The sequence below is a fragment of the Mesorhizobium sp. P3_A8 genome (genome assembly GCF_056402995.1).
On record NZ_JBFUGI010000003.1, the window covers coordinates 1 to 229,479 of the forward strand.

203 protein-coding genes, 1 tRNA gene and 1 pseudogene (1 of these 205 only partly in view) are annotated in these 229,479 nt (G+C 63.5%); 109 read left to right on the plus strand and 96 right to left on the minus strand.

The genetic code is table 11. The features are described from left to right. A pseudogene (locus AC1DX4_RS07935) lies at nt 1–111 on the plus strand (IS5/IS1182 family transposase); the annotation flags it as partial. 162 nt (nt 112–273) lie between these two features. On the opposite strand, the gene clpS reads toward AC1DX4_RS07935, so the two are convergent. The 4 genes from clpS to AC1DX4_RS07955 form a co-directional block, all read right to left on the minus strand. After that, the gene (gene clpS / locus AC1DX4_RS07940; RefSeq protein WP_477219804.1) at nt 274–579 is read right to left on the minus strand and encodes an ATP-dependent Clp protease adapter ClpS; all 306 of its coding nucleotides are present in this window, start codon (nt 577–579) and stop codon (nt 274–276) included. A gap of 140 nt (nt 580–719) precedes the next feature. After that, on the minus strand, nt 720–1,034 hold the full coding sequence (locus AC1DX4_RS07945) for a hypothetical protein (RefSeq protein ID WP_027044010.1): 315 nt from the start codon (nt 1,032–1,034) through the stop codon (nt 720–722). A 164-nt stretch (nt 1,035–1,198) separates the two neighbouring features. Beyond that, a complete protein-coding gene (locus AC1DX4_RS07950; protein ID WP_477219805.1) occupies nt 1,199–1,450 on the minus strand; it encodes a hypothetical protein in 252 nt (83 codons plus the stop codon). 38 nt (nt 1,451–1,488) lie between these two features. Further along, nucleotides 1,489–1,788 (minus strand): hypothetical protein, encoded by a 300-nt coding sequence (locus AC1DX4_RS07955; RefSeq protein WP_019860700.1) that lies wholly within the window; start codon nt 1,786–1,788, stop codon nt 1,489–1,491. Between the two features lie 279 nt (nt 1,789–2,067). Between AC1DX4_RS07955 and AC1DX4_RS07960 the strand changes: the two genes are divergently transcribed. Beyond that, the gene (locus tag AC1DX4_RS07960) at nt 2,068–2,784 is read left to right on the plus strand and encodes a response regulator (RefSeq protein ID WP_477219806.1); all 717 of its coding nucleotides are present in this window, start codon (nt 2,068–2,070) and stop codon (nt 2,782–2,784) included. Beyond that, on the plus strand, nt 2,781–4,190 hold the full coding sequence (locus AC1DX4_RS07965) for an ATP-binding protein (protein ID WP_477219807.1): 1,410 nt from the start codon (nt 2,781–2,783) through the stop codon (nt 4,188–4,190). The genes AC1DX4_RS07960 and AC1DX4_RS07965 overlap by 4 nt, the downstream gene beginning before the upstream one ends. A gap of 17 nt (nt 4,191–4,207) precedes the next feature. Here AC1DX4_RS07965 and choV read toward each other — a convergent pair whose 3' ends face one another. The 3 genes from choV to AC1DX4_RS07980 all read right to left on the minus strand — a co-directional run bounded on the left by choV (nt 4,208) and on the right by AC1DX4_RS07980 (nt 7,308). Then, on the minus strand, nt 4,208–5,389 hold the full coding sequence (gene choV, locus AC1DX4_RS07970; protein ID WP_477219808.1) for a choline ABC transporter ATP-binding protein: 1,182 nt from the start codon (nt 5,387–5,389) through the stop codon (nt 4,208–4,210). Further along, nucleotides 5,386–6,240 (minus strand): choline ABC transporter permease subunit, encoded by an 855-nt coding sequence (gene choW / locus AC1DX4_RS07975; RefSeq protein WP_477219809.1) that lies wholly within the window; start codon nt 6,238–6,240, stop codon nt 5,386–5,388. Before choW ends, choV begins: the two co-directional genes overlap by 4 nt. 132 nt (nt 6,241–6,372) lie before the next feature. Then, complete coding sequence (locus tag AC1DX4_RS07980; protein WP_477219810.1) at nt 6,373–7,308, minus strand: choline ABC transporter substrate-binding protein; 936 nt, start codon at nt 7,306–7,308, stop codon at nt 6,373–6,375. Between the two features lie 248 nt (nt 7,309–7,556). Here AC1DX4_RS07980 and AC1DX4_RS07985 point away from each other — a divergent pair, with 248 nt between their 5' ends. Further along, on the plus strand, nt 7,557–8,168 hold the full coding sequence (locus AC1DX4_RS07985) for a thymidine kinase (RefSeq protein ID WP_027044004.1): 612 nt from the start codon (nt 7,557–7,559) through the stop codon (nt 8,166–8,168). Nucleotides 8,169–8,181: 13 nt separating this feature from the next. On the opposite strand, the gene AC1DX4_RS07990 is transcribed toward AC1DX4_RS07985, so the two are convergent. Next, a complete protein-coding gene (locus AC1DX4_RS07990) occupies nt 8,182–9,078 on the minus strand; it encodes a DMT family transporter (RefSeq protein ID WP_477219811.1) in 897 nt (298 codons plus the stop codon). A gap of 111 nt (nt 9,079–9,189) precedes the next feature. Between AC1DX4_RS07990 and AC1DX4_RS07995 the strand changes: the two genes are divergently transcribed. From AC1DX4_RS07995 to AC1DX4_RS08030, 8 genes are all read left to right on the plus strand, one after another. Then, entirely contained in the window at nt 9,190–10,047 is an 858-nt protein-coding gene (locus tag AC1DX4_RS07995; protein ID WP_477219812.1) for a LysR substrate-binding domain-containing protein, read from the plus strand. Between the two features lie 95 nt (nt 10,048–10,142). Next, nucleotides 10,143–10,532, plus strand: a complete 390-nt coding sequence (locus AC1DX4_RS08000; protein WP_477219813.1) for a c-type cytochrome — start codon at nt 10,143–10,145, stop codon at nt 10,530–10,532. Nucleotides 10,533–10,840: 308 nt separating this feature from the next. Next, on the plus strand, nt 10,841–11,929 hold the full coding sequence (locus tag AC1DX4_RS08005) for a hypothetical protein (RefSeq protein ID WP_477219814.1): 1,089 nt from the start codon (nt 10,841–10,843) through the stop codon (nt 11,927–11,929). 40 nt (nt 11,930–11,969) lie between these two features. Then, nucleotides 11,970–13,115 (plus strand): hypothetical protein, encoded by a 1,146-nt coding sequence (locus AC1DX4_RS08010; protein ID WP_095201941.1) that lies wholly within the window; start codon nt 11,970–11,972, stop codon nt 13,113–13,115. Nucleotides 13,116–13,139: 24 nt separating this feature from the next. Further along, nucleotides 13,140–15,050 (plus strand): AAA family ATPase, encoded by a 1,911-nt coding sequence (locus tag AC1DX4_RS08015; RefSeq protein WP_477219815.1) that lies wholly within the window; start codon nt 13,140–13,142, stop codon nt 15,048–15,050. Between the two features lie 222 nt (nt 15,051–15,272). Then, entirely contained in the window at nt 15,273–16,580 is a 1,308-nt protein-coding gene (locus AC1DX4_RS08020; protein ID WP_477219816.1) for a DUF6638 family protein, read from the plus strand. Nucleotides 16,581–16,684: 104 nt separating this feature from the next. Continuing rightward, nucleotides 16,685–17,809: a DUF2333 family protein gene (locus AC1DX4_RS08025; RefSeq protein ID WP_477219817.1), complete on the plus strand. Its 1,125-nt coding sequence runs from the start codon at nt 16,685–16,687 to the stop codon at nt 17,807–17,809. A 313-nt stretch (nt 17,810–18,122) separates the two neighbouring features. Beyond that, nucleotides 18,123–19,802, plus strand: coding sequence for a formate--tetrahydrofolate ligase (locus AC1DX4_RS08030; RefSeq protein ID WP_477219818.1), 1,680 nt, complete (start codon nt 18,123–18,125; stop codon nt 19,800–19,802). Nucleotides 19,803–19,870: 68 nt separating this feature from the next. On the opposite strand, the gene AC1DX4_RS08035 is transcribed toward AC1DX4_RS08030, so the two are convergent. Then, nucleotides 19,871–20,515: a cysteine hydrolase family protein gene (locus tag AC1DX4_RS08035; protein ID WP_477219819.1), complete on the minus strand. Its 645-nt coding sequence runs from the start codon at nt 20,513–20,515 to the stop codon at nt 19,871–19,873. 127 nt (nt 20,516–20,642) lie between these two features. Here AC1DX4_RS08035 and AC1DX4_RS08040 point away from each other — a divergent pair, with 127 nt between their 5' ends. Then, the gene (locus tag AC1DX4_RS08040; protein ID WP_477219820.1) at nt 20,643–21,659 is read left to right on the plus strand and encodes a GlxA family transcriptional regulator; all 1,017 of its coding nucleotides are present in this window, start codon (nt 20,643–20,645) and stop codon (nt 21,657–21,659) included. On the opposite strand, the gene AC1DX4_RS08045 is transcribed toward AC1DX4_RS08040, so the two are convergent. Next, entirely contained in the window at nt 21,646–22,203 is a 558-nt protein-coding gene (locus tag AC1DX4_RS08045; protein ID WP_477219821.1) for a sugar O-acetyltransferase, read from the minus strand. The two genes, AC1DX4_RS08040 and AC1DX4_RS08045, sit on opposite strands and share 14 nt — an antisense overlap. Before the next feature lie 138 nt (nt 22,204–22,341). Between AC1DX4_RS08045 and AC1DX4_RS08050 the strand changes: the two genes are divergently transcribed. The 4 genes from AC1DX4_RS08050 to AC1DX4_RS08065 all read left to right on the plus strand — a co-directional run bounded on the left by AC1DX4_RS08050 (nt 22,342) and on the right by AC1DX4_RS08065 (nt 26,669). Then, on the plus strand, nt 22,342–22,803 hold the full coding sequence (locus tag AC1DX4_RS08050; RefSeq protein ID WP_477219822.1) for a DUF4126 domain-containing protein: 462 nt from the start codon (nt 22,342–22,344) through the stop codon (nt 22,801–22,803). Continuing rightward, nucleotides 22,800–24,176 (plus strand): FAD-containing oxidoreductase, encoded by a 1,377-nt coding sequence (locus AC1DX4_RS08055; protein ID WP_477219823.1) that lies wholly within the window; start codon nt 22,800–22,802, stop codon nt 24,174–24,176. The genes AC1DX4_RS08050 and AC1DX4_RS08055 overlap by 4 nt, the downstream gene beginning before the upstream one ends. Before the next feature lie 111 nt (nt 24,177–24,287). Then, complete coding sequence (locus AC1DX4_RS08060; protein ID WP_477219824.1) at nt 24,288–25,463, plus strand: MFS transporter; 1,176 nt, start codon at nt 24,288–24,290, stop codon at nt 25,461–25,463. A 150-nt stretch (nt 25,464–25,613) separates the two neighbouring features. Continuing rightward, entirely contained in the window at nt 25,614–26,669 is a 1,056-nt protein-coding gene (locus AC1DX4_RS08065; RefSeq protein WP_477219825.1) for a peptidase M14, read from the plus strand. Nucleotide 26,670: 1 nt separating this feature from the next. On the opposite strand, the gene AC1DX4_RS08070 is transcribed toward AC1DX4_RS08065, so the two are convergent. Then, complete coding sequence (locus AC1DX4_RS08070) at nt 26,671–27,441, minus strand: isocitrate lyase/PEP mutase family protein (RefSeq protein WP_477219826.1); 771 nt, start codon at nt 27,439–27,441, stop codon at nt 26,671–26,673. A 320-nt stretch (nt 27,442–27,761) separates the two neighbouring features. Here AC1DX4_RS08070 and AC1DX4_RS08075 point away from each other — a divergent pair, with 320 nt between their 5' ends. Both AC1DX4_RS08075 and AC1DX4_RS08080 read left to right on the plus strand, forming a co-directional pair. Beyond that, nucleotides 27,762–29,951: an anthranilate synthase gene (locus AC1DX4_RS08075; RefSeq protein WP_477219827.1), complete on the plus strand. Its 2,190-nt coding sequence runs from the start codon at nt 27,762–27,764 to the stop codon at nt 29,949–29,951. Nucleotides 29,952–29,956: 5 nt separating this feature from the next. Further along, entirely contained in the window at nt 29,957–30,904 is a 948-nt protein-coding gene (locus AC1DX4_RS08080) for a cation diffusion facilitator family transporter (RefSeq protein WP_477219828.1), read from the plus strand. 265 nt (nt 30,905–31,169) lie between these two features. Here the strand turns inward: AC1DX4_RS08080 and AC1DX4_RS08085 are convergent, their stop codons facing one another. Together AC1DX4_RS08085 and AC1DX4_RS08090 are read right to left on the minus strand one after the other, a co-directional pair. Further along, nucleotides 31,170–31,874, minus strand: coding sequence for a DUF4272 domain-containing protein (locus tag AC1DX4_RS08085; RefSeq protein WP_477219829.1), 705 nt, complete (start codon nt 31,872–31,874; stop codon nt 31,170–31,172). 28 nt (nt 31,875–31,902) lie between these two features. Beyond that, nucleotides 31,903–33,006, minus strand: coding sequence for a hypothetical protein (locus tag AC1DX4_RS08090; protein ID WP_477219830.1), 1,104 nt, complete (start codon nt 33,004–33,006; stop codon nt 31,903–31,905). A gap of 95 nt (nt 33,007–33,101) precedes the next feature. Here AC1DX4_RS08090 and AC1DX4_RS08095 point away from each other — a divergent pair, with 95 nt between their 5' ends. From AC1DX4_RS08095 to AC1DX4_RS08110, 4 genes are all read left to right on the plus strand, one after another. Then, nucleotides 33,102–33,539 carry a DsrE family protein gene (locus AC1DX4_RS08095; RefSeq protein WP_477219831.1) on the plus strand — a complete coding sequence of 146 codons (438 nt, stop codon included), beginning with the start codon at nt 33,102–33,104 and terminating at the stop codon, nt 33,537–33,539. Between the two features lie 63 nt (nt 33,540–33,602). Further along, complete coding sequence (locus tag AC1DX4_RS08100) at nt 33,603–34,385, plus strand: SDR family NAD(P)-dependent oxidoreductase (protein WP_477219832.1); 783 nt, start codon at nt 33,603–33,605, stop codon at nt 34,383–34,385. 63 nt (nt 34,386–34,448) lie between these two features. Next, nucleotides 34,449–34,757 (plus strand): putative quinol monooxygenase, encoded by a 309-nt coding sequence (locus AC1DX4_RS08105; RefSeq protein WP_477219833.1) that lies wholly within the window; start codon nt 34,449–34,451, stop codon nt 34,755–34,757. Between the two features lie 67 nt (nt 34,758–34,824). Continuing rightward, complete coding sequence (locus AC1DX4_RS08110) at nt 34,825–35,925, plus strand: AbrB family transcriptional regulator (RefSeq protein ID WP_477219834.1); 1,101 nt, start codon at nt 34,825–34,827, stop codon at nt 35,923–35,925. A 23-nt stretch (nt 35,926–35,948) separates the two neighbouring features. Here the strand turns inward: AC1DX4_RS08110 and AC1DX4_RS08115 are convergent, their stop codons facing one another. The 6 genes from AC1DX4_RS08115 to AC1DX4_RS08140 form a co-directional block, all read right to left on the minus strand. Then, on the minus strand, nt 35,949–37,028 hold the full coding sequence (locus tag AC1DX4_RS08115) for a siderophore-interacting protein (RefSeq protein WP_477219835.1): 1,080 nt from the start codon (nt 37,026–37,028) through the stop codon (nt 35,949–35,951). 149 nt (nt 37,029–37,177) lie between these two features. Continuing rightward, a complete protein-coding gene (locus tag AC1DX4_RS08120) occupies nt 37,178–38,458 on the minus strand; it encodes an MFS transporter (protein ID WP_477219836.1) in 1,281 nt (426 codons plus the stop codon). Then, nucleotides 38,455–38,784, minus strand: coding sequence for a hypothetical protein (locus AC1DX4_RS08125; RefSeq protein ID WP_477219837.1), 330 nt, complete (start codon nt 38,782–38,784; stop codon nt 38,455–38,457). Before AC1DX4_RS08125 ends, AC1DX4_RS08120 begins: the two co-directional genes overlap by 4 nt. A gap of 27 nt (nt 38,785–38,811) precedes the next feature. Further along, on the minus strand, nt 38,812–39,321 hold the full coding sequence (locus AC1DX4_RS08130; protein ID WP_477219838.1) for a cysteine hydrolase family protein: 510 nt from the start codon (nt 39,319–39,321) through the stop codon (nt 38,812–38,814). Nucleotides 39,322–39,369: 48 nt separating this feature from the next. Beyond that, the gene (locus AC1DX4_RS08135; protein ID WP_477220280.1) at nt 39,370–39,831 is read right to left on the minus strand and encodes a MarR family winged helix-turn-helix transcriptional regulator; all 462 of its coding nucleotides are present in this window, start codon (nt 39,829–39,831) and stop codon (nt 39,370–39,372) included. A 129-nt stretch (nt 39,832–39,960) separates the two neighbouring features. Continuing rightward, nucleotides 39,961–40,848 carry a LysR family transcriptional regulator gene (locus tag AC1DX4_RS08140; RefSeq protein WP_477219839.1) on the minus strand — a complete coding sequence of 296 codons (888 nt, stop codon included), beginning with the start codon at nt 40,846–40,848 and terminating at the stop codon, nt 39,961–39,963. A 148-nt stretch (nt 40,849–40,996) separates the two neighbouring features. Between AC1DX4_RS08140 and AC1DX4_RS08145 the strand changes: the two genes are divergently transcribed. Next, complete coding sequence (locus AC1DX4_RS08145) at nt 40,997–42,529, plus strand: MFS transporter (RefSeq protein WP_477219840.1); 1,533 nt, start codon at nt 40,997–40,999, stop codon at nt 42,527–42,529. Nucleotides 42,530–42,531: 2 nt separating this feature from the next. Here AC1DX4_RS08145 and AC1DX4_RS08150 read toward each other — a convergent pair whose 3' ends face one another. Genes AC1DX4_RS08150 through AC1DX4_RS08160 form a run of 3 tightly spaced genes read right to left on the minus strand, consistent with a single transcriptional unit; the run spans nt 42,532 to nt 44,793 of the window. Then, entirely contained in the window at nt 42,532–42,846 is a 315-nt protein-coding gene (locus AC1DX4_RS08150; protein WP_477219841.1) for a nuclear transport factor 2 family protein, read from the minus strand. Beyond that, the gene (locus AC1DX4_RS08155; RefSeq protein WP_477219842.1) at nt 42,846–43,622 is read right to left on the minus strand and encodes an esterase family protein; all 777 of its coding nucleotides are present in this window, start codon (nt 43,620–43,622) and stop codon (nt 42,846–42,848) included. Before AC1DX4_RS08155 ends, AC1DX4_RS08150 begins: the two co-directional genes overlap by 1 nt. Before the next feature lie 4 nt (nt 43,623–43,626). Beyond that, entirely contained in the window at nt 43,627–44,793 is a 1,167-nt protein-coding gene (locus AC1DX4_RS08160) for an ATP-grasp domain-containing protein (RefSeq protein WP_477219843.1), read from the minus strand. Nucleotides 44,794–45,222: 429 nt separating this feature from the next. Here AC1DX4_RS08160 and leuA point away from each other — a divergent pair, with 429 nt between their 5' ends. From leuA to AC1DX4_RS08180, 4 genes are all read left to right on the plus strand, one after another. Beyond that, nucleotides 45,223–46,968 carry a 2-isopropylmalate synthase gene (gene leuA, locus AC1DX4_RS08165; RefSeq protein ID WP_477219844.1) on the plus strand — a complete coding sequence of 582 codons (1,746 nt, stop codon included), beginning with the start codon at nt 45,223–45,225 and terminating at the stop codon, nt 46,966–46,968. Between the two features lie 253 nt (nt 46,969–47,221). After that, on the plus strand, nt 47,222–48,994 hold the full coding sequence (locus AC1DX4_RS08170; RefSeq protein WP_477219845.1) for a tetratricopeptide repeat protein: 1,773 nt from the start codon (nt 47,222–47,224) through the stop codon (nt 48,992–48,994). A gap of 240 nt (nt 48,995–49,234) precedes the next feature. Continuing rightward, complete coding sequence (locus tag AC1DX4_RS08175) at nt 49,235–50,035, plus strand: alpha/beta fold hydrolase (RefSeq protein WP_477219846.1); 801 nt, start codon at nt 49,235–49,237, stop codon at nt 50,033–50,035. A gap of 95 nt (nt 50,036–50,130) precedes the next feature. Further along, nucleotides 50,131–50,739, plus strand: a complete 609-nt coding sequence (locus AC1DX4_RS08180) for a hypothetical protein (protein ID WP_477219847.1) — start codon at nt 50,131–50,133, stop codon at nt 50,737–50,739. On the opposite strand, the gene AC1DX4_RS08185 is transcribed toward AC1DX4_RS08180, so the two are convergent. Next, entirely contained in the window at nt 50,723–51,652 is a 930-nt protein-coding gene (locus AC1DX4_RS08185; RefSeq protein WP_477219848.1) for a metallophosphoesterase family protein, read from the minus strand. The genes AC1DX4_RS08180 and AC1DX4_RS08185 overlap by 17 nt on opposite strands. Nucleotides 51,653–51,723: 71 nt before the next feature. On the opposite strand from AC1DX4_RS08185, the gene AC1DX4_RS08190 reads away from it, so the two are divergent. Both AC1DX4_RS08190 and AC1DX4_RS08195 read left to right on the plus strand, forming a co-directional pair. Next, on the plus strand, nt 51,724–52,221 hold the full coding sequence (locus tag AC1DX4_RS08190) for an NUDIX domain-containing protein (protein WP_477219849.1): 498 nt from the start codon (nt 51,724–51,726) through the stop codon (nt 52,219–52,221). A gap of 66 nt (nt 52,222–52,287) precedes the next feature. After that, nucleotides 52,288–52,767 carry an ABZJ_00895 family protein gene (locus tag AC1DX4_RS08195; RefSeq protein WP_477219850.1) on the plus strand — a complete coding sequence of 160 codons (480 nt, stop codon included), beginning with the start codon at nt 52,288–52,290 and terminating at the stop codon, nt 52,765–52,767. 13 nt (nt 52,768–52,780) lie between these two features. Here the strand turns inward: AC1DX4_RS08195 and AC1DX4_RS08200 are convergent, their stop codons facing one another. Beyond that, nucleotides 52,781–53,764, minus strand: a complete 984-nt coding sequence (locus AC1DX4_RS08200) for a glutathione S-transferase family protein (protein WP_477219851.1) — start codon at nt 53,762–53,764, stop codon at nt 52,781–52,783. Nucleotides 53,765–54,038: 274 nt separating this feature from the next. On the opposite strand from AC1DX4_RS08200, the gene AC1DX4_RS08205 reads away from it, so the two are divergent. From AC1DX4_RS08205 to AC1DX4_RS08225, 5 genes are all read left to right on the plus strand, one after another. Beyond that, complete coding sequence (locus tag AC1DX4_RS08205; RefSeq protein WP_477219852.1) at nt 54,039–54,563, plus strand: GNAT family N-acetyltransferase; 525 nt, start codon at nt 54,039–54,041, stop codon at nt 54,561–54,563. Between the two features lie 69 nt (nt 54,564–54,632). Continuing rightward, nucleotides 54,633–55,394: a 3-hydroxyacyl-CoA dehydrogenase gene (locus AC1DX4_RS08210; RefSeq protein WP_477219853.1), complete on the plus strand. Its 762-nt coding sequence runs from the start codon at nt 54,633–54,635 to the stop codon at nt 55,392–55,394. Nucleotides 55,395–55,416: 22 nt separating this feature from the next. Beyond that, nucleotides 55,417–56,196, plus strand: coding sequence for a HugZ family pyridoxamine 5'-phosphate oxidase (locus tag AC1DX4_RS08215; protein ID WP_477219854.1), 780 nt, complete (start codon nt 55,417–55,419; stop codon nt 56,194–56,196). Between the two features lie 155 nt (nt 56,197–56,351). Next, nucleotides 56,352–56,696: an ArsR/SmtB family transcription factor gene (locus tag AC1DX4_RS08220; RefSeq protein ID WP_477220281.1), complete on the plus strand. Its 345-nt coding sequence runs from the start codon at nt 56,352–56,354 to the stop codon at nt 56,694–56,696. 103 nt (nt 56,697–56,799) lie between these two features. Continuing rightward, nucleotides 56,800–57,594, plus strand: a complete 795-nt coding sequence (locus AC1DX4_RS08225; protein ID WP_477219855.1) for a TrmH family RNA methyltransferase — start codon at nt 56,800–56,802, stop codon at nt 57,592–57,594. Between the two features lie 43 nt (nt 57,595–57,637). On the opposite strand, the gene AC1DX4_RS08230 is transcribed toward AC1DX4_RS08225, so the two are convergent. Beyond that, nucleotides 57,638–58,789, minus strand: coding sequence for a coiled-coil domain-containing protein (locus AC1DX4_RS08230; protein ID WP_477219856.1), 1,152 nt, complete (start codon nt 58,787–58,789; stop codon nt 57,638–57,640). A gap of 160 nt (nt 58,790–58,949) precedes the next feature. Further along, nucleotides 58,950–59,486, minus strand: coding sequence for a DUF1134 domain-containing protein (locus tag AC1DX4_RS08235; RefSeq protein ID WP_477219857.1), 537 nt, complete (start codon nt 59,484–59,486; stop codon nt 58,950–58,952). A gap of 417 nt (nt 59,487–59,903) precedes the next feature. Between AC1DX4_RS08235 and chpT the strand changes: the two genes are divergently transcribed. Together chpT and AC1DX4_RS08245 are read left to right on the plus strand one after the other, a co-directional pair. Further along, a complete protein-coding gene (gene chpT, locus AC1DX4_RS08240; protein WP_477219858.1) occupies nt 59,904–60,533 on the plus strand; it encodes a histidine phosphotransferase ChpT in 630 nt (209 codons plus the stop codon). A 245-nt stretch (nt 60,534–60,778) separates the two neighbouring features. Continuing rightward, nucleotides 60,779–61,147: a response regulator gene (locus tag AC1DX4_RS08245; protein ID WP_454579931.1), complete on the plus strand. Its 369-nt coding sequence runs from the start codon at nt 60,779–60,781 to the stop codon at nt 61,145–61,147. A 124-nt stretch (nt 61,148–61,271) separates the two neighbouring features. Here the strand turns inward: AC1DX4_RS08245 and ctrA are convergent, their stop codons facing one another. After that, nucleotides 61,272–61,967, minus strand: coding sequence for a response regulator transcription factor CtrA (gene ctrA / locus AC1DX4_RS08250; protein WP_006203583.1), 696 nt, complete (start codon nt 61,965–61,967; stop codon nt 61,272–61,274). 451 nt (nt 61,968–62,418) lie between these two features. Here ctrA and AC1DX4_RS08255 point away from each other — a divergent pair, with 451 nt between their 5' ends. Beyond that, a complete protein-coding gene (locus AC1DX4_RS08255) occupies nt 62,419–62,796 on the plus strand; it encodes a flagellar export protein FliJ (protein ID WP_140705050.1) in 378 nt (125 codons plus the stop codon). Between the two features lie 100 nt (nt 62,797–62,896). Here AC1DX4_RS08255 and AC1DX4_RS08260 read toward each other — a convergent pair whose 3' ends face one another. Beyond that, nucleotides 62,897–63,289, minus strand: a complete 393-nt coding sequence (locus tag AC1DX4_RS08260; protein ID WP_477219859.1) for a winged helix-turn-helix transcriptional regulator — start codon at nt 63,287–63,289, stop codon at nt 62,897–62,899. 89 nt (nt 63,290–63,378) lie between these two features. Between AC1DX4_RS08260 and AC1DX4_RS08265 the strand changes: the two genes are divergently transcribed. Further along, nucleotides 63,379–64,305, plus strand: a complete 927-nt coding sequence (locus AC1DX4_RS08265) for an NADP-dependent oxidoreductase (protein WP_477219860.1) — start codon at nt 63,379–63,381, stop codon at nt 64,303–64,305. A gap of 140 nt (nt 64,306–64,445) precedes the next feature. Here AC1DX4_RS08265 and sciP read toward each other — a convergent pair whose 3' ends face one another. Beyond that, on the minus strand, nt 64,446–64,721 hold the full coding sequence (gene sciP, locus AC1DX4_RS08270; RefSeq protein ID WP_013529904.1) for a CtrA inhibitor SciP: 276 nt from the start codon (nt 64,719–64,721) through the stop codon (nt 64,446–64,448). Between the two features lie 287 nt (nt 64,722–65,008). On the opposite strand from sciP, the gene mnmA reads away from it, so the two are divergent. Continuing rightward, a complete protein-coding gene (mnmA, locus tag AC1DX4_RS08275) occupies nt 65,009–66,199 on the plus strand; it encodes a tRNA 2-thiouridine(34) synthase MnmA (RefSeq protein WP_477219861.1) in 1,191 nt (396 codons plus the stop codon). Nucleotides 66,200–66,244: 45 nt separating this feature from the next. On the opposite strand, the gene AC1DX4_RS08280 is transcribed toward mnmA, so the two are convergent. After that, nucleotides 66,245–67,204 carry a Gfo/Idh/MocA family protein gene (locus tag AC1DX4_RS08280; protein ID WP_477219862.1) on the minus strand — a complete coding sequence of 320 codons (960 nt, stop codon included), beginning with the start codon at nt 67,202–67,204 and terminating at the stop codon, nt 66,245–66,247. A gap of 240 nt (nt 67,205–67,444) precedes the next feature. On the opposite strand from AC1DX4_RS08280, the gene AC1DX4_RS08285 reads away from it, so the two are divergent. After that, a tRNA-Met gene (locus AC1DX4_RS08285) sits at nt 67,445–67,521 on the plus strand. 128 nt (nt 67,522–67,649) lie between these two features. On the opposite strand, the gene AC1DX4_RS08290 is transcribed toward AC1DX4_RS08285, so the two are convergent. Together AC1DX4_RS08290 and AC1DX4_RS08295 are read right to left on the minus strand one after the other, a co-directional pair. Further along, nucleotides 67,650–70,778, minus strand: a complete 3,129-nt coding sequence (locus AC1DX4_RS08290) for an efflux RND transporter permease subunit (protein WP_477219863.1) — start codon at nt 70,776–70,778, stop codon at nt 67,650–67,652. Further along, the gene (locus tag AC1DX4_RS08295) at nt 70,778–71,842 is read right to left on the minus strand and encodes an efflux RND transporter periplasmic adaptor subunit (RefSeq protein ID WP_477220282.1); all 1,065 of its coding nucleotides are present in this window, start codon (nt 71,840–71,842) and stop codon (nt 70,778–70,780) included. Before AC1DX4_RS08295 ends, AC1DX4_RS08290 begins: the two co-directional genes overlap by 1 nt. Before the next feature lie 129 nt (nt 71,843–71,971). Here AC1DX4_RS08295 and AC1DX4_RS08300 point away from each other — a divergent pair, with 129 nt between their 5' ends. The 3 genes from AC1DX4_RS08300 to AC1DX4_RS08310 all read left to right on the plus strand — a co-directional run bounded on the left by AC1DX4_RS08300 (nt 71,972) and on the right by AC1DX4_RS08310 (nt 74,785). Continuing rightward, entirely contained in the window at nt 71,972–72,550 is a 579-nt protein-coding gene (locus tag AC1DX4_RS08300; RefSeq protein WP_477219864.1) for a TetR/AcrR family transcriptional regulator, read from the plus strand. Between the two features lie 47 nt (nt 72,551–72,597). Then, complete coding sequence (fabF, locus tag AC1DX4_RS08305) at nt 72,598–73,899, plus strand: beta-ketoacyl-ACP synthase II (protein ID WP_477219865.1); 1,302 nt, start codon at nt 72,598–72,600, stop codon at nt 73,897–73,899. A gap of 70 nt (nt 73,900–73,969) precedes the next feature. Next, nucleotides 73,970–74,785, plus strand: coding sequence for an oxidoreductase (locus tag AC1DX4_RS08310; protein WP_477219866.1), 816 nt, complete (start codon nt 73,970–73,972; stop codon nt 74,783–74,785). A 414-nt stretch (nt 74,786–75,199) separates the two neighbouring features. Here AC1DX4_RS08310 and AC1DX4_RS08315 read toward each other — a convergent pair whose 3' ends face one another. Then, nucleotides 75,200–76,045 carry a LysR family transcriptional regulator gene (locus AC1DX4_RS08315; RefSeq protein ID WP_477219867.1) on the minus strand — a complete coding sequence of 282 codons (846 nt, stop codon included), beginning with the start codon at nt 76,043–76,045 and terminating at the stop codon, nt 75,200–75,202. A gap of 171 nt (nt 76,046–76,216) precedes the next feature. Between AC1DX4_RS08315 and AC1DX4_RS08320 the strand changes: the two genes are divergently transcribed. Genes AC1DX4_RS08320 through AC1DX4_RS08330 form a run of 3 tightly spaced genes read left to right on the plus strand, consistent with a single transcriptional unit; the run spans nt 76,217 to nt 78,328 of the window. Beyond that, the gene (locus AC1DX4_RS08320; protein ID WP_258581788.1) at nt 76,217–77,302 is read left to right on the plus strand and encodes an amidohydrolase family protein; all 1,086 of its coding nucleotides are present in this window, start codon (nt 76,217–76,219) and stop codon (nt 77,300–77,302) included. Beyond that, entirely contained in the window at nt 77,302–77,688 is a 387-nt protein-coding gene (locus AC1DX4_RS08325) for a Rieske (2Fe-2S) protein (protein ID WP_477219868.1), read from the plus strand. Before AC1DX4_RS08320 ends, AC1DX4_RS08325 begins: the two co-directional genes overlap by 1 nt. A 16-nt stretch (nt 77,689–77,704) precedes the next feature. Beyond that, on the plus strand, nt 77,705–78,328 hold the full coding sequence (locus AC1DX4_RS08330) for an HD domain-containing protein (protein WP_477219869.1): 624 nt from the start codon (nt 77,705–77,707) through the stop codon (nt 78,326–78,328). 73 nt (nt 78,329–78,401) lie between these two features. Here the strand turns inward: AC1DX4_RS08330 and atzF are convergent, their stop codons facing one another. From atzF to AC1DX4_RS08370, 8 genes are read right to left on the minus strand one after another with little or no spacing between them, the layout of a single operon-like run. Beyond that, nucleotides 78,402–80,261, minus strand: coding sequence for an allophanate hydrolase (gene atzF, locus AC1DX4_RS08335; protein WP_477219870.1), 1,860 nt, complete (start codon nt 80,259–80,261; stop codon nt 78,402–78,404). Then, nucleotides 80,258–80,608 carry a cupin domain-containing protein gene (locus AC1DX4_RS08340; protein ID WP_477219871.1) on the minus strand — a complete coding sequence of 117 codons (351 nt, stop codon included), beginning with the start codon at nt 80,606–80,608 and terminating at the stop codon, nt 80,258–80,260. Before AC1DX4_RS08340 ends, atzF begins: the two co-directional genes overlap by 4 nt. Next, nucleotides 80,601–81,269 (minus strand): cysteine hydrolase family protein, encoded by a 669-nt coding sequence (locus AC1DX4_RS08345; protein WP_477219872.1) that lies wholly within the window; start codon nt 81,267–81,269, stop codon nt 80,601–80,603. The genes AC1DX4_RS08340 and AC1DX4_RS08345 overlap by 8 nt, the downstream gene beginning before the upstream one ends. Then, the gene (locus AC1DX4_RS08350) at nt 81,269–82,792 is read right to left on the minus strand and encodes an ABC transporter ATP-binding protein (RefSeq protein WP_477219873.1); all 1,524 of its coding nucleotides are present in this window, start codon (nt 82,790–82,792) and stop codon (nt 81,269–81,271) included. The genes AC1DX4_RS08345 and AC1DX4_RS08350 overlap by 1 nt, the downstream gene beginning before the upstream one ends. A 10-nt stretch (nt 82,793–82,802) precedes the next feature. Then, on the minus strand, nt 82,803–83,504 hold the full coding sequence (gene biuH, locus AC1DX4_RS08355; RefSeq protein WP_475438299.1) for a biuret amidohydrolase: 702 nt from the start codon (nt 83,502–83,504) through the stop codon (nt 82,803–82,805). Between the two features lie 28 nt (nt 83,505–83,532). Beyond that, nucleotides 83,533–84,459, minus strand: a complete 927-nt coding sequence (locus AC1DX4_RS08360) for an ABC transporter permease (protein ID WP_258581780.1) — start codon at nt 84,457–84,459, stop codon at nt 83,533–83,535. Further along, nucleotides 84,459–85,574 (minus strand): ABC transporter permease, encoded by a 1,116-nt coding sequence (locus AC1DX4_RS08365; protein ID WP_477220283.1) that lies wholly within the window; start codon nt 85,572–85,574, stop codon nt 84,459–84,461. Before AC1DX4_RS08365 ends, AC1DX4_RS08360 begins: the two co-directional genes overlap by 1 nt. Nucleotides 85,575–85,620: 46 nt before the next feature. Further along, entirely contained in the window at nt 85,621–86,748 is a 1,128-nt protein-coding gene (locus tag AC1DX4_RS08370; protein ID WP_477219874.1) for a BMP family ABC transporter substrate-binding protein, read from the minus strand. A gap of 339 nt (nt 86,749–87,087) precedes the next feature. Between AC1DX4_RS08370 and AC1DX4_RS08375 the strand changes: the two genes are divergently transcribed. Next, a complete protein-coding gene (locus AC1DX4_RS08375; protein ID WP_477220284.1) occupies nt 87,088–87,732 on the plus strand; it encodes a GntR family transcriptional regulator in 645 nt (214 codons plus the stop codon). A gap of 163 nt (nt 87,733–87,895) precedes the next feature. Here AC1DX4_RS08375 and AC1DX4_RS08380 read toward each other — a convergent pair whose 3' ends face one another. After that, a complete protein-coding gene (locus AC1DX4_RS08380; protein WP_477219875.1) occupies nt 87,896–87,994 on the minus strand; it encodes a putative RiPP precursor in 99 nt (32 codons plus the stop codon). 310 nt (nt 87,995–88,304) lie between these two features. Further along, nucleotides 88,305–89,768: an MFS transporter gene (locus tag AC1DX4_RS08385; RefSeq protein WP_477219876.1), complete on the minus strand. Its 1,464-nt coding sequence runs from the start codon at nt 89,766–89,768 to the stop codon at nt 88,305–88,307. Between the two features lie 91 nt (nt 89,769–89,859). Between AC1DX4_RS08385 and AC1DX4_RS08390 the strand changes: the two genes are divergently transcribed. Continuing rightward, nucleotides 89,860–90,375, plus strand: a complete 516-nt coding sequence (locus AC1DX4_RS08390) for a MarR family winged helix-turn-helix transcriptional regulator (protein WP_477219877.1) — start codon at nt 89,860–89,862, stop codon at nt 90,373–90,375. 21 nt (nt 90,376–90,396) lie between these two features. Here AC1DX4_RS08390 and AC1DX4_RS08395 read toward each other — a convergent pair whose 3' ends face one another. From AC1DX4_RS08395 to AC1DX4_RS08415, 5 genes are all read right to left on the minus strand, one after another. Beyond that, nucleotides 90,397–90,783: a RidA family protein gene (locus AC1DX4_RS08395; protein ID WP_477219878.1), complete on the minus strand. Its 387-nt coding sequence runs from the start codon at nt 90,781–90,783 to the stop codon at nt 90,397–90,399. Nucleotides 90,784–90,883: 100 nt separating this feature from the next. After that, nucleotides 90,884–92,200, minus strand: coding sequence for an MFS transporter (locus tag AC1DX4_RS08400; protein ID WP_477219879.1), 1,317 nt, complete (start codon nt 92,198–92,200; stop codon nt 90,884–90,886). Between the two features lie 37 nt (nt 92,201–92,237). Continuing rightward, nucleotides 92,238–93,026: an SDR family oxidoreductase gene (locus AC1DX4_RS08405; protein WP_477219880.1), complete on the minus strand. Its 789-nt coding sequence runs from the start codon at nt 93,024–93,026 to the stop codon at nt 92,238–92,240. Between the two features lies 1 nt (nt 93,027). After that, complete coding sequence (locus AC1DX4_RS08410) at nt 93,028–94,014, minus strand: D-2-hydroxyacid dehydrogenase family protein (RefSeq protein ID WP_477219881.1); 987 nt, start codon at nt 94,012–94,014, stop codon at nt 93,028–93,030. 16 nt (nt 94,015–94,030) lie between these two features. Further along, entirely contained in the window at nt 94,031–94,777 is a 747-nt protein-coding gene (locus tag AC1DX4_RS08415; RefSeq protein ID WP_477219882.1) for an RraA family protein, read from the minus strand. Nucleotides 94,778–94,869: 92 nt separating this feature from the next. On the opposite strand from AC1DX4_RS08415, the gene AC1DX4_RS08420 reads away from it, so the two are divergent. Beyond that, nucleotides 94,870–95,883: a LysR family transcriptional regulator gene (locus tag AC1DX4_RS08420; protein ID WP_477219883.1), complete on the plus strand. Its 1,014-nt coding sequence runs from the start codon at nt 94,870–94,872 to the stop codon at nt 95,881–95,883. Nucleotides 95,884–95,899: 16 nt separating this feature from the next. On the opposite strand, the gene AC1DX4_RS08425 is transcribed toward AC1DX4_RS08420, so the two are convergent. After that, nucleotides 95,900–96,943, minus strand: a complete 1,044-nt coding sequence (locus AC1DX4_RS08425; RefSeq protein ID WP_477219884.1) for an MBL fold metallo-hydrolase — start codon at nt 96,941–96,943, stop codon at nt 95,900–95,902. A 367-nt stretch (nt 96,944–97,310) separates the two neighbouring features. Here AC1DX4_RS08425 and AC1DX4_RS08430 point away from each other — a divergent pair, with 367 nt between their 5' ends. The 14 genes from AC1DX4_RS08430 (at nt 97,311) to AC1DX4_RS08495 (ending at nt 119,176) form a co-directional block, all read left to right on the plus strand. Beyond that, a complete protein-coding gene (locus tag AC1DX4_RS08430) occupies nt 97,311–98,774 on the plus strand; it encodes a phospholipase D-like domain-containing protein (protein ID WP_477219885.1) in 1,464 nt (487 codons plus the stop codon). Nucleotides 98,775–99,000: 226 nt separating this feature from the next. Beyond that, the gene (locus tag AC1DX4_RS08435) at nt 99,001–99,741 is read left to right on the plus strand and encodes an endonuclease/exonuclease/phosphatase family protein (RefSeq protein WP_475458004.1); all 741 of its coding nucleotides are present in this window, start codon (nt 99,001–99,003) and stop codon (nt 99,739–99,741) included. Nucleotides 99,742–99,852: 111 nt separating this feature from the next. Then, entirely contained in the window at nt 99,853–100,176 is a 324-nt protein-coding gene (locus AC1DX4_RS08440; RefSeq protein WP_477219886.1) for a hypothetical protein, read from the plus strand. Between the two features lie 163 nt (nt 100,177–100,339). Next, on the plus strand, nt 100,340–100,942 hold the full coding sequence (locus tag AC1DX4_RS08445; protein WP_027045429.1) for an ANTAR domain-containing response regulator: 603 nt from the start codon (nt 100,340–100,342) through the stop codon (nt 100,940–100,942). Nucleotides 100,943–100,944: 2 nt separating this feature from the next. Then, nucleotides 100,945–102,183, plus strand: a complete 1,239-nt coding sequence (locus AC1DX4_RS08450) for a CmpA/NrtA family ABC transporter substrate-binding protein (RefSeq protein ID WP_477220285.1) — start codon at nt 100,945–100,947, stop codon at nt 102,181–102,183. Between the two features lie 331 nt (nt 102,184–102,514). Next, nucleotides 102,515–103,843 (plus strand): CmpA/NrtA family ABC transporter substrate-binding protein, encoded by a 1,329-nt coding sequence (locus tag AC1DX4_RS08455; RefSeq protein WP_477219887.1) that lies wholly within the window; start codon nt 102,515–102,517, stop codon nt 103,841–103,843. 59 nt (nt 103,844–103,902) lie between these two features. Beyond that, on the plus strand, nt 103,903–104,793 hold the full coding sequence (gene ntrB, locus AC1DX4_RS08460) for a nitrate ABC transporter permease (protein WP_477219888.1): 891 nt from the start codon (nt 103,903–103,905) through the stop codon (nt 104,791–104,793). A gap of 10 nt (nt 104,794–104,803) precedes the next feature. Beyond that, nucleotides 104,804–105,601: an ABC transporter ATP-binding protein gene (locus AC1DX4_RS08465; protein WP_477219889.1), complete on the plus strand. Its 798-nt coding sequence runs from the start codon at nt 104,804–104,806 to the stop codon at nt 105,599–105,601. A 4-nt stretch (nt 105,602–105,605) separates the two neighbouring features. Continuing rightward, nucleotides 105,606–108,056 (plus strand): nitrite reductase large subunit NirB, encoded by a 2,451-nt coding sequence (nirB, locus tag AC1DX4_RS08470; protein ID WP_477219890.1) that lies wholly within the window; start codon nt 105,606–105,608, stop codon nt 108,054–108,056. A 5-nt stretch (nt 108,057–108,061) separates the two neighbouring features. Continuing rightward, nucleotides 108,062–108,391, plus strand: a complete 330-nt coding sequence (nirD, locus tag AC1DX4_RS08475) for a nitrite reductase small subunit NirD (protein WP_477219891.1) — start codon at nt 108,062–108,064, stop codon at nt 108,389–108,391. A gap of 4 nt (nt 108,392–108,395) precedes the next feature. Continuing rightward, the gene (locus AC1DX4_RS08480) at nt 108,396–111,248 is read left to right on the plus strand and encodes a nitrate reductase (RefSeq protein ID WP_477219892.1); all 2,853 of its coding nucleotides are present in this window, start codon (nt 108,396–108,398) and stop codon (nt 111,246–111,248) included. 115 nt (nt 111,249–111,363) lie between these two features. Beyond that, nucleotides 111,364–112,764: an efflux RND transporter periplasmic adaptor subunit gene (locus AC1DX4_RS08485; protein WP_477219893.1), complete on the plus strand. Its 1,401-nt coding sequence runs from the start codon at nt 111,364–111,366 to the stop codon at nt 112,762–112,764. Then, nucleotides 112,761–115,895: an MdtB/MuxB family multidrug efflux RND transporter permease subunit gene (locus tag AC1DX4_RS08490; protein ID WP_477219894.1), complete on the plus strand. Its 3,135-nt coding sequence runs from the start codon at nt 112,761–112,763 to the stop codon at nt 115,893–115,895. Before AC1DX4_RS08485 ends, AC1DX4_RS08490 begins: the two co-directional genes overlap by 4 nt. Then, nucleotides 115,892–119,176, plus strand: coding sequence for an efflux RND transporter permease subunit (locus AC1DX4_RS08495; RefSeq protein WP_477219895.1), 3,285 nt, complete (start codon nt 115,892–115,894; stop codon nt 119,174–119,176). Before AC1DX4_RS08490 ends, AC1DX4_RS08495 begins: the two co-directional genes overlap by 4 nt. Nucleotides 119,177–119,194: 18 nt before the next feature. Here AC1DX4_RS08495 and AC1DX4_RS08500 read toward each other — a convergent pair whose 3' ends face one another. Genes AC1DX4_RS08500 through AC1DX4_RS08510 form a run of 3 tightly spaced genes read right to left on the minus strand, consistent with a single transcriptional unit; the run spans nt 119,195 to nt 135,444 of the window. Continuing rightward, nucleotides 119,195–125,824, minus strand: coding sequence for an MBG domain-containing protein (locus AC1DX4_RS08500; RefSeq protein WP_477219896.1), 6,630 nt, complete (start codon nt 125,822–125,824; stop codon nt 119,195–119,197). 17 nt (nt 125,825–125,841) lie between these two features. Continuing rightward, a complete protein-coding gene (locus tag AC1DX4_RS08505) occupies nt 125,842–133,836 on the minus strand; it encodes an MBG domain-containing protein (protein ID WP_477219897.1) in 7,995 nt (2,664 codons plus the stop codon). 9 nt (nt 133,837–133,845) lie between these two features. Next, entirely contained in the window at nt 133,846–135,444 is a 1,599-nt protein-coding gene (locus AC1DX4_RS08510; protein ID WP_477219898.1) for a ShlB/FhaC/HecB family hemolysin secretion/activation protein, read from the minus strand. 502 nt (nt 135,445–135,946) lie between these two features. On the opposite strand from AC1DX4_RS08510, the gene AC1DX4_RS08515 reads away from it, so the two are divergent. Together AC1DX4_RS08515 and AC1DX4_RS08520 are read left to right on the plus strand one after the other, a co-directional pair. Then, a complete protein-coding gene (locus tag AC1DX4_RS08515) occupies nt 135,947–136,861 on the plus strand; it encodes a hypothetical protein (protein WP_477219899.1) in 915 nt (304 codons plus the stop codon). Nucleotides 136,862–137,048: 187 nt separating this feature from the next. Then, nucleotides 137,049–137,915, plus strand: coding sequence for a hypothetical protein (locus AC1DX4_RS08520; RefSeq protein ID WP_477219900.1), 867 nt, complete (start codon nt 137,049–137,051; stop codon nt 137,913–137,915). A gap of 239 nt (nt 137,916–138,154) precedes the next feature. Here AC1DX4_RS08520 and amaB read toward each other — a convergent pair whose 3' ends face one another. The 11 genes from amaB to AC1DX4_RS08575 form a co-directional block, all read right to left on the minus strand. After that, nucleotides 138,155–139,669: an L-piperidine-6-carboxylate dehydrogenase gene (amaB, locus tag AC1DX4_RS08525; protein WP_477219901.1), complete on the minus strand. Its 1,515-nt coding sequence runs from the start codon at nt 139,667–139,669 to the stop codon at nt 138,155–138,157. 197 nt (nt 139,670–139,866) lie between these two features. After that, nucleotides 139,867–141,141 carry an RNA polymerase sigma factor gene (locus AC1DX4_RS08530; protein WP_477219902.1) on the minus strand — a complete coding sequence of 425 codons (1,275 nt, stop codon included), beginning with the start codon at nt 141,139–141,141 and terminating at the stop codon, nt 139,867–139,869. Next, nucleotides 141,138–141,512 (minus strand): YciI family protein, encoded by a 375-nt coding sequence (locus AC1DX4_RS08535; protein ID WP_095199302.1) that lies wholly within the window; start codon nt 141,510–141,512, stop codon nt 141,138–141,140. The genes AC1DX4_RS08530 and AC1DX4_RS08535 overlap by 4 nt, the downstream gene beginning before the upstream one ends. A 99-nt stretch (nt 141,513–141,611) precedes the next feature. Next, nucleotides 141,612–142,703, minus strand: a complete 1,092-nt coding sequence (locus AC1DX4_RS08540) for a DNA topoisomerase IB (RefSeq protein ID WP_477219903.1) — start codon at nt 142,701–142,703, stop codon at nt 141,612–141,614. A gap of 69 nt (nt 142,704–142,772) precedes the next feature. Next, complete coding sequence (locus AC1DX4_RS08545) at nt 142,773–143,471, minus strand: glycosyltransferase family protein (protein WP_477219904.1); 699 nt, start codon at nt 143,469–143,471, stop codon at nt 142,773–142,775. 41 nt (nt 143,472–143,512) lie between these two features. After that, nucleotides 143,513–144,439 carry a glycosyltransferase family 2 protein gene (locus tag AC1DX4_RS08550; RefSeq protein WP_477219905.1) on the minus strand — a complete coding sequence of 309 codons (927 nt, stop codon included), beginning with the start codon at nt 144,437–144,439 and terminating at the stop codon, nt 143,513–143,515. After that, nucleotides 144,385–145,323, minus strand: a complete 939-nt coding sequence (locus AC1DX4_RS08555; RefSeq protein WP_477219906.1) for a glycosyltransferase family 2 protein — start codon at nt 145,321–145,323, stop codon at nt 144,385–144,387. The genes AC1DX4_RS08550 and AC1DX4_RS08555 overlap by 55 nt, the downstream gene beginning before the upstream one ends. A 144-nt stretch (nt 145,324–145,467) precedes the next feature. Next, nucleotides 145,468–146,352 (minus strand): transglutaminase family protein, encoded by an 885-nt coding sequence (locus AC1DX4_RS08560; protein ID WP_477219907.1) that lies wholly within the window; start codon nt 146,350–146,352, stop codon nt 145,468–145,470. Nucleotides 146,353–146,355: 3 nt separating this feature from the next. After that, a complete protein-coding gene (locus tag AC1DX4_RS08565; RefSeq protein WP_477219908.1) occupies nt 146,356–148,767 on the minus strand; it encodes a circularly permuted type 2 ATP-grasp protein in 2,412 nt (803 codons plus the stop codon). Nucleotides 148,768–148,773: 6 nt separating this feature from the next. Further along, a complete protein-coding gene (locus tag AC1DX4_RS08570; RefSeq protein ID WP_477219909.1) occupies nt 148,774–152,133 on the minus strand; it encodes a transglutaminase family protein in 3,360 nt (1,119 codons plus the stop codon). Between the two features lie 279 nt (nt 152,134–152,412). Further along, a complete protein-coding gene (locus tag AC1DX4_RS08575) occupies nt 152,413–153,609 on the minus strand; it encodes an acyl-CoA dehydrogenase (RefSeq protein WP_477219910.1) in 1,197 nt (398 codons plus the stop codon). Nucleotides 153,610–153,710: 101 nt separating this feature from the next. On the opposite strand from AC1DX4_RS08575, the gene AC1DX4_RS08580 reads away from it, so the two are divergent. Continuing rightward, nucleotides 153,711–154,622 (plus strand): LysR family transcriptional regulator, encoded by a 912-nt coding sequence (locus AC1DX4_RS08580; RefSeq protein WP_477219911.1) that lies wholly within the window; start codon nt 153,711–153,713, stop codon nt 154,620–154,622. Between the two features lies 1 nt (nt 154,623). Here the strand turns inward: AC1DX4_RS08580 and AC1DX4_RS08585 are convergent, their stop codons facing one another. The 8 genes from AC1DX4_RS08585 to AC1DX4_RS08620 form a co-directional block, all read right to left on the minus strand. Then, nucleotides 154,624–156,948: a Tex family protein gene (locus AC1DX4_RS08585; RefSeq protein WP_477219912.1), complete on the minus strand. Its 2,325-nt coding sequence runs from the start codon at nt 156,946–156,948 to the stop codon at nt 154,624–154,626. 117 nt (nt 156,949–157,065) lie between these two features. Continuing rightward, nucleotides 157,066–158,247, minus strand: a complete 1,182-nt coding sequence (locus tag AC1DX4_RS08590) for a serine hydrolase domain-containing protein (RefSeq protein ID WP_477219913.1) — start codon at nt 158,245–158,247, stop codon at nt 157,066–157,068. A 32-nt stretch (nt 158,248–158,279) separates the two neighbouring features. After that, entirely contained in the window at nt 158,280–159,476 is a 1,197-nt protein-coding gene (locus AC1DX4_RS08595; RefSeq protein ID WP_477219914.1) for a serine hydrolase domain-containing protein, read from the minus strand. A 161-nt stretch (nt 159,477–159,637) separates the two neighbouring features. Beyond that, nucleotides 159,638–160,666, minus strand: coding sequence for an extracellular solute-binding protein (locus tag AC1DX4_RS08600; protein ID WP_477219915.1), 1,029 nt, complete (start codon nt 160,664–160,666; stop codon nt 159,638–159,640). A gap of 29 nt (nt 160,667–160,695) precedes the next feature. After that, nucleotides 160,696–161,508, minus strand: a complete 813-nt coding sequence (locus AC1DX4_RS08605) for an ABC transporter permease (protein WP_477219916.1) — start codon at nt 161,506–161,508, stop codon at nt 160,696–160,698. Beyond that, the gene (locus AC1DX4_RS08610; protein ID WP_477219917.1) at nt 161,501–162,430 is read right to left on the minus strand and encodes an ABC transporter permease; all 930 of its coding nucleotides are present in this window, start codon (nt 162,428–162,430) and stop codon (nt 161,501–161,503) included. Before AC1DX4_RS08610 ends, AC1DX4_RS08605 begins: the two co-directional genes overlap by 8 nt. Then, nucleotides 162,430–163,530 carry an ABC transporter ATP-binding protein gene (locus AC1DX4_RS08615; RefSeq protein WP_477219918.1) on the minus strand — a complete coding sequence of 367 codons (1,101 nt, stop codon included), beginning with the start codon at nt 163,528–163,530 and terminating at the stop codon, nt 162,430–162,432. Before AC1DX4_RS08615 ends, AC1DX4_RS08610 begins: the two co-directional genes overlap by 1 nt. Nucleotides 163,531–163,658: 128 nt before the next feature. Further along, on the minus strand, nt 163,659–165,332 hold the full coding sequence (locus AC1DX4_RS08620; RefSeq protein WP_477219919.1) for an amidohydrolase: 1,674 nt from the start codon (nt 165,330–165,332) through the stop codon (nt 163,659–163,661). A gap of 259 nt (nt 165,333–165,591) precedes the next feature. On the opposite strand from AC1DX4_RS08620, the gene AC1DX4_RS08625 reads away from it, so the two are divergent. Together AC1DX4_RS08625 and AC1DX4_RS08630 are read left to right on the plus strand one after the other, a co-directional pair. After that, entirely contained in the window at nt 165,592–166,245 is a 654-nt protein-coding gene (locus AC1DX4_RS08625; RefSeq protein ID WP_477219920.1) for a TetR/AcrR family transcriptional regulator, read from the plus strand. Between the two features lie 23 nt (nt 166,246–166,268). Continuing rightward, on the plus strand, nt 166,269–167,300 hold the full coding sequence (locus tag AC1DX4_RS08630) for a histone deacetylase family protein (protein WP_477219921.1): 1,032 nt from the start codon (nt 166,269–166,271) through the stop codon (nt 167,298–167,300). A 76-nt stretch (nt 167,301–167,376) separates the two neighbouring features. Here the strand turns inward: AC1DX4_RS08630 and AC1DX4_RS08635 are convergent, their stop codons facing one another. Both AC1DX4_RS08635 and AC1DX4_RS08640 read right to left on the minus strand, forming a co-directional pair. Continuing rightward, nucleotides 167,377–168,570 (minus strand): TMEM43 family protein, encoded by a 1,194-nt coding sequence (locus AC1DX4_RS08635; RefSeq protein WP_477219922.1) that lies wholly within the window; start codon nt 168,568–168,570, stop codon nt 167,377–167,379. 63 nt (nt 168,571–168,633) lie between these two features. Next, a complete protein-coding gene (locus tag AC1DX4_RS08640) occupies nt 168,634–171,537 on the minus strand; it encodes a M16 family metallopeptidase (RefSeq protein WP_477219923.1) in 2,904 nt (967 codons plus the stop codon). A gap of 511 nt (nt 171,538–172,048) precedes the next feature. Between AC1DX4_RS08640 and AC1DX4_RS08645 the strand changes: the two genes are divergently transcribed. Both AC1DX4_RS08645 and AC1DX4_RS08650 read left to right on the plus strand, forming a co-directional pair. Beyond that, complete coding sequence (locus tag AC1DX4_RS08645; RefSeq protein ID WP_477219924.1) at nt 172,049–172,759, plus strand: helix-turn-helix transcriptional regulator; 711 nt, start codon at nt 172,049–172,051, stop codon at nt 172,757–172,759. Next, nucleotides 172,756–173,526, plus strand: coding sequence for a helix-turn-helix transcriptional regulator (locus tag AC1DX4_RS08650; protein WP_477219925.1), 771 nt, complete (start codon nt 172,756–172,758; stop codon nt 173,524–173,526). The genes AC1DX4_RS08645 and AC1DX4_RS08650 overlap by 4 nt, the downstream gene beginning before the upstream one ends. Nucleotides 173,527–173,650: 124 nt before the next feature. On the opposite strand, the gene AC1DX4_RS08655 is transcribed toward AC1DX4_RS08650, so the two are convergent. Genes AC1DX4_RS08655 through motA form a run of 6 tightly spaced genes read right to left on the minus strand, consistent with a single transcriptional unit; the run spans nt 173,651 to nt 178,484 of the window. Next, nucleotides 173,651–174,085: a hypothetical protein gene (locus AC1DX4_RS08655; RefSeq protein ID WP_477219926.1), complete on the minus strand. Its 435-nt coding sequence runs from the start codon at nt 174,083–174,085 to the stop codon at nt 173,651–173,653. Further along, entirely contained in the window at nt 174,082–175,164 is a 1,083-nt protein-coding gene (gene flhB / locus AC1DX4_RS08660) for a flagellar biosynthesis protein FlhB (protein ID WP_477219927.1), read from the minus strand. The genes AC1DX4_RS08655 and flhB overlap by 4 nt, the downstream gene beginning before the upstream one ends. A 3-nt stretch (nt 175,165–175,167) precedes the next feature. Continuing rightward, nucleotides 175,168–176,178 (minus strand): flagellar motor switch protein FliG, encoded by a 1,011-nt coding sequence (locus AC1DX4_RS08665; RefSeq protein ID WP_477219928.1) that lies wholly within the window; start codon nt 176,176–176,178, stop codon nt 175,168–175,170. A gap of 46 nt (nt 176,179–176,224) precedes the next feature. After that, nucleotides 176,225–176,611 (minus strand): flagellar motor switch protein FliN, encoded by a 387-nt coding sequence (gene fliN / locus AC1DX4_RS08670; RefSeq protein ID WP_019860938.1) that lies wholly within the window; start codon nt 176,609–176,611, stop codon nt 176,225–176,227. Nucleotides 176,612–176,628: 17 nt separating this feature from the next. Then, the gene (locus AC1DX4_RS08675; protein WP_477220286.1) at nt 176,629–177,576 is read right to left on the minus strand and encodes a FliM/FliN family flagellar motor switch protein; all 948 of its coding nucleotides are present in this window, start codon (nt 177,574–177,576) and stop codon (nt 176,629–176,631) included. 32 nt (nt 177,577–177,608) lie between these two features. Further along, the gene (gene motA / locus AC1DX4_RS08680) at nt 177,609–178,484 is read right to left on the minus strand and encodes a flagellar motor stator protein MotA (protein ID WP_477219929.1); all 876 of its coding nucleotides are present in this window, start codon (nt 178,482–178,484) and stop codon (nt 177,609–177,611) included. Nucleotides 178,485–178,645: 161 nt separating this feature from the next. Between motA and AC1DX4_RS08685 the strand changes: the two genes are divergently transcribed. The 32 genes from AC1DX4_RS08685 to AC1DX4_RS08840 all read left to right on the plus strand — a co-directional run bounded on the left by AC1DX4_RS08685 (nt 178,646) and on the right by AC1DX4_RS08840 (nt 208,885). Continuing rightward, on the plus strand, nt 178,646–179,767 hold the full coding sequence (locus AC1DX4_RS08685) for a DUF1217 domain-containing protein (protein WP_477220287.1): 1,122 nt from the start codon (nt 178,646–178,648) through the stop codon (nt 179,765–179,767). A gap of 2 nt (nt 179,768–179,769) precedes the next feature. Continuing rightward, nucleotides 179,770–180,495, plus strand: a complete 726-nt coding sequence (gene flgF / locus AC1DX4_RS08690) for a flagellar basal-body rod protein FlgF (protein ID WP_475457896.1) — start codon at nt 179,770–179,772, stop codon at nt 180,493–180,495. A gap of 1 nt (nt 180,496) precedes the next feature. Then, nucleotides 180,497–181,897 carry a flagellar protein export ATPase FliI gene (gene fliI, locus AC1DX4_RS08695; protein WP_477219930.1) on the plus strand — a complete coding sequence of 467 codons (1,401 nt, stop codon included), beginning with the start codon at nt 180,497–180,499 and terminating at the stop codon, nt 181,895–181,897. Continuing rightward, a complete protein-coding gene (locus tag AC1DX4_RS08700) occupies nt 181,878–182,735 on the plus strand; it encodes a hypothetical protein (protein ID WP_477219931.1) in 858 nt (285 codons plus the stop codon). Before fliI ends, AC1DX4_RS08700 begins: the two co-directional genes overlap by 20 nt. 158 nt (nt 182,736–182,893) lie before the next feature. After that, a complete protein-coding gene (gene flgB, locus AC1DX4_RS08705; protein WP_477219932.1) occupies nt 182,894–183,274 on the plus strand; it encodes a flagellar basal body rod protein FlgB in 381 nt (126 codons plus the stop codon). Between the two features lie 2 nt (nt 183,275–183,276). After that, the gene (gene flgC, locus AC1DX4_RS08710; protein ID WP_477219933.1) at nt 183,277–183,693 is read left to right on the plus strand and encodes a flagellar basal body rod protein FlgC; all 417 of its coding nucleotides are present in this window, start codon (nt 183,277–183,279) and stop codon (nt 183,691–183,693) included. Next, a complete protein-coding gene (gene fliE / locus AC1DX4_RS08715; protein ID WP_477219934.1) occupies nt 183,690–184,013 on the plus strand; it encodes a flagellar hook-basal body complex protein FliE in 324 nt (107 codons plus the stop codon). The genes flgC and fliE overlap by 4 nt, the downstream gene beginning before the upstream one ends. A gap of 11 nt (nt 184,014–184,024) precedes the next feature. Further along, entirely contained in the window at nt 184,025–184,813 is a 789-nt protein-coding gene (gene flgG / locus AC1DX4_RS08720; protein WP_477219935.1) for a flagellar basal-body rod protein FlgG, read from the plus strand. A gap of 6 nt (nt 184,814–184,819) precedes the next feature. Then, the gene (gene flgA, locus AC1DX4_RS08725) at nt 184,820–185,356 is read left to right on the plus strand and encodes a flagellar basal body P-ring formation chaperone FlgA (protein ID WP_477219936.1); all 537 of its coding nucleotides are present in this window, start codon (nt 184,820–184,822) and stop codon (nt 185,354–185,356) included. Beyond that, complete coding sequence (locus tag AC1DX4_RS08730) at nt 185,353–186,594, plus strand: flagellar basal body P-ring protein FlgI (RefSeq protein WP_477219937.1); 1,242 nt, start codon at nt 185,353–185,355, stop codon at nt 186,592–186,594. Before flgA ends, AC1DX4_RS08730 begins: the two co-directional genes overlap by 4 nt. Before the next feature lie 3 nt (nt 186,595–186,597). Beyond that, on the plus strand, nt 186,598–187,185 hold the full coding sequence (locus tag AC1DX4_RS08735) for a MotE family protein (protein WP_477219938.1): 588 nt from the start codon (nt 186,598–186,600) through the stop codon (nt 187,183–187,185). Continuing rightward, complete coding sequence (flgH, locus tag AC1DX4_RS08740; RefSeq protein ID WP_477219939.1) at nt 187,182–187,889, plus strand: flagellar basal body L-ring protein FlgH; 708 nt, start codon at nt 187,182–187,184, stop codon at nt 187,887–187,889. The genes AC1DX4_RS08735 and flgH overlap by 4 nt, the downstream gene beginning before the upstream one ends. A gap of 19 nt (nt 187,890–187,908) precedes the next feature. Next, nucleotides 187,909–188,403 (plus strand): flagellar basal body-associated FliL family protein, encoded by a 495-nt coding sequence (locus AC1DX4_RS08745; RefSeq protein ID WP_477219940.1) that lies wholly within the window; start codon nt 187,909–187,911, stop codon nt 188,401–188,403. Next, a complete protein-coding gene (fliP, locus tag AC1DX4_RS08750) occupies nt 188,400–189,131 on the plus strand; it encodes a flagellar type III secretion system pore protein FliP (protein WP_027045485.1) in 732 nt (243 codons plus the stop codon). The genes AC1DX4_RS08745 and fliP overlap by 4 nt, the downstream gene beginning before the upstream one ends. Before the next feature lie 245 nt (nt 189,132–189,376). Then, a complete protein-coding gene (locus AC1DX4_RS08755) occupies nt 189,377–190,369 on the plus strand; it encodes a flagellin N-terminal helical domain-containing protein (RefSeq protein WP_477219941.1) in 993 nt (330 codons plus the stop codon). Between the two features lie 280 nt (nt 190,370–190,649). Continuing rightward, nucleotides 190,650–191,717, plus strand: coding sequence for a flagellin N-terminal helical domain-containing protein (locus AC1DX4_RS08760; protein WP_477219942.1), 1,068 nt, complete (start codon nt 190,650–190,652; stop codon nt 191,715–191,717). A 129-nt stretch (nt 191,718–191,846) separates the two neighbouring features. Beyond that, complete coding sequence (gene fliF / locus AC1DX4_RS08765; protein WP_477219943.1) at nt 191,847–193,496, plus strand: flagellar basal-body MS-ring/collar protein FliF; 1,650 nt, start codon at nt 191,847–191,849, stop codon at nt 193,494–193,496. A gap of 3 nt (nt 193,497–193,499) precedes the next feature. Next, complete coding sequence (locus tag AC1DX4_RS08770; RefSeq protein WP_477219944.1) at nt 193,500–194,120, plus strand: hypothetical protein; 621 nt, start codon at nt 193,500–193,502, stop codon at nt 194,118–194,120. Continuing rightward, nucleotides 194,117–195,526 (plus strand): MotB family protein, encoded by a 1,410-nt coding sequence (locus AC1DX4_RS08775; protein WP_477219945.1) that lies wholly within the window; start codon nt 194,117–194,119, stop codon nt 195,524–195,526. Before AC1DX4_RS08770 ends, AC1DX4_RS08775 begins: the two co-directional genes overlap by 4 nt. Beyond that, the gene (locus tag AC1DX4_RS08780) at nt 195,523–196,863 is read left to right on the plus strand and encodes a chemotaxis protein MotC (protein ID WP_477219946.1); all 1,341 of its coding nucleotides are present in this window, start codon (nt 195,523–195,525) and stop codon (nt 196,861–196,863) included. Before AC1DX4_RS08775 ends, AC1DX4_RS08780 begins: the two co-directional genes overlap by 4 nt. Further along, nucleotides 196,860–198,227, plus strand: coding sequence for a flagellar hook-length control protein FliK (gene fliK / locus AC1DX4_RS08785; protein WP_477219947.1), 1,368 nt, complete (start codon nt 196,860–196,862; stop codon nt 198,225–198,227). The genes AC1DX4_RS08780 and fliK overlap by 4 nt, the downstream gene beginning before the upstream one ends. Next, entirely contained in the window at nt 198,157–198,744 is a 588-nt protein-coding gene (locus AC1DX4_RS08790) for a transglycosylase SLT domain-containing protein (RefSeq protein ID WP_477219948.1), read from the plus strand. The genes fliK and AC1DX4_RS08790 overlap by 71 nt, the downstream gene beginning before the upstream one ends. A gap of 223 nt (nt 198,745–198,967) precedes the next feature. Beyond that, on the plus strand, nt 198,968–199,636 hold the full coding sequence (locus AC1DX4_RS08795) for a response regulator transcription factor (protein WP_477219949.1): 669 nt from the start codon (nt 198,968–198,970) through the stop codon (nt 199,634–199,636). Between the two features lie 79 nt (nt 199,637–199,715). Then, nucleotides 199,716–200,972 carry a flagellar hook protein FlgE gene (locus AC1DX4_RS08800; protein ID WP_477219950.1) on the plus strand — a complete coding sequence of 419 codons (1,257 nt, stop codon included), beginning with the start codon at nt 199,716–199,718 and terminating at the stop codon, nt 200,970–200,972. A gap of 28 nt (nt 200,973–201,000) precedes the next feature. Further along, the gene (gene flgK / locus AC1DX4_RS08805; RefSeq protein WP_477219951.1) at nt 201,001–202,455 is read left to right on the plus strand and encodes a flagellar hook-associated protein FlgK; all 1,455 of its coding nucleotides are present in this window, start codon (nt 201,001–201,003) and stop codon (nt 202,453–202,455) included. Between the two features lie 3 nt (nt 202,456–202,458). After that, entirely contained in the window at nt 202,459–203,502 is a 1,044-nt protein-coding gene (locus AC1DX4_RS08810; RefSeq protein WP_477219952.1) for a flagellar hook-associated family protein, read from the plus strand. Between the two features lie 29 nt (nt 203,503–203,531). Further along, nucleotides 203,532–203,879, plus strand: coding sequence for a flagellar biosynthesis regulator FlaF (gene flaF, locus AC1DX4_RS08815; protein ID WP_477219953.1), 348 nt, complete (start codon nt 203,532–203,534; stop codon nt 203,877–203,879). Beyond that, nucleotides 203,876–204,319, plus strand: a complete 444-nt coding sequence (flbT, locus tag AC1DX4_RS08820; RefSeq protein ID WP_477219954.1) for a flagellar biosynthesis repressor FlbT — start codon at nt 203,876–203,878, stop codon at nt 204,317–204,319. The genes flaF and flbT overlap by 4 nt, the downstream gene beginning before the upstream one ends. Then, complete coding sequence (flgD, locus tag AC1DX4_RS08825) at nt 204,319–204,726, plus strand: flagellar hook assembly protein FlgD (protein ID WP_027060064.1); 408 nt, start codon at nt 204,319–204,321, stop codon at nt 204,724–204,726. Before flbT ends, flgD begins: the two co-directional genes overlap by 1 nt. Before the next feature lie 13 nt (nt 204,727–204,739). Continuing rightward, the gene (gene fliQ, locus AC1DX4_RS08830) at nt 204,740–205,006 is read left to right on the plus strand and encodes a flagellar biosynthesis protein FliQ (protein ID WP_010911298.1); all 267 of its coding nucleotides are present in this window, start codon (nt 204,740–204,742) and stop codon (nt 205,004–205,006) included. Between the two features lie 174 nt (nt 205,007–205,180). Beyond that, a complete protein-coding gene (asnB, locus tag AC1DX4_RS08835; protein WP_477219955.1) occupies nt 205,181–207,049 on the plus strand; it encodes an asparagine synthase (glutamine-hydrolyzing) in 1,869 nt (622 codons plus the stop codon). Nucleotides 207,050–207,241: 192 nt separating this feature from the next. After that, a complete protein-coding gene (locus AC1DX4_RS08840; RefSeq protein ID WP_477219956.1) occupies nt 207,242–208,885 on the plus strand; it encodes an MFS transporter in 1,644 nt (547 codons plus the stop codon). A gap of 44 nt (nt 208,886–208,929) precedes the next feature. Here AC1DX4_RS08840 and AC1DX4_RS08845 read toward each other — a convergent pair whose 3' ends face one another. Then, entirely contained in the window at nt 208,930–209,544 is a 615-nt protein-coding gene (locus AC1DX4_RS08845; protein WP_477219957.1) for a TetR/AcrR family transcriptional regulator, read from the minus strand. 113 nt (nt 209,545–209,657) lie between these two features. On the opposite strand from AC1DX4_RS08845, the gene AC1DX4_RS08850 reads away from it, so the two are divergent. Then, entirely contained in the window at nt 209,658–210,278 is a 621-nt protein-coding gene (locus tag AC1DX4_RS08850) for a hypothetical protein (RefSeq protein ID WP_477219958.1), read from the plus strand. Between the two features lie 79 nt (nt 210,279–210,357). Here the strand turns inward: AC1DX4_RS08850 and AC1DX4_RS08855 are convergent, their stop codons facing one another. The 11 genes from AC1DX4_RS08855 to AC1DX4_RS08905 form a co-directional block, all read right to left on the minus strand. After that, the gene (locus tag AC1DX4_RS08855; RefSeq protein ID WP_477219959.1) at nt 210,358–210,726 is read right to left on the minus strand and encodes a cupin domain-containing protein; all 369 of its coding nucleotides are present in this window, start codon (nt 210,724–210,726) and stop codon (nt 210,358–210,360) included. Between the two features lie 3 nt (nt 210,727–210,729). Next, on the minus strand, nt 210,730–212,115 hold the full coding sequence (locus AC1DX4_RS08860; RefSeq protein WP_477219960.1) for an NAD(P)/FAD-dependent oxidoreductase: 1,386 nt from the start codon (nt 212,113–212,115) through the stop codon (nt 210,730–210,732). A gap of 81 nt (nt 212,116–212,196) precedes the next feature. Then, the gene (locus tag AC1DX4_RS08865; protein ID WP_477219961.1) at nt 212,197–213,312 is read right to left on the minus strand and encodes an ABC transporter ATP-binding protein; all 1,116 of its coding nucleotides are present in this window, start codon (nt 213,310–213,312) and stop codon (nt 212,197–212,199) included. Continuing rightward, nucleotides 213,309–214,106: an ABC transporter permease gene (locus AC1DX4_RS08870; protein WP_477219962.1), complete on the minus strand. Its 798-nt coding sequence runs from the start codon at nt 214,104–214,106 to the stop codon at nt 213,309–213,311. Before AC1DX4_RS08870 ends, AC1DX4_RS08865 begins: the two co-directional genes overlap by 4 nt. Continuing rightward, on the minus strand, nt 214,106–214,978 hold the full coding sequence (locus tag AC1DX4_RS08875; RefSeq protein ID WP_477219963.1) for an ABC transporter permease: 873 nt from the start codon (nt 214,976–214,978) through the stop codon (nt 214,106–214,108). The genes AC1DX4_RS08870 and AC1DX4_RS08875 overlap by 1 nt, the downstream gene beginning before the upstream one ends. Before the next feature lie 22 nt (nt 214,979–215,000). Beyond that, nucleotides 215,001–216,077, minus strand: coding sequence for an extracellular solute-binding protein (locus AC1DX4_RS08880; RefSeq protein WP_477219964.1), 1,077 nt, complete (start codon nt 216,075–216,077; stop codon nt 215,001–215,003). Between the two features lie 39 nt (nt 216,078–216,116). Continuing rightward, on the minus strand, nt 216,117–216,776 hold the full coding sequence (locus AC1DX4_RS08885; protein ID WP_477219965.1) for a helix-turn-helix domain-containing protein: 660 nt from the start codon (nt 216,774–216,776) through the stop codon (nt 216,117–216,119). 158 nt (nt 216,777–216,934) lie between these two features. Continuing rightward, a complete protein-coding gene (locus tag AC1DX4_RS08890) occupies nt 216,935–218,716 on the minus strand; it encodes a chloride channel protein (protein WP_477219966.1) in 1,782 nt (593 codons plus the stop codon). 639 nt (nt 218,717–219,355) lie between these two features. Continuing rightward, nucleotides 219,356–219,997 (minus strand): imm11 family protein, encoded by a 642-nt coding sequence (locus AC1DX4_RS08895; protein ID WP_477219967.1) that lies wholly within the window; start codon nt 219,995–219,997, stop codon nt 219,356–219,358. Nucleotides 219,998–220,187: 190 nt separating this feature from the next. Further along, nucleotides 220,188–220,700: a cupin domain-containing protein gene (locus AC1DX4_RS08900; protein WP_477219968.1), complete on the minus strand. Its 513-nt coding sequence runs from the start codon at nt 220,698–220,700 to the stop codon at nt 220,188–220,190. Nucleotides 220,701–220,724: 24 nt separating this feature from the next. Next, a complete protein-coding gene (locus AC1DX4_RS08905) occupies nt 220,725–221,453 on the minus strand; it encodes an NAD-dependent epimerase/dehydratase family protein (RefSeq protein WP_477219969.1) in 729 nt (242 codons plus the stop codon). A 62-nt stretch (nt 221,454–221,515) separates the two neighbouring features. On the opposite strand from AC1DX4_RS08905, the gene AC1DX4_RS08910 reads away from it, so the two are divergent. After that, complete coding sequence (locus AC1DX4_RS08910) at nt 221,516–221,989, plus strand: MarR family winged helix-turn-helix transcriptional regulator (RefSeq protein WP_477219970.1); 474 nt, start codon at nt 221,516–221,518, stop codon at nt 221,987–221,989. 37 nt (nt 221,990–222,026) lie between these two features. Here the strand turns inward: AC1DX4_RS08910 and AC1DX4_RS08915 are convergent, their stop codons facing one another. After that, complete coding sequence (locus AC1DX4_RS08915; RefSeq protein ID WP_477219971.1) at nt 222,027–222,326, minus strand: putative quinol monooxygenase; 300 nt, start codon at nt 222,324–222,326, stop codon at nt 222,027–222,029. Nucleotides 222,327–222,443: 117 nt separating this feature from the next. On the opposite strand from AC1DX4_RS08915, the gene flhA reads away from it, so the two are divergent. From flhA to AC1DX4_RS08930, 3 genes are read left to right on the plus strand one after another with little or no spacing between them, the layout of a single operon-like run. Next, the gene (gene flhA, locus AC1DX4_RS08920) at nt 222,444–224,531 is read left to right on the plus strand and encodes a flagellar biosynthesis protein FlhA (protein ID WP_477219972.1); all 2,088 of its coding nucleotides are present in this window, start codon (nt 222,444–222,446) and stop codon (nt 224,529–224,531) included. Next, complete coding sequence (gene fliR, locus AC1DX4_RS08925; RefSeq protein WP_027045516.1) at nt 224,528–225,280, plus strand: flagellar biosynthetic protein FliR; 753 nt, start codon at nt 224,528–224,530, stop codon at nt 225,278–225,280. The genes flhA and fliR overlap by 4 nt, the downstream gene beginning before the upstream one ends. A 2-nt stretch (nt 225,281–225,282) precedes the next feature. Further along, on the plus strand, nt 225,283–225,666 hold the full coding sequence (locus AC1DX4_RS08930) for a hypothetical protein (protein WP_477219973.1): 384 nt from the start codon (nt 225,283–225,285) through the stop codon (nt 225,664–225,666). A 23-nt stretch (nt 225,667–225,689) separates the two neighbouring features. On the opposite strand, the gene AC1DX4_RS08935 is transcribed toward AC1DX4_RS08930, so the two are convergent. The 3 genes from AC1DX4_RS08935 to AC1DX4_RS08945 all read right to left on the minus strand — a co-directional run bounded on the left by AC1DX4_RS08935 (nt 225,690) and on the right by AC1DX4_RS08945 (nt 228,441). Beyond that, on the minus strand, nt 225,690–226,538 hold the full coding sequence (locus AC1DX4_RS08935) for a DUF1365 domain-containing protein (RefSeq protein WP_477219974.1): 849 nt from the start codon (nt 226,536–226,538) through the stop codon (nt 225,690–225,692). Between the two features lie 16 nt (nt 226,539–226,554). Next, nucleotides 226,555–227,901 carry an NAD(P)/FAD-dependent oxidoreductase gene (locus tag AC1DX4_RS08940; RefSeq protein WP_477219975.1) on the minus strand — a complete coding sequence of 449 codons (1,347 nt, stop codon included), beginning with the start codon at nt 227,899–227,901 and terminating at the stop codon, nt 226,555–226,557. A gap of 153 nt (nt 227,902–228,054) precedes the next feature. Next, nucleotides 228,055–228,441 carry a DUF2147 domain-containing protein gene (locus AC1DX4_RS08945; RefSeq protein ID WP_477219976.1) on the minus strand — a complete coding sequence of 129 codons (387 nt, stop codon included), beginning with the start codon at nt 228,439–228,441 and terminating at the stop codon, nt 228,055–228,057. Between the two features lie 124 nt (nt 228,442–228,565). On the opposite strand from AC1DX4_RS08945, the gene AC1DX4_RS08950 reads away from it, so the two are divergent. Continuing rightward, the gene (locus AC1DX4_RS08950) at nt 228,566–228,976 is read left to right on the plus strand and encodes a DUF2177 family protein (RefSeq protein WP_477220288.1); all 411 of its coding nucleotides are present in this window, start codon (nt 228,566–228,568) and stop codon (nt 228,974–228,976) included. Between the two features lie 6 nt (nt 228,977–228,982). On the opposite strand, the gene AC1DX4_RS08955 is transcribed toward AC1DX4_RS08950, so the two are convergent. After that, nucleotides 228,983–229,479, minus strand: the 3' portion of a protein-coding gene (locus tag AC1DX4_RS08955) for a hypothetical protein (RefSeq protein WP_477219977.1). It continues 7 nt past the right edge of the window; the window shows 497 of its 504 coding nt (coding positions 8–504); its start codon lies beyond the right edge, outside the window; its stop codon occupies nt 228,983–228,985.

Consider the following 229,479-nt stretch of genomic DNA (forward strand, 5'->3'; position numbering starts at 1 on the left):
CGCATGAAGCTGACCACGATCCGCTATGTCGGGCTGGCCAAAGCCACTGCCCAGGTGACGTTAGCGGCGATTGCCTTCAACATGCGCCGATGGGCCGCCATCACAGGATAGGTGCGCCCGCAGTCCGGCCCCACGAGGCCGAACCGCCGCCCGAAATTCCAAACCAGACACAAGAACTCACGAATACGGGCGATATTCCCGCAATCCCGCTCTCATCCGCGCTCTGCTGCAATTACACAACAGGCCCACAAGGGGAGAAGGGAAGAACCCTCTTCACTCCTCCGGCTCCGTCGTGAACAGCAGGGGATAGCCCTTCTCCTTGGCGGCGTCGGTGGCCCGCGTTGCCTTGGTTTCGGCGACATCCCTGGTGAACACCGCGACCACGCAGACACCGAGCCGGTGCGCGGTGATCATGACGCGGTGCGCCTGGTCCTCGCTGAGCTTGAACTCGCCCTTCAGCACCGTCACCACGAATTCGCGCGGCGTGAAATCGTCGTTGATGAGGATGACCTTGTAGAGCTTCGGCCGCTCGGTCTGCGGCTTGACCTTGGTACGTGGTTTTGTGGTGATTTCAGGCATTGGAACCGACAGTTTCGCGATCGGGCTTCACCGTGCATTTTGCCACGGGCGGCAGCGATCGTCCATTTTGATTGGCGTGCAGACCCTCAGCGCGGAGAGCCCGGTCATTCACAATCATGTGGGGAATTGTCGGGCGAGGTTCAACGGCCCTGGCGGCCGAAGACGCGGTGATGCGCGGCGGCATCCGCCCGGCGTTCCAGCCACGCCGCGATCGGCCATCCGGCAACGCAGACCAGCGTCACGGCAAGGAGCACGATCAGCAGCCACGCCTGGACAGGCGTAATGTAGTCCCAGTTGCTGGAAATTATCGGTGCGAACAGCGAGGGCTCGGTGCGGCCACTGGCAGGGTCGGGCACGGGGCTGGCGGTGAGCAGAATCAGCGCCCTGGCGACACCGGTGGCCACGAGGCCGCCAATCACCATGGAACGCAAAATGGACGAAAGCCGCTTCTTCATGCGGATTGTCCTACACGGCCGGCGTTGAAAACGGGTTAAGTCAGATCGAGGTGGCTGGCTGTGAGCCGCCGGTGTTCAGCCGCTCGATCGGGTGCCTGGCAGAAGGCCGCCCCAGCCAGTTGCGGCTGGAGCGGCCTTGATAGAAATCTGTCTTGCGACCTGGATCAGGCCTTCGGAGCAACCGCGGGCTTGGCCTTCTTCACGGTCTTCTTGGCAGGGGCCTTCTTGTGCTTGACCTTCTTGACGACCTTCTTCACCGGGGGCTTGGCGGTGGCGTCAGCAGCCGGAGCCGGGGTGGTCGTGGTGGCAGCAGCAGCCGGAGCAGCGGTCGTGGTGGCAGCGGCATTGCCGAGAGCCGGCATCGCGAAAGCGAGAGCGACGGCGAGACCGGTGGCGGACAGGATGGACTTTTTCATGGCTTTCATTTCCTTTTTATGCGGGTCGATTTTGAGTGTCACTGGACCGGGTCGTTCGGTGTCACTCCAAGCAGCTTCAAAGCATTGGCGAGCATCCGGATGCCCTGCGCCTGTTTCTTGGCAGCGCAGTACCGGTTGCCCTTTCTCTGAAGTGCCTTTGCCGCGGTGACCTGCGTTGCCGTGGCATGGGTTTCGAGGGCTTCATCAAATTGGTGGCTGAGATTGGCGCACCGTTCGCTCCGGGTAAGCGGCGCCTTTGCGTCCGACTGGCCGACAGCGGCAGTGACCAGGCCAAGGCCCAGCAACGCACCCAACAGACTGATCGACAAGCTTGGCATCGGTTTTTCCGTGAACCCGGAGATTAGCGTCGCAGCCGATAACCTGACCGCCACGGCACCGTTATGCCGCCCTACCTTTTCAGGAGTTTTTCCCGATTGTAGAATTTTGTTTCTGGATTGTGTCTGGCCGGGGCGCCGCGAAGAGGCCATAGCTTTCCATGTGGAGCAGGTGGAATTCGTTCTCCCTTGAAATCCAAGGCACTGGCCAACATATGGCCCGAATTCTATCGTGTGGCTCACCAGCCAGAATACTTGGCCGGCAACCAAACAGGGCAGCTCGTGAAATCCGACGCACACATACTGATCGTCGATGACGACAAGGGCATCCGCGACCTGCTTCAGGAGTTCTTCCAGAAGCGGGGCCTGCACACTTCGGTTGCCGCCGACGGCATCGAGATGGAGACCATCCTGCGCCGCGCGCAGGTGGATCTCATCGTGCTCGACGTGATGTTGCCCGGCAAGAGCGGGCTGGAACTGTGCCGCGACCTGCGCGCCCAGTATACGACGCCGATCATCATGCTGACCGCCGTCACCGAGACAACCGACCGCGTGGTCGGCCTGGAGATGGGCGCCGACGACTACGTGCCCAAACCCTTCGATCCGCGCGAACTGCTGGCCCGCATCCGCGCCGTGCTACGGCGCAATGGTGCCGCCGAGCCGAAACGCGCCAGCACCAAGCAGATCTACCATTTCGCCGGCTGGACGATGGACTGTTCGCGGCGCAGGCTGACCGCTCCCGACGATGTCAGGGTCGAATTGACCATGGCCGAATTCAACCTGCTGCAGACCTTCGTCAAGAGCGCCCAGCGCGTGCTGACCCGCGACCAGCTGATCGAACTCTCCGGCGGCGACAGCGACTATTCCTTCGACCGCAGCATCGACATCCTGGTCAGCCGGCTGCGGCGCAAGATGGAAGATGACCCGAAAACACCGAAACTGATCCTCACGGTGCGCAGCGGCGGCTACCAGTTCCTGCCTGAGACGACCTCCGAATGAGACGTTTCCTGCCGCAGACCTTGCCTGTCTGGGTGCTGCTGATCGTCATATCAGGCCTTTTGATCAGCCAGGTCGCGACCCTCTACATCGTCTCTCGCGACCGTGCCGCCGCCAACGATGTGGTCGACCTCTACCGCCTCAACGACCGCGCCTTCTCGCTGGTGCAGCTGATGAGCAGCGCCACGCCCGAGGAGCGCAAGGCAACCGCGGCGGGCCTGTTCAACGCGACTTACGCCCTTACCGTCTCGGACACGCCCGCCGTCACCTCCTCGATCGCGGGCGACGATGAGCTGGCCGAACTCGAGGACATCCTCGTCGGCCGGTTGTCGAAGTTCGGCGTCACCGACGCGCGCGTGCGGCGCGATCCGGCGACGCGCGAGGCCGACGACGCCAGCGGCGCCGTATCCGGTCCCGATGTCGGCCAGGTCGAACGCGACCTTCTGGTGCTGGCCGCCGATTTCGCCCAGAGCGACAAGCTGACCGCCTCGCTGCGCTTCGCTGACGGCCAGTGGCTGAACTTCACCGAACCGATCACGCCTGTCGGCCCGATCCTGAGCTTCGACAGCTTGCCGCTCTATTCGCTGATTGCCGGCCTGGTGGTGATCATGTCGATCTGGTCGCTGCGCCGGCTGACGGCGCCCTACCGGATGATGGAAACCGCCGTCAACCGCATCGGCAAGGATTTGAAGAGCCCGCCGATCGCCGAGTCGGGCAGCCGCGAGGTTCAAGCTGCCGCGAGAGCAATCAACGCCATGCAGGCGAGGCTGCGCGAATATGTCGAGGACCGCGAGCATCTTGCCGCCGCGCTCGCGCATGATTTGCGCACGCCGATGACCCGCATGCGGCTGCGGCTCGAACTGTTGCGCAAATCGGCGGTTCGTGAGGCGCTGGCGCATGATCTTGCCGATGTCGAGAGCATCGCCAGTTCGGTGATCGACTTCGCCACTTTCGAGGTCAACGAGGAAAAGACCGAGCGCATCGACTTCTGGTCGCTCGTGGAATCGATCGCCGACCCCTATCCGGAGGTCTCGTTCGACAATGACGATACCCGTTCTCGCGGCCTGATCTGCATCGCACGGCCGGTGGCGCTCAAACGCTGTGTCACCAATCTGGTGCAGAACGCCGTCACCTACGGCAAGAAGGCGCATCTCAGCCTGCACCGCTCGGACGGCACCATCACGCTGACCATCCGCGATGAAGGACCGGGCATACCGCAGGCTCAGATCGATGCCGTGTTCGGCTCCTTCGTGCGCCTCGAACAGTCGCGCAACCGCCAGACCGGCGGCCTTGGCCTCGGCCTCACCATCGCCCGCAACATAGCGCGCGCCGCCGGCGGCGAGATCAGGCTGTCCAACCACCCGGATGGCGGATTGCTGACGGAGCTACGACTGCCGCTGGCGGCCTGAAGTAGACGCGCGGCGCCTTACCGCCGCAGCACGGCGCTCAGCACATCCCTGATACCGATGGCGCCGACAAACCGCGACTGGTCGTCGAACAGCGCCACCGGTGCCGTCTGCGAGCGGTGCATGGCGAGCATGACGGTTTTCAGCGAGGTGCCCGGATTGGCCCAGAACACTTGCGCTGCTTCCTCCGACTGGGACTCGACATCGGCGCAGGAGACCCACACCGCCGGCTTGCCGTCGCGTTCGGCCGCTGCCACCAGCCCGTGCTCGTCGATCTTGAAGCGCGTCGTCTTGCGCCGGTCGAGCCACACCCAGCCGTCCGTGCTCTCCTCGAGGTCTCGGCGGTCGCGCATGACGTTCCAGGCGGTCAGCACCGAGAGTGGGTTCACATTGGCGATGAAGTCGCGGACGTAATCGTTGGCGGGGCGCAGCACGATGTCTTCCGGCGCGCCGGTCTGGACGATGCGGCCACCCTCCATGATGGTGATGTGGCTGCCGATCTTCAGCGCCTCTTCCAGATCGTGGCTGACGAAGATGATGGTCTTCTTCAGCTCGGCCTGCAGCTGCAGCAATTCATCCTGCAGCTTGGTGCGGATCAGCGGGTCGAGCGCCGAGAACGGCTCGTCCATCAACAGGATCGGCGCCTCGGTGGCGAAGGCTCGGGCAAGGCCGACGCGCTGCTGCATGCCGCCCGACAGTTCGTGCGCGTATTTCTTCGACCACTGGTCGAGATTGACCAGCTTGAGCTGGCGTTGCACGCGCTCCTTGCGCTCCGCCTCCGGCACGCCGGCAAGTTCGAGACCGAGGCCGACATTTTCTTCCACCGTGCGCCACGGCAGCAGGCCGAACTGCTGGAAAACCATCGCCACCTGCTTCTGCCGCAGCCGCCGCAAGGTAGCCTCGTCGCAGGTGACGACGTCGACGGTCTTGTCGCCGTCCTTGACCAGCACCTGGCCACGCGACACCACGTTCAGCCGATTGACGGCCCGAAGCAGCGTCGACTTGCCCGAACCGGACAGGCCCATCAGCACGGAAATCTCGCCCTCGTTGACGGTCAGGCTGGCGCCTGCACAGCCCAGCACATTGCCGGTCTTCTCGAGGATTTCGGCGCGCGTGGCACCCTTGTCGATCATCGCCAGCGATCCAGCCTGATCGGCGCCGAAGACGATATCGACATTCCTGAAATCAACGGCGACGGTCATTTCTTGCCTCCAACGGCAATTCTAGTCATCCGGTCGAGCACGATGGCGAGCACGACGATGGCGAGCCCCGCCTCAAGCCCGAGATCGATGCGGCGTGAGCCAAGCGCACGGTTGATTTCGGTGCCGAGGCCGCCGGCGCCAATCAGCGCTGCAAACACCACCATCGACAGCGACAACATGATCGACTGCGTCAGGCCGGCCATGATGGTCGGCAGCGCCGAGGGCAATTCGACTTTCCACAACAGTTGGCTCTTGGTGGCGCCGAAGGCCTCGCCGGCCTCGACGATCGACTTCGGCACCGAAACGACGCCGAGATGGGTGAGCCTGACCGCGGTCGGAATGACGAAGATGATGGTGACGATGAGGCCGGGCGCATTGCCGAGTCCGAACAGCGTCAGCACTGGGATCAGGTAAACGAAGGTCGGCAGCGTCTGCATCAAATCGAGCACCGGCAGCATGATCCGGTAGACCTTCGGCTTGTGCGCCGCCCAGATGCCGAGCGGCACGCCGATGGCCATCGCCATGGCGGCTGCGGCAACGACCAGCACCAGGGTCTGCACCGTCTGCTTCCACAGGTTCTGGTTGATGATGAAGATCAGGCCGAGGAATACGCCGATGGCCAGCGGCCGCGAACGTTGGAGCAGCCAGGCGACGACAGCAATGACCAGCGCCAGCACCACCGGCGGCACCATCAGCAGGATGTTGACCAGCCCGTCGAGAAGGAAATTGAGGCCATTGGAGAAGGCCCTGAAGATGGTGTCGAAATTGTCGGTCAGGAAGCCGAAGAACGCCTTTCCCCAGGCCCCTATCGGAATCTTGTGGTCGACCATGAATTGCGAAATCGGATCCATCTCACCCCTCTTCGTCCAGGAGCCGTCCTGCTCTCGGCTCGCGCAACGTCATCTTGTCACAGGATATGAAAAAGGGCAGCCTTTTCTAAGATGGCTGCCCTTCCTGGTTCGGCCTTGCCGAATTCAGTCGGCTCAGCTTCCGAGCGCGGTCTTGATGGCCGCTGCCGCGTCGCCACCGTCAAAGGTGGTCACGCCGGCGATCCAGGGAGCAACCGCGCCCGGGTTCTTCTTCAGCCAGTCGGTCGCAACGGTAGTGGCATCACCGCCCTTGAGGATCGCGTCCATCATCTGGCCTTCCATATCCAGATTGAACTTGAGGTTGGCGATCAGCTTGCCGGCATTCGGGCATTCGGTGGTGTAGCCCTTGCGCACGTTGGTGAACACGGTGGCGGCGCCGAAGCCGCTGTCACCCATGCCGTCGAGATAGGTGATCTTCATGGCGCCCATCACCGGATGCGGCGTCCAGCCGAGGAAGGCAATCCACTCATTGTTCTTCATCGACTGTTCGGCCTGCGTCAGCATGCCGGCCTCCGAGGACTCGACGAGTTCGAAACCGTCGAGCTTGTCGGCGGGATTCTTGATCATGTCGAGGATGATGCGGTTGCCGTCATTGCCGGCTTCGATGCCGTAGATCTTGCCGTTGAACTTGTCTTTGAACTTGCCAAGGTCGGTCAGCGACTTGACGCCGGCATCCGCGACATAGGTCGGCACGACGATGCCGTAGCCGGCGCCGGTCAGGTTCGTGCTGATGGTCTCGACCGAGCCATCGGCGGTGTAGTCCTTGATGTCGTTGGTCATCGACGGCATCCAGTTGCCGAGGAAGACATCAAGATCCTTGTTCTTCAGCGACGCCATGGTCACGGGCACCGACAGCTGGATCACCTTCGGCTCGTAGCCGAGCGCGGTGAGCAGCACCGAGGCAACCCCGGTGGTCGCCTGGATGTCGGTCCAGCCGACATCGGAAAGACGCACGGTCTTGCAGCTTGCGGCGTCACCTGCAAAGGCAGCGCTCGTGGACAACAAAGCCGCCAGGCCGAGGCCGGCGGCGAAGGAATTCATACGCGACATAGTTAGTCTCCCATTGTGATTCTTTGGCGAAGCGTAGTTACGGTTTCTCTGCCCGCCTTGTTTTGTCAGCCAAACACCATTCTCGTGTAGATTCAAGCGTCAAGGCAATCACGATCAACGGCGCGGACTGGCCAATCAGCGACACGGTTGACGCTTTTGTCTTGCCAGACACGGGAGAGCCGGCTTTTTCAGGGGAATGCGGCGGCGACCCCTCCCCGCCTTGGGCCAAGTCGGCTTAAAAGAGCGGCATGGCCAAGCTCTATTTCCACTACGCGACGATGAATGCCGGCAAGACGACGATGCTCTTGCAGGCGTCGTACAATTATCGCGAGCGCGGCATGACGACGATGCTGTTCGTCGCCGGTCACTACCGCAAGGGCGACAGCGGCTTGATCTCATCGCGCATCGGGCTGGAGACCGAGGCCGAGATGTTCCGCGACGGCGACGATTTGTTCGCCCGCGTCGCCGAGCATCACGACCATACGACGGTGCATTGCGTCTTCGTCGACGAGGCGCAGTTCCTCGAGGAGGAGCAGGTCTGGCAATTGGCCCGCATCGCCGACCGGCTGAACATTCCGGTCATGTGCTACGGCCTGCGCACGGATTTCCAGGGCAAGCTGTTCTCAGGCTCGCGCGCGCTGCTGGCGATCGCCGACGATCTGCGCGAGGTGCGCACCATCTGCCGCTGCGGCCGCAAGGCAACAATGGTCGTGCGCCTCGGCGCCGACGGCAAGGTGGCCCGCCAGGGCGAACAGGTGGCGATCGGCAAGGACGTCTATGTTTCGCTCTGCCGCCGCCACTGGGAAGAAGAAATGGGCCGCGCCGCGCCCGACGATTTCATCGGCTTCATGAAATCCTGAGCCCCGATCCGCGTCAGGCGGCCGCGACACGCCATAGCGGAAACCGCCAGCCCAGCCGGACACCGAGCGTCGCCACGGCGATCAGCACCATGCCGGCGGCCTGCGCCGGTCCAAGCGGATGCCCGTAAATCGCCCAGTCGATGATGATGGCAACGACCGGATAGATGAAGGTGATGATGCCGATCACCGGCGTCGTCAGGCGCGGAAAGGCCGAGTTCATCAGCACATAGGCAATGCCGGTGTGCAGCACGCCGATGCTGACCAGCCAGCCCCATGAATGCGCGGGAACAGGCTCGCCGATCCCGGCGAAAGGGGCGAGCATGACGATCCCGACGATCGTCTGGCAAAGCACGGTGACCTCCGCGCGCTGCTGGCCCAGGCCCTTGGCGAGGATGGTCGCCACTGCGTAGAGCAGCGCTGCGACCAGCGTCAGCGCGATGCCCAGCGCCCATGCCGTGCCGGCCTGTGCATGCGAAACCACCAGCCCGCTGGCCAGCACGACGCCAAGGAACGCGCCAAGCATCCACAGGATCTGGTCGAGCGAGATACGCTCCTTGAGGAAGACCACGCCGATGATAACCACGAAGAACGGCTGGACGTGATAGACGATCGTCGTCGTGGCGATCGACGTCATGGCGAAGCCGGCGAAAAAGGCCGTCCAGCTCAGCACCATGCAGGCGCCGGCAAGTGCTGCCAGCGCCAGGCGGGTCAAGGACAGGGTGCGGTCTGGCAGATAACCACGCAGAAAGCACCATGCGCCGAGGAACATGGCGCCGAACACGCAGCGCCAGAACACGATCGTCACGGGATGCAGCCCCGCTTCCGTCACGAAGGCGCCAACCGTGCCGGCGATCGTCATCGCGAAGGCCAGGCTCGCGGCCGGAAAACGGGAGGTTGGCAGGTCCTTCATCGAAATCCCTCGGGACTATGCCTCGGACAGGCGAGACCCATCTGGCCAGCAGCATAGCTTTCAAACAAGCGAATAGATTTGGACCTAGCTATTCGATATGCTGATAGCACCATGGCTGCTCCGCTTGACCTCAATTTGCTGAAAACCTTCGTCGCCGTCGTCGAGAGTGGCAGCCTGTCCAATGCGGCACCGCGGGTCGGCCGCAGCCAGTCGGCGGTCAGCATGCAGATGCAGCGGCTGGAAGAGATGGTCGGCAACCAGCTTCTGGTGCGGGGACCGAGAACGGTTACCCCCAACGCCATCGGCGAGGACTTTCTCATCTATGCGCGCCGGCTGCTGAAGCTGTCGGACGAGGCCTGGGCGAGCGTCACCCGGCCGAAGGAGACGGGCAGCGTGCGCCTTGGCGTACCGGACGACTATGCCGCCTTCCTGCTGCCGCCCGTGCTCTCACGCTTCGCCGAGGATCATCCGCTGGTGACGGTGGAACTGATCTGCGAACAGTCGACCGCGCTGGTGAAAACCCTGGCGGAAGGCCGGCTCGATCTGGCGATCGTCACCCGTTTGCCGGAGCAGGCGCTCGAGGTGATTCGTCTGGAACGCTTCGTCTGGGTCGCCTCGCCAAACCATGTCGCATGGCAGACCGATCCCCTGCCCGTCGCGCTGTTCGAGCCCGGCTGCGCCGCTAGAATGAACGTCCTGCAGGCGCTTGGCGAAGCCGACCGATCCTATCGCTGCACCTATTCCAGCGCCTCGCTGCTTGGCCTGATCGCGGTGGTGCAGGCCGGGCTTGCGGTCGCGGGTCTCGCTCAACGCAGCGTGCCGCCATCGCTGCGCATCATCGGCGGCAATGAAGGGCTTCCCGTGCTGCCGGATCTCGAAATCGGCATTTTGCGCAACCCGCTGTCGACGACACCGGCGGTCGATCGGCTGCACGATTTCCTGCGCCGCGACCTCGCGCAACAGGCCTGAGATCGTCGTCCAGGCCTTGCCAATCCGCCACGATGCAGCGTTTGTTAAGGGCTTGGTCCTATAAGGCCGTCAGCCAGAGCTCCCCGGGGTCAGCCATGCTTCGAGCCATTTCCTCAGCCAGCCTTCTTCTCCTTGCCACCTCCATTGCCGCCCACGCCGGCGGCGACCCCGTGCAGGGCAAGCACGTCTTCAACCGCTGCATCGCCTGCCATGAAGCAGCCAGCGACCGCGACAAGGTCGGCCCGCATTTGCTGGGTGTCGTCGGCCGCACCGCCGGTACAGCCGAGAGCTTCCTTGGCCATTATTCAGAGGCAATGAAGAGTGCCGGGGCGAACGGTCTCGTCTGGGACGAGGCAAATCTTGCTGAATATCTCAGGGCGCCCAAGCTCAAGGTTCCCGGCAACAAAATGGCTTTTGGCGGCCTGACCAATGACGACGACATCGCCAATGTCATCGCCTATCTGAAGGCTGATCCGAAGCCCTGAGCGCGCAGCACGGCACCCGCTTCACCTGATTTGTTTGCCTGCAACCGGTTCAATTCCCTGCTGAATTCAGCATATCAGCGCTGGCGGCGGCCGATTGCTTTGGCGGCATGAAAGTTCAATGACAGTTGAACTAGACCAGGCCGGCTGGCTAATCACGTCATGACCCCACCTTCATTGTCTTTCAAGGCCTTGGCGGATTCTTTTGTTTTCACACCGCCTCTATCTTCACGTCTTTCAATCCCCGGATGCCCCACATATATTCGCCGCTGTTCGCAACCAGCGACCGGAAGCCGAAGCGGGAGGCCCCTATGGCGACATTGCAGAATTTCGATGCCGAAATTGCCAAGACCAAGCAGGTCGTCCAGGACATGCGCACCAAGATCGAGCAGTCCGGCACCGTGCTTGATACGCTCGCCACCGCGGACAAGAAGATCGGCGACGCCAATTTCGACATCGAGAATGCCCGCATCGAGGATGTGCTGAAGCAGCAGAAGGTGATGGAAGGCAACATCGCCGACCTGATCATCGGCCTTGAGGACGCCACCAACGTCTTCGGCGCCGAATTCGAGAGCATGAAGAACTATTCCGGCTGGGAAAATTTCGTCGGCATCTTCTCCAGCCAGCGCAAGCAACGCCTGCGCACCGACCGTGTCCGCAACATGTCGCTGGCCGGCAATCTGCAGGAATTGTTGGCCAAGTCTGACACCATCGTCGGCATCCTGAAGGCGCAGAAAGAGGTGCTCGACCAGCGCTACAAGACCTCAGAGGCTAGCCTGTCGCAGGTCATCGAGCGCCGCAAGACCACCATGACCAACCTCGAAGCCGTGCAGAAGCGCATCGAGGAACTCAACCCGATGCTGCTCGACATCGAAAACAAGATCGCTGCCTCGACCAACCAGAAGGACCGCACGCAGCTCGAAGGCGAACGCTCGGTGCTGGCGACCGAATACAACGAAAAGCAGGCCAAGGAGCAGGAATTGCTGGCCGAAAGCCAGACGCTGGAGCGCTACACCTCGATGTTCCAGACCTTCGTCGATTCGCTCAACAACCAGATCGCCGCGCAGGCGACGCTGATCAACAAGCTGACCATCGATACCGAGCAGCGCATCGTGCTCTACAAGGCGTTGGAAGATTCGCTGAAGACCGCCGCCCAGCAGGACGTCGCCCACAAGATCAACACGCTGGGCAGCCAGGTCGACAACACGGCGGAAGAAACCATGGCCGGCATCGGTGCGGCTTCGCAGAAGCATATTGGCGACCTGCTCGAAATGCACGAGAAGAACATGGTTGCCAGCGCCGATATCCAGCGCCGCAAGAAGCTCGCCGACGATGCCTTCGCGCGCCGCTTCGACGAGGTGCTGAAGAAGCACAATTCGGCCAACTACGTGCAGTCATAATTGCCGCGCGCACCGGTGCGACAATCCCAGGGCTGACAGCATGACCCCCGAAAACGACGCGGCGGCGCGGTATTTCTCGGCAATAACGGCCGCGCTCAGCGGCCTTGAAGTGTTCATGCGCGACGACCGCTCGCCGCTCTACCGGCACGGCATCGTCGCCAAGATCGTTGCCGAATACATCGCCCGGCTCGACAAGTCCTTCTCTTGCTGGCGCAACCGGCTGGGCTTCATGGACACGTTCCGCATTTCGCGCGCCGAAAGCGGTTTTCCTGTCTTCCAGAACCTGCTCGAGCTGGAAAACGATCGCCGCCAGGCAGACAGCCGGCTCGCCAACATCCCGCTGGCCGGCGAGTTGCGCGAGGAGATGGCCGACTTCATCCTGCGCCACAAGGAATTCCCCGAGGCGCTGCAGAAATCGATGGCCGAGCGGCTCTACCTCGAGGACGTCAAGAGCGAGCAGACTTTCGGGCCGTTCACGCTGGCGCAGACCGCCAAGGTCTCAGTCAACCCGAAGACGGCGCGGCCGTATTATCTCGTCCATTGGGCGACCTTCGACGGCAGCGCCAACCTGCCCCTGGTCTACATGGTGACGGTGGAGGATTCCTCGGAAAGCATGATCCGCCAGCTCGTCGACAGCAACGGCAAGCTCAACGACAAGGTCGACATTCCGCTGCCGGTCGACGGCCTGCTCAACCCCGAGCTCGCCCATCGCTTCGACGATTTCACCGAGAAGAACTCCGCCTACACGCTGTCGCCGGCGACCATCGCCGTCAACCTCGACAAGGATTTCGAGCCGCTGCATCCCAAGCAGCTGCGCCGCGTCGTGCTTGGCCCTTTCTACTCGGCCGGCATTACCGACAACAATTCGACGGTGACCGAGGTGCTGGCCAAGGTACGCAAGCCTGAAAACGCCTGGCTTTTGACCTGGACCATCCAGGAGGTCTATTCCAAGGGCGAGAAGCCCGGCCGCAAGGGGCTGTTCTCAAGCGAGAAGACGACGCAGGAATTCTTCATCAACACCGATGATCTGGAAGCCGCGCGCCAGGGCGTGTCGAGCTACGAAAACCACGCGCTGATCCCGCACGAGGCCTACCAGGCGCTCTACGCCGCCGGCGAAGCACAGAAGATTTTTGGCGGCTACAAGGTTCATATCCTGTCCAACGGACAGGTCATCTCAGACGTCTGACCGTCACACCACGGAGCACACTTCATGGACACCGGCCTGACCACCATCCCGGAAGCAGCGATCGAGAAGCACCGCGCCACCGCGCAGAGCTTTATCACCCGCATCGTCGTGCTGGAGGATCCCTCACCCGAATCAGGCACGGCCTTGGCAGGCACCAACCGCCGCTTCGTCTCCACCGTCTCGGTCGGCTCGGTGCGCCGCACCCGCGAGGTCGAGTTGACGAAGACCGTCGGCGCCGTCCATCCCGACGACCAGTTGCTCACCATCCCGCAGCACACGCTTTTGTTCCGCGCCCGGCGCGGCACGGCGATTGCACTCGCCGTATCGGATGTCTTCGCCGAAGGCTCCGACCTCGAAAGCCTGCAGGCGAAAAACACCCGCGCCCCGCTCGAAGGCGACGAAGCCTCCGCCTTCAAGAAACTCCTGTCGGCCTCGGCCTACATCTCGGCCTTCAGCCTGGCATCCTATCTGTTTCAGCTGATCGACAGCGATGGCGAGGCGCCCAACGACACCCCGGAGCCGGACTTTCTCTTCGACACGCCGCAGGACGCGGTGAAGTCGATCCTCGCCGGTCTCGACAAAGCGATAGCGGGCTCGAAAGACGATGCCGACCTGATGATCAGGGCGCGCGCCTTCGCCCGCGTCGCCATCGACGGGCTGCTGGCCAGAAAAGGCCGCTTCGATGGCATCGGCCCGTTCGAGAATGCCCATATCCGCATCGATGCCGACGATTTCACCCTCGACGGCTTCGACGTGGCGCCGGGCAAGCGCTCCAAGCCGCTGGTGATGACCTTCAAGAAGCCGGAAGAGGTCGTCGGCAACCACATCGCCAAATACCAGTCGGTCAAGCTCGCCAAGATGCTGATGGCCTATGATTTCGAGCGCGAGCTGAACCCGTTCGTCGAGCTCGGCGGCTTCCTGTTCACCTTCATCGGCGACGGCGCGCCCGGCACCGGCAAGACGACGCTGATCCAGATGATCGCCGGCCTCGTCAACGGCTACTGCCAGGTCGCCGGCTATCCCTTCGCCTACGAGAATTTCGGCGTCGACCAGATCTCGTCCTATCAGGGCAAGTCGGGCCAGAACTGCCGCCAGTTCATCAACAATGTGCTCAATCCCCGCGTCATCGGCTTCGGCACCATCGACGACATCGACCAGGTGGCGGCACGCCGCGCCGACGACCGCGCCTCGGCCGGCCAGCAGGAAATCACCGGCGTGTTGATGGATGCCTTCGCCGGTGCTTCCACCGTGGTGCGCGGCAATTGCTCGTTCGGCATGTTCTCCAACTATCCCGAAAATGTCGACGACGCGCTGCGCCAGCGCGCCGGCGCCCGCTGGCTGGTCGACGGACCGCAGACCCGCGACGACTATATCGACATCTTCGTGCTGCTTGCCGGCAAGAACCACGAGATCCCTCTGGGCAAGCATGAGCTCTACGCCGCCCAGGAGATCCAGCGCGCCGTGACCGAGGCCTATGAGGAGCATGAGAAGCCGCAGGAAGACGGCTTGATGAAGGTCTACGAGCGCTACATGAAAGAGAATGGCGCGCCCAAGACCATGGCCGACATCGGCACCTATCTGCACCTGATCAAGGATGCCGAACCGCGCTTCACCGGCCGCGCCATCAAGAACGTCACCGACGCCATCAAGATGCGCGCCATGGACATCGAGCTGCCCGACGACTGGTTCGAGAAACCGGAAGCCTTCATGCACAAGGGCTATGACGAGAAGAAAGCGATGATCGAAGAACTGCGCGGCCCGTTCTCGATGGACATGATCATGCAGGAGATCAACCGCTACGCCGACAGCGAGTTCCGCTATTCCGACAAGTCCGACGACGCCGCGGTGGAAAAGCTCCTGCGCGATGCCCGTCTGCGCGAACGCGCGGCGCGCGCGATGGAGGAGATGAAGAAGAAGGGCAACTGGAATGCTTGAAATGCGCCGCCGCCCCCTTCTCCCCTTGTGGGAGAAGGTGTCGCCGAAGGCGACGGATGAGGGGTGTTCCAGTGAACGCCAGCGTCTCACTCCGCTGGAACACCCCTCATCCGTCTCGGCGCTGTCGCGCCGATCCACCTTCTCCCACAAGGGGAGAAGGAAGGCTCGCGCCCCTCATCCGCCCTTCGGGCACCTTCTCCCCGTGAACGGGGAGAAGGCAAGATGACCCACCCCGCCAAGAAACCCGACCTTCTGCGCGACAACGAACTCATTTACGGCCGGCTGCTCACCGTCGACGAGCCGCATCTGATCGATCGCTACAACAAGGCACTGGCCGCGTTCGGCAAGAAGCCCACCAAGCTGAAAAGCTTCCAGATCGACCGCACCGGTTTCTCGCCCGAGATCGCCGACGAATGCGGCGACCCGGACTACCTCGACCCTGACGAGGTCAACCGCCGCTTCATCATCCTGACGCCGTCGCAGATCGACCTGCCCGTGGTGCACACCGCCTTTTCCAACACCTCGCTGCTGATGTTCGAGTTCATGTCCAAGAACCAGCGCGCCATCGACGCGCTGACCATAAAGGACGTCATCTACGGCGAGATCGAGGACTCCGTTCCCAAGGTCAACGACATCGAGGACCTGCTGTCGATCAACCAGGTCGAGTTCAAGGTGCTGTCGGCGGAGGACGTGCTAGGCAAGGCCGCCGAACTCGGCAAGCTCGTCGACCGGCTAAAACAGGAGCCCGATGCCTGGCGCGACAATGCCATGCTGACCCGCATGGTGGAGTTGGCGAAAATCTGCGGCGATATCAGAGAGAACGCACTGGTGCCCGACCAGGTGATCTTCCGCCACAACGCTTACTGGACCAGCCATTTCGGCGGGCTCTACGTCTTCGTCGATCCCGACATGACGACGGTGATCAGCGATCCGGCTGCCCCCGGCTTCCGCCGCTCGCGGCCATGGCAGGTCAGCTATCTCTCGATCAACGACGCCGACAAGGTGTTCAAATTCCTGGCCTCCACCGGTCGCATCGAATTGCCGCGTGCCTCCTGGGTCGAAGCCTCCGGCTATCTCGAACACCGGGCCGAAATGGTGGTGCGCGCGCTGATCCGCGACGCCGAGCCGGACCGCAATTTGACCGATGTCGACAAGGTCTGGCTGCAGACATGGATCCAAAGCCATGCCGATCTGATCACCAAGGACGGCAATTTCCCCTTCCTCAACGCCGCCAAGCGCGAGATCGCCCAGCTTGGCCATCTCAAGATCGACGATGTCTTCCCGCAGCAGCGCTTCCTGGTGATCCGCGCCAAGCCGGACCATCCCGACGCCTGGCTGACCAACCGGCTGATCTCGGATTTCGTGCCGTCGGACTTCGTCTCGCGCTACATCTTCAACAAGGACGGCTTCTACAAGGATTATGACGGCTTCAGCGACGCCTGGCGATCGCATGTTGTGGACGTTCTGAAAACCACATATTTGAAGGACAAGGTGGCGTTTCGCACACGCCTCTACGGCCTGACTGACTAGAACGAAATGACCGGTCATTTCGTTCTAACTTGTTGTTTTGGCGCATGATGTTATCCAGAAAGTCTGCAACTTTTTGACATCATGCTTTTAGGGGTGACACAGCCATGCTCGATCCGATCGTGAACTTCTTCACCCGGATTTTCCAATGGATCGGCCGCGGCATCGGCCTTTTGATCGGCGTCATCCTGTGGCCCTTCCTGTGGGCCGGCAGCTGGTACACGCAGCGCGGCTGGATACTCAAGGCCGTGGTCGGCCTGGCTGTGCTGGTGCTGATCGGCCTCTACGCCAACTTCTTCTATGCCACGCAGTGGTGGAACAAATTCAACCCGAACTACCCTGACACCTACACGTTCGAGAAACGCAATGTTTCCGCCGGTGAGCAGGTGGCCGCCGGCACCGGCACCGACACGGCAAAGACTTGCGGCAACTCCGGCATCGCCCAGGTGGCGGCCGACCTGACCGATTTCAACGTCAACCAGAATGCCTGGATCTCGTCGATGATCCTCTACAAGCTCGGCCTGTTCGGCATCGACTGGGACGACACGCCGTGGATGGACAACAAGGCCTCGTTCCAGCGTGGCATCAATCAGGCGGTGCGGCGCACGGCAACCGAGCTTGCCGACAATCTCGGCCGCGTGCGCACCACCTCGCAGATCGATGCCGATCTGCAGGATGCGCGCGGCAATCTGCAGTTCGACGAATACACCTGGTATTTCGGCGTCAGCCCGTTCGGCCCGAAGACGCCGACCCCGAGCTATTATCGCGACGCGGTGCGCAAGCTGCGCTCGTTCAACGCACGGCTGGCCACCTGCCAGGCCACTTTCGACGCCCGCGCCGACAATCTGAAGCAGTATATCGACCGCATCGCATCGGACATCGGTTCGACGTCCGCCATCCTCAAGGAGCGCGCCGAGAACCACAACAATGGCTGGTTCGACACCCGCGCCGACGACCGCTACTGGTTCGCCTACGGCCAGCTCTACGCCTATTACGGTCTGATGAAAGGCGCCCAGGCCGACTTCGAGGACGTCATCAAGGAAAAGCACCTGCACAGCCTGTGGGACACGATGGACGCGCAATTCGTCTCGGCGCTGCGCATCCAGCCCTTCATCATCGCCAATGGCCGCGAGGACGGCTGGCTCTTGCCGACGCACCTGACGACGATGGGCTTCTACATCCTGCGCGTGCGCTCCAACATGGTCGAAATCAGCAACGTGCTGACGCAGTAGCCCTTTGGGCTTCGGCCCAGGCGATGGCGAATTTGCGCCGTCGCCTCTGTCGCATTCCGTGCATTGTGCGGCTGTTTTGAGACGGCGGAAGCGCCCTTGCTCTGGCTTCTATACGGCGCGGCAAGCGGAGCCAGAAAGAACCGAGGACAGGTCGGCCGCCGCGGAAGAATTTTCTCTATAGGAAACATAGTTGCATGGAAGTTGACGCCACGGCAGCGACAGGGTTAGAACATGCCCGCGCGCCCGGTTCCAGCCTGCTTGCGAGTGAGACCAACCCCGTCCCCTCCACCGTTCAATCCAGAGGAAAGCCGTCATGGCCGAAGTGAAGTCCGACATCGAGATCGCGCGCGGCGCCAAGAAAAAGCAGATCCAGGAGATCGGCCAGAAGATCGGCATCCCGACTGAGCATCTGCTGCCTTATGGCCACGACAAGGCCAAAATCTCCGCCGAATTCATCAAATCGGTGAAGGGCAACAAGGACGGCAAGCTGATCCTGGTCACCGCCATCAACCCGACCCCGGCCGGCGAAGGCAAGACCACCACCACCGTCGGCCTCGGCGATGGCCTCAACCGCATCGGCAAGAAGGCGATCGTCTGCATCCGCGAGGCTTCGCTTGGCCCGAACTTCGGCGTCAAGGGCGGTGCCGCCGGCGGCGGCTACGCGCAGGTCGTGCCGATGGAGGACATGAACCTCCACTTCACCGGCGACTTCCACGCCATCACCACCGCGCACAATCTGCTTTCAGCGCTGATCGACAACCACATCTACTGGGGCAATGAGCTCGGCATCGACACCCGCCGCGTCGTCTGGCGCCGCGTCATGGACATGAACGACCGCGCGCTGCGCGAAATCATCTGCTCACTCGGCGGTGTCGCCAATGGTTTCCCCCGCGAGGCCGGCTTCGACATCACCGTCGCCTCGGAAGTCATGGCAATCCTCTGCCTGTCGAACGACCTGAAGGATCTGGAAAAGCGCCTCGGCGACATCATCGTCGCCTACCGCCGCGACAAGTCGCCGGTCTACGCCCGCGACCTCAAGGCCGACGGCGCCATGGCTGTTCTGCTCAAGGACGCCATGCAGCCCAATCTCGTGCAGACGCTGGAGAACAACCCGGCTTTCGTCCATGGCGGACCGTTCGCCAACATCGCGCATGGCTGCAACTCGGTCGTCGCCACCACGACGGCTCTGAAGCTCGCCGACTATGTCGTCACCGAAGCCGGCTTCGGCGCTGATCTCGGTGCCGAGAAATTCTTCGACATCAAATGCCGCAAGGCGGGCCTCAAGCCGGCAGCCGCCGTCATCGTCGCCACCGTGCGCGCCATGAAGATGAATGGCGGCGTCAAGAAGGAAGACCTCGGCAAGGAAAACGTCGAGGCCGTCAAGAAGGGCTGCGCCAACCTTGGCCGCCACATCGAGAACATCAGGCAGTTCGGCGTGCCGGCGGTGGTTGCCATCAACCACTTCTATTCCGACACCGACGCCGAGATCCAGGCGATGAAGGACTATGTCGCCTCGATGGGCGAAGAGGCAATCCTGTGCAAGCACTGGGCCAAGGGCTCGGCCGGCATCGAGGAGCTTGCCAACAAGGTGGTGGCGCTGGCCGAATCCGGCGCCTCGCAATTCGCGCCGCTCTATCCCGACGCGATGCCGCTGTTCGAGAAGATCAACACCATCGTCCAGCGCATCTATCGCGGCTCGGAAGCGATCGCCGACAAGTCGGTGCGCGACCAGCTCAAGGCCTGGGAAGACGCCGGCTACGGCCATTTGCCGGTCTGCATGGCCAAGACCCAGTATTCCTTCTCGACCGACCCGAACCTGCGCGGCGCGCCGACCGGCCACACCGTGCCGGTGCGCGAAGTCAGGCTTTCGGCCGGCGCGGGCTTCGTCGTCATCATCTGCGGTGAGGTCATGACCATGCCCGGCCTGCCCAAGGCACCGTCCTCGGAAAAGATCTTCCTCAACGAGGCCGGCCAGATCGAAGGCCTGTTCTAAGATCCTTCAGTTCCCAAAAAGCGAAGGGCGCCGCAGCGATGCGGCGCCCTTTTGTTTGCTGAGTGGTCCTACGCCGCGCTGCGCGCCAGCGCCCGCTGATTGGACGCATAGATCGTGTCGCGCTCCGGCAAGGCGCCGCTCTTCAGGCATTCGACCCATTCGGCGGTCTTCAGCACCGCGGCGAAGCGCGACTGCAGGATGATCGTGACCACGCGATGGATCTCCTCGGCCGAGGCATAGCCGGCGCTGTTGGCGTAGGGCACCGAGCCGGTCGCATCGGACAGGAACTCGACCGCAAACCCCATATGCACGGCGTGGATGATGGTCGACAGGTCGCAATTATGCGTCATGTAGCCAACGACCGTAAGCGTATCGATGGCGTTGGCACGCAGCCACGCCTCAAGGTCGGTGCCGGTGAAGGCCGAGGGCAGCATCTTCTCGACATAGTGGTCGCGATTGCGCCTGGCGATTTCGGGATGCAGTTCGCCGCCGTGACTGCCCTTGGCGAAGATCGGCGACGTCTCGGGCGCCATCTGCTTGACCACTACGACCTTGATGCCGGCGGCCGCAGCCGCATCCATGGCGCGTGCCACATTGACGACGCTGTCGCGGAACGGCGGGTGCTGGATGGCCAGATTGCCACCATCGTAATCGTTCTGGACATCGATGACGATCAGCGCCCGGCGCGGCGTGGTGTTGGCTGGGTCAGACATGATGTTTTCCTTTCCGGCTTGAATGCGATGGGCCGAAGATAGGCCGGCCGGTCAACGATCAAAAGTGGCCCGATTGACATCATTCAAAAGAATTGGGACAATCCACATTCACCCGCAGGAAGCCCAAATGACTGATCCGATCATTGCCGTCCTCGCCTTCGACGGCATCAGCCCGTTTCATCTGTCTGTGCCATGCCTGGTGTTTGGGGAGGACAGGACGAAGCTCGGCCTGCCGCGCTTCGACTTCCGCATCTGCGCGGCCAAGGCCGGCCCGGTCCACACCGAGGCCGGATTGACCGTTGCCGCGCCGCATGGGCTCGAAGGGTTCGACGGTGCCGACATCGTCATCATCCCAAGCTGGTATCGTCTTGGCGAGCCGCCGTCGCCGTTGCTGGTGGAGGCGCTGCGCCAGGCGCACCGCCACGGCGCATTGATCGTCGGCCTGTGCCTTGGAACCTTCGCCATTGCCGCCGCCGGGCTGCTCTCCGGCCGCATTGCTGCGACGCACTGGGCCTATGCAGAGCAGTTGCAGGAACTCCATCCCGACATCGATGTCGACCCGACAGTGCTCTATGTCGACAATGGCGATGTCGTGACTTCGGCCGGCGTCGCCGCCGGCCTCGACTGCTGCCTCCACATCGTGCGCGCCCGCTATGGCGCGGAGGCAGCACTCCGGCTCGCTCGCCAGATCGTCCTGTCCCCGCACCGGCAGGGCGGACAGGCGCAGTTCATCGAACGCCCGGTGGCAAAAGGCGCGAAAGCCGACCGCTTCACTAGGGCGCTCGACGCCGTGCGCACGACACTAGGCGAGACGCACAGCCTCGACAGCGTCGCCGAAGCGGCCGGCCTGACCCGGCGCACCTTCAGTCGCCGCTTCCAGAAATCGATCGGCACCAGTTTTGGCGATTGGCTGATCAGCCAGCGCATCGAACTGGCGCAGCGCCTGCTGGAAGCCACTGAAAAATCGATGGACATCGTTGCCTTCGAAGCCGGCTTCGGCAGCGCCACCTCGCTGCGCCAGCATTTCGCTGCGAGGCTGCGGACATCGCCGGTGCAGTATCGGCGGGAATTCTCCAGGCGAGCGGACCAAGGTGAGCGCATGGGCACGCCTGATCGCTTGCGCCAGGACTTCAGTCGCGCTTAACCGGCCGCGCCGGATTGCCGACCACTGTCGTGTTTGCAGGTACATCGCGGGTAACCACAGCACCGGCGCCGACGATGGCGCCCTCGCCGATGCTGACGCCGCCAAGGATGATGGCTGAACCGCCGATCCAGGCATGGGCGCCGATCTCGACCGGCCTGGCGATCTCCAGCCCCGCTTGCCGGCCGGCAGCCTCCTTGTGGTGCTCGGCGCAGTAGATCTGCACGTTGGGGCCGAGCAGCGTTCGCTTGCCGATGCGCACCGGCGCCGTGTCGAGGATGGTGCAGCCGGCATTGAGGAAGACGCTGTCGCCGAGGAAAATGTTCAAACCATAGGCGCAATGGAACGGCGCCTCGATGCGGGTGCCCTCACCCACGCCGCCAAGCAATGCCTTCAAGCCCGGCCCAAGATTTCCGCGCTGCCTGGGCGGCAATGAATTGTGCTCGAACACGGCGTCGCGGGCGGTGACGCGCAAGGCCTCCAGCTCGTCATCGAGGCACGTATACCATTCGCTGGCCGCCATCTTCGCGCGCTCGCTTCCAGCCATGGCGGGGTCTCCAATTGACGTCATTGCAAAGCATAGTTGCGGCCAGCAGAAAAGCGCCAATCCAAGTACTGGTCAAATATCGGACCTATGGTAGCCTGCCGTCTCAAGGCCGTCCTGGCCGGGATCGAGGGGATCAATATGCTCTATCTTCTTGCACTTCTGATCGGCGTCATTGCCGGTCTGCGCGCCATGACGGCGCCGGCGGCAGTCGCCTGGGGGGCCTATCTTGGCTGGCTGCCGGTCGCCGGCACCTGGGCGAGCTTCATGAGCCATTGGGCCGCCGTCGGCATCTTCACCATCCTCGCCATCGTCGAACTGGTCACCGACCAGCTGCCGTCGACGCCGAGCCGCAAAGTGCCGCAGCAGTTCGGCGCCCGCATCATCATGGGCGCCTTCACCGGCGCGGTGATCGGCGCAACGGGTGGTTCCACCATCGGCGGGCTGATCGCCGGCGCCATCGGCGCGGTCATCGGCACATATGGCGGTGCTGAAGTGCGCGGCCGGCTGGCGGCCGCCTTCGGCAAGGACCCGCCCGCTGCCTTCATCGAGGACGCGGTGGCGATCATCGGCGGCCTGCTGATCGTGGCGGCGGTGGCATGACGGCAAAAAGCTTCGACGCCATCATCATCGGCGCAGGACAGGCCGGCACACCGCTGGCCGGCAGGCTGAACGCAGCCGGCATGAGCGTGGCGCTGATCGAGCGCAAGCTGGTCGGCGGCACCTGCGTCAACACCGGCTGCATCCCGACCAAGACAATGGTGGCGAGCGCCTATGCCGCGCATTTGGCGCGGCGCGCCGCCGACTATGGCGTGACGATCTCCGGCCCCGTCGGCGTCGATTATGCCAAGATCAAGGCGCGCAAGGACAAGGTCTCGGGCGCCTCCCGCACCGGGCTGGAAAGCTGGATCGCCGGCATGGACAAATGCACGCTTTACCGAGGCCATGCTCGCTTCGAATCCGCCAACACGGTGCGCGTCGGCGACGACCTTTTGACCGCCCAAAAAATCTTCCTCAACACCGGCGGCCGCGCTTCGGTGCCCGACCTGCCCGGCATCCACGACATCGACTACCTGACCAATTCCTCGATGATGGATCTCGACGTCTTGCCGCGCCACCTCATCGTTGTCGGCGGCAGCTACATCTCACTAGAATTCGCGCAGATGTTCCGCCGCTTTGGCAGTGAAGTCACCGTCATCGAAAAGAGCCCGCGCCTCACCGGCCGCGAGGATGAGGATGTCTCCGCCGCCATCCTGTCGATCCTCGAAAACGAAGGCATCGCCGTCCATGTCGGTGCCGACGACATCGGCTTCACCAAGCAGGGCGGGGATATTGCCGTGACCTTCTCGGCCGGCAAGCCGCCGGCCTTCGGCTCGCACGTGTTGCTGGCTCTCGGGCGGGTGCCCAACACCGACGATCTCGGCCTCGATAAAGCCGGTGTCGCGGTCGACAGTCGCGGCTTCGTCACGGTCGACGACCAGTTGCGCACCAGCGTGCCCGGCATCTGGGCGATGGGCGATTGCAACGGCAAGGGCGCCTTCACCCACACCTCCTACAACGACTACGAGATCGTCGCCGCCAATCTGCTCGACAATGATCCTCGCAAGGTGAGCGACCGCATCGAGGCCTACGCGCTTTACATCGACCCGCCGCTCGGCCGCTGCGGCATGACCGAGGCGGCGGTGAAGAAATCCGGACGCCGGGCGCTGGTCGGTCAGCGGCCGATGACCCGCGTCGGACGCGCCGTCGAAAAGGGTGAGACGCAAGGCTTCATGAAGATCCTGGTCGATGCCGACACCAGGGAGATCCTCGGCTGTTCGGTGCTCGGCCCAGGTGGCGACGAGGCGGTGCATAGCGTGCTCGATTTGATGTACGCCAAGGCACCGGTCGACACGCTGGCGCGCGCCGTGCATATCCATCCCAATGTCTCCGAACTGCTGCCCACTATCGCCCAGGAGCTGAAACCGCTGGTCTGAGACACTTCGAGCTCTGGACTTTCTGCATCGGTGCATTGCAGCAATGTGTATTGCGCATAGCTCAACTCCTCGCGCAATCTCCGGATTGAACCGATTCAGTCTGGACGCCCCATGCCTTTGCCGATCCTTGCGCTTGCCATTGCGTCCTTCTGCATCGGCACCACCGAATTTGTCATTATGGGCCTGCTGCCCGAGGTCGCTGCCGACCTCGGCGTATCGATCCCTTCGGCAGGCCTGCTGGTCACTGGCTATGCGCTCGGCGTCGTCTTCGGCGCTCCGATCGTCGCCATGGCCACCGCGCATCTGCCGCGCAAGCCTGTGCTGGTCGGGCTGACGGCTTCGTTCGTCGTCGGCAATCTGTTCTGCGCCATCGCGCCTGACTATTGGACGCTGATGGCCGCGCGCGTCTTCACTGCTTTTGGCCACGGCGCTTTCTTCGGTATCGGCTCGGTCGTCGCCGCCAGCCTGGTGCCGCGCAACAAGCGCGCCAGCGCCATGGCGCTGATGTTTGCCGGCCTGACGCTTTCAAACATTCTGGGCGTTCCCGCCGGCACCGCCCTTGGCGAAGCCTTCGGCTGGCGCGCCACATTCATCGCCGTGGTCGGCATCGGCCTGATCTCGGTCGCGGCAATAGCCTGGCTGGTGCCGTCAAATGTCGCCGAACCAAGCGGCGGCGGCCTGCGCGGCGAATTGCGGGTGCTGGGCAAATTGCAGGTCTGGCTGGCGATGCTGATCGCTTCGCTGGCCTCGGCCAGCCTGTTTGCCGTGTTCACTTACATCAAGCCGTACCTGACCGACGTGTCCGGCCTGTCGACCTCTGCGGTTACCTGGGTGCTGCTGCTGTTCGGCGCCGGCATGACGATCGGCAACATCATCGGCGGCCGGCTGGCGGACTGGAAGCTGATGCCGACGGTCATCGGCACGCTGCTGTTGATGGCGGTGCTGTTCGTTGGCTTCATGCAGTTCGGCGCCATCGCCAGCGTCGCCATCGGCATCGTCTTCCTCTGGGGCCTGCTGATCTTCGTCGTCGTGCCGCCGCTGCAGATCCGCGTCGTCGAGGCGGCCTCGGAAGGACCGAACCTTGCCGCCACACTCAACCAGGGCGCCTTCAATGTCGGCAATGCCAGCGGTGCCTGGATCGGCGGCGTGGCTTTATCGGCCGGCGTTTCCTACGCCCACCTGCCCCTGGTCGGCGCGGTGCTCGCTTTGCTGGCGGTCACCGTTGCGGTCCTGTCGCAAGCCTTGGACCGGCGCGCGCCGGTCCCGCTTCAGGCTGCCGCGGAGTAACTGCCTGTCGCCCAAAAGTGCGTAGCGGTTTTGGGGCAACGACATGCAGCAAGGCAAAAGACTACCCTTGCGCCCATAGCGCGGCCGGCTGGACCAATCGACATCGATAGCCTCAAATGGGCATGTCTTCTCGCTCTAATGGAGGAAGTCATGCAGAAATCGATCGAACGCATTGCCGGTGACAGCGAGGGCGTTTCCTACGAATTCCCGGTGTTCCGGTTCGCCGGCGCCGACAAGGCGGCACCCTCAGCCTATCTGCAGGCGGCCCTTCATGCTGGCGAACTGCCGGGCGTCGTCGCCATCGACGCGCTGATGCCGGCGCTGAACAAGGCCGCGGCCGAGGGCCGCATCAAGGGCAACATCACCATTGTGCCCTGGGCCAACCCGATCGGCCGTGCGCAATATCATTTCGGCGAGCATCAGGGCCGCTTTCACCTGGGCACCCGCACCAATTTCAACCGCGCCTTTCCGCTGCTCACTGCGCCCGACGCCAAGCTTTTACCCGACACCAGCTTTGGTGGCGCCGACCAGCGCCTGAAGTCACGCCTGGTGCAGCTCTCGCTCGGCCACGACATCGTTCTCGACCTGCATTGCGACGACGAAGGCCTTGCCTATCTCTACATCCACACCAGCCTGTGGCCGGCCATGGCCGATTGCGCCGCCGCCATGAGCGTCGATGCGGTGGTGCTGTGGAGCGAGGACAGCGACGGCACCTTCGAGGGCGCCTCGATCATGCCCTACCAGAACGTTCCCGCCGATGTGGCGAAGTTCGACCGCCGCGTCGCAACCACCGTCGAATATCGCGGCATCCTCGACGTCGACGGCGCGCTGGCTGCCGCCGACGCCGAAGGCCTCTACCGGCTGCTGGTGGCGCGCGGCGTGGTCACCGACAGCGCGCTCCCTGCGCCCAGCCCGTTCAAAGGCGTCGTCGCTCCGTTGGAAAACATCGACATGATGCCGGCGCCCCGGGCTGGTGCTGTCCTCTACGACGTAAAACCCGGCGACCGCGTCGCCAGGGGCGATCGCCTCGCCACCATCGTCCACGCGCCGGGCGAGACCGACGGTCGCGCCGAAGTGTTCGCGCCGCAGGACGGCATCATCCTGACCCGCCGCTCGCGCCGCATCATCCGCGCCGGCGAGGATCTTTTAAAGCTGGTCGGCGACAGGAAGAGCGCCGATGCCAGGTCAGGGACGCTGGAAGACTGACCTAACCAGAAATGGCCAACCGCGCCTTGGCCTCCAGCCATTCCGCCATCTGCCGATACGGCACAGGGCCGTGGCTGATGCGGGCGACGCCGAGTTCGGCCAGCCGCTGGCGCCGCGGCACATGCGCCAGCGCGATGATGTTTACCGGCAGGTTCGTCGACTTGCAGAGCGTCTCGATCAAGCCCTCGTCGCCAAGACCCGGCGCGAAAAAGCCATTCGCTCCGGCCTTTTCATAGGCCTGCGCCCGCTCGATGGCCTGATCGAGCAGTTCGTCGTCATGCGCGTCCGGCTTCGCCTTGAGAAAAATGTCGGTGCGTGCGTTTAGGAATGCCGGAATGCCGGAAGCCTTCACGGCAGCGGCGGCGGCTTCGATGCGCGTTACCTGGACGTCGATGTCGTGCAGGCCGCTGCCGCCGACAATCTGATCTTCGAAATTGAAACCGATGGCGCCGGCGCGCAACGCCAACGTCACCGTGCGAGCAACGAATTCCGGATCGACGCCGTAGCCGCCCTCGAGGTCCATGGTGACGGGCAGGTCCACCGCACCGACGATGCGCTTGATGTTGTCGAGCGCCAGCTCCAGCGGAATTTTCTCGCCGTCGGCATAGCCAAACGCGGCCGCGACCGGCCAGCTTCCGGTGGCGATCGCCTTGGCGCCGGCCTTCTCGACGATCTTCGCCGAGCCCGGATCCCAGGCATTGTAGAGAACGATCGGGTTGCCCTTGACGTGAAGGGAATGGAACGTCCGCGCGCGCTCGGCCTGTTCGGTCATTGGTGTCTTCCCGTCTTCATGGTGTTGGATATCCAGCCTAGTCGGGACCATCGGCCCTGGCGATGTGCCATGGGCCTGGGAAGCAGCGGCCACCGAACAGACTTTTCAAACCTGTTGCGCATCCGGTTTTTCGCCGCTATGGATTTCGCCATGAACATGCGTTCGACCAAGACCATTTGGTGGTGGGCCTGCTGACAGCGGCCTGTTCGAACGCGCGTGCGTGAAAAGAGAGGGTGGCCGCAACGGAAAGTCCGGGCGGCCATTTGTTTTTTCCAAGCCAGTCCCGGGTCCGTTGCCCAACAAGCCAGATGGAGACGGCAATGACGATGCAGGTTCTGGACAACGGTGCTGAACGTTTCGTGACCGGGGGTGGCATAACCATCACCCGCGAGCGCCACGACCGGCCCTATGCGGGCGCGATCGACACCTATGTCGACGGGCTGAATTCGCGGCGCGGCGCGGTGTTTTCCTCGAATTACGAATATCCCGGCCGCTATACGCGCTGGGACACCGCCATCATCGACCCGCCTTTGGTGATCTCGGCGCGCGGCCGCGCCATGCGCATCGAGGCGCTGAACGGCCGTGGCGAAGCGCTGTTGCCGGTGATCGGCAAGACGCTCAGTGGCCTGGCCGACATCACCATCGCAGAGACGACGAAGAAGCTGATACGCCTCGACGTCGCCAAGCCCGGCAGGGTCTTCACCGAGGAGGAACGCAGCCGCGTTCCTTCGGTGTTTACCGTGCTGCGTGCCATCACTGCTTTGTTCAAAACCGCTGAAGATGCCAATCTCGGCCTCTATGGCGCCTTCGGTTACGACCTCGCCTTCCAGTTCGACCCGGTCGACTACAAGCTCGAGCGCAAGCCGAGCCAGCGTGACCTCGTCCTGTTCCTGCCCGACGAGATCCTGGTCGTCGACCATTATTCAGCCAAGGCCTGGACCGACCGCTACGACTATTCAGGCGAGGGTTTTTCGACCGAAGGCCTGTCGCGCGACGAAATCGCCGAGCCGTTCAAGACCGCCGACCGCATCCCGCCGCGCGGCGACCATGAGCCGGGCGAATATGCCAATCTGGTGCGCAAGGCGATGGATTCGTTCAAGCGCGGCGATCTGTTCGAGGTCGTGCCCGGGCAGATGTTCTATGAGCGCTGCGAGACGCAGCCGTCCGAGATTTCGCGCAAGCTGAAGTCGATCAACCCCTCGCCCTATTCTTTCTTCATCAATCTCGGCGAAGGCGAATATCTGATCGGCGCCTCGCCCGAAATGTTCGTGCGCGTCAACGGCCGCCGCGTCGAGACCTGCCCGATTTCAGGTACCATCAAGCGCGGTGACGACGCCATTTCCGATAGCGAGCAGATCCTGAAACTGCTCAACTCCAAGAAGGACGAGTCCGAGCTGACGATGTGCTCGGACGTCGACCGCAACGACAAGTCCAGGGTTTGCGAGCCGGGCTCGGTGCGCGTCATCGGGCGGCGCCAGATCGAGATGTATTCGCGCCTGATCCACACCGTCGACCACATCGAGGGCCGGCTGCGCGAAGGCATGGATGCCTTCGACGCCTTCCTGTCGCACGCCTGGGCGGTCACCGTCACCGGCGCGCCGAAACTGTGGGCCATGCGCTTCATCGAGCAGAACGAGAAGAGCCCGCGTGCCTGGTATGGCGGCGCGATCGGCATGGTCAACTTCAACGGCGACATGAACACCGGCCTGACCTTGCGCACCATCCGCATCAAGGACGGCATCGCCGAGGTGCGCGCCGGCGCCACGCTGCTCTTCGACAGCATTCCCGAGGAAGAAGAAGCCGAAACCGAATTGAAGGCATCCGCCATGCTCTCCGCCATTCGCGACGCTAAATTGGGCAATGCCGCCAGCACCGAGCGCACCACCGCGCGCGTCGGCGACGGCGTCAACATCCTGCTCGTCGACCACGAAGACTCCTTCGTCCACACGCTGGCCAACTACTTCCGCCAGACCGGCGCCAATGTCTCGACCGTGCGCACGCCGGTGCCTGAGGAAGTGTTCGAGCGGCTCAAGCCCGACCTCGTCGTGCTGTCGCCCGGACCGGGCACGCCGAAGGATTTTGACTGTGCCGCGACCATCAAGAAGGCGCGCGCCCGCGACCTGCCGATCTTCGGCGTCTGCCTTGGCCTGCAGGCGCTGGCCGAGGCCTATGGCGGGGAGCTGCGCCAGCTGCATATTCCCATGCATGGCAAGCCCTCGCGCATCCGCGTCTCCAAGCCCGGCATCATCTTCTCCGGTCTGCCCAAGGAAGTGACCGTCGGCCGCTACCACTCGATCTTTGCTGATCCGGTGCGGCTGCCTGACGACTTCATCGTCACGGCGGAGACGGAGGACGGCGTCATCATGGCCTTCGAGCACCGCAAGGAGCCGATTGCCGCGGTGCAGTTCCACCCGGAATCGATCATGACGCTCGGCCACAACGCCGGCATGCGCATCATCGAAAACATCGTCGCCCATCTGCCGCGCAAGGCCAAGGAAAAGGCAGCCTGACCTCGATGGCCGAAGCCGAGAACACGATGGCGATCGCAGCCAAGGCGGCCGCGAAGCGCAAGGTTGCCAACCTTGCCTTCTGGTCGATCGTGGTCGCCTTTGTCGTGCTCGCGCTGAAAGCAGCCGCCTGGTACATCACCGGCTCGGTAGCGCTCTATTCCGATGCGTTGGAATCGATCGTCAACGTCATTGCCTCGGGCGCCGCCTTTTGGGCGATCCAGGTCAGCTACAAGCCGGCCGACCAGGACCACCCCTTCGGTCACCACAAGGCCGAGTATTTCTCGGCGGTGCTGGAAGGCGTGCTGATCGTGCTCGCCGCACTTTTGATCCTCAACGAGGTCTGGCGCTCCTGGCAGGCGCCGGCGCCGCTGGAAAAGCCCTGGAACGGCCTTGCCGTCAACGGTATCGCCACGGTCATCAATGCCTTCTGGGCCTGGACGCTGATCCGCGTCGGCCGGGCCGAGAAATCGCCGGCGCTGGTCGCCGACGGCAATCACATCATGACCGACGTCGTCACCTCGATCGGCGTCTTCGGCGGCCTGGTCGGGGCAATCCTGACCGGCTGGCAGATCCTTGATCCCGCGCTTGCCGTCATCGTCGCGCTCAACATCCTGTGGCAGGGCTGGCATGTCATCGGCTCTTCGATGAACGGATTGATGGACCGCGCCGTCGACACCGCCGAACACATGCGCATCCGCGACATCATCTCCGCCAACTGCAAGGGCGCGCTGGAGGTGCATGACCTGAAAACCCGCATCGCCGGCCGCGCCACCTTCATCGAGTTTCATCTGGTCGTCGACGCCGACATGACGGTCGGCGCCAGCCACGTCATCTGCGACCGCATCGAGGACGCGCTGAGAGCCGAAATCCCCTCGGTGCGCGTCACCATCCACGTCGAGCCCGATGATGAGGCGAAGCTGCCGAAGGGGACGACGGCGGTGCCGTTTGCTTGAGAAAAAACTCAGGGCATCATCCTCGGGCGAGGATCTGCCGACCTCGCCGGATCGATCGCGCCATTACCGCCATGAGAGGTAACCCTTGAATGGCTCCATCCAGGCGTTGGTTCCTGAATAAGGTCTCCAAATCGGGCCGCGCCTGCTGATCAAGGGCGCGCCAACTCGGCCTCGGCAAAACCGTCAGGAACCGTCTAAGCTCGTCAAATCCAAACTCGGCAAGCGAAGTCCGATCCAAGGTAGCACCCCGCTTGCGACCGGCTCATCATGTGTCGGTCGAGATGTCATCCCATTCCTGCCCCATATACCCAATCAGCCAATTGAGCGCGTAATGACGTTCGACAACCACGTCTCGTTCCAATCCTGCCGGCGCGGCTTTCCCATTCACCCGCGCATCCACCACAGCCCAATCGTACCGATAGATCAGATCGGCAGCATCGAGAAGGTCGCTTTGCGAACGCAAATTGGCCCGCTTGAGCAGCCCTTCCGTGTCGAGGTCATGCAACATCGAAACCACACGCGACACATCGCAAGGCCTATCTGGACGCCCAAGGTCTTTGAAGACTTGCAACGCCCACAACATTACGAAAGCCCCTTCATAGCGCCAGCTAAAATTTGCCCGATCTTGCTCGGTTGCAACGGTGTTACCGACAAACGCTTGCTCTTTGGGCGTAAAAAACCCTTCTGCTCCAAACTGGCTGATCAAGTTGCTTACAAGATTTCGATCATTGGTCTCCCCTTTGACGGCCACGATCACTAGTGCGATGGCGCGCTTAACCACCTCGTCCCTCGTCCGTCGCCGACTTTCGGCTGCGGTTTCGATCGTCGGCAAATGGTCAATGAAGGGCACGCCCTCCTTCTTCAACTGCGCTGTTGAGGCCGCCTTGCGAGCCTCAGCCTCGCCTTCAGCGTTAGCGGCACCGATGAAGGCCAAGGAAGTCAGAAAACCAAGAAAGCTGCGACGCATCATGTTGATTGCCAAATAGCTGCTATAGTGATTAAGGCGCACAAGCCGATTGCGGCATTGGTTCCAGCCGATAGACCTTGTCGTCCGACTTCGTCTTGCCGTCGGCGGCCTTCGAGCAGAGATCGACGATCGCCAGGCTGCTGTTGGGATTTGCCAGCATCATCATGCCGTTGGCGCCGCGCTTGAGGAAGATTTCCTTCTGCGCGATGTCGCAGGAAAAATCGCTCATCTTCGAGCTCGCGGCACAGCGCCACTGGTCGGCCTCGCCCTGGCAGGAATAGGTCTGCGTGACCTTGCCCGATTTCAGCCGCGTGGTGACCGAGACGGCAATGTCGGCGCCGTCGGGCCAGTTGGCGACGTCACCGCCAGAGGCGTAGGAAGCGAGTTCCACCGGCCCGCGGAACACCCGGATCGACTGCGTCAGTTGGTTGGAATGCGAGCTCATATGCGCCGCATCGTAATCGCGACCATAGCAGAAGGGCTGGTCGGGCTTCAGCCGCTCGCGCAGCGGCGCCCCCAGCGCCGGATCGATCGGATCGATGCGCGCGAACTCCGCCTTGCAGGTCGCCGCCGGCATCGGGTCGAGGCGGAAATTGTCGTCCTCCGAGCCGAGCGCCTGCCTGTCGTATTCCGCCTTGCCGAGTTGCTCCTCCGAGTCCGGATCGAGGTAGATATCGGGCGACAGGTCGGACAGCAGCACCCGGCCCTTGTCGTCGACCTTCAGCGACGCCAGCGTACGGTCGCAATCCATGCCGCAGCGGATCGGGCCCGATGTGCCGTCCTCGGATTCGTGATTGCACCAGCCGCTTGCCCATTGCGGCGCCTTGGCGCCGCGCACCGTGGTGGTGACGAAGCCATTATAGGAGGTGTCGGAATTCGCGGCCGGTTCCTCGTTCGGCCTGCTAACCGGGTCATGGCCGTAGTAGAAGAAGATCCGCGCCACCTTCTGCTTCGGATGCGCCTTGAGGTGCGCCGCGTCATAGACCCGGCCGAAACAGGCGTCCGCGCCGTTCGGGCTGAGTTCCCTAAGTTTGAGCGCGTCGTCGGCGACGGCTGTGCCTGCCAGCAAACCGAGCAGCGCAACGCCAAATCCGGCGCTCGCAATTGTCTTCCATGCCCCTACCCTGAACGTCATGTGACCTCTCCTCGCATCGACAGGACGTAGCGTCAAGTTATGCTAGTATTGCGGCCGGAGCCACGCAAATCGCGGTGAAATCCAGGGAGGATGCCATGCGCCGGCGCGACATGTTCCGCGCGGTTCTTGCCGGAACCGGAACATTTCTTGGCCTGCGGGTTGTGCAGGCGGCAGCCACGGAAACCACACGGCTGAAGGTCGCCTATCACCTCAGCGATCTGGACAAGGTCAATTTCGTGCTCGGCAACATCAAGAACCACTATGAGGGCACCGGCGGCAATGTCGACATCGTGCTGGTCGTGCATGGCCCGGCCCTGGCCGCCTTCAAGTCGAAAGGCATATCGGCCGCAGTCTCCGGCCGCTTCGCCGGCCTGGTGCAGCAGGGGCTCGAGCCGCAGGCCTGCGCCAACACCATGCAGGGCATGGACATTTCGCTCGCCGACCTGCTCGCCGGTTTCCATGCCGCCGACAAGGGCGGCGTCGTCAAGCTCGTGGAACTGCAAAGCCAGGGCTATGCCTATCTCAGGCCATAGTGCACAGTCTTGACTCCGGGGCCGGGAACGGCTGGTCTCGTTGAACCCTCCGGAGGACCAGCAGTGCCCGCCACGACCGCGCTTACCATTCCCGATCTCGCCGGCAAGGCGGTACTGATCACCGGTGCCTCGACCGGCATCGGCGCGGCGCTCGCGCTGGCCTACGCCGCGCAGAAATCCAGGGTGGCGCTGCACTACAATTCAAGCCGCGATGCCGCCGAGAAGCTCGGCAAGACCATTGCCGACGGTGGCGGCGAGGTCTTCCTTGTTCAAGGCGATTTCTCCATTTCCGCCGATGTCGAACGCGTCGTCGAGGACAGTGCCCAGCATTTCGGCCGCCTCGACGGGCTGGTCAACAATGCCGGCGGCATGCTTGGCCGCGTGCCCTATGCCGAACAGACCGAAGCGCATTACGACGCGGTGATGGACCTCAATGCACGCTCGGTGCTGACCGCCTCACGCAAGGCAATGCCGTGGCTGAAGAAACAGGGCGGCTTCATCGTCAACACCTCGTCGATCGCCGCCCGCAACGGCGCCGCCGGCGGCGCCGGGCTATATGGTTCGGCCAAGGCGTTCGTTTCCAATGTCACGCGCGGCATGGCCAAGGAACTGATCGGCTTCGGCATCCGCGTCAACGCGGTGGCGCCGGGCGTCATACTCACACCCTTCCATGAGCGCTATTCGACCGAGGAGCAGATAAGGGGCATGGTCGCCACCATTCCGCAGGGGCGCGCCGGCACCGCCGAAGATTGCGTCGGCGCCTATCTGTTCCTCTCGTCCGATCTGTTGAGCGGCTATATCACCGGCCAGGTGATCGAGGTGAACGGCGGCCAGTTGATGCCGTGACCGGCTATCTGCATACTGAAAGCCCGCATACTCTTGTCGGAGACTTTGAAGGGAGACAACAGAATGTACGGACTGATCGGCAAGATGCGGGCATCGCGCGGCCAGCGCGACGCGGTCATGGACGTGCTGCGCGACAGCACCGGCGCCCTGCCCGGTTGCCTGAGTTACATCATCGCCCGCGACCCTGCGGATGCCGATGCGATCTGGGTCACTGAAGTGTGGACCGACGCCGAAAGCCACAAGGCCTCGCTGCAGCTTCCGGAAGTCCAGGCGGCCATCGCCAAGGCACGCCCCTTCATCGCCGGCTTCGAGTTCCAGGTGGAAACCCATCCCGTCGGCGGCTTCGGGTTGGTTGACGGCAAGACGGGCTGAGACCTGCGTTCAGCTTTTTCAGCACGGCGGGGTTCGCATAGCCCCGCTTCGCGTCTAAGACCGAGAAATGGATTCCTCGGCGCAGCAGCCTCCTGACCAGCCCGCCATTGAGCGTATGGCGCGGATCGGCAGGCCCTGGCAATGGCTGATCCTGCTCACCATCTCCGCGCTGTTTGCCGGTGCGCTCGAACTCGCCGCTCTGCCGGCGGCGCTGCTGATCGGGCCGATGCTGGCGGCCATCGTCGCCGGCACCAATGGCGCCACGGTGCGCGTGCCGCGCCTGCTGTTCGGCTCCGCCCAGGCAATCGTCGGCTGCCTTGTCGCCGCGTCGATCTCGGCTGACATCTTTCCCGTCTTCTATCAGGAATGGCCGCTCTTCCTTGGCGTGGTGATCGCCACTGTCGCGGCCTCCAGCCTGCTTGGCTGGCTGATCAGCCGCTGGCGCATCCTGCCCGGCACCACCGCCGTCTGGGGCTCCTCGCCGGGTGCAGCCACCGCCATGGTGCTGATGGCTGGCGCATTCGGCGCCGACCAGCGCCTCGTCGCCTTCATGCAGTATCTGCGCGTCATTTTCGTTTCGATGACTGCGGCGATCGTCGCCAAGATGTGGGTCGACACATCGGGCATCGAAGTCCCGGCCATCGTCTGGTTTCCGCCGATCGATGCCCAGGCCTTCGCCGCTACGTCAGGCATCGCGCTGGTCGGCGGGCTGGCGGGTAAGCTGTGCCGGCTGCCCTCGCCCTTCTTCCTCGGCACCTTCATCTTCGGCACCGTCATCCATCTCGGCCTGGGGGTTGAAATACAATTGCCGCCTTGGCTGCTGGCGGTCAGCTACGCCATGGTCGGCTGGTCGATCGGGCTCAACTTCACCAAGCCGATCCTGCGCCATGCGACGCGTGCATTGCCGCAGATCATCGCCTCGATCGTGGCGCTGATCGCCTTTTGCGGCGGGCTCGCCTTCCTGATCAGCCATCTCTTGGGCATCGATCCGCTGACCGCCTATCTGGCGACCAGCCCCGGCGGCATGGACAGCGTTGCCATCATCGCCGCCGCGGCGCAAAACGTCGACATCTCCTTCGTCATGGCGCTGCAATCGGCGCGCTTCCTGATCGTGCTGCTGGTCGGCCCGAGCGTCGCGCGGCTGGTGGCCAGAAGCATCCGGGACTGACCTGCTTCGGCGCCGGCGGCGCCTTATTCCTCGCCGCCCCCATTCTCGCCCGGCGCGCCACGGCGCCAATAGGCGGTGACCAGATGCCTGTCGCGGGGCAGGCCCCATTCCTTGCGCACGATCTTACGGATCTCGCGGAAGTCGGCGAATTCGCATCCGGCCCAGACGAAGAGACCGTCGGCAAGTGCGGCGTGGCTGCGCTCCCTGAGCGCGGCCGGCAGCAGGCCGGTGGCGCCGGCCTCGCGGCCATGCCGGTAGAGCCAGGTGATGTCGATGTTCCCGCCTTGCGGCAGCTCGATCCGATCATCCGGACCATCGACTTCGATGAGCGCCTCCACTCGGGTTGACGGCGGCAGCTGCTCGAGGATCCTGCCGATAGCTGGCAGCGCGGTGTCGTCACCGACGAGAAGCAGGGTCCGCGCCTCCGGCGCATCGCCGCCACCGGGTCCGATCATGCCGATCACGTCTCCCGCCCGAGCATTCTGCGCGAAGACGGCGGCTGGCGTATCCTGGCCGGGATGCAGCACAAAATCGACATCGAGCCAGCCGCTTGCCGCATCGATTGCCCGGATCGTGTAGACTCGGACGGTTAGCGCATCCACGCCCGTGGGCCAGACAAGCAGGCCGTCAGTGCCCATGGAGGGCCAGACCGGCCGCCGGCCACGCGGCGGCAACAGCAGCCGCATGTGCAGGCCGCCATGGCTGAAGCGGTCGAGATCCGCACCGGCGAAGCGCAGGCGCTGCATGTGCGGCGAAATCCGCATCGACGACATCACCGTTATCTCGCGGAAGAAGACCGGCGTGCCGGCATCGCTGCCGTCGCCTTGCCAGCGCAATCCACTGGCCGCGCCGAGATGCTGGGCGACATGGCCGGCAACCGTCATCTTCATATAGGACAGGCAGGTTTCGTCCGTAGCCGCGACGTGGATCAGCATGGCATCGCCTTCGAGCGTGGCGCTCAACGACCCATAATACAGGCGAAGCTCCCAGCGATCGGCAGCGCCGGTTTCGATCTCGAATTCGCCGTGCTCGGCGCGCAGATGCTCGATCGCTGATATGATCGCCGCGTCGCTGATCCGGGTTTGCGCACTCAATTGATCCATCGCTGAAATCCTTCAATAGCGGTTCAAACGAAGCCGCCGAAAGATCCTGGCCTCGTCGCTATCGTCGGGCATGCCACAGCGCTGTCGGGGTTTCCACAGGAAACATGACTTCAGTAATCATATTTTATAAGGGCGCTGGAGAGGGAGGCCTATGCTGGCTCGGCTTTGCCATCATCTAGGCCGAAGCGCAGACGCCCTGCCTCGATCCGCACGCGCAGGTGGCGATACGTCACGAGATAGCGGACCCCGACGATAACAGCCGCAAAGCCGGCAACAGCGCCCACGCCAAGCGCCCAGCGCGGGCCGACATGATCGGCTACCCAACCAACCAGCGGCGCGCCGACCGGAGTGCCACCCAGCGCTACGGCCAGCAGTATCGCCATCACACGCCCGCGCATGGCAGGCTCGGTGGAGAGTTGCACAAGGCTGATCGTCGAGGTGGTCATCGTCTGCGCGGAGACGCCGATGACGACAAGCGTAAGGCCGAACAGCCAGTAATTTGGCATCACCGCAGCCAGCGCGAAACCGAGGCCGAAGATCGCGGCACCCACAAGAAGAAACGCCAGTCGAGGCTGCTCGCGCCTTGCGGCAAGCAGTGCGCCGGTGACCGATCCGATCGCCATGGTCGACGTCAACAGCCCGTACTGGCTGGCGCCCGCGTGAAAGACGGAGACGGACATGGTCGAAATGAAGATCGGGAAGTTGAGCCCGAACGTGCCGATCAGGAAAAGTATCAGAAGGATGGCTCGAAGGTCGGAGCGCTTCCAGACATAGCGGAAGCCATCAGCAAGGCTCCCCCGGCTTGGCAACGCCTTGTCCTTCAGATGCAGTTCACCGACACGCAGCAGGCCAAGCGAAGAGAGCACAGCGGCAAACGAGGCCGCGTTGATCAGGAAGACCCAGCCGGAGCCGACGGACGCGATCAGGACACCGGCGACGGCAGGGCCAATCATCCGCGCCGCATTGAATGAGGTGGAATTCAGCGCCACGGCGTTCGACAGGTCTTTCTCGCCGACCAGATCCGAGACGAATGTCTGGCGCGCCGGCGCATCGAACGCTGTCGTGCAGCCGAGCAGGAAGGCGAAGACATAGACCTGCCACAACTGCACCAGTCCGGAGACGGTGAGCAGGCCAAGGCCGAGCGCAAGCAGGCCCATGGCGCCCTGCGTGGCGAGCAGCAGCTTGCGCCTATCGAGATGATCGGCGGCAAAGCCCGTCCATGGCAGCAGAAGGATCTGCGGCGCGAACTGCAGCGCCATCACCACACCCATGGCGGTCGCGTTGTTGTGGGTCAGTTGCGTCAGCACCAGCCAGTCCTGCGCGGTGCGCTGCATCCACGTCCCCACATTGGACACGATCGCGCCGCCGGCCCAGATCCGGTAGTTGAAGTTGGCCAGCGAACGGAACGTGCCTTTTGCCGCAGCGCTCATCCGTCGGCCGGGGAATTGCCGCCGTTGAAGCGGCCGAACATGCGCGCCGTCATCACCCCCATGAGGAGGGTGCCCAGCCCCAACGCGAGTACGTCAGCCGTGGATCGCAGATCGAAACCTCCGACACGGAGCACCAGAAGATAGCCGATCGCGAGGTTGAGAAATCCCCACAGAACGTTCACTGTCGAGGAGGAATGGCCCTGGCCACGCGGTGTGGCGAAGGGGCTTTGAAACGGCCGTCCCATCACGCCGCTGACAAAATGCGGCACGGCATTCGTCAGCACGGCGCCACCGAAGAAATAGGCCACGCAGTCAATCCATTGCATCGTCAGGCGCTCCTTTTTGTCAGGAGATCAAGAATGTCCCGTGTCGTGCGCGATGCTGGCGGCGTGGGCATCGAGGCTCATGTCGGTCATGGCGTCCAGCGCCAGCGTAACGTTGAAGCCGAGATCACGGGCATGGCGCGCTGTCGCTTCGACGCCCATGCTGGTGGAGACGCCGACGATCACCACCTGGGTGACGCCCTCGCCTTTCAGCCAGGCTTCGAGGTCGGTGTTGACGAAGGCGCCCGCCGTGCGTTTGGTCACGATGTGGTCGCTCGGCTGCTGCTTCAACTCAGGGACAAGATCAGCCCAGCCGGCCGGAAATTCCCGCACGCGAGGCGCCTGCTCCGTCCGGCCGGAAGGCGCGCCGGCAACGTTGACCAGCACGACCGGCAAGCCGCCGCCGCGGAACGCTTCGGCGAGTGTGCAGGCCTGTTCCACGATCTCAGCCATTGGATGGACAGTGGGCAAGGAGACGATGCCCTTCTGCAGGTCGATGACGACGAGTGCAGTTTTCTGGTCAAGCGTGGTGACTGCCATCCCTATTTTCCTTCCGATGATTGAAACAGCGGCGCGCCAGACGATTGGTCAGAAGTCGGCGAGGCGGCTGAGCAGTTCGACGGCGCCTGCGAGTTGCTGCTGCTCCTCGCTGTCAAGCTTCGATTGAATGGCGCGGAACAACCAATCCTGCCTTGCCGCCCGTCCGGTCGCGATCATGTCCCGGCAGGCTGATGTGAGCGACAGCAGGGTCTGCCGGCCATCGGCCGGATCCGGCGCCCCTTCCACCAGACCGGCCATTTGCAGAGCCGAGACAATGGCGCCCATCGATTGCGGACGCATATCCTGAGCGCGCGCCAGCGTCGTGACCGTCGCCGGACCCTCTCGGTCAAGATGCAGCACCACCGACTTCTGCGACGAGGTCAGATCGCCGTCGCCTGCCTGTTCACGCAGGCGCCGGATCAGCCTGCCGGCGACGACCCGAAGCTCGGCCGCCAAAGCCATCGCATGCATAGTTTCGGGGTCGTTCTGCGGAGGCAATTGATCCTTCATGGCTGCTTTGTAGCAGATATGAAGGTAAACTTCAAAGTTTAACTTCACATTTGGCAATCACAAGGCCGTGACCTCAGGCCGACCAAAGCCCGTGTCGTCTGGCCGGCAGAGCTCGTGCCCGCTGGCCGGCTATCGCGGCGCCGAAAGGCGTTCGGGAAGGAAATCGACGAAGACGCGCACCTTCGGTGACAGATGGCGATTGGAGGGCCACAGCATCCTGAATTGGCCACGGCCGTCGATATGATCGTCCAGGACGATCCGCAGCTTGCCGTCGTGCAGCGCCTCGCGGACCAGGAAATCGGGCATGCAGGCGATGCCGAGGCCGGCCATCGTGGCGCCCTTCAACGCTTCCATGTTGTTGCAGGTCAGCATCGAGCGGATCTGTGGCTCAGCGCTTCCGGTGATGAACGGCCATTCCAGCAGCCTGCCGCTGTTGAGAAAGCGGAAGTTTATGCCGAAATGGCTGATGAGATCCGCCGGCACGCCGGGAGTGCCGTGGCGGTCGAGATAGGAGGGCGCCGCGCACAACAGCATGCGAAAAGGTGCAACGGGTCTCGACACCAATCGTGAATCGGGCAGTTGGCCGCTGCGAATGGCAACGTCGATGCCTTCCTCGATGACGTCGACGATGCGATCGTTGAAATCGATGTCGAGCTCGATTTCGGGATAGCGCGCCATGAACTCCGACAGCACCGGCAAAAGCAGATGATAGGTGACGATCGGGGTCGAGACGCGCAGCCGTCCGTGCGGCGTCTCCCGCGTCCGCGACAGCATCGCCTCGGCGTCGTCGATGTCGTCGAGGATGCGCCGCACCCGCTCGTTGAACAGCCTGCCCTCTTCCGTCAGGCCGATGCGCCGCGTGCTGCGTTGCAAGAGCCGCACGCCGAGTTCCTGCTCGAGCCTCGCGACGCTCTTGCCGACAGCGGAAGCCGAAATGCCGAGCGCACGCCCGGCGGCAATGAAACTGCCGAACTCGGCGGTGCGAGCGAAGGCCAGGAGGCCACTGAGACGATCCATCGCATTCTTCCATTCGAGCGTTTCAGTCCGGTATATCAGGAGATATAATACCATTTTTCCTGAAAGGCCGTCGACTTATCTTGTCGTTACGACCGGCGCCACGACCCACGCGGCATGCCGGCGGATGCTGCTTCAGATAGGAAAATCCATGACCTCGAAGATCACAACCGGCTCGGCCGAGAGATGGCTCGTGCTGTTGTCGGTATGCCTTGCCGCGATGACCATGCCCTTGACCTTCACCGGCCCGGCCGTCGCACTCTCCCGCATCGCGGCCGATCTCGGCGGCAGCCCGATCGCGCTCAACTGGGTGACGAACGCCTTCATGCTGACCTTCGGCGCCAGCCTGATGGCGGCTGGAGCGCTGGCCGACAACCACGGCCGCAAGCGCATCTTCCTTGCCGGCCTCTGCCTCTATGTCCTGGCGTCACTCGGCGCCATGCTGGCGCCCGACATCGTCTGGTTCGACATCTTCAGAGCCGTGCAAGGGATCGGCAGTGCCCTGGCCTTCGCCGGCGGCGCCTCGGCGCTTGCCCAGGAATTCGAAGGGCCGCTGCGGCTGCGCGCCTTCTCCTTCCTCGGCACCAGTTTCGGCATCGGCCTCGCCTTCGGTCCGATCGCCTCGGGCCTGCTCATCTCGGCATTCGGCTGGCGGTCGATCTTTGTTCTGGTCGCAGCACTGGCGATCGCCTCGGGAGTGCTGGGCCTGCGCACCATCAGGGAATCGCGTGACCCGGACGCGACCGGCCTCGACTGGGTGGGCGCCGGCACCTTCACCATAGCGCTGGTCTCGCTGACCTATGGTGTCCTGCAGGCGCCGCAGAGCGGTTGGGCCGATCCCCTCGTCATCGCCCTGCTCGCGGCGGCGATCCTCTTCTTCACCGCCTTCGTTATCGTCGAGCGGCGTGTGCGCCGGCCGATGCTCGATCTCACGCTGTTTCGCTTTCCTCGTTTCGTAGGCGTCCAGTTTCTGGCGGCGGCACCCGCCTATGGCTTCGTCGTCCTGCTCGTGCTGTTGCCGATCCGTTTCATCGGCATCGAAGGGATGAGCGAGATCAAGGCCGGGCAATTGATGATCTGCCTGTCGGGACCGTTGCTGATCCTGCCCTTGCTTGCCGGCCAGCTGGCGCGCTGGATCCCGCCGGCCACGATCTGCGGCGCGGGCCTGCTCATCGCCGCCGCCGGCCTCGTCTGGCTGAGCCTGACACCACCGGTCGACGTCGCACTGGTGGCGCCGCTGGTGCTGATCGGCGTCGGCATCGCCCTGCCCTGGGGATTGATGGACGGGCTTGCCGTCAGCGTCGTGCCGCGGGAGCGCGCCGGCATGGCGGTCGGCATATTCAACACCACGCGTGTCGCCTGCGAGGGTGTGGCGGTGGCGATCGTCATGGCGATCCTGTCGGGCTTCACTGCCGCGCAGCTCGCCGCCCAGGGAGCATCTTCCAGGGATGCCGCAGCAGCAGCGCAGTTGCTGGTGACCGGCAATGTCGGTGAAACGGCGCAGCATCTGCCGACGGCCAGCACCCTTGCTTTGGTCCAGGCCTACGAGACGGCGTTCGACAGGCTGCTGATCGTGCTGGCGGCAATCACCGTCGTCACCGCCCTTGTCGTCTTCCTCGGCCTGCGTCGCGGATCGGCCGCGGAACATGAGACCGTCCCGCTGCCGGCATGCCAGGAAGGCTAATGTCAGCTGATGACAAGGCTCGCTATGCGGTCGCCATCCAGCGTGAAGGTCATGTCACCCTCGCCGTTGAAGCCCTTGCCTTCGACGGCGATGCGGACGCGATACGTACCTTCAGCCGGCGTGATGCTGACGATGCTGAGATGCGATTTCACGCCGATATTGTCCGACTGGTTCCAGCGGGCGATCTGCTCGCGGCCCTGGAACGATCGTCCCCAGTCCCTCAAGAACGCATCGTCGGCAAAGGTGCCAAGAAAGGCTTCAGTGTCTCCTTCATTGGTGGCCTCGACGAAGCGGCGGATGGGGTCGGGTGTGGTCATCAATCCAGCCGGTGCATCAGATCATCATCCAGCCAGCGGCCGAAGAAATAGACCAGCTGCTTGTGCCACCATGGCCAGTCATGGCTGACGTCGCCGCCCCAATAATCGACCCAGGCCGGAATGGATTTGTCGCGCAGGATTTGTTCCAGCCGACGCGTCTCGACCAGCATGCGCTCTTCCCAGGCGCCCTGCCCGCAGCAGAAGATCAGCCTCAGCGCCTTCAGCCGCGCCAGCAGTTTTGCGTCGACAATGCCGGGCAGATAATCGAGCGGCGAGTTGTAGAAGATGTCGCCGTCGAGCGCCTTGCCGAAGAAATCGCGGGCCGAATAGACCCCCGACAGCGAGATGACGCCGCAGGCGAGTTCGGGAAAACGGAAGACGAAATTCGAGGAATGGTAGCCGCCCATCGAGCAGCCTGAAAACAGCGGCTTCAGCTGGCGCCCGCCATTGGCGGCCGATGCGGTGGACAGGATTTCCGGCAGCGCCTCCTCGCGCACATAGCGGAAATAGGCCTCGTGCCGCGCGATGCGGTGTGCGGGGTCGGCATGCTTGTCGAAGAAGGATTCCGAATCGACGCCGTCGACCGTGAACAGCTGGATGCGGCCGGTGTCGATGAATTCGCCAAGCGCGCCCACGCCGCCGGAATCCTCGAACTGATAGAACCGTCCCTGCGAGGTCGGGAACACCACCACCGGCCGGCCGGCATGGCCATAGCGCTTGTATTCCATGTCGCGGCCGAGCTTGTCCGAGAAATGCTTGTGATAGGAGATGTCCATGGCCTCAGGCCTTTTCCGCGTGGACATAGGCGACCGCTTCGCGCAGATCAGCCTGATCCTTCGAGCGCATCTGGTAGGCGTAATTTCCCATGGCGCGGCTGAAAACCTCTTCTATCGGCTGATGGTGGACGATCTTGTCGCGGTGCGCGGCTAGCACGTCCTCGTGGCTGTGCAAATAGTGGAGGTGCCGCTTGCGGCTGGCATAGGCGGTGAAATACTTGCCCTCATAGGGGCCGCCGGCGGCGTCCTTGACCACCATGTCGGCCCAGGCTGCGTACACATCGATATCGAACGTGTAGTTGATGGCGTCGGTCATCCAGGCGCCGGGCGGCCGCATGTTGACCTCCAGCGCGATGATCCGGTCGTCCCTGGTCTCGAACAGTTCGATATGGAAGAAGCGCTCGCGCACGTCGAACGCCTTGAGGATCTTGCGGCCGGCCTCCTCGACAACAGGCCGGATCCGGGGAAAGCAGGTGTAACTCATATGGCGGTCCTTGTTGACCACCTCCATGACGCTCTGGTCGTAGCGGTGGCTCGCCGCCAGCACCACCTCGCCGTCGCGGTTGACCAGCCCGTCATAGGTCACTACCAGCCCCTCGATGAACTGCTCCATGACGAAGGTGACGTCCTCGGGCTTGTCCCGGAAGAACTGGTCGAGTTCTGCTGTGTTGGAGATCTTGAAGGTGTTGGAAGCGCCAGAGCCCGAATCCGGCTTCACCACGACGGGATAGCCGACGCGGCGGATGAAGGTCATGGCGCCGGCACGGTCGGAGCATTTGCGCTGCGCGATGGTCTCGACGCCGCTCTTGCGGAAGAAGGCGCGCATGCGGCTCTTGCGCTTCAGATTCTTCACGAAATCGAGCTTGGTACCGTAGATATTGAAGTCGGTGCGGATGTTGGCTTCCAGTTCCAGCCAATGCTCATTGAGCGATTCGAAGCGGTCGATGCGGCCCCATTTGTGGATGAAATGGCCAATCGCCCGGAACACCGCATCGTAGTCCTCCATGTCGGCGATACGGTAATATTCCGAAAGCGCTGCCTTCAGCCTGCCGTCCAGCGCCTGATAGGGCGCATCGCCAATGCCGAGCACAGTGGCGCCGGCTTTCTTCAGCCGGTCGCAGAAATCGGCGCCATTGGCCGGAAAATGCGGCGAGAAGAACACGAAATTCATGGACAATCCCCTCTCGGTAACAAGGCACCGCAGCCCCGCCTCCGGTCAAGTCTGGCGCATTTGCGGCGCGTGGGGAAGAGCGTCCGCATCAGGGACAATGTTCAACAGATTCAGCACCCCGCTTGCCTCTGCGGGGGCGCTCCTGTATGAGAACCGCCATGAACACGCGCGCCATCACCGCTTCCCGTCAGACCGGCTTTGCCGGCGAGACCGTGCGCGCGCTTGCCTCGACCCTGCTTCTTCTCGGCCTTATCGGCGATCGCCGGGTTCGCTGAAGGAGCGCCCGGCGGTCGAACCGCCGCGCAAGCGCATGCTCCTTGGCCAGTCTCGAAATTGGCAGTCACATCAAGCGAACGAAAATCTGGTAAAGGCGCCACTCGCCAGCAATCCGTCCAGGACGGATCCGAGGGCCGCCGGGAGAACAAGACGATGAACGCACGAGAACAAATCCGCCCTGATGCCGCGGGTGCCGGCAAGGATGTTCAGCCAACCCGCGGCATGCCCGACGCGGCCCGCAAATATCAGCCCTATCCGACCGTTGGTCTCACCGACCGGACCTGGCCCTCGAAGGTGATCGACAAGGCGCCGATCTGGTGCTCGGTCGACCTGCGCGACGGCAACCAGGCGCTGATCGATCCGATGGGCCATGAGCGCAAGGCACGCATGTTCGGCCTGCTGCTCGACATGGGCTTCAAGGAGATCGAGATCGGTTTCCCCTCGGCCTCGCAGACCGATTTCGACTTCGCCCGCTGGTGCATCGAGGAAGGCAATGTGCCCGCCGATGTGTCACTGCAGGTGCTGGTGCAGTGCCGGCCCGAACTGATCACCCGCACCTTCGAGGCGCTGAAGGGCGCCACCAACCCGATCGTGCATTTCTACAATTCGACCAGCGAATTGCAGCGCCGCGTCGTCTTCGAAAAAGACGTCGGCGGCATCAAGCGCATCGCCACCGACGCGGCCAAGATGATCACCGACATGGCGGCTAAGGCCGGCGGCGGCTATCGTTTCGAATATTCGCCGGAAAGCTTCACCGGCACCGAGCTCGAAGTCGCGCTGGAGATCTGCAACGCCGTCACCGAGATCGTCAGGCCGACTTCAGACAACAAGCTGATCATCAACCTGCCGTCGACGGTCGAGATGTCGACGCCCAACATCTATGCCGACCGCATCGAATGGATGTGCCGCAATCTCGACAACCGCGAAAACCTGATCATCTCGCTGCATCCGCACAATGACCGCGGCACCGGCATCGCCACCACCGAGCTCGGCCTGATGGCAGGTGCGGACCGCGTCGAAGGCACGCTGTTCGGCAATGGCGAGCGCACCGGCAATGTCGACATCGTCACGCTGGCGCTCAACATGTACACGCAAGGCGTCGATCCGGGCATCGACTGCTCCGACATCAACCGGATGAAGGACGTCTACGAATATTCGAACCAGCTGAAGATCTCCGAGCGCCACCCCTATGTCGGCGAACTCGTCTACACCGCCTTTTCCGGCTCGCACCAGGACGCCATCAACAAGGGCATGAAGGCCTTGAAGAAGGCCAACACGCCGGTGTGGGAAGTGCCTTACCTGCCGATCGACCCGGCCGATGTCGGCCGCAGCTACGAGGCGATCATTCGCATCAACTCGCAGTCGGGCAAGGGCGGCATCGCCTATGTGCTGCAGGCCGACTACGGCCTCAATTTGCCGCGCAATCTGCAGATCGAGTTCAGCCAGGCGATCCAGGCGATCACCGACGCCGAAGGCAAGGAGGTGCCGGTCAAGCGCATCCATGACCGCTTCCTCGAAACCTATGTCGACCAGCCGGGCGCGCGCCTGAAATTCCTCGACCACCACACCTATCCTGACACCGAGGTCAAGGGCCGGCGTGTGGTCGAGGCGGTCATCCTCGACAACGGCAAGGAAGTGACGATTACCGGCACCGGCACCGGCCCGATCGACGGCTTCGTCGATGCGCTGTCGCGCCATGTCGGCGTCGAGATGTCGGTGCTCGATTATTCCGAGCACTCGATGCAGCGCGGCTCGAATGCGTCGGCGATTTCCTATGTCGAAATGGAATATCCCGGTGGCAAGCTGTTCGGCGCCGGCATCAACACCAACATCGTCGCCGCCTCGCTGGAAGCGGTGACTTCGGCCGCCAACCGTATCGTCGGCCGCAAGGCGCGGTAGCGTTTATCGATGATTGGCGCGAGATCTGAACGGCTCTCGCGCCAATCATTTTTTCAAGCCCGAACAAGGCCTTGGCCTCGAATGGCTGATACTGGCGGCGGCTCTCCTCATGGAGCCGACATCGGCCGCGCCATTAACCACCGGAAAATTATCCGGTTAGGTACGCGATCGCATAATGGGTGTACACTTGTGTGGTGGTGCGAGCCCTATATGATCGCGCCTCAACCTGTGCCGACTTCGAGAGGATCGACACTTGCAGCATGCCACGCCTGCCGCCCCCGCAGTGCGCGAGACACTGGAGCGACTGCTTGCCAGCGAAACGTTCGGGCGATCCGAGCGGGCGCGCAAGCTGATCCGTTATCTTGTGGAACGCGAGCAGGCCGGCGAAGGCGACAGGCTCAAGGGCTTTTCCATCGCCATGGATGTCTTCGGCAAGGACGGCGATTTCGATCCGTCGACCGATGCCGTGGTGCGTGTGCAGGCAGGCAGGCTGCGCGAATTGCTGCAGCAGTATTTCGCCAATGAAGGCGTCGCCGAGCCCGTCCGCATCGCCATTCCACGCGGCGGCTACGTCCCGGCCTATGAGCTCAACGCGATCCGTTTGCCGGACGCAACGAAGCCCGCCGAGCCGACGCAAGCGGCGGCGGCTCCATCCGAGCACCCTGGCGCTGCCGCGGATACCCTTGCAGCCGCCGCATTGTTGGCACCGGCAGCCCCCGTACGCTCGGTGGTGCGCCATCTCGGGTTCTTCTGGATGGCGATCGCTGTCGTCATCGCCATGCTCGGTGTCCTGATCCTGCGTCAGGGCAGCGGCGCGTTGCTGGCCGGCGGCGACTTGCCGGCGACGTTCGAGACCGCCGGCCTGACCGGCAGCATCGCGCCGTCCCCCATGAGTGAGGCCCTGCCGCTTGTCTATATCGCCGTCAAGGCCAGCGGCACCGACGCCAGCCGCGTCGCCGCGTCGCTGCGCGCCGGCCTGAGCGGCTTCGACACGATCGACTTCATCGGTCGCGACACTGTCGACAAGACCGATCCGGTCGCCAGTGCAACGAGCTTTATGTTCGATGTCCTGCCTGGGCCGGGCGCCAGCGACATCACCGTCGAACTGCAGAGCGTAGCGACCGGACGGGTTCTTTTGTCACGCAACCTGACCGCCGCCGACAGCGCGCCGTCGGTAGTCGAGGACCGTATCGCCGGCATCCTCAGTTCGGCACTGCCCGCGTCCGGCACGATCTACAACTATATCGAGCAGAGCGGCATTCAGAACGGCCTGACGCAGTGCCTGCTGCTCAACGGCAAATACTATCTCGACCAGAACGCCAGAACCCACGAGGCCGCCTACCGCTGCCTGGAAACCCTGGCCGAGAACGGCGCGAAATCGTCGCTGGTTTACTCCGAACTCGCCTCGTTGCACCTGGAGGCCGTGAACGATCACTATGCCTATCCACCGGATGCGACGATCGAGAAGGCCATCACATTCGCCCATCGCGCCGTGCAGATGGGCCCGACCAGTCCCTATGCGCATCGTTCCTACGGCTACATCAATTCGCGTCTTGGCAACGCCGACGAAGCGCTGCGCTGGATGCGCAAGGCCTATGAGCTCAACCCCTATGACGTCGCCATGGCGGCCGCCTATGGCTACGGGCTGGTTTTCGCCGGCCGATATGCCGAGGGAACACCCCTTCTGGCCCATGCGGTCGATGCCTCCAGCGGCCATCCGACATGGTGGGATTTCGGGCTTTTCGCTGGCGAATTGATGCTGGGCGACGCGAACCAGGCCGCGATCGCCAGCTCTGCCCTGAGAACGACCGCAACCAAATCGCACTATCTTGCCGCCCGGTTGATCGGCGCCAGGATTTCCGGTCAGGACGGTCTGGCGCGCAAGCTGCTCGACGAACTCACCGCCAAATTTCCGAAATTCGCCGCCGATCCGCGCGCGACCTTCGTCGACCGGAAATATCCGGCCGATCTGACCGAGCGGCTGGTCGGCGCCTTGCGCGCCGCCGGGCTCGGCAACGCCAGCTGAAGTTCAACAGACCGGGATCGGTTGGACCAATCGAATTGCTGGGTGTTCGCATGCGGAGAACAAAGCGCCAATCTGGCTGATTTGCCGGCTTTTGCCGGATGAACCCGTTGAATTGCATGCTCGCGCTCGCGAATAGATCGCGAAAATTTTACTGGCTATGGCGCTGGACGAAGAGCAATTCAGCCGCATTTGGTGCCTGGTCCCACGCTTTTCTCAGTCCCGCAACAAGCCCTCAGCTTCATGATTTCATCGCCCTATGCCGCCGAACAAGGATCTGGTTCGAAGACCATCGTCCTGCTGCATGGTTTCGGCGGTTGCCATGATGTCTGGCGCGAGGTGATCTCGTCCCTGTCGTCTCCCGTGCGCACGCTGGCCTATGACCTGCCGGGCCATGGCCTGTCGTTCGGTTTCCCGGGCGCCGGTCCAGCCAAAGTGGCGGCCAGGGCGGTTCTCGCCGATCTGTCGGCGCGAAAACTGAAGCGCATTCATCTTGTCGGCCATTCAATGGGCGGCGCCGTGGCGATGTTGATGGCGTTGGCCGAGCCCGACAAAGTGGCCTCGCTGACGCTTCTGGCTCCGGGAGGGCTTGGCCCCGAGATCAATGGCCCGCTGCTGCGCCGCTACGCCAGCGCACGGGATTCCTCCGAGATTCGCGACTGCCTTATCGCCATGTCCAGCCCCCACAGCCAGCCCTCGGAACGTATCGTCGATGTGCTTTGCGAGATGCGTGGGCGGCCCGGCCAGGTGCAGAAACTCGCTGAAATCGCGGCCGCCATGACCGCTGATGATCGGCAAGGCGTTGTCCCACGTGACCGTCTCGACGGGCTTAACATGCCTGTCATGGTGGTGTGGGGTGCCGACGATGTGGTGCTGCCCTCCACCCAGGCGGATGACCTGCCGGCGCATTTTCATGTGCATCATGTGCTGGAGGCCGGCCACATGCTGGCCGAGGAAGCGCCCGATCTCGTTGCCGACATCGTTCGCCGCAACATGAACCGCCGTGCCAGGCCGCATCGTCCGAATTTGGCAGCGACTGGCTAACCTTTTCGCGTGTCCCGGACACGTCTATCTCGCCAGTGCATTTTGCCGGCGGCTGTGTTAACCCCGTGTTAACCAAACCCGCGAGGCAGACGCCGATGAAGGACGCAGGCGAAAAGATCGATCCGTCAAGAAAACTGTCCGATGCCATCCGTGATGTGAAGAACGCCTTCGCCGATCGCGACGATGTCGTCGTCGACATGCGCGAGGCGCATCGCATGCGCCTCGATCTGCTGGCCGCCGAACTTGCACCCGTCTTTGCCGATGTTCCCGCCGACATGGACAATTTCGACTTCGTCGTTTCCTCGGGGCTGCAGCCGCGCCTGTGGATCGATGCCGTCAGCCATGTCGCGATGGGGCGCGATCGCCGCACCTACCGCTTCCTCAAGGACACCCGCATCGGCCGTGTGGTGCTGGCCGAATCGACCGACATGAAGCCGGTTGCCGATTCCGTGACGCGCTATGTCGCCGAGCGCGTCGTCGAGCGGCAGAGGATGATGGAAGGCGGGGTCGAGGCCGCCGGCATGAAACGCGCCGCGGTGGCGGAAGCCGAGCCGCCGCTGCGGTCGCCGCAACGCAGCAAGGGCTGGTCGGCCTTCCTGTCAGGCCTTGGCCTGGTCGCCGCCGGCGCGCTGGTCGGCCTGGCGGTGTCGGTCGCCCTGTTCTGGGACCGCATCGTGGCGATGGGGCTCAGCCTGCGGCCGTAGCGGCGGCGGCCGGCACGCCAATCTCCAGCGTCTGCAGATCGGCAGGCGGCATCGCCGGCCCGGTCAGGCCGCGCCGCGTCAGGCGGATGCGCCAATTGCCCTTTTCGCCGTCGATGTCGAACAGATTGTACTGTGCCGCCGGATGCTTGCCGCCCGGCGCCTGGCCGGCGGCGGCGACGCCGACCACCGGAATCCGGACCGCCCTGGTACCGATGAAGAACAGCGACGGCAGATGCGAATGGCCGTGCAGGACAAGCTCGGCGCCATGGCGGCGGATGATCTTGTGAAAGCGTGAAATCCCGAACAGCCGCTTGTGCTGCGAGACCGCGCCGCGCACCGGCGGATGATGGATCATGATCGCGCGAAACAGGCCTTGCCCGCCGGTGTCGCGAAGGATCTTGCCGAGCCGCTCCGCCTGCCCTTCCATGAAGAAACCATTGGCCATGAAAGGTGCCGTGGCGCGCGCCGTCGAGACGCCGATCAGCGCGACATTGCCGCGCACGCGCAGATAGGGGAACGCGTTGCGGTCGACCGGCGTGTTGACGCCGTCGCCACTCATCCACGCCGCCCATGACCGGCAGACCTTGTCAAAGGCCCCGGGCACATAGGCGTCGTGGTTTCCCGGAACCACGGAAACGTCGTGCGGCGATCCCAGCGTCTCCAGCCAGTGTTTGGCCATCTCGATCTCGCCGTCGAGCGCCAGATTGACCAGGTCGCCGGTGACCGCGAGGTGGTCGGGATTCTGCGCCTTGATGTCGGCGGTGATGGCGTCGATGACGGCATCATGCATGTGGCGGCGGCGGTTGCGCTGCCAGTTGACGTAGCCGAGCACGCGCTTGGAGGCGAGATCGCGATAGGATACATCGGGGAGCGGCCCCAGATGGACATCGGAAATATGCGCGAGCCTGAACATGTTTCTTTCATAGGCGACGCGCGTCCTCCTTGCTACAAAAGCTTGGCTTTCCACCCACGGTTTCGCTAGCGATGACGAACGATCCTGAAACCGCTTTCCGCCAGACCGGATGGGCGGGGCTTCGGGCCAGGCTGTTTCACCTCTATTTCTTGCTGCGGCGGCCAATGACGCTCGGCGTGCGCGGCCTCGTCCATGACACCGCGACGAATTCCGTTTTCCTCATCCGCCACACCTATGTGCCTGGCTGGCAGCTTCCAGGCGGCGGCGTCGAGGTCGGCGAAACGCTGGCCGAAGCACTGGCGCGCGAACTGGCAGAGGAAGGCAACATCGCGCTGAACGCGCCGACGCTGCTGAAGTCGATGCATTTCAACCGCCGCTCCAGCCGCCGCGACCATGTCGGCTTCTATCTCATCGAGCACTTCAGCCAGACGGCGCCGAAGCAGCCGGACCACGAGATCGCCGAGGCCGGCTTCTTCCCGCTCGATCGCTTGCCAAAGGATACGACGCCAGCAACGCTGCGGCGCATCGCCGAGGTTTTTGGGGACGAACCCGCGTCGCCCTATTGGTAAGCTTGCCTTAGCTGTTTAAAAATTTTTGAGGTGTATTGATCAAGAAAATACACGGGGGGCGGTTCCATGGATGTCGAACAAGTAGAATCAGTAAGCGTTTGGCCCTATGTCGGCTTTTATAGTCTGATGATGGTCGGCTTGACCGCCGTTTTTATCGGCATAGCGATGCTGTTTCCGTCGCTACCGGACAGCTTCAGCCATGCAAGCGGCTTCGCCATTACGTTCGGGTCGACCTCTTTCGCCTCTTATAAATTCATCAAGCGGAACCTTCGGCTTTTCAATCGAGAAGAATATTGGAAGATAACGCTTTTTTCGTCTCTAGCCTCGTGCCTGCTTTCATTCGTTTTCTTAGGCCTTGCTGTTGCGGGCGGAGCCATGCCGGGAAGCGATACAATGCCTGCTCTCGTCTGGGTTTTCATCCTGTTGCTTGCCGGGCTTGTGGTTTTCGCTATCAACGCCTGGGGCTATTCCAGCCGCATGGGCAAGAATTTCCTGAAAGCGGAGCTTGCCAGACAGGCGCGCATCAACACCGAGACCTTCAGGTAAGGTCTCGGCGATTTCAGATTCCGAACCGCCCTCGATCATGCGGCGCGCCATAGTCGAGTTCCGGTCCCACCGGCACGATCCGTGTCGGATTGATCGTTTCGTGGCTGGCGTAATAATGCGCCTTGATATGATGCAGGTTCACGGTCCCGGCGACACCAGGCACCTGGTAGAGGTCGCGCAGATAGTTCGACAGGTTCGGATAGTCGGCGATGCGGCGCAGATTGCATTTGAAATGGCCGACATAGACCGGATCGAAGCGCACCAGCGTGGTGAACAGTCGCCAGTCGGCCTCGGTGATCTGGTCGCCGACGAGATAGCGCTGTTTTGACAGCCGCGCCTCCAGCGTATCCAGCGCCGCGAACAATTCGCCGAACGCCTCTTCATAGGCGCGCTGCGTGGTGGCGAAGCCGGCGCGGTAGACGCCGTTGTTGACCGCGGGATAGACCAGCGCGTTAACGCGGTCGATCTCGCTACGCAAATGCTCGGGATAGAAGTCGAGGCTTGCATCGCCCCATGCGTCGAAGGCTGAATTGAGCATCCGGATAATTTCGGAAGACTCATTGGAGACGATGGTCTGCTCTTTTTTGTCCCACAGCACCGGCACCGTCACCCGGCCGGAATAGGCGGGATCGGCCTTGGCATAGATCTGGTGCAGGAAATCGAGGCCGTAGAGCGTATCGCCCGTGGCGCCGTCATCAGCCAGGAATGTCCAGCCATTGGCGCCCATGAAATGATGCACGACCGAGACGGAGATGACGCCTTCGAGCTTCTTCAGCGCGCGAAAGATCAGCGTCCGGTGCGCCCACGGGCAAGCGAGCGAGACATAAAGGTGATAGCGCCCGGGCTCGGCCCTGAAGCCGCGCGTCCGGCCTTCGGCCGGCGCCCCGTCAACGGTGACCCAGTCGCGCCATTGCGACTGCGTCCTCATGAACCTGCCGCCATTGTCCGCCGTATCGTACCAGCGATCCTGCCACCTGCCTTCGACAAGCAATCCCATGCAAATCTCCTTGCGTCCTTTCGTGCAATGTAGGCGCAAGGCTGCCCTGTCGAAGACGTCAGGCGTTGAACAGACCGTCACTTGACGGAGACGGCGGACATATCAGGCCGATTGCAGCGGTCGAAAATTGATGCTAGCGGACACTCCGCATGTTCGACTTTGCTTTGATCCGGTTTGACCGACGACGAAAGGGCGCCCGCGCTTGATGAAGCGCTGACTGGCGAATGCTGCCGTTTGCAGCAAACCTTTCCTCCTTTACCGGATCGCAAAGACCATGAGCCTTGCCGACGTGAAATACCTGCCGGAAACCCCGGCGCACGACCTCCAGATCGAAGCCATCAATGACGAAGCCTTCGGGCCCGGCCGTTTCGTGCTGGCCGCCTACAAGATCCGCGAAGCCGGCGGCCACGAGCGCGCGCTGTCCTTTGTCGCGGTCGACGGCGACCTCGTCGTCGCCTCGGTGCGCATGACCCGCATTGCCGCCGGCGCCGGCCGCGCGCTGATGCTCGGGCCGCTCGCCGTGCGGCCGGCCTTCAAGAATCTCGGCATCGGCCGCCGGCTGGTGGCGATCGCACTGGAGGCAGCCGTCAAGGCCGGCGCGCCGGCCGTCATACTGGTCGGCGACGAGCCCTATTACGGGCCGCTCGGCTTCAAGCGCATCCCGCGCGGCCAGATCTCGATGCCGCGCCCCGTCGATCTCGACCGGCTTCTGTCGCACGAGATCACGCCGGGCGCGGTCGCCAGGCTCACGGGCGAGGTCGGTCATGCCAGCCAGGCCAGGATCGCAGAGCACGTCTAGGCAATGGCTTGACCTTCCCGTTCGATCTGGCACTGATCCTTTCCTACTTTCACAGGAAGGAATGATGCCATGAATCCGAACGGCCAGATCGCGATCGTGACCGGCGGCGGCTCCGGTCTTGGCGAAGCGACGGCGCGTGCGCTTGCCGCCAAAGGCGCCCGCGTCGCCATCTTCGATGTCGGCATCGATCGCGCCGCCAAGGTCGCGGCCGAGATCGGCGGCATTGCCGTGCAATGCGACGTCAGCAGCGCCGACAGTGGTGCCGCAGCCGTCGCCGAGACGGCGAGCAAGCTGGGCGAGCCGCGCATCCTGGTCAATTGCGCCGGCATCGCCATTGGCGTGAAGACGATCGGCAAGGATGGACCCCATCCGCTCGACCAGTACCGCAAGGTGATCGAGGTCAACCTGATCGGCACCTTCAACATGATCCGGCTGGTCGCCGACCGCGCGGCCAAGCTCGAGCCGCTGCAGGGCGGCGAGCGTGGCGTCATCGTCAACACCGCTTCCGTCGCCGCCTATGATGGCCAGATCGGCCAGGCCGCCTATTCCGCCTCCAAGGGCGGCGTCGTCGGCATGACACTGCCGGTGGCGCGCGACCTTGCCCGTTCCGGCATCCGCGTCTGCACCATCGCACCCGGCATCTTCAAGACACCGATGATGGCCGGCATGCCGCAGGATGTGCAGGATTCACTGGGCGCCGCCGTGCCCTTCCCGTCGCGCCTCGGCGAACCATCCGAATATGCCGCACTTGCCCTGCACATCGTCGAAAACCAGATGCTCAACGGCGAGACCATCCGCCTCGATGGCGCCATCCGCATGGCGCCGAAGTAATCAACTTGGCAGAGCAAGACCCTTGGACGATCGAAAGAAGGACGTGATCCGCGAAACCGACGCCGAGGCGATCCGGTTGGCGAAGACGCTTCTGCGCAGCGCCCGCTTCGGCGCCCTGGCGGTGCTGGAGCCGCAGACCGGGTCGCCGCTGGCAAGCCGGGTCGGCGTCGCCACAGACATCGACGGCGCGCCGCTGATCCTGGTCTCGATGCTGTCGGCGCACACGCCTGCCATGCTTGCCGAGCCACGCTGTTCCCTGCTGCTCGGCGAGCCCGGCAAGGGCGACCCGTTGGCGCATCCGCGCCTGACGCTGATCTGCCAGGCATCGCGGCTCGAACGTGGCTCGGAGGCGCATGCTCGCGCCGAGCGCCGCTATCTCAACCGCAATCCCAAGGCCAGCCTCTATGCCGGGCTCGGCGACTTCTCGATCTTTCGCCTCGAGCCGCAACGCGCCAGCCTCAATGGCGGCTTCGGCAAGGCCTATCTGCTCGATCGCTCCGATCTTGTCGCCGTCGGTCCCATCGTCGAAGAACTTGCGGCGAGCGAACAATCCGCCGTCGAGCACATGAACGCGGACCATCTCGACGCGATCGCCGTTTATGCGCATCATTTTGCCGGGGCATCTGGCGACGGCTGGAGCATCGCCGGTTTGGACGCCGATGGCATGGATCTGGTGTCGAGAGACAATGTTTGCCGAGTATTCTTCCCACAACCCCTGGTATCGGCGCGGGAGTTGAGACCCGCTCTGGTCGAGATGGCCAGGAGCGGCAGGGCTGCCGGGCAGGAAAATAGCCAAACTTAATTGCATTTGATCAAAAGCAACACTTGAGATTTGAAAGAAATGTTCTACCTTTCAGAGATGGCGCTGACTCGTCAGGGGCCGTTCGCAAGTGATTTTTTGGATTCAGGCCCCATTGCCCCCATGGCGCCTCGATGAACAAACAGCATGGGGCATTCATGGTCTCGACAAAGCTAATAGCAAACGCCGAATCGGCTGCCGAATTTCTGATGCTGATGGGCAACGAAAAACGGCTGTTGATCATGAGCTATCTGATCGACGGTGAAATGTCGGTCGGCGCTATCGCCGAAAAGGTGATGCTCAGCCAATCCGCCCTCTCCCAGCATCTTGCCAAGCTGCGGGCGCTTGACCTCGTGGACACCCGCCGCGACCGTCAGATGATCTACTACTCCTGCAAATCCGATGCCGTGCGCGAGCTGCTTGTCGTGCTGGATGGTATTTTCGGCAGCGGCAAGGAGGACCTGTCCCAGATGGCGCACAGATTGCGCCGCGCCGGGACTTGACCGGGCGCTCCTGCGGCCGTTTACCTCGCTAACGATTTCCGGAGCGTGGCTTGTGTGTCTTTCTCGACGCACGAACCGCGCTCTCGATTTTTGAGCGGAGGACATGGACCCAATTCGCATCGACGACCCGCGGGATCCGCGCGTCGCAGCCTATCTCGATATCCGCGAACGTGATCTCGCCGGCCGGCAAGGCCGTTTCGTCGCCGAAGGCAAGGTGGTGCTCGATCTGCTCCTGTCGTCCGGCCGCTTTGGCGCGGACTCCGTTCTGGTCCTGGAAAACCGGCTCAGCGGCCTGAACGATATCCTTCACAAGGCGCCCGCGGACCTGCCGGTCTACGTCGTCACCAGCACGGTGATGGATGCGATTGCCGGCTTCCACATGCATCGCGGCATCCTGGCCATCGGCCGTAAGGAGGCGCCGCTGGCGGCCGGGCCATTGCTGGATGCCTTGTCCGCTCAGGCCCTGGTGGTGGTGCTCGTCGGCATCGCCAACCACGACAATATGGGCTCGATCTTTCGCAATGCCGCCGCCTTCGGCGCCGATGCCGTGCTGATGGACGCCACGTGCTGCGATCCGCTGTACCGCAAGGCGATCCGCGTTTCGGTCGGCGCGGCGCTGAAAGTACCCTTCGCCTCCTTCACCGACATCTCCGGCTTTACGGCGATGCTCGCCGAACAGGGGTTTGAACAATTCGCCCTGTCGCCGCGCGGACGAATAGACATTCGCGATGCAAAGCTGGCCGGGCGCCTGGCGCTCTATCTTGGCACTGAGGGCGAAGGCCTTCCCGAAAGCCTGCTTGCGCGTCTGCAAACCGTGCGGATCACCATGTCGAAAGGCTTCGACAGCCTGAACGTCGCCGCAGCGTCAGCTATTGCCCTGCACCGATTTTCGCGCTGATGCTGTAGGTACCCCGCGCAAGGGGATAGCCCGCACCGCCGCCTCAGTTCGCGGCCGCCTTCTGCAAGGCCCGCACGCGGTCGGCAAGGCTGCGGTCGCCGCCGTCGGATCCGCTGTCCGCCGGGGCCGCCAGCGCCTTGGCGATCGGTGAATCAGGTCCCTCGAGCTTGGCCGTCAGGTGGACGACTTCAGCCGCCAACTCATTCATCTGCTCGCGCAGCGCGGCGGTGCCATTCGCCGAACCCGACGATGCCATGACGCCGAGATCCGCCTTGAGCCGCTTGTTCTCGCGCGCCAGCGCCGTCAGCCTCGCCTCCAGCCGCTCGCGATCGCTGTCGAGCTTGGCGATCGCCTGATCCAGATCATCGCGCCGCGTGGCCTCGTCATGTCTGCCCGCTTCATCCGGCTTGCCGACCAGCCGCAAGGCCGGCCCGCCGTCCTCGGCCTTAGCCTTTTCGCGCAGCCGCGCCAGCTCGTTTTCGCGGCGGTCGAGCTTGTCTTCGCGATCGGCGAGCGTTGCCAGCAGCCGTTCGACCTTCTTGTCGAGTTCGGACGCCCTTTTCTTCTCCGCCTTCAGGGCATCGCGCGCGGCCTTGCTTTCGGCCGCGATCTCCTGCTGGCGCCGATCCGCTTCCTTGCGCTGGCCGCGCAGCAGCGAGATGTCGCTGGCAAGCTTCTGCAATTCGGATTCGCGCGCCACGAGCTCGATCTGCCGGCTGGAGGAGGAAAAACTGGCATCGTCGTACATGTGCTCCAGCTTTTCGAGCTCGAGCGCCCGCTTCTCCAGCTTGCGCTCGGTTTCCTTGAGCCGCTCCGAAAGCTGATGCAGTTCCTCTTCGCGCTGCCGCAGCGCCTCGCTCTTGGCGCCGAGTTCGGCGAGCGCGTGGTTCTTGTCCGTGCGCTCGACCGCCAGCCCTTTCAACGCCTCGCGGCCGCGATTGATCTCGACGAGTTGTTCGGCCGCCTTCTCGCGCAACGCCTTGACGTTCATTTCGAGGCGGCGCGTCGCCATGGCGTACTCGGCCCGGATGCGGTCCTTGTCGGCCTGGATCTCGGACTGCGTCAGCGGAATAGAGGCCTCGATGCGCCTGCGGGTCAAGGCGACGGCACGCCGCCAGACGGCCGGAGCCACCATCAGCGCCAGAAAGCCGGCGCACAGAAAGCCGAGAGCAAAGAACAGGACCGACTGAACCAAAGGACAACCCGCTATCGGCGGCAACCACTTGGATTGAACCGCATCATACTGGCATGGCGGAAATCCGGCGCTGCGGCAAGAGCTTGCCGCGGCGCATTGGGGGTCACAGGCCTACAAATCCCATCGAAAAGTCGGCATTGCGGTCAAAACCAGCGGGACTTTAGAACGGATTCCACGTCGCCCGCTCGGTCAGCTTCAAATAGCCGAGATTGACGCCGAGCCGGGCGCCGACACCGGTGCGGATCGGCACCAGAAGCACATTGTTGTTCTTCAGCACATTGAAACCGACACCCGCCACCACATAGGCCGACCCGGCCACGCCGCCATAGCGGTTATAGAGGTTGCCGACATCGTCGAGATTGTAGACCAGCATCATCACCCGGGACCCTTCGCCGCCGAAATCCCAGCCCAGCGACGGACCTTGCCAGAACACTTTGTGGTCACCGGCATTCTTGGTGTAGAGCGTGCCTTCGCCATAGGTCAGGCCGCCGATCAGCGCGCCCGACCCCTCCTCACCGAGCAGATAGCCATTGGGCAAGCCGTAGGAGGAGAAGATCTTCTCGACGACGGTGGCGAGCCCACCCGATGTCGCGCCGAAGAACTTGTGGCCGGAATCGACAATCTCCTGAGCGGTGTATTCCTGGGCCCGCAGGGCTGAGGTCGAGAAGACGAGAACGCCCATGAGCGTGATCGCCATTGAGCAGACACGGAGAAAGTTCCGGCCTGAGATGACGCGGAGGAAACTCCGGTCGTAGTATCGGGAAAACATGCTTCCAATCTCCGTCATGGAGCACTTTCGCCGACGCCTCGCATCCGGTCCGGCTCTTTAGGCGGCCGTTAAGGATGACTGTTAGGGGCAAACTATGCCGTAATCCTTTTTCAACCATTAACTCCCACAGGAAGATGGCGGTTCGAAGGCTGGCTTTTGGGGGCGCGCGGGGCCGGCAGGCTACGCGAACACGCCATTTGCCGTGACGACAATTTCGCGTTTGTTGCTGTACGTACGAGTGCTGTGTATTCAGAAAGCCTCGGGTTGAAGCGTGATTCGTGTTGGGCAGGCGCGACGATCAATCGCTCGGCCACGAATTGTGGAATTTTGCAGGGATTTTCGCCGATGGCCGATCTGTTCACCCTCTCCGCGGTCGACCTGGCGGCGCTTCTGTGCAGCCGCGTCTGCCACGACATCATCTCGCCGGTCGGCGCGATCAACAACGGGCTTGAACTGCTTGACGAGGGCGGCGCCGACGAAGACGCCATGCGGCTCATCCGCCAGAGCGCCAAGAACGCCTCGGCCAGGCTGCAGTTCGCCCGCATCGCCTTCGGCGCGGCGGGTTCCGCCGGCATGTTGATCGACACCGGCGATGCCGAAGCGGTGGCAATCGCCTTCCTCAAGAACGAAAAACCGGAACTGATCTGGAACGGCGCGCGCGCGCTGCTGCCCAAGAACAAGGTCAAGCTGCTGCTCAACCTGATCCTGGTCGCCAATGCCGCCATTCCGCGCGGCGGCAAGCTGGTCGTCACCCTCGAGAATCTCGACACCGAGCCGCGCATTTCGCTTTCGGCAAGCGGCCCGATGCTGCGCGTGCCGCCGAAATTCCTCGAACTGCATTCCGGCCACAAGCCGGAAGAGCCGATCGATGCGCATTCGGTGCAGCCTTACTACACGCTGCTTCTGGCCCGCGAGGCCGGCATGACGATATCGATCCATGCGACGGCGGAAGAAATCGTGCTTTCGGCGGCCTGAGCATCCGGCCGATTTGCAAGGCAAAATAAAGTATTTCAAATGTCTAATATTGCCGTGATGGCTCGATCGTAAGCGTTGAGCCTTTCCCGATCGGCCGCATGGAAGCATCTGCAAAGAAAAGTCCTTCAGACGGCATCTTTGCAAAAATTTTACCTAAAGGCTTTTCGGGTTCTTTACCAGATCGGTCTAGGGTGGTCACCAGATGCCCGCACGACCGGATTGCCCAAGGGCAAAGAGGACCCGGAATGAAACGCTGCATGTTCGTCGACGACTCAAGCGTCATCAGGAAGGTTGCAAAACGCATCCTGGGCGGTTCCGACATGGTGGTGATCGAGGCAGCCAGCGGGCTTGATGCACTGGAGATGTGCGCCGCCGACATGCCCGACATCATCGTCGTCGACGGCGCCTTGCCGGATGTGCAGGCGGTTGACCTCATCCGCCGCGTGCGCGCCATGGAAAGCCCGATCAAACCGCAGATCCTGATCTCGCTGGTCGAGCTCGATATCGCCTCGATCATGCGGGCCAAGCGCGCCGGCGCCCAGGGCTATCTCTTGAAGCCCTTCAATCGCCCGCAGCTGCTCGAGCGTTTTCGCAACTTGAAGATCGCCGCCTGATTCCGCGCCTGGAACAATTCCAGGAAAGTCGGGAACGGTTTCCGCAATTATCGCCCCCATCATGCAAAAAACCCGGCCTGAGCCGGGTTTTTTTCAACTTTGAGATTCTGAAGGCGCTGGCCGTTCAGGCGCTGACGCGGATGTCCTCGGGTTCGCGCAGCACATAGCCGCGGCCCCAGACCGTCTCGATGTAGTTCTGGCCACCGGACGCGGCGTCGAGCTTCTTGCGCAGCTTGCAGATGAAGACGTCGATGATCTTCAGTTCCGGCTCGTCCATGCCGCCATAGAGGTGGTTGAGGAACATTTCCTTGGTGAGCGTGGTGCCCTTGCGCAGCGAGAGCAGCTCCAGCATCTGGTATTCCTTGCCGGTGAGATGCACGCGCTGGCCGCCGACTTCAACAGTCTTGGCGTCGAGGTTGACCACCAGGTCACCGGTGGTGATGACCGACTGGGCGTGGCCCTTGGAGCGCCGCACGATGGCATGGATGCGCGCTACCAACTCGTCCTTGTGGAACGGCTTGGTCATGTAGTCATCGGCGCCGAAGCCGAGGCCGCGTACCTTGTCCTCGATGCCGGCCATGCCGGAGAGGATGAGAATGGGCGTCTTTACCTTGGAGAGGCGAAGCGTTCTCAAGACCTCGTAGCCGGACATGTCGGGGAGGTTGAGATCGAGAAGGATGATGTCGTAGTCGTAGAGTTTGCCCAGATCGACACCCTCTTCGCCGAGGTCCGTCGTATAGACGTTGAAACTTTCCGATTTCAGCATCAGTTCGATGCTTTGTGCGGTTGCACTGTCATCTTCTATCAGCAGAACACGCATTTAATTCCCCTTTTCTGCTGCCGGACCATCTTACGACCCGTCCGGATCCGGAGCAGTGGTTGCCTTGTGCAGAGGCTGCCATTGAATGGTTAACAAAACCTAATTTCCCGTCCACGACGGTACCAGATTTTTTAACCCCTTTCTACACCCTCTTGAATCTAATAACGAATCACAGACCCAAATTCCTAATGCAACACATTAACAACCTGGACTAAGCGACTCCAGGGACTCATCGACGCGCTTCCGAATCGGCGACCGGAATTTTTACCCGGCCTTAAGTCCTGACCCGTATGATTAACAATGCCCGTAAACGAATGGTTACCAACGGCGAAAAACTTTAGGGTTTTGTTTCCCATAGTTCGGGGAAAGCCGGTGGACACGGGCAGCGCCTGGGCCTTTCCAGGTGGTTTGGACGATATGTGCGGGTGTGCGTTTCCGGGAGTACCGAATCATGAAGTCACGTGAAAACCTCGTTCGGCTGAAACAGTTTCAGGTGAATGAGAAGCGGCGGCAGCTGCTTCAGCTCGACATGATGATCGCCGAGTTCGAACGCATGGCCGTCGAACTGGAGCTTCAGATCACCGCCGAGGAAAAGAAAGCCGGCATCACCGACATCAATCATTTTGCCTATCCGACCTTCGCCAAGGCGGCACGCTTGCGCCGCGACAACCTCAGAAATTCGCAAGGCGACCTCGCCCAACAGCGAAGCGCTGCCGAATCATTACTCGGCGAAGCTGAAGCGGAGCTTTCGAAGGCTGAAATGCTGGAATCGCGCGACACCAAGATTCGCGAGGCCGAAACCGGCGGCCGCAGCGCCATGATCGGCTAAACCTGCCGAGATCCGGATCGTCAGCATGTCCGCGAGCGCACACCTCGTCGGGCGATAGCTTCCGCACCGCACCCGCCGAATTGCCGCGGAGATCACCGATCTAAGCGGCCCAATCCCCTTCATTTGCGGCAATCGCCCTGGCACGGGCATCCTTGATGTCAGGCGCGTGCTGTTCCGCCCATACCCTGATCTGGGTGAGCAGTCCCGCGAGGTTCTGGCCGAGCTCGGTCAATTCATATTCGACGCGCGGCGGAATGACCGGAAATATCTCGCGCCGCACCAGGCCGTCACGCTCCAGCACCCGCAATGTCTGCGTCAGCATCTTGGGCGTGATGCCTTCGAGCTTGCGGGCAAGCTCGCCATTGCGCAGCCGGCCTTTGCGCAGCGCGCAGACCACTAGGTAGACCCATTTGCTGGCCAGCATCTCCAGCACGGTGTGCGACGCACAAGTCCGCCGGTACGCATCATAGCCGAAGTTGTCTTCACTATCCATGAGGTACCTATATATCAAGAAGGTACATACTGGACAAGAGAATATTACTATCCAAATGATAGCGGCACCAACCAAGCAGGAGACATCCCATGCGTGCCGTTATCCAGAATTCCGTCGGCGGACCCGACGTCCTTGTCATTGCCGACCAGCCCGACCCGACGGCACAGCCGGGCGAAGTGCTCGTCCGCGTCAAGGCAGCCGGCATCAATCCGGTCGATGGCTCCGTCCGCGCCGGTAATTACAAGTTGCTCGGAGAGCCGCCTTTCATCCTCGGCTGGGATATTTCGGGAACCGTCGAGGCGCTCGGCGCCGGTGTCACCGACTTCAAGGTCGGCGACGAGGTGTTCGGCATGCCGCGCTTCCCCAAGCAGGCGGCCGCTTACGCCGAACTGGTCGCCACGCCCGCCGATGAGATCGCCCTGAAGCCGAAGGCGGCGGACCACATCCAGGCAGGCGCATTGCCGCTGGCCGGCCTGACCGCCTGGCAGGGCCTTGTCCGCCATGGCGGACTGAAATCGGGCCAGCGCGTGCTGATCCATGCCGCGGCCGGCGGCGTCGGCCATCTGGCCGTGCAGATCGCCAAGGCGCGCGGCGCCTATGTCATCGCCACCGCCAGCCCCAACAAGATCGATTTCGTCCGCAAGCTCGGCGCCGACGAGGTCATCGACTACACCCAAGGCGATTTTACCAGCCGCATCAGCGACATCGATCTGGTGCTGGAGCCAATGGGCGGCGAGCACGCCGAACGCTCGCTGAAGGTCCTCAGGAATGGCGGCGTGCTGGTGTCCTTGCTGAACCTGAGCGACACCACCAGGGCGCTGGCCAGCGCACGCGACATCCGGGTCGAGCGCATGTCCGTCGTGCCTGACCGCGAAGGCCTTTTGGAACTTGGCCGATTGATCGACGCGAACAAGCTCACCGTCCACGTGGCAAAGAGCTTCCCGCTCGAAGAGGCCGGTGCCGCCCACGCCTTTCTCGCCACCAAGCCGATCGGCAAAGTGGCGCTGACGGTCTGAGCGCGAAAAGGACTAAAACGAACTTCGAAAAACGCAAAGGGCGCGGAGTGCCGCGCCCTTTGATCATATTCAGGTCCGCCCTAAAGCAATTCCAGGAAAAGTGTGGCGATTTCCCTTGGGAATTGCGTCAAAGCAAAAGCCTAGTGCCGGTATTGCTGGATGCGCGTGGTGCGCAGCCCGGCAAGGCCATATTCGTCGATCGACGCCTGCCAGGACAGGAATTCCTCGGTGGTCAGCTTGTAGCGCTGGCATGCCTCGTCGAGGCTCAAAAGCCCGCCGCGCACCGCCGCGACGACTTCCGCCTTGCGCCGGATAACCCAGCGACGCGTGTTCGTCGGCGGCAGATCGGCAATCGTAAGAGGGCTGCCGTCAGGCCCAATAACATACTTGACTCTAGGTCTAACCAGATCGGTCATCGTACTCTCTACAAAAAACTCAAAGACCCAATCCCCGCCACGTTACCGCCACAGCTTTAAAAATTGCCTAAGCAGACCCTAATGACTAGGTAAGGATCGTGAACGCCGCGTTAGTCTTTTCGCAGGCATTTGAAACATCGCGCTGGAAGCCTTGAATCGGCTGGGAAAAATCCGGCCCATCGCGGATGGCTGGCTTTCCGTCGATCGCCTTGCAAGCTGGCGTCGCCGGAAAGCTTGACCTATATTCTCGACATTGGCATTCAGACGCCGCGCAGAATGAAAGCATCATGAACAGTCTCGACCTTCCCGGACGCCCCGAAAACACCCGCATTGTCGTCGCCATGTCGGGCGGCGTGGATTCGTCCGTGGTCGCCGGCCTGTTGAAGCGCGAGGGCTATGATGTCGTCGGCGTCACCTTGCAGCTCTACGATCACGGCGCCGCGACCCACCGGGCCGGTTCATGCTGCGCCGGACAGGACATCGACGATGCCCGCCGCGTCTCCGAGACGCTCGGCATCCCGCATTACGTGCTCGACTATGAAGAGCGCTTCCGCAAGGCGGTCATCGACCCCTTCGCCGAGAGCTATGTCGCCGGCGAGACCCCGATCCCTTGCGTCTCCTGCAACCAGACGGTCAAGTTCGCCGATCTCCTGGCCACCGCCAAGGAATTGGGCGCCGATGCGCTCGCCACCGGCCACTATATCCGCTCCGGCGCCAATGGCGCCCACCGCGCGCTCTACCGGCCGGTCGATGCTGACCGCGACCAGAGCTATTTCCTGTTCGCCACCACGCAGGCGCAGATCGACTATCTGCGCTTTCCCCTGGGCGGCCTGTCGAAGCCGCAGGTTCGCGCCATCGCCGAGGAGATGGGGCTGACGGTGGCCGCCAAGCAGGACAGCCAGGACATCTGCTTCGTGCCGCAAGGCAAATATTCCGACATCATCGCCAAGCTGAAGCCGACCGCCGCCAATCCGGGCGACATCGTCCACATCGACGGCCGCGTGCTCGGCCGCCATGAGGGCATATTGCGCTACACGATCGGCCAGCGCCGCGGCATCGGCATTGCGTCGGGCGAGCCGCTCTACGTCGTCCATCTCGACGCCGAACGGGCCCGCGTCGTGGTTGGCCCGCGCGAAGCGCTGGAGACGCACAAGATTTTTCTGCGCAACATGAACTGGTTGGGTGACGATGCCCTGGCTGATGTTCCGGCCAGCGGCCTCGAACTGTTCGCCAAGGTCCGCTCGACCCGGCCGCCACGCCCGGCGGTGCTGCGCCACGCGGCAGGCGTGACGTCGGTCGAACTGGCCGACGGCGAGTCCGGTATCGCGCCCGGACAGGCCTGCGTGCTCTATTCCGATGACGGCAACGAAGCCCGCATCTTCGGCGGCGGCTTCATCGAGCGCTCCGAGCGCGGCGCCGAGGCCGAAGCCATGCTGACGAAGCTTGCGGCAAGGCCGGCACAGGTTCCGGCCGAATAGGCGACCGCCTGCCCTGTCGCGCCAAGAGTATGGCGCGGCCTTCCTTCAGGATTTTGTGTGCGTGACCGTTCCCGCGGTCAGGATGCGCAGCACCCTGATCGCTTCCTCGCCGCTGGTGCGCGGTTCGGCGCGCGTCTCGATGCACTGGATGAAATGCTCCAGCTCGCGCGTCAGCGGCATGCCCTGGGCAACCGCGACATAGGACGGCTCGTTGGTGGTGAACGCCCATTGGCCGCTGTCCTGCCAGACTGCGTGGCGGTAGACGGCAAGCTTGCGCTCCCAAGGCTCGACATCGTCGAACACCGCCATCGCCTTGGTGCCGACCACGGTCAGCCGCCTTTCGCGATAGGGATTGAGCCGCGACGTGAAAAGATGGCTGCGCAGGCCGTTGGGAAAGCGCATGTGCAGATGCGCGAAATCGCTGAGGTTGTCGAGGAGTGCCGCCCCCTCGCCGCGCACCTCGATCGGCTCGGTGCCGGTGATGGCCAGGATCATCGACAGATCGTGCGGCGCCAGGTCCCACAGCGCATCGTTCTCGGTGTGGAACTTGCCAAGGCCAAGCCGGTGCGAGTGGATGTAGCGGACTTCGCCGAGTTCGCCCTTGTCGATAAGCCCCTTCAGCGTCTCGAAGGCGGGATGGAAACGCAGGACGTGACCAACCATGAAGACGCGGCCATTGTCCTTGGCCGCCTGCACAGCGCGCTCGGCATCCGGCACGGTCAGCGCGATCGGCTTCTCCACCAGCACGTCCTTGCCGTTTTCAGCGGCGCGCACGGCAAGGTCGGCATGGAACTGCGGCGGCAAAGCCATGACGATGGCATCGATATCGTCACGCACGAACAGCTGGTCGGGCTCGATCGCCAGGCAATCCTGTTCGCTGGCAAAGCCTTCGGCACGCGCCCGGTTGGTGTCGGAAACCGCGTGCAGCGCGCCAAGCGCCTTGAGGGTGCGGATGTGGTTTGAGCCCCAGTATCCGCAACCGAGGACTGCAATGCGCGGCTTCATCTGTTTCAAACTCTAAAAACTCGTGGCCGAGACATAGCGACGTGCCCCTTCGAACTCAACCCCGGCGGTTGCAACCAAATGACCACGCGGCAAAGCTTTTTCGGCAAAGCGAATATGCAGTGATATGGTATGCTTCGAAGCTTGACAGGCTCGCCCTCCCAACCTTATATCCGCGCGACCTTGGCGAACGCCTCGAAATGCCTTTCGATTTAAGGCGGATTTCGGGCCTTTCGCCGCCCTGGCGGGGTAGCTCAGTTGGTTAGAGCACGGGAATCATAATCCTGGGGTCGGGGGTTCAAGTCCCTCTCCCGCTACCATTTGGTCAACAAGATCAATCAGTTACGTCGACGCCGCCACTGTCAGCCATACTGATTGCTCTCACCCGCATCGGCACACGAACCCGCCATTCGCCCCGTGCAGACAAACAGGGCTCGGCAACGGTGCCCTACTCAGCAGCCATAACTGGTCGCACTTCCAGTTCCTCCGTCGAAGCCTCATGGATTTCATCCGCAGCCGGGGTCTCATCCGCAGTCGGCTTGGTTCGGAACCACGCGGTATAGAGCGCGGGAAGGAAGAGCAGGATCAACACCGTGCCGGCCGCCGTGCCGCCGATCAGCGTATAGGCCATCGATCCCCAGAAGACGGAGTGCGTGAGGGGGATGAAGGCCAGCACGGCGGCGAGTGCAGTCAGGATGACAGGCCGTGTGCGTTGCACCGTTGCCTCGATGACGGCGTGATAGTCGTCAATGCCGGCAGCACGGTTCTCCTTGATCTGTTCGGTCAGGATCAACGTGTTGCGCATCAGGATGCCGGCCAGCCCTATCATGCCCAGAATGGCGTTGAAGCCGAAGGGCTGGTGGAAGGTGAGCAGCATCGGCACGACGCCGACAAGGCCAAGCGGTGCCGTCAGCACGACCATGAACATCGTTGAGAAGGACCGCACCTGCAGCATGATGACGATCAGCATGGCGGCTATCATGGCCGGGAAGACTTTAGCCAGCGCGGTATTGGCCTTTTCCGCCTCTTCGATCGATCCGCCCATTTCGATGTGATAGCCGGCCGGAAGGGATGCAATCAAAGGCTGAAGGGCCTTCATGATCTGCTTGGAGACCTCCGGAGGCTGGGTCGCCTCATTGATGTCCGCGCGGATCGTGACAACGGGCGTGCGATCGCGGCGCTTCAGGATTGGCTCTTCCTGACGGATTTCCGAATGCCCGATCTGGTCGAGCGGAATCGAGCGGCCGTCTCGGCTTACGAGTGAGAAATCCGCCAGACGCGCCGGATCCAGCCGCTCGCCGCCGGCGCTGCGTGCCACGATGGGGACATTGCGGATATCCTCGCGAACCTGCGTAACGGGGATGCCGGTGAGGAGGAATTGCAGTTGCTGTGCCACCTCCGCCGGCGAGAGGCCGATAAGGTTCAGTCGATCCTGGTCCGGGACGAAGCGAAGCACGGGCGTGCGATTGCCCCAGTCGCGGTTGGCCTGTCGCACGTCCGGGACGCCCCGCATGATGTCGAGGGCCTTTTCGGAAATGCCGTAGAGTTGCGTGGAATCGGGTCCCATGACCCGGAACTCGACCGGGAACGGCGTGTAGGGGCCGAACACGAGCTGCGTAACGCGGACATACGCCTCGGGCGCAAGCCCTTGCGCCACGGCCTCCCGGAGCCGGTGCTTCAACGCTTCACGCGCCTCGGCGTCCGGGGTCAGCACGACGATCTTCGCGAAGGCAGGATCAGGCAGTTCCGGAGCCATCGCGAAGAAGAAGCGCGGAGCGCCCTGACCGACATAGCTCGTCACGATCTTGGCCTCGGGCTGGCTATCCAGCCAATGTTCGAGGTTCTCGACCGCAGTGGTTGTCGTCTCGATGCTGGCACCTTCCGGCAGGCGAACCTCCACCAACACTTCGGGGCGGTCGGACGTCGGAAAGAACTGCTGTTTGATGCCCCCCATACCGACGACGGAAAGCGCGAAGGCGATGCCAACGATGCCGCAGGTTACAAATTTATGCCGCACGGCAAAGGTGATGAGCCGCCGCAAACGTCGATAGTTAGGCGTGTTGTAAATGGCGTGGTGACCGCCCTCGACCGGTTTGATCGCGGGCAGCATCTTGACGCCGAGATAGGGTGTGAAGACCACCGCTACGACCCATGAGACGATGAGAGCGAACCCGACGACCCAGAAGATGTTGCCGGCGTATTCGCCGGCCGTCGAGCGCGCAAAACCCACCGGCACGAAGCCGGCGATCGTCACCAGCGTTCCCGACAGCATCGGCGCCGCAGTGTGACTCCATGCATAGGCCGCCGCCTTGATGCGGTCCATGCCCTCTTCCATCTTCACCACCATCACCTCGATGGCGATGATGGCGTCGTCCACGAGAAGACCAAGCGCCAGGATGAGGGCGCCGAGCGTGATGCGGTCGAAGAACCGGCCGGTCTCCAGCATGATGAGGAACACGACGGCAAGCGTCAGCGGGACGGCAGCCGCCACGACGATGCCGACGCGCCAGCCCATGCTGAGCAGGCTGATCAGCAGCACGACGCCGAGAGCCATCGCGAACTTCAACATGAATTCGTCGACCGCCGAAGTGATGTTGACGGCCTGATCGGACACCTTGTCCAACGTCATCCCAAGCGGCAGCGTCTGTGCGATCGCGGCAGTCTTGTCCTCGAGTGCCTTGCCGAGCGCGCGGCCATCCCAGCCCTCCTGCATAACCGCTGCAAGCATGATGGTGGGCTCGCCCTGGCGCCGGATGAGGTATGTTGGAGGGTCTTCATAGCCGCGGCTGACCTCGGCGATGTCGGAGAGCTTCAGCGTCCGCCCCGCCGCGACAATCGGCGTGTCGGCGATCGCCTGAACGCTGTCATAGGCGCCGTCGACCCGAATGAAGAGGCGCGGCCCCATTGTGTCGATCGAGCCTGCGGGCGTGACGGTGTTCTGCCGCTGCAAGGCACCGACGATGTCCTGTGCCGACACGCCGAGAGTTGCCAGCTTGGCGTAGGAAAACTCGACGAATATCTGTTCGGGACGTTCACCAAGGATGTTGATCTTCTTGACGCCGGGCACGTGCAGGAGGTCCTGGCGGATCACCTCGGCCTGCCGCGCCAGTTCCCGCATCGGCATGCCTTTGGCCTTCAGCGCGTAAAGGGCGAAGCTCACATCCGAATACTCGTCGTTGACGAAGGGGCCGAAGACGCCGGGCGGCAGGTTGCGGGCTTCATCCCCGAGTTTCTTGCGGGCCTGGTAGAACTCCTCCTGCACGGCGGATGACGGTGTGCTGTCCTTCAGCGTGACCGTCATATACGCATAACCTGGCCGTGTGGTCGTCTCCACCCGGTCGTACCAGGTCAGCTCCTGAAGCCGCTTCTCCAACGGTTCGGCGACGAGATCCTGCATCTCACGCGCCGTCGCGCCCGGCCATGCCGTCGTGACCGTCATGGTCTTGATGGTGAAGCTCGGGTCCTCTGCCCGGCCGAGCATGAAGAAGGCGTAGGCACCGGCAGCCACCAGCAGGAGGATGAAGAATAGGGTGACGGCGCGTTCGCGAACGGCGATCGCGGACAGATTGAAGCTCATCATTTGCTCCCGCTTTCGGACTCAGTCCGGACGAGAGCGCCCTCCTGCAGGAGATGTGCGCCAAGCGACACAATGGGAACGTTGGAGTTCAGTCCGGAGATCACAGCGGTCTCGCTGGTCACACGAACGAGCTGGACGGCCTGAAAGTGTACGGTCGAGGTGGCGCTATCCAACACCCAAACGCCGGTCTTGCGTCCGTCATCGAGCACTGCTCCCAGCGGCACCTGGACCTCCGGCTGTTTCACCTGGCTTGCAAGCCGAATGGTCACAGTAGCGCCAAGTGGTGCCGCGGCAGCCTCGCCGTCGAGCACATAGCGGGCCTCATATGTGCGGGTCTGGGCATCGGCGGAGTCCGACAGCTGCCGCAGATGCGCTGAGTAGCGACGCTCATCGCCGCCATACACACTGGCCTCTGCCGCAGAGCCGATCGCCGGCCGGATCGTTTCGGGAAGCGTGACCACCGCCTCGCGGGGGCCGGCCTTGGCGATCCGGATCATTGGCTGGCCGGCAGCAACGACCTGCCCCGGTTCGCCGAGCGTTTCAACCACCATTCCGTCCGCGTCCGCCAGCAGGACTGCATAGGCCGCCTCGTTTTCGGCGACCCGTGCGTCGGCCTCGGCGGCGGCAAGTTGCGCCTGGGCTGTATCCATCGCAGCCTTTGCCTGTTCGTAGCGCTGGGGTGTCACCCACCCACTGCCGAGCAAGCTGGCGTATCGCCGTTCATCCGGCTGCGTCTGAACGACGGCTGCACGCGCTGCGGCAACGGCGTTGCGCTTCGCCGAAAGCGCAAGGCGCAGATCGGTATCGTCAATTCGCATCAGCGGCTGACCGGCTTTGACATTCTGGCCAACGTCCACCAGCCGTTCTACGATCTTGCCGGGAACCCGAAAGCCGAGATTGCTCTGCACCCTCGCCCCGATGATGCCGGTGAAGCCGCGTTCTGATCCGGTCACCGGCGCTGCCGACACCAATCTGACGAATGGTGCTTCCTGCCTCGGGTCGGTCACCAGAGGGGCCTCCTGCGCGGGAGTAGCAAACGTCGCGAATGCCGCCGCCCATGACATCGCCATCAGCGTCGATCCCAATACGATAACGGTTCTCTTTTTCACGCTCGTCGCCTCATTCGAAAATAGATTGCATTCACCTTCTATATCGATTATAGATTACGAACGCAATCAAAAAGGAACCCGACGATGCGCGTGAGCCGAATTCAAGCCGCGGAAAACCGCGAGACCGTCATCAATGTGGCAAGCCGCCTCTTTCGCGAGCGCGGCTTTGACGGCATCGGCCTCAAGGATCTGATGAAGGGTGCAGGGCTGACACAGGGCGCCTTTTACAAGCAATTCGAGTCAAAGGAGGACTTGGCAGCTCAAGCGTCCAGGCGGGCTATGGAGAGCGCCACCGACCGATGGTCGGCCGCGACCGCGGCAAATCCTGAGCATCCGCTCGAAGCAGTGATCTCCTTCTATCTCAGCATGGGCCATCGCGGAGAAAGGATGGACGGATGCCCGATCGTGGCACTCGGTTCGGATGCCGCCAGACAGGGCCATGACGTGAAAGCGTCGTTCGAAGCAGGCATCAACGAGCATCTCGATATCCTCGGCGGTTTCATTGCCGAGGCCAATGGCGAGCAGTCCGATAGCAAGGCCATGGCCATTCTCTCGACAATGGTCGGCGCGGTGCTCCTCTCGCGGGTCGTCAATGACCCCGACCTTTCGCAGGCTTTTCTGGATGCAGCGACCGATCAGGTTCGCGAAGCAGCCGGCGCTTGAGCGGCGTGCGCAGTGCTGGCGCTGCACCCAATTTGATAGGAAAATAGATGCGACGGATTGTTGTTACAGGCATGGGAGCGGTTACGCCCCTTGCCGCCAATGTTGAAGCATCCTGGTCACGGCTGCTGGCCGGCGGTTCGGGCATTCGTAGGCTTCCGGACGATGTGGTGGGAGACCTGCCGGCGAAGATTGGCGGCGTGGTTCCTTCCTTAGACGAAGATCCCGACGCTGGCTTCGATCCCGATGTCATCCTGTCCGCGAAGGATCAGCGCAAGGTGGATCGGTTCATTCTCTTTGCGCTGGCGGCGGCGGAAGAGGCGCTTGCGCAGGCGAAATGGAAGCCTGCCTTGGAGGCGGATCGCCTGCGCACGGCAACGGTCATCGCTTCAGGGGTCGGCGGGTTCCCCGCCATCACCGAGGCCGTGCGAACGGTCGACCTGCGTGGCGCCCGCCGGCTGTCGCCCTTTACCGTGCCGTCCTTCCTGGTGAACCTCGCAGCCGGCCAGATCTCGATCCGTCATGGTTTCAAAGGTCCATTGGGCGCCCCAGTGACAGCGTGCGCGGCCGGCATCCAGGCGATCGGCGATGCGGCCCGCCTTATCCGTGCAAACGAAGCCGACATCGCCGTGTGCGGCGGCACGGAAGCCTGCATGAACATTGTCAGTCTCGGTGGGTTTGCCGCCGCACGCTCCCTTTCGACCGGCTTCAATTGGGCGCCGGCCCAAGCCTCGCGTCCCTTCGACACATCGAGGGACGGCTTCGTCATGGGCGAAGGAGCCGGCGTGCTGGTCATCGAAGCGTTGAGCCACGCGCTGGCGCGCGGCGCAAAACCGATCGCCGAGCTCGTCGGCTACGGCACGACGGCGGATGCTCATCACGTCACTTCTGGTCCCGAGGACGGCAGCGGCGCGCGCCGGGCCATGGAGATCGCGATTGCGCAAGCGGGGATTTCACCGCGCGAGGTTCGTCATCTCAATGCGCATGCGACCTCCACGCCAGTCGGCGACCTCGGCGAGATCGAAGCGATCAAGAGCCTATTCGGGCGCGATTTCGCGATAGCCGTCAGCGCAACAAAATCGGCGACCGGACACCTGCTGGGCGCGGCCGGCGGGCTTGGAGCCATCTTCGCGATCCTGGCGCTCAGGGATCAGGTGGCACCGCCGACGCTCAATCTGAGCGCTCCCGATCCGGCCGCCGACGGCATCGACTTCGTCGCAAACGAGCCCCGGCCAATGGAGATGGAGTACGCGATCTCCAATGGCTTCGGCTTTGGCGGCGTGAATGCCAGCGCCTTGTTCAGGCGCTGGACCGCCCCGGCGGCCCGACGCGAGGGCCAGGGGCGGTCATGATTGGCACCCTTCACACCGACCTTTCATGCTTCTCCAACTCCGATCCAACACAAAGAAAGAAATCATTTCCATGAACAAGACCAATCCTGGCGTCGCTCTCGTCACAGGGGCATCTTCCGGCATCGGGCGGGCTACCGCCGAAGCCTTGCTGAACGCTGGCTTTCGCGTATTCGGAACCAGCCGTCGTGGAGCGTCCAAACAATCCGACGGCGTTACCATGCTGACCTGCGACGTGACCGACGACGCGTCCGTTGCGAAAATGGTCGATGACGTTCTGGCCAAGGCCGGGCGCATCGACCTGCTTGTCAACAATGCCGGCATGGGTCTGTTTGGCGGCGCGGAGGAGTCCTCGACCGCCCAAGCCCAGGCGCTGTTCGACGTGAACGTCTTCGGCGTTTTCCGCGTGACCAACGCGGTGTTGCCGGCAATGCGACGCCAAGGGAAGGGCAGAATCGTCAATTTGAGCTCGGTACAGGGGTTCATCCCCGCTCCCTATTTCGCGCTTTACGCGTCGACCAAACATGCCATCGAGGGTTATTCCGAATCGCTCGATCACGAATTGCGCCCGTTCGGCATTCGCGTTTCGTTGGTGGAGCCCGCCTACACCCGTACCTCCTTCGAGGACAATCTCGCCGCCCCCGACCAAGCGCTTGATGTCTATGACTCCGCGCGCGCCGGCATGACCTTGGCCGTACGGAAAGCGATGGAAAAAGGCGATGCGCCCGAAGTGGTAGCCAAAACCGTTTTGGCCGCTGCGATCGATCCTGCTCCCAAGAAACGCTATGCGGCGGGCAAAATGGCGCGCCAGGTCAGTCTCCTGCGCCGCTTCGTCCCCGCGTCCGCCTTCGACAAAAGCCTGCGAAAGCAGCTCGGGCTGCCGGTCTGACGATTTCGGCTGCAGACAAACGAGGTCTTCGAATCCAGATGCTGGTAAGAGATAACCAACGTTCACATTGAGTAGAGGGCGCAATTCAAAATGGCTCCTCATCCAAGACAACGGAGCAGAAACCGCCGATCCGAGGAGTGGGGAGAAAGGCGATAGCGCTCTCCCGCTACCAAAATCTGTTTAACTCACCAAATAAGAAATCTCCCCCGTGGGCAGCGCTCACAGAGGGAGCAACGCAGTCAATGGGCAGGGATGTCGTTGCGATCCCAGAAATCCCTCGCACGGCGAGTGGCTTCGCAAAACGATCAAATGTCGATGACGGTGGAGCTGGAGTGGGCAGCACATTGGCGCATGCTCGATTTGATTGTAGCGCACCGATCCTCGATGCCGTCGATCTCTAATTCGGCGATTGAACTATGCCGTCATCTGCTTGAGCGCCTTGAGCAGGCGCAGATGCGTGTGGGAGTGGTAGTGCCTGACATGCACGGACGAATAGATCGGATGTGAGATCTTCGGCGCATCGGCAACCAGCTGCGCCACGCCCTCCTGCCGCAATTTCGTCGCCACCGTCTCGGTGACGAAGGCGGTGCCGCCCCGGCTTCGCAGGAGGTAGGTGACGGCGCCGCCATTTCCTGTCGACACCGGGACGTTTTCCAGCTCCGGCAGCATCTGCCTGTGAGCGCGATTGAAGAAGGCGGAATAGTTGGCGCGGATATAGTCCGCCGGCGTGACCGCGTCGAATGCAACACCGCGCGTTGACACCATGACGAAATTCTCTTCGGCGATCTGCTCGTAATGCATGTCGGGAAGATGTTGTGGCGAGTAGAGCACCGCCAGGTCGAGGCTCCCGGTCGTCAGGTCCAGGATCATCTGGTTCGAATAGTCGATCTCGACATAGATCGCCAGTTTGGGCATCGTCTTCCGCACCCACTCCAGCCACCCCTCCAGCACGCGCTCATAGAGTTCGAACTGGATGCCGATGCGGATGAGCTGGTCGAACTTGCCGACCGACTGGATCTCGCGGCGGGCATCGAGCCATCTGAGCTTGACGGCGCGCGCATGGTCCTCAAAGCGGATGCCGGCGACGGTCGGCTCGGTGCCGCTCTTGCCGCGGATGAACAGCTGTTTGTCGAGCAGCGCTTCCAGCGAACGGATGCGGCTCGAAACGGTCGACTGGGTGATGCCCAGCCGCTCCGCCGTGCGGTTGAAGTTGCGGGTCTCGATCAGGTCCAGGAACGTGTCGAGCAGTTCGATCTGCATCTCGGCCACCCAGCAAAAGCTTCGCAATGGCTACCGCTTTTTGGCCAGGCCCGACAATGGCTAATCGGAATCTTCGATTAACATCCCATGCCGGGTTGCGTTGCCGGACATCGCCTTCAGGCGCAGATTTGCGGCATCTTTCAAACATCCGCCGCGGCAGGTCATCCATCCATGTTCATCGTCGACACCGACGTCCACAATTACTGGTCCAGTGCCGAGGTCCTGCTTCCCTATCTCGAACCCTATTGGCGCGACTTCCTGGTTCGTGGCGAAAAGCCGGGGCCGGCGGGAAGCTTTCCGCACGGCCACCGCCCTTGGCTGCATCCCGAGGGATTTTCGCGGCATGACATCCGGCCGCAGACCGAAGAGGACAATTATCTGATCATGAAGGAGAAACACCTCGATCTCTACGACATCGACGTGGCAATCCTCACCGCCGACGAGCCGCTGGAAGCCTCGACGCTGGCCAACTACCACTACGCCAACGCTCTGGTGAAAGCCTATAACGACTACATGATCGACTGGTGGCTGCCGAAGGACCGGCGCTTCAAGGGATCGATCATCATTTCGCCGACCGACCCGCACGGCGCAGCCGCCGAGATCCGCCGTCTCGGCGCCCACAAGGACATCGTCCAGGTGCTGGCCAGCCACGGCTCGCAACGCCCTTACGGCGATCCGTTCTATCATCCGATCTTCGAGGCCTGCGCCGAAGTCGGACTGCCCTTCGCCATCCATTTCGGCGGCCAGGGCGGCGTCAATCACAATGCCATCGCCAGCGGCCCGACAACCTATTACTGGGAAACACATGCGCTGCTCAGCCAGCCGGCCATGACCCATGTCGTCAGCATGATCTCCAACGGCGTGTTCGAGAAATATCCCGACCTCTATTTCGTCGTCATCGAATGCGGCGTGTCCTGGGTGCCATCGCTGATGTGGCGGCTCGATGCCAACTTCAAGGCGCTGCGCAAGGAGACGCCATGGCTGAAGATGCTGCCGTCGGAATATTGCCGCCGCAACATCCGCTTCAGCACCCAGCCGCTCGAACAGCCACAAAACGTCCGGCATCTCTGGGAAACGCTGGAGCACATGGATGGCCAGAACACGCTGCTTTTTGCCTCCGACTATCCGCACTGGGACTTTGACGCGCCGACCAACATCCACATCCCGCCGGCCTGGCGCGACAAGGTGATGGGGCTGAATGCGCTGGAGGTCTACAAGCGGATCGAGGCCCCAGCCGCCAGCGCGAGGGTCGCGTGATGACGGCCACCGCAGCAGCCGCACCAGTGCGAGGCCGCACCTTTGCCTGCAAGGTCGAAGAGGTCGCGATCGGGCAACCCAGGATCGTCGCCTTCGGTCGCATGAGCATCGGCATATTCCAGCTCGACGACGGCTATGCCGCCTTGCTCAACATTTGCCCGCACCGGGCGGGCCGGCTTTGCGAAGGGCCGGTATGCGGAACCACCAGACCGACCGACCGGGCGGAGTTCGTCTATGAGCGCGCGGGCGAAATCGTTCGCTGTGCCTGGCACGGCTGGGAATTCGAGATCAGGTCGGGAAAATGCCTCGTCGACGACCGGCTCAAGGCGCGGACATTCCCGGTCGAGGTCGTCGGCGAAGACCTCTATCTCGAGCTCGGCCGCTAGGCGGAAGGTGACGACAATGGAAACGGTAAAATTCACCCAGATGAAGGATGGCGACCGCGAGGATTACGCTTTCCTAACCGATCATGAGATCGAATACGCCGCCGGCACGGCCGACCGGCTGCTGGCGGCCATGGTCGAACTCGACAAATCCCTGTCCGGCTACAAGGTGACGCGGCTTGGCCATTCGCTGCAGGCCGCGACGCGGGCCTGGAACGCCGGCGCCGACATCGACTGGGTGGTGTCGGCGCTGCTGCACGACATCGGCGACATCTACGCGCCTTACAACCACGATGAATATGCCGCCGCCATCATCCGGCCGTTCGTGCGCGACCAATGTGCCTGGGTGGTCGAGAAGCACGGCGACTTCCAGTTGCTCTATTACGGCGAGCATGTCGGCGCCAATCCGCACAAACGCGATGCCTTCCGGGGCAGCGCCTATTTCGACGACTGCGCCGAATTCTGCGAGAAATGGGACCAGTCCAGCTTCGATCCCGATTATCCAACCAAGCCGCTGGAATTCTTTGCGCCCCTGGTGAAAGAGGTTTTTGCGCGCAAGAGCTATGGTTCGGGAGTCATCAGGACCGGGGTCCGTGCTCCGATGTCGGACGAGGGTGTCGCGTTGGCGCGATCGGCAATGTAGGACACCATCGGCGATTGTCTTGCCCGGCACCGAAGTCCAACCGATGCAGGTAGCTCCGAAGCCGGAAGGCGCGCTAGGCCGCGGTGATCGGGACGCCGGCGGGCCAGTTCCGTCGCTGATCGCTTTGGTCGGCCACGTCTTTGCCGCGTGCGACAAAGCCGCGCCAGCCGCCGAATGAAGAGATATCGAGGGCACCGTCCAAGCCGGCGGTTTCGACCAGGAAACCCTTGGCCGGGGTGCCGTCGTCGAGTTCGACCGTGCCGATGCCGAGCGGTGCCGGAATAGCGGCGACGAAACGGCCAAAGGCCTCCGGCTCGAGCCGCCAGATCTCGACGTCGATCCGCGTGCCGCCGTCGGCAACCCTGATCAAGCCGGGCTTGGGCACAGACTGGCCGGCCAGCGCATAGAGCTTGTAGGCGGCGGCCGTCCTGGTCGCGCGCAGGAACTGTGCACCGAGCTGGCTGAGCTGGCCATTGAGCGGCATGCCGGACAGATGCGCGCCGACCACCACCAGGTCGATCAAACCGTCGCAGGGCGCGACAGCGGCTGGCTGCAGGCTGGGCTGCGGCCAGCCGGTTGCGCCGAGGACAAGGCCGCTCGCCGCATGGATATCGCGAGCAAGAGCTGATGTCAGCCAATCCCTGCCCGCCATGGCCAGCAACGTCACGCTCATCGGCAGCCCGTCGTCGCGCTTGCCGGTCGGCACGGCGATACCGCACATGTCGAGCAGATTGACGAAATTGGTGTAGGTGCCGAGCCGGCTGTTGGTGGCGATCGGATCGGCGAGCACGGCGTCCAGCGCATAATGCGTCGGCGCGGTCGGCACGCAGAACAGGTCGACCGAAGCAATGACCGGGGCGAGCTTGGCCTTGTAGGCCTGCAGCGCATAGAGGCCCTTGAAGGCGTCGGCCGCCGACAGGCCGCGCGCGCCACCGATGATCTTTCGCGTCACCGGGTGCATGGCGGCCTCATTGGCCTCCATGAATTCGCGGATCGCCGCATAGCGTTCGGCCACCCAGGCGCCTTCATAGAGCAGATTGGCGGTGGCGTAGAAATCGGCGAACGGAATCTCCACCAGCCGGCAGCCGAGCTTTTCCAGCAGGCCAAGCGCCGCCTCGAAGCCTGCCTGCATCGAGGCATCGCCGAAGAATTGCAGGTCCGCCTTCGCCGGCACGCCGACGCTCAGCATCGGCGGGCGCGCTGCGAGCGCCGGCACCTTCACAGTCCGCGAGTAGGCATCGGCCGTGTCCTTGGCCGTCGCCACGCCGTACACCGCATAAGCGTCGTCGACGGTGAGCGCGAACACCGAGATGCAGTCGAGCGTGCGGCAGGCCGGCACCACGCCGGCGGCCGAGAGCGCGCCGACCGTCGGCTTCAGCCCGACGATGTTGTTGAGGCCGGCGGGAATGCGGCCGGAGCCGGCCGTGTCGGTGCCGAGCGCGAACGAGACGATGCCGCGCGCCGTCGCCACCGCCGAGCCCGACGACGAGCCGCCCGGCACGAGGCTGGCATCGACCGCGTTCCTCGGGATCGGATAGGGCGTGCGCACGCCGACCAGTCCGGTGGCGAACTGGTCGAGATTGGTCTTGCCCACCACCAGCGCGCCGGCGGCCTTCAGCCGCGCCACCACGGTGGCGTCCTTGTCGGGCATATAGGCATATTCGGCGCAGGCGGCAGTGGTCGGCATGCCGGCGACATCGATGTTGTCCTTGACCGCGAACGGCACGCCCCACAGCGGCTTGCCCACCGGATCGAACGACCCGAGCTCTTGCGCCTGCGCCAGCATGCCCGCCTTGCCGGCGAGATGAATGAAGATGCCGGGATCGTCGGCCGCCGCGATGCGCTCATGCACCGCATCGATCATGGCGGAGACACTTACGCCAGCCGCATAGGCCGCATGCAGACTGCCGATGTCGAAGCGGATTTCGCTCATGTGGCCTCTCCCAGAATGATCACCGGCAGGTCCCACTGGATCAGCACGACGCAGCCGTCTTTCGTCCACACCGAATGCTCGGTCCCGACCGGATTCAGGATGACGCTGCCGGCTGAATAGTCGCCATTCTCGTCGCTCTGCGTCCCCTCGAGCACGACGATGGTTTCCAGCCCGACATGGCGGTGGCGCGGCACGCCGGCGCCGGGCCGGTAGTCGAGGATCGCCACCGACGGCTCGACCGGTCCGCCCTTCAGCAGCCAGTGTACCGTGATGCCTTCGCGAAAAGGCTCGAACGCCAGGTCGCGCCAGCCGCCACCGACGAGGCCGGCAAAACTCAAATTAGCCATGGGCAAGTCCCTGCAGCACCTGGTCGGTCGTCGCCGTCCAGCCGACGATCGCACCTTGCGCGCGGATCATGGCGATGGCCGCCGCCTTGAATTCGGGAAAATAGCTTTCCGTCGCGTCTTCGGCGAGCAGGCACTCATAGCCGCGATCATTGGCCTCGCGCATCGTCGTCTGCACGCAGACTTCGGTGGTGACCCCTGCGAAAACCAATTGCTGTGCGCCAAGCCGCTTCAACTCGTCACCGAAGGTCGTCGCGTAGAAGGCGCCCTTGCCCGGCTTCTCGATGACGATCTCGCCCGGCAGTGGCGCCAATTCGTCGAGGATCGCCGTACCCGGCTCGCCGACGATCAGCACGCGGCCCATCGGCCCGACATCGCCGATGCGGATCGACGGATTGCCGCGGTTGCGCTTGGCCGGCGGCAGGTCGGAAAGGTCGGCGCGGTGGCACTCCATGGTGTGGATCACCGTCAGGCCGGCGGCGCGGAACCCCTCGATAAGCTTCTTCACCGTCGGCACGATCGCCGTCACCCGGCTGACATCGTTGCCCAGGCTGGCGCCGAAGCCGCCGGGCTCGGCGAAATCGCGCTGCATGTCGATGACGACCAGCGCCATCGTGTCGGGCTTGAACGCAAAGGCAAAAGGCTGCGCATCGATTTCCGCCATCAGTGATGCCCCGCCATATGTTCGCCGATGGTCTGCACGCTCGCCTGCGCGATCGGCGTTTCGTAGACCAGCGCGCCGTCCGACATGACGAAGATGCGGTCCGACAGTTCCAGGAGTTCGTCGAGGTCCTCCGACATCAGCAGCACGGCCGCACCCGCATTGCGCGCCTTCATGATGCGGGCGCGGATTTCGGCCACCGCGGAGAAATCGAGGCCGAAGCAGGGGTTGGAGACGATCAGCAGGTCGACCTCGCCGGTCAGCTCGCGCGCCAGCACCGCGCGCTGCACATTGCCGCCCGACAGCGAGGCGATGGGCGACGACAGCGAGGCGGTCTTGACCTTGAACTGCTCGACCAGCCTGGCGCTGAAGGCGCGGATGGCACTGGCGTTGATCCAGCTCACCGGCCGGCCATTGCCGTCCATGTCGAAGGTGCGGAAGGAGATGTTCTCGGCCACCGTCATTTTCGGCGCACAGGCATTCTTCAGCGGCTCCTCGGGAATGAGCCGCACATTGAGCGCCCGAGCCTCGGCCCGCGTCGCCGCATAGGCCGAGCCGCGCACCAGCACCTCGCCGGCGTCGCGCGGCCGCTGACCGGCTAGAACTTCGAGGAATTCCTTCTGGCCGTTGCCGGAAATGCCGGCAATGCCGACGATCTCGCCCGAGCGCACGCCGAGGTCCTCGATGCGGATCGACTTCAGCCCGGTCCTGTCCGGCGCCTTCAGCGATTTGACCTTGAGCACGATCTCGGCATCCGGTTTCGGCGCCGCACGGCTGTCGAGCGCCGCGATCGGCTGGTCGCCGATCATCATCGCCGCCATCGCCTTGTGGTCGAGGTTGGCAACGCGGCCGGTTCCCGTCAGCTTGCCCTTGCGCAGCACGCTCACATCGTCGGCGAAGGCGGTGACCTCATGGAATTTGTGCGAGATCATCAGCACGGTGAGGTCGCCCGCCTTGGTCATGGCGCGCACCAGTCCCAGCACCTCCTGCGCCTCGCCGGGCGTTAGCACCGAGGTTGGCTCGTCCAGCACCAGGAAGGAGCGGCCGAGATAGAGCTGCTTGATGATTTCGAGCTTCTGCTTCTCGCCGGCCGCAAGCTCCGCCACCTTGACGTCGAGCGGCAGCTTGAACGGCATGCGCTCCATGAACACGGCGAGATCGCCCCGCTCCTTGCGCCAGTCGATGATGCCCGGCACCTTCTCGCGCGAGATGACGAGGTTTTCCGCGCCGGTAAGCGAGGGAACGAGGGTAAAATGCTGGTAGACCATGCCGAGCCCAAGCGCCGAGGCGTCGCGCGGACTGGCGATCGCCACCTCGCGGCCATCGACCAGCATGTCGCCCGATGTCGGGTGATAAAAACCCATCATACATTTGACCAGCGTCGACTTGCCGGCGCCGTTTTCGCCGAGCAGCGCGTGGAACGAGCCCGCCGGCACCTTCACCGACACCGCGTCCAGCGCCGTGAAGCCGCCGAAGCGCATGGTCATCCCTATGGTTTCGACGCCGACCGCTTTCCTGTCACTCATCGCGGCCTCCTCACGGCAGCTGCGCGACGAGCGCCTTCGAATTCGACACCGTGCCGAAGACGCCGCCCTGCATCTTGATCATCTTGATCGCCGCCAGATGGTTGCCGTAATCGGTCGCCCCGCAGCAATCCTCCAGCATCATGCATTCATAGCCGCGGTCATTGGCTTCGCGCATAGTGGTGTGCACGCAGACATCCGTGGTGATGCCGGTCAGCACGATATTCTCGATGCCGCGCTGGTTGAGGATCAGCTCCAGATCGGTGGCGCAGAACGAGCCCTTGCCCGGCTTGTCGATGATCGGCTCGCCTTCGATCGGGTAGAGGTCGGGGATGATGTCCCAGCCCGGCTCGCCGCGCACCAGGATGCGCCCGCACGGGCCGGGGTCGCCGATGCCGGCATTGATGCGGCGTGAACGCCAGCGCTTGTTGGCCGGCAGGTCGGCGAGATCGGGGCGATGCCCCTCGCGCGTGTGGATGATGGTGTAGCCCTTGGCCCGCATCGCCGACAGCACCGCCTTGATCGGTTCGATCGGCGCGCGCACCAGCGACAGATCGTAGCCCATATGGTCGACATAGCCGCCCGGCCCGCAGAAATCGGTCTGCATGTCGATGATGATCAGCGCCGTGTTGTCGGGCCGCAGGTCACCATTATAGGGCCACGGATAGGGCTCGGCATCGATCGTGTGCTGGGTGAATTCGGCTCTGGCGTTCATAGGCAAAACTCCAGTCATTTGGTGTCAGTCATTTGGTGATCGACAATTCGCCCGGCGCACCGGCAAGCGAGCGTGTCGGCGACGAAGTGGCGATCATGATGATGAGGGTGAGGATGTAGGGAGCGGCGTAGAACAGATAATAGCCTTGCGTGACGCCGACCGATTGCAGCGCCGGACCGAGCGCCCCTGCCCCGCCGAACAAAAGGGCTGCGGCAAAGCAGCCGAGCGGGTTCCAGCGCGCGAAGATGACCAGCGCCACCGCCATCAGGCCCTGGCCCGACGAGATACGCTCGGTCCAGCTGCCGGGATAGTAGAGCGACAGATAGGCGCCGCCGATGCCGGCCAGCGCGCCGCCGACGCCGGTGGCGAGCAGCCGCACCGTATCGGGGTTGAGGCCCATGGCGCGTGCGGCGTCCGAACTGTCGCCGACGACGCGCACGATCAGGCCGGCGCGGGTGTTGCGGAAGGCCCACCAAAGGATGACCGACAGCACGGCGCCGATGAGGAACAGCACATTGACATCGAGTGCGGCCTGCACCTGCGGAATATCGGACCAGCCGCCGAAGGGAATGGCCGGCAAATTGGGCGCCTTCGGCTTGATGAACGGCTTGCCGAAGAAGAAGGCCAGCCCCGAGCCGAACAGCATCAGCGCGATGCCGATGGCGATGTCGTTGACCTTGGGGAATTTACAGATCCAGCCGTGGAACAGGCCGAAGCACAGGCCGGCGAAGGCTGCGGCGAGCAGGCCGAGCCAGGGCGAGTTGGTCATCACCGCCACCGCATAGGCGGTCATGGCGCCGAAGACGAGCGTGCCTTCGAGCCCAAGATTGATGCGGCCGGACCGCTCGGTGATCGCCTCGCCGAGCGAGACGAAGATGAAGGGCGTCGACACGCGGATGGCGCCGCCCAGAATGGCCAGCGGCACGCCCCAGAGGCCGATCTCGGTCGCATCCATCAGGCAGTCCCCCTCGACAGATCGGGCCGCTTCCACAGATCGGGATTGAAGGCCTTGAAGCGGCCGTAAAAGGTTTCGCTGAACAGGATGACGATGAAGATCATGCCTTGCAGCAGCAGCACGGTGGCATCGGGCAGGTCCATGCGGCGCTGGATCAGCCCGCCTGACGCGTCGATACCACCGAGCAGGATGGCGACCGGGATGATGGCCAGCGGGTTGTGGCGGGCCAGGAAGGCGACGAGGATGCCGGTGTAGCCATAGCCGGCGGCGAGCGAGGCATTGGCGCTGCCTTGCACGGCGGCGACCTCCAGCATGCCGGCAAGCCCGGCAAAGCCGCCGGCCAATGCGGTGAAGCCGACGATGAGCGGCCCGACCGCCAGCCCTTGCACCTGTGCGGCCCGCACATTGCCGCCGGCGATGCGCGCGGCGAAACCCCAGCGGGTCTTTTCGATGAGCACCCAGGAGAGGATGCAGGCGACGACGCCGACCACCAGCCCCCAATGCACGTCCATGCCCGGTATGTTGCCGATGCGGTAGATCTCCGCCAGCGGCTGCGTCGACGGCTTGTTGCGCGAGGCCGGGTCGCGCAGCGGCCCTTCCACCAGCTGGTTCATCAGCGCGATGGCGATGTAGGCCATCAGCAGGCTGGAAATGGTTTCGTTGACGGCCCGGTAGTGGCGCAGCGCGCCGACGGCACCGATCCAGATGCCGCCGGCGGCCATGCCCGCCACGCCCATGGCAAGAATGACGATTGGGGAAGGCGCGCCGCTGAGCGCCACGCCGATGGCAGCGGCACCGACGCCGCCGAGCACGATGGCGCCCTCGCCGCCGATGACGACGAGGCCAAGCCGCGCCGGCAGCGCTACGCACAGCGCCGCCAGAAGCAGCGGTGCGGCCCGCGACAGCGAGTTCTGGATCGAGAACCAGGAGCCGAAGCCACCCCGCCACATGGTTTCGTAGAGCAGGATCGGCGACTTGCCGACCAAGGCGATGAACAGGCTGAACAGCGCCATGCCGACGACAAGCGCCGCGAGCGGAATGACGAAAGCCTCCGCCCGCCGCGCGATCCATTCCACCGCCGCCGGATAGCCCTTGGCACCGAAGAGTGCCGGCATGCCGGCCCCTGTCACTGTATCCGTCATCGCCCCGCCCCCCCTCGTATCAGGCGGTCGAGCCGACGACGCCCTCGACCAGATAGTCCATGCTTTCGAGCTCGATCGCGGTTTCCGGAAACGCCTGGCTCGCGGTGGCGACGACAGCGCCCTTGTTGCTCTTCAGCGGGCCCTTGATGACGGCGAAGCCGCCCTTCATCATTTCGGCCAGCGTGGCGTCGAACTGCTTGCGCGCCGGCTCGCCGACAGCGGGACCAAGCGGGCTCATCTTGACGAAGCCGTCGGCCAGGCCGCCGCGCGTGAAGTTCGGCAACGGCGTGCCGGCCACCAGATCGTCGACGAACATCTTGTAGACCTTGGCCCAGTTCCATTCGGCACCGGTGAGATACTTTTCCGGCGCCAGCGGGCTCTGGTTGGCGTGATAGCCGCAGACGAAGGCGCCGCGCCCGGCTGCCGTCTCGACCACCACTTTCGGGCTGTCGACATGGCAGGTGATGACGTCGGCACCCTGGTCGACCAGCGCGTTGGTGGCTTCCGCTTCCTTGACCGCCAGCGACCATTCGCCGGTGAAGATGACCTGGCAAGTGATGGTCGGATCGACCGAGCGCGCGCCGAGCAGGAAGGAGTTGATGTTGAGCAGCACCTGCGGAATCGGCTTGGCAGCGACGAAGCCGAGCTTCTTGGTCTTCGAGGTGTGGCCGGCGACAACGCCGTTGAGATACTGACCCATGCCGATATAGCCGAAATAGGAGCCGGCATTCATCGGATGCTTGGACTTGTCCCACATGCCGCCGCAATGGCGGAACTGCACGTCGGGGAACTTCGCGCACATGGCCAGCATATGGGGATCGAAATAGCCGAACGAGGTCGGGAAGATCAGCGAGGCGCCGTCGAGATTGATCATCGATTCCATCGTCTTCTGGACATCGACCGTCTCCGGCACGTTCTCCTCCTCGACGACGGTGATGCCCTCGATGCCCTTCAGCGCCGCAGCACCTTCGGCATGCGCCTGGTTGTAACCATAGTCGTCCTTCGGCCCGACATAGATGAAGCCGACGGTGGCGGCAGCGGCAAAGGCCCTGCTGACGGGAAAGGCCGCGGAGGCAAGCCCGAGTGCGGCTCCGGCGGCGGATGTCTTCAGCAATTGGCGGCGGCTAAGCATGAATCGGTCGGTCATCTCTTATGCTCCCCTATAGGACCCTTCCGGGTCGGTTAACGCCTTGTCGAGAAAGTGCATGCAATCGCCGTGCCAGTTGGAATTATGAAATTTAGTCAATAAAAACAATAAACATGGCGACATGTCGTGCACAAGTGAGAGGCAATTGCATACACTTTTTGCCTTGAAAACAGCCAGTTTGACAGGCAGATTAAAACATAGGCATAGAGGGTCTGGCCTGAGTCGGGATCGTGCCGTTTGGCCGCAGGATTTCATGGCTTGAGACGCCGAAGCGTGGGAGGCGAAGCGGATTTGTCGGGAAAGCGCGGGTTGATCCGGTCGGGCACGACCGTCGATCAGATGGTGAGGGCGATCGGCGACCGCATCGTCACCGGCGTGCTGCGTCCGGGCGAAAAACTCGACGAGGTTTCGCTTGCCGTTCGCTTCGAGGTTTCACGCACACCGGTGCGGGAGGCGCTGGGCCAGCTCAGCGCCATGGGGCTCGTCGAGCGTCGGCCCAACAGGGGCGCCATTGTCGCCGTGGTCACCCAGGAGCATCTCACCTCGATGTTCGAGAGCATGGCCGAACTGGAAGGCATATGCGCGCGCTTCTGCGCCGAGCGCATGACCGGCAGCGAGCGCCGCGCGCTCGAGACCGAGCACCAGACCTCGGCGCGGCTGGTGCGGCTGGGTGCCGAGGAAGACTATGAATATTTCAACACCGAGTTCCACAGCAGGCTCTATCGCGGCGCCCACAGCACGCACATCCAGGAGTTGACCGCGACGACACGCAGTCGTCTGGCCCCCTTCCGCCGCGCCCAGTTCAGGCTGGCCGGGCGCCTAGCCAAATCCTGGCAGGAGCATGACGCCATTGTTACGGCGATCCTGCGCGGCGATGCCGCTGCCGCTGGCAAGGCGGCCAAGGATCATGTGTCAATCGTCAGCGAAGCCAGCGCGGCGTTTATTGTTGGCGACCAATCGAGAGCCGAGCCACAACACCCTTGAAGTGCCCTCCGGCTCACATCCAGGGCCGGCGCCCCGACGGATGGGCTGCCACGACCATCGCGCGGCGTGCCGCCATGCGAGGTATCCGCGCCAGTTGGCGGCCGCAAGCTGCTGACCGGCATGTCAAGCGAGGCGTGATAGCCATGGGCACCAGGAAGTCCGATCACTCGCTCAAAATGATCCCGGATGCCACGACCTGCGCCGTGCGCTCGGTCAGTTTTCCGCGTTTCACAAGCGTGGGTTTGACGTAGGTCTTCTTCATCATCACGATCCGCTGCACAGGGACTAAACGACCTCAGCACACCAACGTTCCATGAGCCCTAACTACGGCGGCATCGAAGGCCGCCGCCCGCCTCCTCACTGTCCGCTCAACGCCACCATGCGGTCGAGCGCCGCGGTCAGGCCGTGCAGCGACACCGTGAATGCCAGCGGCGTAACGACTGAACGCAGCCGCATGCAAATGTTCAGCATGCGCGCGGCGAACAGCCAAACTCAGCTCAGGCAGGCATATGGCACCAAAGATTGCGCTTGGTCTTGGCGATGAGCCCTGCTGAGTTCGGCGCGTCGGGAGGTCATATTTCCACCGGATGGGCGATGGGCTGGTGCTTGGTGAAGCGCGGCAACAGTCCGGTTAACAACACCAGCACCAAGATGATCGCGAGCTGGATGGCGATGACGGTGCCGAAGGCCTGCGCGATGCTCGTGGGCTCCAGCGCCAGATAGAGCGTGCCCAAGGTGGCGACGCCTAGCGCCAGACCCGACTGCTGCAACGTGATCAGAACGCCGCTGCCGACACCGGCCAGGTGGGCCGGAACATCGGCAAGAACAGCGCGGAACAGGCCTGAAAACAGCATCGATTGTCCGGCGCCGATCAGCACCAGCGGCAGCGCCAGCTCGGCCAGGCTAACCTTCGGCCAGCCGGAAACGATGATGCCGATCAACAGCGCCAGTCCAAGCGCCTGAACGATGCCGCCCGCCGCCAGCGCTCCGCGGCCGAAGCGGCTGATCATATGCGGGCTGACCATGGAGCCGATGAAGAACATGATCGCCATCGGCAGGATGGCGAGGCCGCTTTGGAGGGGACTGGCGCCGAGCCCGTTCTGCACGGTGAGCGCGAAGACGAACATGAAGGCGCCGAAACCAAGGCTGAACAGCGTGATCATGGCGAGCCCCCGCGACATCGACGGCAGCTTCAGCAGCGAGGGCGGCAGCAACGGCACCTCGCCGCGCGCCTCGGCAGCCCTTTCGACGATCACGGTCAGCACCGCCAGCACGACTGCGGCTGCGAGCATCGCCCAGGTCCATGCCGGCCAGCCGAGCGAATGGCCTTCGGTCAGCGGCACGAGAAGGGCCGTCAGCGTGGCGGCGAAAAGCACGGCGCCTGGCAGGTCGATGCCGGCGGGGTGCGGTGAGCGGCTGGCCGGTACGACGAGCCGCGAGGCGAAGAACACGGCGATGCCGAGCGGGATGTTGATGAGGAAGATCGGTCGCCATGACGTGCCGAACAGATTGGCGCTGACCAACAATCCACCGGCGAGCTGACCGACAACTGCGGCAATACCCGAAGTCGCGCCGTAGAGCGCGATGGCCCGGGTCTTGCGTTCGCCGGCGAGCGTCGCCTGGAAGGTCGCCAGCACCTGCGGCACCAGCATCGCCGCCGTCGCGCCCTGGACCAGCCGGGCTGCGATCAGCACGTCGATGGTCGGCGCCAGGCCGCAGGCCAGCGACGCCAGGATGAAGCCGGAAAGTCCGACCACAAACAGCGTGTGGCGGCCGAAGCGGTCGCCAAGCCTGCCGCCGAGCACGAGCATGGCGGCATAGGCCACACCATAGATGGAAACCACCAGCTCAAGCGCGGCCGGTGTCGGCTTGAGCGAGGCGGAAATGGTCGGCAGCGCGACGTTGACGATGAAGAAATCGGCGATCGGCAGGAAGGCGCCGGCGAGCAATACATACACACCGACCACGTGCAGCTCTCCGGCAAGGGCCATGGAGCGGGGAGAATGCCGGCTGGCGGCGCCTGTTGAATAGGTCATGCGAACCTCCATTTGCCTATGGATAAATAGTTATGTAAACATAATCATTATGTACATATACATACCTGGCTTGGCGCTGTAAACTCCGCTCATGAAGACCGACAGCGAATCCTCCGCAAGCAAGGCCCCACCGGTTCGGTGGGCGGACCTGGCCGACCTGATCCTCATCATCGCTCGCGAGATCCAGTTTCGCGGATACAGCGACGACCGGGCGCTATCTCTCACGCAGTCGGAAGGCATGGTCATGCGCCACCTGGTTGCACAGGTCTCTGCGACACCGAGCCAGATCGCGGCGGCGACAGGGCTGCAGCGCACCAACGTCTCTCCAGTCCTGCGCGACCTCGAAGGCAAAGGACTGATCGAACGGCATGTCGATCCGGAAGACCGCCGCGGCGTCAGCGTCCACCGCACACGGCGCGGAGCCGACAACTACGCGCTGGTGCGCAAGGAATGGGGCGCTGCCGTCTCCGCTGCCGCTGGCGGCGACACCAGCAAACTTGACGATGCGCTCGCGCTTCTCAGGGCCATTGAAACCGGCCTCACCTCGACTAGGCCAAAAGGCAGTGATGGTCCGGTGCGAGATCCCGCCCGCCAGCAAAACATTTAGCTCCAGGGCTATGTTCTGAGATCAAAGACCTTCCTCGATAACGGCAATAAATTCGCATTGCACCAGAGATGGGCTATCCGGCGGCAACGGTCGAACGTGCCGGGCCGGGCGCGACTCCGGATCGGGAAACATCCGCAGCCATTCTTCATTCACGGCATTCCTGTCGCTGCTGTCGCGCAGATAAATCTCCACCTTGATGATATCCACCACGCTGCCGCCGGCGGCCTCGATGATGGCACGCACATTGGCAAACACATTGGCTGATTGATCCGCCATCCCGGCTGGCAACTCGTGGTTGGTCGGGCTTACGCCGTGAACCGCTCCCGAGAACACCATGTTGCCGATCCGACAGGCATTGGGAACAGGATGCCTGTGGCTCAGTCCTCTGACCGAAATGCTCTTGCGCATGGTTCTGCTGATCCTCCGCGAGCTCTGATCCGTGGGATAATTCGTAAGCTGCCTATGCCGAGCGGTTGGGTCCGGTTGCCCACGAGTGCAACTGGACAGGCTATCGTCTTGCGCGCAAAATCGAGGCCGCGGCGGGCGGCGACGAAACGCCCGTATCAGGACGCGGCGCAAGCGGCTCATAGCCGGAAGTCAGTTGAATTCCGCGCGTCTCCGGCAGCATAAGGGTCGCGGCGAAAGCAATGCCGTAGCCGAGCAGCGCAATCACGCCGATGGCCTCGGCCAGGCTGACATATTGTGCGAGTATTCCGATACTGGATACGGCGGCCGCGCCCGCCGCCTTGCCGGAATTGTAAGCGAAACTCTGGCCGCTGGCGCGAATGGCGGACGGGAAGAGCTCGGTGAAGAACGGCCCCAGCGCGGCATAATTGCCGATCGTGAAGAAGCCGAACGGTGCGCCCAGGACAACCAGTAGCCAACCGGATAGCGGCAGGAACATGTAGGCGATGGTGACCAGCCAGGAACACACCAGAAACAGCTGGAATGTCCGCCTCCGCCCGAGATAGTCGGCCAGGTATGCGCTTGCCAGAAATCCGAAAAACGAGCCGCCAGTCACCACGAACACATAGTAGCCCGAAGTGCTCGGCGACAGTTCACGCACGGTTTTCAGAAACGTCGGCAGCCAGTTGACAATGGCGCCGCCAACGCCAATCACACCGAAGGCAAGCAACGAGGACAGCACTGTAATGCGCAGCGTGTCCGGCTGGAATATCGCCCCCAACCCCGGATGGGTTCCGCTCCTCTCGACCAGCTCGCGCGTTTTGACGAAAACCTCCGGCTCCTCGATTCTGCGGCGCAGATAGAGCACCAGCAGGCCGGGAAGAACGCCGATCATCAACAGCACCCGCCAGCCATACTCCTGGGGCAAGTGCGCCAGCACCACGCCCGCCAGAATGGCGGCCGCGCTCCATCCGACACCGAATCCGCTCTGGACGGTACCCACGGCCTTGCCGCGATGTTCGGCGCGAATGATCTCGCCCATGAGAACCGCGCCGGCGGCCCATTCGCCGCCAAAGCCCAACCCTTGCAGGATGCGCAGGACCATCAGTTGCTGGAAGTCCTGCGCAAAACCGGCAAGGAAGGTGAAGACGCAGAACCACAGGATTGTGAACTGCATGATGCGGGCCCGGCCGAAACGGTCGGCGAGATATCCGCAGGCCCATCCTCCGATCGCCGCGGAGAGCAGCGTTGCCGTGGCCAAATAGCCGGCCTGCGCCGTCGTCATTCCCCATGCAGCAATGAGAACTGGCAGCACGAAGCTGAAGAGCTGTGCATCCATCGCATCAACTGCCCAGCCGGCGAAACAGCCCCAGAAGGTGTTCCGCTCCCGCTCCGTCAACTGCTTGTACCAGGTGAACATTTCTTCCTCCCATCGCTTGTTCTGGTTGTTGGGCCGGCTAGACGACCAGCGGCGTGAGACCTCCGTCCATGGTCAGCGAAGCTCCTGTCACGTAGGAGGATCTTGCGCTGGCGAGGAAAAGCGCGGCGTCGGCCACTTCTTCCGGTTTTGCGTAGCGCTGCAGGGGAATGCGCTGCTCGTTCAGCCGCAGCAGCTCTTCCGTCGGCTTGCCGGTCATCCTGGATTCGACTTCAAGCGACAGCTGCAGGCGCTCGGTCATGGTGGCGGCTGGGTTGATGACGTTGACCCTGACGCCGGCGGAACCCCAGGCCGCCGCCAGTCCCGCCGAGGCGAGCATCAGTGCGGCGTTGGCAGCACCTCCCGGCAAATGCATGGGCGATGCGATCTTGCCGCCGGTGCCGACGATGTTGACGATCGTGCCGGCGCGCCGCGCCACCATCAGCGGCAGGACGCAGTCCATGACGTTCATATAGGTGAAGAATTTCGCGTCCATGGCGGTGCGCCATTTGTCTGGCGTCAGCTCGCCCGGAGGAACTCTCCTGGCGCCGCCGGCCGAATTGACCAGGGATGCGATCGGGCCCACCTGATCCTCGAGCGCGGCGACCATGTCCTGTGCCGCAAGCCCGTCCGACAGGTCGGCGGCGAAACTCGCGACCGACAGGCCCTCGGCGGCCAGTGTTGCCTTCGCGTTGTCCAGATTTTCCTGACTGCGCGATACGATTGCGACGCGGGCTCCTTCCCGGCCGAAGGCGCGCGCGCAAGCCAGCCCTATGCCCTTGCTGCCCCCGGTGATCAGGACGACTTTTCCGTCGAGTTCGAGGTTCATCTCAGTGATCCTGTTTTTGGCCATGGGCGTTGTGGACGTTGATCGGGGTTCCAGCCGCGAAGGCCACGATCTGGTCGAATGCATTGCCGTAGGCGAATTCGTAATTGTCGCGTTCGACATAGCCGAGATGCGGCGTGCACAATGCGTTGGGCAGCCTGAGCAAGGCGTCGTCCGGATTGGTGAGCGGCTCGCGTTCGAACACGTCGATGGCCGCCTTTCCGGGGCGACCATTGGTCAGTGCCGCCACCAGGGCCCCGGGCTCGATCAATTCGGCACGGCTGGTGTTTACCAGCAGGGCGGTTGGCTTCATCAGGGCCAGGTCGCCTGATGTAACCAAGCCGGTGGTCTCGGCATTCAGCCGCAGATGCAGGCTGAGGACATCCGACAGGCTGAACAGCGCGGCCTTGTCCGGCGCGGTGTTGAACCCTTCAGCTTTGGCGCGAGCCAGCGAGCCCTCGCGGCCCCACACCAGCACATCCATGCCGAAGGCGACGCCGATGCGTGCGACCATCGAGCCCAGCCGGCCAAAACCATAGATGCCCAGGACACGGCCTCTCAGGCCCAGCCCGATGGTCGTCTGCCAATGACCTTGCCGCAGCGAAGCGCTCTCGAACGGAATGTTGCGCATCGCCGCGAGCATCAGCCCCCAGGTAAATTCCACCGTCGAATAGGACGGACGCGCCGTGAGAGCGGACGAGACGACGACGCCATGCCGATCGCAGGCCACCAGGTCGATATGGGGGATGTGGCCATTCTGGCTGATGAGCTTCAGATTGGGCAGTCGGCTGAGCACGTTTTCATCGATGCGGGTGCGCTCACGCATCAGCACAAGGACATCGGCATCGGCGAGACGATTGGCCAGGACGTCGATGTCTTCGACGATGTCGGTCCAGATGGCAACGTCGTGGCCTTCCAGTTTGGAAAAGCAGTCGAGCGTGCGCACGACGTCCTGGTAATCGTTGATAATGGCGACGCGGAGTTTCTTCACGGGATGACCTATCGCTCTATGCATTGCCCGGCAGATCCGCGACGGAGGTACCGGCTTCGATCGCTTCGCACTTCGCCTCTTCAAAGGCTGACTTCATCAGCGCCTTTGCGAGAACTTCGGCGGCGCGGGCAATCGGGATGAAGCAAACACCGGTTTCGTCCGCGACGACAATATCGCCGGGTGCAACCCGGACGCCGGCGATCTGGATATCGCCATTGATCTCCACGGTCTCGATCCGCCATTTGCCGGTGACAGGCGTGATCTCGGTGGCCCACAGCGGATAGCCGACCCGCCGCGAATGGCCGAGATCGCGAATGCCTCCGGAGACGATCGCTCCGACCTCGCCCTGTCGCTTTCCCGTCTGGGCCGAAATCCCGCCCATATTCGAAACGCCGGCGACGCCGTCGATGACCACCACATCGCCCGGCAATGCCAGATTATGGGCTTCGAATTCCGCCATCCGGTTGACGTGGTTTCGCGCCGTCTCATAGACATGCTCGCGCTGCAGGATGTTGCGCACCGTGAGCGCGGGACCGACAATCGACGTCGAAGGCAGGGTCGGCTTCAGAAGCGATGCGCCGATCGCGCCGGTGATTCCGAGCTCATCCATAATATCCGAAATAACGCTGGTGGCGTCGCCGATCCGCTTGAAGCCGTCGATCAGCCCCTGCGGCGGACGCGGCGTTCGCATCAACCGGATGCGGTCAGGGCTGATCTTGCCGGTCAGTTTCGGCAACACGTCCGCGAAAGCGACGTCATCCATGGCGTATCCTCAAGTTTGTACCGAGCTTTTATCACCGGTTGCGAGCTGGGCGTATTCACTCGCATGTGTTCGGCGGCTCGTTCGAAACAGGATTGCTTGCCGCGTTGCGTGCGTCCAATTTAGAATTAGACACAAGCGTCATTTCCTGGGTGAATAACGTGCGCCTCGATCTAAACCTGATCGCAGTCCTTGAGGCCATCATGCTAGAAAGGAATGTCACGCGTGCGGCCGCAAGCCTGGCGATGAGCCAGCCAGCCGTGAGCAATGCGCTGCGTCGCGCCCGCAAGCTGACGAAAGATCAGCTCTTCCTCAAGACGGCGACCGGCGTGCAGCCGACGTCACGCATGGTCGCGATGTGGCCCGAGCTTCATCGCTCGCTGACGGCGATCCGCGCCGCTTTCAGCCCCGACGACTTCGACCCGGGATCAAATGCGACCAGTTTCCGGGTTGCGGTCACGGACAGTCTTGCAATGGAAGGTGTCAGCGCCATCACGCTGAAGTTACAGGCCGCGTCTCCGCGTGCCCGTGTTTCATTTGCCGTTCATACGCATGAGGGCTCGCTGGAGGGGATCGGTCGCGGCACACTCGACTGCGCCGTGGGCATGTTTGCCTCGCTGCCGAGAGAAGTACATGTGCAAAGCCTGCGGACGGATCGCTATGTCTGCGTCATGCGCAGCGGGCACGAATTGGCGCACTCCCTGACCCTTGATCAGTTCACCGCCGCCGCGCACGTGCTGGCAACTCCATCCGGCCTGGAACTGGGCCTTGTGGACGGCTGGCTCAGCCTGACGGGGCGGACAAGGACGATCGTCGCCGTGGTCAATCATTTTGCCGATGCGCTGAGGATTGTCGCGCGCAGCGACCTTCTTACCTGCGTGCCGCTTGGCTTCTTCAATGGACCCTGGCGCGCCATCGCCGATGAGCATGAGTTGGTGGTGTGCGACCTGCCGTTCGAGACGGAGAAACTGCTTTACAAGCTGATCTGGCACGAGCGCTTACACACCCACCCCGCCCACCAATGGTTTCGTTCGCTGGTGGGGGATGTCTGCGGATCTCCCCTCGACGGCTCGCCGATTGGTGATGCTGTCCCAGCCAAGCAAACATAGTCACGCTTATGGAGACCTATCCCTGACTGTAGTCCAGCGGCACATAGGTGTAGGCGCTATCGGCGTCGCGTCGCACATGGCCAAGTCCAGGAAACGATATGTGTGCCCCACCCACGATGTAGCCATTCTGCGCCGCATCAGCGAATGCGAGTTGATGCACCTGTTCGGCCTCCGATGCGTCCGCATCGTACTTTATGGTGACGGAAGGGTCTTTGAATTGCACCGCAGCGACATGCACGACGTCGCCCCACAGGACGATTTTCTCGCCCCTGCTTTCGACCACGTACATGGTGTGTCCGGGCGTGTGCCCATAGGCTGTTTGCGCGCGCATACCAGGCACCAGGTCGGTGTTGCCATCGAAAATGGCGAGCTTGCCAGCGCGCATATAGGGCGTGATCGATGCGATGGCAGCCTCAAAGAACCGCTTCGCTTCAGCCGGGGCAGCGCGCATGTTTGCCTCGCTCAGCCAGTAGTCGGTGTCCCGCTTTTCGACACGCACAATTGCATTGGGAAAAGCTCTCTGACCCTCGACCATGAGACCGCCAACGTGATCGGCGTGCAGATGCGTGAGGTAAAGCTCATCGATCTGCTCTGGCTGATACCCGGACGCGCGCAGATTGCTGAGCAGATGGCCCGTCGTTGGCCCCAACAGTGAGCCTGCACCGGCGTCGATCAAAACCAGTTTGGCTCCGGTATTGACGAGGAAGGAGTTGTGCGAGGTCTCGACGAGGTCGCCGAGATAATTGCGTTTGAGTGCTTCTTCGATCCGAGCCGGGTCGCCCTGCAGCAGCTTCGTGGCAGGCAGCATATTGCTGCCGTCGGATAGCGCTGTTATCTCAAAATCGCCGACCGCCAGGCGGTAAAACCCGGGTGCCTGGCTTTTCACCATGGGCGCACCAGCGAACACAGGCGTTGCAAAACTGCTGGCCAGGCAAAAACAGCCAGCGGCCAAAAAGCTGCGACGGGTGTGATTGATGACGTCGCCGCTGATCTGCCGCGGCTGAACAGAGCCTCCGGCGTCGTCGAACAAGCGATCGAGCGTTACCCGGGGAACGACCATTTTCGGACCTCTGTTTGCGTTCTGTCGGGGGCGCTGCGGATGGACGCAAGTCCTTCCGCCTCGATCCTCGTTCGCCGAAGCACGCCTCGGCTGGCGGCTCTTGTGTGCGTATCGTTGCCGAGATGGCTAACCCCGTCCAATTCAGAATTTGGGGCAGCATCATAATTCCGGTGAATATTCCCTGGCCAGGAATGTCTGCGACCCGGGACCTCGGACGGAATGGATGACGCTGCCGCGCGCCGTGGCGCGTCTGGGGTCGGCACTTTATGGAATGATGTCCAAGACGTAGATTTCCTCACCACGAACGCCATCCGTCGAATGCGTGGCTGCATTGCCTTCCGCGGTCGCTCGCTGGATAGTCCCGGCAATGTTCGAGACTATTGCGACTCACTGGACCCAAATCCTGGCGATCATCTCGGTGGTGATGGCGACCGTCGGCATCGCCCACGCCGTCATGACCAAGGAGGATGTGCGCGCCGCGACAGGCTGGGTCGGCGTGATGGTGCTGTCGCCGATCCTTGGCGTGCTGATCTATGCCGTGGCCGGCATCAACCGCATCCGCCGCGCCACGATCACCGCGCAGCGCCCGCTTTCCGGCGACGCCGTATCCGCCAAGCATGAGCGTGACATCGCCGCCGAGGAGGCGCTGATCGTCGAGCGTTACGGCCAACGCTTCACCGGCCTGCGGACGCTGGGTGACAGGGTGGCGCGGCGCGCGCTTAACCCCGGCAATGCCATCGATGTACTGGAGACCGGCGACGAGGCCTATGCCGCCATGTGCGCGGCAATCGATGGCGCCGAGCGCAGCGTCCTGCTCGAGACCTATATTTTCGACAATGACGCCGTCGGCCTGCTTTTCGTCGAATCGCTGGCCGGCGCGGTCGGGCGCGGCGTCACCGTTCGCGTGCTGATCGACGCCGTCGGCGCCCGTTATTCCGTCCCCAGCATCCTCGGCCATCTGCGCCGCGCCAACATCCCCGCCGATGTCTTTAACGGCAACATCGTCATGGGCTTGCGCCTGCCCTACGCCAACCTGAGAACCCACAGGAAAATCCTGGTGGTCGACGGCACGGTTGCCTTTACCGGCGGCATGAACATCCGCAAGGGTTTTTCCGAGGAGTTCGCCGGATCGAACAGCGCCAGGGACACGCATTTCAAGGTCAGTGGACCTGTCGTCGCCGACCTGTTCTCGGTCGCTGCCGAAGACTGGCGCTTCTCCACCAACGAAGCGCTGAAGGGCGATGCCTGGCGAATTGCCCCGCTGTCGCCGGCAGCCGGCCAGCCGATGCTGGTGCGGGCGGTCGCATCCGGGCCGGATGCCAGCAATGAGACCAACCACAAACTGCTGATCGGCGCCTTCTCGGTCGCGCGCAAGTCGATCCGCCTGATGTCGCCCTATTTCCTGCCGGACCGGGAACTGATCAGCGCCTTGATCACCGCCGCCCGGCGCGGCGTCGAGATCGATGTCGTGGTGCCGGCCGTCAACAATCTCTTCCTTGTCGACCGGGCCATGACCGCGCAATTCGACCAGATCCTCAAGAACTATTGCCGCATATGGCGAACGGAGGGGCCATTCGACCATTCCAAGCTGCTTTCGATCGACGGCGTGTGGGCCTATGTCGGCTCGTCCAACCTCGACGCCCGGTCGCTGCGGTTGAATTTCGAGATTGATCTGGAGGTTCTCGACGCAGGCTTTGCCCGCGAGATCGAAGGCCGGATTGGATCGGCGATCGAAACGGCTATCCCTGTCACGCTGGACTCCTTGCGGGCCCGGCCCTTCATCATCCGGCTGTTCGACCGTATCCTGTGGCTGGGATCGCCCTATCTCTAGATGGGTTCGCCCTATCTCTAGATGGGTTCTCACCCTATCTCTAAAACAGGCGCCATCTTTAACAAAACGACGTGTTTGACGGATAGTTTGGTGTCAGCCATGGAACATAAGCGCAAAGACTCTATTTGAGGTGCATGGTGAGACCAGCAGGCATGGCAGGCACACGGTGCGGATGAACGAACGCAGCCTCCCCGCAACCATGCTTTTGTCCATTCGCGACAGGCGGATGCAGAAGGCAAACGCTGCTGCGCACAAGGCGACCGCTACCACCGGAACGCTGGTCGCGTCCTACAACGTCCACAAATGCATCGGCGTCGACCGCAAGTTCGATCCCGAGCGGACCAGCCGCGTCATCCGTGAAATCGATCCGGACGTGATCGCCCTGCAGGAAGCGGACAACCGCTTCGGCGATCGTGACGGACTTCTCGACCTGCCCCGCCTCGAGCGGGAAACAGGCCTGGTGCCAGTGCCGATTTCAGCCACAGGCAAGGGCCATGGCTGGCACGGCAATGTCCTCCTGTTCAAGAAGGGCGTCGTCCGCGACGTGCATCAGATCAGGCTTCCCGGCCTCGAACCGCGCGGCGCGGTGGTGGCGGAGATCGACCTCGACGGAAACCGGACCTTGCGCGTCATCGCCGCTCATCTCGGTCTGCTGCGCCATTCGCGCTCGCAGCAGGCCCGCGTCGTGCTCGACATCATGAGCAGCGCCGACGAGAAGCCGACGCTCCTGCTTGGCGACCTCAACGAATGGCGGCTCGGCAACCGCTCGGCGCTCAACACGCTGCATGCCACGTTTGGGCCGCAGCCACCGGCAGTCCCCACCTTCCCCTCAAACCTGCCGCTGCTGGCGCTCGACAGGATCATGACCAACCGGCACGGCATGATCACAGCGGTGGAAGCGCATGATACGCCGCTTTCACGCGTTGCCTCCGACCATCTGCCGCTGACGGCCTTCGTTCGTCTATAGGCCTGTCGTGCCCCGGCCTTGTTGTGCATGGCCTTGAAAAGCTCGGGATTCATTTTGGAACGCTAATTCTTTCTGCGAGTTGATACGCATTGAACCGCAGGAGGACGAAACATGAAGAAGTTATTCTTGGCTTCCATGGTGGCATTGGCCGCCACAGCCGCAGTCATTGCGCCGACACAAGCCGCAAGCGTGATTATCCAGTCGGATGACGGCAACCAGTATTCACCCGATAATAACGACCAGATCGTCGTTCGCCGCCATCACCGGCACAACAACAACGACGACCAGTATGGCGACGACCAGAACGTGCAATATGATAACAACAACGATGGCGAGTATCGTCGCCACCACCGGCATCACCGCTGCCACATCGAGATCATCAAGCACTGGCGCCACCATCACAAGGTGATCGAGCAGGTCCGCGTCTGCACCTGACCCACCCATGAATTCGCGGCCCCATTAGCGGCAAGCCGCCTGCGCCGTTTCCGACAGGAAGCGATCCGCAGTTGCAAGCGATGATGCGGCATAGCCACGTCCCTTGAAACGGGCGTGGCTATGCCGCATTGCACAATTTCGCGGCGTTGCCCACAATGCAGGCATGGTCCGATCCTCCCTAGCCGTCCTGGTGATCGACGAAAATCGCATCCGCGCCTCGATCATCGAGGCCGGCCTGCGCGAGGCCGGCCATCAGCGGGTCACCGTCATCCATGACGTGACCGGCATTGCGCGACGGATCGCCGAGATCGAACCCGACGTTATCGTCATCGATCTCGAAAACCCCAACCGCGACATGCTCGAAAACATGTTCCAGCTGTCACGCGCCGTAAAGCGGCCGATCGCCATGTTCGTCGACCGCTCCGACCAGGCCTCGATCGAGGCCGCGGTCGATGCCGGCGTCTCGGCCTATGTCGTCGACGGGCTCAGGCAAGAGCGCGTCAAGCCGATCCTCGACATGGCGGTGAGCCGCTTCAATGCCTTCTCGCGCATGGCGCGCGAACTGGAAGAGGCGCGTAGCGAACTCGAGAGCCGCAAGGTCATCGATCGCGCCAAGGGCATATTGATGAAGTCGCGCGGCCTCTCCGAAGAGGCCGCCTATACGCTGCTGCGCAAGACGGCGATGAACCAGAACCGCAAGATCAGCGACATCGCCCAGAGCCTGGTGACTGCCGCCGGGCTGCTCGGACCAGCGGAGGACGAATGAGCATGGGCGCCGAGCACCAGATCACCGCCGGCTTCATGCCGCTCTTCGACAGCGCCGTGCTGGTCGCCGCAAGCGAGTTGGGCTTCGCCACACGTGAAGGCATTGACCTCACGCTGCACCGCGAGACGTCCTGGGCCAACATCCGCGACCGCATCGCCATCGGCCACTTCGATCTTGCCCATATGCTGGGACCGATGCCGCTCGCCTGCAATCTCGGGCTGACGCCGCTCGCTTCCGAAACCATCGTGCCGTTCTCGCTTGGGCTCGGCGGCAATTGCGTCACCATCTCCAACGCGGTGTGGGACGGCATGGCGGCGCATGGCGCTGAACCCGATCTCGATCCGGCGCGCGCGGGGAAGGCACTTGGCGCATTCATCCGTGAGCGGGTGGTGGCCGGCCACGACCCGCTTCGCTTTGCCGTCGTGCATCCGCATTCCGGGCACAATTACGAACTGCGCTACTGGCTTGCCGCTTGCGGCATCGATCCCCAGCGCGAAATCGAGATCGTCATCGTACCGCCTCCCTTCATGGCCGACGCATTGGCCGCTGGGCGCATCGACGGCTACTGCGTCGGTGAGCCCTGGAACAGCGCCGCGGTCGCCGCCGGCACCGGCCATATCGTCACCGTCAAGGCGCTGTTGTGGAAGAACAGCCCGGAGAAGGTGCTCGGCGTGCGCAAGGCCTGGGCGGACGAGAATCCCGGGGCTCTGGCGGCACTGCTGCGCGCGCTGCATCATTCGGCGCGCTGGTGCCAGGATCCGGCCAACCACGCCGAATTGGCTGCGGTGATGGCGCAACCCGGTTTCCTCGGCCTGCCGCCAGCGGTGCAGATGCCGATCCTGACCGGCCATCTCCGATTGGGCGGCGGGGCGGAGCTGGAGATCGACGATTTCTTCCTGCCTTTCGACAAAGCCGCAAACTTTCCGTGGAAGAGCCATGCGCTTTGGTTTTACACGCAGATGGTGCGCTGGGGCCATGTGGCGCACACGCCTGAGAACCTCGCCATTGCGCGCGAATGCTATCGGCCCGACCTCTACCGCTCGGCTCTGAAGCCGCTCGGCGTCGCCCTTCCCGGCGCCAATGCGAAGGTCGAAGGCGCGCTCAAGGTCGCCACCGCGGTCGGCGCGACCGGGGCCGGCCTGGTGCTTGGTCCGGACGGCTTCTTCGACGGCCAGATCTTCGATCCCGATGAGATCGAAACGTATATCGAGAAGCAGAAATCGGCACGCGCGGACGCCTGATCGTTTTCGCGCCATTCTTGTGCATTGCACAAAAATTGTGCGTGCAATTGCTCTAATGAACAATCTTTGGCCTGCTCACCATATCGCCTGGCGCGTCGGCGGCGTGCACTTATCGTTGATTCCATTGATGTTTTCTCATTCTCCGCAAACTGGCACGGTTCGTGCTTTGAAATAGCCAAGGCCCTTCGTGGGTCACGGAATAGGCGTCCAATGGCGGGCGCCCACAGGCAAAGCTGCCGCTCAGGTCGACACGCGATCCCGGATGTACGGACGCGCGAAGACCTGGCCGGCGGCTTTTTTGTTTTGAAATCGCGTTCAACCGGAGACGACGATGAAGAAGACGATGAAGAATTGGATCGGGACGGGAACGTCGCTTGGGGATGTGACGCGTCGCGATTTTCTGGTCAGCAGCGCCATGACGGCCGGCCTGTTCATGGTGGCCCGCAAACTCTTCCCCTCCGGCGCCTATGCCGCCACCTCCGCGCCGGAGGTTACCGGCGCCAAGCTCGGCTTCATCGCGCTGACCGATGCCGCGCCGCTGATGATCGCCAAGGAGAAAGGCCTCTTCGCCAAGTTCGGCATGCCCGATGTCGAGGTGCTCAAGCAGGCGTCCTGGGGCGCGACGCGCGACAATCTGATGCTCGGCGGTGCCGCAAACGGCATCGACGGCGCCCACATCCTGACCCCGCTGCCTTACCTGATGCACACCGGCAAGGTGACGCAGAACAACCAGCCGATGCCGATGGCGATCGTGGCGCGGCTCAACTACGACTGCCAGGGCATTTCGGTTGCCCAGGAATATGCCGCCACCGGCGTCGGCCTCGACGCCTCCAAGCTGAAGAACGCCTTCGCCGCCAAGAAGGCAGCCGGCAAGGACATCAAGGCCGCCATGACCTTCCCCGGCGGCACACACGACCTCTGGCTGCGCTACTGGCTGGCCGCCGGCGGCATCGATCCCGACAAGGACGTCTCGACCATCGTCGTTCCGCCGCCGCAGATGGTGGCCAACATGAAGGTCGGCAACATGGACGTGTTCTGCGTCGGCGAGCCGTGGAACGAGCAGCTCGTCCATCAGGGCGTCGGCTTCACCGCTGCCACGACGGGCGAATTGTGGAAAGGCCATCCCGAAAAGGCGCTCGGCCTGCGCGCCGAATTCATCGAAAAGAACCCGAACGCCACCAAGGCGATCCTGATGGCCGTCATGGAAGCCCAGCAATGGTGCGAGGCCAAGGAGAACAAGGACGAGATGGCCGCCATCATCGGCAAGCGGCAGTGGATGAACGTGCCTGTCGCCGACATCATCGGCCGCCTCAAGGGCGACATCAACTACGGCAACGGCCGCGTCGCCAACGGCACCGACCTCTACATGAAGTTCTGGAAGGGCGGCGTCTCCTACCCATTCAAGAGCCACGACAGTTGGTTCCTCGCCGAAAACATCCGTTGGGGCAAGTTCGCGCCGACCACCGACATCAAGGCGCTGGTCGACCAGGTCAACCGCGAGGATCTGTGGCGCGAGGCGGCCAAGGATCTTGGCGTTGCGGCGGCCGACATTCCAGCGTCCTCGTCGCGCGGCGTCGAGACCTTCTTCGACGGCAAGGTCTTCGATCCGGCCAACCCGTCCGCCTATCTCGACAGCCTGAAGATCAAGGCGTCGGCATAACCGGCGCAAGCGGCTTCACAGCCGCTTCTCACCAGTGCCCCACGGAGTTTTTCCCAGACATGTCGATCCAGACTATCGAGGATACCAAGGTGAAGGCGTTCCCCGCCAAACCGGCCGAGGTGATCGCCTTCACCGCCAGGGCGCGGCGTCGCTTCGACCCGCTCGCCATCGCCGGCAAACTGGCGAGCACGCTGGTGCCACCGATCATCGTCATCGCCCTCATGCTGATCGTCTGGCAGGTCGCCTGTTCCTCGCCCACGTCAAGCCTGCCGCCGCCCAGCCAGGTGTGGAAAGAGGCCTATGACCTGATCGCGCATCCGTTCTTCGACAATGGCCCGCAGGATATCGGCCTGGCCTGGCGGGTGCTGATCTCGCTGCAGCGCGTCGCCATCGGCTTTGGCATGGCGGCCATCGTCGGCGTCGCGCTTGGCGCGCTGGTCGGCCAGTCGATCTGGGCGATGCGCGGCCTCGATCCGGTGTTCCAGATCCTGCGCACCGTGCCGCCGCTCGCCTGGCTGCCGCTGTCGCTGGCGGCATTCCGCGATTCCAGCCCGTCGGCGCTGTTCGTCATCTTCATCACCTCGATCTGGCCGATCATCATCAACACTGCCGTTGGCGTCCGCAACATTCCCGAGGACTACCGCAACGTCTCGCGCATCCTGCGGCTCAACCAGCTCGAGTTCTTCGTCAAGATCATGGTGCCGGCTGCGGCCCCCTACATCTTCACCGGTCTGCGCATCGGCATCGGCCTGTCCTGGCTCGCCATCGTCGCCGCCGAAATGCTGACCGGCGGCGTCGGCATCGGCTTCTTCATCTGGGACGCGTGGAACTCGTCGCGGCTGCCCGACATCATCGTCGCGCTCGCCTATATCGGCGTCACCGGCTTCTGCCTCGACCGCCTGGTCGCGGCAGTCGGCGCCTTCGTCACCCGCGGCACAACGGCAAAGTGAGGAAAGCGCCATGACGGCCTATCTGAAACTCGACCATATCGACAAATCCTTTGCCCGTGGCGGCCAGGTCAGCGAGGTGCTGAGGGACATCAGGCTGACCATCGACAAGGGCGAGTTCGTCTCCATCATCGGCCATTCCGGCTGCGGCAAGTCGACCTTGCTCAACCTGATCGCCGGCCTGACCAAAGTTTCCGCCGGCGCCGTGCTGCTCGAAGACAAGGAAGTCGACAGCCCCGGACCGGAACGCGCCGTGGTGTTCCAGAACCACTCGCTGCTGCCCTGGCTCACCGTCTACGAGAACATCAACCTCGCGGTATCCAAGGTCTTCGGTCGCTCGAAGAGCAAGGCCGAGCGGCATGACTGGATCATGCGCAATCTCGACCTCGTGCAGATGGCGCATGCCAGGGACAAGCGCCCAGCCGAGATATCGGGCGGCATGAAGCAGCGCGTCGGCATTGCGCGCGCGCTGGCCATGGAACCGAAGATCCTGCTGCTCGACGAGCCGTTCGGCGCGCTCGACGCGCTGACCCGCGCCCATCTGCAGGACGCGGTGATGGACATCCATTCCAGGCTCGGCTCGACGACGATCATGATCACGCACGATGTCGACGAGGCGGTGCTGCTCTCCGACCGCATCGTCATGATGACCAATGGTCCGGCGGCGACCATCGGCGAAGTGCTTCCCGTGCCGCTGGCACGGCCGCGCCGGCGCGTCGAGCTTTCCTCCGACCGCACCTTCCTGCGCTGCCGCGAGGCGGTGCTGAAATTCCTCTACGAACGCCACCGCTTCGTCGAAGCCGCGGAGTAACGCCATGACCGAAAAACTCGTCATCATCGGCAACGGCATGGCCCCCGGGCGCATGCTGGAGCATCTGCTGGAGCAGGCGCCGGGCCGCTACGCCGTCACCATTTTCAACGCCGAGCCGCGCGTCAATTACGACCGCATCATGCTGTCGCCGGTGCTGTCGGGCGAAAAGGCCTATGAGGAAATCATCATCCACGGCGATGGCTGGTACATCGCCAACAACATCACCCTCTACAAGGGCCACAAGATCGTGGCCATCGACCGCACGGCGAAGACCGTCACCTCCGACCACGGCGTCACCGAGCCCTACGACAAGCTGGTCATCGCCACCGGCTCGGTGCCGTTCATCATTCCGGTGCCGGGCCACAATCTGCCGGGCGTGCTCACCTATCGCGATCTCGACGACGTCCAGGCGATGATGCTGGCCGCCCAGTCGCGCGCCAAGGCCGTGGTCATCGGCGGCGGCCTGCTTGGGCTGGAGGCGGCTGCGGGCCTCAACGCGCAAGGCATGGACGTCACCGTGCTGCATGTCATGCCCACGCTGATGGAGCGCCAGCTTGATCCGGCTGCAGGCTATCTCTTGCAGCGCGCAGTCGAACAACGCGGCATCAAGGTCATCACCAAGGCCAACACGCAGGCGATCACAGGCAACGGCAAGGTCGAGCAGGTGGAACTCGCCGACGGCACCATCATTCCGGCGACGCTGGTGGTCATGGCCGTCGGCATCAGGCCGAATTCAGCGCTGGCCAAGGAAGCGGGCATCGCCGTCAACAGAGGCATCGTCGTCGACGCCGGCATGCGCAGCAACGATCCCGACATCTATGCGCTCGGCGAATGCGCCGAGGTCAATGGCATGGTCTACGGGCTGGTCGCGCCGCTCTACGAGATGGCGCGCGTTGCCGCGAGCCAGCTCGCCGGCAACGAGGCGGCCGCCTTCGTCCATATGGACACGCCGACCAAGCTCAAGGTCACCGGCATCGACCTGTTCTCGCTCGGCGACTTCGCCGAGGGCGAGGACCGCCAGGAGATCGTGCTGCGCGATGCCGCGGCCGGTGTCTACAAACGTCTGGTGCTGAAGGACGATCGCATCATCGGCACCGTGCTTTATGGCGAGACGGCGGATGGCGCCTGGTTCAACGATCTCAAGAAGAAGCAGACCGACATATCGGAGATGCGCGACACGCTCATCTTCGGCCAGTCCTACCAGGGGGGTGCCCCGCTGGACCCTATGGCGGCCGTTGCAGCCTTGCCGGATGATGCGGAAATCTGCGGCTGCAACGGCGTCTGCAAGGGCAAGATCACGGGTGCGATCACCGCCAAGGGCCTGACCTCTCTCGACGATGTGCGCGCCCACACCAAGGCGTCGGCCTCATGCGGGTCCTGCACCGGGCTGGTCGAGAAGCTGATGGTGCTGACCCTCGGCGATACGTACAATCCGGCCGCGGTTCAGCCAATGTGTGGCTGCACGACGCTCGGCCATGACGAGGTGCGCCGGCTGATCATCGCCAAGCACCTGAAGACCATTCCCGCCGTCATGCAGGAACTGGAATGGACGACGTCCTGCGGCTGCGCCAAATGCCGGCCGGCTCTCAACTATTACCTCGTCTGCGATTGGCCGGACGACTACGCCGACGACTACCAGTCGCGCTTCATCAATGAGCGGGTCCACGCCAACATCCAGAAGGACGGCACCTATTCCGTGGTGCCGCGCATGTGGGGCGGCGTGACCAATGCCGCCGAACTGCGCGCCATCGCCGACGTCGTCGACAAGTTCGAGATCCCGATGGTCAAGGTCACCGGCGGCCAGCGCATCGACATGCTGGGCATCCGCAAGGAAGACCTGCCGGCGGTGTGGGCCGATCTCGGCCAGGCCGGGTTCGTCTCCGGCCACGCCTATGCCAAGGGCCTGCGCACGGTGAAGACCTGCGTCGGCTCCGACTGGTGCCGCTTCGGTACGCAGGATTCGACCGGCTTGGGCATCCGCATCGAGAAATTCATGTGGGGCTCGTGGACCCCGGCCAAGGTCAAGATGGCGGTGTCGGGCTGTCCTAGGAACTGCGCCGAGGCGACCTGCAAGGATGTCGGCGTCATCTGCGTCGACAGCGGCTACGAGATCCACTTCGCCGGCGCCGCCGGCCTCGACATCAAGGGCACCGAGGTGCTCGGCATGGTCAGGACCGAGGACGAGGCGCTGGAGCACATCGTGGCGCTGACGCAGATGTACCGCGAGCAGGGCCGCTATCTCGAGCGCATCTACAAATGGGCCAAGCGCATCGGCATCCCGGAGATCAAGCGCCAGATCATGGACGATGCCGACAAGCGCAAGGCCTATTACGAGCGGTTCGTGTTCTCGCAGAAATTCGCCCAGGTCGACCCATGGTCGGAACGCGTCTCGGGCAAGGACAAGCACGAATTCCGGCCGATGGCTTCGGTCGGGTTTGCCGAGGCGGCGGAGTGATGGAGATGAACTGGATCGCCATCGGCTCCCTCTCCGACATCCCCCGCCGTGGCGCGCGCTGCGTTGCCACGCCGCAAGGCAAGGTCGCGGTCTTCCGCACCCAGGATGATCAGGTCTATGCCATCGACGACCATTGTCCGCACAAAGGCGGGCCGCTCAGCCAGGGCATCGTCCATGGCACCGCGGTGACCTGCCCTCTGCACAATTGGGTGATCTCGCTGGAGACCGGCAAAGCGCTCGGCGCCGACGAGGGCATGGTGCGCACCATCCCGGTCAAGGTCGAGGGCGAGCGCCTGTTCCTGGCGCTGGAAGCGCTGGCCAGCCGCGCGGCTTGAACCCATGGAAATCGACGCAGCACGCGAGGTGAGGACCACCTGCCCCTATTGCGGGGTGGGCTGCGGCGTGCTGGCGAAGGTCGCCGCGGACGGGCAAGTGTCCGTCCGCGGCGACCCCGATCATCCCGCGAATTTCGGCCGGCTCTGCTCCAAGGGCTCGGCACTGGCCGAGACCATCGACCTCGACGGCAGGCTGCTTTATCCCGAAATCCACGGCCGCCGCGTCGGCTGGAACGAGGCGCTCGACCTCGTCGCTTCGACCTTCTCGCAAACCGTCGCCGAGCACGGCCCGGACGCGGTCGCTTTCTATGTCTCGGGCCAGTTGCTGACCGAGGATTATTACCTCGCCAACAAGCTGATGAAGGGCTTCATCGGCTCGGGCAACATCGACACCAATTCGCGTCTGTGCATGGCTTCCTCGGTCGCCGGCCACCGCCGCGCCTTCGGCTCCGACACGGTGCCGGGAACCTATGAGGATCTCGAGCTTGCCGACCTCATCGTGCTGGTCGGCTCCAACCTCGCCTGGTGCCACCCCGTGCTCTACCAGCGCATCGCCGCCGCCCGGGAAAAGCGGCCGGAGATGAAGGTCGTGCTGATCGACCCGCGCCGCACCATGACATCTGATATCGCCGACATGCATCTGGCCATCGCGCCGGATGGCGACGTCGCTCTCTTCACCGGCCTGCTTGCCTGGCTCGGCCAGCACAACGCGCTCGACCGCGCCTACATCACCGCGCACACGACCGGCTTCGGCCAAGCGCTTTTCGCCGCCTCGGCGCTCGACCTTGCCGGCATCGCAGCTGCGACAGGCCTGAGCGAGGATGAGCTCACCCGCTTCTACAGCCTGTTCGCCGCCACCACGAAGACGGTAACCGTCTACAGCCAGGGCGTGAACCAATCGTCGTCCGGCACCGACAAGGTCAACGCCATCATCAACTGCCATCTCGCCACCGGCCGGATCGGCAGACCGGGAGCCGGCCCGTTCTCGGTGACCGGCCAGCCCAACGCCATGGGTGGCCGCGAGGTCGGCGGTATGGCCAACATGCTGGCTGCCCATATGGAGATCGAAAACCCCGAACATCGCGACCGCGTGCAGCGCTTCTGGAACGCGCCGACCGTTGCCGAAAAGCCTGGCATGAAGGCGGTCGAGATGTTTCAAGCCGTGGCCGACGGGCGCATCAAGGCGCTGTGGATCATGGCCACCAACCCGGTCGATTCGATGCCGGACGCCGACGCCGTCGAGGCGGCGATCAAGGCCTGCCCCTTCGTCGTCGTTTCGGACGTGCTGGCCAGCACGGACACCGTGCGTCACGCCCATGTCCGGCTGCCCGCCGCCGCCTGGGGCGAGAAGGACGGCACGGTCACCAATTCCGAGCGCCGCATCTCGCGCCAGCGCGCCTTCCTGGATCTGCCCGGCGAGGCGCGACCCGACTGGTGGATCATAGCCGAGGTGGCGCGTCGGATGGGCTTTGGCGAGGCGTTTGCGCACGAGACGCCGACGGAGGTTTTTGGCGAGCACGCGAAGCTGTCTGGGTTTGAGAATGATGGTGCGCGGGATTTCGATATTGGTGCTTATGCCAGCGTCGATGGAGAAGATTACGAAGCATTGGCGCCTTTCCAATGGCCAGCGCCGAGCCAAGGCACCCCCCTCTGGCCTGCCGGCCATCTCCCCCGCAAGGGGGGAGATCAGCAGTCGCAACGGCCTTCGCCCATCTCCAACGACGGAGGATCGGCGGCGAGGCCAAAACTGTCAATCTCCCCCCTTGCGGGGGAGATGTCCGGCAGGACAGAGGGGGGTGTTCAAGCTCGACATCAGCCAGAGGCCGACCCTCCCTCCAACACCCGCTTCTTCGCCAACGGCAACTTCTACACACCCGACCGCAAAGCCCGCTTCATCGCCATCCGTGCCACCACCGAAACCCGCACCAGCCCCAACTTCCCGCTCATCCTCAACACCGGTCGTATCCGAGACCACTGGCACACCATGACGCGGACTGGCAAAAGCCCGCGTCTGTCCCAGCACATCGCCGAGCCCTTTGTCGAAATCCATCCGGCCGATGCACAGCACCACGGCATCGGCGATGCCGACATCGTGCGCATCTCCAGCCCGCGCGGCGACGTACTGGTCCGCGCCCTGATTACGCCCCGCCAGCGCCGGGGCAGCATCTTCGCGCCGATGCATTGGACCGATCAGTTCGCGGCAAAAGGCCGGCTCGACGTACTCACCGCGCCGCTCACGGACCCAATCTCAGGCCAGCCGGCGCTGAAACATGTCGCGGCTCGCATCGAGAAATTTGCCGCCAAGGCCTTTGCCTTCGCCGTGATGCGCCAGAAGCCGGGATTGATTGACGCAAGCTACTGGGCAGCAGCCCGCTGCAAGGGTGGGTGGCGGGTCGAGCTCGCCTTCGCCGACGACGCGGTCGACTGGACAGCCTTCGCCGGCTCTCTCCTCAATGCCCCCTCGGCGGACATGCTCGCCTATCACGACCGCGACGCCGGCCAACACCGCATTGCCGCCTTCGATGGCGAGCGCCTCGTGGGCGCCTTGTTCGTTGCGCCCGGCCCGGTCGCGGTGTCGCGCGGCTGGGCGGCTGAACAGTTGGAAGCGCCTCACGCCAGCCAGCGCGAGCGCTTCCGGATCGTCGCCGGTCGCGCCGGCGCCGAGCGGCCCGATGCCGGTGCCACCGTCTGCTCCTGTTTTGGCGTTGGGGCCAACCAGATCGCGGCGGCGGTGGCAGTCGGCTGCACGACTGTCGAAGCCATCGGCGGCGCCCTGAAGGCCGGCACCAATTGCGGCTCCTGCCGGTCCGAGATCCGCGCGATCATTGGGGCTAACCGGGTTCAGGCGGCCGAGTAGGCCGCGCCCTGGGGGCGAATGACTGGCCGGCAAGGCAGCGCCGAACCTGTCCAACTGTTAATTCGACTTGGGGTCGTTTCGGTCATATTGGTCGATGGGGCTAAGAGATGCCACCATGGACCAGCAATTGGAAATGCCCCTGCAGACGACTGTCGCGCCACGCCGTTCGCGTGGCTGGATTCCGTGGCTGATCTTCATCGCCATTGTCGCCGCCACTGGCGCCTATCTCTATCAGCGTCCGCATGTCGAGGCCAAGCTGCCCGGCGGCAGGCGCGGCGCGCAGCCGACGACGATCGGCGCCGCCGCCATCGAAAAAGGTACGATAGACGTTACCCTCAATGCCCTCGGCACGGTGACCTCGCTCTCCACCGTCACCGTCAAGTCGCAGGTCACCGGCCCGCTCATCCAGGTGAATTTCAAGGAAGGCCAGGACGTCAAGAAGGGCGACCTGCTGGCTGAGATCGATCCCCGCCCCTTCCAGGCGGCGCTCGCCCAGGCCCAGGGCCAGTTGGTGCGCGACCAGGCCATGCTGAAGGATGCTGGGCTCGACCTCGTCCGCGACCAGAAGCTGGTGGCCCAAGGGGCGGCGACGCCGCAGACCCTCGACGCGCAGGTCGCCCTTGTCGCGCAGGACCAGGGCTCCGTCCAGGTCGACCAGGCGATGATACAGACCGCCACCCTCAATCTCGATTATTGCCGCATCCTCTCTCCGGTCGACGGACGCGCCGGCCTGCGCCAGGTCGACCAGGGCAACTATGTCACCCCAGGCGACGCCAACGGCATCGTCATCATCACCCAGGTGCAGCCGATCAGTGTGTTGTTCACCGTGCCCGAGGACGAATTGCCGGCGATCGCGCAACGCATGCAGCAGGGCGCCGTGCTGCCCACCTCCGCTTTCGACCGCGCCGGAGCCAAGAAGCTCGCCGACGGCCAGCTCGAGACCTTCGACAGCCAGATTGATCCAAGCACCGGCACCATCAAGCTGCGGGCCGGCTTCGCCAACGAAGCGCGCGTCCTCTACCCGAACCAGTTCGTCAACGTCTCGCTTCTCGTCGACGAGCACAAAAACGTGGCGATCGCCCCGATTGCCGCGATCCAGCGCGGCCTGCCCGGCACCTTCGTCTACCTGGTCAATCCCGACAGCACCGTCGCTGTGCGCAAGGTCACGCTTGGCGTCACCAATGGCGAACGCGTCGAGATCCTCGCCGGCCTCAATCCTGGCGACCGCGTCGTCGTCGACGGCGCCGACAAGCTCCGCGACGGCGCCCATATCAACCTCCAGCAGGACGGCCAGGCGGCCCCGGCGCAGCCCTCGGCACAGGCACCCTCGCAACCATCGACGCCTGCGCCGGCAGGGACAACGCCGCCAGCTCAAGCCCAACCTGACGCTCAATCCCCACCCGACCAGCCTGCATCCGATACGCCGAATCCAGACAACACAGGCAAGCACAAGGGCAAGGGTCACAAGCATCGACATTCAGACTCGGGGCAGTCGGAGTCCGGGCAGCAGCAATGAGCCCGTCGCGCGCCTTCATCCTGCGGCCGGTGGCGACATCGCTGTTCATGGTCGCAATCATGCTGTCCGGCCTGCTGGCCTACCGTTATTTGCCTGTCTCGGCCCTGCCCGAGGTCGACTATCCCACCATCCAGGTGCAGACCTTCTATCCCGGCGCCAGCCCTGACGTCATGACGTCCTCGGTCACGGCACCGCTGGAAGTCCAGCTCGGACAGATCGCCAACCTCAACCAGATGAACTCGGTGAGTTCGGCCGGTTCCTCCGTCATCACGCTGCAGTTCAGCCTGGCGATCTCGCTCGATGTTGCCGAGCAGGAGGTGCAGGCCGCCATCAATGCCGCCGGCAACCTGCTGCCGGCCGACCTGCCGGCGCCGCCGATCTATGCCAAGGTCAACCCGGCCGACGCGCCGGTGCTGACGCTCGGTCTGACCTCGGCGACGATGCCGCTGCGCGACGTGCAGCAGCTTGCCGACACCAGGCTGGCGCAGAAGATATCGCAGCTGCCGGGCGTCGGCCTGGTCAGCCTCAGCGGCGGCCAGCGCCCCGCCGTGCGCGTCCAGGCCGATCCGCGCAAGCTCGCCGCCTACGGGCTCAACCTCGACGATCTGCGCACCACGCTTGGCAGCGCCAATGTCAACACGCCGAAGGGCAATTTCGACGGGCCGTCGCGGGCCTACACCATCAACGCCAACGACCAGCTGAAGAGCGCCGACGAATACCGCTCGCTGATCGTCGCCTACAAGGACGGCGCGCCGGTGCGCTTGAGCGACGTCGCCGACGTGGTCGACGCCACCGAGAACAACCGGCTGGCGGCCTGGATGAACAGCACGCCGGCGATCATCCTCAACATACAGCGCCAGCCCGGCGCCAACGTCATCGACGTGGTGGACCGCATCAAGGCGCTGCTGCCGCAGCTCCAGGCCTCGCTGCCGAACGCCGTCGACGTCAAGGTGCTGACCGACCGCACCACGACCATCCGCGCCTCGGTGCGTGACGTCGAATACGAACTGACGCTGTCGATCATCCTCGTCGTGCTGGTCATTTTCGTCTTCCTCCGCAGCGCGCGCGCCACGCTCATCCCGAGCCTGTCGGTTCCCCTATCGCTGGTCGGCACGCTTGGCGTCATGTACCTGTTCGGCTTCAGCCTCGACAATCTGTCGCTGATGGCGCTGACCATCGCCACCGGCTTCGTCGTCGACGACGCCATCGTCGTCATCGAGAACGTCGCGCGCTATGTCGAGGAAGGCGCGACACCGCTAGAAGCGGCGCTGAAAGGCTCGCAGCAGATCGGCTTCACCATCATCTCGCTGACGGTCTCGCTGATCGCGGTGCTGATCCCGCTTCTGTTCATGGGCGATGTCGTCGGCCGGCTGTTCCGCGAATTCTCCATCACGCTTGCCACCACCATCCTGATCTCGGCCGTGGTGTCGCTGACCTTGGTGCCGATGGCCTGCGCCAAGCTGCTCAAACCGGTGGCGGCGGTACGCGAGAATGCCCTGCAGCGCGCCAGCCGCGACTTCTTCGACTGGGTGATCCGCGGCTACGGCCGGGCGCTGACCTGGGTGCTCGACCGGCAGACGCTGATGCTCGTGATGGCGGCGGCGACCCTCGTGCTGACGGCGGCGCTCTACGTGGTCATCCCCAAGGGGTTCTTCCCGGTGCAGGACACCGGCGTCATCCAGGCCATCACCGAAGCGCCGCAGTCGATCTCCTATGCCGCGATGGCGCAACGACAGCAGCAGCTGGCCGCCATCATTCTCAAGGACCCGGATGTCGACAGCCTGTCGTCCTTCATCGGCGTTGACGGCACCAACACCACGATGAATGTCGGCCGCATCCTGATCAACCTCAAACCGCATGAGGAGCGCAGCGCCGACATCACCGCGGTCATCGCCCGCCTGAAACAGGAAGCCGCTCCGGTGGCCGGCGTCACGCTCTACATGCAGCCGGTTCAGGACTTGACCATCGACGGCCAGGTCAGCCGCACCCAGTATCAATTCGTGCTCCAGGACGCCAATGCCGACGAACTCGGAGAATGGACGCCGAAGCTGCTCACAAAACTGAACACACTGCCGCAGCTCGCCGATGTCGCCAGCGACCTGTCGAACAGCGGCCTTGCCGTCTTTGTCGACATCGACCGCGACCAGGCCGCGCGCTTCGGCATCACGCCGGCGACCGTCGACAACGCGCTCTACGACGCTTTCGGCCAGCGCATGGTCTCGACCATCTACACCACGTCAAGCCAGTCCCGCGTCATTCTCGAAGCCGCCCCGTCCGAACAGGATTCGCTCAAGGCGCTCGCTTCCGTCTACCTGCCCTCGTCGGCGGGCGGCGCCCCGGTGCCGCTGTCGGTGGTGGCAACCACCCATATCGCCACCACGCCGCTGCAGATCACCCATATGGGGCAATTCCCCGCCACCACCGTCTCATTCAACCTGGCCCCCGGTGCTTCGCTCGGCGAGGCGGTCACCGCGATCGAGCAGGCGCAGGCCGACATCGGCATGCCGCTCAGCATCATCACCAGCTTCCAGGGCGCGGCGCGCGCTTTCCAGGCTTCGCTCGACAACACGCTGTTCCTGATCCTGGCGGCGGTGGTGACCGTCTACATCGTGCTCGGAGTGCTCTATGAGAGCTTCATCCACCCCATCACCATCCTGTCGACGCTGCCTTCGGCCGGCATCGGCGCGCTGCTGGCGCTGATGATCGCCGGCCAGGACCTGACGATCATCTCGATCATCGGCATCATCCTGCTCATCGGCGTGGTCAAGAAGAACGCCATCATGATGATCGACTTCGCGCTCGACGCGCAGCGCAATGAAGGCAAGGCGCCGCGCGAGGCCATCTACCAGGCCTGCCTGCTGCGCTTCCGCCCGATCCTGATGACAACGCTGGCGGCGATGCTGGGTGCCTTGCCGCTGATGCTCGGTACCGGCGTCGGCTCGGAACTGCGCCATCCCTTGGGCGTCTCCATTGTCGGCGGCCTGTTGCTCAGCCAGTTGCTGACGCTGTTCACCACGCCGGTGATCTATCTCTGGTTCGATCGCCTCGCCGCCCGCTTCCGAGGCATCGAACCCAACCTTCCCCACGGCCCCGGTCTTCCTCACACCCATGGTGCGGGCGCCAGGCCATGAACCTGTCGGTTCCCTTCATTCGGCGGCCGGTGGCGACGACGCTGCTGACCTTCGGCCTGCTGGCGGCCGGGCTGGTGGCGTTTCCGCAATTGCCGGTGGCGCCGCTGCCGGCGGTGGACTACCCCGTCATCTCGGTATCGGCCTCGCTGCCGGGCGCGAGCCCCCAGGTGGTGGCCAACACCGTCGCCAGCCCACTCGAGCGGCATCTCGGCGAAATCGCCGATGTCAACGAAATGACCTCGTCGAGCAGCGTCGGCAGCGCCCGCATCACCTTGCAGTTCGGGCTGGACCGCGACATCGACGGCGCCGCGCGTGACGTCCAGGCGGCGATCAACGCCGCGCGCGCCGACCTGCCGTCCAGCCTTCGCTCAAATCCCACCTATCGCAAGGTCAATCCGGCCGACGCCCCGATTCTCATCCTGTCGATGACATCGGACACTTTGTCCAAGGGTCAGCTCTTCGATGAAGCCAGCACCGTGCTGGCGCAGAAGCTCTCGCAGGTCGACGGCATCGGCGAGGTGTCGGTCGGCGGCAGCTCGCTGCCGGCGGTGCGCGTCGAGCTCAACCCGCAAGTGCTCTATGATTACGGCATTGGGCTGGAGGACGTGCGCGCCGCACTCGCCTCGGCCAATGCCCACAGCCCCAAGGGTGCCATCGATGTCGGCGACCAGCGCTATCAGATCTACGCCAACGACCAGGCCAACCAGGCGGATGCCTATCGCTCACTGATCGTCGCCTACCGCAACGGCGCGCCAGTCAGGCTTTCCGATGTCGGCCAGGTCAATGATTCCGTCGAGAACATCCGCAATGCCGGTCTCGCCAACGGCAAGCCGGGCGTGCTGATCATCCTCAACCGCTCGCCCAACGCCAACATCATCGCGACGGTGGACCGGGTGAAGGCGCTGCTGCCGACATTGCGCGCCTCGATCTCACCGGCCATCGACCTGTCGCTGGCGGTCGACCGCTCGACCACCATCCGCGCCTCGCTGAGCGAGGTCGCGCAGACGCTGATGATCGCCATCGGCCTGGTGATCCTCGTCGTCTTCGCCTTCCTGCGCGACGTGCGCTCGGCGCTGGTGCCGATCGTGGCCGTGCCCGTATCTCTGGTCGGCACGCTGGGCGTCATGTACCTGCTCGGCTTCAGCATCGACAATCTGTCGCTGATGGCGATGACCGTGGCCACCGGCTTCGTCGTCGACGACGCCATCGTCGTGCTCGAAAACATCGCTCGCCACACCGCTTCCGGCATGGGCCGCATGGAGGCGGCGATCAAGGGCTCCCAGGAGGTCGGCTTCACCGTGCTGTCGATGAGCCTGTCCCTGATCGCAGTCTTCATCCCGATCCTGCTGATGGGCGGCATCGTCGGACGGCTGTTCCGCGAATTCGCCATCACGCTGTCGGCGGCGATCCTGGTCTCGCTCGTTATCTCGCTGACCACCACGCCGATGATGTGCTCGATCCTGCTTCGCCCTGAAGGCCAGCGTGAACATGGCCGGCTCTACCGCTTCAGCGAGCGTATCTTCGAGGGCATGCTGGGCTTCTACCGCCGATCGTTGTCCTGGGCGCTCGACAATCCGCTGCTGATCATGGCGGTGCTGGCGGCAACGCTCTGCCTCAATGGCTACCTCTATGTTACCATCCCAAAAGGCTTCTTCCCGCAGCAGGACACGGGACGGCTGACCGGCTCGATCCAGGCCGACCAGGCAACCTCCTTCCAGTCGATGTCGCAGAAGCTCACCCAGTTCGCCGGCATCGTCAGCAAGGATCCGGCCGTCGACGCCGCTGTCGCCTTCACCGGCGGCGGCCAGACCAATTCCGGTTCCATGTTCGTGTCGCTGAAGCCGCTGGCCGAGCGCAAGATCTCCGCCGACCAGGTCATCGCCAGGCTGCGGCCCAAACTGGCAGTGGTGCCGGGCGCCACACTGTTCCTGCAGGCGGTGCAGGATATACGCGTCGGCGGGCGGCAGTCGAACGCGCAGTACCAGTACACCTTGCAAGGTGACAGTTTCGACGAACTGGCGGAGTGGGCGCCGAAGCTGGCCGCAGCGCTGCAAACGGAACCCAAGCTCACCGACGTCAACTCTGACCAGCAAAACAAGGGCCTCGAAGCCGACGTCACCATCGATCGCGACACCGCGACGCGTCTCGGCATATCAGCCAGCGAGATCGACAACACGCTTTACGACGCCTTCGGCCAACGCCAAGTGTCCACCATCTATGTCCAGCGCAACCAGTACCACGTGATCATGGAAGTGGCGCCGCAATACTGGCAAAACCCCGATGCGCTGAAGAAAGTCTATGTCAGCACATCGGGCGGATCGGTTGGCGGGTCGCAGTCGAGCAATGCGGTTGCCGGCACATTCGCTGTATCAGGCAAGTCCACCACTGCCCAATCGGTCGCCGCCGACGCCGCGCGCAACCAGGCCAACAATTCCATCACCAGCACCGGCAGGACGGCGGCCTCGACCGGTTCGGCGGTCAGCACCGGAGCCGAGACCATGGTGCCGCTGTCGGCCGTCGCGCATTACGGCCCCGGCAGCACGCCGCTGTCGGTCAACCACCAGGGCTTGTTCGTCGCCACCACGCTGTCATTCAACCTGGCGCCGGGCATCGCGCTCAGCGAGGGCGTCGAGGCCATCAACGCGGCCGCCGACCGCATCGGCATGCCGGCCACCATCCATGGCAGCTTCCAGGGCACGGCGCGCGTCTTCCAGGACTCGCTGTCCGACCAGCCGCTGCTGATCCTTGCCGCGCTGATCGCCGTCTATGTCGTGCTCGGCATTCTCTACGAAAGCTACGCCCACCCGCTGACCATTCTCTCGACCTTGCCCTCGGCCGGCGTCGGCGCCTTGCTGGCGCTGACCCTGTTCAACATCGAGTTCTCGATCATGGCGCTGATCGGCATCATCCTCCTGATCGGCATCGTCAAGAAGAACGCCATCATGATGATCGACTTCGCGCTGGCCGCCGAGCGCAACGAGGGCAGATCGGCGCATGACGCCATCTACCAGGCATGCCTGCTGCGCTTCCGCCCGATCATGATGACGACCATGGCGGCACTGTTCGGCGCCGTGCCGCTGGCGATCGGCCTTGGCGAAGGCGCGGAACTGCGCCAGCCGCTCGGCATCGCCATCGTCGGCGGCCTGATCCTGAGCCAGATCCTGACCCTCTACACGACGCCGGTCATCTACATCTATGTCGACCGCTTCGGTCGCTGGTGCCGGCAGTTGCGCTTGGCGACGCCACGCCTGCGGACGCTACGCCCACAACCGGGTGAATGAACGCTGCCGAGCAGCTTCCTATTGCACCGACCCAGCGCTACAGACAGCCGCGATCTCGCCGATATTCTGGCAGAAGGCAGGGCTGTCGAGGCGCGGGTCCTCGACCAGCGTCTGCGTGTCGCCACCGGTTGGCTGGCCGGTGAAGAACACCTGGACAGGCTGCCCGCCGCCATGGCTGGCCGCACTGTAGGCGACGACGCTGGCGGTGTCGGCCGATGGCGCAACACCGCTTGGCTGCACCACCAGATCGGCGCCGATATAGGTCAGGTCGTAATTGGTCGATGCGGCAAGGCTGCCCTGCTCGATGGCGTAGCTGCCCGGCGCACTTGCCGTGGTGGCATCGGTCGAGAGCGAGCCGGCGAGCGTGTCGCTGCCAACCAGCCCGAGCCCGCCGACCGTGTAAGTGAGCGGCGGATTGGTTGAGCCCTGCAGCCGGCTTTGCGCATCGGCGACGACTGTGATCGCCCGCTTGCCGATGCTGAAGTCGGCGCCGGCATAGGTGATGTCGTAGTTCGCGTTGGCGGCGTTGGTGATGGAGCCCTGGCCGATCGCGTAGATCCCGAAATTCTCACCCGAAGCGCGATCGAGCGCGCCGACAAGGGCGGCACCAGTGCCAAGCCCCGATGTCGTGTAGCCAAGCGTCGGATCGGTATTGCCGTAAATTTTGCCCTGACCAGCATTGGCGGTCACCGTGACCGCCCGCTTGCCGATGGCGAAATTGGCGCCGACATAGGTGATGTCGTAGTTCGCGTTGACGGCATTGGTGATCGTGCCTTGCCCGATCGTATAGGCGCCGACAGTCTCGCCCGCGCCACGGTCGAGCGCGCCGACAAGGGCCGTGCCGCTGCCAAGGTCGGAGAAGGTATAGCCGAGCGATGGATCGGCATCGCCATAGGTCTTGCCTTGGCCGGCATTGGCCGTGACGGTGACCGCCCGTTTGCCGATCGCGAAATCCGCGCTGGCGAAGGTGATGTCATAGTTCGCGTTAGCGGCGTTGGTCAGTGAGCCCAGGCCAATAGCGTAAGTCCCGACATTCTCGCCGGCGGCACGGTCGAGGCTTCCGACCAACGCCACACCCGTGCCGAGATCCGAGTAGGTGTAGCCATAGGATGACGGGTCGCCATTGCCGTAGGTCTTGCCTTGGCCGGAATTGGCCGTGACCGTGACCGCCCGCCTGGCAATGGTGAAGTTCGAACCGACATAGGTGATGTCGTAGTTCGAGTTATCTGTATCGGTCAGCGTGCCCTGACCGATCGCATAGGTGCCGGCGTTCTCGCCACCGGCGCGATCCAATGCACCGACGAGAGCGGTGCCCGTGCCAAGATCCGAATAGCTATAGCCATAAGACGATGGATCGGCATTGCCATAGGTCTTGCCTTGCCCGGAGGTCGCGGTGACGGTGACCGCGCGCTTGCCGATGCTGAAGGTCGAATCGACATAGGCGATGTCGTAATTCGAGTTGTTGGCGTTGGTCAGCGAACCCTGGCCAAGGACATAGGCGCCGACATCCTCACCCGAGGCGCGATCGAGCGCACCGACCAGGGCCGCACCGCTGCCGAGGTCGGTGTAGCTGTAGACATAGGCTGACGGGTCGGCGTTGCCGTAGGTCTTGCCTTGCCCGGAGATCGCTGTGACGGTGACAGCGCGCTTGCCGATGCTGAAGTCCGACCCGGCAAAGGTGATGTCGTAGTTCGAATTGTCGGCATTCTTCAGCGAACCCTGGCCGATGGCGTAGGTGCCGACATCCTCGCCCGAAGCGCGATCGAGGGCGCCGACCAGCGCCGCGCCACTGCCGAGGTCGCTATAGCTGTAGCCAAGGGTCGGATCGGCGTTGCCATAGGTCTTGCCCTGGCCGGAATTGGCCGTGACGGTGACGGCACGCTTGCCGACGCTGAAATCCTTGCTGACGAAGCTGATGTCGTAGTTCGCATTGTCGGCATTCGTCAGCGAGCCCTGTCCGATCGCGTAGGTTCCGACATTCTCCCCTAAAGCGCGGTCGAGCGCACCGACAAGAGCAACACCCGTGCCGAGGTCTGAATAGCTGTAGCCATAGGACGATGGATCGGCATCGCCGTAGGTCTTGCCCAGGCCGGAATCGACCGTGACGGTGACGGCGCGCTTGCCGATGCTGAAATCCTTGCTGACGAAGGTGATGTCGTAGTTCGAATTGTCGGCATTCGTCAGCGTGCCCTGGCCGATGGCGTAGCTGCCGACAGTCTCACCAGAATCGCGGTCGAGCGCCCCGACGAGAGCGACACCCGTGCCGAGATCCGAGTAGGTGTAGCCATAAGACGACGGATCGGCATCGCCGTAAATCTTGCCCAGGCCCGAATTGGCCGTGACGGTGACCGCCCGCTTGCCGATGCTGAAATCGGCACCGACGAACGTTATGTCGTAATTGGAATTCGCAACATCGAGCGTGCCTTGCTCAATGGCGTAGGTGCCGGCATCCTCGCCCGCGACGCGGTCGAGGATGCCCGTCAGCGACAAGCCGCCGAGATTGGAAACGGAATAGGTATAGGCAGCCGGATCGGCATCGCCGTAGACCTTGCCCTGCCCCTGATCGACGGTGACGGTGATCGCTCGCTTGTCGATGGTGAAATTGGCGCCGACATAGGTGATGTCGTAGTTCGAATTGTTGGCGTTGGTCAGTGAGCCCTGGCCAATCGCATAGGCGCCGGCATTTTCGCCGGCGACACGGTCGAGCGAGCCCGCCAGAGCGACGCCATTGCCGAAGTCCGAAACCGTATAGGTGTAGGAGGTGGGATCATCGTCGCCATAGGTCTTGTGCTGATCAGGATCGGCCGTGACGGTGATCGCCCGCTTGGAGACGCTGAGCTGTCCTGCGCTGCTGAAGGCGAAGCCGTAGCCGTTGAGCGCGGTGAGAGTGCCGGCGCCGATGGTGATCGCATAAGGCCCGCCACCGACCTGCTCGTCGGCGGGCAGCGTGGCGGACGACAGCGACGGCGCGCCGGTGAATGTGTTGGCGGCGCTGTCGCCGAGATAGACATTGGCGACGCCCGCCTGGTAGCCAGACACAGAGTAGGCCAGCGCCGGCACCGTGGTATCGCCATAGGTCTTGGTGGTGTTGGTCGAGGTGAAGGTCAACGTCGGCTGGTAGGCGAAGACATAGCGGTTGCCGCTCGCGCTCACCGCGCCGCCGGCCGCTGTATTCCACACCGCCATGTTGCCGCTGTTGAGATTGCCGAATGTGTTGCCGGCCGGGTTTGCCGCATAGACCAGCCAGCGCCCGCTTGTGGCGGTGACGGCGTCGCTGCCGCGGTTGTTGACAAAACTGCCCATGGCCGACAGCACCGGATCGGTGCCGCTGACCTTGGCGCCGGCCGCGATCGTCAGGTTGCCCGTTGTTTGAAGCTTGACCTGTCCCGTCGTGGCAGCGCCCGCCGTGGCCACGCCGCGCGCGCTGGAGACGGTACCAACGGCAAGGCCGCCTTGGTCGTACAGACTGATCGACCCCGCATTGCCGGCGATCGTGCCGATCTGGTTGCCGCCATTGCCCAGGGCGAAGTCGCCAGAGCCGCCGAGTACAAGCGATGCCGCCGCCAGCCCGTTCGTCTGCGTGACCGTGCCATTCGACGACAGCGCCAGCGTGCCGGCGCCGATCGACACCACCTGGTCGATCGCGAAGGTGGTCGCCGCCGTCTCGATCTGCCAGTTGGCGAAGGACAGGCTGCCTACATAGGTCGAGCCGACCGTTGCCACAGCGGCGTCTTGCAGCGCGGAAAGAGACGTGATCGAGCTGTCCGCTTCATCGAGACGCCAATTGCCGTAGACGTTGAGGTTGGAGACATTGCCGCCCGACAGGCCAGTCCGGAACGTCACGCCGTTTTGAGCACCCGAGCTGTCATTCGGATCCGCATCGCGGACGGTGTAAGCCAGCACGCTGTCGTTGATCCAGCCCGTCGGTACGGCGATGTAGTAATAGCCGTTGACGCCAGTGGTGACCGTGCCGATATCGACACCGTTCGAGACACCGGTGACGAAACCCGGGTTCTTCACATAATAGGGCTGCTTCGTGCCGGAGGAGAGCGGGGTGACGCCACTGTCCTTGTAGGCAATGCCGGAAATCGCCTGGACCCCGTTCGGATAAAAACTCTTCAGATAGGGATAGAGCCCCCCGGTTCCGCCACCGAAGGCCGCGCTCAGGCTGGTGGCGGCGCCGCTCTGCAACTGCGCCGTGGTCAGGCCGGTGCTGGTGACGCCGGCGGTGCCGTTGCCAGCCACACCCGTGGTCGTTCCGGACGTGGTGGTGTCGAAATAGACGTTCGTCACCGTGCCCCAGGAAAAGCCGACGCTGCCGCCAATGCCGGTGGCGCCTGATGTTCCATTCACGGCGCCAGTGGAATAGCCGTCGCTGATGGCACCATTGTTGAACCCTACCAGGCCACCCACGCTGTCGCCACCGAGGACGCTCCCCAAGGCATAGACCTGGCTGATCGTGCCGGTGGGAGAGTTGTAGCCGGCGATGCCGCCGACGGCGTTGGCATCGCGCGATTGCACCGCCACCGTCGAGAACGACCGGGTGATGGTGCCGTCATTCTGGCCGACCAGGCCGCCCGAATTGCTGACGCCTTGGAGATAGCCGCTGGCCCAGACGCCGGAGATCGTGCCCTTGTTCCAACCGGCGATCGCCCCCGTTTCATAGGAACCGCTGGTGTAGCTGTCGACCAGGCCAACGTTGCGCACCACGCCGGCGGTGCCGACATAGCCGAACAGGCCGACATAATTGGCCGGGATTTGCCTGACCCAGATCTGGTTGATGATGTGGCCGAGACCGTCGAAGGTGCCGTTGAAACCGTTGCCGCTGTTCTGGATGTTGGTGTTGCCATCCGTGCCGAGCGCCGTGAAACCGAGCAGGTTGTTCCAGGAATAGGTGGAGCTGGCCTCGATGTCGTTGGCGAGCGCATAGCGGCCGTTCAGGCCGCTGTTGATCTGTTGCAACTGGTTGACGTCGTAGATCAGCGTATAGCCCTGCCCGTTGATCGACAGCGCCTGCGCCCCTTGCGTGCCCGTGAAAGTGATCTCCGCGCCGAGCGCATAGGAGATCGCACCGCCGCTGCCGCCATTGTTGGTGACCAACGAAATGCCGCCGACGCCGCCGATCGTGGCCCCGGCGTTGAAGATGATCGAATGATAAGCGCTGAGCGTCAGCGTGTTGGCGCTCCAGCTGATCGGCGCGGCGATGGTGATGTCGCCGGCCTGCGCGCCACCGCTGCCGGTCGAAATGGTGACATTGGCCAGCGCCAGCTGGTTCTGCAGCGTGGTGACGTTGATGACGCTGTCATTGGAACTGGCAGTGAAACCGCCGGTATCGGCACCATTCGAGATGGTGACGTTGTAGGGGTCAAGCAGAAGATCGCCGGTATCGCCGAAGCGGGCGCGCAAGTCGACCTCACCAGTGTAATCGAGGCGCTGCTTGCCGGAGACTTCGGTGAAGCCGCCATTACCGCCATCGGCCCCACCTTGTGCCGAGATCTTGCCGGCGAACTTGGTCTGCTCATCGGACCAGACGATGACCGTGCCGCCATTGCCGCTGCCGGTCGCATCGGCATTGATTGTGGTGGCCGCATCGATCTCGGTCGTCGCCGCGCGTTGCAGCGTGCCGGAGCCCTGCTTGTCACCGCCGATCTTGACCGTACCGCCGCCGTCCTTGCCCGAGGCGTCGACGACGGCATGTCTAAGCTTCAGCTTCCTGCCGGTGACCGTGACCTTGCCGCCCTTGCCGCCTGCCTTGGCCGAAGCGTCGAGCCTGCCGGAGATCTCGACCGAGCCGTCGTCGCCGCCCAGCACAATGGCGCCGGACTTGCCGGAGACAGTGTGCGCCTCGACAACGCCTGACATGTTGACGGCCTGGCGTGCGGCATCGCGCACCGCCGCTGCCTTGAGTTCGATCGTCCCACCATCGGCGCTGATCAGACCGGAATTGCTGACCAGCGCGTTGCTGCCATCCGCCTTGGTCGGCACCGAAACCTGCAAAAAGCCGTCGCCGGAGAGATCGAGCGTTGCCTTCTTGCCCGAGCCCAGCCCAACCTTGCCGAGCGGCACGCTGATCGAACCGGCATTGTCGACACTGCCGCCGATCAGAGCGGCATAGCCGCCACGGCCGATGCTGATCGAGCCCTGGTTGGAGACGGCTGACGAAGCACCCTTGCCCTCGAACTCCAGCTTGCCGGCCTTGAAATCCTCGTCGCTGATGTCGAGCGAAGACGCGACAAAACCGGCGGCGCTGACCTTGCCGGTTTTGGAGATGGCGATGCCGTTGGGGTTGACTAGAAAGACCTGGCCATTGGCGTTGAGCTGACCTGATATGGTCGATTTGGTGCCGCCGGTGACGCGGTTGAGCATCGTCGAGGTCGAGGTCGGCTGGTCGATGTTGACGGTCGCCCCCGCGCCGATCGAAAAGCTGTGCCAGTTGACGATGGCCGAGTTTGTCGACTGCTTGATGTTCAGTTGCGAGGACGACGGGTTGGAGATGGTGACGCCGCCGGAGGCAACACTGCCGCCGGTCGGCAACTCCTGTGCCCGCGCCGATGTGAAACCGACCAGCGCCGTCGACGCCAGCAGCAGCGCCATCAACGGCGCGCTGGTGCGGTTGAGGCGGTACGGAAAAAGAATCTGGCGCTGCATGGTTCCGCCCCGTATCGCTATTGGACCGCTGCGACCGAACAGACGGAAGCGGTCTCAGCCATGCCCTGGCAGAAGGCGAAGCCGCCAAGCCGGGGATCCTCGACCAGCGTCTGCGCATCGCCATCCACCGGCTGGCCGGTGAAAAAAACCGGAGCCGGAGCGCCGGCGCCATATGCATAGGCGTTGTAAGCCACCGTGCTGGCCGCGTCCGGTGCCGGGACTGTGTTGGGCGGCGAGACAACCAGATCGACGCCGACATAGGTCAGCTCGTAATTGACAGAGGCGCCGAGGCTTCCCTGTTCGATCGCGTAGCTGCCCGGTGCGCTGGCCGACGTCGCAGCGGTTGAGAGCGCGCCGATGAGCGTGTCGCTGCCGACCAATCCCAGGCCACCGATCGTGTAGGTGAGCGGCGGGTTGGGCATGCCTTGCGGCCGGCTTTGCGCATCGGCCACGACCGTGATGGCGCGTTTGCCGATGGTGAAATCCGCGCTGACATAGGTGATGTCGTAGTTCGAGTTTGCCGCATTGGTCAGCGTGCCCTGGCCGATTTCATAGCTGCCTGCATTCTCACCGGCGGCCCTGTCCAGCGCGCCGACCAGGGCGACGCCATTGCCAAGATAGGAATAGCTGTAGCCATAGGACGACGGATCGGCGTCGCCGTAGGTCTTGCCCTGGCCGGCATTCGCCGTGACCGTCACCGCTCGCTTGGCGATGGCAAAGTCGGCCCCGGCATAGCTGATGTCGTAATTTGAATTGGCCTCGTTGGTGATACCGCCCTGCCCAATGGCATAGTTGCCGACCGTCTCCCCGGCAGCGCGGTCGAGAGCGCCAACCAGCGCCACGCCGGTGCCGAGGCTGGTGAACGTATAGCTGTACGAGGACGGATCGATATCGCCATAGGTCTTGCCCTGGCTGGCATTCGCCGTGACCGTCACCGACCGCTTGGCGATGCTGAAGTCGGCATCGACATAGCTGATGTCGTAGTTCGAATTGGCGGCATCGGTAAGCGTGCCGCGTCCGATCGCATAGTTGCCGACATTCTCGCCGGAGGCGCGGTCGAGCGCACCAACCAGATCGATGCCGCTGCCGAGATCCGAATGGGTGTAGCCATAGGACTGCGGATCGGCGTCGCCATAGGTTTTGCCCTGGCCGGCGCTCGCCGTCACCGTGACGGCGCGCTTGGCAATGGTGAAGTCGGCGCCGACATAGGTGATGTCGTAGTTGGCATTCGCGGTCGCGAGACTGCCCTGAACGATGGAATAGGTTCCAGCGCCCTCGCCCGCCTCGCGGTCAAGAGAGCCCACCAGGCCTACACCGTTGCCGAGATCGGAGACGGTGTAGCCGTAGGACAGGGGATCGCTGTCGCCGTAAGTCTTGCCCTGGCCGGCATCGGCCGTGACCGTGATGGCGCGTTTGCCGATGCTGAAATCCGAGCCGACATAGCTGATGTCGTAGTTGGAGTTGTTGGCAGCGGTCAGTGTGCCTTGCCCGATCGCATAGGTGCCGACAGCCTCGCCCGAAGCGCGGTCGAGCGCGCCGACCAGCGCCACACCAGTGCCAAGGTCCGAATAGGCATAGTCGTACGATGACGGATCGGCATTGCCGTAGGTCTTGCCCTGGCCAGCGGTCGCCGTGACAGTGACGGCCCGCTTGCCGATGCTGAAGCTGTCGCCGACATAGGTGATGTCGTAGTTCGAATTGGCGGCACTGGTCAGCGAACCCTGGCCGATGGCGTAGCTGCCGACATCCTCGCCCGAAGCGCGGTCGAGAGAACCGACCAGTGCGACACCCGTGCCGAGGTCTGAATAGGTATAGAGGTAGGATGACGGGTCGGCATCGCCGTAGGTTTTCCCTTGGCCAGCGGTCACAGTGACCGTGATAGCCCGCTTGCCGATGCTGAAGTCGTTACTGGCAAAGCTGATGTCGTAGTTCGAATTGGCGGCATTGGTCAGCGAACCCTGGCCGATGGCGTAGCTGCCGACATCCTCGCCCGAAGCGCGGTCGAGGGAGCCAACCAGGGCCGCGCCTGTGCCGAGATCCGAATAGGTGTAGCCGTAGGATGACGGATCGGCATCGCCGTACGTCTTGCCTTGGCCGGCGGTCGCCGTGACCGTGACAGCCCGCTTGCCAATGGTGAAATCGTTGCTGACGAAACTGATGTCGTAATTCGCATTGGCGGCGTTGGTCAGCGTGCCCTGGCCGATCGAATAGGTGCCGACGTCCTCGCCGGCGTCGCGGTCGAGCGAGCCGACAAGTGCCGTACCGCTGCCGAGATCGGAGTAGGCGTAGCCATAGGACGATGGATCGGCATTGCCGTAGGTCTTGCCCTGCCCGGAATTCGCAGTGACGGTGACCATCCGCTTGGCAACGGAAAGCAGACCACTGCTGCCGAAGGCAACGGCGTAGCCGTTCAGCCCAGCGACGTTGGCGGCATCGATAGTGATCGTATAGGTCCCGGCTCCGAGCGGCTGGGTGGCAAGCGTAGCGGGGGCATAGAGCGTCGGCGCGCCGGTGAAGGCGGTGGAGGCACTGTCGCCGAGATAGGCGTTGGCCACCCCTGCCTGATAGCCCGAGACCGAATAGGTCAGCGTCGGCATGGCGTCGCCGTAAACCTTCGACGCATTGTCGGAAGTGAAGGTCAGCGTCGGCTGGTAGGCGAAGACATAGCGATTGCCCGTCGCACTTACGGCGCCGCCGGCAGCCGTATTCCAGATCGCCGTGTTACCGCTGTCGAGGTTGCCGAATGTGTTGCCGGTCGGACCTGCGGCATAGACAAGCCAGCGGCCGGTTCCGGAGACCGAAACCGCGTCGCTGCCACGGTTGTTGACGAAGGCGCCGCCAGCCGAGAGCACGACATTGGCGTTGCTGCCCGCGGTGACTTTGGCCGTGGATGCGACCGTCAGCTTGCCTGGGGTCTTGACCGTGACCGCGCCACTCGCGGTCACGCCGTTGACACCTGCGACGGTTCCAACCGTCAGGTCGCTGTTGTCGGTGACGCTGACTGTTCCGGTCGAGGCCGCCAGAGTGCCGATCGCATTGCCGGCATTGTTGAGCGCATAGTTGCCGCCGCTGCCCAGCAGGAGAAGGCTGCCCGCTCCTATCGAGGCCGTCTGGGTCACCGCTCCCGTCGAGGACAGCACGAGCGTGCCCGACACATAGGCGGCCTGGTCGATGGCGAAAGTCGCTCCCGACGGGTCGAGCTCCATATTGGCCAGCCCGCCGATCAGGCTGAAGGCCGTGGCATTGCTGCCGACCGCCGTCGCGCGCGCGCCGTTGAGCGCCGACAATGTCGCCGCGGACCCTTGCTGCTTGAGATAGGCGCCGTAGATCGACAGGCCGCTTATGTTTCCGGTGGCGTTCTGCTGGAAGGTGGCGCCGGCCGAGGGTCCGCTCGACGTCACCAGCACCTGGCTGCCGCCCGCGGCGATCGTGCCGTTGGGCAGCAGGAAATAATAATAGCCGTTGGCGCCGGTCGAGCCGACCGCCGAGGCCGGCATCATCGAGCCGTTGACCAGAATGTTGGTAGCGACGCCGGCAAGCGGTGTCGTGCCACGATCGCTGTAGGCCGTCCCGGTCGCCACCTGCGGTGTCGTCGGATAAAGCCATTTGAAGTAAGGCAGGCTGGTGTTGGCAACGAGCCCCCAGGTCGACGACGAGAAGCCGGTCTGCAGCGCCGCCATCAATTGCGCCGTCGTCTTGCCGGTGGCGCTCGCGCTTGCGCCTGTGGTGATGCCTGCACCGATGCCGGACAGGCCCGATCCCGCTGTATCGGTGTCCCAGTAGGATGCCTTGACCGTCGCCGGTTTGTTGTTGCCCGACGTGTCGGCCATGTTGTTGCCGACCAGTCCGCCGACATTGGTCGTGCCGCTGACAAAGCCGATCGAATAGGAGCTCTGTATGCGGCCAAAAAGGGAGACACCGCCGGAATAGACCGAGCCGTTGAGACCGACGAGGCCGCCGACATTGCTGGTGCCATAGACGGCGCCGGTCGCGTAGGTACCGTTCGTGCCGGCGATCGCGCCGACGATGCTGAGATTGCGTCCGACAAGGCCGCCGACCTGGTCCGTACCGCGCACCACGCCAGTGGCGAAAGAGGTATCGATGTAGCCGCCGGCATCGTTGTTGCCAACCAGACCGCCGACAGCGGTGACTCCGGTCACCGCCCCGGTCGCATAGGCTTGCGTGGCGCTGAAGGTGGAGAGGCCGATCAGCCCGCCGACATTGTTGCGTCCGGTGACGGCACCGGTTGCATAGACAGTGTCGGTCGGACCGCTGCCGACCTGGCCGGAGGCCTGCCCGAACAGGCCGCCGACATTGTCGCCGGTCGCCGTAACGGTCCCGGTCGCATAGGAGGTATTGTAGAAGCCGGCCAGGACATAGCCGAACAGGCCGCCGACATTGTTGCGGCCGCTGACCGCCCCTGTTGCCGAAGCGGCAACATTGGTGCTGACAGCCTCCACCCAGCCGCTGCTGGAATTGTTATAGCCGGCGAGCCCGCCGACATAATCACGGCCACTGACCGCGCCGCTTGCCGAGATGTCGTTGACGTAACCGGCTTCGATCGAGCCGGCGAGCCCGCCGACATAGTCGCGTCCGTTGACTGTCGTCGAAGCGGAGGCGTTCATGAGATAGAACGGATAGTAGGTGCTTCCGTCGCTGGCATAGCCGTGATTGCCGCCGAGAAGCGCGCCGACATGGTCGCGCCCGGTGATCGAGCCGCCAGCCAGTTTGACGTTCTGGATGGTCGCGGCGTTGGCATAGCCGAAAAGGCCGACATAGTCGGTCGTCGGCCGGTTGATGAACAGGTTGGAGATGGTGAGGCCCTTGCCGTCGAACGTACCGGTGAAGGCATGCTCATTGGTGGTGCCGAACGGCAGATTGGAATTGGCCGGAAACCCGGTGCCGGCATCCAGCGCGCTGCCGATCGGCACGAAGCCGGCGGCGCCCCATACGCCCTGACCGCCTGCCGTCGTGCTGGCATCGATATCGTTGCCGAGCGTGTATTTGCCGTTGAGATTGAGCGCCATCAATTGCAGCTGGTGTGCATTGGTGATGGTGGTCGAATATTCCGACAACAGCATCGGCCGCGTGCCGCCGGCAGCACCTCCGGCATTGTTGAGCGTCGAGTCGGCATCGACGATCACCCAGCCGGCGCCACCGCCCGTGGTGCCGAAGGTCCAGCCGGTGAAGCTCGACGCTGTCAGGAAGTCGCTGGTGTGCAGCCCCGTTCCGCCGGTGGCGGTGTTGGGGCCCCAGCCGGCGGCGGCAGTGGCACCGGTGGTGTCGAGGTCGAAATAGGAGGAGGCAATGCTGCCGCTGTTGTAGCCGACGATGCCGCCGGGGTTGCCGCCGGTCAACGCACCGGTGGCATAGGAGTTGGTGACCGTGGTCGTCGCGTCCAGGGAGGCACCAACGAGACCGCCGACATAACCCTGGCTCGCGTTGACCGCGCCGGTTGCGTAGGAGGTGCCGATGCTGGCCGTGCCTTTGGTGGAGCCGACGAGGCCGCCGGCCTGGCTGGGGCCACTGGCGGTCACAATGCCCGAGGCATAGGAGGCCGTGATGGCGGCGCTGTCGAGATTGCCGACCAGGCCACCCGCCTTGGACGGGCTGCCCGCCGTCACCGTTCCGGTGGCGAAAGATCGGGTGATCGACCCGCCACCACCGGCGTCGCCGACCAGGCCGCCGCCGCTGCTCTGCCCGCCAACGATCACCGCGCCGCTGGCTGAAGATCCGGTGATGGTGCCCGCGAAAAGATTACCGACAAGCCCTCCAGCAATGTCGAAATTCGTCGCCTGCACCGAAGCCGTGGAAATGGCGTTGCTGATCGCGCCGCTGCTGAAGCCGACGAGGCCGCCGACGGAGCGGTAATAGTCGGCAGTCGTCTTAACTGTGCCGGAGACGGTAACGGCGCTGACCGTTCCCTCGTTCGTTCCGGCGAGTCCGCCGATGGCAGCACTGCTGGCGGAGCCGGTCGTTCCCGTGATGGCGACATTGGCCAGGTTGAGGTTGCGCACGGTGGCGCCGGAAGCGATGTCACCGAACAGACCGACGTTGGCGTCGGGCGATGTTATGGTCAGGTTGGAGATGGTGTTGCCGAGGCCGTCGAAAGTACCATTCAGCGTATCGACGGCAGCCGAGGTGAGGGTCGTTCCGGTCGCATCGATGCCGCGGCCGAGCGCGTAGTTGGCGCCGCTGTTGTTCTTGATGTTGCGCAAATCGTTGAGCGTGTTGACCAGCATCGCCGCGTTGAGCGTGCCGCCGCCGGCGATGTTGCCGGAATAATTCTCGGTCGGATTGGCGTAACTCGTCGCATTGACGCCGCTTCCGGCCGGATTGACGGTCGGGTTGTAGTAAATCGAGACGGTCCCAGATGTGCTCGCCTTGATCGCGCTGCTGGCAAAGCTCACCGTGCCAGTCCCGGTGCCCGAGCTGTCGGCGCGGAGATTGATCGCACCGCCTCCGGAGCTCGTCAGGCTCGCATTGACCACAATATTTCGATTGGCGTTGAGCGTAAGCGAATTGCCGCTCGCCCATGTCACGGCATTGGCGACCGTGATGTCGCCGGTCTGGCTGCCGGCGGTGCCGGTCGTGAGCGTGACATTGGCATTGGCGAGCGCGCTTTGCAGCGTCGAAACGCGCAGGATCGAGTTGTTGCCGCTGGCGGTGTAGGTCCCCCCTGATCCGGAAGCAGCAGGGGATCCTGTCGTTGTCTGGATCGTCAGATTGTAGGGATCAAGCAGCAGGTACCCCGTATCGCCGAACCGGGCGCTCAGATCGACATTGCCGTCGAAATCGAGGACGCCATGGCTCGACACCTCGGTGGACCCGCCATTGCCGCCCTGCTCGCCGCCGCGCGCCGAGATCATGCCCTCGAAGCCCGTCACCGCATCGGACCAGACAATGACGGTGCCGCCATCGCCGTTACCCGTCGCATCGGCCTTGATCGTGGTCGCCGCGTCGATCTCGGTGGTGTCGGCGTGCTGGAGCGTGCCTGAGCCCCGATAGTCGCCGCCGATCTTCACCGTGCCGCCGCCATCCTTGCCCGAGGCATCGACCTTGGCTGCCTTGAGCTTCAGTTTGCGGCCGGTGACCGTGACCTTGCCGCCCTTGCCGCCGGCTTTGGCCGAGGCATCGAGCGTGCCGGTGATTTCGACGGACCCCTCATCGCCGCCGAGCACGATGGCGCCGGATTGGCCGGACACGGTGCGGGCCTCGATGACACCGGACATGTTGACGGCCTGGCGTGCGGCATCGCGCACCGCAGCCACCTTGAGCTCGACTGTCCCGCCATCAGCGCTGATCAAGCCGGAATTGCTGACCAGCGCGTTGCTCCCATCCGCCTTGGTCGGCACCGAAACCTGCAAAAAGCCGTCGCCGGAAAGGTCGAGCGTCGCCTTCTCGCCCGACCCCAGCCCGACCTTGCCCAAGGGCACGCTGATCGAGCCGGCATTGTCGACGCTGCCGCCGATCAGAGCCGCATAACCGCCACGGCCGATCGAGACGGAGCCTTCGTTTGAAACAGCCGCCGAGGCGCCTTTGCCCTGGAACGTGAGCTTCCCTGCCTTGAAGTCGTCATCGCTGATATCGAGCGAGGAGCCGACGAAACCGGCGGCACTGACCTTGCCGGTCTTGGAGATGGCGATGCCATTGGGGTTGACGAGGAAGACCTGGCCATTTGCGTTGAGCTGGCCGGCAATTGTCGATTTGGTGCCGCCAGTGACGCGGTTGAGCATCGTCGAGGTTGATGTCGGCTGGTCGATGTTGACGGTCGCCCCAGCACCGATCGAAAAACTCTGCCAGTTGACGATGGCCGAGTTTGTCGACTGCTTGATGTCCAACTGCGAGGACGACGGGTTCGAGATGGTGACGCCGCCGGAGGCGACGCTGCCGCCGGTCGGCAGTTGCTGCGCCCGCGCCGAGGTGAAACCGACAAGCGCGGTCGAGGCCAGCAACAGCGCCATCAGCGGCGCGCTGGTGCGGTTGCGGCGGTATGGTGGGTGGCTTCGCATGCTCACGCCTCAGAACTGGATCGCGCCGGCGAGCGAAAAGCGATCGCTGGTCGGCACATGGTCGTCGCGATGCTGGCGGCCCCATTCAAGGGTCAGGCTGGCATTGGTCGGATCGCCCGCAAGTGCCGTGCCGACCTTCAGCCCAAGCCCGTATGACGCACCGACGATGTCGGCCGTCTCGAGCACGGTCGGCATTTCGAGATGGACCTGGCCGACAGCGCCGAAGACATAGGGCGACAGCGAAACAATGCCGCCGGTGAATGGCACGTACCAGGGCGAGGATACCTCACCGCGCAGCACATAGCCGGAATCGCCCTGCAGGGCGCCGGCGTCGAAACTCGACAGGCCGTTGGCGCCGGTGAGCCCGATCTGCTCCGACTGCAACAGCGGCTTGCCGAACGAGGTCTGCGCGCGGGCATAGAGGTCAAGGCCGAGATGGGTGGCCAGTGGCTGGCTGTAGCTGGCCGAGACCTCCAGTTTCTGGAACGCGGCGTCGGCGCCCTGGCGCGACAGCGGCAGCAGTGGCGTGGCGTCGGCTGCGGAACGCGCGCCGAGCCCGTCAATGCCGAACGAAGCCACGACATTGCCGGTAAAGACCCCGCCGAGCGGCGTGAACCAGGTCGCGTCCGTGCCGAATCTGATGATGCGCAGCCGATCCTCGGCGATCGGCAGCGAGATAGGCGTCACCGCATTGAGAAAATCGTTCTGCGCGTCGAAGGAGAGTTCGCTGCTGACGGTCAGTTCGCGGCTGCGGATCCAGGAATAGCGAAGCCTGGCCGAATAACGCTCGAATTCACTGCCGAAGCCGAGCGTGCCAGGCTCGGCGGTCGGATCGGCGCGTGTGCGGGTGGCTTCCAGGTTGAGCGTCAGCCCGTCATAGCCGATCGGCACAACGATGCCGGCGGCATAGTTGCGGTTGCGCGGAGCATCGGTGAACAGGCCGCTCTCGCCGCCATCGGGATAGCCGCCGATGCGCACATAGACGAGCTCGCCGAGGCCGAGCAGCGAGTTGAAATCGACGCCGACGCCGGTCGACCAGCGCTGCAGCGATGGCGACAGCGAGTTGTCCACGGTGACCTGGCCGCCAAGCGGACGGTACTTGCCGTCGATGACCAGCACGCTGGCGCCCTTGGCGGTGCCGGCCTGCAAGGTCGAGCGCAGCCTGGCGCCCGGCGTGTCGCCGGCCAGAAGCAGTTTGCGCTCGATCGCTGACAGCTTGATGCTTTTTTGCCCGACCAGCGGCGCCAGCGTTGCCTCGACCCGTCCGCGTATGCGCTCGGGCAGGTTGCTGGTGTCGATCCGTTCGAGGTAGCCGTCGATAACGACGAGCCTGAGCCTGGCGCCGTCATTGAGCTTCTGCGCCGGCAGCACGACCCGAACCAGCGCATAGCCGGCGCGGCCATATTCAGTCTCCAGCGCGCGCGCCGCCGCAAAGATTTCCGCCGCCGTCACCGTGCGATGGGCGAGGCCCGCGACGATCTTGCGCGTTGCCTCGGCCATGTCGGGCAGGCCGCCCTCGACGCTGACATCCCTGAGCTTGACCTGCAGCTTCTCAGCGCCCGCCGGCGCCTCGAGACCCGATCCTTCCGGGATCGTAACGCCAGCCATGTTGGCCTGCGGCGGTGGGCGGAAGGTTGGCGGCGTGATCTGGCTGGCCGTCTCAGCGAATGCACCGGTGGGGAGCCATAGACATATCGAAGCGGCGAGCATGGCGGACCACCCACCACGCGCCCCGGGCCTGCAGGAAACAGGCAGGCCTTCGGCTTGTTTGCCAATCGCGATCTTGCTTCTATACTTCACCCGGCCACTCGTAATTCGAGGTACATGCGGGCAAGGCTTCGCCGCCGGGCGATCTCTGATCGCTCGTCTTTGCCGCCGTTTCTCGAATTCATGTCCGAAAGGCATGCCCCCGCCCCTCGGATGACGCGGAAACTATGCCTGGCCCTGATGAAGGTCAATTCAACCTGCGGCTGTTCGGCTGACTATTATTGGGAGGGGTTTTCGAAGCTATAGCAATTAGTTAGCAAGTTGCGCCGCCAACCTGTCGCACTTTGACCGGTCCAGTTCTCGGCATTTGGTACCTCTGGACACAAGTGTTGAAGGCTGGAAAATGGGCAACGAAACTCCGCTGTCCGAGTTGATTCAAGTGATCAGGAGATCCGCGCTGAAACTGGAAGACATAGCGGCCCATCCGGCCTTGCACCGCTACGTTCAGGAACAGTCGCAGTCCCTGATCCGAATTTATGAGGAAACCCCGCGACTGGCTTCCATCTTTGCCACGCAGCAGCGCTGGCTGATGGCCCATGTCGGCCTGGCCATGCATTTCAGGCGCGATCCGAACGACCGCCGCAAGGAACTGACAGTCTCGCGTTTCATCGAGGTCGTGCACAAGAACGCCGTGGCCAGCCGCAACACGGCGGACGCATTCATCAAGGAGATGTTGCACTACAACATCGCCGAGTATGTCGCGGGCGGGGACGGCCGCACCCATCCCTTGCAGCCGACAGCGGCCACCATTGAGAGATTCACCGGCTGGGTGATGGCCCATCTGCGCACGCTTGACCATATCGATGGCGGCGACCGGCTGACCAGATACCTGGACCGGCCCGACATGCTTGCCACGCTGCAGCCCCTAGTGGCCGACGGCCTGCTTGCGTCAAAGCCGGTGCGCGAACCCAACCAGACCTTTTCCCTGTTCATCTGGCTCAACAATGGCGGCATCGTCATGGATTGGCTGATGTCCGGCATCGATCCCGACCATGCCGGCCTGGAACAGATTCCAACCAGCGTGGTGTCGATCGGCGACTTCGCCAAATGGCTCAAGCTGTCGCGGACCCATCTCGGCCGCAAACTGCGCACCGCCGAGGAACTCGGCAGCATCGGCTGGCTTGGCCAGCGTGGCCATTCGGTGATGTGGGTGTCGCACGGCTTCTATGAGGAATACATGACCGTCCAGGCCGCCAAGCTGGCCGTCGTCGACAACGCCTTCAAAGCATGCTTTCCGCCATCGCAAGGCGGCGGCTGAGCAGCCCCGCGCACAAGGGCGAATTTCGGGGGAACTCGTGAAGCGGATTTCCGTCTGGAATTAAGTCGAAACTTCCACTGTACACATTCACTCACTATTGACGGCCGGCGTCTGGACACGAGCCGCGAAGGCTGAAAATGTGGTTTTCGCGTCTTCGCAACAAGGGGGCTTATCGCAGCGGGGGAGAATGGCGCTCACATTGGAAGAGATTGCCGGCCATCCGGCATTGCATCGCTGTGTTCGCGTCCAGGCGCAGGCGATGAACCAGACCTATGAGACGAACCCGCGGCTTTCCTCGGTGTTCGCCACGCAGCAACGCTGGCTGATGGCGCATATCGGCCTCGCCCTTTATTTCAGGCGCGAGCCCGACGACTATCGCAAGGAACTGACGGCGGCGCGTTTCATCGACGTGATCCGCCAGAATTCGGTGGCCAGCCGCAACACCGCCGACGCCTTCATCAAGGAAATGCTGCACTACGGTTTCATCGAGTATGCGCCCGCGACACAAGATGGCCGCATCCGCCCCCTGCAGCCGTCGGCGGCCTCGCTGGAGCCGGTTACCCTCTGGCTGATGGCGCATCTGCACACGCTGGACAGTCTCGACGGTGCGAACCGCCTGGCCCTCTTCCTGGCACGGCCGGACGCACTCGCCATGGTGCAGCCAGGGATTGCCGATGGCTTGCTCTCGTCCAATCCGGTGCGCGAGCCCAAGCAGACCTTTTCCCTGTTCACCTGGCTCAACAATGGTGGCGTCGTCATGGACTGGCTGATAGCGGGCGTCGATCCGGATCATGCCGGCCTCGATCGAATCCCGACGGGTGTCGTGTCGATGGGTGATTTCGCCAAGTGGCTCAAACTGTCTCGAACCCATCTGGCGCGCAAGCTGCGCGATGCCGAGGACCTCGGCAGCATCGGTTGGCTCGGCCAACGCGGCAATTCGGTGATGTGGATGTCGCCCGATTTCTACCAGGAATACATGACCGCCCAGGCGGTCAAACTGGCCATCATGGATGCCGCCCTCACCGAGGCCTTTGGTTCGGCGACAGGCCGCTGAGCGGTACGGCATCCCCCATGCGGGGGATGCACGAACCCGTCATGCCGTTAGCACTCCAATTGTCGCTATGCGCGGCGCTATGATTGGAGAGGGACCTGCATGAAAAAGCGTTACGAAAAGCCGACACTGGACAAGCGTCAGAAGCTGTCCAGCGTCACTGCGGCATGTACGCCCTCCACCTGTGTCGATTGATGCTCGCCGAGCTTCACCGACACTTACGCTGAGCTGACTCGGCGTTCTCAATCGATGTCGAACGAGACGCCCTGGGCAAGCGGCAGCGCCTTGGAATAGTTCACCGTGTTGGTGGCGCGCCGCATATAGGCCTTCCACGCATCGGAGCCGCTCTCGCGGCCGCCGCCGGTTTCCTTTTCGCCGCCAAAAGCACCGCCGATCTCGGCCCCCGACGTGCCGATATTGACATTGGCGATGCCGCAGTCCGAACCGTCGACACCGAGGAAGCGCTCGGATTCCTGCAGGTCGCGGGTGAAGATCGACGACGACAGGCCGGCGCCAACGGCATTGTGCTCGTCGAGCACGGCGTCGAAATCCGAATATTTCATCACATAGAGGATCGGCGCGAAGGTCTCTTCCGTCACCGGCGACACTTGGCTTTGCATTTCGACCAGCGCCGGATGCACATAATAGGCATCGGGGTGGCCATTTTCGACCCGCGTACCGCCGGTCACCTTGCCGCTATGGGCGGTGGCCTCCTTCAGTGCCTTCTGCATGGCATCGAAGGCCGCCTTGTCGATCAGCGGCCCGACCAGCGAAGAGGTCTCCAGCGGATTGCCGACCGAAACGCTCTCGTAGGCCTTCTTCAGCCGCGGCACCAAGGCATCGTAGACGCTCTCATGCACGAACAGACGCCGCAACGTTGTGCAGCGCTGGCCTGCCGTGCCCATGGCGCCGAAGGCGATGGCGCGCAGCGCCATGTCGAGATCGGCGGTCGGGCAGACGATGCCGGCATTGTTGCCACCCAATTCCAGCACGGCGCGCGCAAAGCGCTTGGCCAGGCGCGGGCCGACATCCCGGCCCATGCGGGTCGAGCCGGTGGCCGAAACCAGCGGCACCTTGGGATGGTCGACCAGGATTTCGCCGACGGCGCGGTCGCCAATCAGCACCGGCGCCAGGCCCTGCGGCGCATCAGTGCCGAAACGTTTCACCGCGCGCTTGAAGATCGCCTCGCAGGCAAGTGCGGTCAGCGGCGTCTTCTCCGACGGCTTCCACACCACCGCGTCACCGCAGACCAGCGCCAGTGCCGCATTCCACGACCACACCGCGACCGGGAAGTTGAAAGCCGAAATGACACCGACGACGCCGAGCGGATGCCAGGTTTCCATCATGCGATGGCCCGGACGCTCGGTGGCGATGGTCAGACCATACAACTGCCGGGACAGACCGACGGCGAAATCGCAGATGTCGATCATCTCCTGCACTTCACCCAGCCCCTCGGATGGGATCTTGCCGACCTCGATCGACACCAGCCGGCCAAGCTCGGTCTTGTGCGCACGCAGTTCCTCGCCAAGCAGCCGCACCAGTTCGCCGCGCCGGGGACCCGGCACCATTCGCCAGGACTGGAACGCCTTGTGTGCGGCATCGATGGTCTTGGCCGCATCGGCCGGCGAGATCGTCTTCAGCGCCGCGATCTCTTCGCCCGTCACCGGGCTGCGCACGATAAGGTCGCCGCCGACAAGTGCGTCCTTGGCCACACCCAGTTTCGCCAGCAGCTCAGCTGTTTCCTTCGCTATGGTCATTTTTGTCCCTTTCAGATCCCGTCATGTGGCGTCGGATCAAACCGCCGCCATGTCGCCCGCGCGCCGAAAAAAGGCACTTCAGGCACAGTCATGGCGTGGCCTTACTCGTTTCAGGGGAAAATCGCCACCCCGGCATGGTCCAAGCCAAACTTGCACGATTGAGCCAGGGACGATTGAGCCAGACGGGCAGACGCGGCTCAGTTGGCCTTTTTCGCCGGCGCGCGCACGGCACCGTCTTTCATCAAGCGGTCGATATGCATGCGGATATGGGCCGCTTCCGCCGCCGTGTTGGCAAGCGCGATGGCGCGATCGAAGGCGACACGCGCCTCCTCGCCCCGGTCGAGTTGCATCAGCAGCCCGCCCTTGAGACCGAAGAAATGGAAATAGCCGGAAAGTCTTTCTTCCAGCGGCTCGATCATGGCAAGCGCTGCCTCCGGGCCCCGTACCTTCGAAACCGCCACCGCACGGTTGAGCGTGATGACAGGCGAGGGCTGCATCTGTTCGAGCAGGCCGTAGAGCAGGTCGATCTCCACCCAGTCGGTGTCCTCGGCCTTCTCTGCCCGCGCATGCAGGGCGGCGATCGCCGCCTGTACCTGGTAGGGGCCGGGCTTGCGATGGCGCAACGCCTTGTCGACCAGCGCCAGCCCTTCGTCGATCATCTTGCGGCTCCACAGGCCACGATCCTGGTCCTCGAGCAGCACGATCTCGCCATCTCCGTCGAAACGGGCCGGGGCGCGGGCATGCTGCAGCAAAAGCAGCGCCGCCAGCCCCATGATCTCCGGCTCTGTCTGGAACAGCCTAAGCAGCAGCCGGGCCAGCCGAATCGCCTCTTCGCAGAGTGGCGCACGGGCCGGCGCCTCGCCGCTGTTGGTCGAATAGCCCTCGTTGAAGATCAGGTAGACCATCGCCGCGACAGCCGCGAGCCGCTCGGAGCGCTCGACCGCACCTGGCGTCTCGAACGGTACGCCGGCGTCGGCTATGCGCGCCTTGGCGCGGGTGATGCGCTGCTCCATGGCGCTCTCGCCAACCAGGAAGGCGCGCGCGATCTGCTTGACGGTGAGGCCGGAGACGATGCGCAGCGCGACTGCGATCTGCTGTGTTGCCGGCAGGTCGGGATGGCAGCAGATGAACAGCAGCCGCAATATGTCGTCGCGGTAGTGCGCGCCGTCCAGCCGCTCGGCAATATCGCTCTCGGCATCTTCCAGATCGGAAATCTTGTCCTCTTCCGGCATCGGCGCCTGCTTGGCGCGCTTGCGCACAGCATCGATGCCGCTGTTGCGGCCGACAAAAATCAGCCAGGCCGCCGGATCACGCGGCGGCCCGTTCTGCGGCCAGTTCTTCAGTGCCCTGAGGCACGCATCCTGGAAAGCCTCCTCCGCCGTATCGAGATCGCGGAAATAGCGCAGCAGCGCGCCCATCGCCTGCGGGCGGGCGGCGCTGATCGCGGAGCTGATCCAGGCCAGTTCGGTCATACGGCCACCTTGGTGGGATTGAACACCGACACCGGCCGGATCTCATAGGATCCTCCGCTCGGGTTGACCTCGGAGAGCTCACGGGCGAATTCGACGGCCTCGTCGAGATCGGCGCATTCAAGCGTATAGAAACCGAGGAACTGCTCCTTCGTCTCGGCGAACGGCCCGTCGATGACCACCGATTCGCCCTTGACCTTCCGCAGCGTCGTCGCCGCCGTCGTCGGCAAAAGCCGCGCTACCGGGCCGAGCCGGCCGGCCTTGGCGTACTTGTCCTGAACGTTGAGGAGATTGGCCATGACTTCATCGTCCTGCGCCTTGCTCCATGAGCTGACGACGTCTTCGGAGGCATAGCAGAGGATGGCGTAGAGCATATCTGGTCCTTTTCTGTATCAAAGGACGAAACAGTAGGACCGATCCCGACACGACGTCGATAAAAAAATCCGGATGGAGCGACCGCCAATTGCTGCGCGTCACCCTTCGTGCGTCTTCAACCATCTCAACACGAGAGCCTCCTCGTCATCGAGACCCTCAATGGACCGCTTGCGCTTGTTGGCTGGCGCCATTTCATCAAGCAATCGCGCCTGCGACCAGGCCTCGAAAACCTGCGGGTGGATATAGCATTTGCGGCAGACGGCCCGGGTGTTGCCCAGCCGCTCGGCCACTCTGTCGATGACGCTGTTCATCACCCGCTTTTGCTGCGCCTGGCTGTCGGGCAGTTCCGTCTGCGCAAACAGCGACGCGGCATGGATGGTGCCGCCCCAGGTGCGGAAATGCTTGGAGCTGAACGCATCGCCGGCGGCGTCCCGGATGTAGCCGTTGACGTCGTCGGAGCGAACGGGGCGTCTGTTGCCGTCCTCGTCGAGATACTGGAACAGCTTCTGGCCCGGCAGCTCCTGCGCGCCCCGAACGATCCCGGCGATGCGGCGGTCGACCAGCTTCAGTTTCCATTCCTTGCCGGATTTACCCTTGAAGGCGAAGCGCAGGCTCGATCCCTTGATGTCGACATGGCGGTCACGCAACGTCGTCAGGCCGAAGCTCTTGTTGTCGCGCGCATAGGCGGCATTGCCGACGCGGATCATCGTGTTGTCGAGCAGCCAGACGACCGCGGCGACGACGCGCTCGAACGGCAGGCCGTGACGACGCAGATCGCTGTCGATCGTGCGCCGCAGCTTGGCCAGGCTTTCGGCGAAGGCGACGAGGCTCGAATATTTGGCGCCGTCGCGTTCTTGCGCCCATTGCGGATGATAGCGGTACTGCTTGCGCCCTCGCTGATCCCTGCCGGTCGCCTGGATGTGGCCATCCGCGTCGGGCGAGATCCAGACATTCGTCCAGGCCGGCGGAATGACGATCGCCTCGATACGCGCCCTGGCGGCATCCGAGACGGGCTTCCCGTTCGGTCCCTTGTAGGAAAATCCCTTGCCTGTCTTCAGCCGCCGGATGCCGGGCTCGGCATCGCTGACATAGTTAAGTGCGGCGTCCCTGGCCGAGATCTGCGCCCTTGGCCGTGGATGATCTTCCCCTCCAATCGGCCGACCAAAATGCACCTCTGATTTGTCCAGCATGTCCACTCCACCGGATTATCCGAAGATAAGCAACGGATCGTCCGCCGGTTCCGAACGGCGGATGAAATGCTATCTTTTGGCCTCGGGCGCGAGATCGGCCATCCACATCTGGCCATCATCGACATGGTGCGGCAGGTACTCGCGACCGGCAGCGATTGACTCGAAGCGAGCATTGGTCTCGTCGGCTAAATAATCATAGCCGATGTCTTGCATCTCATGTTTGGGATCGAGCTGCCGGTAGAGAGCTTGTCGGCCCGAACGCCGCTTGGGCTCGATCATCTTGAGATGGTATAAATTCAGATCGCTATTCCTCTCCTTGAACCCAATGCCCTCAGGATACCAAAGTCCGTGCAGGTCCTTCGATCGGTATTGCGCCGGATCGTAGGCTCGAAAAAGACGGTGCTGGATCTTGGTACCCCAGATGCCGTCCACTCGGTAATCCGTCGATGAATACATTTCGCGGAAGTGAAACCCCCACGCGATGCGCCGGCGGCGGCTGGTCAATTGTCCAATTCGATCAGCCGTCGCGTATTCCAGCCGTTCATCAGGATCCACGGCCAGAATCCAGTCTGCCCCAGCGTCACACGCCGATTCGAGCAACAATCGTCTCCGATGGGTCTCGCTGCTGAAAATGCCCTGCGCCTGGCGGTCATCGAAGGCGATCCAGCCATCAACGATTGGGTCCAGATTGGCGAGGAGGTCAGGCACCAGATGCGCATCATAACGATAGCTGAAAACCGCGATCGTTCTCTGACGCGTCCAGAACAATCTGCCGCGCCGCCAGCGCCTTGGCTTCATGTGACTAGAGATCATCCCTGCGTCGTCCGTTTTTTCCAGTGGTTGCGGGCGCCGAGATACACGCCGACAGACTTCACGAATAAAACCAAGGAAACGACCGGCATCAATCGCATGGCGAAGGTCCGTTCCGCTCCGGACAGTCCGATCCGGGCTAGTTTTCGAACCTGCCGACGATCCCGAAAAGTGGAGCGGGCAAGTTTAAAAGGGCTGGTCTGGGTTGTTCCGGCAGAATAGGCGCCGTTGCGATAACCGCGCTTGCATTGGTCGACGATAAGGCCGAGCAACCCCGTCTCGTTGCGATGGATCGTCCTAACCTCGGGTTCCCAAATCGGCGCCAATTCCAGTGGCAAACGTTTGAGAAATTCCGTGTCCTCGGCAACCCGCATCGTGTCGTCGAACAAGCCGAACTCCTCGAACAGCCGGCGGTCGAAGGAGACGCCGTAGCGCAACGCCAGTTCCTCGGGAAGGCCAGGAAGTCGGCGAACGAACAAGGCAAGATATGCAACGCAGGCAAATGGATTGCGGGGATGGCTGTTCGATATCGCGCTCGAAACCGTGGCAACTCCAGCCGAGTGGTGACGTATTCGTGCTTCGGCCCAACCCGGGCAAGCAAGGCAATCGTCCGCAAGGAATGCGACAAAGGGCGCGGTCGTGGCGGCGAGCCCGACATTGCGCGCAGCCCCAACGAATACCCGATTGGCGATTTCAATCACCGGCACATCGATACCGGCATCATACAGAAGTGACTTCGCATCCCCTCCGCCGGAGTTGACCACCAGAATCTCGAGGGGAATGCCCTGGTCGAGAAGAGATTTGACTGAACCGACTATACTGGCCGGGGCTCGGCATCCAATTACGACAACCGCCAAGTCCGGCCGGGCTGTCATAGAGCGTTTTGCAAGGAGACTCCCGGCGCGGAAAACCTGCGCCGGGACCATATCTTCACCTTGTAGCGGACACAGCGCCAAGCGTCCGACTTTCGCTTCGGCGCGGCCGCAGCTACTGCCAGGAAGCGCGCTGCCATCCCAAGGTTGCCTCGCGCATAGTGAACACGGGCAATCTTCAGGGCGACAAGCCCCTCCCTGGTCTTGAGGGCCGACATCGGGATTCGGCAATCGGTGAGCGTGCGCAATTCGCGGCGCCACTCCAGGAACCGCCGCACCGGGTTGATCGTGAAGCGCTCGTCCGAACGGTCTGGTGAAACCTCATAGACCATGACCGGTTGCGGAATCATGGCCATCGATGCCCTGCTCATCAGCCGCGCCCAGAACAGCGTGTCCTCGTCATAGGCAAGGCCCACGGGAAACCGCGTCTCGCCGATCAGTTGCCGGGATGCCAGCACGCTGCCCACGGCGACGGAGCGTATATCGCCTTTCACATAGGCCGAAGCATTTGCCAGGCATGCAGCCTGATAGCCGTTCGGCACCTTGATCTGCCGATCCTGGCCGTTCACCCGTCGCCGGTAAGCGCCCACGATCATGTCGACATTCGGCTGGGCGTCCGCCTGACCGAGCAGCGCGCGCAATCCGCCCTGGAGATGCAAATCGTCGGCGTCGATCAGGTACACCCAGGGCTGGAGCGCCTGCGCCAACGCGACGTTGCGAGCACCACCGGCGTCGCGGCAGCCGGCCGGCAGCACACGCAGCGGCAAGATGAGTTGCGCCGCAGCCTGCCGTGCCACGTCAGCCGTGTTATCGGTCGACGCATCATCGACCAGCAGGACCTCGCCAATGACCTCGGCCTCACCGGCGAGCGACGCCAGCGTTGTGGCGATGGTTTTCGCCGCGTTGTGGGCAGGAATGACGACGCTGACCGCTTTCAATTACAAGACCCCGCGCCTACGCGCTTTGGCAAAACAATCCCCTCGAAACGAATAGAGATTAGCGGCGCCTTCGATGTTTGAGAAGTCGCTTAAGTCCACCCAGAATTGCAGCGGCGGAACGCTTGGCGCGTGTTCAGGCCGTTGTCATGCCTTTTCGAGCGCGACCGGAATAACGTCGACAGCCTGCTCGCCGACCTGTCCGCCGGTGGTTTTCAGCACGCCGACGATCGGCGCGACGTCGGAATAGTCGCGGCCATATCCGACAGTGATATGGTCGTTGCTGGCCCGCATGCCATTGGTCGGATCGAACTCCTGCCAGCCGGCGTCGCGTCCGCACCAGACCTTGACCCAGGCATGCATGGCATCGGCGCCTTCCAGCCGGGGCTTGCCCTTGGGTGGGATGGTGCGCAGGAAGCCGCTGACATAGCCGGCCGGAATGCCCAGCCCGCGCAGCCCGGCGATCATGATGTGCGAAAAGTCCTGGCAGACACCGCGCTTCAGCTTGAACGCATCGCTGGCCCGGGTTCGCACCGTGGTTGCGTCACCATCATAGGTGAAATCGCGGTGAATGCGGTTGCACAGGTTCATTGCCGTACCGGCGGCCGAGCCGGCGATGCTGTCTCGTGCGTAGGCGGTGATCGCTGCATCCATGCCAGAGTGAGCGCTTCCCGCCAGAAAATGGTGCGGTGACGCAGACGCCAGCGACCGCACCGCGGCCAGCTCCTGTCTCAACCGGCCGATATCGGGCGACACGTCGAGCCCAGGCTCGGGCCGCGACACCGACACGCGTGCGCTCATCCTTATGTCAAGTTCATCATGCGCGTCGCGAAAGGCGATCGAGGTGACGTTGTTGCCGAAGAAGTCCGAAAAATCCGACCGTTCGTTGGGCGCCGGCGCGAAGGACAGGGATGCCGCGATGACGCGCTGCACGCCTGCTATCGTCGACGGCAGCACGCGAATCTGGTGGCGGCCGCCGCCGGCCGCCGCTGCATAATCGTAATGGAGATGAAGCCTGATGTCGTAAAGCATAGGCTAGCCGAAATAGGCTTTGGCGAGGCTGTTGTAGAGGCCGCCTATCTCATATGCGAGCTCGTCCAGCGCCTTTGCCGTCATGTCCGAAGGCTCCTTGATGGCGATGGCCGTGTTGAGCTGCAGGATCTCCTTGGCCGCCGGCGACATGTGCCCCTCGCCGCCGATCGATGGCAACAGGCCGATCTCGGCCTTCAGCCTTTCCAACTGGAACAGGATGGAGCGCGGATTGAGCGGATCGAGCGCCAGAAGATCGATCACCGTGCGCCGACCGGTCTGCACCGGATATTGCCGGCGGTGGGTCATGACGCTGTCGCCGATCTCCAGCATCATATCGAGCGCGCCGTCCGGCGCCTTGGCGCGGGTCAGCCGGGACAACGTGCGGGCGATCTGGATGCCGCGTTCGAGCCGCCGGCCGATCTCGAGGAAGCGCCAGCCGGCGAAGCGGTACATGTTCTCGTGCAGCAGGCCGGAAAAGCCGGCGAGCTTGCGCAGGATCACCGTCATCGCCCGCGTCGCGTCGTCACCCGGCGCCACCGTCGTTGCGAACTGATGGATGGTCTTCGACAGGTCCTTCAGCGCCAGCCAGCCGTCGGGCGAGAAGCGGTCGCGAATCTGTCCGGCGCTGTAGACGGCGCTGTCGAGCGTGCCGATCAGTCCGGACGGGATCGCCGTTTCGACGTCGATGCCAAACGGTTCGAGATAGTCCCTGATGTCGGCGAGCAACGGCATATCCGCATCGGAGGTCTCGGCCAGCCGCACATGGTAGGCGCGCAGGATGCGCACAGTGTCTTCCGAGCGCTCGATATAGCGGCCGAGCCAGGTCAGGTTTTCAGCCGCGCGGCTGGGCAAACTGCCCGGCCTGGTGCGCGTGAAGCTGTCGCCCTCTTGTGGCAGCAGCGTCTCGCGCTCCACCGGCTTGTCGCTGACCACCCAGACGTCAGCCGCCTGGCCGCCGCGCTGCATGGCGATCGCCGTCGGGTCGAGCGACATCCCGACGCGGGCAAACCCGCCCGGCATCACCGTCCAGCCCTCGGGCGTGCGCGCCAGATAGACCCGCAGGCTCGCCGGCCGCGGCTCCAGCCAGCCGCCGACAAAGACCGGCGTCGTCGACAACGTCACTGCTTCCTGGCCGACGAAGGCGCCGCCATCGCGTTCGATGCGCGCCACCAGCTCGGCCCGCTCCCCGGCCGACAGTGCCGAGCCGAGCGTGGTCTGGCCATCATCCTCGAAGGCAAGCCTTGTCGACAGCGCCGGGCCGACCACCATGCGGTCGATATTGGCCAGCACATGGGCGCGCTCGGTCGCTTGCCCGCACCACCAAGTCGCGACGCTCGGCAGCAACAACTCCTCACCCCGCAAGGCGCGTGAGATCTTGGGCAGGAAAGCGAGCAGCGCCCGCGTTTCCATCAGGCCGGAGCCCAGCGCATTGACGGTGGACACCGCCCCTTGCCGGATCGCTTCGACCAGCCCCGGCGTGCCGATCTGCGAATCCGAACGCAGTTCGAGCGGATCGGCGAAGGCGGCATCGAGGCGGCGCCACAGCACGCTGATCGGCATCAGGCCGGAAACGGTGCGCACCATCAGCCTGCCGCCGGAAACGGTCAAATCCTCGCCCTCAAGCAGCATGATGCCGAGATAGCGGGCGATATAGGCGTGTTCGTAGTAGGTTTCGTTGAGCGGACCCGGCGTCAATATGGCGACGCGGCCGTCGCTTTCCCTGGCCATGCCGATCAGCGCATCGCGGAAGCGGCGGAAGAAGCCGGCTAGCCGGTGCACATGCATCTCGCCATAGATATCGGACAGCGCGCGCGTGGTGGCGACGCGGTTCTCCAGGGCAAAGCCGGCGCCAGACGGCGCCTGCGTACGGTCGCCCAACACCCACCACTGGCCGTCTGGCCCGCGGCCAAGTTCGAAGGCACAGAAATGCAGGTAATGGCCGCCGGCCGGCGTGGTGCCCACGACAGGCCGCAAATATTCGGGGCTGGCGGCGATCAATCCCGCTGGCAGTATGCCTTTTTCGACGAGCCGGTTCGGCCCATAGATATCGGCGATGGTTTCCTCGAACAACTCGGCGCGCTGGACGAGCCCGGCGCTGATCGCGGCCCATTCGGCGTCTTCGATGAGCAGGGGCACATGCGCCAGCGGCCATTCGCGCTCATTGGCGCCGGCCTTGTCGTAGACGCGGTAGTAGACGCCGGCATCGCGCAGATACTGGTCGGCGCGGGCAAAACGCTGGCCGAGCTTTTCGGCACCGAGATCGTCGAGCGCCTCGATGAAATGCTTCCACACCGGACGGGGATTGCCCGCAGCGTCGACCATCTCGTCGACGACGCCGTCTATCGGCTGGTAGTGCTCCAGCAGGCTATGGATCTGCGGCTTGCCGCGTACCCTCTTGTGATTCCCCTTTGCCATCGCTGATCAGAGTCTTGCCGGCCGCCTGAGGTCAAGGGTCATCGGGAAATCTTCCGCCGGTTGTTCCTCGCGCAGCACATAGCCGGATGGCGTGTGGCCGCGCGGTTCGAAGCGAGCGAGCCGCCGTGCCTCCGCCTCGTTGCCGTTGACCGGGAAGGTGTCGTAGTTGCGGCCACCGGGATGCGCGACATGGTACACGCAGCCGCCGACCGCCCGACCCGACCAGCGGTCATAGATGTCGAACACCAGCGGCGTGTTGACCGGCAGTGCCGGATGCAGGCCCGAAGCCGGCTGCCAGGCCTTGAAGCGCACGCCGGCCACCGCCACTTCGCGGTTGTCAGTGACCTTCATCGGCACGATGCGGCCGTTGCAGACGATGGCGTGGCGCTCCGGGTTCAGGCCTTCGGTCTTGACCTGCAGCCGTTCGACCGAGGAATCGACGAAGCGCACCGTGCCGCCGATCGCACCTTGCTCGCCCATCACATGCCACGGCTCCAGCGCCTGCCGCAGTTCCAGCTTGATGCCGGCGTGCTGGACTTCGCCGCAGAAGGGAAAGCGAAATTCGAGCTGGGCGTCGAACCATTCGGGACGGAACTCGAAGCCGGTGAGCTTGAGGTCATCGAGCACATCGAGGAAGTCAGCCCAGACATGGTGCGGCAGCATGAAGCGGTCGTGCAGCGATGTGCCCCAACGGACGAAACGGCCGTCGAGCGGGTTTTTCCACGCGCGGGCGATAATGGCGCGGACGAGAAGCTGTTGCGCCAGCGACATGCGCGCATTGGGCGGCATCTCGAAACCACGGAACTCGACCAGGCCAAGCCGCCCTGTCGGACCATCCGGCGAGAACAGCTTGTCGATGCAGATTTCCGAGCGGTGGGTGTTGCCGGTGACGTCGGTCAACAAATTGCGGAACAGCCGGTCGACCAGCCACGGCAGGGGTGCCGCGCCGGTATCCGGATGCGGCACCTGCGCCATGGCGATTTCGAGTTCGTAGAGCGAATCGTGACGCGCCTCGTCGAAGCGCGGCGCCTGGCTGGTCGGGCCGATGAACAGGCCAGAGAACATATAGGATAGCGACGGATGCCGCTGCCATTGTAGCACCAGGCTCTTCAACAGATCTGGCCGACGCAGGAACGGGCTGTCATTGGGCGTCGCGCCGCCGACCACGACATGGTTGCCGCCGCCGGTGCCGGTGTGGCGGCCGTCGATCATGAACTTGTCGGCGCCAAGCCGCGTCAGCCGTGCTTCCTCGTAGATCGCCGTGGTCGTCGCCACGCAATCCTGCCAGTTGGAGGCCGGATGAATGTTGACCTCGATGACGCCGGGATCGGGCGCGACACGGATGACGTTGAGGCGCGGGTCATGCGGTGGGCCATAGCCCTCGATATGCACCGGAAGGCCGATCGCCTTCGCCGCGTTCTCGGCGGCAGCGACCAGTTCCAGATAGTCCTCAAGCGCCTCGACCGGCGGCATGAACACGCAGAGCCGGCCGTCGCGCGGCTCGACCGAAAGCGCCGTGCGCACCGCGCCGCCGATCTCGGTGATCTCCTGTTCGACCCGGTCCTGCTGGCCGGTCGCGGCCGTAAACGACGCCGCCTGCTGGCGGCGCGCCATCTCATCGGCGCCTTCCAGTTCGGCCGGAGCCGCTGTGGGCAAGATCGCCTCACGCGCCGGCAATGGGCCGCGCGGCAACGACGGATCGACTGGCACGATGTAGGGGAATTGCGCCGGCGGCACATAGGGCAGCGTGCCGAGCGGCAAGCGGTAGCCGACCGGTGAATCGCCCGGCACCAGGAACAATCGGCCGCGCCGCGTCTTCCATTTTTCCGAGCGCCAGCGCGGCCCCGACGCTTGGCTGTTCCAGCGCTGCACCGGCAGCACGTAGCCCGACGGCTTGGTCAGCCCGCGTTCGAACACCTTCGCCATGCGGCTGCGTTCTTCCGGGTCCTCCAGCTTGGAATTCGACGGATCGACATTTTCGGGCAGCTTGCCTTCCTTGAGCAGCCACTCGGCCGGATCCTCATAGGCTTCGCTGACCATGGTCTTGTCGATGCCGAGTTCACCGGCAATCGCGGTGAGCAGGCTTTCGGCCTGTTTCGGGCCGATATCGGCCGAACTCTTTTCGCGCGCGATCAGCGACGGATCGCTCCACACCGGCTGGCCATCGGCGCGCCAATAGAGCGAGAAGGTCCATCGCGGCAGGCTTTCGCCCGGATACCATTTGCCCTGGCCGTAGTGGAGGAAGCCGCCCGGCGCGAAACGCTCGCGCAGTTTGCGGATCAGCGCATCAGCCTTTTCGCGCTTGGTCGGGCCGACGGCAGCGGTGTTCCATTCGGCGGACTCGAAATCGTCGATCGAGACGAAGGTCGGCTCGCCGCCCATCGTCAGCCGCACGTCGCCGGCCGCAAGTGCGGCATCGACATTGTTGCCAAGCGCATCGAGCGCCCGCCAGCTCTCATCGGAGAATGGCTTGGTGATGCGCGGATGCTCGGCGATACGGTCGACCCGCATTTCGAAGCCGAACTCGACATTGGCAAAGCTCGCCATGCCGGAAATCGGCGCAGCATTGCGGAAATGCGGTGTCGCGGCAAGCGGCACATGGCTCTCGCCGGTCAGCAGGCCCGAGGTCGGATCGAAGCCGATCCAGCCGGCGCCGGGAAGATAGACCTCGCACCAGGCATGCAGATCGGTGAAGTCGACCGCGGTACCGGCCGGCCCATCGAGCGCGATGAGGTCGGGTTTGAGCTGGATCAGATAGCCGGAGACGAAGCGGGCGGCGATGCCGAGATTGCGCAGGATCTGCACCAGCAGCCAGCTCGAATCCCGGCACGATCCCTTGCCGGCGGCCAGCGTCTCCTCCGGTGAGAACACGCCGGTCTCCATACGCACGATATAGGCGATCTCGCGCTGCAGCCGGGCATTGAGGTCGACGAGGAAATTGACGGTGTTGGGAGCGCTGCGCTCGACAGTCCTGAGGAAGGCCGAGAGCAGCGGACCCGCCGGCTCAGGCGTGCGGTAGATGGCGAGATCGTCGCGTATCTCTTCCGGGTATTCGAACGGGAATGCCTCGGCCGACGGCTCGACGAAGAAATCGAACGGATTGTAGACCGTCATGTCGGCGACGAGGTCGACCTCGATCTTCAGCTCGCTCACCGGCTCCGGGAAGACGAAGCGGGCAAGGAAGTTGCCGTAAGGGTCTTGCTGCAAATTGACGAAGTGGTTCCCCGGCTCGACCTTCAAAGAGTGGCTGAGCACCTTGGTACGGGAATGCGGTGCCGGCTGCAGCCTGATGATCTGGGGCCCGAGCACCACCGGCCGGTCATATTTGTAGTGGGTCAGGTGGTAGACGGCTGCCAGAATTGCCATGGGGCCCCGGAGATCGGCGTTTCAAATGAATTCGCCGAACCCTGACACATCTGCCGGCCATTCTCCAAGCACAGATGTTGCGGTGCACCTAATTTAAGCAGCGTTGCCGGCTAAGCTGTGTCGAGATTCAGGTCAGGCCGAGTCGAAAACGGCTGATACCGAGAACCGGAGCGGAGCGTACTTTTGGGTACGTGAGCTCAGTTCTACTGCGACGCAGTAGAACAGGGAAGCGCAGGTATCGGTCGTTTGCAGGCCGGCCTCACCTGAATTCGGCGCAGCTTAGAAGAAGGCCTGAATGCCCGTCTGTGCCCGGCCCAGGATCAGCGCGTGCACGTCATGCGTGCCCTCATAGGTGTTGACGGTCTCCAGATTCTGCGCATGGCGCATGACGTGGTAACCGATCTGGATGCCGTTGCCGCCATGCATGTCACGCGCCTGGCGGGCGATGTCGAGCGCCTTGCCGCAATTGTTGCGCTTGACGATCGAGATCATCTCCGGCGCCATCTTGCCTTCGTCGAGCAGGCGCCCGACGCGCAACGATGCCTGCAACCCGAGCGCGATCTCGGTCTGCATGTCGGCGAGCTTCTTCTGGTAGAGCTGCGTGCCGGCCAGCGGCTTGCCGAACTGCTTGCGGTCCAGGCCATACTGGCGGGCGCGGTGCCAGCAATCTTCCGCCGCTCCCATCGAGCCCCATGAGATGCCGTAGCGAGCCCGGTTGAGGCAGCCGAACGGGCCGCCAAGCCCCTTGGCGTTGGGCAGCAGCGCGTCTTCGCCGACCTCGACGCCTTCCATCACCACTTCGCCGGTGATCGACGCGCGCAGCGACAGCTTGCCGCCGATCTTCGGCGCCGAAAGGCCTTTCATGCCCTTTTCCAGCACGAAACCGCGGATCTCGTCCTTGCCGTTCTCGCCCTTCAGCTTCGCCCAGACGACGAACACGTCGGCGACCGGCGCGTTGGAAATCCACATCTTGGAGCCGGAGAGCTTGTAGCCGTTGGCGGTCTTTTCGGCGCGTGTCTTCATACCGCCCGGGTCGGAGCCGGCATCCGGCTCGGTCAGGCCGAAGCAGCCGATCCATTCGCCGCTGGCGAGCTTGGGCAGATACTTCTTGCGCTGCTCGTCCGAGCCATAGGCATAGATCGGATACATCACCAGCGACGACTGCACCGACATCATCGAACGATAGCCGGAATCGACACGTTCGACTTCCCGCGCGACCAGCCCGTAGGTCACATAGGTGGAGCCGAGCCCGCCGAATTCTTCAGGAATGTTGATGCCGAGCAGGCCGGCATCGCCCATTTCGCGAAAGATCGTCGTGTCGAAAGTCTCGTTGAGATAGGCGTCCTCGATGCGTGGCGCCAGCTTGTCGGCGGCAAAGGCCGCGGCAGCGTCGCGCACCATGCGCTCGTCTTCCGAAAGCTGGTTCTCGATCAGGAACGGATCTTCCCAGACGAATGCATTCTTGTCGGCGGCCATGGTTTCTCGGTCCTCAACGGGTGAAGCCTGGCTTATCGGCCCGTGGCCTTAAAAAATCAAACGAAATTGCTTCACCGATCAATGAGCGTTAGGAATGAATCATGAGTGTTCAGCGCCGTCTTCTGCCCAACATCAGCGCCCTTGCTGCCTTCGAAGCGGTGGCCCGTCTTGGCAGTTTCACCGCTGCCGCGCAGGAGCTGGATTTGACTCAAGGCGCGGTCAGCCGGCAGATCAAGCTGCTCGAAGATCAGTTCGGTCGCCGTCTGTTCGAGCGTGACAGCCGCAATGTCCGGCTTTCGACGGCAGGCGAAATCTACGCCGAGGCGGTGCGTTCGGCACTCGGTCAATTGCGCGACGCCGCCCTCGGATTGATGAGTAATCGGCATAGTGGCATCCTGAACCTCGCCATTTTGCCGACCTTCGGCACGCGCTGGCTGATGCCGATGATCCCCGATTTCGTCGAAAACAATCCCGACATCACCATCAACTTCGTCACCCGCGTCGGTCGTTTCGACTTCGCCAGGGAGAGGCTGGATGCCGCCATCCACTACGGCCTGCCGGACTGGCCGGAAGCGGACTCGACGCTTCTGGTGCGCGAAACGGTGGCGCCGGTCGTCTCGCCCGCTTTCCTCGCTGGGCGCGCCATCGCCGCGCCGGCCGATATCGGCCGCCTGCCGCTGCTTCACATGGCAACACGACCCGGCGCCTGGACGGAATGGTTCGAGCATCAGGGCCTGAGCGCGCCGACCGGACCAGGCATGCAGTTCGAACAGTTCGGCACCGCCGCCCAGGCCTGCATCGCAGGGCTCGGCGTCGCGCTGTTGCCGCTCATCCTCATCGCCGGTGAATTGCAGCGCGGCCAGCTCGTTCCCGCGCCGGGTGAGCCGATGCAAAGCCGCAGCGCCTATTATCTCGTCGTCCCGCAAGACAAGCGCGGCCACCCGCCCGTCGCCAGTTTTCGCGACTGGCTGCTGGGCCAGCTTGAGAAGGAGCCGGCTGTTCTGGCCTGGTAGGCTACTTCCGCTTCAGCGCATCGGCCAATGCCGCGCCGAATGCCCCTTGCTGGGGCGGCCGTTCCGGCTGGCGCTGTGGCGCCGGCGAACGCGGTGCCGGCCTGCCGCCGCCATTGTCGCGCGGGCCGCCTTTCGATGCGCCGCCCTCGCCGCCGTCCTTGCGCATGGAGAGCGCGATGCGCTTGCGCTTGATGTCGACGTCGACGACGCGCACCTTCACCACGTCGCCGGCCTTGACCACCTCATGCGCGTCCTTGATGAAACGGTCGGCCAGTTGCGAGACATGCACCAGCCCATCCTGGTGGACGCCGATATCGACGAAGGCGCCGAAGGCGGCAACATTGGTCACCGTGCCTTCCAAGAGCATGCCGGGCTTCAAATCCTTGATGTCGTCGATGCCGTCGGCAAAGGTCGCGGTCTTGAAGCCGGGGCGCGGATCGCGGCCGGGCTTTTCCAGCTCGGCAAGAATGTCGCGCACCGTCGGCAGGCCGAAACGTTCGTCGACGAAGACGCGCGGATCGAGCGCCTTCAGCGCGGCACTGTCGCCCATCAGCGAACGGACATCGCGGCCGCAGGCGGCGACGATCTTCTTGGCCAAGCCATAGGCCTCCGGATGCACCGACGAGGCATCAAGCGGCTCGCTGCCATTGGCGATGCGCAGGAAGCCGGCGGATTGTTCGAACGCGCGAGGTCCAAGGCGCGCCACTTTCAGCAGGTCCTTGCGGCTGGCGAACGGACCGGTCGCATCGCGATGCGCGACGATGGCGTCCGCAAGCGACGCACCAAGACCTGAGACGCGGGCCAGCAGCGGCGCCGAGGCGGTGTTGAGGTCGACGCCGACCGCGTTGACGGCGTCCTCGACCACCGCTTCCAGCGAACGACCGAGCCTGTACTGGTCGACATCGTGCTGGTACTGGCCGACACCGATCGATTTCGGTTCGATCTTGACCAGTTCGGCCAGCGGATCCTGCAGCCGCCTCGCGATGGAAACCGCGCCGCGCAGCGACACATCGAGGCCAGGGAATTCCGCCGCTGCCGTTGCCGACGCGGAATAGACTGAGGCGCCCGCCTCGCTGACGATCACCTTGAGCGGTTTCGGCCCGCCATCGGAAGGCATGTCGGACAGCATGTCCGCCACCAGTTTTTCCGTCTCGCGGCTGCCGGTGCCGTTGCCGATCGAGATCAGCTCGACCTTGTGCAGGCGGATGAGCTTGGCGAGTTCGGCCTGCGTGCCGCGCACATCGTTCTTCGGCGGGAACGGATAGACCGTCGTCGTTGTCAGCACCTTGCCGGTGCCGTCGACCACGGCCACCTTGACGCCGGTGCGGATGCCGGGGTCGAGGCCCATCGTGGCACGCGAACCGGCGGGCGCGGCGAGCAGCAAATCCTTGAGGTTGCGCGCAAAGACGTGGATCGCCTCTTCCTCGGCCCGCTCGCGCAGGTCGCGCATCAAATCGAGCGTCAGGTGCAGCGAGAGCTTGATGCGCCAGGTCCAGCCGGCAACGTCCATCAGCCAGCGGTCGCCGGGCAGGCTGGCGCCGATGGCATAGGCATTGGCGATCATCCGCTCGACCGGCTTCACCGGCGAAGTGTCGTCGGCATCGACCTCGATGTCGAGCGACAGCACCTCCTCGTTGCGGCCGCGCAACATGGCCAGCGCACGATGGCTCGGCACATTTGCCCAGCGTTCGACATGGTCGAAATAGTCGGAGAATTTCGCGCCGGCCTCCTGCTTGCCGTCGACCACCCGGGCGCGCATGAAGGCGCGTTCCTTCATGTAGGTGCGCAGCTTACCGACCAGATCGGCATTCTCGGCGAACTGTTCCGACAGGATGTCGCGCGCGCCTTCCAGTGCCGCCTTGGTGTCGGCTACCTCTTCGGTGACATAGGCGAGCGCCAACTCGGCGGGCACCAGCGAACGGTTGGCAAGAATGGCCTCCGCCAGCGGCCCCAGCCCGCGTTCCCTGGCGATCTCGGCCTTGGTGCGGCGCTTGGGCTTATAGGGCAGATAGATGTCTTCCAACTCAGCCTTGGTGGCAGCGGCGGCAATCTTGCCCTCTAGCTCGGTGGTCAGCTTGCCCTGCTCGCGGATCGAACCCAGGATGGTGTCACGGCGCGCGTCGAGTTCGCGCAGATAGGCGAGCCGCTCGGCAAGATCGCGCAATTGCGTGTCGTCGAGCCCGCCGGTGACCTCTTTGCGGTAGCGCGCCACGAACGGCACCGTCGCGCCCTCGTCGAGCAGTTCGATCGCCGCAGCCGCCTGTTCGGGCCGCGCCTTGATTTCGGCCGCGATGATGGCTGCGATGCGTTTGATGTCGGATGCCATGTCATTCCTGCTCTTCTCGAAAAGAGCGGCGACCATAGGCGCAGACATGCAATCCGCCAACCGCCGTGCTTTCATCGCTCCGGCGGGTCCACAGGAAAGCGCGCACTAATGTGGCGTTCAGACCATTCGGCTCAGCGCCTCGAAAAACGCGACAATCTCGGCATCGAGCGGATCGTCGACCGGCACCGGCTGCGACGACATCTTGGCAATGACGACTTCGGTCGTGGGGTCGACATAGAGCCACTGGCCATGGATGCCGATGCCGCAATAGGCGCCGTTCTCGTGTCCGGTCTGGTACCATTTGCTGCGGTAACGGCCCTTGGGAAACAGCGGCAGCATCGCGCCGCGCTGCCAGGCTGCCGCACTCCCGCCGGTGCTGGTCGTGTCGCGCACCCAGGCCTCCGGCACGATGCGGCGGCCATTGGCGGTGCCGCCTTGCCGCATCATCTCGCCGATGCGCGCCAGATCGCGCGGCGTCACCGAAATCCCACCGGCGGTGCGTGCCGTGCCTTCCATGTCGACGCCGATCGAGGCTTCGCTGGCGGCGCCGAGCGGCAGCCACAGTTTCTCGCGCATCAGCTCGGTGAAGCGCTGGCCCGACGCGCGTTCGAGCAGCAGGCCAAGCAGGTCGGAATTGGGCGAACGGTAGCGGAAGGTCTGGCCATGCGGCTCGGCAAGCCGCTGCAGGCTCAGGATGAATTCGCGCAGGCTTTCCGTGCCGCCGCCCGGGTTCCACAGCGTGGCGCGGCGGTAACGGGCGAAGGCGCTTTCAGGGTCGAGATAGGCCTCCTCGAAATCGAGGCTGACGCTCATGTCGAGCACATGCCGGCAACTCGCATCGCCATAGGCCGAGCCGGTGGCTTCGGGAATGTACTGCGTCACCGGCGCTTCCGGATCGAACGTGCCCTCGCCTTCCAATATGCCGGCGATAATCGCGGTCACCGACTTGCTGATCGAGAAGATGATGTGGCGAGCGCCGAAATCCATATGCGGCGCGAACCAGTCGCCAATGATCTTGCCGCCCTTCATCACCGTCAGCGCGTCGGTGCTGGAGCGCACGAGGAAGTCGGCCACTGTCTCCGGCGCGCTGGCCACCGAAACCTTTTCGCCGAGCAAACCACCGAAATCCCGTGCCGGCGCCTCAACACTGGCCGGTGCCGCGGCCACGCGTGCCGTCGGCACCAATTCGCCAAGGTTCTGGAACGACCATCGATTGAACGGGTTCTCGCGCCAGTTGCCAAGCAGCACCTCATTGCGGCGGAAACCATAGCGGGTCTCGAACGCGGTCTTGCCGGTCATGGCATTTCCTTCCAGGATCGTTTCTTCTGGGATTAGTTGAGCGCGGCGGCGATGGCGTGCACGGCCTTCAGCGTCGCGACGGCGTAGGCGAGATTGCTGAAATCCGGCCAGGTCGAAAGCGTCACCACGACCATTCCTGTGTTCCAGTCGATGTGGATCATCTGTCCGAACACGCCCCGGCACATCAGTGCGCGCGAGCTGGGGTTCTCGATCCAGAACTGGTTGCGGTAGCTGCCCTCTGGCAGGCTCTCGGAGAAATCGGCGACATGTCTGCCGTTGCGTGTGGCCTCGACCCAGTCGGCCGGCACGATGCCGCCGCCATTGTCGAGGATCATCTGGCCGAAGCGGCCATAGTCGCGCAGGGTGGCGTTGAAGCCGCCATCGGCCACGGCATAGCCGGCGCTGTCGACGGTGAAGCAGGCGCTTTCGTCGGTGCCGAGCTTTTGCCAGAGTTCTTCGGAAACCAGTTGCGGCAGACGCTTGCCCGTCACCCGCTCCATGATGAAGGCGAGCACGTCGGTCTCGATCGAGCGGTACTCGAACTGGGCGCCATGCGGACGGACCGTGTCCTTCAAGCCCAGGATCAACTCGAACATATGCGATGGCCAGCGGAAATCCGGATCGCTGCCCGGCGGCACCGGCTTCCAGCCGGTGGCGACATCGACCTGGCCGATGTCGGAATAGCGGTCGGTATACTCTTCGGAGAAACGCACGCCGCTCGTCATGTCGAGCACATGCTGGACGCTGGCGCCGGCCCAGCCGGTCGCGCCGAGTTCCGGCAAATAGTCGGTCACTGGCCGCGCCGGATCGATCAGGCCGCGCCCGACCAGTATGCCGAAGACCGAGCCGGTGACGGATTTGGCCATCGACTGCGACAGATGCAGCGTGCGCTCGTCCATGCCGTTGAAATAGCGCTCATAGGCGACCTTGCCGTGCTTGAGCACCAGGAAGCCGTCCGCATAGGTCTCGTCGAGCAGCCCGGCGAGCGTTGTCGGCTTGCCCTCGCTGTCCTCGACCGCCAGCCCGTCGAGATCGACCTCGGCGCGTTCGAGACGATGGCGATGGCCGTTGCCGCGCCAGACTTCGGCTGTCGGCAGGATTTCCCTGATGTGCTGGAACGCCCAGCGGTTCCACGGCGGCCGGTCCCAGTCGAGCTTCGGCGGCACCATGGCGGGCGGCGAGCCCTGCATGATCGGCGGCCTTGGGTCGCTGTTGCGGTACGATGTCATGGAACCCTCCCACGATGCATGCCGCCCAAAAATGCGTAGCGGTTTTGGGACGACGACATGCATGAAAACAAGAATTTGCAGCGTCGCGTGTGCCCTCCACATGCGACGCGTCGCAAAGAAGGGAGGCCGAAGCCTCCCTTCCGCTGGACTTTAGACCGAACCTATTTGCGCAAATTGGTCCAGATCTTGTTGTAGATTTCCACCACATCCGGCGGACAGGGCGGAACGAATTCCGCTACCGGCGCGCCTGCCGGCGGGTTGAGTTCCGGCGAATTGGCGAAATCCGGCTGCAGGAACTTGTGGCTGCCGGCAATGCCATTGTCGTAGCCGGCGAATTCCGAGATCAGCGCCGCATTTTCCGGGGCCATGATGAAATCCTGGAACAGTTTGGCATTGTCGAGGTTCTTGGCGCCCTTCAGCACCGCGACATTGTCCATCCAGCCTTCGATGCCTTCCTTCGGATAGGCATATTTGATGGCCGGGATCTTCTGCCGCGAGCGATAGGTCGCGCCGTTCCACTGTTCCGTCACGATCACGTCGCCCGAGGTGATCTTGGTGATGGTGTCGTAGCTGAAGGTCTTCCAGGACGGCTTGGCGGCCGTCAGGATGTCGTTGACCTTTTTCAGATTGGCCTTGTCGGCACCGCAGCGCGGCACGCCGGCATAACGCTCGGCCGCATGCATGACGGTGTTGACGTCGTCGAGGATGTTGATCTGGCCCTTCAGCTCAGTCGGCGGGTCGAAGAGGATGGCCAGCGTGTCGATGTTGCCCTTGAACTTGTCCGTGTTGACGGCGAACGCCGTGGTGCCGTACTGCCAGGGCGCGGTGTAGTGACGGCCGCTGTCCCAATAGATGTCGAGGAAACGCGGATCGATGTTCTTGCCGTTGGGCATCGCGTTGGGCTCGGTCTTTTCGAGCAGGCCCTCGTCGACCATGATCTTCACGGTGTAGTCGGACGGCACCACGATGTCGTAGCCGGAATTGCCGGCGCGCACCTTCGACAGCATGGTTTCGTTGGAATCATAGTCGTCCAGCGTGACCTTGATGTTGTACTGTTTCTCGAACTTTTCGATCAGCTTGGGATTGGTGTAGTCACCCCAATTGTAGATATGCAACTCGCCATCGGCGAGTGCGGGCACCGCCCACAAAAGCACTGCCGTCGAAACGGCAGCCATCAGTTTCCTAGACATTTTTTGTTCTCCTTTGCCTTCCCATTGATTCACTTGGCGCGTCGGCGCGCGATCAGGAACGATACCGAGACGAAGAGGATCGAGACCAGGAGCAGGATGGTGGAGATAGCGTTGATCTCCGGCGTCATCGGCCGCCTGATCTGGTTCCAGATGTAGAGCGGCAGGGTCGTCTGGCCGGGGCCGGCGACGAGCTGCGTGATGGTGAAATCGTCGAAGGAGACGATGAAGGCGAGTGCGGCACCCGACATGATGCCGGGAACAAGCAGCGGCAGTGTAATGCGCCGGAACGCATGCCACGGCGTGGCATAGAGATCGGCGGCGGCGGATTCGAGCGTCAGGTCCATGTCCTCGAGACGCGCCCGGATCGGCATGTAGGCGAAAGGAATGCAGAACACGGTATGGGCCAGGATCAGATTGCCGATACCGAAATTCAGCCCGAAGGCCCCGGCGATCAGGGCGAAGAAGGACAAGGTCGCCACCGCCGTGATGATCTCGGGAACCATCAGCGGCAGGTTGATGACCATGAAGGCGGCCGGCAGGCCACGCCATGGCTTCACCCGGGTCATACCGATCGCCGCCAGCGTGGCGCAGATCGTCGAAACGATCGTCGCGCTCACAGAGATGATCAGCGTGTTCTCGGCGGCGTTGTGGAATTCCTCATTGAGCAGTGCCGTGCCGTACCAGGTCAGGCCGACACCCTCCCAATGAGTGACGAGCGAACCCGTGTTGAACGAAAAGATCATCAGGATGAGGATCGGGACGTAAAGCACCGCAACGCAGATGATGGCGATCGTGCGGAACCCGGGCTGGTCCTTGATATCGATGTTGCGGGGATCAGCCATGCTGGATCTTCCCCGAAGTGGTGCGAACGTAGAAGTAAAGGGCGACCAGCACCGCGGCCATCAGGATCAGCGCTTGGGCGCAGCCGAGCGGCCAGTTGCGCCCGGAACCGAATTGCTGGGCGATGAGATCGCCGATCATCAGATGGATGCCGCCGCCAAGGATAAGCGGCGTCACATAGGCGCCGAGCGCGGGAATGAAGACAAGCAGGCAGCCGGCGATGATGCCGGGCAGCGATAGCGGAATGATCACCCGCCAAAGAACCTGCCGGCGCGTCGCGTATAGGTCGTTGGCGGCCTCGACCAGCCGGAAATCCAGTTTCTCCAGGCTGGCATAGAGCGGCAGGATCATGAATGGCAGGAACGAGTAGAGCAGGCCGAGCTGGATGGCGAAGTTGGTGTAGAGCATGGTGATCGGCTTATCGATCACGCCAAGCCCCATCAAAAGATTGTTGATGAGGCCTTCGTCGCGAATGATGAACATGATGGCCAGCGTGCGCACCAGAAGGTTCGACCAGAACGGGATGGTGATCAGCAGCACCCACCAGTTGCGCTGCGCCGGCGTGCGCGTGGCCATGAAGTAGGCGGTCGGAAAACCCAGCAGCAGGCAGATGACCGTCGTCACCACGGCGAACAGAAACGAGCGCAGATAGATGATCAGGAAATCCGGCGTGAACTGCAGCGTGTCGTCGAAAATATCCTGCTGGAACAGGAAGTTCAGATAGGCGTCCGTCGAAAACTTCCATTGGACGCCACCATAGGGCGCGGCCTGGAGAAACGAGTAAACCAGGATGATCAGCAGCGGCAGCACGCCGAAAATTCCGATGACGATCAGCGCCGGCAGGGAAAGCAGGCGGTTGCGCCTGGCGGTTGCTTTCTCGGCCTTGGCTTCGAACAACGCGGCTTGGGAAAGCGCCATTGTCATCAGTCCTTCAGTATCCGCGCGCCGTCGTCTTCGAAGACGATGCCGACCTTGGCGCCTGGCTCGAACGTCACCGCGCCGGACCGGCTGTTCTGGTGACGCACGATGAAGTTGTCACCGCCATCGAGCTTGACGTGGTAGTGCGTGTCGGTGCCGAAATAGACGACGTTCGCCAGCGTTCCGGCGACCGTGCCCTTGGACACATCGGCGATCAGATCCGCATGCTCAGGCCGGACCACGACCGTGACTGCACCCGAGGGATCGAAGTTCTCCGGGAACCCTGCCGCCACGGTTGCGCCGGAGGCGAGCTTGACGGTGGCGACGCCGGATTTTTTCGACACCACGGCCCCTTTGAGGAAATTGGTTTCGCCGATGAAGTCGGCGACGAAGCGCTCGGCCGGGCGGTCATAGATGTCGCGCGGCGAACCGACCTGCAGGATCTTGCCGGCCGACATCACCGCGATGCGGTCCGACATGGTCAGCGCTTCTTCCTGGTCGTGGGTGACGAAGATGAAGGTGATGCCGGTCTCGTGCTGCAGCCGCTTCAGCTCGATCTGCATTTCCTTGCGCAGCTTGTAATCAAGGGCGGAGAGCGGCTCGTCGAGCAGCAGCACCTTCGGCTGTGGTGCGAGCGCCCGCGCCAGCGCGACGCGCTGTTGCTGGCCGCCGGAGATCTGGCTGGTACGGCGGCCCGCCAGCGCTTCCATCTTGACCAGTTTCAGCATCTGGGCGACGCGCGCCGTAATCTCGGCCTTCGGCTTGCCCAGCATTTCCAGGCCGAAGCCGATGTTGTCGGCCACCGTCATGTGCGGGAACAGTGCGTATGACTGGAAGACGGTGTTGACCGGCCGCTTGAAGGGCGGCAACGGCGCGATGTCCTGGCCGTAGAGCAGGATTTCGCCGGCGCTCGGAAAATCGAAGCCGGCTATCAGCCTCAAGAGCGTTGTTTTTCCGCAGCCGGAGGGCCCGAGCAGTGTGAAAAACTCATTTTCGCGGATGGAGACGGAAACGGTATCCAGTGCGGCGACTTGCGCCTCCCCGGTGCCGAATACCTTGCGCACACCACGGACTTCGATCGCATTCTTACCCGGTATTTCCGGCACGATTACCCCATTGAGAGAAGCCTGCTCTTAGCGGCAGGTGTCGTTCCTGTTTGATTGTCATCACAAGCCGGTCGGCTTGGCAACTGCGGAGCTGAATCTTGATTCAGGAGGCAAGTCCCGTGCCACCGTCAGGCTTGATAAGTTACCTTGCCCCCGCAGATGGTCGTCACCGGCCGCACGGTATGCAGCGCTTCCGGCGCGGTTGTTTCGATATCGGCCGAGAGCACCACCAGATCGGCCAGATATCCTGGCTTCAGGCGGCCTTTTCGGTGTTCGGCGAATTCGGCATAGGCGCCTTCCACTGTATAGGCTGCAACAGATTCCAGCAGCGAGAAGCTCTGGTCGGGATCGCCCTCTGCCCACGGTTTGCGCAGCACTGCCGCTTGAATGCCCAGGATCGGATCGACCGGCGACACCGGCCAGTCCGAAGCGAAGACAACGCGCGCGCCGGCCTCTTTCAACGTTCGCCAGGCATAGCTGAGCGGCCATTTCTTGCGGCCGATGCGAGACAGCGTCGGCTCCAGCGGAAAGTTGAGTGCGCCGGGCGGATGCGGCGGCTGCATCGACGCGATGACGCCAAGCTCGGAAAAGCGCGGCACGTCGGTCTCGGTCGTGACCTCGATGTGCTCGATCCGATGCCGGCTGTCGCGCCTGCCGTTTTTCTTCTGCGCCGCCTCATAGCCGTCGAGCACCGCGCGCACCGCACCGTCACCGATCGAATGCACCGCGATCTGCAGGCCACGACGATCGGCTTCCACCGCCACTTCGGCGAAATGCTCCGGCGTAAACAACGGCTCGCCGGACCAGTCCAGACGATCCGCATAAGGCTCGACCATCACGGCTGTCCATGAATCGAGCACGCCGTCGTAGAACACCTTGACCATACCCGACGACAGCCATTCCGACTTGTAGGTCGAAGCCATCATGGATGCCTTTTCAAGCATGCCGAGGTCCATGAAGTTCTTGAAGTGAAACGGGATTTGCGTACGACACAGCAATCGCCCTTCTTGCTCCAGGCCGGCAAGCAGCTCGAGTTGGTAGAGGTTGCCATCCATGTTCTGGATCGACGTGATGCCGTGGCGGGCGCACCATTCCAGGCCGCGGTGCATCAGATCGCGATCAGCAGCCAATTCCTCGGCCGAGGGATAGGGCTCCGGCTCACCGCCCGTAAGACCGAGCCGTGTGCGGTTCTGCCCGAAATGCTCCAGGATCGGGCCGAAAGCCTCGCCCTCGCGCAATTCGCCCGCCGCGAGGCCATCGGCACCCATCACGATTTCGTTGCCCGGCCCCAATTCCCTGCCATGCAGGAGGCCCGCCTCTTCCAGCGCCTTGGTGTTCGCCCACATCGTATGGTGGTCGGAGGCCGACATGGCGAACGGGCGATCGGGGATGATTTGGTCGAGATGGTGGCGCGTGACCGGCTCGGGCAGGATCGCATAGTCGACGCCGGCGCCGATCAGAAGCCTGGCGTTGGGCCGTGCCGCGGCAAAGGTCTGGATCGCATCGCGCAAGGCATCGAAGCCGTGCACCCCTGCCAGATGCAGATTTTCGAGTTCGGCCGCGCCGCCGAACAGATGCATATGCGCTTCGATGAAGCCAGGCAGGACCGAACCGCCCTTGGCGTCGATCACCTCTGTGGCTGTTCCCTTGAGCTCTTCGATTGCAGCGCGGCTGCCAATGGCGATGATGGCGCCGTCCTTGACGGCAATAGCCTCGGCTGAGGGGTTGTCATCGTCCATGGTCAGCACACGACCATTAATGACGATCAGATCCGCATTTTTACCCGCACCCGTGACAGACATCGCGACTCCGCGCTTTTGATGACCGACTGAGACCGGCAATCCTCTTGTCCGACAAGCTGCCACGTCACCGCAGCTGCGCCATCGGATGAAACTGATGCCAGTGCGCTGTTTTGAAATTCCCCTTGTGATCTCCGAAAACAGCGTGGATAAAAGAATGCGACTGATTATTCGCGTTTGTCAACATGCGGAATTTCGAATGTATTGTGGATAGCACCCTGCGCCTGTGTTGAGACCGGGCGGGGAACGAGGACATCAAGCCGTGAAGCGCAGTCTCGACCGCAAAACCAGGATAGCGCTCGAACCGCGCAAGCAGCCGCGGCAACAGCGGTCGAGCAAGGTGGTCGACCGGATTCTCGACGCGGCATTGATCTTGACGCGAGAGCAAGGAACCAGGACGCCGACGACGCTCGCCATTGCGCAGCGCGCGGGCCTGTCGGTCGGTTCGATCTACCAATACTTCCCCAACAAGGAAGCCATTCTCCTAGACCTCGCCCGGCGTTGGCTGTCCTCCTTTCCCGAGGTGATCGCCAAGCGCATCAAGGTCCCCCCGCCCACCGACCGGGAAGAGTTCCGGCGCGAAGTGCGCAAGCTCTTCATCGATACCTCCAGGATATATCTCGAAAACGCCACCCTGATGCCGGTGATCGAGGCCATATCCGGCAATGCCGACCTCCGGCCGATCCAGGACGAATATGACGAGCAGATCATCGCGCTCTACGCCGCATGGCTGCAGCATGTGAACCCGGCGCTGGAAGACAAGATCGCCAGCCGGCTCGGCGTGGTGATGATGGACGTCGGGCACGCCTGCCGGCTTGTCGGGCTGAAAAGAGACCGCAAGACATACGACCTCATCGAGGACGATGTCGAAAGAATGTGGCTCGCCTTGGTGACCCCCTATCTCAACCTTGACTGACTTCGCACTTCGAGAGGAATTTTATGAAGACTGTCTATTCGCCGCTTCATGCCGGCCATGCCGGCCAGATGGAACTGGTCACATCAGCCATCGTGCCGGGTTTCGAAAAGCCCTCGCGCGCCGAATTCATCAAGGCGCGGGTCGAAAGCGAGAAGCTCGGTCCGATCGTCCTGCCGCTTGAGCACGATCTTGCCGCCGCCAAGCGCATCCACAAATCGGACTATATCGACTTCCTGCCGACGGTCTGGCCGCAATGGGTAGCCTCCGGTCATGAGGGCACCGCCATGCCCTTCACCTGGCCGACGCGCGGCCTGCGCGGCGACGTGCCGCCGAAGCGCGTCGATGCGCTGCTCGGCTATTATTCCTTCGATGCCGGCGCCACCTTCGTCAAAGGCACATGGGCGGCGATCAAATCGTCCTATGACGTCGCGCTGACCGCGGCCGGCCTGGTCAAGGGCGGCGAAAGGTCGGCCTTCGCGCTCTGCCGCCCGCCCGGCCACCATGCCGGCGCCGGATTCATGGGCGGTTATTGCTACATCAACAACGCCGCCGTCGCCGCGCAGTGGTTCCTTGACCAGGGCGCCAAACGGGTCTCGATCCTCGATGTCGACTACCACCACGGCAACGGCACGCAGGAGATCTTCTATGACCGCGCCGACGTGCAGGTCCTCAATCTGCATGGTGATCCGATGGTGGAGTATCCGTTCTTCCTCGGCCATGCCGATGAACGCGGCACGGGCGCCGGCGAGGGTTTCAACATCAACTATCCGATGCCGTTCGGCACCGGCTGGGATGCCTGGAACGCGTCGCTGGAGGATGCCTGCGCCAGGCTGGCCGCTTACGCGCCCGACATCGTCATCGTCTCGCTCGGCGTCGACACCTTCGAGAAGGACCCGATCAGCCAGTTCAAGCTGAAAAGCCCGGACTACCCCAAGATCGGCCGCCGCATCGCCAGGCTCGGACTGCCAACTCTGTTCGTCATGGAAGGCGGCTATGCCGTCGAGGAGATCGGCGTAAACGCCGTCGGCGTGCTGACCGGTTTCGAGGATCGGTAGGCCTGCCCGGAAACCCAAGGCGGATAACGACAGATATGAAGAAAAAGGGCGGCGTGGCCGCCCTTTTTTTTGCGAACTACGCTGCGGTGCCGGCGCTTGGCGCAGCCATCGGCGCGCCTGCCTTGCGTGAGCGGCCGAGATAATAGACCGCCGCCGCCGCGATGACGCCGGCAGCCAGGATGCCTGCCGCCAGAACCGGCCGATACCAGAACCAGGCAATCGCGATCGTCGTCGTGCCGACCAGGATCGCCAGGAAGAAGGCGATGATGCCGGTTCCCATTCGCGCCATGCTGCCGAGGAACGGGATGACGTCGAGGATCACGCCGATCGGGCTGAGGAACAGGGCAAAGCCGATCGTCAGCAGCAGCAGGCCCGCGGCACGCAGCAGCCAGGTGATCAGCGTGTTGGCGCTGACGGCGTCGGCGAACATCTTGTCGGCCGGCACCTGGCCGGTATCGACCATCAGCAGCGCATCGCCGGCTTGCGTTTGGTATGGCTCGAACCGGCTGCCAGCCTGGCGCGCCACGATGCTGACCACGCCGAGCGGCGCCAGCTCGTAGCCGATGCGGTAGTCGCCCAATGCAGGCGTCGTGTTGTCGCTGCCGAGATAGATCCTGCCATCAACGATGCTGAGCGGCTTCGTCCCGGTATAGGCTGCCTTGATCGCCGCCGACTGACTGGACGACAGCGAGTAGTCCTTGTCGCCCTCGATGCGGTCGAGCACCGGCGTATCCAGATCGAAGGCGACGAGCTTGCCCTGCGGGATCTGGAAGGTCCGGCTGTGGATCGCCATCGGTGGATTTTGATGGCCGTCGGGCTTCTTGAAGTCCGACGAGTCGATCTGGCTGTCGTCCCACACCTTTTGATAGCTATAGGTGGTCTCCGTCTCCTCGCCGCCGCCAAGCTTCTTGGTGGTCTCGGATTTGGATTCTTCCTTCCACTGATACATCTCGACGCTGCGCGACAGGCGCAGCCCTTGCGCGGCGATGCCGAAATCCGGATCCGACAGGCCGCTATCGGCCGTCACCGGCCCGCTGACATGCACCAGTCTGCCGTCATTGCCGGCATCGACGCTGTCGGCGTTGATCGAGACAACGGCGCCCGACCCTTCGGCCAGCGAGCGCGCCGTCTGCACCGCGCGGCCCTCGTTCCAGAACAGCCCGATCACCATCAGCACGATCAGCAGCAGGCCGAAGATGACCCCGCCGACCGCGCGCTTGATCCGCCCGAACCACGAGACTGACGTAACTTCCCGAAATGAATCGCTCATCGTTTCCCCCGAAACCAAAGATACCAAGATTTAAGCGCGGCCGGCGGCCGCGCATCGAGCCGATCAATCGGCGTGGATTTGCGCGCCACAGTCCTTGGCGCCAGCGCAGGAGTGCACCGCTCGCGTCGTGCCGCCATCGCCGACCCGCCAAGGTGAAGCGGACAACGGCGTCTGGCTGTTGGCGCCGAGAAGGTCGAGCGCCCGCATGGCCGTCTGTTCGCCAGCCTCGTCACGCTTGACGATCTCGACATCCTTGAGACCGATCGCGGCAAGCTGCGGCATGACCACGTCGGGATCACCGGCAACGACGATCAGCGACGGCTCCAGCGACGACAATGCCAGCGCCTGTTTCTGCACGGCGTCGAGCGTCAGCTGGGTGCGCGCCGTCATCCGGCTTTGCTGGTCCTCGAGCGTCGAACCGCTGCCGGCCGCGCCGATCAGCGAGCCGAACAGACCGGCCGAGGTCTCTGCCGATCCAGCCAGTGCCCGCCGATAGACCGTCACCGTGCGGTCGACCTCGTCCTGCGCCACCGGCAAGGTGGTCAGGCCGGCGAAACCTTTCAGGATTTCGGTGATCGCCGGACCGGTGTTGGCGCGCTCGACGGTGGTTGCCACCACCAGTCCCGAGCCGGCCTTCATCGGGCTCATGAGATAGCTCGACACGCCATAGGAATAGCCCTTCTCCTCGCGGATCACCGAATTCAGCCGGCTGGAGAAATCATCGCCGAGCAGATTGGCGACCGCGGTCGATTCCGCGCGCTCGCCTTCGTCAGTGCCGGGCGCCGGCCGCGCCACGAACAGCGCCGACTGGCTGGCGCCGGGCTCGGGCACCAGCAGCACTTTCTGACCGCCGTTGAAATGCGCTGCCGGCGACGGTTCGATGGCATAGCCGGCGGCATCGCTCGTCCATGTTCCGAATGCCTTTTCAAGGCCGGCCGCAACGGTCGCGACCGGCATCGGGCCGACGCTGTAGAAGGTCACCGCCTTCGACGTGAACTCCGCCTTGAACGCGGCTTTCGCCTCGTCGAGCGAGATCGAGGCCAGCGCCTTTGCCGACCAGTCGACCGCGGCCTTGCCCGGCACCTGCGGAATGAGCGCCGCCTTTGCCACGCGACCGGCAACGCCCGGCAGATCCGCCTCGCGGCCGTTCAGCCAATCGACCGTCTGCGCCATCAACACCGTCCATTCGGTCTTGTCGAACCGCGGTTTCAGCACCGCATCGGCAAGCAGGCCAAGACCTTGATCCAGTTTTTCCGGCGGCACGCCAAGCGTCATCGTCGTGGTCAGTGCGCCGGCCTGATAGCCGATGCCGGCACCAATGTCGCTGGTCGCCTTGGCGAAGTCGGCCGAACCGCGATCGGCCGCGCCACGCGTCGCCATGCTGGCGGCAAGCTCCAGCAGCCCCTCCTTGCCTTCCGGCACGCTGTTCCAGCCGCCTTGTGCACTCGCCGCGACATAGACCATCGGCGCTTCCGGCATCGTGTAGTGGACGAGCTTGATGCCGTTGGAGAGCGTCGCCGTTTCCATGGCGGGCAACACCGCTGAAGGCGCTTGCCCGGCCGGATGCTTCGGAATGTCGATCGCCACCCGCTCCGGTGCCGTGAAGGGTTGCGGCGTGCCAGACGAACCGATCAGCGCGTCGGGATAGCCGCCGCGCGGGCCGGGCTTCAACACCAGCACGCTGGCGTCTTCCGGTTTCAGGAGCCGCTTGATCGTCGCTTCAACATCGGCGGCGCTGGCAGTCTTGACGCGCRGATCGTCGACCAGCGCGCTCTGCGCATCGCCGAGAATGTCGGCATTGTAGGAGACAGTGCCGGCACGATCCTTCAGCGCCTCGTTGCCCAGCCGCGTTGCCTGCAATATGCCGTTGCGCGCGCGCTCGACATCAGCCGGATCGAGCGGCGCCTTCTGGAAATCCGCAAACGCCGCTTTCATCGCGCTTTCGAGCGCTTCCGGCGTCACGCCTGCCGCCGCACCCGCCTCGAAAGTGAAGCGCCCGCCGAGCAGTCCACCCGTCCAGCTTGCACTGGCATAGGTGGCGACGCCCTGTTCCGAGACCAGCCGGTTGCGCAGAAATCCATAGTCGCCATTGCCGAGCAATTCGGCGGCAATGCTGAGCGCGCCATTATCCGGCGACTGCGCCGCCGGGCCGCTGAAGCCGACCACGACGACGGGGCTCGGCACGCGATCCTCGAGCACCAGCTTGAGCCGCGCCTGTGTGGGTTCCGGGACGGCGGGTCGCGCCACGTCGGCGCCGCGCGATATCCGGCCGAACGTGTCGGCGATCAGCGCCTTGGTATCAGCCACCTTCAGATCCCCCACCAGCACCAGCACGGCATTGTTGGGCAGATAGTAGGTGTTGAAGAAGCCTCTGACATCGTCGAGCGTTGCAGCATCGAGGTCGGCGACCGAACCGATGACCATGCGGCTATAGGGATGCGGCTTCGGAAACAGTCCGGACCAGAAGGCTTCCCAGCCCGATGCGCCGGCCTTGTCGAGCACGTTCTGGCGCATCTCGTTCTTGACCACCGAACGCTGCAGGTCGAGCTTGGCCTGTGTCACCGAGCGGCCGAGATTGGCCATGCGGTCGGCTTCCAGCGACAGGATCACCGGCAGCGACGACGACAGGCCGTCGACATAGAACACGGTGCCGTCCTCGGTGGTCCAGGCATTGATCTCGTTGCCCAGTGCGGCATGCGCACCGAACACGTTCGGCCAGGCCGGCGTCCCGGAAAACATCAGGTGCTCGAACAGATGCGCGAAGCCTGAGCGGCCCGCCGGTTCATTCATCGACCCGACACGGTAGCGCAGGTTCATCACCACCTTCGGCGCACGATGATCCGGCACCAGCACCACTTGCAGCCCGTTGTCGAGCGCATAGGTGACGATTGGCTCGGCCTTGGCGGGCGCTGCCGCACCGGCAAAAACCGCGAGCACCACCGTGAACGCCAGGAAAACCTGCTTCATGATTACCCCCCATTGCCGATGGCCGCGAAACAAGCGCCGCCACCTTAGCCCAGTCCGATCGAAGGGAAGCCCACCTCCCTGCCGATCGCCGAGAACCTATCGGAATCGATCGGTCCTCGATACGGCAGCTTCGCAACAACCTCTGGCTTTTTCGTGTCAGTGTTTTCAGGCGGCCCCGATGCGGCGAAAGTGTGTTGGGCGTTACTCTGAGTCGCACGCGAGTCCACCGGATTCGATTTTGTCAAATCGCGTTTGATGTCGGATTCATCTGCGGGTAGATTAGACCCGAATCAGCCGGTCCATGGGGGGCGCGGCGACCACCCAAAGTCTCACGTTCCGGATTTTTCCGGCGCCAGACGCGGATGTCTTCGCGTTCCCTGAATGGATTCCGTCTGATTGGGCGCGGCCCCGCGCCTCGCGTGCGTCTCGTGAAAGTAACGCGTTTTTAGGGTTCGGCGGCTGGCCTCCAGCATCCGGGCAGCAGAAACGATTCCGGCCAAAAGCAACAAGAATGAGCAGTTCCGCCGCGCTTCTTCAATCCGACACATTGGGCTCGCGCCTGACGTCGCGCGGTGATTTGACCAGCTTCTTCATGGAGCTGACCGCCGAGATCGGCGCCGACAGCTACATGCTGGTTGCCATCGTCCACGACCAGGACCGCAACGACGCACGCATCGTCTCCTCGAACTGGATCTTCGACGCCATTGAACTGATCGGCAAGCGGTTGATCGCCGGCCTTGCCCAGGGCGCGCTCACCGTCGCGCCCGGCATCCGTCCAAGGCCGCTGGTGGCCGCTGAGGCGCCCGATGCCGACGGGCTGGTCTCCGGCGAAGAAGCCCGCCTTCTCGACGTGCTCGGCCATGCCGAAATCTATTCGCTTAGGCTGAATGTCGGCCGCCAGCGCCTGTTCGCCCTGTTCTCGGCGGCGGCGGCCGGCCAGATCGACCAGCCGGCGCTGATGAAGGCGCAGCTGAAATGCTGCTACGCGCTTTCGCATATTCCGCAGCTGATCGCTGCCGCCGCCATGCAGGATCCACTATCGGACCGCGAGCGCGAATGCCTGTTCTGGGTCTCGGAAGGCAAGACCACCGACGAAGTGGCGGTCATCCTTGGCGTGTCCTCCAATACCGTCAACAGCTACATCACCCACGCCATCCAGAAATTCGCGGCCTCGAACCGCGCGATGGCCATCGCCACGGCGATCAGGAGTGGCATCATTTGAAACAGGCAGACATCAAGGAAGCTGCGGAGGCCCTTTTCAACGAGCAGCGCAGCCCGTTCGGCGCCTTCTCGCTCAGTTCCGAAACCCATCACGCCGTCACCGTTCCCGATGCCGTGCGCCGCTGCCGCTGGATATCGGTCGACATCAATGCCTCGGCCTTCGGCCTGTACTTCGTCAGCCCGTCACCGGAACGGGCGCGGCTGGTCCCGTGTTTCGATTCCGACTATCCCGGCATTGCCGTGGCGACGAAGTTCATATCCGGCGCCAATGGCGAGGAGATCGTGCGCCACACCCACAACTCGACGGAGCCACGCTGGTGGACGGATGACGGCGTCGCCGCGATGGCCGAGACGTTCGGCAACCTCGCCTGGACCGCGCAAATGGCGCCGCTGGCACCCGGCACCAGCGGCATCGCCTTTCCCGTCCACGCCGATCGCGGCCAATGCGGCCTTGTCGTCTTCCTGGGATCGGAGATCGCGCTGCCGCAGGACGCGCTCTACGAAATCCACGCTCGCTGCTTTTCGCTGTTCGCCGCAGTAGCGCGTATCCGTCCGAGTGATGCCGGCAGGATGCGCGCCATCTCCAAGCGCGAACTCGAATGCCTGAAGCTGACCGCCAACGGCAACACCAGCGAGGAGATCGCGCGGCTGCTGAAGCTGTCGGTGCACACGGCCAACCAGTATCTCACCCAGTCGACGCAGAAGCTCAACGCCGTCAACCGCAACCAGGCAGTCGCCAAGGCGCTGCGGCTTGGTCTGATCGAGTAATGAAACGATGAGCCGCTCAGGCCTTAGAGCAATTCCAGGAAAAGTGTGAGCGGTTTTCCGTCAGGAATTGCGTCAAAACAAAGAGTTAGAGCGGTTCGCCGTTTCCATGAAACGGTGAAACGCTCTAGAAGGCCAGCGGCTCGACCTTTCGTATCCGCGCCTGGTCGATCACCGCTTCCAGCAGCGCCGTATTGTGCTCGGGGTCCTCGCCGGGCTTTTCGAACGACACGTAGTTGACCGCGACCGAGTTGCCGGCATCGCTCAGCGTCAGCTGGAAATAGACGGTCACACCGGGTGGCCTGAGTTCCAGGTCGAGCACGATGCGCGGGCTGCCGCTCCAGTCGACATGCGCCTCGCCGCCATGGCCGAGCCTGAGCGTGCCCGGCATAAAGAACAGCTCCACCGCTGAATCGACCAGATCCGACAGGCAGGCGAAATGCTCCAGCCGGATGAAGGCGATGTAATCGGCGACATCGATCAGCCTCAGTTCGCCGACCACTTGCTCGATGGCGCTGGCGACGATGATCTCGCGGGATTTTGCGTGCGGTTGGCGGTTCATGAAATCTGTCTGCGCTCAGCCTTTTTCGAGTAGACGATCCGCACCAGTTCGGCGACGGCCTGGTAGAATTGCGACGGGATCACATTATCGACCGAAACTTGCTTGTACATGGAGCGGGCGAGCGCCACGTCCTCGAAGATCGGAATGTTGTGCTCCTTGGCGATCTCGCGGATTTTCAACGCCACCAGATCCTGCCCCTTGGCCACCACCAGCGGCGCCGAATCCTCGTCGCGCACATATTTGAGCGCGATCGAGAAGTGGGTCGGGTTGGCGATGATCAGCGTCGCGCGCGGCACCGCCGTCATCATCCGCTTGCGCGCGCGATCGCGCGCCAGCGAGCGCAGCCGCGACTTGACGATCGGGTCGCCCTCGGACTGCTTGAACTCGTCCTTCACCTCCTGCTTGCTCATGCGCAGGTCCTGCTTCCAGTGGAAGCGCGACCAGACGATGTCGATCGCCGCGATCAGTCCCATGACGAAGACGATCGCCACCAGTATGTCGACCGCGATGCCGCGGATGACGAGGCCGAAAGCGACGGGATTGGTGATCATGCCGGCAAGCAGCTTGCGGTGATCCTCCGACAGCGTGAAGGTGAGCACGGTGATGGCGAAGCCGACCTTTGCCAGGGATTTCAGGAACTCGACCCAGCCCTGGGCGCCGAACATCCGGGTCCAGCCCTTGGTGATCGAAATGCGCGAAAGCTGCGGCCTGATCCGCTCGCCGACGAATTGCGGCATGTTCTGGAGCACCGAGGCGCCGATGCCGGCAACGGTTAAAAGCACCAGCAGGCTGACGAGGGCACGGCCCACTTCCAGCATGACGAGCTTGTAGAGCGCGATGACATCGGTCTCGGTGTCCATCGGCCAGGCTTCGGGCTTCTCGAGAAACGTCGACAGGAACACGCCGAGGTCGATGACGGCGTCCTTGGCATAGAAGACGGTGAACACCAGTATGGCGACAAAGGAGGCGAGGAGAGCGGTTTCCCTCGAATGGGGCAGCTTGCCCTGTTCGATGGTGTCGCGGATTTTCTTTTCCGTCGCCTCTTCGGTTTTCGAGTCCTTGTCGGTGGCGTCGGACATGCCTTAGGCGGCGTCCTGCGTCGCGGGAAGTTCGAACGCGCCTTCGCGCGACAGCCGGATCGTCGTCGACACGATCGTCTTGCGCGCCGTCATGATGTCGGCGAGAGGAACACCTTCCGACCCCTGGCCGAGTTCGGCTTCGATCATGCGCCGCGACCGTGCGCCGATCGCCGACAGCACGGATTCGGCGAGCGCCGCCGAGGTGCCGCGCAGCGCCAGCGTGACAAGCTCGGTCGACAGCCCATCGAACAAGAGCACGCGCGCCTTCTGGGTGAGCAGCGGCAGGTCGTCGAAAGCAAACAGCCGGGCGCGCACACCGTCGAGGTCTGGCGTGCCGGCGGCTTCCAAATCCTGCATGACCTCTTCAAGCAGCGGCTTGTCCAATTCGTTGAGCACGCTGGCGACGCGCGCCTGTCCCGCCGAAGTGTCCTTGGTCGACGTCTCCGCCAGCACGCTGGTCCGCAACCGGTTCTCGACGATCCTGGCAGCGGCATCCGGAACATTGGCCATCGTCACCATGCGCTTGATGATTTCGCCGCGCATCGGCTTGGTCAGCGTCAAAAGCACGCCCGCCGCCGTCTGCGGCGCCAGCTTCGACAGCACCATGGCCGCCGTTTGCGGATGTTCGCCGGCCAGGAAGGTGCCAAGCCGTGCCGGTTCGAGCTTCTCGAGCTCCGGCCAGATGGGCGGCGGCCCTTCCGGCGCGACCTCGAATTTCTTGTCGCCCATGATCGCGCTCATCTCTTCGGGCGAGAGCGATTCGTTGAGGATCGTGTCCATCCTGTCGGCGGAATCGAGCAGGCCGGCGCCTTCGGTGAACTCGGCTTCGAATTCGGCGACGATGCGCTCGAGATCACTCTGCGGAATGGTCCTGAGCAGCCGGGCGCCCTCGATCAGCGCCTTCAGCTCTTCCTGCTTGAAGAATTTCAAGAGGCGGCTGGCGGACGGCTTGCCCATCGCCACCAATATGGCGGCTGCCTTCTGCGCGCGCGTCAAGGTCGCCAGCGGCGTCATGCTGCCTCTCGCCTCCGCTGCAACCGGCAAGCCCCACCAGACATGTCTAGGCGCCCTTCGTGCCGGCGATGATTTCGGTCAGCCTGATGCCGAAGCGCGAGGGGTCGCTTTCGAGCACCGTGATCTCGCCGCGCGCGATCTTGCGGCCGTTGACCACGACGTCGACCGGCTCGCCGATGCGGCGGTTGAGCGCCACCGTCGAGCCCTTCTGCAATGCCATCAGGTCGGCAACCGCCATCTCGGTGCTGCCGAGGATGATCTGGACATCGACGGGGATGTTCATGATGACGTTCGAATTGGCGCCGGCCGCGGCCCTGAACGCCGCGTCGGGGCGCTGCTCTTCCTCATGCAGGACCCCGCGCAATTCCTCGATGGCGCGGTCGAGCTGTTCGTCCGGCTGGTCGAGCTCTGCTTCCACTTTGGTCTTGGCCATGAATCGTCTCCAAAAGCTCAGGCGCGCCCGGCACCGGCCGGCATGAGCCCATCGATGAAATCCTGCCCGGCATCGAAAGGATGCTTGATTCGGACGGTGTAATTCTGCCCCAGTTTGCCGAACTCGCATACGAACAGCGTTTGGCCGCGCGCACTGAGCCGAGCCCTTGATTGCGCCGTCTCCTCGAAGTCGATGACCTGGCCCACTTCGAGACTGGCGAGGTCACCAAGCGTCAGCCGCGCCAACGGCATGGTGGCTTCGAGCGCCACGGTCGAGCGCATCACTTCTTCCGAAAAGCGCTCCCGCCAGCTCGCGCCGTGGTCATCTCCACCGGCGTTCGCGGCGCCGTCGCGGCTGGCCAGCACGACACGCTGCGGCATCGTCACCGTGACCGTGCCGCTGTCGGCTGGCGTCGAGATGCCAAGAACGATGCGCAGTGCCGCGCCATCTCGCAAAACGTGCCGTTTGGCTTCGGTGCCCGACATCGCGCGCGGTATGGGCAGACGCAGGTCGAGCGAGCGCCGCCCCGATCCGTTCAGTGCCTGCGCGACCTGCTGAAACAGCATGGTCGAGACATCAACCTCGATCTGCGACAGATCGCGCTCGATCGGCGATGCCGGCGTCTCCGGGTCGCCGCCGAACAGCGTAGACACCATGATCGCTATTGCCGGCGCATCGATCACCAAGGTCATCGCATCGGAAGACGTGGAGGATGCCACGATAGTCATGGCAAACGTATCGCCGGCATGCGAGCGCGCCTCCGCGACGCGGCTGACCTCGACCGCCCTGAGATCGACGGTGACCGGAACGCCAAGCTCGCTGGTCAGGCTCTTTTGCAACAGCGGCGCGGCGCGCTCGGCCATGGCCCGACCGGTACCGATGACCTGCGCGGCCTCGCCACTGTCGCCGACCAGACGCTCGATGATCAACGAGCGCGCTTGCGCTGGGCTGCCCGGACTGGTCATGGCCTTGTCGGCACCGATCTGTCGTGCATCGCTCAAGCGGCCTTCTTCTCGGCGCTGCTGGTGTTCATCGTGCTCTGCTCGACAGCGTCGATGGTCGGCCGCTCATAGGACGAGATGGTCTTGCGGCCGAATTCGATCGCCACCTGCGGCAGCGCGCCGTTCATGTAGGCGAGCAGCGTCTGCTTGACGATGATGTAGAGGCGGTTCTTCTTCTCGCGCACCGTCTTGATCTTGGTGGCGACGGGCCCGACCACGGCATAGGACAGGAAGATGCCGAGGAAGGTGCCGACCAGTGCGGCGCCGATCAGGCCGCCGAGGATCTCCGGCGACTGGTCGAGAGCGCCCATCGCCTTGACCACGCCAAGCACGGCAGCGACGATGCCGAGCGCCGGCAGGCCGTCGCCAACCGCGACCAGCGCATGATAGGCCTTCATCTTGTCGCTCTTGATGGTCTGGATCTCCTCATCCATCAGCGCCTCGATCTCGTGCGAGCGGGCATTGCCGATGATGATGATGCGGCAGTAATCGCAGATGAAATTCATCAGGTCGTGATTCTTGAGCACCGTCGGAAAGGCCTGGAAGATGGCTGATTCTTCGGGATTGTCGATATGCGCCTCGACCTCGCTGCGCGATTTCGAGCGCAGTTCGCGCATCAGGCTGTGCAGCACGCCAAGCGTTTCCAGATAATCCTGTTCCTTCGGCACCGCCTGCTTGAAGGCTTCAAGAATGCCCCTGCCGGTATCCTTGACCGTCTTCATTGGGTTGGCGACGAGGAAGGTGCCGAGGGCAGCGCCGCAGATGACCACGGCTTCCCAGGGCTGGACCAGCACGTGCAGATGCCCGCCCATGGCCATGAAGCCGCCAAGGACGCAGCCGAGCGTCACCACAAGTCCAATCAGAATGCCCACGGCAGGTCCTTCCGCATTTCACGTCAGCTACAAGGGATAGTCCCCGTGCCTTGTGTGAGGCTTGAATCCGGGCCGCCATGGAAGCGAATGTTGGCGATTCAGTTTCGCGCAAGGAAGTGAGGTTATTGTCGCGATATTAAGCTTCGGCCGGAGGCATGACGTTGCTCAGTACCTTTACCAGCTACCAATTGATCACCAAAGATATCTCGAAGTCGATCGACCGCATCGAGCAACAGCCGACGGTCGATCGCGATACGCAATATTATCTCGCCAACATCACCAAGGTGAAATCGATCGACGATTTCGTCAACAACGACCGGCTGTTCAAGTATGCCATGAAGGCCTTCGGGCTGGAGGACATGGACTACGCCAAGGCCTTCATGGTCAAGGCGCTCAAGGAAGGCGTCACCGACTCCAACAGTTTCGCCAACAAGCTGACCGACAAGCGCTATGCCGCGTTCGTCAGCGCCTTCAATTTCGCCGCCAATGGCGCTGACGCGACCATCTACAACACGGCCCAGCAGTTGGTGACGAAGAACTACGCCACGCAGGCGCAGATTGCCGGCCTCGACCCGAACTCCGACTATGTAAAGGGCGAGACGACCTACTACCTCGCCAACATCACCAAGGTGAAGTCCGTCGACGACCTGATGTCGAACAGCCGGCTCTACACCTATGCCCTGGCCGCATACGGTCTCGACTCGGCGACCGAGGACAAGGACCTGATCAAGCAGGTCCTGCAAAGTAAGGTGAGCGACCCTGACAGCGTCGCCAACAAGCAGACGAACCCAGCTTACGCGGGATTGGCTTTGGCCTTCAATTTCGAAGCCAATGGCGAGAACGCCACCACCATCAATCCTGCGCAGCAGCCGACCGTCGACAAGTACCTGCGCCAGACCCTCGAGGAGGATGCCGGCAAGACCAATGAAGGTGTGCGGCTGGCGCTCTATTTCCAGCGCAAGGCGCCCGACATCACCAGCTGGTACGACGTGCTGGCCGACACGGCCCTTGCAAGCGTCGTGCGCACCGCACTGGGCCTGCCCGATTCCTTCGCCACCGCCGACATCGACAAGCAGGCGCAGCTGTTCGAGCAAAAGCTCGATCTCACGGATTTCACCGATCCCGCGAAACTCACCAAGTTCCTGACCCGCTTCACCAGCATGTACGAGATCAACAATCCGACCTCGACCGCGGTGTCGTCCATCAGCGTGCTCTTCGCCAAGCCAGTCACGTCGGGCATCTCCACCGACCTGATGATGGCCATGCAGAAACTGAAGTTCTGATCATGCAGGATAGTCTCTACGTCGCCCTTTCCGCGCAGATGGCGCTCGAGCGCCGGCTCGACACGATCGCCGACAATGTCGCCAACGCCAACACCGTCGGCTTTCGCGCCACCGGCGTGAAATTCGAGGACGTGGTGTCTGGCACCGGGCAGAAATCGGTGTCCTTCGCCTCGTCCGGCAAGACCTATCTCTCCGGCGCCCATGGTTCCCTGAGCGAGACCGGCAACCCGTTCGATTTCGCCATCCAGGGCGACGCCTGGTTCGCCATCGACACGCCGGCCGGCACCGTCATGACCCGCGACGGCCGCTTCTCGATGAACGAGAATGGCGAGTTGATGTCGCTCGAAGGCCATCCGGTGCTCGACGCCGGCGGCGCACCGATCCAGCTCGACCCCCGCAACGGCCCGCCCAAGGCCGGCGCCGACGGCTCGCTGCGCCAGAACGACCAGCTTGTCGGCTCGATCGGTCTCTACAATTTCGATCCCGGCCAGAATTTCGTGCGCTACGGCAATTCCGGCATCGTGCCTTCGCGCACGCCTGAGCCGGTCACCGATCGCTCCGATGTCGGCATCGCCCAGGGTTTCGTCGAGGAATCCAACGTCAATCCGGTGATGGAGATGACGCGGCTGATCATGGTCCAGCGCGCCTTCGAGAACACCGCTGCCCTGATGCGGCAGACGGATTCCTCCACCGACGAGGCGATCAAGACGCTCGGCTCGAAGTCGTAGCATGTCGCTTGACCGGTCTTCCATCCGCGCACCCGAAATCCAGCTCCAGCCTGCGCCGGAGGACCGGTTGGCCGCGTTGGAACGGGTTGTCAGGCGCTTCAGCAACACCGATGGGCTGGTCAAGCGTGGCGGACTCGTCACCGAAGTCACGCCGACGCATTACAAGGTGCGCGGACTTTCCGATTTCGCCAGGCTGGGCGATATGGTCGAACAGCGCGGCCAGACCGGCGCGCGCCGCGGCGAGATCGTCAAGATCAGCCGCGACGAGGTCGTCGTCGCTCCCTTCGAGCGCAGCGCCGATGCCGGCATCGGCGACGCCGTATTCCGCAGGGGACCGCTCGCGGTGGCGCCGCACGGCTCATGGCGGGGCCGCACCATCGACGCGCTCACCCGGGCGATCGATGGCGGCCCGCCGCTGATCAGGGGCGACGACCTGTCGGGCAGTTCCACGACACCCGGTGCCATGGCCCGGCAGCGCGTCGGCACCGCCTTCATGACCGGCGTCAGGGTCATCGACATCTTCACGCCGCTGTGCTTCGGCCAGCGCATGGGCGTCTTTGCCGGTTCGGGCGTCGGCAAGTCGACGCTGCTCGCCATGCTCGCCAGCGCCGACGCGTTCGACACCGTCGTCGTGGCGCTGATCGGCGAGCGCGGCCGCGAAGTCCGCGAATTCCTCGAGGACACGATAGGCGACAGCATGGCCAAGACCGTGGCCGTCGTTGCCACCAGCGACGAGAGCGCCATGATGCGCCGGCGCGCACCCGACACCGCCATGCGCGTCGCCGAGCACTTTCGCGACCAGGGCCACCGTGTGCTTCTGGTGCTGGATTCGATCACCCGCTTCGCCCATGCCTTGCGTGAGGTGGCGACGGGAACCGGCGAGCCGCCGGTCGCGCGCGGCTATCCCGCCTCGGTGTTCACCGAACTGCCCAAGCTGCTCGAGCGCGCCGGGCCGGGGGCTGAAGGCAAGGGCTCGATCACCGCCATCATTTCCGTGCTGGTCGACGGCGACGACCACAACGATCCGGTCGCCGATTCTGTGCGCGGCATCCTCGACGGCCATGTCGTACTCGACCGCGCGATCGCCGAACAGGGCCGCTATCCGCCGGTTAATCCGCTGTCGTCCATATCGCGCCTGGCCGGCAAGGCCTGGAGCGTCGAACAGCGCGCTTTGGTGACGCGGCTGAAGTCGATGATCTCGCGCTTCGAGGACACGCGCGACATCCGCCTGCTCGGCGCCTATCAGGGCGGCGCCGACGCCGAACTCGACATCGCCGTGCGCCAGGTGCCGCTGATCTACGAGGCGCTGACGCAATCGCCCAGGGACCGCCCGTCAGCCGATCCATTCTCCGATCTCGCCCGCCATCTCAAGGGAAAGCTGAATGCCGAATCAGGAGACTGAACGCCAATATACCGAGCGCATCCTGAACGAGATGATCGCCGAGGCGAACGCCGCCGAGGCAGCTCGGGACGAGGAAGAGAGGGCCGCCAAGGCCAAGGTTGCCAGCGCCATAGCCGCCAAGACCGCGGCTGTTTTGGCCAGAGCGGCCAAGCCGGCTCTGGCCAGAACCAAGCCGGCTATACCCAGATCCGAGCCTGTTCCGGCTCAGGCTGCCGTGTCCGCCATGCATGTGGTCCCTCGCGTAGAGCCTGCCGAGATGACGCAGGCAAGCCGCGAATCGCTGATCGACGGCCTGTTCCCGGTCACCGAATGGCCGCAACCACCAAAGGCGCAATTTCCAAAATTGAGCAAGAAGGCCGACCGGCGAAGCGACTTCGTCATCGCCGCGCTCGGCGTCACGCTCGGCCTGATCTGCGCGCTGTTTCCCTGGTACATCTTCTTCAACCAGGAGCAGTTCGGCGTTCAGGCGATCAAGTTTGGCGGCACCGGCACCAATTCGGGACGCGCGGGTGGCGGCGTGGTCGCCTCGCGCAGCGCGCCGCTGACGGCCAAGGACGTCCCTAACACCAGCATCGACCTGCTCGCCACCGGAACGGTGCAGGATGACGCCACCCCGGCACAGCCGCCCGGCGACCAGCCCTTCCCCGCCGATGTCGCGAAATTCCGCATGGTCCATGTCGCCAACGGCCGCGCCATGATCGAGGACGACACCGGCCTGTGGATCGTCCAGCGCGGCTCGACGCTGCCGGACTCGAGCACGGTATCGTCGATCGAGCAGCGCAACGGCAAGTGGGTCATGCTGACCAGCACCGACCAGGTGATCCAGCTTTCCAGGTAAGGCAGCCACGGCTCTGCCAGAGCGGTATTCTCGGACAAACGGCGCCCGTTTGTCCGAGAATACCGCTTCTCGCTTTTCGGCCTCATGCTCTAGCGGTCGACCGCAAGGTCCGCGCAAGACTGGCGGCCTAGTCTTTGGGCACATGCCCGGAGATTCCCATGGAGCCCGTTTCCCTTTTCGATCTCGCCGCCAAGCAAGCGCAGTGGCTTTCCGTGCGACAGTCGGCGATCGCCGGCAACATCGCCAACGCCAACACGCCGGGCTACACGGCAAACGATGTCGAGCCCTTCGAAAAGGTGCTCGACCGTACCGCCGTGTCGCTGCAGACCACCGAGGAAGGCCATCTCGGCAGCGCGGCGACCAATGCCGGCTTCACCATCAAGCCGCAGGAAGATGACGGCGTGATCATGCCGTCCAAGAACACCGTCGTGCTTGAAGACCAGCTTCTCAAGGCCGGCGAGGTGCGCCGCTCCTTCGAGCTCAACACGGCGATCGTCAAGGCCTTCCATTCGATGATGATGATGGCGGTGAAGAGCTGACCATGGACGCGCTGACCGCAGCCCTGAAAGTCGCAGCATCCGGCCTCGGCGCCCAGTCCGAGCGCCTGCGCGTGGTTTCGGAAAACCTCGCCAACGCCCAGTCGACCGGCACCACCCCCGGCGCCGACCCCTATCGCCGCAAGACCATCAGCTTCGTCTCAGAGCTTGACCGGACCTCCGGCAGCTCGACGGTTGAAGTGAACTCGATCGACCGCGATCCGAGTGATTTTCCCGTCGAATTCCAGCCTGGCAACGAGGCCGCCGACGAGAAGGGCTACGTCAAGATGCCCAACGTCAACGTGCTCATCGAAATGGCCGACATGACCGAGGCCAACCGCTCCTATGAGGCCAACCTGCAAGTCGTGAAGCAGGCGCGCGACCTCATTTCAATGACCATCGACCTGATGAGGAACCAATGATCGTGAATGGCATCGGCGCGCTTAACCTGAAGCCCGGGCTGGGCGATATGGCGACCGACCTGCTTCAGGGCGGTGTCGCGCCGGCGACAGCCGGCAACCTTGGCACCTCCTTCGCCGAAGCGGTGAGCCAGGCGGCCTCCAAGACCGTCAACACGATGCAAAACGCCGAGCAGGTGTCGCTGCAGGCGCTCAAGGGCGATGCCGACACCCGTCAGGTGGTCGATGCCGTGATGAGCGCCCAGCAGGCGCTTCAGACCGCCGTCGCCATCCGCGACAAGGTCGTATCGGCCTATCTCGAAGTCAGTCGAATGGGTATTTGAGGAGTTAGGGCATGAAAGCACTCGCCATCGCCGCCACCGGCATGAATGCCCAGCAGACAAATCTGGAAGTCATCGCCAACAACATCGCCAACATCAACACCACCGGCTACAAGCGGGCGCGCGCCGAATTCTCCGACCTGCTCTACCAGGTCGACCGCACGCAAGGCGTGCCCAACCGCTCCAACGCCTCGCTGGTGCCGGAGGGCGTTTCGATCGGCCTCGGCGTCAAGACGACAGCCGTGCGCAACGTGCACACCCAGGGCGAACTGACCAGCACCGGCAACAGTTTCGACATGGCGTTGACCGGCAGGGGCTGGTTCCAGATCGAGGGCGCCGACGGCGGCACGCTCTACAGCCGCGCCGGCGCCTTCAACACCAACGCCACCGGCCAGCTGGTAACGGTGGATGGCGCCAGTGTCATTCCGGCCATCACCGTGCCGACCGATGCGGTCGAGGTCATCGTCAACAAGACCGGCCAGGTCTTCGCCCGCATCGACGGCCAGACCGACCTGCAGTCGCTCGGCCAGCTGCAGATCGCCAATTTCGCCAACGAGGCGGGGCTCGCGCCGCTCGGCGACAATCTGTTCCAGGAAACGGCAGCCTCCGGCCCGGCCAATGTCGGCGTACCAGGCGATCCCGGCTTCGCCACCATCCAGCAAGGCTATCTCGAGGCTTCCAACGTCGACCCGGTCAAGGAAATCACCGAACTGATCTCGGCGCAGCGCGCCTATGAGATGAATTCCAAGGTGATCCAGGCCGCCGACGACATGGCCTCGGTCGTCTCCAAGAACATCAGGTAACGGATGATGGCCATGCCGATCTCCTGCTCCGCATTCCGCCGCACCGCGCTGATCCTTGCGCTGGTGTCCGGCGGCATGCCGGCTTTCGCCCAGGAATCGACAAGCCAATCGAGTGGCCAATCGGCAACGCAGATCGCCAGCAATCAGCCTGTCGGCGAGGTCGTGCTGATCCCCAACCGCGTCATCTATCCCGGCGAGACCATCGAGCTCACCGCCTTGAAGCAGGTGACCCTCATCCCGGGCAAGCACAAGCCGGATGCCATGGCGACTGTTGCCGAGGAACTCCAGGGCAAGATCGCCAAGCGCACGCTGCTGCCCGGCCGCTACATTCCGTCAGCCGCCATTCGTGAGGCATGGCTGGTCGAACAGGGCGCCGCCGTGCAGGTCTTCTTCATCGCCGGTGGTCTGACGATATCGGCCACCGCCGTGACCTTGCAGCCGGGTTCGGCCGGCGAAGTCATCAAGGTTCGCAACAGCGACAGCGGCAAGATCCTCTCCGGCACCGTGATGGCCGACGGAACCATCCAGGTCAGCGCTTCATGATGCGCCCGCTTGCCCTTCTGCTCGCGGCCACGCTCGGTCTGCAGCCGGCGCTGGCCGACGGCCTGACACCCAAGGCCAAGCGCGAACTCGCCGCCAGGAACGGCGGCGTCGACAACGATCCCGAATATGATCCGGCGACCACCACCCGCATGTTCCGCGTTTCGCCCGGGCCGAGCTCGCTACCGCCCGGCCAGGTCGCCTCGCGTATCAAGGACATCGCCCAGCTGCAGAGTTCGCGCGACAACCAGCTCGTCGGCTACGGCCTGGTCATCGGACTGGCCGGCTCGGGTGACAGCCTGCGCAATTCGCCATTCACCGAGCAGTCGATCCGCGCCATGCTGGAAAATCTCGGCATCGCCACCGAAGGCGGCAGCGCGCGCGCCAAGAATGTCGCCGCCGTCATCGTTACCGCCAACATGCCCCCTTATGTGCAGTCGGGCGCCCGCATCGACATCGACGTCTCCTCGATGGGCGACGCCACCTCGCTTGCCGGCGGCACGCTGATCATGACGCCGCTAAAGGCGGCGGATGGCGAGATCTACGCCGTCGGCCAGGGCGCGGTCATCGTTTCGGGCTTCACCGCCCAGGGGCAGGCCGAGCAATTGACGCAAGGCGTGCCGACCGCCGGCCGGGTGCCGAACGGCGCCATTGTCGAGCGTTCGGTCAAGGCCGAATTCGACGACCAGCCGATCTTGACGCTGCAACTGCGCAATCCCGACTTTTCGACCGCCATCCGCATCGCCGACGCCATCAACGACTACACCAGCCAGCGTTTCGGCATGCGCGTGGCGGGCGAGCGTGATTCCCGCACCGTGCAAATCAGGCGGCCGAAGAACGTTTCGGCGGCCCGCTTCTATGCCGAGATCGAAAACCTGGTGGTCGAATCCGACACGCCGGCCCGCGTCGTCATCGACGAGCGCACCGGCACCATCGTCATCGGCAACGACGTCAAGATTTCGCGCGTCGCCATCAGCCACGGCACGCTGACGGTGCGCATCACCGAAGCGCCGCGCGTCGTGCAGCCCGAACCTTTCTCCAAGGGCGAAACCGCCGTCGAACCGTTCACCGCCATCGACGCCAGCCGGCCCGACGCCCGCGTCGCGGTGCTCGACGGACCCGACCTGCAAACCCTCGTCTCCGGCCTCAACCGTCTCGGCGTCAAGCCGGACGGCATCATTGCCATCCTGCAAGGCATCAAGTCGGCCGGCGCCCTGCAAGCCGATCTGGTTCTCCAATAGGCGATGCCGATGATCTCCTCCCCCTCATCCCATGAAAGACGCCCTTCCCGCGCAATCCTGTTTGCGGCCGCGGCAATGGCGGCCATGTCGGTTTCCGGTGGCGACGCACACAGTGAGGATGTCGTTCGCCAGGTTCTGCCCGGAGCACAGCCCGCAGTGGTGCCGCAGCAACTGACGCGGGAGAAGGCGCCGGACCAGAGCGAGATCGAGCGTTTCTGCTCCAACATAGCCGACGCCGCCCGTGACCGCCGCTATGCCTTGCAGGCCGAGGAATTGAAACAACTCCAGGCCGGCATCGACGAGCGCATGAAAGCGCTGGACGCGAAGAAGGCCGAATACGAGACCTGGCTGAAGCGGCGCGAAGTGTTCCTGGCCCGGGCCGAGGACGGCGTCGTCAAGATCTATGCCGGCATGAAGCCCGATGCGGCGGCCGAACGCCTGGCGATCGTCAACGCCGACCTCGCCGCGGCCATCCTGATGAAGCTCGATTCACGCAAGGCCGGCGTCATCCTCAACGAAATGGACCAGAAGGCGGCGGCGACGCTCACCGGCATCATGGCCAGCGCAGCCCGAAGGGTAGATCCGTCATGATCCGCAGAATGTTCATCCTGTGCGCGGTCGCGGCGCTGTCCGGCTGCGGCACCAATCTCAAGGAAGTCGGCAAGGATCCGGCGCTGTCGCCGGTCGGCTCCGGCATCGACGGCGGCAACACCTCTTCGCTCTACAAATACCCCGAGCCACCTCGGGGGCCGGTGAAGAAGTTCTCGTTGTGGGACGACCGCCAGAGCCGACTGTTCACCGATCCCCGGGCGCTGTCGCAGGGTGACATTCTCACCGTCAAGATTTCTATCAACGACAGGGCCAACTTCAAGAACCAGAACGACCGAAGCCGCACCGCCAACCGCAAACTTGGTTACGACATCAGCGCGCAATGGGACAAGCTGAGCACCGCGGGCAAGGGCTCTGGCGCTCTCTCGTCCGGCACGGACACGACTGCCGATGGCGAGATCAAGCGGTCGGAAACGCTTGAGCTCAATGTCGCGGCGATCGTCACCGATGTCTTGCCGAACGGCAATCTGATGATCACAGGGTCGCAGGAAGTGCGCGTCAATGCCGAACTGAGGGTGCTGACCATCGCCGGCATCGTGCGGCCGGCCGATATCGGCGCCGAGAACACGATCCCCTACGAACGCATCGCCGAGGCGCGCATCTCCTACGGCGGCCGTGGCCGCATCACCGAGATCCAGCAGCCGGCCTACGGCCAGCAGATTCTCGACCAGGTTCTTCCGTTCTAGGGATTGGGGAACAAGCACCGTGGCCAATGTCGAACAGCTTCAGCCACGCAAGGGTCCTTCCCTTGTCGTCCAGGGCGCCATGCTGCTGGTGGTGACGGCCGCCGCCATTGGCATGGGCTGGATGTCCGGCGGCTATCTCAAGGGCGTCGGCGCACCGTCATCTGTGCCGGCCGCGCCTGAAAATGAGGGCAAGGTAGCCGAGCCCGCCGCCGCGCAACAGCCAGGCACGGGGCCGACGCTCGTCGCACTGGCGCCGATCACCACCAACATCGCCTCCCCCGCCGACACCTGGATCAGGATGGAAGTATCCGTGGTCTACGACGCGCCGCAGCCGCCGGCGATGGCGGAGGACATCCAACAGGACCTTCTGGCCTTCGTGCGCACGCTGAAGATGCATCAGGTCGAGGGCGCCAGCGGTTACCAGCACCTGAAAGCCGATCTCGAGGAACGCGCCTCGATCCGCAGCCAGGGGCACGCCAAACAGGTTCTCATCAGGACATTGCTGCTCGAATGAAGAAGTTCCTTCTCGCCGCGGCGCTGATCGGCGCCGCCACATCGATCGCGGCGGCGCAGCAGCTGGACCTCGGCGGCATCGGCAAGGCCGACGGCACCACCGTGGGCTACATCATCCAGATGTTCGGCCTGCTGACCGTTCTGTCGGTGGCGCCGGGGTTGCTGATCATGGTGACGAGCTTCACCCGTTTCGTCATCGCCTTCTCGATCCTGCGCGCCGGCATCGGCCTGCAGTCGACGCCGGCAAACCTCATCCTGATTTCGCTGTCGCTGTTCATGACCTTCTATGTCATGGCGCCGACCTTCGATCAGGCCTGGAACACCGGCGTCAAGCCGCTGATGGACAACCAGATCAGCCAGACCGAGGCCTTCGAGAAGATCTCGGATCCGTTCCGCACTTTCATGCTGCACAATGTGCGCGACAAGGACTTCGACCTCTTCGCCGACCTCGCCCGCGAACGCGGCCAGGTCGTTGCCAAGGAGACGGTCGACCTGCGCATCCTGGTTCCTGCCTTCATGATCTCCGAGATCAGGCGCGGCTTCGAAATCGGCTTCCTGATCGTGCTGCCATTCCTGGTCATCGACCTGATCGTCGCCACCATCACCATGGCGATGGGCATGATGATGCTGCCGCCCACCGTGGTGTCGTTGCCGTTCAAGATCCTGTTCTTCGTCCTGATCGACGGCTGGAATCTGCTCGTCGGCAGCCTGGTGCGATCCTTCAACTAGCCTCGCGCTCTCGGCTTGCGCCTGGACTGCCCGGAAGAACCGGGCGGTGGCCGAGACGGCGTCGAATTTTTCTCAAATTATTTTCGATTAACCGTCCGATTTAGTCCTTTGGTAGGGACTCGCCGCCATAGTCGCTCGCAGATGGCGGGTGACCCAAAAACAACGGTCATTGGCATGATGCCGCTCCGTCATACCGGACAATCCGGTATGCAAAAAACACCTGTAAAAACAAGGTACGAGTAGCCATGGCCAGTATCATGACCAACGCCTCGGCGTTGACCGCTCTGCAGAGCTTGAACGCCACCCAGAAGAACCTCGACACCACCCAGGCCCGCATCTCGACGGGCTATCGCGTCTCCCAGGCTTCGGACAACGCCGCTTACTGGTCGATCGCCACCACGATGCGCTCCGACAACCAGGCCATGTCCACCGTTTCGGACTCGCTCGGCCTCGGCGCCTCGAAGGTTGACACCGCCTACACCGGCATGGACAGCGCGATCACCACCATCAACGCGATCCAGCAGAAGCTGACCGGCTCCTATGGCCAGACCGACGCTGCCAAGGAAAAGACCCAGGTCGAAATCGCCGCGCTGCAGGCGCAGCTGAAGGGTTACGCCGACGGCGCCACCTTCTCCGGCACCAACATGCTGTCCGTGAACAGCGGCGCGACGGCCACTACTGCCGCCGACGTCAAGGTCGTTTCGGCCTTCAACCGCAGCTCCGCCGGCGCGGTTTCGATCTCGACGATCGACGTCAACGTCGAAAGCATCAAGCTGTATGAAGCCGGCACCGCCGCGACCTCGAAGGGCATCCTGGACGCCAATCGCCTCGGCGTCTCGGGCGCCGAGACTGCCACGGCTTCGGCTCCGACCCTGGGTGCCGCCGCTGCGGCCACCGACACCTATTCGGTCGCCAGCCTGGCCATCTTCTCGGGCACCACTGCCGCCAGCGATAGCCAGATCTCGCAGATGATGACGGTTGTCGACGCCGCGCTCAAGGACATGACGACCGCCGCCACCAAGCTCGGCGCCGCCAAGAGCTCCATCGACCTGCAGAAGACCTTCACCTCGAGCCTGATGGACTCCATCGATCGCGGCGTTGGCCAGCTCGTCGATGCCGACATGAACAAGGAATCGACCCGCCTCCAGGCGCTGCAGGTTCAGCAGCAGCTCGGCGTCCAGGCGCTGTCGATCGCCAACGGCTCGTCGCAGTCGATCCTGTCGCTCTTCCGCGGCTGATCGCACTCAACCGGTTACAGCCAAACAACAACGGGCCGCGCCAAAAGCGCGGCCCGTTTTGCGTTTGCTCCAGCCCCGCGCAACCCTCGTTTCTTAACCCTCGAAAGCAGGCCTTTAACAGGCCGTTAACCATAACAAGCTAGTCATGGTTAACCATAGCTTACAACGGATTGGCGAATCGGCCCGGTCGGGACGGCGGCAATCGATGGGCGGGCCAGCGGCTCGCGAGGGCAACGCCGGTTTTTGAGAAAGACCGGCCTGGGAAAAAGGAGCGAGTTTCTTGGCGAGCATCATGACAAACGCTGCGGCGTTGACAGCACTTCAAAGCCTCAACGCCACCAACAAATCGCTCGAACAGACACAGTCCCGGATTTCGACGGGCTACAGGGTCTCCGAGGCCTCTGACAACGCTGCCTACTGGTCGATCGCCACCACCATGCGCTCCGACAACCAGGCGCTGTCGACGGTGCAAGATGCGCTCGGCCTCGGCGCTTCGAAAGTCGATACCGCCTACACCGGCATGAACAACGTCCTGACGACGATCGGCAACCTCAAGACCAAGCTGCTTTCGACCATCGGCCAGACGGATGCCAACAAGGCAAAAACGCAGACCGAAATCACCTCCCTTCAGGCGCAGATGAAGTCGTTTGCCGACGCGGCCACTTTCTCCGGCTCGAACTATCTGTCGGTGACGTCAACGCAGGTCGCTGCCGCCAACGATGGCGTCCAGGCCAACGCCAAGATCGTCTCGTCCTTCAACCGCTCCTCGTCGGGCGCCATCTCGCTCGGAACGATCGACATCGATGTCGAGAGCACCAAGTTGTTCGACAACGGGCTCCCCACCGCCGTCAAGAACCAGGGCACTCTCGACCGCAAGACGTCCGTCTACGCGACAGCGGCCGCCCAGAACCTTTACGACACCGCCTATTCGGCTGCGATCGCCGGCGGCGGCACGGACATCGCCGCCAACACCGCTGGCCAGACGGCGGCGGGGGCGGTCGCCAAGGTCGACAACGTCTCCGCCTTCAATCTCGACATCACGGCGCCGGGCGTGACCGACGACATCATCACCCAGATGGTCAACAAGATCGACAAGGTCATGAGCCAGTTGACCGACTCGGCCACCATCCTCGGCGCCGCCAAAAGCAGCATCGACCTGCAGAAGACCTTCACGCAGAGCCTGATGGACTCCATCGACCGCGGCGTCGGCCAGCTCGTCGATGCCGACATGAACAAGGAATCGACCCGCCTGCAGGCGCTGCAGGTGCAGCAGCAGCTCGGCATTCAGTCACTGTCGATCGCCAACAGCTCATCGCAGTCGATCCTGTCGCTGTTCAAGAACGGCTAATTCAGCCGTAACTGACAGATACCCACATCCAATTCACGGGCCGCGCCGCAAGCGCGGCCCGATTTCATTTTCGCACAAGCTTCGAGGGCTAGTGTTCCGGCGGACAATCATGCTGGGAGTCGCTCTATCGTGCCGGAACAGATCCAGAGCATCATCTCTAACCTCCGCGGCTTTGGTGTGAAGCGCCTCGCCATGCTGGCGGGCATCGCCGTTCTGGTGATGGGCGTCATCGGCATCGCCTCGGTGTACCTCAACCGTCCGGCCTACGACACGCTCTATGTCGGCCTCGATCGCTCCGACGTGAACCAGATCGGCCTGGTGCTGGGCGAGGCCGGTATCGGCTTCGATGTCGGCGCCGACGGAACCTCCGTGCTGGTGCCGGCCGGCACCACGGCGCAGGCGCGCATGCTGCTTGCCGAAAAAGGTCTGCCGACCAGCGCCAATGCCGGCTACGAGCTGTTCGACAATGTCGGCGCGATGGGCCTGACCTCGTTCATGCAGCAAATCACCCGCGTGCGTGCACTCGAAGGCGAGATCGCACGCACCATCCAATCCATCTCAGGCATCAAGGCGGCGCGCGTCCACATCGTCATGTCCGAGCGCGCCAACTTCCGCCGCGACGAACAGCAGCCCTCGGCATCGGTCGTCATCCGCTATGCCGGCATCGACGCCGAGAAAAGCGCCATGTCGATCCGCCATCTCGTCGCAGCCGCCGTCCCCGGCCTGTCGGCCGACAAGGTGACGGTGCTCGATTCCAACGGCAACCTGCTGGCCGCCGGCGATGATCCCTCCAACACCAGTGCGGCCCGCACGCTCGGCGTCGAGCAGACCGTGGAAGCGCAGATCGGCGACAACATCCGCCGCGCGCTCACCGCCTATCTCGGGCCCGACAATTTCCGCGCCAGCGTCAAGGCCGACGTCAACACCGACACCCGCCAGACCGAAGAGACGATCTTCGATCCGGAGTCGCGCGTCGAACGCTCGGTGCAGTCGGTGCGCGCCAATGAAAACAGCAACCAGAAGCAGGCTTCGACCCCGGCCAGCGTCGAACAGAACCTGCCCGAGACCCAGGCGACCAGCACAGACGGTCCGCAAACCTCTTCGGCCAACGACCGCAAGGAAGAGATCACCAACTACGAGATCAACTCCAAGAAGATCGCCACTGTTTCCAACGGCTACACCGTCACCAAGATGTCGATCGCCGTCGTCGTCAACCAGGACCGGCTGAAGGCGATCCTGGGCAAGGACGCGACCCCCGAGCAGATCGCCAAGCGCGTCGCCGAGATCCAGAAGATGGTCAGTTCCGCCACCGGCTTCGATGACAAGCGCGGCGACGTCATCGACGTCTCGGCGGTCGAATTCATCGACGGGCTGGACGGCGAGGCGATCCCGCAGGCCGGAATGCTGGATTCCGTCGGCCAGCATGCCGGCACGCTGATCAACGCCGGCGCCTTCATCGTCGTCGTCTTCCTGGTTGCCTTCTTCGGCCTGCGGCCGATGGCGGCGGCGCTGACGGCAAAGGCGACACCCGCTTTGTCGGGTCCGAATTTCGATGAAGTCCAGCGTTCGCTGCCGACACCGGAGGCAGCCGCCTCCGCCGATGCGGGCGCCGCCATCGGCGCCTTGCCCAACTCGCGGCCCGGCACCAATGCGCTCGACGATCTTCGCCAGAAGATCAGGCCGGCGCCACAAGAGCGGCTTGCTCGCATGGTCGACCTCAATGAGGAGCGCACCGCGCAGATCCTGCGCAAATGGGCGGCCCAGGAAGTCGCGGCATAAACCATGGCCTCCGCAGCCCTTTTCGATCTTCTCCCTGATTTCGGTACGCGCGCGCCGCGCGTCAGCCAGCCTCAGGCCACGTCCGAACACAGACCGGAAGCACCCGCACCGAAGGCCGATATCGGCACGCTGATCGCCGAGGCCGTTGCGCAGGCGGAGGCAACGCTGGCGGAGCGGCTTGTCGCTGCCCATGACGCGGCCCTGGAAGCGGAGCGCCAGGCGAATGCCGAGGAAGCACGGGTTTTTCTCGAAAGCTTCGGCGGTGATATCGGCAAGGCGGTCTCGCTGCGCATCGACGCCATGGAGACGCGCGTGACGGACCTCGTCGCCGCCACGGTCGCCCGCATCATCGGCGGCGTTGTCAGCGACGATCTGCAGAAGCGCTCGCTCGAGGCGCTTGCCGGCGCGGTTCGCGAAGCCGTCGGCGATGGCGAAGCGGTGCGCATCGCGGTGCGCGGACCGCTGTCGCTGTTCGAAACGCTGAAGGCATCGCTTGGACCACGCATTGCAAATCTCGACTTCATCGAGGCGCCCGGCTTCGACCTGACGGTGACCATCGACGAGGCCGTGTTCGAAACACGCATCGCCGAATGGTCGGCAACCCTTTCCGAGGTCTTGTCATGAGTGTCGCCGAGGCCGAGCACGGCAGGCACGAGATCATCATCGTGCGGCGGGCCCATGACGACCACGACGAAGCCCATCATGGCGGCGTCTGGAAGATTGCCTTCGCCGACTTCATGACCGCCATGATGTGCTTCTTCCTGGTCATGTGGCTGATCAACGCCGCCAACGAACAGACCAAGGCGGCCGTCGCCAGCTACTTCAACCCGGTCAAGCTGGTCGACCGTGAGTCGAGCCGCAAGGGCCTTGAGGATCTCGGCAATGGCCCCCGCGCGGTTGGGATGACGACCGACGACCCGCAGGAGGCGACAAAAAAATCCGGACAGGATGGCATCGGCGCCGCGGGCTCATCCAACCGCAAGCAGGACAAGCAGGAGCCGAACAAGGCTGAACAGTCCGACGAGCATCTGTTCGCCGACCCTTACGCCGTGCTCTCCGAAATCGCCACCGACACCGGCGTCATGCAAAATGTCAGCCAGAAGGGCGATGGCGGCGCGCAGAGCGCCGGTCCGGCGACGGGCGCCTCGGGCGGCGCGTCCTACCGCGATCCCTTCGAGCCCGATTTCTGGTCGCAGCAGGTCGCCACGCCCGCCGCCGAGGCGAGTGCGCAACGCCCCAAGATCGAGGGCGACCCGCTCAAATCAGGCGACAAGGCCGCTGAAACGCAGGTCGCCAAGGTCAAGGCCGTGCCACCGGCACCGCCCGTCAAGGACGCACCGCTCGAGCCCCTGGCCGGAGATGGCAAGGACGCCGCAGCAGCGATGGCCAAGATGGGCGATACGAAGGTCGGCGAAACCAAAGCCAGCGAAACCAAAGCCATCAGTGCCAAGGCCGGTGATACCAAGGCTGGAGACAGCAAGGCTGTGTCTGCCGCCAAGGCGGATGCCGCGGCCGCCGCTCAAGAGACGACCGCGCCTGAAGCCGGGCAAAAGCCGCCGACCGCCGCTGCCGTGAAGGCGGCGGACGACGTCAAGCGGCAGCTGGCCGATGCCTTCAAGCCCGGCGACAAGCTGCACGACGGCGTCTCGGTCGAAGCCACCGACAAGGGCGTCGTCATCTCGATCACCGATCAGCTCGACTTTGGCATGTTCGAAGTCGGATCGGCGGTGCCGAGCCGCGAACTGGTGCTGGCGATGGAAAAGATCGGCCGCATCATCAACAGCCAGAAGGGCACCATCAGCATCAACGGCCACACGGATGCACGGCCCTTCCGCAGCGCCAGCTACGACAATTGGCGGCTGTCGACCGCGCGCGCGCATTCCGCCTACTACATGCTCGTGCGCGGCGGCGTCGACGAACGCCGCATCACCGAGGTCGCCGGCTTCGCCGACCGCCAGCCGAAGGATCCGGCCGATCCCCTGTCGGCGGCCAACCGCCGCATCGAGATCCTGATGGCGAACGGCGGATGAAGCGGGCGGCCGTCACCAGCCGGCTGATGGGCCTGTTGCTGCTGGCAGCCGGCTATCCGTCGGCCGGCTTTGCCCAGGATACGCTGCAGCCTTACCAGCTGGTGCGCTCGCTGCAGCTTGTCCAGGATCGCATCGCCGCCGGCGATCACGCCGCGATGCCGATGCAGGCCAAGCTGCTCGAGATGACCGATACCCGCCTGCGCGAAGCCGATGCGGAGGACTTCAAGGACCCAAAGAATTTTCGCGCGCTGCTGGTCTACGGCATGAGCGGCGGCAATCCGGTGACCGTCGAGGCGGCCGTGTCGCGTGCCGCCGCGGATCCGGCAAGCCTCGCCATCGCCAAGGGCGTGATCGACTATCTGAACGGCCGGCCCGGCGACGCGATCGAAGCCCTGAGGCCGATCGATCCGATGACGCTGCCCGGCGATCTCGGCGCGTTCCTTGCCTTGGTCAAAGGGTCGCTGCTTGCCGGCGATCAGCCGGCGGCGGCGCTGACGCTGCTCGACGAGGCCAAGCTGCTCAGCCCTGGCACGCTGGTCGAGGAGTCGGCACTGCGGCGCTCGGTCGGCATTGCCGTGACGCAAGGCGATGCGGCGCGTTTCGCGCTCGCCTCCACCCAGTATGTCGAGCGCTATCTCTATTCGCCCTATGCCAGCCAGTTCGCCGATTCCTTTGTCTCTGGGGTCATCACGCTGCACATGTCGATCAGCCAGGACAAGCTGGCCGATATCACCGCGATGATGGATCCCGAGCGCGAGAAGGTAATCTATCTGCGCATCGCCCGCCGCGCCGCGATCGACGGCCTGAGCGAATTATCGGCCTTCGCCTCGGCACGAGCCGAGCAGGGTCGCGACGGCAACACCAATCAGGGCGATCCGCGCGCGCTGCTCTATTCCAGCCTGTCTACCGTGACTTCGGACACGACCGAGGATGTACGCGCCAAGCTCGGCAAGATCGACCGCAGCAAGCTGTCGGACGGTGACCGTGCCCTGCTCGACGCCGCCCAGGTCATCGCTGGTGAGATGGTGGCGCCGCCTGCCTCCGTTCCAGCCGCAAGCCCGGCGCCTGCATCCGCTGCACCGCAGCCCAAGCCTGAAGTCGCCGCCGTGCAGGCCGCCGACGAGGCTGGATTGCCGCCTGTCGAGGGCGCCGTCTCCGAACAGCCCGCCGCACCGAACGCGCCGGCGCCTTCAGCCGATTCAGCGACGGTCCTGCCGGCATCGGCGCCGGCGACCTCTGCCGCTCCCGACACGACCGATCCGACCGACGCCGCCATGATGAAAACCCGTCGACAGCTCGACCTGATCGACCAGATGCTTGGAGCCGCTCCGAAATGACCCCCAGCCTTGGCCCGGCCCTGTCAGGATTTACCGCCGCGCGCACGGCGGAGCAGCCGGCCGCGCCTGGCAAAAAGGATGATGCCGGTTTCGGCAAGATGGTGCATGGCGGCGCAAGCCAGGCGGAAAAACAGCCGACGGCCGAGGCCGGGACGCGCGACCCGCGCTGGAGCAAACTTGCCGCCGACCTTGCGGCACAGACAGGCGAGGACGAACCGATGCCGTCCGGCAAGGTGAGGACCACGCCGACGGGATCGACGGCCGCGAAATCCGCAAAAGACGGCAAGGCTGTCGAGGCGGACAAGGACGCCGATACCGAAACGCCGGCGACCGACGCCGGCGCGACGCCGCTCGACGACCATCTGCCTCTGCTGATGGCGTTTCATGATCTGCGCCATTTCTCGACATCGGCCAAGTCAGCCGACGCAGGCGAAGCCGGACCGGAACCGGCGCTCGGCGGGCAGCTTTTGCCGAAGGCCTATCGGGCGACATCCGCCGTCGGCCATGACGACGTCGAACCGATGCCGGAGCCAGAGCGGGTGTCGCTCGTCGACGGGCCGCTGACGAAGCTCGAGACCGTCCGCGACGCCGGTGCTGGCGCGCCGCGGCGTGACAATGCAATCGCTGCCGCCCCACTGCCTGAGACCACCGCCGCCGAGGTGCCGGGCGTGGAGCCGAAGCAGGCGGCGCCGCAGCTGAAGTCCATCGCCGACGTCCAGTCCTCGTTGCGGTCGGAGCCAGGAAAACAGCTTTCGGCGCAGACGCGCGTCGACGTGATTTCCGAGCGCAGCTTCCCGGCCCCGCCGCAGGCGCCGATGAGCCAGGCAGCGCTCAACGTAATCAATGCCGTAGCGACCGATGTTGGCACAAAGCAGACGTTTTCGGCAGCATCCGCGACCACCCAGCTGGCCAGTTCTGTTGCAGTTCCGACACATATGTTGAAGATCGAACTTCATCCGGCCGAACTGGGCATGGTCACAGCCCATCTTCGCCTCTCCGGAGAACAACTCTCGATTGAACTCAAGCCCGAAACACACGACGCCTACCGCCGGCTTTCCAGCGACAGCGAAGCAATCGTCAAGTCATTGCGCGGGCTGGGCTTCGAAGTTGATAAGGTGACCATCATGCAACCGTCAGTGGCCGTTCCGGCTACAACCCGTGCGGATGCAACCGCCTCGCTCACCGCCTCGCCTGGCCGCGATCAGTCCTCGTTCCAGCCCGGAAACTCCAGCGGCGGCAACAGTGGAGCCGGCGGCCAGCAACCGGGCCAGCAGTCCGCAAGGGGGAACCATGATGACGCGCAAGCACTCGGCCGCGCCGCTTCGCCATCTCGCGAGCGCGGCGGCGGCGATATGTTTATCTAGCCTCGCCAACACCGCCCTCGCCGCCACCAATCCTTGCGAGCCCGAGATCCTGCGCGCCGCCGACCGCTATGGCGTGCCCGCCGGCATCCTCTATGCCGTCGGCCTGACCGAGACCGGCAAGAAAGGCAGCCTTCAGCCTAATGCACTGAATATAGAAGGAAAAGCCGTCTTCCCGAGGAGCCGGGCCGAGGCGCTTGCCACCTTCGCCAATGCGCAGCGCGAGGGCAAGACGCTGATCGATCTCGGCTGCATGCAGATCAACCACCACTATCATTCCTCGCATTTCCGCAGTGTCGAGGACATGCTCGATCCGCGCCAAAACGTCGACTACGCGGCGCGTTTCCTGGCCAGTCTCCATGCCCGCCACGAAACCTGGTCGATGGCTGTCGCCCGCTATCATGCCGGTCCCGACAACGACCCGGCGCAGAAGGTTTATGTCTGCAGGGTGATCGCCAACATGGTTGCCACCGGTTTTGGCAAGTGGACGACCAACGCCCGCTCCTTCTGCAACCCGTAAGCGTATTTTCTGCCTCTAATACGCCAATCGCACTGCTTTGGGATTGCGTTTTGACTTGCCCAGAACTTCCCACCGAAAGCATATCTGGCTGCACGCTAATGCAACCGGTGCGATTCCAGACTCCCAAGAAACTAGTTACAAGAAATGACGGTTGTTCAGGTTTCCCGGCAGCGGTTACGCCTTTCCCCACGGGGCAGATGTGCTGATTCGGAAGGCGGGGCCGATGATCGTGATCGTTGACGAGCGAGAGCTCGTAACTGAGGGATACAATTCACTTTTTGATCGCGAAGGCGTCGCCTGTGCGGGCTTCGCGCCCGGCGAATTCGGCGAGTGGGTGAACTCGGCAGCCGACACTGACCTGCGTTCGGTACGGGCTTTCCTGATCGGCGACTGCCGCGACGGCACCATCTCGCCGCGCCAAATCCGCGACCGCACCGGCGCTCCGGTCATTGCGCTCAGCGAGCAGCATTCGCTGGAGAACACGCTGCGGTTGTTCGAGAGCGGCGTCGACGACGTCATCCGCAAGCCCGTCCACATCAGAGAGATCCTGGCCCGCATCACCGCCATCCGCCGTCGTGCCCATGAGGATGTCGCCTATACCGAGATCGGCGCAATGCGCATCTTCATGGACGGCCGCGACCCCGAGATCGACGGCCAGCCGCTGCCCTTGCCGCGCCGCGAACGCCGCATCCTCGAATATCTGGCGAGCAACCGTGGCCGCCGCGTCACCAAGACCCAGGTCTTCAACGCCATCTACGGCATCTTCGACGAAGAGGTCGAGGAGAACGTCGTCGAAAGCCACATCAGCAAATTGCGCAAGAAGCTGCGCGAGAAGCTGGGCACCGACCCGATCGATTCCAAGCGCTTCCTCGGCTACCGGCTGGTGTTCTGATGCCGTACCGCGCCAGCTTCGCGCAAGACAGGACGCGTAGCCTCAAAGCCAGTGGCATGGACATAGCGGAGACATTTCGATGAGCCTCTACGGAATGATGCGGACCGGCGTTTCCGGCATGAACGCACAGGCCAATCGCCTGTCGACGACAGCCGACAACATCGCCAATTCCGATACCACCGGCTACAAGCGGTCTTCGGCCGAATTCTCGACGCTGATCATGCCGTCGACGGGCGGCGCCTATAATTCCGGCGGCGTCACCACGACGATCCGCCAGGCGGTCAGCGATCCGGGCGTGCTCCAGTACACGACCTCGGTTTCCGATCTTGCCGTCAGCGGCGATGGCTTCTTCGTCGTCCAGGATCCGAGCGGCACACCTTTCCTGACCCGCGCCGGCGCCTTCGTCCCCGATGCACAGGGCAGGCTGGTCAACGCGGCCGGCTTCCAGCTGATGGCCTACAGCTACGCCAATGGCACGCCGGCGGCGACGGTGAACGGCTTCGAAGGCCTGGAGCCGGTTGTCATCTCCGACCAGGGGTTGACCGCAACCCCGAGCACCACGGGTAGTTTCAGCGGCAATCTGCCGGCGGGTGCGACACCGGTCGTCGCCGCCAACCTGCCGGGCGCCAACGCCGCCACCGCGCAGTACACCTCGAAATCGTCGATGGTCGCCTACGACAATCTCGGCAACAAGAAGCTGCTCGACGTCTATTTCACCAACACCGGCGCCGGCACCTGGCAGGTGGCGGTTTTCGATCAGTCGAAGGCGACGCCTGGAACATCGTTTCCCTACACCGGCGGCGCACTCGGCACCGCCAACCTGACCTTCGACACCACCACCGGCAAGCTTACCGGCACCCCTACCGACGTTTCATTCACCGTACCGGGCGGCGCCAGCCTCGATCTCGATCTGTCGACACTGACCCAGCTCGGCACCGGCTTCACCGTTACCGACGCCCAGGTCAACGGCAACGCCCCGAGCACCATCGACAAGGTGCAGATCAGCAAGGATGGCACCATCTACGCCCAGTACAAGGACGGCTCGACCAAGCCGCTCTACAAGATTCCGCTGGCCGACGTGCAGAGCCCGGACCAGCTCAAGGCCCTTCCCGGCAACGTCTACGCGCAAGGCACCGATTCCGGCGCGGTCCGTGTCGGCTTTGCCAATGAAGGCAAGCTCGGCACGATCATCTCCGGCGCGCTCGAAAATTCCAACGTCGATATCGCCGAGGAATTGACCGACATGATCGCGGCGCAGCGCAGCTACACCGCCAATTCGAAAGTCTTCCAGACCGGTTCCGACCTGATGGACGTCCTTGTCAACCTGAAGAGATAAAACCGGGCGTGGCCCGTGAAAGACCAGCATGTCGTTATCTTCCGCATTGAGCATCGCCCAATCGGCGCTTATGAGTACCGCGCGCCAGACCAGCGTCGTCACACGCAACGTCTCAGACGCCTCCAACCCGGACTATACGCGCCGCATCGCCGTCGTCACCAGCACGGCGCCCGGCGCGCGTTCGGTTGATATCCAGCGCGTAACCAACGACCTGCTCTTCCGGCAGAATCTCGGCGCCCTGTCGGCGTATAGCGGCCAGAGCGCGCTCTACAGCGGCATGGATCAGCTGGACGTGTCGGTCAACGGCGTCGACAATGCCTCCTCGCCCTCGACCGCCATCGCCAATCTGCAGCAGCAGCTGCAGCTCTACGCCACCTCGCCGTCCAACCAGAATCTCGGCTCCAGCGTCATCGACGCGGCCAAGCAGGTCGTGCGCTCCCTGAATGAAGGCTCGCAGGCCATTCAGGATTTCCGCACCCAGACCGACGGCCAGATCGACACGGCGGTCAAGGACCTCAACTCGCTGCTCGGCCAGTTCCAGGACGCCAACCAGGCGGTGATGTCCGGAACCCGATCCGGCACTGATGTTTCCGACGCGCTCGACCAGCGCGATGCACTGCTGAAGAAGATCGCGGACTATGTTCCGGTCTCGACCTTCACGCGTGGCGACAACGACATGGTCATCACCACGGGTGACGGCACCACGCTGTTCGAGACGATACCGCGCACGGTGAGCTTCACGCCATCGGCCGGCTATGCCGCCGGAGCTGCCGGCAACACCGTCTATATCGACAATGTGCCGGTCTCGGCGGGAAGCGGCGGCAACACCAGCGCCAGCGGCAAGCTTGCCGGCCTGCTGCAGTTGCGCGACGGCGTCGCCTCGACGATGCAGGGCCAGCTCGACGAAACCGCGCGCGGCCTGATCACCGCCTTTGCCGAAACCGCGCCCTCGATGCCCAACGCCGCCGGCCTGTTCACCTGGTCCGGCGCACCGGCGGTGCCGGCCGCGGGCACGCTGGTCAATGGCCTGGCCGGTACGATCAGCATCAATGCGGCCATGAATCCGAGCGCTGGCGGCAATCCGACATTGCTGCGCGACGGCGGCGCCAACGGCGCTGCCTATGTCGCCAACACCACGGGCGGCGCTTCCTATTCCGACCTTCTGGTTGCCTATGGCGACCGGCTCGACCAGCCGATGACATTCGACCCCGCCGCCGGGATTTCGGCAACGTCCAGCGTTTCCGACTACGCCGCCAATTCGATCGGCTGGCTCCAGGGCATGCGCCAGCAGGCTTCGACCGCCGCCGACGCGAAGGAAGCGCTGGCACAGCGCAGCTCCGAGGCGCTGTCCAATGCGACCGGCGTCAATGTCGACCAGGAAATGTCGCTGATGCTCGACCTCGAACACACCTATCAGGCATCGGCCCGGATGATGAAGACCGTCGACGACATGATGACGGCCCTGTTGAACGCGGTGGGATAATCCATGACCTCTGTTTCCTCGGCCGCCCTCTCCAATGCCATGCGCTATCAACAGATGCGCATGCAGGCCGATCTCGTCAAAGCCACGAAGGAATCCTCGACCGGCCAGGTCGCCGATGTCGGCTTGGCATTAGGCGGGCGCACCGCCCAGGCCGTCACCTTTTCGCGCGACCTCGATCGGTTGAACGTGATCGTCGATTCCAACGGTCTGGTCACCGCCCGGCTTGCGTCGACCCAGACCTCACTCGGCCAGCTCTCCGGCGTGGCGCAGACCTTCCTGTCCAGCCTGACCACGGCATCGTCGGGCGACAACTCCGACAGCCTGACCCAATCGACCGGCCAGACGACGATCCAGCAGCTTACCTCGATCCTCAACACCAGCGTCAACGGCGAATATCTGTTTGCCGGCACCAACACCGACGTCAAGCCGATCAACGATTTCACCGCTGCCGGCTCTCCGGCCAAGGCCGCCTTCGACGCCTCCTTCGTCGCCAAATTCGGCTTCACGCCCAGCGATCCTGCCGCGGCCAACATCACCGCCGCCCAGATGGACGATTTCATCACCAACGATGTCACGCCGCAATTCCTCGGCGCAGGCTGGCAGACCAACATGTCGAACGCCACCGACCAGCAGATCGTCAGCCGCATCGCGCTCAACGAAACCACCGAGACCTCGACCAGCGCCAACAGCGACGGCATCAAGAAGCTCGCAATGGCCGCCGCAATGGTCTCCAGCCTGATGTCCACCAACATCAGCCAGGCCGCTAAGGACAGCATCGTCAGCCACTCGCAGACCCTGGTCGGCGAGGCGCTGAGCGGCATCGCCCAGACCCAGTCGGAGACCGGTATCGTGCAGAAGCGCGTCTCCGATGCCAGCGACCGCATGAAGACACAGATCGACCTGTTCGAACGCCATATCCTCGATCTCGAAGCCGTCGACCCGGCCACGGCCGCCACCAAGGTCGCGGACTTGACACAGCATATCGAGACGTCCTTCGCTCTGACAGCGCGCCTGCAGCAGCTCAGCCTGTTGAATTACCTGACCTGACAACTTCCAGCGGAACGGTAGAGCCGACGATGTACCAATTCTCCTACGCCGACGTTCAGAGCACCTCCGTCTCGGACGCCAAGGACCGTGAGCGCGAGCTTCTGACCCGCTCTATCGACATGCTGTCGGCGGCGGCAGTGGCCGGCCAGAGTTCGATGGAGGCGGTGGAAGCACTGCATTTCACCAACCGCGTCTGGACGATCTTCGTCGAAGACCTCGGCTCCAGCGACAATGCGCTTCCCAAGGAATTGCGTGCCAACCTGATCTCCATCGGCCTGTGGCTGCTGCGCGAGGCGGAGGACATCCGCCAGGGCCGCACCAACAATTTCGAAGGGCTGATCGAAGTGTCCCAGATCATCCGCGACGGCATTCAATGACCAACACGCTGAAGATATCGCTGAAGCCCAACGAGAAGATCTACATCAACGGCGCCGTCATCCGCGTCGACCGCAAGGTCACCGTCGAGCTGATGAACGACGTGCAGTTCCTGCTCGAAAGCCATGTGCTCCAGGCCGAAGAGGCATCGACGCCGCTGAGGCAGCTGTATTTCATCGTGCAGGTCATGCTGATCAACCCGGCCGGCGCCGACGAGGCCCGCGAGATGTTTCGCCGTTCGCTGCCGCTGCTCATTGCAAGCTTCGAGGACGCTGATATCTGCAGCGCGCTGAAACAGATCGACCGCATGGTCGGCGAGGATCATATCTACGAGGCCTTGAAGGCGATCCGTTCGCTCTATCCTCTCGAACGCCGCGCGCTTGGCGGCAATGACGATGTTCCGGGCGCCGCGCGCCCGCTGGCCGTGGGAGCACGCTACTAATGACCGTGGACATGACGACGACGATACCGGTTGGCGCCAATTCGACAACCACGTCGACCTCGAAGACAGCGGTCGACTATCAGTCCTTCCTGAAGCTTCTGATCGCCGAGATGAAGAACCAGGATCCGACCAAGCCGATGGATTCGACGGCGTATGTGGCCCAGCTCGCCACCTTCTCGCAGGTCGAGCAATCGGTGCAGACCAACACCAAGCTCGACCAGATCATGTCATCGTCGGCGCTGTCGCAGGCCGACGCGATTATCGGCCGCAACATCACGTCGGCCGACGGCAAGACCAGCGGAACAGTGGCCTCGGTGACGCTCGCCAGCAGCGGACTGATCGCAGTGCTGCAGGATGGCACCCAGGTTCCCGTCGGCGCAGGCGTGTCGATCAAGCCGGCAAGCTAGGCCAACCTCCGACATGAACGAGGCCGACGCACTCGACATCGTCCAGTACGCTGTGTGGACGGTGCTGACCGCGTCCGCTCCGGTGGTGCTGGTCGCCATGGCGGTCGGCATCGGCATCGCCCTCATCCAGGCGCTGACGCAGATCCAGGAAATCACCTTGACCTTCGTGCCGAAGATCGTCGCCATCATGCTGGTGGTGGCGCTCACCGGCCCGTTCATCGGTGGCCAGATATCGGCCTTCACCAACGTCATCTTCCAGCGCATCCAGAACGGGTTCTGAACCCTTCGAGGGAAGGTGCGTCGACTGCACTCCGCAATTGCTTGAAAAAAGCGGTTCGCTTGCGGCCAGCCCGGTTCCGGTTAGATTGCCGTGTGGCCACTCCCGGCCAGGCGATCATTTTGTCCCAATGGCTTCTCGCAGACCCCTGAACCAGCCCAGACCGGCCGGCGGACCATGTGCGGCATAGCCGGCGTCTGGCGCAAGCGGAACCCGATCGCGGGCGGCGATCTCGCCGATGTCAGCCGCATGACGCAGGCACTGGCGCATCGCGGCCCGGACGATCATGCCACATGGAACGACAGCCGGCTGGCGCTCGGTCATCGGCGGCTCTCGATCATCGACCTGTCGGCGCAGGCGCGCGAGCCGATGCTCACCGCCTGTGGCCAGGGCGTGCTGGTCTACAATGGCGAGGTTTACAATTACCGGGCGCTGCGCGCGACGCTTGAGGCTGAAGGCAGGCGGTTCCGAACGGTTTCGGATGCCGAAGTGGTCCTCGAAGCCCTGCATCACTGGGGGCCGGACAAGGCCATTCCGCTGTTCGACGGCATGTTTTCCCTCGCTTATTTCGACATGCGGGCCGGTGCGCTCTGGCTTGCCCGCGATCGCCTCGGCATCAAGCCGATGTCGGTGGCCGAGACGAGTGAGCGAATCCTCTTCGCCTCCGAGGACAAGGCGATCCTTGACTGTGACGGCGTTGCACGCGCCATCGATGCGCGCGAGATCACGTTGCGTCTTGCCTGGCAAAGCCGCGACTCCAGCTCCAGCCTGTTCGAAGGCATAGAGCGGCTGCCGCCGGCGGGTCTGTGGAAGATCACCGACACCGGCATCGAGAAGCGCTGTTTCTGGCATGTCCTCGATGTGCTCGACGCCGCCCGCATCACCGGCGACACAGCCAGCGACGCCGAGCACATGGCGACGCTGGAGGCGTTGATCGAAGACAGCGTCGGGCTGCACTGCATTGCCGATACGAGGCTGGCCGCGGCGTGCAGCGGCGGCGTCGATTCCGGTCTCGTCACGACGCTGGCGAAACGGTTCCGGCCGGAGATGACAGCCTATGTCGTCGATCCGCGCATCGGCCACAGCGAAGCCGAAGACGCCGCACGCACCGCGCGCCATGCCGGCGTGCCGCTGAACAGGGTGCCCGTCGACAAGGACCGGTTCCTCGAACTCTGGCCAAGAACCATCTGGCATCTGGAGAGCGATGGCTGGCATGCGAGCCATGTCTGCCTGCTGGCGCTTGCCGAGCAGTGCCGGGCCGACGGCATCAAGGTGCTGTTGACCGGTGAAGGCGCCGACGAACTGTTTGGCGGCTACGACTGGCAGGAAGCCAGCATGCGGCCGTGGCGCCCCTGGTCATGGCCGCAACGGCTGTTTCGCTCCAAGGCCCGGCTTGCCCGCAGGTTCGAGCGCCTGCGTCATGCCCCCTTCCGGACATCGGTTGCGGGTGGCCATGGCTGGGACCGCAACATCGTGTTCAGGGCGCTGTCGCCGGAACTGAATTTCCTTCAGACCAAGATCTTCGACCGGCTCGAGCCGGTCGCGTCACTCAGCGACCGTGCCTTCCTGGGATGCTGCCTTCACGACATGTACGCGCATCTGCAGGACTTGTTGAACAGGCATGACCGGCTCAGCATGGCGGCCTCGGTGGAGCTCAGGGTGCCGTTCCTCGAAAACCGGCTGATCGACTTCGCGATCCATCTGCCGAGGCGGCACAAATACCGCCAGAAGCAAGGAAAATGGCTGTTGAAGAAAGTCGCGGAAAAACACATTCCGCTTCAGAACGTGAACGCCCGCAAGAACGGCTTCCAGGTATCGAACACCTTCACCACGGGCACCGAGGGCCTATTGCGCGGCGGCTTGCTGCGCGACGCCATGAAGTGGCCGGCGGCTTCGGTCGAAGACCTGATCGAGCTGGCAAAGCGGGACCAGCCGTCGCGGTTGCGGCTGGTCGGCATGGAGCTTTTCCTTCGCCTGCACGCCGGCGGTCAGACAACCGGCGACCTCACCGAAGCGCTGTACGCGGCGGTCAGGGACGCTCGCTGAGGCAAACGCACGAGGCCCGGTTGCAATGGCATGGCATTTCGCGATGCCAACGGAGGCGTGGCCCTCTTCTATCCCCTTGTTGGACCATGATCTTTTTCGCATGACATTCGCCCTTTGCGGCGCGATGCCATAGTTTCGGCAAACGATGCGGAGAAACCGCTGGGATCAGCACGCCGTGGCAGGAACCCATCCATGATTGACGAGAAACCGGATAGCGAAGGCGTTTCGGCGCTGGCGCCCTTCCGGCATGGCATTTTCCGCGCGGTGTGGGCCGCAAGTCTCGTGTCCAATTTCGGTGGCCTGATCCAGGGCGTCGGCGCCGCCTGGATGATGACCACGATCGCCACCTCGCCCTATCAGGTTGCCCTGGTCCAGGCCTCGACCACCTTGCCGATCATGCTGTTTGCGCTTGTCGCCGGCGCCATCGCCGACAGCTTCGACCGGCGCAAGGTGATGCTGGTCGCGCAGACCTTCATGCTGGTCGTTTCGGTGCTGCTGACGGTATTCACCTACTACCACCTGCTCACGCCCTGGACGCTGCTTGCCTTCACCTTCCTGATCGACAGCGGCACGGCGCTCAACAGCCCGTCCTGGCAGGCGTCCGTCGGCGACATGGTTCCGCGCAACAAGGTGCCCGCGGCCGTTGCGCTGAACTCCCTGGGTTTCAACCTGACACGCAGCGTGGGTCCGGCGATCGGCGGCATCATCGTCGCGGCCGCCGGTGCCGCGGCCGCCTTCGCGGCCAACGCCGTCAGCTATATCGGCCTCATCATCGTGATGGCGCGCTGGAAGCGCGACGTGCCGGTGTCGACCTTGCCGCGCGAATCGCTGGGCGCGGCCATGGGCGCCGGCCTGCGCTATGTCGCCATGTCGCCCAACATCGGCAAGGTGCTGGTCCGGGGTGCGGCCTTCGGCTTCAGCGCCGGCGCGGTGCTGGCACTCTTGCCGCTGGTGGCGCGCGATGTCGTCAAGGGCGACGCCTTGACCTACGGCATCATGCTGGGCGCCTTCGGCATCGGCGCCGTCGGCGGCGCGCTGATCAGCGTGCGGCTGCGGCAGTTGCTCTCCAGCGAGACGATGGTGCGCTGCGCCTTCGCGGGCTTCGCTGTCTGCGCCTTCAATGCCGCGATCAGCCATCACGCCTGGCAAACGTCGCTCGGCCTGCTGGTTGGCGGCGCCTGCTGGGTGATCGCGCTCTCGCACTTCAACGTCACCGTGCAGATGGCGACGCCGCGCTGGGTCGTCGGCCGGGTGCTGTCGGTCTACCAGACGGCGACCTTCGGCGGCATCGCGCTGGGCAGTTGGATCTGGGGCGTCGTCGCCGATGCACACGGCGCCGAGACGGCGCTGATCGCCGCCGCCATCACTATGCTGGCGGGCGGAGCCATCGGCCTTGTGCTGCCGCTGCCGCAGCAGCAGGTGCTGAACCTCGACCCGCTCAACCGCTTCAAGGAACCGCATCTCGCGCTCGACCTGAAGCCGCGCAGCGGCCCCATTGCCATCATGATCGAATACATTATCCGGCACGAGGACGAGGCGGAATTCCTCCTCACCATGGCCGAGCGCGGCCGCATCCGCCGCCGCGACGGCGCCCGCAACTGGACACTGGCGCGAGATCTCGAAAATCCCACAATATGGATCGAGCACTATCATACGCCGACCTGGCTCGAATATGTCAGGCACAATGGCCGCATCACCCATGCCGACGCCATAGTCGGCGACCGCTTACGGGCACTGCACAGCGGCGACGAGCCGCCGCGCGTGCGTCGCGTCATCGAGCGCCCGACCACCGCCGGCACCACGCTGGTGATGGCCAAGGGTCCGATCGAGCACTGATGGCGCGCCCGAGGCTGAATTGATCCGTCGACGAAATAGCCGGCCTATTTTGCCAGCAAGGCGAGAAAATCATCGAGGCTTTGCTTCATCAGTGACTCGGCTTTCTCGGCACCACCCCACTGGGCAAACTGACCATCGATCCACATGCGGGCGAGACCGTAGACCAGCGCACGTGCCTGCAGGGGAACGCCTTCTATATCGGTTTTCCGCAACTGCCCGGCCGCGCGCGCGTCCTCCAGCATTCGCACCATCAGACCGCGGATTTCTTCATTGAGCCCGACAAGCGTCTCGGAGGCATCGAAATCGATCGCCCGGCGCATCGAGATGATCTCGAAATGCGTCGGGTTGTCGATGACCCAGCGCAGATAGGCGACCCCTAGCGCCCGAAAGCGCGACAGCGGGTCAAGTTGTTCTGCTTTGTCGAGCTCGACTGATATCCCGGCACGGAACCGGCGCATCGCCTCTTCGGCCACGGCGGTCATCAGCGCGGTCTTGGTTGGAAAGTGCCGGAACGGCGCTCCTGACGACACGCCTGCCCGCTTGCCGGCTTCACGCACCGTCACCTGATCGACGCCATCCTCCCGGGCAATGGCAAGGGCGGCGTCGATCAGCGCCTGCCGCAGACTGCCGTGATGATAGGTCTTGCGTTGCGTCGCCATGCCCCTGTCCCCATCACAATCCGACGACCGATGCAAGCACGACTTACTTCTGGATTGCAATGGCAAACCAATCAATGTAAGCATTGATTACATATTCTGCTCAGGAGGCTTTCATGGACACCGTCGCACCACCCCTTGCAACCAGCGCAACGAGCCGCTGGTGGCTGTTCTGGCTTTTGGCCGCGATCATTCTCGCGCTGTCCGGGCTTGTCGCATTCCGCGGCGATTTCTCGGTGCAAGCGGTTCGCCAGGTCGTGCGGCTCACCGCACAGATGTCGCTGATCCTGTTCTGCATCGCCTTTTCGGCATCAGCGCTCGCGCACCATCTGCCGGGCGCATCCACACTTTTCCTGCGCCGTCATCGGCGCCAGATCGGATTGGCCTTTGCTTTCTCGCACGGCGTCCATGCGGTCGCCCTGTTCGCTTTCGCGCAGACGAGTCCGGATCAATTCGATGACGCCACGGATACCGCGATGTTCGTTTTCGGCGGCCTTGCCTATCTGTTCATCATCGCGATGGCGGCGACGTCCTTCGATCGCACGGCTGTATGGATCGGACCCCACGCATGGCGCATTCTTCACACCGTCGGCAGCTACGACATATGGCTGACATTTCTGATTGCCGAGGGCAAACGCGCGGTCCACGACGTCTACTATTGGCCCTATGTGGCTGTTCTCATCGCCGTCATGGCCATTCGCTGGTGGGGCGGAAAAACGCGCTCGGCCGCCAGCTAGCCCGCTCACCAAGCTCGCCCGGCAGGCTGGCGATAGCCAAGGCCCGATCGAGCTCTGACTTGAACCGGGCGGCCGTCTGTCAGCCGGCGCTCTGGATCATATAGAGCTTGCGCGTGGTCTCGCGGATGCGCCATTCGCCCTTCCATCCCTGCGGCAGCACGAGGAGGTCGCCCGGCCCCAGCTCGCGCGTCTCGCCGTCGGCGCGGCTCACCTCCACCCGCCCCGAAATGATGTGGCATATCTCCGACGAGCCCGTGCGGTCGGCGGTGAAGCGCCCGGGCGTGCACTCCCAGATGCCGATGTCGACGGTTCCGTCCGGCGACTGAAAGAACGAGCGCGCCGCCTCGACCTGATTTCCCTCGAGGGAGGTCGGCTTGGGCGAGAACGCGCCGATGTCGGCCTTGGCGAGATCGTGGAAGGTCGAAAGGTCGATCAAATTGGTCTCCATCAATCAGTGGCCCGTGATGCTGTCAGCGAGCGCGGCCAGTTTCGACGTATGCGCAAGCCCAGCGGCCTCGCGCCCGTCAGCGATGCGATAGAGCTGGTACATCGAATGCACGCCGAGCCAGCGAAACGGCTCCGGCTCCCATGGCCTGACCTTGCGGTTGACCCAGGGCAGCTTCGTCAATTCCGTGTCCTGGCCAAGGATCAGGTCGGCAAGCGTGCGTCCGGAAAGATTGGAGCTCGACACGCCAAGCCCGACATAGCCGCCGGCCCAGCCGATGCGGGTCGCGGGATCGAGGCCGACAGTCGTGCACCAGTCGCGCGGCACGCCGAGCACGCCGCACCAGGCGTGCTCGATGCGGCAGCTCGCCGTCTGCGGCAGCAGTGTCGTCAGGATCTGATGCAGCTGGTCGATCGTCGCCTGTTGAGTCTGTCCGTTGACGTCGGTGCGGGAACCATAGCGATAAGGCACGCCGCGCCCGCCCATGGTGATGCGCCCCTCGCGCGTGCGCTGGGCATAGCAATAGGCGTGGGCGGCGTTGCCGAGAAGCTCATGCCCTTCCCAACCGATCTGGCGCCAAAGCTCCTCGGACAGCGGCTCGGTGACGATCTGCGCGCTGTTGAGCGCCAGCCAGGTCCGCTCCTCGCCGGGAATGCCTGCTGTAAAACCCTCCGTCGCGCGGATGATGGTTTCAGCACGCACCGTGCCGCGATCGGTCGCAACACTGCCCTTGGCGATGGCCGTCACCGTGGTCTGTTCGTAGATCGCCACGCCCAGCCGCTCGACGGCGGCGGCAAGGCCGCGCACCAGCTTGGCCGGCTGCACCCGCGCCTGGCCGTGGACGACGAAGCCGCCCATGACGTTTCGCACATTGATGCGCGCCCGCGTCGCCGCTTGATCCAGCATTTCGACGCGGTTCGGATCGACATCCCAGGCGCGGATCGTTTCGCACTCTTCGCGCGCGCGTTCGAGCTGCGCGGGGTTGGTGGCCACCGTCAGATTGTCGACGCGGCGGATATCGGCATCGATCCCTTCCTCTGTCGCCACCCGGATCACCTCGTCGACGCAGCCCGCCATAGCCGCCTGCATGGCGCTCACACCTTGCCGGGTCGAGGTCTTGAGATATTTTTCACGCGACCACGAGAAACCACCCGACAGCCAGCCGCCATTGCGGCCCGAAGCGCCGAAGCCGGCGAACTCGCGCTCGATCAGCGCGATGCGCAGCGACGGTCTTGCCTTCTTCAGATAGTAGGCGGTCCACAGGCCGGTATAGCCGGCGCCGACGATCGCGACATCGGCTTCGATATCGCCGGGCAAGGGTGGCCGGAATGCTGGAACCCCGCCCAGATCCGCATACCAGAACGATATGTCGCCGTTGCGTTTGGCTTGCATGGGATGACTTTCAGGAAGAGCAATTTCAGGAAAAGTGTGAAACGGTTTTCCGTCCGGGATTGCGTTAAAACAAGAGATGGATCAGGTCAGCGTGGCGTCGGCCGAGCTGTCATCGGCCAGAAGCTTGGCGTCGGCACCGTCGAAGCAAAGTTCCACCTTGTCGCCAAGGCCAAAGCTGTCACCGGTCAGCGGCGAGCGCACGATCGCCGTGGAGCCGTCGGCGAGCCTGACCTCGTACTTCGAACCCGAGCCGAGATAGATGGCTTCCGCGATCGTCCCCGGCAGCCGGTTGGTGGTGCCTACAGCACTCTGGCCGGGCCGGCGGATGGCGAGCTTTTCGGGGCGCAGCAGCATGACCGGGCTGGCCTCGCCGGCGATCCGCCGCGGCGTCGTCACCGTCTCGCCGGCGATGCTCAGCGCGGTGCTCGCGCCGTCGCTTCGCGCCTCGCCGCGCAGCACGGTGGAGTCGCCGATGAAGCGGCCGACAAACAGCGTCGCCGGTTCATCATAGAGCTCGCGGCCGCTGCCGACCTGCTCGATCCGCCCGCGATTGAACACTGCGATGCGGTCCGACAGAACCAGCGCCTCCTCCTGGTCGTGCGTCACATAGACGAAGGTGGTGCCGAGCTCGCGATGGATGCGTTTGATCTCGAGCTGGAGCCATTCGCGCAGCTTCTTGTCGAGCGCGCCGAGCGGCTCGTCCATCAAAAGCAGCGGCGGGTCGAAGACGATGGCGCGGGCCAGCGCCACGCGCTGTTGCTGGCCGCCCGACAGTTCGCTGGGATAACGATGCGCGAAATCGCCCATCTTGACCATGTCGAGGGCGTGGCGGACGCGACGTTCGCGTTCCGCGCCGGTGACCCCGCGCAGCGTCAGCGGATAGGCGACGTTGCGGCCGACGCTCATATGCGGGAACAGCGCGTAGTGCTGGAAGACGACGCCGATGTTGCGCTTGTGCGCCGGCACGCCGACGACGTTCTTGCCGCCGACCAGCAGCTTGCCGCTCGTCAGGTCGGTGAAGCCGGCCACGACATTGAGCGTCGTGGTCTTGCCGGAGCCGCTCGGGCCGAGCAGCGTCATGAACTCACCGGGCTCGATCCGCAGCGACACGCCGTCCAGCGCCTTGAAGCCCCCATAGGCCTTGCTGATCGCTTCGAGATCGATCGCCGCGCCCTTGCTCTCCTGTGCCTGCTTCATTGGCGTCCTTTCCGCTCGCGACCAAGAAGAAGCATGCCGCCGCCGATCAGGATCGTCGTGGCGAAAAGCAGGATCGTGCCGACGGCGGCAACCGTCGGGTCGGCGTCGCGGGTGATCGAGGAGAATATCTGCACGGGCAAGGTCTTGAGATAGGGGTTGGTGATGAACAGCGACACGACGATCTCGTCGAAGGAAGTGGCAAAGGCGAAGAGCAGCCCGGACAGCATGCCAGGCAGGATCAGCGGCAGCGTCACCGTGCGGAACGTGGTCAGCGCGCCCGCTCCGAGGCTCGCCGCCGCCGTCTCGAGGCGCCTGTCGAAGACTTCCAGACTGGCGGAGACCGCGATCAGCACGAAGGGAAGCGCAAGGACGGTGTGGGCAAGCACGAAGCCCAGCAGCGTGCCGACGAGATGGGTGTCGAGATAGACGGCGTAGATGCCGATGGCCAGCACCACGCCCGGCACCACCATCGGCGTCAGCATCAGCATCCGCAACAAATTGGCCGGCCCGGCCTTCATGCGGTCGAGGCCGAAGGCCGCGAGCGTGCCAAGCACCGTCGCCAGCACCGCCACGATCGAGGCGACCTTGAGCGAATTGAGGAAGCTGTTCGACCAGTCCGGATTGGTGGCGAAGTTCTGGTACCACTGCCAGGAGAAGCCCTGCGGCGGAAACGCCAGCGACTTGTTCTCGTTGAACGACATCGGCACCACGACCAGCGTCGGCGCCACCAGCCATATCGCCACCAGCAGGCAGACCAGACCCAAAAGCAAACGTGTGAGCGGCCTCATTTCCATCAGCGCCGCTCCGCTTCACGATACCTGGAGCGCATCACTGGCGCCGCCAGCGCCAAGAGCACGAAGGTTGCGACGAGCAGCACCACGCCCATCGCGCCGCCACGGCCCCATTGCAGCAGACTGAGCACCTGGGTCTGCACCAGCGTCGACAGCATGGTGGAACGTGGACCGCCGAGCAATGCCGGGGTGATGTAGAAGCCCAGCGCCAGGATGAAGACGATGATCGCGCCGGCATAGACCCCGGGCAGGGACAGAGGCAGATAGACGGTGAAGAAGGCTCGGGACGGTCGTGCGCCAAGACTTTGCGCCGCGCGCATCAGCCTGAGGTCGATGCCTTTCATGACCGAATAGAGCGGCAGGATCATGAACGGTAAAAGCACCTGCGCCATGCCGATCACCACGCCGGTCTGGGTTCGGATCAACTTGACGCCACTGAACCCGGCCGCGCGCAGCAGCGAATTGATGACGCCCGAATCCTGCAGCAGGATCACCCAGGACAGAGTGCGCACCACCCCGCTCACCCAGAACGGGATCAGCACGCAAAGCACCAACACCAGCCGAGCGCGCGGACCGACCGCGGTCATCAGATAGGCGTAGGGGTAGGCCGCGATCACGCAGACCAGCGTGACCCAGGCCGAGATGGCGAAGGTCCGCTGGAGCACGGTGAGATTAACCGGGGCGCCGAAGAACCAGGTATAGTTCTGCACGCCCCATTCCGGCTCCGACAGGCTGCGCAGCACGATGGTGAACAGCGGATAGCCAATCACCGCGAAGAGCAGGATCAGCGCCGGCGCGGTGAGCGCGAACGGCCGCCATGCCCAACCCGGCCGCCCTTCGGCGGCGGGTTGGGTCGGAAGCTCGGACGCGCTCACGATCTGGCTCTCGTTCGCTGGTTCAGTTGCCGGCCATCAGCGCCGACCACTTCTCCTGCGCCACCGCGAAGTTCGGGACCCAGAACTTGAAGTTCTGCTTGTAGCCCTGCTTCTGGCGGTCAGGCGTGTTGGTCAGGAAGGCGGCGACGGAAGCGTCGACCTTGGGCTGCGCGTCGCTGTTGATCGGCGTGTAGGATGTCTTCTCCGCCAGGACCTCCTGTGCATTCTTGCCGAGATAGGCATTGAGCAGCGCGTAGGAGGCGTCCGTATCCTTGACGCCGACGGGGATCGTCATCTGGTCCATCACCACAAGCCAATCCTGCCAGGCCGGCGCGTATTTGGCGCCGTTCTTGACCGCGGTCATGGCGCGACCCGTCCACATCATCAGCATGTCGGCCTCGCCGGATTCCGCCAGCTGCTGCGATTCAGCACCCGTCTTCCAGAAAATGGTATCGGGGCCGAGCTTGCGGACCACATCGATAGCCTTGTCGATATCGGCCACCGTCATCGCCTTCGGGTCGCCGCCGGCAACCTTGAACGCCTGTTCCAGCAAACCGCCCGTCGGGCTGCCGGAGCCGTCGATCCCGCGCACGCCCGGGAACTTTGCCGTATCGAAGAAGTCGGCCCAGCTCTTGGGCGGATTATCCTTGTACTTTTCCTTGTTGTACATCAGCACGACGCCGTAGTTCATTGCCGGCACCGAGCACTCGCCGACCTGGCCTTCCGGGATTTTCGAGACGTCGAGCTTGGTCAGATCCAGCTTCTGGAACAGCTTGCCGCAATAGACGTAAGGCGGCAGATCGTCGGTGTCGACGACGTCCCAGGCTACATTGCCGGACTCGACCTGCGCCTGCAGCTTGGCGATCTCGGTCGGTCCGTCATTGAGCAGCTTGACACCGGACTTGTCGACGAACTCCTTCAGCGCGGCCGCCTGGCCGTCCTGGTAAATGCCGCCATAGGAGACGAAGGTCAGGGTCTTGCCCTTCAGCGACCCCTCCTTGACCTCGCCTGCGACCGGCTTCTCCTGCGCGAACGCTACGGTTGCCAGCACGCCAAGCGCCATCACGGCGCTTAGATACAAAGCTTTCGTTTTCTGCATGATCGTCATTCTCCCATTGATGCCCGCATTGGATTGGACCTACCTGGTCGCGAGCGGTTTCCAGGCCGTGTATTGGTCGAGTTCGGCGCGCACCGAGGTCGGCGGCGCGATGATCCACATCACTTCGGCTCGGCCACTGCCGATGTTCTCGGAGCGATGGGGTGTCGAGGTCGTGTATTCGATGCTGTCGCCTTCCTCGAGCACGTGGCGCGCCTCGCCAAGCGAGACCTCGACGATGCCGCGCAGCACGACGAGCATCTCGTGTGCGTCGCCATGGGTATAGCGATCGGGCCCGGTCGAACCGCCAATGTCGAATTCCCCGACATAGACTTCCATGTCGCTCAGCGGCGGGCGCGACAACAGCATCTTGCGGCAGCCGTCGCTGGGCGGCAGGCTCGGCCGCTCGCTTCGCCTCAGAACGCCATGGTTTTGCGCTGTGCTTTCCTCGAACAACATGGCGACGCTGACGCCAAGCGCCGAAGCCATCTGGTTGAGCGAAGCGGTGCTGGCGCCGGTCAGGCCGCGTTCAAGCTGGCTGATGAAACTGGCGCTCGTCCCGGTCGCTTCCGCAAGCTCCCGCAAGGACAGCCTGCGGGCGAGGCGAAGGCTCTTGAGCCGCATGCCCAGCACCTGATGGGCATGCGTCGCGGCCGATACGTCGCCCGTCTTTACCGAAGCCTTTTCTGACCCCTTGCTCATGCGGCCTTCCACCTCACTTAACACCTTGTACAGTACCACTGTACATCTGGCAAGCCGCGCATGGCGCCAGAAGCGCGCCAATATTCGGGCCGGGCTTGCTCAAATCGGAGGGTGTGTCCGCGGGAAGAGGACGTGCCTACCCGCCGACAAGGAGATGCCTACCCCTCGCCCGACAGGTCCCGGCGCGCCTTTTCGAGTTCTTCGGCATAGCGCCGCATCAGATGGCCCTCGGTCAGCAGTCCGAGCACGATGTGGTCGGTGAAATCCTCGACGACCGCCAGTTCCTCGGCGCCGGCACGCTGGAACGTCTCGGCGGCGGTCTGCACATTCATGCTCGGCACCAGGACGGCATCCTTGTATTGGGCAAGATCGCGCACCGGCACCTCGCCGCCGGCGGGATCGCTGTGCAGTTCGGCCACAATCAGCACGCCGACATACTGATCACCCGGATCGACGGCGATGACGCGCTGCGCGGATCCGAGTGGAATCTGCTTGCGGAAGGCGGCCAGCGTCGTCGAGGCATCGATGGTCTTGATGTCCTTGCGCATCATCGAACCGACGGTGAGGCTGCGCATCCAGCCGACATCGTGGGCGCTGCGGATGGTTTCGCCACGCAAATGGAAGCGCCATGTCGAGAATGAATAGCCGAAGGTTTCGCGCACCAGGATCGCCGCCATGATCGAGGCGGCCAGCACCACCCCGGTCAGCGTCAGGTCGCGTGTCGATTCCAGTGCCAGGAAGGTCATGGTCAGCGGGCCGCCGACGACACCGACGGCAAGCGAGGTCATGCCGACGACGGCGGCGACCGAGGGGTCGATGCCGGTCGCCGGCGAGACCAGCGCCATCACGCCGGCGAATGCCTTGCCGAGCAGCGCACCGAGAAACAGCGAAGCAAAAAACAGGCCGCCGCGAAAGCCGGAGCCGAGCGAGATCGCTGACGCCGCGAGCTTGAGCACGAAGACACTGGCCACCACGGCCAGACCATAGTTCATGGCGAACTCGCGATGCAGCGCGCCATGGCCGCTGGACAGCACCTGCGGCGTGATCAGCCCGAGCAGGCCGACGAGGACACCGCCGATGACCGGGCGCAGCGAGGTATCGACCGACAGCCTGTTGAAACCACGTTCGATCAGCGTCACCAGTTGCATGATGGCGATCGAAGCCGCACCGCCCAGCAGCCCGAGCAGCAGGAACGGCACGTACTGGCTTGGCGTCAGCGCCGGCAGCCCTGAAAGTTCCAGCGGAAACGGCACGCCGCCGAACATCTCCGCCGTCAGCGAGGCCGAGATCGCGGCCGCCATTACAGGCGCGACATTGGCGACCGAATAGATGCCGATGACCAGTTCGAAACCATAGAAGGCACCGGTCAGCGGCGCATCGAAGGCGGCGGCGATGGCGCCGGCCGCACCGCAGCCGACCAGGATGCGGACATCGTTGCGGCGCAGCCTGAAGATGCGCGCCAGCCGCGATGCCAGGCCGGATCCGACCTGTGTATAGCCGGCTTCAAGCCCGACCGAGGCGCCGAAGCCGCTGGAGATCATGGTCTGGCCGGCGATGATGAAGGTGTCGGTCAGCGACATGCGCCCGCCATAGAGCGCGTTGGCCTCGATCGGATCGACGGGAGTGCGGAATTTACGCAACCGCAGCCAGATCACGCTCAGCCCAAGCAAAGCGCCGCCGATCGCCGGTATCAGCGCCTGCACCGGACTGGCGAGCGAGAACATGCCGGAAAGCCGGCCGCCGGGCTGAACGCCGAACAAGAGCCCATGCAGGTCCTGCACGATCTGGCTCATCGCCGTGACCAGTATGCCCGCCATGACCCCGACGACGCCCGCCAGGATGACCACGGCGATGCCGCGCGCCTCGAGCAGAGGAATTGATCTCAGCAGCACCGCGCGCAGCCGGCGGGCGTAGACTTGTGGTTGGTTTCTGGAAAGCACCGGAGCGGCTCGCCGATATCAAAAGGGATTTGCAAGGCTGATACGCCTGGGGATACCGCATGGCAACCACGATACCGCCGACCGAATGTGAGGATCGTTTTCGAACGGCTTGGAGGCTTCTTTTGGTCAATCCCCGAGTTCGCTCACGAAATCGACGCAACGCCTGAAAAGTGGTATTTTAGCCCGTCTTCATTTCCCTCAAGGAGGAGAACATGAGTGCGCGGGGGTTTTTTTCGTTAGCTGCTTGCACGATTTTTTTGAGCTCGTCTGCAATGAGCAGCTCAAGCATAGATATGCCGGTTAAGCAGGATGTTTCATACTCGACGTCTCTTTTGCTCGGTGGCAATGCGGAACAACAGAGCCGGCCGACAGAAGGATTTCTTCAGCTTGCGCAGCAGGACGTTTGCTGTCCTGGCGGTTATCCCTGGTACCGCAACTCAACGAACATGTGTTACGGCAGCTATGAAGATTGCCACGATACCGATGGCGGAGGTTGGTCCTGCAGACAGGTCAACGCCTGCTAGGCCTTCTCCCGAAGAGCAGCGGGAACGATGTGATGAGCACCGCGCACAAGCCGGCGGGCCATATCCTATGGCAATTCGACACTAGCCTCCAATCCGCGTCATCCCACGTTGGACGCTAGACGGCTTCATGTTCGAAATAGAGAATGCCTGTAAGCCCATTTGCCTCGAAGGCGTTCTTCAGGGCTTCGGAAATCATTATTCCGTCGGTGCTGAAATAGCCGCGGTCCAGCCACAGATGCGTGCCACCGATCTTTTGCAGATCGTAGACCAATTTTCCGCCAGGACGATAGAGCCACCGCTTGGGGCGCGCCCCATACTCATTGAAATCAAACGTCGACAAGGCGTCGTTTATGCTGTCGATGCGGTTGCAGGGATAAAACCAGTAGTAAGGGATCGATGACCCGCCATCCTTCCAGACGATCTCAACCTGGGAAAATTGGTGTACGCCCGGTTCGTATTCGTCGACGACACGACGAAGATTTTCGCTGGCGATGAAAATGCTGTGGTGCTTCAGGAGATCCGGAAGCCCTTTTTTCAGCTCGCCATGTCCCCATTTCAGCTGTTTGGGCAGAAAGTCCGTCTCGACGGGGAGGCCTTGCTGAAACTCGTTCTTCCGAACATGCGTCCCATCCTCCAGCGTGGAAAAATCACGAAATTTGCTGAAGTCCACGCCTCTTGGAAAGACTCTTTTGAAATCCCCTCCAACATCGACAACTTTCGTCGGTCGCGATGCGCCATTGATTGTATAGACCGGCAAGAGCGTATCCTCCGTACTGGCATCGGTTCTGCTACTCTCGCATTGGCTGCTATCATACAGCGGATAATCCATAGTAAAGGCCGCCTTTCTGGCGACCAGAGAGGTTGACCGACCTTCTCTGGGTCCCATCAACGAGAAGATTGCAATGGCCGATGCGATCTGCCGGTCAGCTTGAGCGATAGGCCAACCGTCAATCCGGTATCGTCAACGCCCCGCAATCGTCGTCGGCGATGAACGTCGCCAGGAGTTCGGCGGGCTCGGTGGTGCTGGCATTCTCGGCGAAGAGATGGACCGCGCCGGGCGGCTCGAACCAGGTCTGTCCCTCGGTATAGACAGCGGCCGGGCTGCCTTCGAGCTGCGAGCGCAGCGTGCCCTTGAGGACAAAGGCACTGACCGAGCCCGGATGCCGGTGGCGAGGCGTAAAACCGTTGGGCGGAAATGCCACGATCGCCGTGGTGATCGATTTGCCCGGCACGTTGGGCAGCTTTTCGCAGGAGATCGGCGTGACGACCGTCTTCGGCCGTGCTCCGGCGGCACCGTCCGCATCGGTGTTTGCCGTCTGCATGTGCGTTTCCATGCCATCAGGCACGGTGCCAATGAAACCCGGTCCGATCCATTTTGCCGCCAGCGCGAACAGAACCGCGATCGCACTGATAGCGATAAGAGATTGGCCGGTTCGCAAACGAGCTTGATTGCCGTTCATGACGATATCTCCGAACAGATTGCCTCAGGCGGACAGCCGGAAATCGGCATGCCAACCCAGTTCCTCGACGGCCTTTTGTGTCGAGGCGGCCTGGTTGGGCTCCGCCACGTTGAAGACGCCGGGGGCACCCTTTTCGAGTGCGAGCAGCGCGGCATAAGCGGCGGCGTCGACATGCAACGGCGATGCGCCGGCAGCCGCATCGGTTCCCGTTCCCGGCCCATAGAGCTGGCCGTATCGCAGGACGACACCCGCGAATGGCGCGTTGAGAACGGCCTTTTCCAAAGCGATGACACCGCCGACGCTGATGCCGCGATTGCCGCTCGCCCCGCCATCCAGCGGATCGCCTTCGCCATGCGGCTCCGGGCCTGGCGCATAGGCCCAGGCGATGCTTTGCGCCACCATACGCCGGACACCGGACGCGACGGCGGCCGCGACCAGATTGCGCGTGCCTTCATCGCGGATACGGGCATTGCGAACGACCGCTTCGCCCATCCGGCTCGGGTCGAGGCCTGGCGGCAGATCGGTCAGCTGATGGACGACGATGTCAGGCTTAGCGGCAAGCATCACGCGCGATAGCGCCTCGGCATCGAAGACATCCACGACCGCGGGCTCAACGCCGAGGATGCGCAATGTCGCGGCCTTGTCCGCATTGCGCGTGGTGCCCGTCACCTGATGACCTGCGGCCAGAAGCTGCGGGATCAGCCGCTGGCCGATGGCGCCCGAGGCGCCGGCAAGAAAAATTCGATGACCCATCGTCAGGAACTCCACATCGTCGTAGTATCAGTACACGAACAACATATAAGAGCTCTGATATCATGCGCAAGCCCAATCAGCGTCCCTCGGTTCCGGCTCCCGGCGAAGGCAAGCGCGGCGAGGAAGGGTATCTCGGCTATCTCCTGCGGCAAGCCGCCGGCGCGCATCGGCTCAGAATGGACAGGGCGCTGGGCGATCTCGGCGTGACGCAGCCGCAATTTGTCACGCTGACCATGCTTGCCGCCTATCCCGGCCTTTCCAACGCCGATCTTGCCCGGCTGGCGCTGCTTACCCCGCAAACGCTCAGCGTCATCGTCGCCAATCTCGAACGGGCCGGTTCGCTGGTGCGCAAGCCGCATGCCGTTCATGGCCGCATCCAGCATCTCGATCTCAGCGACAGTGGTCAGGCACTGCTGCGCGCCTGCCGCGAGCGCGTGCAGGCAATCGAGAGCGAACTGACGGAAGGCCTATCGGCTGCCGAAGAACGCACTGTCAGGCGCTGGCTGGTCGGCGTCGCCACCACAGCCGAGTCCTGATTGTTTGCCGGTTTCCGACCAGCCGGGCAGCGGCCGATCAGGTCGGCATCGGCTCACCGGCCTCGTAGAGCACGAGATTGCGCTCGCCAATGCCAAGCGCCGGCCAGCTTGAACGCCACGCGGCGATATGCGGCGAGCGGAAATGCGCATCGAGCGCCGCCCTGTCGCGCCACACCTCGGTGACTCTGATCAGCCCCGCGTCGAAGACATCCTGCGCATAGGAATATTCGAGGCAGCCATCCTCGGCACGGCTGCCCGAGATCATGCGCTCCATGTCAGGCCTTGCTTCCTCCAACTTTCCGGCGGGCAAGCGGATCGTGCCAATGATCAGGAGCATGGGTTTCTCTTCCTTCGCGACATCAAGTCCAGCCACTTTCCCACCCTCGCGCAAGCTTGGCCAGCTACCCTCGCCGGGCTGTCCTATGCGCGGCAGCCTATGGGTTCGAGGAAGAGAATGGCGATCAGCGAAAGCATCCAGCCCGGCGCGGTGGCCAAGAACGGCCGCGATGTCTTCTTCGCGCTCGGCATCGTCATCATCCTGGCCGTGCTGTTCCTGCCGATCCCAGCCTTCCTCATCGACATCGGCCTCGCCTTCTCGATCGCGCTGTCAGTGCTGATCCTGATGGTGGCGCTGTGGATTCAGCGGCCGCTCGATTTCTCCTCGTTCCCGACCGTGCTGCTCATCGCCACCATGCTGCGGCTATCCCTCAACATCGCCACCACGCGCATGATCCTGTCGCATGGCAATGAGGGCACGCACGCCGCCGGCTACGTCATCGCCGGCTTCTCCAAGCTGGTAATGGCCAGCGACTTCGTCATCGGCCTCATCGTCTTCATGATCCTGATCGTGGTGAACTTCATCGTCATCACCAAGGGCGCCACGCGTATCGCCGAAGTCGGCGCCCGCTTCACCCTCGACGCCATTCCCGGCAAGCAGATGTCGATCGACGCCGATCTCTCCGCCGGCATGATCGACGACAAGACCGCGCAGCTGCGCCGCCGCGAGCTGGAAGAAGAGAGCTCCTTCTTCGGCTCGATGGACGGCGCCTCGAAATTCGTGCGCGGCGACGCCATCGCCGGCCTCATCATCACCGCCATCAACATCGTCGGCGGCATCGCCATAGGCTACATCAGGCACGGCATGGGCATGGGCGAGGCCGCCGACGTGTTCATCAAGCTGTCTGTCGGCGACGGCCTGGTCACCCAGATCCCGGCGCTGATCGTCTCGCTCGCCGCCGGCCTGCTGGTCTCCAAGGGCGGCACGCGCGGCTCGACCAACCAGGCCGTGTTCGGCCAGCTCGGCGCCCATCCGCGCGCACTCTATGTGGCGGCGGCGCTGCTGATGCTGCTCGGCCTGATGCCCGGCCTGCCGCTGTTCCCGTTCTTTGCACTGGCCGGTGGCATGGCCGCACTCGGCTACATCATTCCGCTGCGCGCCAACCGCGTCCTCGCCGCGGCCGAAGCGGTGAAGACGCAGGAGAAGGTGTCGAAGGCCGAGGAAGAGAAGAACTCGGTCAAGGCCTCGCTCGCCACCGCCGAGATCGAACTCCTGATCGGCAAGCAGCTTTCGACCCGCCTCTTGGTGTCGCATCAGGAACTGGTGTTCCGCATGGGCAAGATGCGCAAGAAATTCGCCCAGCAGTACGGCTTCGTCGTGCCGGAAGTGCGCGTTGCCGACGATTTCGCTATCCCGCCGAAAAGCTACCAGATCAAGGTGCATGGCACGGTGGTCGCCGAATATTCGATGCGCGTMGGCGAGATCATGGTGCTGCTCGGCAACCGCGAGGTGCCCGAAATTCCGGGTGAAGAGATCCGCGAGCCGGCCTTCGGCATGCGCGCCTATTCCGTCATGGAAACCTTCGCCGAGGATCTGAAGCGCGAGAACTACACCTTTGCCGACAACATGTCGGTGCTGCTCACCCATCTCTCCGAGGTTATCCGCAACAACCTGCCGCAGCTCCTGTCCTACAAGGACATGAAGGCGCTGCTCGAACGCCAGGACCAGGAATACCGCAAGCTCGCCGACGAGATATGCACCACGCACATCTCCTATCCCGGCCTGCAGGCGGTGCTGAAGTTGCTGCTCGCCGAGCGCGTCTCGATCCGCAATCTGCACCTGATCATCGAGGCCATCGCCGAGATCGCGCCGCATGTGCGCCGCACCGAGCAGATCGTCGAGCATGTCCGCATCCGCATGGCTCAGCAGATCTGCGGCGACCTCTCGGAGGGCGGCGTGCTCAAGGTGCTGCGTCTCGGCAACCGCTGGGACCTCGCCTTCCACCAGAGCCTCAAGCGCGACGCCAAGGGCGAGGTGCGCGAGTTCGACATCGATCCGCGCCAGCTCGAGGAATTCGGCCAGGACGCCACCAAGGCGATCAAGAAATTCCTCGAGGCCGGCGAGCGTTTCGTCCTCGTCACCGCACCTGACGCCCGCCCCTATGTGCGCATGATCATCGAGCGCCTGTTCACCACGCTGCCGGTGCTCTCCCATGTCGAAATCGCCAAGGGCGTCGAGATCAGGGTGCTCGGGACCATATCGTGAGCGTTCTCTCGCAGAGCGTCGTCATCGCGGCGTTCCTCGCCTTCTGCCGCATCGGCGCCTGTTTCATGCTGATGCCGGGCCTGTCCAGCGCCCGCGTGCCGGTGCAGGTCAGGCTGTTCGTGGCGGTCGCCGCCACCGGCGGCCTGCTCGCCTTCCTGTGGGACCGCATCATTCCCTTCGTCGATCCGCGCCCGCAGATCCTGGTGCCGATGATCATCTCGGAACTTCTGGTCGGCGGGCTGATCGGCGCCATGACCAGGCTTTACATGGAAGCCCTGCGCTTCATGGGCTCGGCCATCGCTATGCTGATCGGCTATGGCGGCTCGGGCGGACCGGCGATCGAGGAGCCGGAACCGCAGGCCGCCCTTGCCGCCATCATCTCGTTCTCGGCGCTGTTGATGCTGTTCGTCTTCGATTTCGACCACGAGATCGTCCGCGCTTTGGTGGCGTCCTACACCGTCGCGCCGGTCAACATCTTCTTCAACCCGCAGGCAGCCCTCGTCGACATCACCGACACCGTGTCGGACACGTTCTTTCTGGTCATCCGCCTCGGCAGCCCGTTTGTCGCCTATGCTATTCTGGTCAATCTGACGATCGGCTTCGTCAACAAGCTGACCCCACAGATCCCGATCTATTTCATCTCCCAGCCCTTCGTCATCGCCGGCGGCATGATCATCTTCTATTTCGCCATCGGCACCATGCTGTCGCTGTTCGTCGACGGCTTCGTCGACCTGACTTTGGCGAGGTAGCGATGAGCACGCGCAAGGATCGCCTGAAGAAACTGGTCAAGGTGCAGGAACAACTGAAGGCGCTGCACGAGACGCGCCACGCCACTTTCCTCGCCGCGGCAAACGCGGCGGAAGCCGAGGCCAGGGAGTTGATCGGCCATTTCGACCAGGACAATTCGCTGTCCAGCCTGTTCCCCGATCTCTACCACCGCCGCATCGCCCAGGCGGTCGTGCGCCAGGAGACGAGCCTGGAAAGCGCCAGGCAGGAAGTCGGCCTCATTGCCGCAGCAAGCGCGCGCACCAACATGGTCGAGCGCGCCTACAAGGACATACGCAACCGCGACGAGCGCGAGAGCGCCGACCGCGAACGGCTGGACCTGATCGCGCAGAAGCGGCACGAGGAGTAGCGGCGGGACTCTGGCACCCGGGCTTACTTGCGAACAGCGCTCGGCTCCGTCTCGTGGGTCAAGCCGTATTGGGTACGGACTGCAGCCTTCGGGGTCGGATGAAAGCGCGCGCCTTTCAGCCAAAGCTTTAGCGCTTCCCAGTGAATGCCAGCGATGATCTTCAACGTGACGAAGGGAAATTTGACCAGGCACGCGCCAAGGTCCGGCGTGGCGAGCGGGCGCGCGGCGCCGGCAAAGGTCGCCGCCAGCAGCGGTTCGCCATTTTCCGTCTCGTGGATGCGCAGCCTGACCGTCTTGCCCGGCGGCAGAATGCGAAAATAGTAGCGTGCGTCCATACCGACGAAGGGCGAGACATGGAAGAGCTTAGCTTGCGTCTGGCGCACCCCTGCAGGGCCGAGTTCGCCCGGCCGGATCGGCGACACGTAGATATGCCGGCCACCGAACGTGTTGCGCACCGCATAGATCAACGCGATCAGCGCACCGGCCTCGTCGTAGCAGAAATACACAGAGATCGGATTGAAGACGTAGCCGAAGATGCGGGGATAGGCGAGCAGCAGCACGCGCGCCGCCGGTTCGCCAAGGCCGGCATCGACGAGCAGCCTGTCGACGAAAGCCCGCAGCGTTTCGCCTTGGGTGCCGACGTGATCGCTCTCATGGAAAGAGGCCAGGCCGGGCCGGTTGACCTGCAACAGCCATGTCATGCGGCCAAGCTCGGCAAGCCTGTCTATATCGACCAGCAACGAGAACACGCGATAGACGAAGCGGTGGCCGAACGGCTTCAGCCGCGCATGCATGACCTCACCCGGATACAGCACGCCCGCCGCCAGCGGCGGCGGACCATTTTGCTCCAGGGTGGTGACGCGTTGCTCCATGTCCGGGAAATGCTTTCTATTCTGCCGCCAGGAGAACTCCGGGCAAAGCGCCCTCGCCGCGCCGCCATGGCACTTCAGCGCCGAGCGCAATCGCCGCGTTGAGGCCCGAGCGCAAGCCATCCTCATGAAAGCCGTGTCCGGTCCACGCACCCGCGAAATAGGTGCCGCGCACGCCCTGTATGTCGTCGAGACGAGCTTGCGCGGACAGGGCGCGCGCATCGTACTGCGGATGGTCGAACATCCATTCGCCGAAGACCAGTTCCGGGCGCGGCTCGACGACCGGATTGAGTGAAACGAAGAGCGGCTTTGCCGCGTCGATCCCCTGCAGGCGGTTCATCCAGTAGGTGACCGACACTTCCGGTTCGTTGCGGTCGCAGGAGCAGCGCAGATAGTTCCACGCCGCCCAGGCGGCCCGCCGCTTCGGCATCAGGCGCGGGTCCCGGTGCAGGACGACCCGGTTGGGGTGGTACGATATGGCTGACAGGATCGATTCCTCGACGCTCGAGGCGTCGCCGAGCATGGCCAGTGCCTGGTCGCTGTGGCCGGCGATGATCACATTGTCGAAGCGCTCCGGCGCGTCATCACCGGCCCACACGGTAATGCCGAACGCATCGCGCACCATTGTCTTGACCGGTGACGACAGGCGCAGCACCGACCCGAGCGGCGCCAGCAGCTTTTGCAGATAGTTGCGCGAACCGCCACTCACCGTGCGCCACATCGGCCGCGTATCATTGTCGATCAGCCGATGGTTCTCGAAGAAGCTGATGAAGCTTGCAGCCGGATAGTCCAGCATTTTGGCGCGCGGCGTCGACCAGATCGCCGCCGCCATCGGGATCAGATAATTGTCGCGAAAGCCCGCGGAGAAACCACGGGTGCGCAGATAGTCTCCGATGGAAACATTGCCCAGCGTGCCGCTGTCGCGCTCGGCGATGCATGCCTTGTTGAAGCGCAGGATTTCGCGCAGCATCCAGAGGAAGCCGGGTGAAAAGACATTGCGCTTCTGGGCGAAGATGGTGCGCAGCGTCGAGCCGCACCATTCGAGCTTGCCGCCATCCAGCGAAAGCGAAAAGCCCATGTCGCTCTCATGCGTGGCCACACCGAGATGCGAAAACATCGCGGTGAGATCCGGGTAGGCCAGCTCGTTGTAGACGATGAAGCCCGTGTCGACCGAAATCGGTGTCCCGTCATAATCGATGTCGACCGTGGCGGTATGGCCGCCCGCGCGATGCGAAGCCTCATAAAGAATTACGTCGGCACTCGGGTGCAAAGCCCACGCGGCGGCAGCGCCGGAAATGCCCGAGCCGATGATGGCGATTTTCTTCCGGCCGTTGGAGCCACCACGGTGAATGGGCACAATGTTCATCGAAAATCCTTGTTGGAAATCAAGTCTGTAAGGTGCGGGCGGCACCCGGGAACCTTTGTAGATACGGGAGGATCCGGCGTGAGTTTCACTGTGCAGTCGGGGTATTTCGTCGCGAGGTGAAGAGGGGTCAGATCTGCCCGGTTGCTCGCATCGTCAGCGGGCGCGGGACCAGTTGACCGACTTGCAAACCAGGCCGCCGACAAGGCAGCCGCGCGTGACCAGTTTCTGCCCCGCCACCTTGAGCTGGATCGCATAAGTCAGCGCGCGCTTCGCATCGAAGGCCTTGCCGGCGAGCGTGTCGGCCGACTTCGGCTGCAGCGTCATGACAAGCTTGTCGCCGACGGCTTCACCGCCGCTGGTGTCCTTGATCCAGACATTGGTGGCGCAGATGTTCGAACCGCATGGGGCGATCCGGACTTTTGCGTTTCCATCGCCGCGGTTCCACGTGCCGCTCGGGTCAGGTGCCGATGCCGCAAACGCCGATCCGCAGAACGAGACAAAAATTACCAGGCCTGCCGCCGCTGCCAGTCGGTTCATCATTCACCCTGTCATCTCGTTTTATGAAGCTACGGGCGACAGGAAGCGTGAGTTTCGGTCGGTCGAAACTATCGCCGGGCAAAACCGTTCCTGAACGACGGCCAACGCGATTTTTGGAGCGGACATGATCAAGACCTACGGCATCGCCTATCTGACGACGGCAGTCGTGTTCCTGTGCATCGACGCCGTCTGGCTGACGGTGATGAGCAGCCGGCTTTACAAGCCGCTGCTGGGGCCGATCCTGCTCGATGATTTCAACATCAAGGCGGCAGCGCTTTTCTACGTCATCTACATCGCCGGTGCCGTCTACTTCGCGGTGCAGCCTGCTTTGCAGAGTGGATCATGGACGACCGCGACGGTGAACGGTGCAGTGTTCGGCTTCTGCGCCTACGCCACCTACGATCTGACCAATCAGGCGACGCTGAAGAACTGGCCGGTCGCAGTCACCATAGCTGATATCTGCTGGGGAACCGTGCTCACCGCGATCGCGGCGACGGCAGGTTTTCTCGTCTCCAGCGCTTTGTCGCGACCTGCGTAGCAGCCGTTAGCGCTTGGCCGGGGAACTGATCAGGTTCATCACGAGAAGACCGATGAAGGCGGTAAGCGTGCCGGCGCTCAGTGCGTTCATCTTCAAAAAGCCCGCATATTCCTCGGCCGAGTAGAGGTGGATTGGGGCGCCGTAGCGTCCGTGCAGGACCGTGAAGGCCAGCATGCCGACGACCGCTATTGCGATCGCGATGATGCGTTCGCCGGGTCGGAACAGCACGAAGCCGAGCAGCACGCAGGGCAGCAGGAAGATCTCCACGCCGGAGGCGACGCCGAATACCTCAGCGCTGAGCACCGTGTTGCCGATACCGGCGAGCGTCAGCAACGCCCGCCCGGCGCGGCTGTTGACGCGGGCGACTGCCGGAACCGCCAGGAAGAATGGCGTCGAAAGGAATGTGTAGAAGGTTGGCGCGATGTCGGGGCCGACGCACCAGTAGACATAGAGCGGATAGAACGGCTGGTTCCACAGCACGACAAGAGCGACCAGATTGGCGG

What these genes read in the sequence shown, in the direction of transcription:
- AC1DX4_RS07955 (WP_019860700.1), bottom strand. Translation starts at nt 1,788, where the DNA reads ATGCCAAGCTTGTCGATCAGTCTGTTGGGTGCGTTGCTGGGCCTTGGC.
- AC1DX4_RS08205 (WP_477219852.1), top strand. Translation starts at nt 54,039, where the DNA reads ATGAGCCTTGCCGACGTGAAATACCTGCCGGAAACCCCGGCGCACGAC.
- AC1DX4_RS08780 (WP_477219946.1), top strand. Translation starts at nt 195,523, where the DNA reads ATGAAGCGGGCGGCCGTCACCAGCCGGCTGATGGGCCTGTTGCTGCTG.
- AC1DX4_RS08575 (WP_477219910.1), bottom strand. Translation starts at nt 153,609, where the DNA reads ATGGCCGCCGACAAGAATGCATTCGTCTGGGAAGATCCGTTCCTGATC.
- AC1DX4_RS07965 (WP_477219807.1), top strand. Translation starts at nt 2,781, where the DNA reads ATGAGACGTTTCCTGCCGCAGACCTTGCCTGTCTGGGTGCTGCTGATC.
- AC1DX4_RS08755 (WP_477219941.1), top strand. Translation starts at nt 189,377, where the DNA reads ATGGCCAGTATCATGACCAACGCCTCGGCGTTGACCGCTCTGCAGAGC.
- AC1DX4_RS08120 (WP_477219836.1), bottom strand. Translation starts at nt 38,458, where the DNA reads ATGAGCGCTGCGGCAAAAGGCACGTTCCGTTCGCTGGCCAACTTCAAC.
- AC1DX4_RS08770 (WP_477219944.1), top strand. Translation starts at nt 193,500, where the DNA reads ATGGCCTCCGCAGCCCTTTTCGATCTTCTCCCTGATTTCGGTACGCGC.
- ntrB (WP_477219888.1), top strand. Translation starts at nt 103,903, where the DNA reads ATGTCGATCCAGACTATCGAGGATACCAAGGTGAAGGCGTTCCCCGCC.
- AC1DX4_RS08160 (WP_477219843.1), bottom strand. Translation starts at nt 44,793, where the DNA reads ATGAATTTCGTGTTCTTCTCGCCGCATTTTCCGGCCAATGGCGCCGAT.
- flgH (WP_477219939.1), top strand. Translation starts at nt 187,182, where the DNA reads ATGATCCGCAGAATGTTCATCCTGTGCGCGGTCGCGGCGCTGTCCGGC.
- AC1DX4_RS08310 (WP_477219866.1), top strand. Translation starts at nt 73,970, where the DNA reads ATGAACAAGACCAATCCTGGCGTCGCTCTCGTCACAGGGGCATCTTCC.
- AC1DX4_RS08140 (WP_477219839.1), bottom strand. Translation starts at nt 40,848, where the DNA reads ATGGATCGTCTCAGTGGCCTCCTGGCCTTCGCTCGCACCGCCGAGTTC.
- mnmA (WP_477219861.1), top strand. Translation starts at nt 65,009, where the DNA reads ATGAACAGTCTCGACCTTCCCGGACGCCCCGAAAACACCCGCATTGTC.
- AC1DX4_RS08465 (WP_477219889.1), top strand. Translation starts at nt 104,804, where the DNA reads ATGACGGCCTATCTGAAACTCGACCATATCGACAAATCCTTTGCCCGT.
- AC1DX4_RS08865 (WP_477219961.1), bottom strand. Translation starts at nt 213,312, where the DNA reads ATGAAGCAGGCACAGGAGAGCAAGGGCGCGGCGATCGATCTCGAAGCG.
- AC1DX4_RS08570 (WP_477219909.1), bottom strand. Translation starts at nt 152,133, where the DNA reads ATGGCAATTCTGGCAGCCGTCTACCACCTGACCCACTACAAATATGAC.
- AC1DX4_RS08280 (WP_477219862.1), bottom strand. Translation starts at nt 67,204, where the DNA reads ATGAAGCCGCGCATTGCAGTCCTCGGTTGCGGATACTGGGGCTCAAAC.
- AC1DX4_RS08085 (WP_477219829.1), bottom strand. Translation starts at nt 31,874, where the DNA reads ATGATGCGTCGCAGCTTTCTTGGTTTTCTGACTTCCTTGGCCTTCATC.
- flgA (WP_477219936.1), top strand. Translation starts at nt 184,820, where the DNA reads ATGGCCATGCCGATCTCCTGCTCCGCATTCCGCCGCACCGCGCTGATC.
- AC1DX4_RS08050 (WP_477219822.1), top strand. Translation starts at nt 22,342, where the DNA reads ATGCTCTATCTTCTTGCACTTCTGATCGGCGTCATTGCCGGTCTGCGC.
- AC1DX4_RS08885 (WP_477219965.1), bottom strand. Translation starts at nt 216,776, where the DNA reads ATGAGCAAGGGGTCAGAAAAGGCTTCGGTAAAGACGGGCGACGTATCG.
- AC1DX4_RS08060 (WP_477219824.1), top strand. Translation starts at nt 24,288, where the DNA reads ATGCCTTTGCCGATCCTTGCGCTTGCCATTGCGTCCTTCTGCATCGGC.
- AC1DX4_RS07980 (WP_477219810.1), bottom strand. Translation starts at nt 7,308, where the DNA reads ATGTCGCGTATGAATTCCTTCGCCGCCGGCCTCGGCCTGGCGGCTTTG.
- AC1DX4_RS08940 (WP_477219975.1), bottom strand. Translation starts at nt 227,901, where the DNA reads ATGAACATTGTGCCCATTCACCGTGGTGGCTCCAACGGCCGGAAGAAA.
- flgD (WP_027060064.1), top strand. Translation starts at nt 204,319, where the DNA reads ATGACCGTGGACATGACGACGACGATACCGGTTGGCGCCAATTCGACA.
- AC1DX4_RS08500 (WP_477219896.1), bottom strand. Translation starts at nt 125,824, where the DNA reads ATGCAGCGCCAGATTCTTTTTCCGTACCGCCTCAACCGCACCAGCGCG.
- AC1DX4_RS08590 (WP_477219913.1), bottom strand. Translation starts at nt 158,247, where the DNA reads ATGACCGGCAAGACCGCGTTCGAGACCCGCTATGGTTTCCGCCGCAAT.
- sciP (WP_013529904.1), bottom strand. Translation starts at nt 64,721, where the DNA reads ATGACCGATCTGGTTAGACCTAGAGTCAAGTATGTTATTGGGCCTGAC.
- flgB (WP_477219932.1), top strand. Translation starts at nt 182,894, where the DNA reads ATGGAGCCCGTTTCCCTTTTCGATCTCGCCGCCAAGCAAGCGCAGTGG.
- AC1DX4_RS08775 (WP_477219945.1), top strand. Translation starts at nt 194,117, where the DNA reads ATGAGTGTCGCCGAGGCCGAGCACGGCAGGCACGAGATCATCATCGTG.
- AC1DX4_RS08340 (WP_477219871.1), bottom strand. Translation starts at nt 80,608, where the DNA reads ATGGCTAATTTGAGTTTTGCCGGCCTCGTCGGTGGCGGCTGGCGCGAC.
- AC1DX4_RS08675 (WP_477220286.1), bottom strand. Translation starts at nt 177,576, where the DNA reads ATGACCAGTCCGGGCAGCCCAGCGCAAGCGCGCTCGTTGATCATCGAG.
- AC1DX4_RS08015 (WP_477219815.1), top strand. Translation starts at nt 13,140, where the DNA reads ATGGACACCGGCCTGACCACCATCCCGGAAGCAGCGATCGAGAAGCAC.
- AC1DX4_RS08415 (WP_477219882.1), bottom strand. Translation starts at nt 94,777, where the DNA reads ATGGATGACGTCGCTTTCGCGGACGTGTTGCCGAAACTGACCGGCAAG.
- AC1DX4_RS08065 (WP_477219825.1), top strand. Translation starts at nt 25,614, where the DNA reads ATGCAGAAATCGATCGAACGCATTGCCGGTGACAGCGAGGGCGTTTCC.
- AC1DX4_RS08580 (WP_477219911.1), top strand. Translation starts at nt 153,711, where the DNA reads ATGAGTGTTCAGCGCCGTCTTCTGCCCAACATCAGCGCCCTTGCTGCC.
- AC1DX4_RS08405 (WP_477219880.1), bottom strand. Translation starts at nt 93,026, where the DNA reads ATGAACCTCGAACTCGACGGAAAAGTCGTCCTGATCACCGGGGGCAGC.
- AC1DX4_RS08585 (WP_477219912.1), bottom strand. Translation starts at nt 156,948, where the DNA reads ATGGCATCCGACATCAAACGCATCGCAGCCATCATCGCGGCCGAAATC.
- AC1DX4_RS08435 (WP_475458004.1), top strand. Translation starts at nt 99,001, where the DNA reads ATGCAGAAGGCAAACGCTGCTGCGCACAAGGCGACCGCTACCACCGGA.
- AC1DX4_RS08945 (WP_477219976.1), bottom strand. Translation starts at nt 228,441, where the DNA reads ATGATGAACCGACTGGCAGCGGCGGCAGGCCTGGTAATTTTTGTCTCG.
- clpS (WP_477219804.1), bottom strand. Translation starts at nt 579, where the DNA reads ATGCCTGAAATCACCACAAAACCACGTACCAAGGTCAAGCCGCAGACC.
- AC1DX4_RS08635 (WP_477219922.1), bottom strand. Translation starts at nt 168,570, where the DNA reads ATGAGCGATTCATTTCGGGAAGTTACGTCAGTCTCGTGGTTCGGGCGG.
- AC1DX4_RS08645 (WP_477219924.1), top strand. Translation starts at nt 172,049, where the DNA reads ATGAGCAGTTCCGCCGCGCTTCTTCAATCCGACACATTGGGCTCGCGC.
- AC1DX4_RS08245 (WP_454579931.1), top strand. Translation starts at nt 60,779, where the DNA reads ATGAAACGCTGCATGTTCGTCGACGACTCAAGCGTCATCAGGAAGGTT.
- choV (WP_477219808.1), bottom strand. Translation starts at nt 5,389, where the DNA reads ATGACCGTCGCCGTTGATTTCAGGAATGTCGATATCGTCTTCGGCGCC.
- AC1DX4_RS08125 (WP_477219837.1), bottom strand. Translation starts at nt 38,784, where the DNA reads ATGCAATGGATTGACTGCGTGGCCTATTTCTTCGGTGGCGCCGTGCTG.
- AC1DX4_RS08445 (WP_027045429.1), top strand. Translation starts at nt 100,340, where the DNA reads ATGGTCCGATCCTCCCTAGCCGTCCTGGTGATCGACGAAAATCGCATC.
- AC1DX4_RS08395 (WP_477219878.1), bottom strand. Translation starts at nt 90,783, where the DNA reads ATGCGCAAGAGCATTTCGGTCAGAGGACTGAGCCACAGGCATCCTGTT.
- AC1DX4_RS08430 (WP_477219885.1), top strand. Translation starts at nt 97,311, where the DNA reads ATGTTCGAGACTATTGCGACTCACTGGACCCAAATCCTGGCGATCATC.
- AC1DX4_RS08605 (WP_477219916.1), bottom strand. Translation starts at nt 161,508, where the DNA reads ATGGCTGATCCCCGCAACATCGATATCAAGGACCAGCCCGGGTTCCGC.
- AC1DX4_RS08225 (WP_477219855.1), top strand. Translation starts at nt 56,800, where the DNA reads ATGGACCCAATTCGCATCGACGACCCGCGGGATCCGCGCGTCGCAGCC.
- AC1DX4_RS08135 (WP_477220280.1), bottom strand. Translation starts at nt 39,831, where the DNA reads ATGAAGGATCAATTGCCTCCGCAGAACGACCCCGAAACTATGCATGCG.
- chpT (WP_477219858.1), top strand. Translation starts at nt 59,904, where the DNA reads ATGGCCGATCTGTTCACCCTCTCCGCGGTCGACCTGGCGGCGCTTCTG.
- AC1DX4_RS08375 (WP_477220284.1), top strand. Translation starts at nt 87,088, where the DNA reads ATGGTGAGGGCGATCGGCGACCGCATCGTCACCGGCGTGCTGCGTCCG.
- AC1DX4_RS08630 (WP_477219921.1), top strand. Translation starts at nt 166,269, where the DNA reads ATGAAGACTGTCTATTCGCCGCTTCATGCCGGCCATGCCGGCCAGATG.
- AC1DX4_RS08870 (WP_477219962.1), bottom strand. Translation starts at nt 214,106, where the DNA reads ATGGAAATGAGGCCGCTCACACGTTTGCTTTTGGGTCTGGTCTGCCTG.
- atzF (WP_477219870.1), bottom strand. Translation starts at nt 80,261, where the DNA reads ATGAGCGAAATCCGCTTCGACATCGGCAGTCTGCATGCGGCCTATGCG.
- AC1DX4_RS08360 (WP_258581780.1), bottom strand. Translation starts at nt 84,459, where the DNA reads ATGGATGCGACCGAGATCGGCCTCTGGGGCGTGCCGCTGGCCATTCTG.
- AC1DX4_RS08235 (WP_477219857.1), bottom strand. Translation starts at nt 59,486, where the DNA reads ATGGCGATCACGCTCATGGGCGTTCTCGTCTTCTCGACCTCAGCCCTG.
- AC1DX4_RS08795 (WP_477219949.1), top strand. Translation starts at nt 198,968, where the DNA reads ATGATCGTGATCGTTGACGAGCGAGAGCTCGTAACTGAGGGATACAAT.
- AC1DX4_RS08905 (WP_477219969.1), bottom strand. Translation starts at nt 221,453, where the DNA reads ATGGGTCATCGAATTTTTCTTGCCGGCGCCTCGGGCGCCATCGGCCAG.
- AC1DX4_RS08210 (WP_477219853.1), top strand. Translation starts at nt 54,633, where the DNA reads ATGAATCCGAACGGCCAGATCGCGATCGTGACCGGCGGCGGCTCCGGT.
- AC1DX4_RS08860 (WP_477219960.1), bottom strand. Translation starts at nt 212,115, where the DNA reads ATGCAAGCCAAACGCAACGGCGACATATCGTTCTGGTATGCGGATCTG.
- AC1DX4_RS08080 (WP_477219828.1), top strand. Translation starts at nt 29,957, where the DNA reads ATGGCCGAAGCCGAGAACACGATGGCGATCGCAGCCAAGGCGGCCGCG.
- AC1DX4_RS08610 (WP_477219917.1), bottom strand. Translation starts at nt 162,430, where the DNA reads ATGACAATGGCGCTTTCCCAAGCCGCGTTGTTCGAAGCCAAGGCCGAG.
- AC1DX4_RS08535 (WP_095199302.1), bottom strand. Translation starts at nt 141,512, where the DNA reads ATGCTCTACGCCATCCTCTGCTATGCCTCCGAAGACGTCGTCAGCTCA.
- AC1DX4_RS08855 (WP_477219959.1), bottom strand. Translation starts at nt 210,726, where the DNA reads ATGGAGACCAATTTGATCGACCTTTCGACCTTCCACGATCTCGCCAAG.
- AC1DX4_RS08910 (WP_477219970.1), top strand. Translation starts at nt 221,516, where the DNA reads ATGCGCAAGCCCAATCAGCGTCCCTCGGTTCCGGCTCCCGGCGAAGGC.
- nirB (WP_477219890.1), top strand. Translation starts at nt 105,606, where the DNA reads ATGACCGAAAAACTCGTCATCATCGGCAACGGCATGGCCCCCGGGCGC.
- fliI (WP_477219930.1), top strand. Translation starts at nt 180,497, where the DNA reads ATGTCGCTTGACCGGTCTTCCATCCGCGCACCCGAAATCCAGCTCCAG.
- AC1DX4_RS08560 (WP_477219907.1), bottom strand. Translation starts at nt 146,352, where the DNA reads ATGCTTTACGACATCAGGCTTCATCTCCATTACGATTATGCAGCGGCG.
- fabF (WP_477219865.1), top strand. Translation starts at nt 72,598, where the DNA reads ATGCGACGGATTGTTGTTACAGGCATGGGAGCGGTTACGCCCCTTGCC.
- AC1DX4_RS08005 (WP_477219814.1), top strand. Translation starts at nt 10,841, where the DNA reads ATGGCGACATTGCAGAATTTCGATGCCGAAATTGCCAAGACCAAGCAG.
- AC1DX4_RS08730 (WP_477219937.1), top strand. Translation starts at nt 185,353, where the DNA reads ATGATGCGCCCGCTTGCCCTTCTGCTCGCGGCCACGCTCGGTCTGCAG.
- AC1DX4_RS08260 (WP_477219859.1), bottom strand. Translation starts at nt 63,289, where the DNA reads ATGGATAGTGAAGACAACTTCGGCTATGATGCGTACCGGCGGACTTGT.
- fliE (WP_477219934.1), top strand. Translation starts at nt 183,690, where the DNA reads ATGATCGTGAATGGCATCGGCGCGCTTAACCTGAAGCCCGGGCTGGGC.
- AC1DX4_RS08255 (WP_140705050.1), top strand. Translation starts at nt 62,419, where the DNA reads ATGAAGTCACGTGAAAACCTCGTTCGGCTGAAACAGTTTCAGGTGAAT.
- AC1DX4_RS08030 (WP_477219818.1), top strand. Translation starts at nt 18,123, where the DNA reads ATGGCCGAAGTGAAGTCCGACATCGAGATCGCGCGCGGCGCCAAGAAA.
- AC1DX4_RS08510 (WP_477219898.1), bottom strand. Translation starts at nt 135,444, where the DNA reads ATGGCTGGCGTTACGATCCCGGAAGGATCGGGTCTCGAGGCGCCGGCG.
- AC1DX4_RS08370 (WP_477219874.1), bottom strand. Translation starts at nt 86,748, where the DNA reads ATGACCGACCGATTCATGCTTAGCCGCCGCCAATTGCTGAAGACATCC.
- AC1DX4_RS08195 (WP_477219850.1), top strand. Translation starts at nt 52,288, where the DNA reads ATGGATGTCGAACAAGTAGAATCAGTAAGCGTTTGGCCCTATGTCGGC.
- AC1DX4_RS08800 (WP_477219950.1), top strand. Translation starts at nt 199,716, where the DNA reads ATGAGCCTCTACGGAATGATGCGGACCGGCGTTTCCGGCATGAACGCA.
- AC1DX4_RS08180 (WP_477219847.1), top strand. Translation starts at nt 50,131, where the DNA reads ATGAAGGACGCAGGCGAAAAGATCGATCCGTCAAGAAAACTGTCCGAT.
- AC1DX4_RS08295 (WP_477220282.1), bottom strand. Translation starts at nt 71,842, where the DNA reads ATGTCATGGGCGGCGGCATTCGCGACGTTTGCTACTCCCGCGCAGGAG.
- AC1DX4_RS08000 (WP_477219813.1), top strand. Translation starts at nt 10,143, where the DNA reads ATGCTTCGAGCCATTTCCTCAGCCAGCCTTCTTCTCCTTGCCACCTCC.
- AC1DX4_RS08070 (WP_477219826.1), bottom strand. Translation starts at nt 27,441, where the DNA reads ATGACCGAACAGGCCGAGCGCGCGCGGACGTTCCATTCCCTTCACGTC.
- AC1DX4_RS08850 (WP_477219958.1), top strand. Translation starts at nt 209,658, where the DNA reads ATGGACACCGTCGCACCACCCCTTGCAACCAGCGCAACGAGCCGCTGG.
- AC1DX4_RS08130 (WP_477219838.1), bottom strand. Translation starts at nt 39,321, where the DNA reads ATGGCAGTCACCACGCTTGACCAGAAAACTGCACTCGTCGTCATCGAC.
- fliP (WP_027045485.1), top strand. Translation starts at nt 188,400, where the DNA reads ATGAAGAAGTTCCTTCTCGCCGCGGCGCTGATCGGCGCCGCCACATCG.
- fliK (WP_477219947.1), top strand. Translation starts at nt 196,860, where the DNA reads ATGACCCCCAGCCTTGGCCCGGCCCTGTCAGGATTTACCGCCGCGCGC.
- nirD (WP_477219891.1), top strand. Translation starts at nt 108,062, where the DNA reads ATGAACTGGATCGCCATCGGCTCCCTCTCCGACATCCCCCGCCGTGGC.
- flaF (WP_477219953.1), top strand. Translation starts at nt 203,532, where the DNA reads ATGTACCAATTCTCCTACGCCGACGTTCAGAGCACCTCCGTCTCGGAC.
- AC1DX4_RS08485 (WP_477219893.1), top strand. Translation starts at nt 111,364, where the DNA reads ATGGACCAGCAATTGGAAATGCCCCTGCAGACGACTGTCGCGCCACGC.
- AC1DX4_RS08385 (WP_477219876.1), bottom strand. Translation starts at nt 89,768, where the DNA reads ATGACCTATTCAACAGGCGCCGCCAGCCGGCATTCTCCCCGCTCCATG.
- asnB (WP_477219955.1), top strand. Translation starts at nt 205,181, where the DNA reads ATGTGCGGCATAGCCGGCGTCTGGCGCAAGCGGAACCCGATCGCGGGC.
- AC1DX4_RS08390 (WP_477219877.1), top strand. Translation starts at nt 89,860, where the DNA reads ATGAAGACCGACAGCGAATCCTCCGCAAGCAAGGCCCCACCGGTTCGG.
- AC1DX4_RS08935 (WP_477219974.1), bottom strand. Translation starts at nt 226,538, where the DNA reads ATGGAGCAACGCGTCACCACCCTGGAGCAAAATGGTCCGCCGCCGCTG.
- AC1DX4_RS08115 (WP_477219835.1), bottom strand. Translation starts at nt 37,028, where the DNA reads ATGGATCAATTGAGTGCGCAAACCCGGATCAGCGACGCGGCGATCATA.
- AC1DX4_RS08480 (WP_477219892.1), top strand. Translation starts at nt 108,396, where the DNA reads ATGGAAATCGACGCAGCACGCGAGGTGAGGACCACCTGCCCCTATTGC.
- AC1DX4_RS08425 (WP_477219884.1), bottom strand. Translation starts at nt 96,943, where the DNA reads ATGGTCGTTCCCCGGGTAACGCTCGATCGCTTGTTCGACGACGCCGGA.
- AC1DX4_RS08565 (WP_477219908.1), bottom strand. Translation starts at nt 148,767, where the DNA reads ATGGCAAAGGGGAATCACAAGAGGGTACGCGGCAAGCCGCAGATCCAT.
- AC1DX4_RS08845 (WP_477219957.1), bottom strand. Translation starts at nt 209,544, where the DNA reads ATGGCGACGCAACGCAAGACCTATCATCACGGCAGTCTGCGGCAGGCG.
- AC1DX4_RS08790 (WP_477219948.1), top strand. Translation starts at nt 198,157, where the DNA reads ATGACGCGCAAGCACTCGGCCGCGCCGCTTCGCCATCTCGCGAGCGCG.
- AC1DX4_RS08045 (WP_477219821.1), bottom strand. Translation starts at nt 22,203, where the DNA reads ATGGCTGGAAGCGAGCGCGCGAAGATGGCGGCCAGCGAATGGTATACG.
- AC1DX4_RS08600 (WP_477219915.1), bottom strand. Translation starts at nt 160,666, where the DNA reads ATGTCTAGGAAACTGATGGCTGCCGTTTCGACGGCAGTGCTTTTGTGG.
- AC1DX4_RS08040 (WP_477219820.1), top strand. Translation starts at nt 20,643, where the DNA reads ATGACTGATCCGATCATTGCCGTCCTCGCCTTCGACGGCATCAGCCCG.
- flbT (WP_477219954.1), top strand. Translation starts at nt 203,876, where the DNA reads ATGACCAACACGCTGAAGATATCGCTGAAGCCCAACGAGAAGATCTAC.
- ctrA (WP_006203583.1), bottom strand. Translation starts at nt 61,967, where the DNA reads ATGCGTGTTCTGCTGATAGAAGATGACAGTGCAACCGCACAAAGCATC.
- AC1DX4_RS08700 (WP_477219931.1), top strand. Translation starts at nt 181,878, where the DNA reads ATGCCGAATCAGGAGACTGAACGCCAATATACCGAGCGCATCCTGAAC.
- AC1DX4_RS08540 (WP_477219903.1), bottom strand. Translation starts at nt 142,703, where the DNA reads ATGCTGGACAAATCAGAGGTGCATTTTGGTCGGCCGATTGGAGGGGAA.
- AC1DX4_RS08220 (WP_477220281.1), top strand. Translation starts at nt 56,352, where the DNA reads ATGGTCTCGACAAAGCTAATAGCAAACGCCGAATCGGCTGCCGAATTT.
- AC1DX4_RS08325 (WP_477219868.1), top strand. Translation starts at nt 77,302, where the DNA reads ATGACGGCCACCGCAGCAGCCGCACCAGTGCGAGGCCGCACCTTTGCC.
- AC1DX4_RS08735 (WP_477219938.1), top strand. Translation starts at nt 186,598, where the DNA reads ATGCCGATGATCTCCTCCCCCTCATCCCATGAAAGACGCCCTTCCCGC.
- AC1DX4_RS08145 (WP_477219840.1), top strand. Translation starts at nt 40,997, where the DNA reads ATGACCTCGAAGATCACAACCGGCTCGGCCGAGAGATGGCTCGTGCTG.
- AC1DX4_RS08515 (WP_477219899.1), top strand. Translation starts at nt 135,947, where the DNA reads ATGGGCAACGAAACTCCGCTGTCCGAGTTGATTCAAGTGATCAGGAGA.
- AC1DX4_RS08840 (WP_477219956.1), top strand. Translation starts at nt 207,242, where the DNA reads ATGATTGACGAGAAACCGGATAGCGAAGGCGTTTCGGCGCTGGCGCCC.
- AC1DX4_RS08520 (WP_477219900.1), top strand. Translation starts at nt 137,049, where the DNA reads ATGGCGCTCACATTGGAAGAGATTGCCGGCCATCCGGCATTGCATCGC.
- AC1DX4_RS08930 (WP_477219973.1), top strand. Translation starts at nt 225,283, where the DNA reads ATGAGCACGCGCAAGGATCGCCTGAAGAAACTGGTCAAGGTGCAGGAA.
- AC1DX4_RS08150 (WP_477219841.1), bottom strand. Translation starts at nt 42,846, where the DNA reads ATGACCACACCCGACCCCATCCGCCGCTTCGTCGAGGCCACCAATGAA.
- AC1DX4_RS07950 (WP_477219805.1), bottom strand. Translation starts at nt 1,450, where the DNA reads ATGAAAAAGTCCATCCTGTCCGCCACCGGTCTCGCCGTCGCTCTCGCT.
- AC1DX4_RS08915 (WP_477219971.1), bottom strand. Translation starts at nt 222,326, where the DNA reads ATGCTCCTGATCATTGGCACGATCCGCTTGCCCGCCGGAAAGTTGGAG.
- flgC (WP_477219933.1), top strand. Translation starts at nt 183,277, where the DNA reads ATGGACGCGCTGACCGCAGCCCTGAAAGTCGCAGCATCCGGCCTCGGC.
- AC1DX4_RS08105 (WP_477219833.1), top strand. Translation starts at nt 34,449, where the DNA reads ATGTACGGACTGATCGGCAAGATGCGGGCATCGCGCGGCCAGCGCGAC.
- AC1DX4_RS08365 (WP_477220283.1), bottom strand. Translation starts at nt 85,574, where the DNA reads ATGCCGGCACTCTTCGGTGCCAAGGGCTATCCGGCGGCGGTGGAATGG.
- AC1DX4_RS08505 (WP_477219897.1), bottom strand. Translation starts at nt 133,836, where the DNA reads ATGCGAAGCCACCCACCATACCGCCGCAACCGCACCAGCGCGCCGCTG.
- AC1DX4_RS08495 (WP_477219895.1), top strand. Translation starts at nt 115,892, where the DNA reads ATGAACCTGTCGGTTCCCTTCATTCGGCGGCCGGTGGCGACGACGCTG.
- AC1DX4_RS08455 (WP_477219887.1), top strand. Translation starts at nt 102,515, where the DNA reads ATGAAGAAGACGATGAAGAATTGGATCGGGACGGGAACGTCGCTTGGG.
- AC1DX4_RS08265 (WP_477219860.1), top strand. Translation starts at nt 63,379, where the DNA reads ATGCGTGCCGTTATCCAGAATTCCGTCGGCGGACCCGACGTCCTTGTC.
- AC1DX4_RS08025 (WP_477219817.1), top strand. Translation starts at nt 16,685, where the DNA reads ATGCTCGATCCGATCGTGAACTTCTTCACCCGGATTTTCCAATGGATC.
- AC1DX4_RS08450 (WP_477220285.1), top strand. Translation starts at nt 100,945, where the DNA reads ATGGGCGCCGAGCACCAGATCACCGCCGGCTTCATGCCGCTCTTCGAC.
- AC1DX4_RS08620 (WP_477219919.1), bottom strand. Translation starts at nt 165,332, where the DNA reads ATGTCTGTCACGGGTGCGGGTAAAAATGCGGATCTGATCGTCATTAAT.
- fliN (WP_019860938.1), bottom strand. Translation starts at nt 176,611, where the DNA reads ATGGCCAAGACCAAAGTGGAAGCAGAGCTCGACCAGCCGGACGAACAG.
- AC1DX4_RS08090 (WP_477219830.1), bottom strand. Translation starts at nt 33,006, where the DNA reads ATGACGTTCAGGGTAGGGGCATGGAAGACAATTGCGAGCGCCGGATTT.
- flgF (WP_475457896.1), top strand. Translation starts at nt 179,770, where the DNA reads ATGCAGGATAGTCTCTACGTCGCCCTTTCCGCGCAGATGGCGCTCGAG.
- AC1DX4_RS08200 (WP_477219851.1), bottom strand. Translation starts at nt 53,764, where the DNA reads ATGGGATTGCTTGTCGAAGGCAGGTGGCAGGATCGCTGGTACGATACG.
- AC1DX4_RS08155 (WP_477219842.1), bottom strand. Translation starts at nt 43,622, where the DNA reads ATGGACATCTCCTATCACAAGCATTTCTCGGACAAGCTCGGCCGCGAC.
- AC1DX4_RS07985 (WP_027044004.1), top strand. Translation starts at nt 7,557, where the DNA reads ATGGCCAAGCTCTATTTCCACTACGCGACGATGAATGCCGGCAAGACG.
- AC1DX4_RS08095 (WP_477219831.1), top strand. Translation starts at nt 33,102, where the DNA reads ATGCGCCGGCGCGACATGTTCCGCGCGGTTCTTGCCGGAACCGGAACA.
- biuH (WP_475438299.1), bottom strand. Translation starts at nt 83,504, where the DNA reads ATGAACGCCAGAGCCGAATTCACCCAGCACACGATCGATGCCGAGCCC.
- AC1DX4_RS08380 (WP_477219875.1), bottom strand. Translation starts at nt 87,994, where the DNA reads ATGAAGAAGACCTACGTCAAACCCACGCTTGTGAAACGCGGAAAACTG.
- AC1DX4_RS08315 (WP_477219867.1), bottom strand. Translation starts at nt 76,045, where the DNA reads ATGCAGATCGAACTGCTCGACACGTTCCTGGACCTGATCGAGACCCGC.
- AC1DX4_RS08075 (WP_477219827.1), top strand. Translation starts at nt 27,762, where the DNA reads ATGACGATGCAGGTTCTGGACAACGGTGCTGAACGTTTCGTGACCGGG.
- AC1DX4_RS08330 (WP_477219869.1), top strand. Translation starts at nt 77,705, where the DNA reads ATGGAAACGGTAAAATTCACCCAGATGAAGGATGGCGACCGCGAGGAT.
- AC1DX4_RS08900 (WP_477219968.1), bottom strand. Translation starts at nt 220,700, where the DNA reads ATGAACGGCAATCAAGCTCGTTTGCGAACCGGCCAATCTCTTATCGCT.
- AC1DX4_RS08595 (WP_477219914.1), bottom strand. Translation starts at nt 159,476, where the DNA reads ATGACATCGTACCGCAACAGCGACCCAAGGCCGCCGATCATGCAGGGC.
- fliQ (WP_010911298.1), top strand. Translation starts at nt 204,740, where the DNA reads ATGAACGAGGCCGACGCACTCGACATCGTCCAGTACGCTGTGTGGACG.
- AC1DX4_RS08400 (WP_477219879.1), bottom strand. Translation starts at nt 92,200, where the DNA reads ATGTTCACCTGGTACAAGCAGTTGACGGAGCGGGAGCGGAACACCTTC.
- leuA (WP_477219844.1), top strand. Translation starts at nt 45,223, where the DNA reads ATGAACGCACGAGAACAAATCCGCCCTGATGCCGCGGGTGCCGGCAAG.
- AC1DX4_RS08550 (WP_477219905.1), bottom strand. Translation starts at nt 144,439, where the DNA reads ATGGTCCCGGCGCAGGTTTTCCGCGCCGGGAGTCTCCTTGCAAAACGC.
- AC1DX4_RS08320 (WP_258581788.1), top strand. Translation starts at nt 76,217, where the DNA reads ATGTTCATCGTCGACACCGACGTCCACAATTACTGGTCCAGTGCCGAG.
- AC1DX4_RS08665 (WP_477219928.1), bottom strand. Translation starts at nt 176,178, where the DNA reads ATGACGCCGCTGGCGACCTTGACGCGCGCGCAGAAGGCAGCCGCCATA.
- flgK (WP_477219951.1), top strand. Translation starts at nt 201,001, where the DNA reads ATGTCGTTATCTTCCGCATTGAGCATCGCCCAATCGGCGCTTATGAGT.
- AC1DX4_RS08055 (WP_477219823.1), top strand. Translation starts at nt 22,800, where the DNA reads ATGACGGCAAAAAGCTTCGACGCCATCATCATCGGCGCAGGACAGGCC.
- AC1DX4_RS08290 (WP_477219863.1), bottom strand. Translation starts at nt 70,778, where the DNA reads ATGAGCTTCAATCTGTCCGCGATCGCCGTTCGCGAACGCGCCGTCACC.
- AC1DX4_RS08345 (WP_477219872.1), bottom strand. Translation starts at nt 81,269, where the DNA reads ATGGCGGAAATCGATGCGCAGCCTTTTGCCTTTGCGTTCAAGCCCGAC.
- AC1DX4_RS07945 (WP_027044010.1), bottom strand. Translation starts at nt 1,034, where the DNA reads ATGAAGAAGCGGCTTTCGTCCATTTTGCGTTCCATGGTGATTGGCGGC.
- AC1DX4_RS08350 (WP_477219873.1), bottom strand. Translation starts at nt 82,792, where the DNA reads ATGAGTGACAGGAAAGCGGTCGGCGTCGAAACCATAGGGATGACCATG.
- amaB (WP_477219901.1), bottom strand. Translation starts at nt 139,669, where the DNA reads ATGACCATAGCGAAGGAAACAGCTGAGCTGCTGGCGAAACTGGGTGTG.
- flgG (WP_477219935.1), top strand. Translation starts at nt 184,025, where the DNA reads ATGAAAGCACTCGCCATCGCCGCCACCGGCATGAATGCCCAGCAGACA.
- AC1DX4_RS07995 (WP_477219812.1), top strand. Translation starts at nt 9,190, where the DNA reads ATGGCTGCTCCGCTTGACCTCAATTTGCTGAAAACCTTCGTCGCCGTC.
- AC1DX4_RS08655 (WP_477219926.1), bottom strand. Translation starts at nt 174,085, where the DNA reads ATGAACCGCCAACCGCACGCAAAATCCCGCGAGATCATCGTCGCCAGC.
- AC1DX4_RS08440 (WP_477219886.1), top strand. Translation starts at nt 99,853, where the DNA reads ATGAAGAAGTTATTCTTGGCTTCCATGGTGGCATTGGCCGCCACAGCC.
- AC1DX4_RS08175 (WP_477219846.1), top strand. Translation starts at nt 49,235, where the DNA reads ATGATTTCATCGCCCTATGCCGCCGAACAAGGATCTGGTTCGAAGACC.
- AC1DX4_RS08810 (WP_477219952.1), top strand. Translation starts at nt 202,459, where the DNA reads ATGACCTCTGTTTCCTCGGCCGCCCTCTCCAATGCCATGCGCTATCAA.
- AC1DX4_RS08190 (WP_477219849.1), top strand. Translation starts at nt 51,724, where the DNA reads ATGACGAACGATCCTGAAACCGCTTTCCGCCAGACCGGATGGGCGGGG.
- AC1DX4_RS07990 (WP_477219811.1), bottom strand. Translation starts at nt 9,078, where the DNA reads ATGAAGGACCTGCCAACCTCCCGTTTTCCGGCCGCGAGCCTGGCCTTC.
- AC1DX4_RS08490 (WP_477219894.1), top strand. Translation starts at nt 112,761, where the DNA reads ATGAGCCCGTCGCGCGCCTTCATCCTGCGGCCGGTGGCGACATCGCTG.
- AC1DX4_RS08185 (WP_477219848.1), bottom strand. Translation starts at nt 51,652, where the DNA reads ATGTTCAGGCTCGCGCATATTTCCGATGTCCATCTGGGGCCGCTCCCC.
- AC1DX4_RS08300 (WP_477219864.1), top strand. Translation starts at nt 71,972, where the DNA reads ATGCGCGTGAGCCGAATTCAAGCCGCGGAAAACCGCGAGACCGTCATC.
- AC1DX4_RS08020 (WP_477219816.1), top strand. Translation starts at nt 15,273, where the DNA reads ATGACCCACCCCGCCAAGAAACCCGACCTTCTGCGCGACAACGAACTC.
- flhB (WP_477219927.1), bottom strand. Translation starts at nt 175,164, where the DNA reads ATGTCCGACGCCACCGACAAGGACTCGAAAACCGAAGAGGCGACGGAA.
- AC1DX4_RS08010 (WP_095201941.1), top strand. Translation starts at nt 11,970, where the DNA reads ATGACCCCCGAAAACGACGCGGCGGCGCGGTATTTCTCGGCAATAACG.
- AC1DX4_RS08110 (WP_477219834.1), top strand. Translation starts at nt 34,825, where the DNA reads ATGGATTCCTCGGCGCAGCAGCCTCCTGACCAGCCCGCCATTGAGCGT.
- AC1DX4_RS08035 (WP_477219819.1), bottom strand. Translation starts at nt 20,515, where the DNA reads ATGTCTGACCCAGCCAACACCACGCCGCGCCGGGCGCTGATCGTCATC.
- AC1DX4_RS08880 (WP_477219964.1), bottom strand. Translation starts at nt 216,077, where the DNA reads ATGCAGAAAACGAAAGCTTTGTATCTAAGCGCCGTGATGGCGCTTGGC.
- AC1DX4_RS08530 (WP_477219902.1), bottom strand. Translation starts at nt 141,141, where the DNA reads ATGACCGAACTGGCCTGGATCAGCTCCGCGATCAGCGCCGCCCGCCCG.
- choW (WP_477219809.1), bottom strand. Translation starts at nt 6,240, where the DNA reads ATGGATCCGATTTCGCAATTCATGGTCGACCACAAGATTCCGATAGGG.